192 protein-coding genes, 3 tRNA genes, 3 rRNA genes and 5 pseudogenes (2 of these 203 only partly in view) are annotated in these 230,686 nt (G+C 61.4%); 69 read left to right on the top strand and 134 right to left on the bottom strand.

Translation table 11 applies throughout. The features are described 5' to 3' along the window. Positions 1–295, bottom strand: the 5' portion of a protein-coding gene (locus tag AB4O09_RS10545) for a sigma-70 family RNA polymerase sigma factor (RefSeq protein ID WP_003203940.1). 188 nt of this gene lie to the left of the window's left edge; the window shows 295 of its 483 coding nt (coding positions 1–295); it begins with the start codon at positions 293–295; the stop codon falls past the left edge of the window. 316 nt (positions 296–611) lie between these two features. Between AB4O09_RS10545 and AB4O09_RS10540 the strand changes: the two genes are divergently transcribed. The 3 genes from AB4O09_RS10540 to AB4O09_RS10530 are packed head-to-tail and all read left to right on the top strand — an operon-like array spanning position 612 to position 5,136. Beyond that, positions 612–1,760 (top strand): efflux RND transporter periplasmic adaptor subunit, encoded by a 1,149-nt coding sequence (locus AB4O09_RS10540; RefSeq protein WP_027912965.1) that lies wholly within the window; start codon positions 612–614, stop codon positions 1,758–1,760. Further along, the gene (locus AB4O09_RS10535) at positions 1,761–3,731 is read left to right on the top strand and encodes a MacB family efflux pump subunit (protein ID WP_039012690.1); all 1,971 of its coding nucleotides are present in this window, start codon (positions 1,761–1,763) and stop codon (positions 3,729–3,731) included. It abuts the gene before it with no gap. Positions 3,732–3,741: 10 nt separating this feature from the next. Continuing rightward, positions 3,742–5,136 carry an efflux transporter outer membrane subunit gene (locus tag AB4O09_RS10530; RefSeq protein WP_060614041.1) on the top strand — a complete coding sequence of 465 codons (1,395 nt, stop codon included), beginning with the start codon at positions 3,742–3,744 and terminating at the stop codon, positions 5,134–5,136. 462 nt (positions 5,137–5,598) lie between these two features. Here the strand turns inward: AB4O09_RS10530 and pvdP are convergent, their stop codons facing one another. Beyond that, a complete protein-coding gene (gene pvdP, locus AB4O09_RS10525; protein WP_028237323.1) occupies positions 5,599–7,215 on the bottom strand; it encodes a pyoverdine maturation tyrosinase PvdP in 1,617 nt (538 codons plus the stop codon). Positions 7,216–7,552: 337 nt separating this feature from the next. Between pvdP and pvdM the strand changes: the two genes are divergently transcribed. The 5 genes from pvdM to AB4O09_RS10500 all read left to right on the top strand — a co-directional run bounded on the left by pvdM (position 7,553) and on the right by AB4O09_RS10500 (position 17,200). Then, positions 7,553–8,923, top strand: a complete 1,371-nt coding sequence (gene pvdM / locus AB4O09_RS10520) for a pyoverdine-tailoring dipeptidase-like protein PvdM (RefSeq protein WP_013693933.1) — start codon at positions 7,553–7,555, stop codon at positions 8,921–8,923. Further along, a complete protein-coding gene (pvdN, locus tag AB4O09_RS10515) occupies positions 8,920–10,215 on the top strand; it encodes a pyoverdine-tailoring periplasmic protein PvdN (protein WP_460108165.1) in 1,296 nt (431 codons plus the stop codon). Before pvdM ends, pvdN begins: the two co-directional genes overlap by 4 nt. A 23-nt stretch (positions 10,216–10,238) precedes the next feature. Further along, positions 10,239–11,114 carry a dihydropyoverdine dehydrogenase gene (gene pvdO / locus AB4O09_RS10510; RefSeq protein WP_003203963.1) on the top strand — a complete coding sequence of 292 codons (876 nt, stop codon included), beginning with the start codon at positions 10,239–10,241 and terminating at the stop codon, positions 11,112–11,114. A gap of 226 nt (positions 11,115–11,340) precedes the next feature. Next, positions 11,341–12,999: a cyclic peptide export ABC transporter gene (locus tag AB4O09_RS10505; RefSeq protein ID WP_003203965.1), complete on the top strand. Its 1,659-nt coding sequence runs from the start codon at positions 11,341–11,343 to the stop codon at positions 12,997–12,999. A 37-nt stretch (positions 13,000–13,036) separates the two neighbouring features. Continuing rightward, positions 13,037–17,200, top strand: coding sequence for an amino acid adenylation domain-containing protein (locus AB4O09_RS10500; protein ID WP_460108163.1), 4,164 nt, complete (start codon positions 13,037–13,039; stop codon positions 17,198–17,200). Between the two features lie 990 nt (positions 17,201–18,190). On the opposite strand, the gene AB4O09_RS10495 is transcribed toward AB4O09_RS10500, so the two are convergent. The 6 genes from AB4O09_RS10495 to AB4O09_RS10470 all read right to left on the bottom strand — a co-directional run bounded on the left by AB4O09_RS10495 (position 18,191) and on the right by AB4O09_RS10470 (position 52,198). Further along, positions 18,191–18,358, bottom strand: coding sequence for a nucleoid-structuring protein H-NS (locus AB4O09_RS10495; protein ID WP_155499102.1), 168 nt, complete (start codon positions 18,356–18,358; stop codon positions 18,191–18,193). A gap of 245 nt (positions 18,359–18,603) precedes the next feature. Continuing rightward, the gene (locus AB4O09_RS10490) at positions 18,604–21,078 is read right to left on the bottom strand and encodes a TonB-dependent siderophore receptor (protein ID WP_033028134.1); all 2,475 of its coding nucleotides are present in this window, start codon (positions 21,076–21,078) and stop codon (positions 18,604–18,606) included. Positions 21,079–21,509: 431 nt separating this feature from the next. Further along, positions 21,510–24,731 (bottom strand): non-ribosomal peptide synthetase, encoded by a 3,222-nt coding sequence (locus tag AB4O09_RS10485; RefSeq protein ID WP_460108161.1) that lies wholly within the window; start codon positions 24,729–24,731, stop codon positions 21,510–21,512. After that, on the bottom strand, positions 24,728–38,446 hold the full coding sequence (locus AB4O09_RS10480) for a non-ribosomal peptide synthase/polyketide synthase (protein WP_460108159.1): 13,719 nt from the start codon (positions 38,444–38,446) through the stop codon (positions 24,728–24,730). The genes AB4O09_RS10485 and AB4O09_RS10480 overlap by 4 nt, the downstream gene beginning before the upstream one ends. Next, the gene (locus AB4O09_RS10475; RefSeq protein ID WP_460108157.1) at positions 38,446–51,225 is read right to left on the bottom strand and encodes a non-ribosomal peptide synthetase; all 12,780 of its coding nucleotides are present in this window, start codon (positions 51,223–51,225) and stop codon (positions 38,446–38,448) included. Before AB4O09_RS10475 ends, AB4O09_RS10480 begins: the two co-directional genes overlap by 1 nt. A 238-nt stretch (positions 51,226–51,463) precedes the next feature. Further along, complete coding sequence (locus AB4O09_RS10470) at positions 51,464–52,198, bottom strand: thioesterase II family protein (RefSeq protein ID WP_003203977.1); 735 nt, start codon at positions 52,196–52,198, stop codon at positions 51,464–51,466. 200 nt (positions 52,199–52,398) lie between these two features. Here AB4O09_RS10470 and tam point away from each other — a divergent pair, with 200 nt between their 5' ends. The 4 genes from tam (at position 52,399) to AB4O09_RS10450 (ending at position 57,253) form a co-directional block, all read left to right on the top strand. Beyond that, positions 52,399–53,169, top strand: a complete 771-nt coding sequence (tam, locus tag AB4O09_RS10465) for a trans-aconitate 2-methyltransferase (RefSeq protein ID WP_003203979.1) — start codon at positions 52,399–52,401, stop codon at positions 53,167–53,169. Positions 53,170–53,260: 91 nt separating this feature from the next. Beyond that, complete coding sequence (locus tag AB4O09_RS10460; protein WP_013693943.1) at positions 53,261–54,394, top strand: cupin-like domain-containing protein; 1,134 nt, start codon at positions 53,261–53,263, stop codon at positions 54,392–54,394. A gap of 242 nt (positions 54,395–54,636) precedes the next feature. After that, positions 54,637–55,437 carry an SDR family oxidoreductase gene (locus AB4O09_RS10455; RefSeq protein ID WP_027912205.1) on the top strand — a complete coding sequence of 267 codons (801 nt, stop codon included), beginning with the start codon at positions 54,637–54,639 and terminating at the stop codon, positions 55,435–55,437. Beyond that, positions 55,430–57,253 (top strand): glycoside hydrolase family 15 protein, encoded by a 1,824-nt coding sequence (locus tag AB4O09_RS10450; protein ID WP_223524412.1) that lies wholly within the window; start codon positions 55,430–55,432, stop codon positions 57,251–57,253. Before AB4O09_RS10455 ends, AB4O09_RS10450 begins: the two co-directional genes overlap by 8 nt. A 190-nt stretch (positions 57,254–57,443) precedes the next feature. Here the strand turns inward: AB4O09_RS10450 and AB4O09_RS10445 are convergent. Next, positions 57,444–57,542: pseudogene (locus AB4O09_RS10445) on the bottom strand (DUF6124 family protein); the annotation flags it as partial. A gap of 267 nt (positions 57,543–57,809) precedes the next feature. Here AB4O09_RS10445 and AB4O09_RS10440 point away from each other — a divergent pair. Both AB4O09_RS10440 and AB4O09_RS10435 read left to right on the top strand, forming a co-directional pair. Further along, positions 57,810–58,187 carry a hypothetical protein gene (locus tag AB4O09_RS10440; protein WP_013693946.1) on the top strand — a complete coding sequence of 126 codons (378 nt, stop codon included), beginning with the start codon at positions 57,810–57,812 and terminating at the stop codon, positions 58,185–58,187. Between the two features lie 28 nt (positions 58,188–58,215). Continuing rightward, complete coding sequence (locus AB4O09_RS10435) at positions 58,216–59,118, top strand: alpha/beta fold hydrolase (RefSeq protein WP_003203991.1); 903 nt, start codon at positions 58,216–58,218, stop codon at positions 59,116–59,118. On the opposite strand, the gene AB4O09_RS10430 is transcribed toward AB4O09_RS10435, so the two are convergent. Further along, a complete protein-coding gene (locus AB4O09_RS10430; RefSeq protein ID WP_003203993.1) occupies positions 59,087–60,079 on the bottom strand; it encodes a GlxA family transcriptional regulator in 993 nt (330 codons plus the stop codon). The genes AB4O09_RS10435 and AB4O09_RS10430 overlap by 32 nt on opposite strands. Positions 60,080–60,178: 99 nt before the next feature. On the opposite strand from AB4O09_RS10430, the gene inhA reads away from it, so the two are divergent. Then, complete coding sequence (inhA, locus tag AB4O09_RS10425; protein ID WP_003203995.1) at positions 60,179–60,865, top strand: isonitrile hydratase; 687 nt, start codon at positions 60,179–60,181, stop codon at positions 60,863–60,865. 139 nt (positions 60,866–61,004) lie between these two features. Here the strand turns inward: inhA and AB4O09_RS10420 are convergent, their stop codons facing one another. Continuing rightward, positions 61,005–61,262 carry an Atu4866 domain-containing protein gene (locus AB4O09_RS10420; protein WP_003203997.1) on the bottom strand — a complete coding sequence of 86 codons (258 nt, stop codon included), beginning with the start codon at positions 61,260–61,262 and terminating at the stop codon, positions 61,005–61,007. Between the two features lie 29 nt (positions 61,263–61,291). Continuing rightward, the gene (locus AB4O09_RS10415; protein WP_043043092.1) at positions 61,292–62,029 is read right to left on the bottom strand and encodes an SDR family oxidoreductase; all 738 of its coding nucleotides are present in this window, start codon (positions 62,027–62,029) and stop codon (positions 61,292–61,294) included. A 202-nt stretch (positions 62,030–62,231) separates the two neighbouring features. On the opposite strand from AB4O09_RS10415, the gene AB4O09_RS10410 reads away from it, so the two are divergent. Together AB4O09_RS10410 and AB4O09_RS10405 are read left to right on the top strand one after the other, a co-directional pair. After that, positions 62,232–63,179, top strand: coding sequence for an AraC family transcriptional regulator (locus AB4O09_RS10410; RefSeq protein WP_003204001.1), 948 nt, complete (start codon positions 62,232–62,234; stop codon positions 63,177–63,179). 178 nt (positions 63,180–63,357) lie between these two features. Next, on the top strand, positions 63,358–63,609 hold the full coding sequence (locus tag AB4O09_RS10405; protein ID WP_003204009.1) for a hypothetical protein: 252 nt from the start codon (positions 63,358–63,360) through the stop codon (positions 63,607–63,609). Between the two features lie 462 nt (positions 63,610–64,071). On the opposite strand, the gene AB4O09_RS10400 is transcribed toward AB4O09_RS10405, so the two are convergent. Next, complete coding sequence (locus AB4O09_RS10400) at positions 64,072–64,530, bottom strand: SRPBCC family protein (RefSeq protein WP_003204010.1); 459 nt, start codon at positions 64,528–64,530, stop codon at positions 64,072–64,074. Positions 64,531–64,672: 142 nt separating this feature from the next. On the opposite strand from AB4O09_RS10400, the gene AB4O09_RS10395 reads away from it, so the two are divergent. Further along, positions 64,673–65,074 carry a lysozyme inhibitor LprI family protein gene (locus tag AB4O09_RS10395; RefSeq protein WP_013693948.1) on the top strand — a complete coding sequence of 134 codons (402 nt, stop codon included), beginning with the start codon at positions 64,673–64,675 and terminating at the stop codon, positions 65,072–65,074. Positions 65,075–65,192: 118 nt separating this feature from the next. On the opposite strand, the gene rrf is transcribed toward AB4O09_RS10395, so the two are convergent. The 5 genes from rrf to AB4O09_RS10370 all read right to left on the bottom strand — a co-directional run bounded on the left by rrf (position 65,193) and on the right by AB4O09_RS10370 (position 70,493). Continuing rightward, positions 65,193–65,308: ribosomal RNA gene (gene rrf, locus AB4O09_RS10390) — 5S ribosomal RNA — on the bottom strand. 168 nt (positions 65,309–65,476) lie between these two features. Continuing rightward, positions 65,477–68,368, bottom strand: a 23S ribosomal RNA gene (locus AB4O09_RS10385). Positions 68,369–68,613: 245 nt separating this feature from the next. Beyond that, a tRNA-Ala gene (locus AB4O09_RS10380) sits at positions 68,614–68,689 on the bottom strand. Positions 68,690–68,719: 30 nt separating this feature from the next. After that, positions 68,720–68,796 (bottom strand) — tRNA-Ile (locus tag AB4O09_RS10375). 160 nt (positions 68,797–68,956) lie between these two features. Then, positions 68,957–70,493 (bottom strand): 16S ribosomal RNA (locus AB4O09_RS10370). The 16S, 23S and 5S rRNA genes sit together here with 2 tRNA genes alongside, the layout of an rRNA operon. A gap of 668 nt (positions 70,494–71,161) precedes the next feature. Here AB4O09_RS10370 and rhtA point away from each other — a divergent pair. Next, complete coding sequence (gene rhtA / locus AB4O09_RS10365; RefSeq protein WP_003204016.1) at positions 71,162–72,052, top strand: threonine/homoserine exporter RhtA; 891 nt, start codon at positions 71,162–71,164, stop codon at positions 72,050–72,052. A gap of 167 nt (positions 72,053–72,219) precedes the next feature. Next, on the top strand, positions 72,220–72,501 hold the full coding sequence (locus AB4O09_RS10360) for a hypothetical protein (RefSeq protein ID WP_003204018.1): 282 nt from the start codon (positions 72,220–72,222) through the stop codon (positions 72,499–72,501). A 6-nt stretch (positions 72,502–72,507) separates the two neighbouring features. Here AB4O09_RS10360 and AB4O09_RS10355 read toward each other — a convergent pair whose 3' ends face one another. Continuing rightward, positions 72,508–73,077 (bottom strand): TetR/AcrR family transcriptional regulator, encoded by a 570-nt coding sequence (locus AB4O09_RS10355; RefSeq protein ID WP_003204020.1) that lies wholly within the window; start codon positions 73,075–73,077, stop codon positions 72,508–72,510. 89 nt (positions 73,078–73,166) lie between these two features. Here AB4O09_RS10355 and AB4O09_RS10350 point away from each other — a divergent pair, with 89 nt between their 5' ends. Both AB4O09_RS10350 and AB4O09_RS10345 read left to right on the top strand, forming a co-directional pair. Further along, positions 73,167–73,895 (top strand): SDR family oxidoreductase, encoded by a 729-nt coding sequence (locus AB4O09_RS10350; RefSeq protein WP_003204022.1) that lies wholly within the window; start codon positions 73,167–73,169, stop codon positions 73,893–73,895. 34 nt (positions 73,896–73,929) lie between these two features. Further along, the gene (locus AB4O09_RS10345) at positions 73,930–74,520 is read left to right on the top strand and encodes a 2-hydroxychromene-2-carboxylate isomerase (protein WP_003204024.1); all 591 of its coding nucleotides are present in this window, start codon (positions 73,930–73,932) and stop codon (positions 74,518–74,520) included. Between the two features lie 9 nt (positions 74,521–74,529). Here the strand turns inward: AB4O09_RS10345 and AB4O09_RS10340 are convergent, their stop codons facing one another. The 5 genes from AB4O09_RS10340 to AB4O09_RS10320 all read right to left on the bottom strand — a co-directional run bounded on the left by AB4O09_RS10340 (position 74,530) and on the right by AB4O09_RS10320 (position 79,175). Then, positions 74,530–76,338: an aminopeptidase P family protein gene (locus AB4O09_RS10340; protein WP_003204026.1), complete on the bottom strand. Its 1,809-nt coding sequence runs from the start codon at positions 76,336–76,338 to the stop codon at positions 74,530–74,532. A gap of 45 nt (positions 76,339–76,383) precedes the next feature. Then, positions 76,384–77,550 (bottom strand): cysteine desulfurase family protein, encoded by a 1,167-nt coding sequence (locus AB4O09_RS10335; protein WP_013693952.1) that lies wholly within the window; start codon positions 77,548–77,550, stop codon positions 76,384–76,386. A gap of 159 nt (positions 77,551–77,709) precedes the next feature. After that, positions 77,710–78,324 carry a LysE family translocator gene (locus AB4O09_RS10330; protein WP_003204030.1) on the bottom strand — a complete coding sequence of 205 codons (615 nt, stop codon included), beginning with the start codon at positions 78,322–78,324 and terminating at the stop codon, positions 77,710–77,712. Positions 78,325–78,426: 102 nt separating this feature from the next. Next, the gene (locus AB4O09_RS10325) at positions 78,427–78,693 is read right to left on the bottom strand and encodes a hypothetical protein (protein WP_013693953.1); all 267 of its coding nucleotides are present in this window, start codon (positions 78,691–78,693) and stop codon (positions 78,427–78,429) included. A gap of 116 nt (positions 78,694–78,809) precedes the next feature. Continuing rightward, positions 78,810–79,175 (bottom strand): antibiotic biosynthesis monooxygenase, encoded by a 366-nt coding sequence (locus AB4O09_RS10320; RefSeq protein WP_003204033.1) that lies wholly within the window; start codon positions 79,173–79,175, stop codon positions 78,810–78,812. Between the two features lie 96 nt (positions 79,176–79,271). On the opposite strand from AB4O09_RS10320, the gene soxR reads away from it, so the two are divergent. The 10 genes from soxR (at position 79,272) to AB4O09_RS10270 (ending at position 86,737) form a co-directional block, all read left to right on the top strand. Then, positions 79,272–79,718, top strand: a complete 447-nt coding sequence (gene soxR / locus AB4O09_RS10315; RefSeq protein WP_003204035.1) for a redox-sensitive transcriptional activator SoxR — start codon at positions 79,272–79,274, stop codon at positions 79,716–79,718. Positions 79,719–79,830: 112 nt separating this feature from the next. Beyond that, positions 79,831–80,289: a VOC family protein gene (locus tag AB4O09_RS10310; protein WP_003204037.1), complete on the top strand. Its 459-nt coding sequence runs from the start codon at positions 79,831–79,833 to the stop codon at positions 80,287–80,289. 293 nt (positions 80,290–80,582) lie between these two features. Then, positions 80,583–81,797, top strand: a complete 1,215-nt coding sequence (locus tag AB4O09_RS10305) for a PepSY-associated TM helix domain-containing protein (RefSeq protein ID WP_003204039.1) — start codon at positions 80,583–80,585, stop codon at positions 81,795–81,797. Next, positions 81,794–82,336 carry a hypothetical protein gene (locus tag AB4O09_RS10300; RefSeq protein WP_060614049.1) on the top strand — a complete coding sequence of 181 codons (543 nt, stop codon included), beginning with the start codon at positions 81,794–81,796 and terminating at the stop codon, positions 82,334–82,336. The genes AB4O09_RS10305 and AB4O09_RS10300 overlap by 4 nt, the downstream gene beginning before the upstream one ends. Continuing rightward, a complete protein-coding gene (locus AB4O09_RS10295; RefSeq protein WP_003204043.1) occupies positions 82,333–82,659 on the top strand; it encodes a hypothetical protein in 327 nt (108 codons plus the stop codon). The genes AB4O09_RS10300 and AB4O09_RS10295 overlap by 4 nt, the downstream gene beginning before the upstream one ends. Beyond that, positions 82,656–83,231 (top strand): DUF6162 family protein, encoded by a 576-nt coding sequence (locus AB4O09_RS10290; protein WP_003204044.1) that lies wholly within the window; start codon positions 82,656–82,658, stop codon positions 83,229–83,231. Before AB4O09_RS10295 ends, AB4O09_RS10290 begins: the two co-directional genes overlap by 4 nt. A gap of 35 nt (positions 83,232–83,266) precedes the next feature. Continuing rightward, positions 83,267–84,196 carry a metal ABC transporter substrate-binding protein gene (locus AB4O09_RS10285; RefSeq protein WP_028237427.1) on the top strand — a complete coding sequence of 310 codons (930 nt, stop codon included), beginning with the start codon at positions 83,267–83,269 and terminating at the stop codon, positions 84,194–84,196. Continuing rightward, the gene (locus AB4O09_RS10280) at positions 84,193–84,945 is read left to right on the top strand and encodes a metal ABC transporter ATP-binding protein (RefSeq protein WP_003204048.1); all 753 of its coding nucleotides are present in this window, start codon (positions 84,193–84,195) and stop codon (positions 84,943–84,945) included. The genes AB4O09_RS10285 and AB4O09_RS10280 overlap by 4 nt, the downstream gene beginning before the upstream one ends. Then, entirely contained in the window at positions 84,945–85,844 is a 900-nt protein-coding gene (locus AB4O09_RS10275) for a metal ABC transporter permease (RefSeq protein ID WP_003204050.1), read from the top strand. The genes AB4O09_RS10280 and AB4O09_RS10275 overlap by 1 nt, the downstream gene beginning before the upstream one ends. Then, a complete protein-coding gene (locus AB4O09_RS10270) occupies positions 85,844–86,737 on the top strand; it encodes a metal ABC transporter solute-binding protein, Zn/Mn family (RefSeq protein WP_003204052.1) in 894 nt (297 codons plus the stop codon). The genes AB4O09_RS10275 and AB4O09_RS10270 overlap by 1 nt, the downstream gene beginning before the upstream one ends. Positions 86,738–86,984: 247 nt before the next feature. Here AB4O09_RS10270 and prpF read toward each other — a convergent pair whose 3' ends face one another. The 5 genes from prpF to AB4O09_RS10245 all read right to left on the bottom strand — a co-directional run bounded on the left by prpF (position 86,985) and on the right by AB4O09_RS10245 (position 93,844). Continuing rightward, positions 86,985–88,178, bottom strand: a complete 1,194-nt coding sequence (gene prpF, locus AB4O09_RS10265) for a 2-methylaconitate cis-trans isomerase PrpF (protein WP_027911457.1) — start codon at positions 88,176–88,178, stop codon at positions 86,985–86,987. 42 nt (positions 88,179–88,220) lie between these two features. Beyond that, positions 88,221–90,812: a Fe/S-dependent 2-methylisocitrate dehydratase AcnD gene (gene acnD, locus AB4O09_RS10260; protein ID WP_460108154.1), complete on the bottom strand. Its 2,592-nt coding sequence runs from the start codon at positions 90,810–90,812 to the stop codon at positions 88,221–88,223. A gap of 195 nt (positions 90,813–91,007) precedes the next feature. Continuing rightward, entirely contained in the window at positions 91,008–92,135 is a 1,128-nt protein-coding gene (prpC, locus tag AB4O09_RS10255; RefSeq protein ID WP_013693956.1) for a bifunctional 2-methylcitrate synthase/citrate synthase, read from the bottom strand. Positions 92,136–92,243: 108 nt separating this feature from the next. After that, the gene (gene prpB, locus AB4O09_RS10250; protein WP_003204061.1) at positions 92,244–93,134 is read right to left on the bottom strand and encodes a methylisocitrate lyase; all 891 of its coding nucleotides are present in this window, start codon (positions 93,132–93,134) and stop codon (positions 92,244–92,246) included. After that, a complete protein-coding gene (locus AB4O09_RS10245; protein WP_003204063.1) occupies positions 93,131–93,844 on the bottom strand; it encodes a GntR family transcriptional regulator in 714 nt (237 codons plus the stop codon). The genes prpB and AB4O09_RS10245 overlap by 4 nt, the downstream gene beginning before the upstream one ends. Positions 93,845–94,124: 280 nt before the next feature. Here AB4O09_RS10245 and rloA point away from each other — a divergent pair, with 280 nt between their 5' ends. From rloA to pabB, 4 genes are all read left to right on the top strand, one after another. Then, positions 94,125–94,661 carry a retropepsin-like aspartic peptidase RloA gene (gene rloA, locus AB4O09_RS10240; protein ID WP_003204066.1) on the top strand — a complete coding sequence of 179 codons (537 nt, stop codon included), beginning with the start codon at positions 94,125–94,127 and terminating at the stop codon, positions 94,659–94,661. A 5-nt stretch (positions 94,662–94,666) separates the two neighbouring features. Continuing rightward, a complete protein-coding gene (rloB, locus tag AB4O09_RS10235; RefSeq protein WP_003204068.1) occupies positions 94,667–96,199 on the top strand; it encodes an osmotic stress tolerance membrane protein RloB in 1,533 nt (510 codons plus the stop codon). Continuing rightward, positions 96,199–97,185: an alpha-L-glutamate ligase-like protein gene (locus AB4O09_RS10230; protein WP_013693958.1), complete on the top strand. Its 987-nt coding sequence runs from the start codon at positions 96,199–96,201 to the stop codon at positions 97,183–97,185. The genes rloB and AB4O09_RS10230 overlap by 1 nt, the downstream gene beginning before the upstream one ends. A 166-nt stretch (positions 97,186–97,351) precedes the next feature. Continuing rightward, positions 97,352–98,695: an aminodeoxychorismate synthase component I gene (gene pabB, locus AB4O09_RS10225; protein WP_460108152.1), complete on the top strand. Its 1,344-nt coding sequence runs from the start codon at positions 97,352–97,354 to the stop codon at positions 98,693–98,695. 127 nt (positions 98,696–98,822) lie between these two features. Here the strand turns inward: pabB and thrH are convergent, their stop codons facing one another. After that, complete coding sequence (gene thrH, locus AB4O09_RS10220; RefSeq protein WP_003204075.1) at positions 98,823–99,440, bottom strand: bifunctional phosphoserine phosphatase/homoserine phosphotransferase ThrH; 618 nt, start codon at positions 99,438–99,440, stop codon at positions 98,823–98,825. A gap of 174 nt (positions 99,441–99,614) precedes the next feature. Here thrH and AB4O09_RS10215 point away from each other — a divergent pair, with 174 nt between their 5' ends. The 3 genes from AB4O09_RS10215 to AB4O09_RS10205 all read left to right on the top strand — a co-directional run bounded on the left by AB4O09_RS10215 (position 99,615) and on the right by AB4O09_RS10205 (position 103,129). After that, on the top strand, positions 99,615–100,358 hold the full coding sequence (locus AB4O09_RS10215; protein WP_003204078.1) for a phosphoadenylyl-sulfate reductase: 744 nt from the start codon (positions 99,615–99,617) through the stop codon (positions 100,356–100,358). A 452-nt stretch (positions 100,359–100,810) separates the two neighbouring features. Next, positions 100,811–102,340: an NCS1 family nucleobase:cation symporter-1 gene (locus AB4O09_RS10210; protein ID WP_003204080.1), complete on the top strand. Its 1,530-nt coding sequence runs from the start codon at positions 100,811–100,813 to the stop codon at positions 102,338–102,340. A gap of 60 nt (positions 102,341–102,400) precedes the next feature. After that, entirely contained in the window at positions 102,401–103,129 is a 729-nt protein-coding gene (locus AB4O09_RS10205; RefSeq protein WP_003204081.1) for an aspartate/glutamate racemase family protein, read from the top strand. A gap of 148 nt (positions 103,130–103,277) precedes the next feature. Here AB4O09_RS10205 and AB4O09_RS10200 read toward each other — a convergent pair whose 3' ends face one another. After that, positions 103,278–104,201, bottom strand: coding sequence for a LysR family transcriptional regulator (locus tag AB4O09_RS10200; RefSeq protein WP_043042632.1), 924 nt, complete (start codon positions 104,199–104,201; stop codon positions 103,278–103,280). A gap of 125 nt (positions 104,202–104,326) precedes the next feature. Between AB4O09_RS10200 and AB4O09_RS10195 the strand changes: the two genes are divergently transcribed. Further along, complete coding sequence (locus tag AB4O09_RS10195; RefSeq protein ID WP_003204087.1) at positions 104,327–105,073, top strand: 3-oxoacyl-ACP reductase family protein; 747 nt, start codon at positions 104,327–104,329, stop codon at positions 105,071–105,073. A 69-nt stretch (positions 105,074–105,142) separates the two neighbouring features. Here AB4O09_RS10195 and AB4O09_RS10190 read toward each other — a convergent pair whose 3' ends face one another. From AB4O09_RS10190 to AB4O09_RS10170, 5 genes are all read right to left on the bottom strand, one after another. Beyond that, on the bottom strand, positions 105,143–105,838 hold the full coding sequence (locus AB4O09_RS10190; protein ID WP_003204089.1) for an HAD-IA family hydrolase: 696 nt from the start codon (positions 105,836–105,838) through the stop codon (positions 105,143–105,145). A 336-nt stretch (positions 105,839–106,174) separates the two neighbouring features. Then, a complete protein-coding gene (locus AB4O09_RS10185; protein ID WP_003204092.1) occupies positions 106,175–106,537 on the bottom strand; it encodes a hypothetical protein in 363 nt (120 codons plus the stop codon). Between the two features lie 87 nt (positions 106,538–106,624). Then, on the bottom strand, positions 106,625–106,831 hold the full coding sequence (locus tag AB4O09_RS10180; RefSeq protein WP_027911463.1) for a hypothetical protein: 207 nt from the start codon (positions 106,829–106,831) through the stop codon (positions 106,625–106,627). A 743-nt stretch (positions 106,832–107,574) separates the two neighbouring features. Further along, a complete protein-coding gene (locus AB4O09_RS10175; protein WP_003204097.1) occupies positions 107,575–107,985 on the bottom strand; it encodes a glycine zipper domain-containing protein in 411 nt (136 codons plus the stop codon). A gap of 726 nt (positions 107,986–108,711) precedes the next feature. Further along, the gene (locus AB4O09_RS10170) at positions 108,712–110,901 is read right to left on the bottom strand and encodes a GAF domain-containing hybrid sensor histidine kinase/response regulator (protein WP_013693961.1); all 2,190 of its coding nucleotides are present in this window, start codon (positions 110,899–110,901) and stop codon (positions 108,712–108,714) included. 313 nt (positions 110,902–111,214) lie between these two features. Here AB4O09_RS10170 and AB4O09_RS10165 point away from each other — a divergent pair. From AB4O09_RS10165 to AB4O09_RS10155, 3 genes and pseudogenes are all read left to right on the top strand, one after another. Next, positions 111,215–111,492 (top strand): annotated as a pseudogene (locus tag AB4O09_RS10165) (short-chain dehydrogenase). Positions 111,493–111,906: 414 nt separating this feature from the next. After that, positions 111,907–112,584, top strand: a complete 678-nt coding sequence (locus AB4O09_RS10160) for a phytanoyl-CoA dioxygenase family protein (protein ID WP_038858704.1) — start codon at positions 111,907–111,909, stop codon at positions 112,582–112,584. Between the two features lie 99 nt (positions 112,585–112,683). Beyond that, complete coding sequence (locus AB4O09_RS10155) at positions 112,684–113,739, top strand: alpha/beta hydrolase family protein (RefSeq protein WP_003204109.1); 1,056 nt, start codon at positions 112,684–112,686, stop codon at positions 113,737–113,739. Here the strand turns inward: AB4O09_RS10155 and AB4O09_RS10150 are convergent. Further along, on the bottom strand, positions 113,732–114,232 hold the full coding sequence (locus AB4O09_RS10150; RefSeq protein ID WP_003204111.1) for an Lrp/AsnC family transcriptional regulator: 501 nt from the start codon (positions 114,230–114,232) through the stop codon (positions 113,732–113,734). The genes AB4O09_RS10155 and AB4O09_RS10150 overlap by 8 nt on opposite strands. A 131-nt stretch (positions 114,233–114,363) precedes the next feature. Between AB4O09_RS10150 and AB4O09_RS10145 the strand changes: the two genes are divergently transcribed. The 3 genes from AB4O09_RS10145 (at position 114,364) to AB4O09_RS10135 (ending at position 117,056) form a co-directional block, all read left to right on the top strand. After that, on the top strand, positions 114,364–115,824 hold the full coding sequence (locus AB4O09_RS10145; RefSeq protein WP_003204113.1) for an L-lactate permease: 1,461 nt from the start codon (positions 114,364–114,366) through the stop codon (positions 115,822–115,824). A 121-nt stretch (positions 115,825–115,945) separates the two neighbouring features. Beyond that, the gene (locus AB4O09_RS10140) at positions 115,946–116,335 is read left to right on the top strand and encodes a hypothetical protein (RefSeq protein ID WP_003204115.1); all 390 of its coding nucleotides are present in this window, start codon (positions 115,946–115,948) and stop codon (positions 116,333–116,335) included. A gap of 34 nt (positions 116,336–116,369) precedes the next feature. Next, positions 116,370–117,056, top strand: coding sequence for an HD domain-containing protein (locus tag AB4O09_RS10135; RefSeq protein WP_460108148.1), 687 nt, complete (start codon positions 116,370–116,372; stop codon positions 117,054–117,056). Between the two features lie 29 nt (positions 117,057–117,085). On the opposite strand, the gene AB4O09_RS10130 is transcribed toward AB4O09_RS10135, so the two are convergent. From AB4O09_RS10130 to AB4O09_RS10105, 6 genes are all read right to left on the bottom strand, one after another. Further along, positions 117,086–117,631, bottom strand: a complete 546-nt coding sequence (locus AB4O09_RS10130) for an NADAR family protein (protein ID WP_003204120.1) — start codon at positions 117,629–117,631, stop codon at positions 117,086–117,088. 350 nt (positions 117,632–117,981) lie between these two features. Then, positions 117,982–118,605 carry an SMI1/KNR4 family protein gene (locus AB4O09_RS10125; RefSeq protein ID WP_003204121.1) on the bottom strand — a complete coding sequence of 208 codons (624 nt, stop codon included), beginning with the start codon at positions 118,603–118,605 and terminating at the stop codon, positions 117,982–117,984. 90 nt (positions 118,606–118,695) lie between these two features. Further along, a complete protein-coding gene (locus AB4O09_RS10120) occupies positions 118,696–119,310 on the bottom strand; it encodes an alpha/beta fold hydrolase (RefSeq protein WP_460108145.1) in 615 nt (204 codons plus the stop codon). Between the two features lie 81 nt (positions 119,311–119,391). Continuing rightward, a complete protein-coding gene (locus AB4O09_RS10115; RefSeq protein WP_013693966.1) occupies positions 119,392–120,207 on the bottom strand; it encodes a suppressor of fused domain protein in 816 nt (271 codons plus the stop codon). Next, positions 120,204–121,301: a sterol desaturase family protein gene (locus tag AB4O09_RS10110; RefSeq protein ID WP_003204126.1), complete on the bottom strand. Its 1,098-nt coding sequence runs from the start codon at positions 121,299–121,301 to the stop codon at positions 120,204–120,206. Before AB4O09_RS10110 ends, AB4O09_RS10115 begins: the two co-directional genes overlap by 4 nt. Before the next feature lie 99 nt (positions 121,302–121,400). Next, positions 121,401–121,889, bottom strand: coding sequence for a GNAT family N-acetyltransferase (locus AB4O09_RS10105; RefSeq protein WP_039013625.1), 489 nt, complete (start codon positions 121,887–121,889; stop codon positions 121,401–121,403). Between the two features lie 101 nt (positions 121,890–121,990). Between AB4O09_RS10105 and AB4O09_RS10100 the strand changes: the two are divergent. Then, positions 121,991–122,161: pseudogene (locus AB4O09_RS10100) on the top strand (nucleotidyltransferase family protein); the annotation flags it as partial. A gap of 33 nt (positions 122,162–122,194) precedes the next feature. Here the strand turns inward: AB4O09_RS10100 and dapF are convergent. The 5 genes from dapF to AB4O09_RS10075 all read right to left on the bottom strand — a co-directional run bounded on the left by dapF (position 122,195) and on the right by AB4O09_RS10075 (position 125,765). After that, positions 122,195–122,998, bottom strand: coding sequence for a diaminopimelate epimerase (dapF, locus tag AB4O09_RS10095; RefSeq protein WP_039013627.1), 804 nt, complete (start codon positions 122,996–122,998; stop codon positions 122,195–122,197). A gap of 137 nt (positions 122,999–123,135) precedes the next feature. Beyond that, positions 123,136–123,354: a VOC family protein gene (locus tag AB4O09_RS10090; protein ID WP_460108141.1), complete on the bottom strand. Its 219-nt coding sequence runs from the start codon at positions 123,352–123,354 to the stop codon at positions 123,136–123,138. A gap of 58 nt (positions 123,355–123,412) precedes the next feature. Beyond that, complete coding sequence (locus tag AB4O09_RS10085) at positions 123,413–123,976, bottom strand: GNAT family N-acetyltransferase (protein ID WP_039013629.1); 564 nt, start codon at positions 123,974–123,976, stop codon at positions 123,413–123,415. A 49-nt stretch (positions 123,977–124,025) separates the two neighbouring features. Beyond that, a complete protein-coding gene (locus AB4O09_RS10080; protein WP_003204136.1) occupies positions 124,026–124,610 on the bottom strand; it encodes a hypothetical protein in 585 nt (194 codons plus the stop codon). 183 nt (positions 124,611–124,793) lie between these two features. Then, on the bottom strand, positions 124,794–125,765 hold the full coding sequence (locus tag AB4O09_RS10075) for a type II toxin-antitoxin system HigB family toxin (RefSeq protein ID WP_460076981.1): 972 nt from the start codon (positions 125,763–125,765) through the stop codon (positions 124,794–124,796). 156 nt (positions 125,766–125,921) lie between these two features. On the opposite strand from AB4O09_RS10075, the gene AB4O09_RS10070 reads away from it, so the two are divergent. Together AB4O09_RS10070 and AB4O09_RS10065 are read left to right on the top strand one after the other, a co-directional pair. Continuing rightward, complete coding sequence (locus AB4O09_RS10070; protein WP_003204141.1) at positions 125,922–126,272, top strand: DUF7079 family protein; 351 nt, start codon at positions 125,922–125,924, stop codon at positions 126,270–126,272. 151 nt (positions 126,273–126,423) lie between these two features. Then, on the top strand, positions 126,424–126,942 hold the full coding sequence (locus tag AB4O09_RS10065) for a BRCT domain-containing protein (protein WP_223524635.1): 519 nt from the start codon (positions 126,424–126,426) through the stop codon (positions 126,940–126,942). A gap of 185 nt (positions 126,943–127,127) precedes the next feature. Here the strand turns inward: AB4O09_RS10065 and AB4O09_RS10060 are convergent, their stop codons facing one another. From AB4O09_RS10060 to AB4O09_RS10040, 5 genes are all read right to left on the bottom strand, one after another. Then, a complete protein-coding gene (locus AB4O09_RS10060; RefSeq protein ID WP_033063725.1) occupies positions 127,128–127,415 on the bottom strand; it encodes a type II toxin-antitoxin system Phd/YefM family antitoxin in 288 nt (95 codons plus the stop codon). 160 nt (positions 127,416–127,575) lie between these two features. Further along, positions 127,576–128,532: a 2-hydroxyacid dehydrogenase gene (locus tag AB4O09_RS10055; RefSeq protein ID WP_039013632.1), complete on the bottom strand. Its 957-nt coding sequence runs from the start codon at positions 128,530–128,532 to the stop codon at positions 127,576–127,578. Positions 128,533–128,564: 32 nt separating this feature from the next. Further along, positions 128,565–129,323 carry an SDR family oxidoreductase gene (locus AB4O09_RS10050; protein WP_003204148.1) on the bottom strand — a complete coding sequence of 253 codons (759 nt, stop codon included), beginning with the start codon at positions 129,321–129,323 and terminating at the stop codon, positions 128,565–128,567. A gap of 21 nt (positions 129,324–129,344) precedes the next feature. Next, the gene (locus AB4O09_RS10045) at positions 129,345–130,043 is read right to left on the bottom strand and encodes a fumarylacetoacetate hydrolase family protein (RefSeq protein ID WP_013693976.1); all 699 of its coding nucleotides are present in this window, start codon (positions 130,041–130,043) and stop codon (positions 129,345–129,347) included. Positions 130,044–130,144: 101 nt separating this feature from the next. Then, positions 130,145–131,494 (bottom strand): MFS transporter, encoded by a 1,350-nt coding sequence (locus tag AB4O09_RS10040; protein WP_003204153.1) that lies wholly within the window; start codon positions 131,492–131,494, stop codon positions 130,145–130,147. A gap of 565 nt (positions 131,495–132,059) precedes the next feature. On the opposite strand from AB4O09_RS10040, the gene AB4O09_RS10035 reads away from it, so the two are divergent. Next, the gene (locus AB4O09_RS10035; protein WP_027911477.1) at positions 132,060–132,992 is read left to right on the top strand and encodes a helix-turn-helix transcriptional regulator; all 933 of its coding nucleotides are present in this window, start codon (positions 132,060–132,062) and stop codon (positions 132,990–132,992) included. Positions 132,993–133,013: 21 nt separating this feature from the next. Here AB4O09_RS10035 and AB4O09_RS10030 read toward each other — a convergent pair whose 3' ends face one another. The 4 genes from AB4O09_RS10030 to AB4O09_RS10015 form a co-directional block, all read right to left on the bottom strand. Next, on the bottom strand, positions 133,014–133,241 hold the full coding sequence (locus tag AB4O09_RS10030; protein WP_003204158.1) for an integrase: 228 nt from the start codon (positions 133,239–133,241) through the stop codon (positions 133,014–133,016). Positions 133,242–133,381: 140 nt separating this feature from the next. Further along, complete coding sequence (locus AB4O09_RS10025) at positions 133,382–133,864, bottom strand: nuclear transport factor 2 family protein (RefSeq protein ID WP_003204160.1); 483 nt, start codon at positions 133,862–133,864, stop codon at positions 133,382–133,384. Positions 133,865–134,124: 260 nt separating this feature from the next. Then, complete coding sequence (locus AB4O09_RS10020) at positions 134,125–135,327, bottom strand: MFS transporter (RefSeq protein ID WP_028237413.1); 1,203 nt, start codon at positions 135,325–135,327, stop codon at positions 134,125–134,127. Between the two features lie 216 nt (positions 135,328–135,543). After that, positions 135,544–135,633 (bottom strand) — tRNA-Ser (locus tag AB4O09_RS10015). 308 nt (positions 135,634–135,941) lie between these two features. On the opposite strand from AB4O09_RS10015, the gene AB4O09_RS10010 reads away from it, so the two are divergent. The 3 genes from AB4O09_RS10010 to AB4O09_RS10000 all read left to right on the top strand — a co-directional run bounded on the left by AB4O09_RS10010 (position 135,942) and on the right by AB4O09_RS10000 (position 138,797). Beyond that, positions 135,942–136,631, top strand: a complete 690-nt coding sequence (locus AB4O09_RS10010) for a crotonase/enoyl-CoA hydratase family protein (protein ID WP_003204163.1) — start codon at positions 135,942–135,944, stop codon at positions 136,629–136,631. A 337-nt stretch (positions 136,632–136,968) separates the two neighbouring features. After that, positions 136,969–137,691 carry a 1-acylglycerol-3-phosphate O-acyltransferase gene (locus AB4O09_RS10005; protein ID WP_003204165.1) on the top strand — a complete coding sequence of 241 codons (723 nt, stop codon included), beginning with the start codon at positions 136,969–136,971 and terminating at the stop codon, positions 137,689–137,691. Between the two features lie 134 nt (positions 137,692–137,825). Beyond that, complete coding sequence (locus AB4O09_RS10000; protein ID WP_003204167.1) at positions 137,826–138,797, top strand: magnesium and cobalt transport protein CorA; 972 nt, start codon at positions 137,826–137,828, stop codon at positions 138,795–138,797. A gap of 113 nt (positions 138,798–138,910) precedes the next feature. Here the strand turns inward: AB4O09_RS10000 and AB4O09_RS09995 are convergent, their stop codons facing one another. From AB4O09_RS09995 to AB4O09_RS09985, 3 genes are all read right to left on the bottom strand, one after another. Then, positions 138,911–139,645 (bottom strand): amidotransferase, encoded by a 735-nt coding sequence (locus tag AB4O09_RS09995; protein WP_003204170.1) that lies wholly within the window; start codon positions 139,643–139,645, stop codon positions 138,911–138,913. Between the two features lie 89 nt (positions 139,646–139,734). Next, positions 139,735–141,879, bottom strand: a complete 2,145-nt coding sequence (locus tag AB4O09_RS09990) for a 3-hydroxyacyl-CoA dehydrogenase NAD-binding domain-containing protein (protein ID WP_028237412.1) — start codon at positions 141,877–141,879, stop codon at positions 139,735–139,737. 25 nt (positions 141,880–141,904) lie between these two features. Next, positions 141,905–143,110 carry an acetyl-CoA C-acetyltransferase gene (locus tag AB4O09_RS09985; protein WP_223528034.1) on the bottom strand — a complete coding sequence of 402 codons (1,206 nt, stop codon included), beginning with the start codon at positions 143,108–143,110 and terminating at the stop codon, positions 141,905–141,907. A gap of 608 nt (positions 143,111–143,718) precedes the next feature. On the opposite strand from AB4O09_RS09985, the gene AB4O09_RS09980 reads away from it, so the two are divergent. After that, the gene (locus AB4O09_RS09980; protein ID WP_003204173.1) at positions 143,719–144,531 is read left to right on the top strand and encodes a c-type cytochrome; all 813 of its coding nucleotides are present in this window, start codon (positions 143,719–143,721) and stop codon (positions 144,529–144,531) included. Between the two features lie 163 nt (positions 144,532–144,694). Here the strand turns inward: AB4O09_RS09980 and AB4O09_RS09975 are convergent, their stop codons facing one another. From AB4O09_RS09975 to AB4O09_RS09910, 14 genes are all read right to left on the bottom strand, one after another. Beyond that, positions 144,695–145,498 carry a transglutaminase family protein gene (locus tag AB4O09_RS09975; protein ID WP_003204174.1) on the bottom strand — a complete coding sequence of 268 codons (804 nt, stop codon included), beginning with the start codon at positions 145,496–145,498 and terminating at the stop codon, positions 144,695–144,697. After that, on the bottom strand, positions 145,495–146,445 hold the full coding sequence (locus AB4O09_RS09970; RefSeq protein ID WP_003204175.1) for an alpha-E domain-containing protein: 951 nt from the start codon (positions 146,443–146,445) through the stop codon (positions 145,495–145,497). The genes AB4O09_RS09975 and AB4O09_RS09970 overlap by 4 nt, the downstream gene beginning before the upstream one ends. A gap of 9 nt (positions 146,446–146,454) precedes the next feature. Continuing rightward, complete coding sequence (locus AB4O09_RS09965) at positions 146,455–147,864, bottom strand: circularly permuted type 2 ATP-grasp protein (protein WP_003204177.1); 1,410 nt, start codon at positions 147,862–147,864, stop codon at positions 146,455–146,457. 444 nt (positions 147,865–148,308) lie between these two features. Next, complete coding sequence (locus AB4O09_RS09960; protein ID WP_415239604.1) at positions 148,309–148,650, bottom strand: ribonuclease E inhibitor RraB; 342 nt, start codon at positions 148,648–148,650, stop codon at positions 148,309–148,311. Between the two features lie 201 nt (positions 148,651–148,851). Beyond that, entirely contained in the window at positions 148,852–149,088 is a 237-nt protein-coding gene (locus tag AB4O09_RS09955) for a hypothetical protein (RefSeq protein WP_003204179.1), read from the bottom strand. A 141-nt stretch (positions 149,089–149,229) separates the two neighbouring features. Continuing rightward, entirely contained in the window at positions 149,230–149,838 is a 609-nt protein-coding gene (locus tag AB4O09_RS09950; protein ID WP_003204181.1) for an START domain-containing protein, read from the bottom strand. A gap of 54 nt (positions 149,839–149,892) precedes the next feature. Continuing rightward, positions 149,893–150,147 (bottom strand): YkgJ family cysteine cluster protein, encoded by a 255-nt coding sequence (locus tag AB4O09_RS09945; protein WP_003204182.1) that lies wholly within the window; start codon positions 150,145–150,147, stop codon positions 149,893–149,895. A gap of 147 nt (positions 150,148–150,294) precedes the next feature. Further along, positions 150,295–150,771 (bottom strand): hypothetical protein, encoded by a 477-nt coding sequence (locus tag AB4O09_RS09940; RefSeq protein WP_013693982.1) that lies wholly within the window; start codon positions 150,769–150,771, stop codon positions 150,295–150,297. Positions 150,772–150,856: 85 nt separating this feature from the next. After that, on the bottom strand, positions 150,857–152,299 hold the full coding sequence (locus AB4O09_RS09935; protein ID WP_013693983.1) for an aminotransferase-like domain-containing protein: 1,443 nt from the start codon (positions 152,297–152,299) through the stop codon (positions 150,857–150,859). Positions 152,300–152,499: 200 nt separating this feature from the next. After that, positions 152,500–153,309: an OmpA family protein gene (locus tag AB4O09_RS09930; protein ID WP_003204188.1), complete on the bottom strand. Its 810-nt coding sequence runs from the start codon at positions 153,307–153,309 to the stop codon at positions 152,500–152,502. Next, positions 153,306–153,665, bottom strand: coding sequence for a DUF4398 domain-containing protein (locus AB4O09_RS09925; RefSeq protein WP_003204190.1), 360 nt, complete (start codon positions 153,663–153,665; stop codon positions 153,306–153,308). Before AB4O09_RS09925 ends, AB4O09_RS09930 begins: the two co-directional genes overlap by 4 nt. 9 nt (positions 153,666–153,674) lie before the next feature. Then, on the bottom strand, positions 153,675–154,499 hold the full coding sequence (locus AB4O09_RS09920) for a substrate-binding periplasmic protein (protein WP_003204193.1): 825 nt from the start codon (positions 154,497–154,499) through the stop codon (positions 153,675–153,677). Between the two features lie 75 nt (positions 154,500–154,574). After that, positions 154,575–155,504 carry an electron transfer flavoprotein subunit alpha/FixB family protein gene (locus AB4O09_RS09915; protein WP_003204194.1) on the bottom strand — a complete coding sequence of 310 codons (930 nt, stop codon included), beginning with the start codon at positions 155,502–155,504 and terminating at the stop codon, positions 154,575–154,577. Positions 155,505–155,506: 2 nt separating this feature from the next. Beyond that, entirely contained in the window at positions 155,507–156,256 is a 750-nt protein-coding gene (locus AB4O09_RS09910; protein WP_003204196.1) for an electron transfer flavoprotein subunit beta/FixA family protein, read from the bottom strand. A gap of 546 nt (positions 156,257–156,802) precedes the next feature. On the opposite strand from AB4O09_RS09910, the gene AB4O09_RS09905 reads away from it, so the two are divergent. Continuing rightward, entirely contained in the window at positions 156,803–158,467 is a 1,665-nt protein-coding gene (locus tag AB4O09_RS09905) for an electron transfer flavoprotein-ubiquinone oxidoreductase (protein ID WP_003204198.1), read from the top strand. Positions 158,468–158,569: 102 nt separating this feature from the next. On the opposite strand, the gene AB4O09_RS09900 is transcribed toward AB4O09_RS09905, so the two are convergent. Next, positions 158,570–159,460, bottom strand: a complete 891-nt coding sequence (locus AB4O09_RS09900) for an AraC family transcriptional regulator (protein ID WP_003204200.1) — start codon at positions 159,458–159,460, stop codon at positions 158,570–158,572. A 179-nt stretch (positions 159,461–159,639) separates the two neighbouring features. Between AB4O09_RS09900 and AB4O09_RS09895 the strand changes: the two genes are divergently transcribed. After that, positions 159,640–160,692 carry an NAD(P)-dependent alcohol dehydrogenase gene (locus tag AB4O09_RS09895; protein WP_003204202.1) on the top strand — a complete coding sequence of 351 codons (1,053 nt, stop codon included), beginning with the start codon at positions 159,640–159,642 and terminating at the stop codon, positions 160,690–160,692. Between the two features lie 6 nt (positions 160,693–160,698). On the opposite strand, the gene AB4O09_RS09890 is transcribed toward AB4O09_RS09895, so the two are convergent. From AB4O09_RS09890 to AB4O09_RS09870, 5 genes are all read right to left on the bottom strand, one after another. Then, positions 160,699–161,502 carry an IclR family transcriptional regulator gene (locus AB4O09_RS09890; protein WP_013693986.1) on the bottom strand — a complete coding sequence of 268 codons (804 nt, stop codon included), beginning with the start codon at positions 161,500–161,502 and terminating at the stop codon, positions 160,699–160,701. A gap of 59 nt (positions 161,503–161,561) precedes the next feature. Then, entirely contained in the window at positions 161,562–162,872 is a 1,311-nt protein-coding gene (locus tag AB4O09_RS09885) for an MFS transporter (RefSeq protein ID WP_003204206.1), read from the bottom strand. Between the two features lie 208 nt (positions 162,873–163,080). Next, on the bottom strand, positions 163,081–164,229 hold the full coding sequence (gene dgoD, locus AB4O09_RS09880) for a galactonate dehydratase (RefSeq protein WP_003179439.1): 1,149 nt from the start codon (positions 164,227–164,229) through the stop codon (positions 163,081–163,083). Between the two features lie 49 nt (positions 164,230–164,278). After that, entirely contained in the window at positions 164,279–164,899 is a 621-nt protein-coding gene (locus AB4O09_RS09875) for a 2-dehydro-3-deoxy-6-phosphogalactonate aldolase (RefSeq protein ID WP_003204208.1), read from the bottom strand. A gap of 19 nt (positions 164,900–164,918) precedes the next feature. After that, the gene (locus AB4O09_RS09870; protein ID WP_003204210.1) at positions 164,919–165,899 is read right to left on the bottom strand and encodes a 2-dehydro-3-deoxygalactonokinase; all 981 of its coding nucleotides are present in this window, start codon (positions 165,897–165,899) and stop codon (positions 164,919–164,921) included. Positions 165,900–166,087: 188 nt separating this feature from the next. On the opposite strand from AB4O09_RS09870, the gene AB4O09_RS09865 reads away from it, so the two are divergent. Further along, a complete protein-coding gene (locus tag AB4O09_RS09865) occupies positions 166,088–166,720 on the top strand; it encodes a glutathione S-transferase family protein (RefSeq protein WP_003204212.1) in 633 nt (210 codons plus the stop codon). Positions 166,721–166,725: 5 nt separating this feature from the next. Here the strand turns inward: AB4O09_RS09865 and AB4O09_RS09860 are convergent, their stop codons facing one another. Further along, on the bottom strand, positions 166,726–167,208 hold the full coding sequence (locus AB4O09_RS09860; protein WP_003204214.1) for a GNAT family N-acetyltransferase: 483 nt from the start codon (positions 167,206–167,208) through the stop codon (positions 166,726–166,728). Positions 167,209–167,325: 117 nt separating this feature from the next. Between AB4O09_RS09860 and AB4O09_RS09855 the strand changes: the two genes are divergently transcribed. The 3 genes from AB4O09_RS09855 (at position 167,326) to AB4O09_RS09845 (ending at position 168,824) form a co-directional block, all read left to right on the top strand. Continuing rightward, positions 167,326–167,982: an HD domain-containing protein gene (locus tag AB4O09_RS09855; RefSeq protein WP_460108137.1), complete on the top strand. Its 657-nt coding sequence runs from the start codon at positions 167,326–167,328 to the stop codon at positions 167,980–167,982. Positions 167,983–168,066: 84 nt separating this feature from the next. After that, positions 168,067–168,411 carry a hypothetical protein gene (locus tag AB4O09_RS09850; RefSeq protein WP_003204218.1) on the top strand — a complete coding sequence of 115 codons (345 nt, stop codon included), beginning with the start codon at positions 168,067–168,069 and terminating at the stop codon, positions 168,409–168,411. A 32-nt stretch (positions 168,412–168,443) separates the two neighbouring features. Next, on the top strand, positions 168,444–168,824 hold the full coding sequence (locus AB4O09_RS09845) for a Rho termination factor N-terminal domain-containing protein (RefSeq protein ID WP_027911486.1): 381 nt from the start codon (positions 168,444–168,446) through the stop codon (positions 168,822–168,824). A gap of 142 nt (positions 168,825–168,966) precedes the next feature. Here the strand turns inward: AB4O09_RS09845 and araH are convergent, their stop codons facing one another. The 23 genes from araH to AB4O09_RS09730 form a co-directional block, all read right to left on the bottom strand. Continuing rightward, on the bottom strand, positions 168,967–169,935 hold the full coding sequence (gene araH / locus AB4O09_RS09840; protein ID WP_003204223.1) for an L-arabinose ABC transporter permease AraH: 969 nt from the start codon (positions 169,933–169,935) through the stop codon (positions 168,967–168,969). A 10-nt stretch (positions 169,936–169,945) separates the two neighbouring features. Beyond that, a complete protein-coding gene (gene araG, locus AB4O09_RS09835) occupies positions 169,946–171,490 on the bottom strand; it encodes an L-arabinose ABC transporter ATP-binding protein AraG (RefSeq protein WP_003204225.1) in 1,545 nt (514 codons plus the stop codon). A 75-nt stretch (positions 171,491–171,565) separates the two neighbouring features. Beyond that, positions 171,566–172,570, bottom strand: a complete 1,005-nt coding sequence (locus tag AB4O09_RS09830) for a substrate-binding domain-containing protein (protein ID WP_003204227.1) — start codon at positions 172,568–172,570, stop codon at positions 171,566–171,568. Between the two features lie 175 nt (positions 172,571–172,745). Beyond that, positions 172,746–173,564 carry an SDR family oxidoreductase gene (locus AB4O09_RS09825; RefSeq protein ID WP_027911487.1) on the bottom strand — a complete coding sequence of 273 codons (819 nt, stop codon included), beginning with the start codon at positions 173,562–173,564 and terminating at the stop codon, positions 172,746–172,748. Positions 173,565–173,800: 236 nt separating this feature from the next. Further along, positions 173,801–174,676 carry an SMP-30/gluconolactonase/LRE family protein gene (locus AB4O09_RS09820; protein ID WP_027911488.1) on the bottom strand — a complete coding sequence of 292 codons (876 nt, stop codon included), beginning with the start codon at positions 174,674–174,676 and terminating at the stop codon, positions 173,801–173,803. Continuing rightward, positions 174,673–175,419, bottom strand: coding sequence for a FadR/GntR family transcriptional regulator (locus tag AB4O09_RS09815; RefSeq protein ID WP_003204233.1), 747 nt, complete (start codon positions 175,417–175,419; stop codon positions 174,673–174,675). Before AB4O09_RS09815 ends, AB4O09_RS09820 begins: the two co-directional genes overlap by 4 nt. Positions 175,420–175,595: 176 nt before the next feature. Continuing rightward, the gene (locus AB4O09_RS09810) at positions 175,596–176,156 is read right to left on the bottom strand and encodes a DUF1285 domain-containing protein (protein WP_003204235.1); all 561 of its coding nucleotides are present in this window, start codon (positions 176,154–176,156) and stop codon (positions 175,596–175,598) included. 16 nt (positions 176,157–176,172) lie between these two features. Further along, positions 176,173–176,778: a DUF4823 domain-containing protein gene (locus tag AB4O09_RS09805; protein WP_003204236.1), complete on the bottom strand. Its 606-nt coding sequence runs from the start codon at positions 176,776–176,778 to the stop codon at positions 176,173–176,175. A 188-nt stretch (positions 176,779–176,966) separates the two neighbouring features. Beyond that, positions 176,967–177,935 carry a GTP 3',8-cyclase MoaA gene (locus AB4O09_RS09800; RefSeq protein ID WP_003204238.1) on the bottom strand — a complete coding sequence of 323 codons (969 nt, stop codon included), beginning with the start codon at positions 177,933–177,935 and terminating at the stop codon, positions 176,967–176,969. Between the two features lie 153 nt (positions 177,936–178,088). Further along, positions 178,089–178,727 (bottom strand): TetR/AcrR family transcriptional regulator, encoded by a 639-nt coding sequence (locus AB4O09_RS09795; RefSeq protein WP_003204240.1) that lies wholly within the window; start codon positions 178,725–178,727, stop codon positions 178,089–178,091. A gap of 384 nt (positions 178,728–179,111) precedes the next feature. Next, on the bottom strand, positions 179,112–179,906 hold the full coding sequence (locus AB4O09_RS09790; protein ID WP_003204241.1) for a TatD family hydrolase: 795 nt from the start codon (positions 179,904–179,906) through the stop codon (positions 179,112–179,114). Positions 179,907–179,917: 11 nt separating this feature from the next. Continuing rightward, positions 179,918–180,274, bottom strand: coding sequence for a PilZ domain-containing protein (locus tag AB4O09_RS09785; protein ID WP_003204243.1), 357 nt, complete (start codon positions 180,272–180,274; stop codon positions 179,918–179,920). A gap of 65 nt (positions 180,275–180,339) precedes the next feature. After that, positions 180,340–181,326, bottom strand: a complete 987-nt coding sequence (locus tag AB4O09_RS09780) for a DNA polymerase III subunit delta' (RefSeq protein ID WP_003204245.1) — start codon at positions 181,324–181,326, stop codon at positions 180,340–180,342. After that, the gene (tmk, locus tag AB4O09_RS09775) at positions 181,319–181,951 is read right to left on the bottom strand and encodes a dTMP kinase (protein WP_003204247.1); all 633 of its coding nucleotides are present in this window, start codon (positions 181,949–181,951) and stop codon (positions 181,319–181,321) included. The genes AB4O09_RS09780 and tmk overlap by 8 nt, the downstream gene beginning before the upstream one ends. A 19-nt stretch (positions 181,952–181,970) precedes the next feature. Next, entirely contained in the window at positions 181,971–183,131 is a 1,161-nt protein-coding gene (mltG, locus tag AB4O09_RS09770) for an endolytic transglycosylase MltG (RefSeq protein ID WP_003204249.1), read from the bottom strand. Positions 183,132–183,134: 3 nt separating this feature from the next. Then, positions 183,135–183,950, bottom strand: coding sequence for an aminodeoxychorismate lyase (gene pabC / locus AB4O09_RS09765; protein WP_460108134.1), 816 nt, complete (start codon positions 183,948–183,950; stop codon positions 183,135–183,137). Then, entirely contained in the window at positions 183,950–185,194 is a 1,245-nt protein-coding gene (gene fabF / locus AB4O09_RS09760; protein WP_003204255.1) for a beta-ketoacyl-ACP synthase II, read from the bottom strand. The genes pabC and fabF overlap by 1 nt, the downstream gene beginning before the upstream one ends. 108 nt (positions 185,195–185,302) lie before the next feature. Beyond that, the gene (gene acpP, locus AB4O09_RS09755; protein WP_003175607.1) at positions 185,303–185,539 is read right to left on the bottom strand and encodes an acyl carrier protein; all 237 of its coding nucleotides are present in this window, start codon (positions 185,537–185,539) and stop codon (positions 185,303–185,305) included. A 191-nt stretch (positions 185,540–185,730) separates the two neighbouring features. Further along, the gene (fabG, locus tag AB4O09_RS09750) at positions 185,731–186,474 is read right to left on the bottom strand and encodes a 3-oxoacyl-ACP reductase FabG (RefSeq protein WP_003204256.1); all 744 of its coding nucleotides are present in this window, start codon (positions 186,472–186,474) and stop codon (positions 185,731–185,733) included. A gap of 15 nt (positions 186,475–186,489) precedes the next feature. After that, the gene (gene fabD / locus AB4O09_RS09745; RefSeq protein WP_003204258.1) at positions 186,490–187,428 is read right to left on the bottom strand and encodes an ACP S-malonyltransferase; all 939 of its coding nucleotides are present in this window, start codon (positions 187,426–187,428) and stop codon (positions 186,490–186,492) included. Positions 187,429–187,551: 123 nt separating this feature from the next. After that, on the bottom strand, positions 187,552–188,562 hold the full coding sequence (gene plsX / locus AB4O09_RS09740) for a phosphate acyltransferase PlsX (RefSeq protein ID WP_080560998.1): 1,011 nt from the start codon (positions 188,560–188,562) through the stop codon (positions 187,552–187,554). A 4-nt stretch (positions 188,563–188,566) separates the two neighbouring features. After that, complete coding sequence (gene rpmF, locus AB4O09_RS09735; protein ID WP_003179396.1) at positions 188,567–188,749, bottom strand: 50S ribosomal protein L32; 183 nt, start codon at positions 188,747–188,749, stop codon at positions 188,567–188,569. Between the two features lie 13 nt (positions 188,750–188,762). Continuing rightward, positions 188,763–189,290 carry a YceD family protein gene (locus tag AB4O09_RS09730; RefSeq protein ID WP_003204262.1) on the bottom strand — a complete coding sequence of 176 codons (528 nt, stop codon included), beginning with the start codon at positions 189,288–189,290 and terminating at the stop codon, positions 188,763–188,765. A gap of 105 nt (positions 189,291–189,395) precedes the next feature. Here AB4O09_RS09730 and AB4O09_RS09725 point away from each other — a divergent pair, with 105 nt between their 5' ends. Beyond that, positions 189,396–189,974, top strand: coding sequence for a Maf family protein (locus AB4O09_RS09725; protein ID WP_003204264.1), 579 nt, complete (start codon positions 189,396–189,398; stop codon positions 189,972–189,974). Between the two features lie 161 nt (positions 189,975–190,135). On the opposite strand, the pseudogene sppA reads toward AB4O09_RS09725, so the two are convergent. From sppA to rluC, 3 genes and pseudogenes are all read right to left on the bottom strand, one after another. Then, positions 190,136–191,124, bottom strand: a pseudogene (gene sppA, locus AB4O09_RS09720) (signal peptide peptidase SppA). 20 nt (positions 191,125–191,144) lie between these two features. Continuing rightward, entirely contained in the window at positions 191,145–191,807 is a 663-nt protein-coding gene (locus AB4O09_RS09715; protein WP_027911491.1) for an HAD-IA family hydrolase, read from the bottom strand. Beyond that, entirely contained in the window at positions 191,797–192,753 is a 957-nt protein-coding gene (gene rluC / locus AB4O09_RS09710; RefSeq protein ID WP_027911492.1) for a 23S rRNA pseudouridine(955/2504/2580) synthase RluC, read from the bottom strand. Before rluC ends, AB4O09_RS09715 begins: the two co-directional genes overlap by 11 nt. A 699-nt stretch (positions 192,754–193,452) precedes the next feature. Between rluC and rne the strand changes: the two genes are divergently transcribed. Further along, complete coding sequence (gene rne / locus AB4O09_RS09705) at positions 193,453–196,650, top strand: ribonuclease E (protein WP_038857056.1); 3,198 nt, start codon at positions 193,453–193,455, stop codon at positions 196,648–196,650. Between the two features lie 345 nt (positions 196,651–196,995). On the opposite strand, the gene AB4O09_RS09700 is transcribed toward rne, so the two are convergent. The 12 genes from AB4O09_RS09700 to AB4O09_RS09645 all read right to left on the bottom strand — a co-directional run bounded on the left by AB4O09_RS09700 (position 196,996) and on the right by AB4O09_RS09645 (position 208,489). Next, a complete protein-coding gene (locus tag AB4O09_RS09700; protein ID WP_038859037.1) occupies positions 196,996–197,586 on the bottom strand; it encodes a nucleotidyltransferase family protein in 591 nt (196 codons plus the stop codon). Between the two features lie 20 nt (positions 197,587–197,606). Continuing rightward, positions 197,607–198,578 (bottom strand): XdhC family protein, encoded by a 972-nt coding sequence (locus AB4O09_RS09695; protein ID WP_028237407.1) that lies wholly within the window; start codon positions 198,576–198,578, stop codon positions 197,607–197,609. Then, positions 198,578–200,893, bottom strand: coding sequence for a xanthine dehydrogenase family protein molybdopterin-binding subunit (locus AB4O09_RS09690; RefSeq protein WP_003204278.1), 2,316 nt, complete (start codon positions 200,891–200,893; stop codon positions 198,578–198,580). The genes AB4O09_RS09695 and AB4O09_RS09690 overlap by 1 nt, the downstream gene beginning before the upstream one ends. Next, on the bottom strand, positions 200,890–201,360 hold the full coding sequence (locus AB4O09_RS09685; RefSeq protein WP_003204280.1) for a (2Fe-2S)-binding protein: 471 nt from the start codon (positions 201,358–201,360) through the stop codon (positions 200,890–200,892). The genes AB4O09_RS09690 and AB4O09_RS09685 overlap by 4 nt, the downstream gene beginning before the upstream one ends. A gap of 265 nt (positions 201,361–201,625) precedes the next feature. Next, positions 201,626–202,645 carry a UDP-N-acetylmuramate dehydrogenase gene (gene murB / locus AB4O09_RS09680; RefSeq protein WP_003204282.1) on the bottom strand — a complete coding sequence of 340 codons (1,020 nt, stop codon included), beginning with the start codon at positions 202,643–202,645 and terminating at the stop codon, positions 201,626–201,628. Next, positions 202,642–203,106: a low molecular weight protein-tyrosine-phosphatase gene (locus AB4O09_RS09675; protein WP_013694001.1), complete on the bottom strand. Its 465-nt coding sequence runs from the start codon at positions 203,104–203,106 to the stop codon at positions 202,642–202,644. The genes murB and AB4O09_RS09675 overlap by 4 nt, the downstream gene beginning before the upstream one ends. Further along, complete coding sequence (kdsB, locus tag AB4O09_RS09670) at positions 203,106–203,870, bottom strand: 3-deoxy-manno-octulosonate cytidylyltransferase (RefSeq protein WP_003204286.1); 765 nt, start codon at positions 203,868–203,870, stop codon at positions 203,106–203,108. The genes AB4O09_RS09675 and kdsB overlap by 1 nt, the downstream gene beginning before the upstream one ends. Next, on the bottom strand, positions 203,867–204,052 hold the full coding sequence (locus tag AB4O09_RS09665; protein ID WP_003179363.1) for a Trm112 family protein: 186 nt from the start codon (positions 204,050–204,052) through the stop codon (positions 203,867–203,869). The genes kdsB and AB4O09_RS09665 overlap by 4 nt, the downstream gene beginning before the upstream one ends. A gap of 23 nt (positions 204,053–204,075) precedes the next feature. Further along, the gene (gene lpxK / locus AB4O09_RS09660; RefSeq protein ID WP_460108131.1) at positions 204,076–205,086 is read right to left on the bottom strand and encodes a tetraacyldisaccharide 4'-kinase; all 1,011 of its coding nucleotides are present in this window, start codon (positions 205,084–205,086) and stop codon (positions 204,076–204,078) included. Beyond that, the gene (locus AB4O09_RS09655) at positions 205,086–205,514 is read right to left on the bottom strand and encodes an ExbD/TolR family protein (protein ID WP_013694002.1); all 429 of its coding nucleotides are present in this window, start codon (positions 205,512–205,514) and stop codon (positions 205,086–205,088) included. The genes lpxK and AB4O09_RS09655 overlap by 1 nt, the downstream gene beginning before the upstream one ends. Beyond that, entirely contained in the window at positions 205,511–206,146 is a 636-nt protein-coding gene (locus tag AB4O09_RS09650) for a MotA/TolQ/ExbB proton channel family protein (protein WP_003204294.1), read from the bottom strand. Before AB4O09_RS09650 ends, AB4O09_RS09655 begins: the two co-directional genes overlap by 4 nt. 96 nt (positions 206,147–206,242) lie before the next feature. Continuing rightward, positions 206,243–208,489, bottom strand: coding sequence for a DNA internalization-related competence protein ComEC/Rec2 (locus tag AB4O09_RS09645; protein WP_038859039.1), 2,247 nt, complete (start codon positions 208,487–208,489; stop codon positions 206,243–206,245). 144 nt (positions 208,490–208,633) lie between these two features. Between AB4O09_RS09645 and AB4O09_RS09640 the strand changes: the two genes are divergently transcribed. Next, the gene (locus AB4O09_RS09640) at positions 208,634–209,149 is read left to right on the top strand and encodes a DUF2062 domain-containing protein (RefSeq protein ID WP_003204298.1); all 516 of its coding nucleotides are present in this window, start codon (positions 208,634–208,636) and stop codon (positions 209,147–209,149) included. A gap of 86 nt (positions 209,150–209,235) precedes the next feature. Here the strand turns inward: AB4O09_RS09640 and AB4O09_RS09635 are convergent, their stop codons facing one another. The 4 genes from AB4O09_RS09635 to AB4O09_RS09620 form a co-directional block, all read right to left on the bottom strand. Continuing rightward, positions 209,236–210,015, bottom strand: a complete 780-nt coding sequence (locus AB4O09_RS09635) for an ABC transporter permease (protein WP_003204300.1) — start codon at positions 210,013–210,015, stop codon at positions 209,236–209,238. 2 nt (positions 210,016–210,017) lie between these two features. Continuing rightward, positions 210,018–210,950 (bottom strand): ABC transporter ATP-binding protein, encoded by a 933-nt coding sequence (locus tag AB4O09_RS09630; protein ID WP_003204301.1) that lies wholly within the window; start codon positions 210,948–210,950, stop codon positions 210,018–210,020. A 136-nt stretch (positions 210,951–211,086) separates the two neighbouring features. Next, on the bottom strand, positions 211,087–211,710 hold the full coding sequence (locus tag AB4O09_RS09625) for a glutathione S-transferase family protein (RefSeq protein ID WP_003204303.1): 624 nt from the start codon (positions 211,708–211,710) through the stop codon (positions 211,087–211,089). Positions 211,711–211,755: 45 nt separating this feature from the next. Further along, positions 211,756–212,415: a transglutaminase-like domain-containing protein gene (locus tag AB4O09_RS09620; protein ID WP_460108129.1), complete on the bottom strand. Its 660-nt coding sequence runs from the start codon at positions 212,413–212,415 to the stop codon at positions 211,756–211,758. A 260-nt stretch (positions 212,416–212,675) separates the two neighbouring features. Between AB4O09_RS09620 and AB4O09_RS09615 the strand changes: the two are divergent. Continuing rightward, positions 212,676–215,122: pseudogene (locus AB4O09_RS09615) on the top strand (acyl-CoA dehydrogenase). A gap of 89 nt (positions 215,123–215,211) precedes the next feature. Then, positions 215,212–215,619, top strand: a complete 408-nt coding sequence (locus AB4O09_RS09610) for a PA2817 family protein (protein ID WP_003204309.1) — start codon at positions 215,212–215,214, stop codon at positions 215,617–215,619. 163 nt (positions 215,620–215,782) lie between these two features. Here the strand turns inward: AB4O09_RS09610 and AB4O09_RS09605 are convergent, their stop codons facing one another. Further along, complete coding sequence (locus tag AB4O09_RS09605) at positions 215,783–216,781, bottom strand: LysR family transcriptional regulator (RefSeq protein WP_038859758.1); 999 nt, start codon at positions 216,779–216,781, stop codon at positions 215,783–215,785. 90 nt (positions 216,782–216,871) lie between these two features. Between AB4O09_RS09605 and AB4O09_RS09600 the strand changes: the two genes are divergently transcribed. From AB4O09_RS09600 to AB4O09_RS09585, 4 genes are all read left to right on the top strand, one after another. Further along, positions 216,872–217,498: a serine-tRNA(Ala) deacylase AlaX gene (locus AB4O09_RS09600; RefSeq protein WP_028237402.1), complete on the top strand. Its 627-nt coding sequence runs from the start codon at positions 216,872–216,874 to the stop codon at positions 217,496–217,498. 479 nt (positions 217,499–217,977) lie between these two features. Further along, positions 217,978–219,201: a type II and III secretion system protein family protein gene (locus AB4O09_RS09595; protein WP_003204315.1), complete on the top strand. Its 1,224-nt coding sequence runs from the start codon at positions 217,978–217,980 to the stop codon at positions 219,199–219,201. A gap of 56 nt (positions 219,202–219,257) precedes the next feature. Next, positions 219,258–219,971 carry a tetratricopeptide repeat protein gene (locus tag AB4O09_RS09590; protein WP_003204317.1) on the top strand — a complete coding sequence of 238 codons (714 nt, stop codon included), beginning with the start codon at positions 219,258–219,260 and terminating at the stop codon, positions 219,969–219,971. Positions 219,972–219,993: 22 nt separating this feature from the next. Continuing rightward, positions 219,994–220,263: a DUF3613 domain-containing protein gene (locus AB4O09_RS09585; protein WP_060614062.1), complete on the top strand. Its 270-nt coding sequence runs from the start codon at positions 219,994–219,996 to the stop codon at positions 220,261–220,263. Positions 220,264–221,311: 1,048 nt separating this feature from the next. Here the strand turns inward: AB4O09_RS09585 and AB4O09_RS09580 are convergent. The 10 genes from AB4O09_RS09580 to AB4O09_RS09535 form a co-directional block, all read right to left on the bottom strand. Next, positions 221,312–222,277 carry a type II secretion system F family protein gene (locus AB4O09_RS09580; RefSeq protein ID WP_003204320.1) on the bottom strand — a complete coding sequence of 322 codons (966 nt, stop codon included), beginning with the start codon at positions 222,275–222,277 and terminating at the stop codon, positions 221,312–221,314. A 27-nt stretch (positions 222,278–222,304) separates the two neighbouring features. Then, a complete protein-coding gene (locus AB4O09_RS09575) occupies positions 222,305–223,291 on the bottom strand; it encodes a type II secretion system F family protein (protein ID WP_003204322.1) in 987 nt (328 codons plus the stop codon). Beyond that, entirely contained in the window at positions 223,288–224,730 is a 1,443-nt protein-coding gene (locus AB4O09_RS09570; protein ID WP_003204324.1) for a CpaF family protein, read from the bottom strand. The genes AB4O09_RS09575 and AB4O09_RS09570 overlap by 4 nt, the downstream gene beginning before the upstream one ends. A 3-nt stretch (positions 224,731–224,733) precedes the next feature. Then, positions 224,734–225,954, bottom strand: a complete 1,221-nt coding sequence (locus tag AB4O09_RS09565; RefSeq protein WP_003204325.1) for an AAA family ATPase — start codon at positions 225,952–225,954, stop codon at positions 224,734–224,736. After that, entirely contained in the window at positions 225,948–226,442 is a 495-nt protein-coding gene (locus AB4O09_RS09560) for a TadE family protein (RefSeq protein WP_013694016.1), read from the bottom strand. Before AB4O09_RS09560 ends, AB4O09_RS09565 begins: the two co-directional genes overlap by 7 nt. Next, the gene (locus AB4O09_RS09555) at positions 226,442–226,921 is read right to left on the bottom strand and encodes a TadE/TadG family type IV pilus assembly protein (RefSeq protein ID WP_003204330.1); all 480 of its coding nucleotides are present in this window, start codon (positions 226,919–226,921) and stop codon (positions 226,442–226,444) included. Before AB4O09_RS09555 ends, AB4O09_RS09560 begins: the two co-directional genes overlap by 1 nt. An 8-nt stretch (positions 226,922–226,929) precedes the next feature. Then, positions 226,930–228,246 (bottom strand): pilus assembly protein TadG-related protein, encoded by a 1,317-nt coding sequence (locus AB4O09_RS09550; RefSeq protein ID WP_027911502.1) that lies wholly within the window; start codon positions 228,244–228,246, stop codon positions 226,930–226,932. A 70-nt stretch (positions 228,247–228,316) separates the two neighbouring features. After that, a complete protein-coding gene (cpaB, locus tag AB4O09_RS09545; RefSeq protein ID WP_003204334.1) occupies positions 228,317–229,132 on the bottom strand; it encodes a Flp pilus assembly protein CpaB in 816 nt (271 codons plus the stop codon). A 15-nt stretch (positions 229,133–229,147) separates the two neighbouring features. Continuing rightward, positions 229,148–230,476 carry a P-loop NTPase family protein gene (locus AB4O09_RS09540; protein ID WP_003204336.1) on the bottom strand — a complete coding sequence of 443 codons (1,329 nt, stop codon included), beginning with the start codon at positions 230,474–230,476 and terminating at the stop codon, positions 229,148–229,150. A 2-nt stretch (positions 230,477–230,478) separates the two neighbouring features. After that, positions 230,479–230,686, bottom strand: partial view of an A24 family peptidase gene (locus AB4O09_RS09535; protein ID WP_003204338.1) — the end only. It continues 323 nt past the right edge of the window; only the last 208 of its 531 coding nucleotides appear in the window; its start codon lies beyond the right edge, outside the window — the gene reads right to left on this strand; the stop codon is at positions 230,479–230,481.

The raw sequence follows: 230,686 nt of genomic DNA, 5'->3' as shown, positions 1-230,686 counted from the left end.
TGTCCAGGCGCTGGCCGTGGTCGAGACTGGAATGGGGCGACGGGGTGAAGAAGCGCTCTTCGCTGTCCAGCACCTCCAGGGATTCGACCTGGCGCAGGGTATTGCGCCGATGCCCGTCGATCACCAGGTTCAATGCCGTGCGATAGAGGAACGCCCGGGGCTGTTCAATGGGGGTGTCGCTGGCGCGCTCCAGCACCCGTACATAGGCGTCATGCACCACATCCTCGGCCGCCTGGCGGTTGCCTAGCCTGGCGTTCAGGAAACACACCAGCTCGCGATAGTAGTTTTCCAACATGACTCCCGTGCGCAATGGCTGCGACCGCTATCCGTGCCCACTCGGCATGCCCGGGACAGGCAATGGCACGATGGTGGCAGATTCAATCGCGTAATTTATAGTAATTCTCATATAGATTTAAAGCTTTGGTTTGTATCCGGGCTGATTCATTCATTTGCAGTGGCGCCGAGAACCGCTGTTGTGGCGAGGGAGCTTGCTCCCGCTCCTACAAGTGTTTCACACCAGTAAATTCCCGCCCGGAACGCTCGTTTACCAGAACAGCCTCCCGTCCCTGCCCTTCCTGGGACGGGCCCGATATCACCGGCCGGAACCCCGCATGAAACGTCCCCGCCCTACCCGACGCGCCTGGCTTCTCACCTTCGCTCTGCTTCCGGCCGTGGCCTTCGCCGCGTGGCAAGCGGTCGCGCCAAGCCGGGCGCCCCTGGTCACCGCGCCCGTCACCCGTGGCGATATAGAAAACAGCGTCACCGCCCTGGGCACCCTGCAACCGCGGCGTTATGTCGACGTCGGCGCCCAGGCGTCCGGGCAGATCCAGAAGATTCATGTGGAAGCCGGCGACGAGGTGCGCGAAGGCCAGTTGCTGGTCGAAATCGACCCATCCACACAAAAAGCCCGGCTCGACGCCGGGCGTTTTTCCATCGAGAACCTCAAGGCCCAGCTCCAGGAACAGCGCGCCCAGCACGACCTGGCGCAGCAGAAATCCCGCCGCCAGCAGCAACTCAAGGCCGGCGGCGCCACCCGCGAGGAAGACGTGCAGACAGCCCAGGCCGAAGTGCGAGCGACCCAGGCACGCATCGACATGTTCCAGGCGCAGATCCGCCAGGCCCAGGCCAGCCTGCGCAGCGACGAGGCTGAATTGGGCTATACGCGCATCTATGCGCCGATGAGCGGCACCGTGGTCGCCGTCGGTGCCCGGGAAGGCCAGACCCTCAACGCCCAGCAGCAAACCCCGTTGATCCTGCGCATCGCGCGCCTGTCGCCGATGACCGTCTGGGCCGAAGTTTCGGAAGCCGACATCGGCCACGTCAAACCGGGCATGACCGCTTACTTCACCACCCTGGCCGGCGGCAGTCGGCGCTGGAGCAGCACCGTTCGCCAGATCCTCCCGGTGCCGCCACGTCCGCTGGAAGCCAGCCAGGGCGGCAGCCCCAGCGGTGGGCGCAGCGGCAGCGAACGGGTGGTGCTCTACACCGTGTTGCTCGACGTCGACAATGCCGACCGCGCGCTGATGACCGACATGACCGCCCAGGTGTTTTTTGTCGCCGCCCAAGCCAACGACGTGCTGACCGTGCCCATCGCCGCCTTGCAGGACACCGGCCAGGTGCGGGTGCTGGCCGACAATGGCGATGTCCAGCCGCGCACCGTTCGCACTGGCGTCAGTGATCGGCTGCGCACCGAAATTGTCGACGGCCTGAGCGAAGGCGACCGGGTGCTGATCGGCCCGGCCAGCGGCAGCGGAGGCTGAATGAACACGCCCCTGATCGAACTGCGGGACATTCGCAAGGCCTACGGCGGTGGCGACAGCCCTCGGGTGGAGGTGCTGCGCGGCATCGACTTGGCCATTCACGCAGGGGAATTCCTGGCGATTGTCGGGGCGTCCGGCTCCGGCAAATCCACCTTGATGAACATCCTCGGCTGCCTCGACCGCCCCACCAGTGGCGAGTACCGTTTCGCCGGCGAAGACGTCGCCAATCTGGGCAACGATGAACTGGCCTGGTTGCGGCGCGAAGCGTTCGGTTTCGTGTTCCAGGGCTATCACCTGATCCCCTCTGGCACCGCCCAGGAAAACGTCGAGATGCCGGCCATCTACGCCGGCACCTCGGCCGCCGAGCGCCACGCCCGGGCCAGCGCCCTGCTCGAGCGCCTGGGCCTGGCCAGCCGCACCGGCAACCGCCCCCATCAATTGTCCGGCGGCCAGCAGCAACGAGTGTCGATAGCCCGCGCCTTGATGAATGGCGGCCACATCATCCTCGCCGACGAACCCACCGGCGCCCTCGACAGCCAGAGCGGCATCGAAGTCATGGCCTTGCTCGACGAGCTGGCGAGCCAGGGCCATGTGGTGATCCTGATCACCCACGACCGCGAAGTGGCGGCCCGGGCCAAGCGCATCATCGAGATCCGCGACGGACTGATCATCAGCGACAGCGCCAGCTCCTTGCCGAGCGAGGTGCCAGCCAACCCAAAGGCACTGCAAGCCGTGGACCTGCGCCAGCGCCTGAGTGCCGGCAGCGAACACAACGGCGCCTGGAAAGGTGAGCTGGTGGACGCGGTACAAGCGGCGTGGCGGGTCATGTGGATCAATCGCTTTCGCACCGCCCTGACGCTACTGGGCATCGTCATCGGCGTGGCCTCGGTGGTGGTCATGCTGGCCGTGGGCGAAGGCAGCAAGCGCCAGGTCATGGCCCAGATGGGCGCCTTCGGCTCGAACATCATCTACCTCAACGGCACCGCGCCAAACCCGCGCGCCGCCAAGGGCATCATCAGCGAGTACGACCTGGCCGCCCTCGCCGCCCTGCCCGAGGTGCAACGGATCATGCCGGTCAACGGTGCCAACGCCAGCGTGCGTTTCGGCAACCTCGACCACACCAGCTATGTCGGCGGCAACGACACCAATTTCCCGACCATCTTCAATTGGCCGGTGGCCGAGGGCAGCTACTTCAGCGAAGCCGACGAACGCAGCGCCGCGGCAGTGGCGGTGATCGGCCACAGGGTCCGGCAGAAACTGCTCAAGGATGTCGCCGACCCCATCGGCCGCTACATCCTGATCGAGAACGTGCCGTTCCAAGTGGTCGGCGTACTGGCCGAAAAAGGCGCCAGCTCCGGGGACTCCGACGCCGACAACCGTGTGGCGGTGCCCTACTCCGCCGCCAGCGTGCGGCTGTTCGGCACGCGTCATCCCGAGTACGTGGTGATCGCCGCCAAGGACGCGGGTAAGGTCCAGCAGGCCGAGCAAGCCGTCTCGCGGACGCTGTTGCGCCTGCACGACGGCAAGCAGGATTTCGAACTGACCAACAACGCCGCGATGATCCAGGCCGAGGCGCGCACCCAGGGCACGCTGTCGCTGATGCTCGGCGCCATCGCCGCGATTTCACTGTTGGTGGGTGGCATCGGCGTAATGAACATCATGCTCATGACCGTGCGCGAACGCACCCGCGAGATCGGCATCCGCATGGCTACCGGCGCCCGGCAGCGCGACATCCTGCGCCAATTTCTCACCGAAGCGGTGATGCTCTCGGTGGTCGGCGGGCTCGCCGGTATCGGCCTGGCCCTGCTGGTGGGCGGCGCGTTGCTGCTGGGCAATATCGCCGTGGCCTTCGAATGGCTGGCGGTGTTCGGCGCCTTCGGCTGCGCCCTGGTCACCGGCGTTGTCTTCGGTTTCATGCCGGCCCGCAAGGCCGCCCGCCTCGACCCGGTCGCGGCCCTTACCAGTGAATGAACCCCACGCTATGAAAGTCCACCTGACCCTCCTGGCCGCCAGTCTTTTACTGGTGGCCTGCGGCACCCCTTTGTCGGCACCAGACAGCGGCCTCCAACCGCCACCGGCCTGGCAGAAACTCGATACGCCCGGCGCACGAGCGGATAACCAGCAATGGTGGACGCACTTCGGTAGCCCGCAATTGAACCGCTTGATCGAGCAAGCGCGCCTGGACAGCCACGACCTCGCCGCTGCCATGGCTCGGGTGCGCCAGGCCGAGGCCAGCGCGGTGATCGCCGGCGCGCCGTTGCTGCCAGCGGTCACGGCCGGGCTCAACGGCAATCGCCAGCAGTTGTTGCGCGGCAAGGGCTACAGCCAGCTGGATGTGGATCGGAACAACCGCACCATCGATTACTACGACGCCAACCTCAGTGCCACTTATGAGCTGGATTTCTGGGGCGGCAAACGGGCGGCCCGGGACAGTGCGTTGAAGACGTTGTCGGCCAGCCAGTTCGACCGCGCGACGGTGGAGTTGACCCTGCTCAGCGGCGTCGCCAACAACTACACCCAGGCCTTGTCCCTGCGCGAGCAACAGCGCATCGCCGAACAGAACCTGGGCAACGCCCAACGCGTACTCGATCTGGTGCAGACCCGCTACGACGCCGGCAGCGCCACTGCCCTGGAACTGTCCCAGCAAAAAAGCCTGGTGGCGGCCCAGCAACGCCGCTTGCCCCAGGTGCAGCAACAGGCCCGCGAAGCCTTGATTACCCTGGCGACGCTGCTGGGGCAACCGGTGCAGTCGGTCACACTCGACGACGACAGTTTCGACCGCCTGCACTGGCCGGCCATCGACGCTGGCGTGCCCAGCCAATTGCTGAGCCGCCGCCCGGACATCGCCGCCGCCGAAGCCCGCCTCGCCGCCGCCCAGGCCGACATCACCGTCGCCCGCGCCGCCATGCTGCCCAGCGTGACCCTGGGCCTGAGCCTCGCCACCGGCGCCGACATCGCCGACCAGTTGCTGCGCAACAACGTCTACAACCTCGGCGCCGGCCTGGCCGCGCCGATATTCAACAATGGCCGCCTGAAGGCCGAACGAGACAGGACCATCGCGCGCCAGGAGGAACTGCTGGACCTCTACCGCGCCGCCATCATCAACGGCTTCGCCGACGTCGAAAAAGCCCTGAACGGCATCAACGGCCTGGACCGCCAACGGCAGTGGCAAAGCGAAGAACTGCACCAGGCCCAGACCGCCTTCGACATCGCCCAACGCCGCTACCAGGCCGGCGCCGAAGACCTGCTTACCGTACTGGAAACCCAACGCACCCTCTTCGCCGCCCAGGACATGAACGTGCAATTGCGATTGGCGCGGGTGCAGGCGAGCGTGGCGTTGTACAAGGCGTTGGGTGGGGGTTGGCAGGTCATGTAGGCCTTTACATTTCGATCGTTCCCACGCAGAGCATGGGAACGATCGGGTCGCGGGGGGCTGTGAAGATCGTTCCTCACGCTCCGCGTGGGAATGCAGCCAGGGACGCTCCGCGTCCCAAAGAGCCGAACGCAGAGCGTCCGTAGAGGCGTTCCCACGCAGAGCGTGGGAACGATCGGGTCGCGGGGGCTGTGAAGATCGTTCCTCACGCTCCGCGTGGGAATGCAGCCAGGGACGCTCCGCGTCCCAAAGAGCCGAACGCAGAGCGTCCGTAGAGGCGTTCCCACGCAGAGCGTGGGAACGATCAGGTCGCGGGGGCTGTGAAGATCGTTCCTCACGCTCCGCGTGGGAATGCAGCCAGGGACGCTCCGCGTCCCAAAGAGCCGAACGCAGAGCGTCCGTAGAGGCGTTCCCACGCAGAGCGTGGGAACGATCAGTCAATGGTGTTCATCCAGTTAGGAAGGGTTAAACCGGTTTGGATTTGAGATTGCGCGCATACCACGGCCGTTGCGGTACGCGGCGGAACAGTTCGGAGAGTTTTTTGTCGTCGCTGCCGAAGGTGATGCGCAGCGCCAGTTTCATGGTTTCCGGGTCCATTTCCACCGAACGCCCAACCTGCAGCCCCGGCGTGGTGCTGCAACCGTGGGTATCCGGGCCTAGCCAAGGGTCGGCGATTTCCACCCAGCGGCCCGGGGCAAACCAGGGCACGCCGTTGACTTCAAGCCGGCTCACTTCCCCCGGGTGGAAACGTTCGTGGGCACGGAACCAGTCTTCGATACGGTCGTCGATCCAGCCGTGGAAGGCCCAGAACACCGGGTTCACGTGGGAGGAAAACGGATCGCCGAGAAAGTCGTTTTCCGGGGCGAACCAACGCTGGGCGAAGTCCGACGGGTCGCGGGCGAACGGTACCGGGTGGCCGTTGGACGGGTCGCGTGGCACCGAAGCCCAGCGCATGTGCAGCCAGTCGTGCAGGCCCAGTTCCACTTCCGAACCAAACTGACCCAGGGTCAGCTTCGACAGGTAGCGCGGGTCGCGGTAGCGTGATTCCCAGACCTGGAAATTGCTGTGGTACGTCTCGGCGGTCTTGATGTCGCTGACCCACTGGGCGTACTGCTCGTCTCCCCTGGCCAGCCAGGTCGGCGGCAAGGCCGTGCCATCGTGGTTGTCGAGGTAGCGGGCGAACCCAAGGCGATCGCGCTCAAGCTCCGGTTGCGGCAAGGGGAAGTGCGACCACGACGGCAGCGGCTGGAACGAACGCGCCGTGCCGAGCATGTGCCGGTGCATGAAAAAGAAGTCCACGCCCGAGCCGTTGCGATCCTTGCGCTTGCCGCGAGCATCACGCTCCTGATCCCGAGGCCCAGGCTGCCAACCGATGCCGCGCAGGGCGTTGCGCTTGTCCTCGTCCAGGGTGTGCCATTTGTCCCGGGTGGCATGCCAGAGCTGGTGGAACAGCCGATGCTCGGGCGACACCAGCCAGGCCAGCAGCGCCGGGCTCAGCGGCGTGCGCTCCCGAGCCTCGGGGAAACGCTGCTTGAGGGCGATGAAATGATTGTCCTGTTCAGGCAGCGCCAAGGGACGGTCCAGGCGCCACACACGACCACTGAGGGTGGCGCTGCCGGCATTGCCAAAGCTGGCCCAGACTTCGTCCAGGGTCATGGTGAATTCATAGTCCGGCGCGTCCTGTCGAGCACTCATCAGCCGCCAGCTCAGTTGCTTCGGGTCGGTGCCGGCCAGGTCGCCCAACACCCGATAACGCGGCTCGTCGGCGCCGCGCAAGCGTTCGGCGCTGTCGAGGTAGCCCACCAGGCCACGGCCCCTCTGGCCGATATCGAGGAAGACCTGCAGATCGTCCTGGGGCAAGCCTTCAAGGCCGGCGTCGCGGCCGGTGAAACGGATCGTCCAGATGCCCCGCAACGTATCGGCCCGGCGCTGGCCCGCTACGTCAGCCACGTCGAACGAGGCCTCGCCGGGGGTGATGCTCAGGTCCGGTCGGGTCAGTTCGCGATGCCCGTAATACACCGCAGGCACGGCGGCACCGGTCAGCGCCAGGCCTGCCATGAACCATCGTCGAGAAATCGTCATTGCCTTACCTGTGTTCGGCCCTGGAGCGGGCTTTATCCAAGCTAGAACGATGGGGGGGCTGACAAATTTATAGGGGCTGTTACGGCCTCATCGCGAGCAGGCTCGCTCCCACAGGGGAGCTGAGTACATTCGGCAGAGGCTGGTCAGCTGTAAGGTCGCCTCGCGAGCAAGCTTTGCTCCCACAGGTGAAACCCATTGCAATTGCACTGTGGGAGCAAAGCTTGCTCGCGATGGCGGCCCCGAGGACGCCTAAATTTCCCCGCCGATCACTCGTTCTCCCCAGATAGCAAAGGCCCCCGCGCCTGTCCTTCCAAGGCGAACCTGACTGAGATCGGCAATGACAACACCTCGTTCGAAAAAGGCTCTTTTCATCGGCCTGCCCCTGGCCCTGGCGTTGGCCGTCGGTGCTGGCGTCGCGGCTTGGGACCATTGGTGGCGGGACAACCCCGGCTACCCGGTCAAGGTGATGAAAGAAGCCAGGGAACTGCACGAACGCCTGCTGTCCTTCGACAGCCACATCACCGTGCCGCTGGATTTCGGCACCGCTGGCAACGAAGCCGACAAGGACGGCAAGGGTCAGTTCGACCTGGTCAAAGCCAACCGCGGCCACCTGTCCGGCGCGGCCCTGACGGTGTTCGGCTGGCCGGAGTTGTGGAACGGACCCAACGCCCCGCACAAGCCCACCGCCGGCTTCGTCGAGGAAGCGCGCAACCAGCAGGAAGTGCGCTACAAGATCATCACCGGCATGGTCCGCGACTTCCCCAACCAGGTCGCCATCGCCTACACCCCGGATGATTTCCGCCGCCTGCACGGCGAAGGCAAGTTCGCGATCTTCATCAGCATGCTCAACGCCTATCCCCTGGGCCACGACCTGAACCTGCTGGACCTGTGGACAGCGCGGGGCATGCGCATGTTCGGCTTCAGCTACATCGGCAACAACGACTGGGCCGACTCCTCGCGTCCACTACCGTTCTTCAACGATTCGCCCGACGCCCTCGGCGGCCTGTCGGATATCGGCAAGCAAGCGGTGACGCGCCTGAACGACCTGGGCGTGATCATTGACGTGTCGCAGATGTCGACCCAGGCCCTGGAGCAAGTCGCGCAACTGAGCCGCACGCCGCTGGTGGCCTCCCATTCGGCGCCACGGGCGATGGTGGACATTCCACGCAACCTCAGCGACAAGGAAATGCAACTGATCAAGGCCAGCGGCGGCGTGGTGCAGATCGTCGGCTTCTCCCAGTACCTGCGCCCGCTGACGCAAAAGACCCAGGACAAACTCAACGCCCTGCGTGAGCGTTTCGACCTGCCGCCACTGCCCAACCTGGCGATGGCGCTGATGCCCGGCGACCCGATCATCGCCGCCTGGCCGGAACAGAAATTCGGCGAATACGCCGGCCAGCTCTACGGCATCCTCGAAGACGAACCCAAGGCCAGCCTCAAGGACCTGGGGGACGCCATCGACTACACCGTGCGCAAGATCGGCATCGACCACGTCGGCATCAGTTCGGACTTCAACGAAGGCGGCGGTGTGAAAGGCTGGGAGAACGTCGGCGACATCCGCAACGTCACCGCCGAACTGCTGACCCGCGGCTACTCCGAAGCCGACATCGCCAAACTGTGGGGCGGCAATTTCCTGCGGGTCTGGGACCAGGTCCAGAAAGCCTCCCGCCCCGCCATCGCCTCGACCCAGAAGACCGTCCAGCCATGAATGAACGTCGCACTTTCCTGAAGCAGGCCGGGATCCTCGCCGCCGGCCTGCCCCTCGCCGCCGGCCTGCCCCTCGCCGCCAGCCTGCCCACGGCCAGCGCCGCTCCTCTGCCGCCGCTGCCGAAAAATAAATGGGCGCAACTGCGCTCGCTGTTCAACCAGGACCCGGACTACCTGCACTTCTCCAATTTCCTGGTCACCACCCACCCGCGCCCGGTGCGCGAGGCCATCGAAGCACACCGCGCCGCCCTGGATAAAAACCCGGGGCTGCTGATGGACTGGGACCTGGGCGTCACCGAAGAACGCGAGGAAAACGTCCGCACCTGGGCCGGCCGCTACCTGCAAGCGACGCCCAAGCAGATCGCCCTCACCGGCAGCACCACCGAAGGCCTGTCGATGATCTACGGCGGCGTCCATGTGGCAGCCGACCAGGAAATCCTCAGCACCGCCCACGAACACTACGCCACCCACACCATTCTCGACCTGCGCAGCCAAAGGACCGGAACACGGGTACGCAAGATCAAGCTGTTCGAGAACGCCCACGACGCCAGCCACGAACAAATCCTCACGGCCATCGACCGCAACATCCGCCCCGAAACCCGGGTGCTGGGCATGACCTGGGTGCATTCGGGCAGCGGCGTGAAACTGCCGATCGACAAGATCGGCGCCCTGGTGGACCAGCACAACCAGGGCCGCAGCGATGAGCAGCGAATCATTTATGTGGTGGACGGCGTGCACGGTTTCGGCGTCGAAGACCTCAGTTTCCCCGAGATGAATTGCGACTTTTTCATCGCCGGCACCCATAAGTGGATGTTCGGCCCGCGCGGCACGGGCCTGGTGTGCAGCCGCAGCGAAGAGCTCAAGTACGTCACGCCGATCATCCCGACCTTTTCCGAAGCCACGGCGTTTTCCACGGTCATGACCCCGGGGGGCTACCACGCCTTCGAGCATCGCTGGGCGGCGGACGAGGCGTTCAAGTTGCACCTGCAACTGGGCAAGGCCGAGGTGCAGGCGCGGATCCATGCCCTCAACAGCTATCTGAAAAAACAGTTGGTGGCACAACCGCAGATCGAGCTGGTCACGCCGCTGAGCCCAGACCTGTCCGCCGGCTTCACCTTCTTCCGGGTCAAGGGCCGCGAGAGCGACGAGGTGGCCGCCTACCTGATGAAGAACCGCGTGATCGCCGATGCCGTGCATCGCGATGCGGGGCCGGTGGTCCGTACTGCGCCGGGGCTGCTCAACACGGGGGCCGAGATCGATCGCTTCATGGGGTTGCTGGGCAAGACACTCTGAACATGACTTATCGAGAGAGATGGATGAACAGTTTTTCGCTGAAGCTATTCCCGGCACTGGCCCTCGCCGCCCTGCTGCCCTCCGGCGCCCAGGCCTCGCAACCGGGCCAGGTCTTTCGCGACTGCAAGGACTGCCCGGAAATGGTCGTGCTGCCCACCGGCACCTTCCAGATGGGCACCCTGGAAAACGAAGTGGGACGCGAGCCCGACGAAGGCCCGATGCACCCGGTGACGTTCGCCAAGCCGCTGGCGATCAGTCGTTTCCAGGTGCTCAAGGGTGAATGGTTCGCCTACCTGCGCGACACCGGCTACACGATGCCCGACGGCGACAAACGTCCCGGTCGCGCCTGCAAGGCCGGCATCCCGGACTACCAGGGCAGTGACCCGCGCAAGCAGTACACAGACCGACATCCGGCGGTGTGCATGGATTTCGCCGAGGCCAATGCCTACGTGGCGTGGTTGTCGAAAAAGACCGGTAAACAGTACCGACTGGTCAGCGAGTCCCTGCGCGAATACGCAGCACGCGGCGGCAGCGCCGACCCGTTCCCCTTCCCGTTCGATGACGGCAAGGACTACAGCATCGCCCAGCACGCCAACACCTACGGCGCGGCCGACGGCTACAACTTCACCGCTCCGGCCGGCAGCTTCGCACCCAACGCCTTCGGCGTGTACGACATGCACGGCAACGTCTACGAATGGACCGCCGATTGCTACAACGAAAACTATGTAGGCGCCCCGAGCGATGGCAGCGCCTGGCTCAGCGGTGATTGCAAGGCACGCCGCATCCGCGGCAACGACTGGGGCGAAGCACCGGTGTTCTCCCGCTCGGGCAATCGCAACGCGGTGTACCCCGATGCACGGGGCGATTGGCTGGGATTTCGGGTGGCGCGGGATATGTAGGCGCCCCAAGTGGGAGCAAAGCTTGCTCGCGATGCAGACACCTCGATTTCACAGGGAACCGCGTCGCCTTCATCGCGGGCAAGTCTTGCTCCCACAGAATAAATTCCCCTCCTCTCAAATCGTTCTAAAGAGGGGCACAACCCAATCCAGCGTGCCTTCGCCCTAAAGCCCTCCCGGCGAACACCCGCGATGGCCTTCGCCCTTTTCATCAAGCAGGGATACCTCCATGAGCCAACCAACACGCGGAGTGATCAATGAACTGTTCACCCTGCTCAAACCCTTCAGGCTGATTGTCGTAGGCTCCATCCTCTTGGGCATGTTGGGCGGCCTGAGCATCACCGCGCTGCTGGCCACCATCAACGACGCCCTGAACGCCGCCGTCACGCCCACGTTCCAGATGCTGATGAAGTTTGCCGGCCTCTGCGCGGCGGCCCTGCTGACCTCGATTCTTTCCGACATCGGCACCAACCACGTCGGCCAGAACATCATCGCCGAGCTGCGTAAATCCCTCGGCAAGAAAGTGCTGCTGGCGCCCATCGAACAGATCGAGCGCTTTCGCAGCCATCGGCTCATCCCGGTGCTGACCCACGACGTCAACACGGTCAGCAGTTTCGCGTTTTCGTTCGCGCCACTGGCCATCGCCTTCACCGTGACCCTCGGTTGCCTGGGTTATCTGGCCTACCTGTCGCTGCCGATGTTCTTGTTGCTACTGGTGGCTCTGGTGATCGGCACGGTCGTGCAATACGTGGCCCGGGCCCGCGGCATCCGGGGCTTCGAAGACGCCCGCGAGGCCGAAGACGCGCTGCAGAAACACTACAGCGCAATCGCCGCCGGAGCCAAGGAACTGCGCATCCATCGCCCACGCCGCCAGCGCATGTTCAGCCAGCGCATCGAAGCCACCGCCGACTACATCTGCGACACCAATATCCGCTCGGTCAACACCTTCGTGGTGGCCAAGACCTTCGGCTCGATGCTGTTTTTTGTGGTTATCGGCCTGGTGCTGGCCCTGCAATCGCTGTGGCTGGGCACCGATAAGGCCGTGCTCAGCGGTTTCGTGCTGGTGCTGTTGTACATGAAGGGCCCGCTGGAATACCTGGTGATGACCTTGCCGGTGATCAGCCGGGCGAACATTGCGTTCAAGCGCATCGCCGAACTGGCCGAACAGTTTTCCTCACCCGAACCGCACCTGCTGCTCAATGACAAGCGCGTCGCCAAGCCGACAATCCAGCAGCTGGAATTGCGTGACGTGCATTACGCCTTCCCGGCGGTCGACGGCAGCCAAGCCTTTGCCCTTGGACCGGTCAACCTGTCCATTGCCCAGGGCGACATTGTGTTCATCGTCGGCGAGAACGGTGGCGGCAAGACCACGCTGATCAAGCTGCTGCTGGGGCTCTATGCCCCCCAGGGCGGCGACATCCTCCTCGATGGCGAGCCGGTGCTGGCGGCTCAACGTGACGATTATCGCCAACTGTTCACGACGATTTTTGCCGATTACTACCTGTTCGATGAACTGGTCCAGGGCGATCAACAAGTGCCTGAAAATGCCAACCGCTACCTGGAACGCCTGGAAATCGCTCATAAGGTCAGCATCCGCGACGGTGCCTTCAGCACCACCGACCTGTCCACCGGCCAACGCAAACGCCTGGCGCTGCTCAACGCCTGGCTGGAAGAACGCCCGGTGCTGGTGTTCGATGAATGGGCCGCTGACCAGGATCCGGTGTTCCGCCGCATTTTCTATACCGAACTGCTGCCGGAACTGAAGGCGCTGGGCAAAACCATCATCGTCATTTCCCACGACGATCGTTACTTCGATATCGCCGACCAACTGATCCGGATGCAGGCCGGTCGGGTCGTCAGTGAAAAGGTCCCGGCAGCCTTTGCCTGAGCCTGCCCGACGCAATGCTGTTTACCGCGAGAACACCATGAACGAACTGCTAGATGATGATCTGCTGACGCTGCTGCTGGAGGATGTCGCTGGCGACAGGCACGAAAACTCCCGCCGGCTGGACCGCGCGCCCTTGTCTTTTGCCCAGCAACGCTTGTGGTTGGAGCAACAGCGCGACCCGACCCGTTCGGCCTACAACCTGCCACGCGCCCTGCGCCTGACGGGCGAACTCAATGCCGACGCCCTGGAGCAGGCACTCAATCGCGTCATCGACCGCCACGACATCCTGCGCACCGCGTTCATTGAAATCGACGGCGCCGCGAGCCAGGTGGTCGAGCGCAACGTTTGCCTGACCCTGCACCGGGATGACCTTGCCACGCTCGACCAGCCGGCACGCACCTTGGCGCTCTCACAGCGCATCGAGCAGCATGCCCGGCAACCGTTCGATCTCACCCAGGCGCCGCTGATGCGGGCAACGCTGCTGCGGCTGCGCAGCGACGAACATGTGCTGTTGCTCAACATGCATCACATCGTCTCCGATGCCTGGTCCAACACGATCCTCATGCAGGACATGACCCAGGCCTATGCCCAGGCCTTGCTCGGCGATCCGTCAGCGCTGCCGCCGCTGCCCATGCAATACGCCGACTACGCCACCCATCAGCGAGGCGAGTACTTGCAGAGCGCAGCCTGCCAGCGCAGCGGCGAATACTGGAGCAATTACCTGGGCCACGACCTGCCCACGCTGGAACTGCCCCAGGATTTCCCCCGCGCCACTCGCCAGCAACCGATGGCCGGACGCGTGCATGTGGCGCTTGCCCCGGCAATGACCCAGGCCCTGGAAGCATTCTGCCAACGCCAGGGGCTGACGCCTTTCGTGGTGGCGCTGGGTGCCTGGCAATTGTTGCTGGGCCGCTACGGCAACCAGAACGACTTTACCGTCGGCGTCCCCAACGCCAATCGCAACAGCCATGAAAGCCAGGACCTGGTGGGTTTTTTCGTCAGCAGCCAGGTGTATCGGGCGCGGATCGACTCGGCCCGCAGCACGTTGGAGTTTCTCCGGGATCTACGCGCGCAGTCCCTCGCCGCGCTTGAACATGCCGACTACCCGTTGGAGCTGATCCTTGATCAGTTGCAACGTCCCGGCGTACAGGGCGCCAACCCGCTGTTCCAGGTCTTGTTCAACTGGCGCACCGGCACGCCCGCACTGCCGGCGCCGACCCGAGGTCAACTGACGCTGGAATTTCTCGATACCGGTGACAGCCAGGCCAAGTTCGACTTGTCGCTGGATGTCGACTATTCACAGCAGCAGATCGTGGCGACATTCGAATACCGCCGTGATCTCTACCGCGCAGACACCATCGAGCGCATGGCCGAGCACTGGCAGAACCTGTTGCGGGGCCTGATCGAGACGCCCGAACGCGCCCTCGGCGAACTGCCATTGCTCAACACCGATGAACAGCAGCAAACCCTGGACCACTGGAACCGCCAGCCGACTCGACTGCATCGCGGACAGTGCCTGCACCAATTGATCGAAACCCATGCCGCCGCCACGGGCGACGCCATCGCCCTGACCTTTGAAGGGCAGCACATGAGTTATGCCAAGCTCAACCGACAAGCCAACCAATTGGCCCATCGGCTGATCGCCCAAGGCGTCGGGCCCGACGTATTGGTCGGCATTGCCGTCGAGCGCACGCCGCAGATGATCATCGGCCTGCTGGCGATCCTCAAGGCCGGCGGTGCCTACGTGCCACTGGACCCGGCCTACCCGGCTGACCGCCTGGCCTACATGATCCAGGACAGCGGCGTCACGCAGATCCTGACCCAGGCCCATCTGCGTGAATCGCTGGCGCTGCCCGCTGGCATCAACTGTTTGTTGCTCGACCCCGTCGCTGTCGATGGCGACTATCCCGAGCACAATCCTGACGTGCCGATGCACCCGGATAACCTGGCGTACGTGATCTACACCTCAGGCTCGACCGGCCAGCCCAAAGGCGCGTTGCTTGCCCACCACAACGTCAACCGATTGTTCCAGGCCACGGACCACTGGTTCAGCTTCGATCAGCAGGACGTCTGGTGCCTGTTTCATTCCTATGCCTTCGACTTTTCCGTGTGGGAGATTTTCGGTGCCCTGCTGCACGGCGGTCGACTGGTCATCGTGCCCCACGCCGTGAGCCGTTCGCCGGAGGATTTCTACGCCCTGCTTTGCCAGGAAAACGTCACGGTGCTCAACCAGACGCCCTCGGCATTCAAGTCGTTGTTGCAGGTCGCCTGCGCGCCTCGCCAGCCTCTCGTCCACCGGTTGCGTCAGGTGATTTTTGGCGGCGAAGCAATTGATGTGCAGAGTTTGCGCCCCTGGTTCGAACGGTTCGGCGACCAGGCGCCGCAGTTGATCAACATGTATGGCATCACCGAGACGACGGTGCACGTCACCTGGCGACCACTGTCGATGAATGACTTGCACTGCGAGGCCGCGAGCCCTATCGGCGAGCCTATCGTCGACCTGTCCTGGTATCTGCTCGACGCGCACCTGAACCCGGTGCCCAAGGGCTGCATCGGTGAGCTGCACGTTGGCCGGGCCGGCCTGGCCCGCGGCTACCACCGGCGCACCGACCTGACCGCCACACGGTTTATCCCCGATCCGTTCGACCCTATTCCGGGTGGACGCCTGTATCGCACCGGCGACCTGGCACGCTACCGCACCGACGGCAGCATCGAGTACATCGGACGCCTGGATCATCAGGTCAAGATCCGTGGATTCCGCATTGAACTGGGCGAAATCCAGGCGCGCCTGCAAACCCTGCCGGCGGTGCGCGATGGTGTCGTGCTGACCCATGAAGGCCCCGGCGGCCTGCAACTGGTCGCCTACGTGATCGCCACGCAACCGGCCACGGCCGAGTTACGCGAAGGTCTGTTGACCGCGCTCAAAGCGCAGTTGCCGGACTACATGGTGCCCAGCCATCTGCTGTTCATCGAGCACTTGCCGCTCAATGCCAACGGCAAGCTTGACCGCAAGGCCTTGCCGGAACCGGACGCCTGTCTGTGGCATTCGAATTACCTGGCGCCCCGCACACAGTTGGAAGAAGCCCTGGCGCAGCTCTGGCAACAGTCCCTCAAGGTTGAGCGCGTGGGGATCAATCACAGTTTCTTTGAACTGGGCGGGCATTCGATCCTGGCGATCGAGCTGATTGCCCAACTCAAGGCCCGCCTGAATATCATCGTGCGGCTGCAGGAGTTGCTGGCCAACCCGAGCGTCGCCGAGCTGGCGCTGTTCATTTCGCAAAAGCACCGCGAACAGACCCCATGTCTTGTCCCCTTGAACACCACCCCCACCGACGCGCCGCAGTTGTTTTGCCTGCATCCCAGCGGTGGCATCGTGTTCTGTTACCAGCCGCTGGCGCGCAAACTCCAACCTCGGGCGCGCACCGTTGGCGTCATGCACCGCGGCTTCAGCGAACCCCACGCAGGGCCTGAAGCCTGGCGCGAGATGATTGCCGATTACGGCCAGGAAATCGTCACGGCCCAGCCGCAAGGTCCCTATTACCTGATGGGCTGGTCGTTGGGCGGCGCCATCGCGCTGGACATCGCCGCGACGCTGGAAAGCCAGGGCCACACCGTGAGTTTTCTCGGTTTGGTGGACAGCACGATTCCTGAACACCTGTACCCGGCGACGTTGTCGCGTCATCGGCATTTACCAGGCGCTGAACAGGCCGACCCGGCCTCTCAGGATCTGCTGGAGGCCATCGAATATTTCGACCTGCTGTTTCCGACCCTCACCGAACGCACGGCGGCTTACCGGCAAGAGCACCCCGCCAGCACGGTCCAGGCATTCCATGAATGGGCCACCCGCCAGATCGAGCCGGGGCGAGGCGATTTGCTGTCAATCGTGCAGAGCGTCAAGGATGAAGTCATGAACGCTCAGGCGTTCTCCGTGCATGATCGGTTGCTGGAGGCCTTTGCTGGGTTCACGTTCAAACCGGTGCGGGTACGACCCAGTTGCTGGTGGACACAGGCGGAAAAAACTCCGGAAGAATTGGCGTTTTGCGAAGCCTTGATAAAGGGTTACAGCCTGGCCGGGGAGCTGCAATGCTCGGTGCATTCTCCGTTGCGTCATCGCAGTATGATTTTTGATGATGCGTTGCTTGATTCGCTGGTCGAGGTTTTTTTGGCCAGTACGATTGAAGGGGAAAAGCGCTTAGGGTAGGTGTGTATATCCGTTTCTTCGGTAACGGCGGCTTAGGGTTCCGCCCTTACGGCGGCTCACTTTTGAAAAGCCCGGAAGCCGGCCCAGTCAAAAGTAAGCAAAACGCTACATGCCCCACCACTTGGTGCCTCGCCTAGGCTCGGCATGCCCTCACTCCGGCATTGCTCCGTGGGCCGCCGCGAAGGGCCATCCATGGCCCAGCGCGGCTCTCCCGGTCGTACGCCCATCAGATCTGCTTGAGCAGAATCTGTGGGAGCAAAGCTTGCGCGCGAGGCGGCCTTACAGCCGGCCTGGCTCTCCCGCTCGTACTCCGATCCCATTGTGGGAGCGAGCTTGCTCGCGAAGGCGTCGGCACAGCCAACATCACAGCAAACTGATCCACCGCTTTCGCGAGCAAGCTCGCTCCCACATGGGGCTGGCGGGTGTTCACAGCATCTGCACACGACACAAAAAACCTGTGGGAGCGGGCTTGCTCGCGAAGGCGTCGGCACAGCCAACATCACTGCAAACTGACCCTCCGCTTTCGCGAGCAAGCCCGCTCCCACATGGGGTTGGCGGGTGTTCACAGCATCTGCACACGACACAAAAAACCTGTGGGAGCGGGCTTGCTCGCGAAGGCGTCGGCTCAGCCAACATCACAGCAAACTGATCCACCGCTTTCGCGAGCAGGCTCGCTCCCACATGGGGCTGGCGGGTGTTCACAGCATCTGCACACGACACAAAAAACCTGTGGGAGCGGGCTTGCTCGCGAAGGCGTCGGCACAGCCAACATCACCGAAAACTGACCCTCCGCTTTCGCGAGCAAGCCCGCTCCCACATGGGGTTGGCGGGTGTTCACAGCATCTGCACACGACACAAAAAACCTGTGGGAGCGAGCCTGCTCGCGATGACGCCAGCACAGCCAACATCACTGCAAACTGAACCACCGCTTTCGCGAGCAAGCCCGCTCCCACAGGAGAAACGCGGTCTCACCAAGAACCAGGCCGGCTGTTAGGCCGCCTCGCGGTGGACGTTGATCTCAGGCGCCCCGTTAACCACGCTGGCCGAACGCAGGTATTGCGTAGTGGGCACCTCGGCATGGATGCCGAGGTAGCCGCGCTGGGCAATGGATGGCCCTTCGCGGCGGGCCCACGGAGCAATGCCGGAGTGAGGGCACACCGAGCCTAAGCGAGGTGCCGAGTGGTGGGGCAAAAGCGCTTTGGTTACTTTCGCCTGGGCCGGCATTCCGGCTTTTCGAAAGTGACCCGCTGTAAGAGCGGAACCGCCAGTAGCCACTACCGAAGAAACGGATATGCCCCCTCCCCACGCCCAAAAAAAACGGCGCCTCCCAATTCCTGAAAGAAGCGCCGTTTTTCCAAGTGAACAACATTACGCACAAGACGTTTTTCTAGTTCTCGCGCAAATCAGAACTGCGGTTTGTAAGTCACGCTGAACATCAGATTGCGCGGATCACCAAAGTTGTTGTTGCCATTGAGCTGGTTGTAAGCGGACGTTATGTACGTCTTGTCAAACAGGTTGTTGGCATTGACCGCCAAAGCGATTTCCGGCGTCAGCTGATAGCCGACACGGGCGTTCCATACGGTGTAACCCGGGATTTCACGATCATAGTCGTAAACCATCGTGTGGCTTTGGGTGGTGAAGCCCAAGCCGGTGCTGACACGGCTCCAGTCGCCAGTGAGCTGGTAGTTGCCCCACACCCGCAGCATGTGTTTCGGCGTCCAGGTGCTGTAGATGCTGCCTTCATTGCTCGGATCCTCCAGGTACTTGGTGGTGTTGTAGGTGTAACCCGCAAACAACTGCAGATTGTCCATCACTTCACCACTGATTTCGGCGTCGATCCCCTGGCTACGCACTTTGCCTGAGGCTACCGAGCAACCCGAGCCACCACACCCCGAACCGCCGTCGTTGATCGCACGGTTCTCATGGTCGTAGCGGAAGACAGCCAGGGAGGTATTGACCCGACCATCCATCAATTCGCCCTTGAGGCCGACTTCATAGTTGCTGCCGACTATCGGCTTGAGCACCGAACCGCCGGCGTCCCGATTGGTCTGCGGCTGGAACACGTCGGTATAACTGGCATACACGGCCCATTCACGGCTCAGGTCATAGATGATACCGCCGTAGGGCGTGACCACTCCGGTTTCAGTTCCGGTGCTTGGCGTGTTGGTGACAATGCCGTTGGCCGCGGTTTCGGTTTTCGACTTGTAGCTGAAGTCATACCAACTGACCCGGGAACCCAGCACCAGCGTCAAGTCGTCGACCGGCTTGACGCGCCAGGTGCCGTACACACCTTTCTGGCGGATATCGTATTTGCTGAGGGTACCCTGGCCGCCCGGGCTATTGATCAAACTTTCATAGCTGATGTCCGGACGATCATTGTTCAGATCGAAGATGGAGTCGCTGGTGTTGTTGAAGGTACGGGCATAGCGATCATCCGTCTCCAACTGAGAGAAGTTGCCGCCCAGCATGACTTCCTGCTCCATCGACAAGGCTTCGAACTTGCCAGTCAGGTTCATGTCCAGACCAGCCTTCGTGGACTGGAAATCGGTCACGAAGTCGGCATATTGCACGCCACTGCCATCCGCCAAGAGACCACCACCCCTTTGGACTCGCTGGTTTTTCGCCTGGTTGTCTTCGGTCATGTACACGGCACCGACCTTGAAGGCCCAGCCATCGTTGAAGCGATGCTCCAGATCGGTGTAATAGGTGGTGACATCGATTTCTGACCGGTTCCAGCGCGCGCCCGTATAGGTCGAACGCGACACGTCCGGCATCGAACCGTCAGCGTAGCGTGGCAAGCCACGGATATTGCCGCGCGATTCGCCGTTGGATTGGCTGACCGCGAAGCCCAGGGTGGTGTCTTCGTTCAGGTCGACGTCCAGCGCGCCGTACAGCGAATGGGTCTTGCTCCACGCATGGTCGACGAACGAGTTGCTCTGGTCTTCGTCGACGACGATGCGGCCGCGAATGTTGCCGGCCTGGTTCAGCGGGCCGCCGGCGTCCAATTGCAGGCCGTAGTGATCCCAGGAGCCGGCCTTGCCGGTCAAGGTCACGGTGGGTGCGTTCTGGCCACGCTTGCGCACCAGGTTGACGGCACCACCGGGGCTGCCAGTGCCTTGCAGCAGGCCGGAGGCGCCGCGCATGATTTCCAGGCGGTCGAAGAAGATCAGGTCCTGGGTCGCCCAGTTGCCCAGCGAATAGGTGTTACGCGGGATCGGCACACCGTCGTACTGCCAGTCGTCGATCTGGAAACCGCGGGACGACAGGATCATGCCCTGGCCGACGCCCTGCAGGCCGACGATGCCGGTGGTCTGGTTGACGGCGTCCTTGAGGCTGACCAGGTTCTGGTCATCCATCTGCTTGCGCGTCATCACGGTGATCGACTGGGGAATTTCCTTGAGGGTGTGGGTGCCCTTGCCGATGGTCACGGCGTTACTGGTGTATGAGTTGCTGCCTTCGGTGGTAGCGCCCACCGATTCTGCACTGATGGTGGTCGCGCCCAGCTCGAGGCCTTCACCGGCAGAACCGCGCACCAGCATCAAGGTATTGCCCTCGACGCTGTAACGCACGCCAGTGCCCTTGAGCAATTCGGCAATGGCCGTCTGCGGGCTCATCTTGCCGCTGACGCGGGTGCTCCTCAGGCCGGCCATATCAGCAGCGTTGTAGATCACTTGCTGGTTGGTCTGCTGACCGAACGCTTGCAGTGCCTGCGGCAGCGGTTGCGCAGGAATGTTGATGCTGACGTCTTCAGCCATCACCTGAGCGCTGAGGGGCAGTACGCAGACCAACCCCAGACCGGCCAACACACGCCGCGAACGCAGGCCGCGGGACATGACGAGTGCCTTGAACAGAGGTTTCAACTCATGAATGGATGACATCGTGCTCTCTATTATTGGTAGAAGTAAAAGTCCATGGGGCCGAAGGGCCCGCCGCTCGCCAGCACACGTGAACCCGCACGGTCGATTGCCCCAAGGCAATGTCAGTGCATGGCCGACCGGCCCCTCCCCGGGCACGGTCATCTGGCTGGACGACGGCGAAATCTTTGCTGGACAAACCCGGTGCCTGGACGTCCTGCCCGACCCGATTTGCCCACATACCTAAGTAAGACGCAGCACTTGGCAAAAACCGGAATGAGTTTATTTATCATTCGCGAAAAAGATTAAAAAAAAGGCCGTCGCTGTTGGGCGACGGCCTTTTGTTTCGTGTGATCCGATCGTTCCCACGCTCCGCGTGGGAATGCCGCCTGGGACGCTCCGCGTTCCATTTCTGGGAATCGCTGTTGGGCGACGGCCTTTTGTTTCGTGTGATGTCAGTTGCTTTGCGCAGCCCTGGCGGCTTGCAGCTGCCGAGCCTGTTCGGTCAGGCGGAGCTTTTCCTCGGGGCTCATCGCTTCCATGCGCAGGCGGACCTGGGCCATTTTCTCCAGTTGCCCCGGACTGCTCTCTAGCGCCCGCAAGGCCAGTGCCAGCGACGCCACGGTCGGATGATCGAAGACCAGGCCCGGATGAATTTCGCACTGCAACAACTTGCGAATACCGGCCACCAACTTGATCACCAGCAACGAATGACCTCCGGCGGCGAAGAAGTCGCGATCGATGCCCAATCGCTCCAGCCCCAGCAACTGCGCCATGCGTGCGGCGAGCAATTGCTCCAGCGCATCGCGCGGCGCGGCGTCTTTGTCATCCGTTGCCGCACCCGCCAACTGCTGCAACGCCTTGCGATCGATCTTGCCGTTGACCAATCGCGGGAAAGCTTCGATCAGCTGCATGTGCTGGGGCACCATCACGCTGGGCAGGCGGGCGCTCAACCCGGCACGGGCGGCGTCCAACACGCCCGTCGCGCTACCCGGCGGCGCCACGATAAAGGCCAACAGTCCCTGCTCGACCGACGCCGCCGGCAGCACCAGGGCTTCGGCCACCTGCGGCATGCGCAGAAGCACCGCCTCGATCTCCGCCAGTTCAATACGGAACCCGCGCACCTTGACCTGCTGATCACGCCGACCGTACAGCTGGATCGCCCCATTCGGGTGATACCGCGCCAGGTCGCCGGTGCGATATAACCGCTGCGCCGGATCAAATGGACTCTGAATGAACGTCTGCTCATCGGCCTCGGCATGCAGATAGCCCCGGCACAACTGCGCGCCGCCCAGGTACACCTCACCCAGCACGCCCACCGGCGCCAAGCGCAGATCGGCGTCCAGCAGGTAAACCTGGTTGTTGCCCAGCACCTGAGTCAGCGCCGCACAATCGCCGGCGGCGCCGTGCAGTGACAACGGATGAATCATCACCCCCACCGTGGCTTCGGTCGGCCCATAGTGGTTGAACACGCGGCAATCGCTGCGCAACCGGGCGATGCGCTCGATCAACGTCGCTGGGATCGGCTCGCCGCCCAGAATCAGCGTAAGCGGCAGTGTCGCCTGCTCACTGTCGAGCAGCGCCGCAAGGTGCGACGGCACGATTTTCAGGCAGTCGATCCGTTGCTGCTGCACGTACTGGGCAAACAACGCGCCGTCCTGCATCTGCTCATCGCTGGCCACATGCAGGGTGGCGCCATTGAACAATGCACCAAACAACGTCGTGTTGCCCAAATCTGCCGCCACGGTGGAACTGAAACCGACGTTTTTGCACTGCGCAAGCCCCAGGGCCTGACTGGCCTGGGCGGTGTAGTTGAGCAATTGCCGATGCTCGATCACCACGCCTTTGGGCACGCCGGTGGAGCCAGATGTAAACAACACATAGGCAATGTCGTTGCCTTTGGTGGCGAGCACCGGCAAGGGCGCTGCCGACTGACTGAGTTCAGCCAATGTCAGCGCCTTGTACGGCTGCCCCTGCCAGGTCGGCAGATGCGTCGCATCGGTGAGCAACATCGCCGCGTCGGCCTGTTCCAGCATCAACGCCTGACGCGCCTGGGGCCACTGCACATCCAGGGGCAGATACGCCGCCCCTATGCGCCAGCTCGCCAGCATTGCAATCACCAGTTCCACCGAACGCGGCAACGCCAGCGCGACAATCGACCCCTGGCCCAGACCTTGGTCCTTGAGGCCCTGCGCCACACGGTCGACCCGGGCTTGCAACTGGCCATAGCTCAAGTGCTGATGGGCGTCGGTCAGGGCGATGGCGTCCGGTGTACGAATCGCCAGCTCGGCGATGCGCTGCGGCAGATAACGGCCATCCGCCAATGCCTGCATCGGCGGATTGATCGCCCGCAAGCGCTGCTCCTCGCTGCGACTGAGCAAATTGAGCTGCGCCAGTGCGGTTTGCGGGGCGGCAAGGATCGACGCCAACAGCACGCCGTACTGTTCCAGCACGACGCTGGCCGAGGCGAGCGAATAACGCGAACTGACGTAAGACAGATTGACCGCGGCAAGCCGCTGGGCATCGTCCAATTGAACCTGTAACAGCAACTCGAACGCATCGGCCTGCACAAGCATTGGCTCCGGCGCCCAGTTCAGGTCGCCACTGCTCCTGGCACCGCTCGCCTGCCCCAGGGTAAAGCCGTAGACCGGGCGTGCGTCAGGCGCCAGGTCCGGGGTCCAGTATTCCTGCCAGGTGCGATGGGCTTCGAGGCCCGCCGCCAGTTCGCTCAACCACTCGCTGAACGCCACGCTGGCGGGCAACGAAACGCAAAGCGGCAGGGTTTTCTCGAACACGCCCACGGCATTGGCGAAGTATTCATAGTCGCCACGGCTGTCATGGCGCACACCGACCAGCGCCTGCTCAAGCCCGCTCAAACGTCCCAGCAACACCCACCACGCGCCTTGCAGCAGCGTGGCAAGCGGCTGGCCGAGCTGCTTGGCCAGACGGTACAACGCGTCACGCTGGGCAGGTTCCAGTGTCAGCGACACGCACCTGTCGCCTGCACCGGTCTCATTGCCGGCGCTGCGTGCGGCCAGCCACGGCGTGGCGATGTCCGTCTGCACGCCGTGCAGGTGCTGCTGCCAGTAGGTGCGTCCGGTGGCGGCATCTTCATCCAGCACCACCTCACTGCGCCACTCCAGGTATTGGGTGAACTCGCCCGGCGCGTCTTCCACTCCCTGGATCCCGGCGCAGGCCTGCTGCACCTGCTCAAGCAGCAGATTCAGGGATTGCCCATCGGCACTATAGCGGGCGATGCCCAGCACCAGTTGCCATTGCCGTGGCGCCAGACGATAAAGCCCGGCCTGGAGGCTTTCCGATTCGCCGAGCACAAAAGCGCGACCCATCGAATCCTTGATCTGCGCCTGGATGTCCTCGGCCCGTTGCTCGCCGGCCTGTACCGTCAGCGGGAAGCGAACGGCGCTGGCGGCGGCCTGACGCCAACCGTGGAAACCGGCGACTTTGCCCAGCCGCGCCAAGAGCATCGGCTGCTGCGCCAGCAGCGTATCGAACGCGACCTGCAAGCGCTGCGGATCGAGATCACCGTCGATCACCACGTTCAGCCAGCGCAACGCCTCGCCACAGGTCGCCGTGGGCGACAGTTGTTCGAGCAGCATTTGTTGCTCGGGCGTCAGCGGGAAACTCGGGTCCTGTTGATCCATCGTTACTTCGTTCATGCTCCGGTTTCCTCCAGATTGCGCCTGCCCTGAATCGCGGGCCCGGCACTGGCCGGGTTGTCCAGCGCGTTACGGTCGTACATATCGCCCATGGCTACCACGATCTTGCGCGGGCCCTCGAACGGGTCGCGGGCGTGGGCCACCAGCATGTTGTCCAGCAGGATCACATCACCTTTTTGCCAGTCGAAACGCACCGCGCAGGCTTCATACAACTCACCGATACGCGCCATCACCTCGTCCTCAATCGGTGTGCCGTCGCCGTAATACACATGCCGAGGCATGCGCTCCAGGCCGAACATCGACAACAGGTCCTCCCGCACATCCGGGTCCAACCAATAGATGTGATGCAATTGCACCTGGTTGAAGAACGACTTCTCTCCGGTGATCGGGTGCGTGATGATCGCGGGCCCCGGTGTGCGGGTCTGCAACTCGTCGTTATCGAGCCAGCGCCATTGGATGCCGCCCGCCCGACAGCGGGCCTCCACTTCAAGGTGGTCTTCGGTCTTGAAGAAGTGCTGCCACGACACGTCGAGTTTGTCGGTGAAGGTGCGTACGTACAGCAACCCTTTGTCTTCGAACTTCTCGCGAAGGTCCGCCGGTAATCGTTCATACATCAACCGGCAATCCACCACCGGGGTCGCGCCGCCTACCGGTGCGGCTTGCTCGCAATAGAACATCTGCTTGCGCGGCCAGCGGTCCTGATGGGAGCTTTCGTTGTGGAACAGGATCATCTTGCGCTCGGGGTACGGCGTGGAACGGTAGGTGTTCTTGCCGCCTTCTTTCTTCGGCAGGTCGCCGTACTGACCATAAAGCCCTGGCTGTACCGCTTCGGCGAAGGCTTCAAAACCCTGGATACCGTCCAGCTCGAAACCGCGGAACAGAATGCCCGCATGCTCGGCCAGCTTTTGCTCGATCAGTGGCCGGTTCTGCTGGATCCACTCGATGACATCCAGATGGGGCTCGCCCGGCTCCAGCATCAAGGGAAAGCGCTGCGGTGCAGCCACCAGTGATTCACCCACCCGCGCCGCACGAGGCTTGGCGAGGGGTGTCACGGAACGCTTGAGAAACTTGCCCAGTTTGTCGGCCTTGGGCCCCGGGACGGTGGCAGGCGTGACGGCCGCCGCCATGTTGTCGACTGGCATGCTGATAGCTCCCAATTGAATGTCCTGATCAGCGACGATCTGTTCCAACAGGGCTGTCCAGGCCTGAATCAGGTGCTGGATGCGCTCATGTCCGAACAAGGTTGTGGCGAATTGCCAATTACCGCGCAATTGCCCTTCTTCTTCGTCAACGAACAACGCCATATCGAATTTAGAATGGGTCTCGAGCGCCGGCAGCAATTCCACGCTCAACCCGGTCATGGAGCGGGTGCGCACCGGCACGTTGTTCATCACGAACAACACCTGGAGCAACGGGTTCATGCCCTTGTGTCGCGGTACGCCCGAGGCTTCGACAATCTGGTCGAACGGCAAGTCCTGATGCTCCAGGGCGCCGAGCAGGTTGTCCTGGGTCTGCCCCAGGAAGCGCGAGAACGTGGCCGCGGCGTCGAAGCGCGAACGCAGGGGCAGTACGTTGACGAAGAAACCGATCAGCCGCTCCAGCTCAGGCTGTTCACGACCTGCCACGTCGGCCCCGACCACCAGGTCTTGCGCGTCGCAGAGCCGATGCAACAACACCTGGAAGGACGCCAGCAGCGTGCTGTACAGCGTGACACCGGCCTCGCTGGCTAACCGGCGCAAGGCCCCGCTCAGCGCGGTGGAAAGCCGGAACTGCAGCGCATCGCCGTCGTAGGACGCCGTCTGGCCCCGGGGGCTGCTCAGCGGCAAGTCCAGGCGCCCTTCGTAGCCGCCGAGCCGGTGTTTCCAGTACTCGGCCTGGCGCGCCAGCACGCCCTGCTCCTCCAGCGCCTGTTGCCACAGCGCGAAGTCATGGTACTGAACCTCCAGGGGTGGCAGCGGCATCGGTTCACCCTTGAGGGATGCCTCGTAGACCTGCACCAGTTCGTTGATCAACAGCCCCATCGACCAACCATCGGAGATGATGTGGTGCATGGCGTACAGCAACACGTGCTCCGTCGGCCCCAGGCGCAGGATCCGCCCGCGCAACAGCGGTGCCTGTTCCAGGTCGATGGGGATGCGCGCGTTTTCCAGCGTCGCTCGGGCCACCTGTTCCTGCTGGGCACTGGGCGACAGGCCAGCGAGGTCGATCACCGGGAAGTCCAGTTGCACCTCATCGGCAATCAGCGCCAGCGGATCGCCTTCTTCGTCCTGGACATACGCGGTGCGCAGTACGTCATGACGGCGAGCCACGTCGGCAAAGCTGCTCATCAGGTGCGCCATCGACAATTCGCCGCACAGGCGTAGCGCCATGGGCATGCCATAGGCCGACGTACCGCCGGACAATTGTTCGGCGATCCACAAACGTCGCTGCACCAACGACAGCGGTGCCGAACGTCGCGGCCCATGGGCCTTGAGCCGGACTTCATGGGAATCGCCCGCCCGGACCGGTTCATCGGCAGTGCCAGCCATCAGGACCGCCAGCGCCTTGAGCTGTGGATGATTGAACAAGTCACGCAGGCTCAGCGGATAACCTGTCAGCTTGCGCAAACGCGAGACCGCCTGGGTTGCCAGCAAGGAGTGGCCGCCGCGTTCGAAGAAATGGTCGTTACGGCCGACCTGCTCCACTTCCAGCACCTCTTGCCAGATACCGGCGATCTGTTGCTCCAGTTCGCTGACGGGCGCCTCGTAACCGCTTTGCGACAACCCGGTCTCCACCGCCGGCAAGGCCTTGCGGTCGAGCTTGCCGTTGGGGGTCAGGGGCAATTGTTCGAGGAACAGCAGGTGCGCCGGGATCATGTAGTCCGGCAGGTGTTCGCGCAGGGCGGCCTTGAGTTCATCGCGCAGGGCGCGTTGGGCTTCGGTGGCATTCAGGTTCAGCGTCGGGACGACCACGTAGGCCACCAGTTGCTGACCGCCCGGGACGTCCTGGGCCAGGACCGCGACGTCACGCACCTCGGGCTGTTGCAGCAGCCGCGATTCGATTTCTCCCAGTTCGATACGGAAGCCGCGGATCTTCACTTGATGGTCGATACGGCCCTGGTATTCGAGCACGCCATCGGCGCGGTAACGGCTCAGGTCACCGGTGCGGTACAGGCGTTCGCCGGTTGTGGAGAACGGATTGGGCACGTATTTTTCGGCGGTCATCGCCGCGCGGCCGAGGTAACCACGGGTGATGCCCGCGCCGCTCAGGTACAGCTCCGCCGAGACGCCTTGGGGCACTGGTTGCAGGTCGGCGTCGAGCAGGTAGCTGGCGGTGTGTTTGAGAGGCCGGCCGATGTTCGCCGTGCCGCCGGCGGTGCGGCGGGTCCAGGTGGAATAGGTGGTGTCTTCGGATGGACCGTAGAGGTCGTAGACATGCGCTATCCCTTGTGGGAGCGAGCCTGTGGAAGCAAAACCTGCAAGAGTAGAACCTGCAAGAGCACTACCTGTGGAAGCAAGGCCTGTGGGAGCAAAGCTTGCTCGCGATGGCGGTAGGTCAGTCACACATGGGCCAGCCGATAGGATGCTATCGCGAGCAAGCTTTGCTCCCACAGGCACTGACTCCACAGGCTCTGCTGCCACAAGCTCAATCCCACAGGGGGAATTCTGGTACAGCGCGTCCACCAGGCTTTGCTTCAGTGGCTCTCCAGCCAGGTTGATGATGCGCACACTGGCCGGAATCTCATCGCTGCGCAGCAACGCGGCAATCGCCGAGGGCACGGTGTTGATCAGGCGCACCTGATCCCGGGCCGGCAGGTGCGGCAGTTCCAGGGCATTGCGCGCGATGATCAGCGAGCCACCGTTGGCCAAGGTCACGAACAACTCCCACACCGACAGATCGAAGCACACCGAAGTCGAAGCCAACACACCCTGAATGTCATCGCGGCTGTAGACGGATTTGGACCAGTCGATCAGCGCCAGCACGTTGCGATGGGCAATCGCCACGCCCTTGGGCTTGCCGGTGGAGCCGGAGGTGTAGATGACGTAGGCGAGGTTGTCTGGCGTGACGCTGCTGTGCGGTGCGCTCAATGGATAGCGTGAAAGATCGAGCTGGTCGAGCATCAGCACGGCGGTTTCAGCCGGCACGCTCAGCGTCGCCGCCACCGCCTGTTCGGTCAGCAACACCCGCGCACAACTGTCGTCGAGCATGTAGGCCACGCGCTCAACCGGGTAATCCGGGTCCAGCGGCACGTAGGCGCCACCGGCCTTGAGCACTGCCAGCAAAGCGATCAGCAGGTGTTCGGAGCGCGGCATCGCCACGCCGACGCGCACTTCCGGGCCTACACCCAGTTCGATGAGTTTATGGGCCAGGCGATTGGCGCGACCGTCGAGCTCGCTGTAGCTCAGTTGGGTGTTGGCGAAGGTCACCGCCAGGGCATCTGGCATGGCTTCAACTTGACGAGCAATCATCTGGTGGATGCACAGCCCTTGGTCGAACGGCGCGTCCACCGGGTTCCAGTCATGGGTCAGGCGTTGATGTTCATCGAACGCCAGCATCGACAGTTCACCCAGGCAACGCTCGCCGCCATCGGTCATCTGTCCCAGCAACTGAGCCAGATGGGCCGCCAGCCGTTGCACCGTGTCCGCCGAGAAACTCGCCTGCTGGTAGCTCATGTGCACCGACAGTTGCCGTTCCAATCCCACCAACAGCGTCAACGGGTAGCTGGTCTGCTCCTGGGTGAGCGGCGGACCAAAGCGCAAACCTTCCGGCGCGCCCTGCTCCAGGGCCTGGGCAATCGGATAGTTTTCGAACACCAACAGGCTGTCGAACAGCGCTTCCCCGCCCTGCCCGGCCCAGCGCTGGATGTCCAGCAACGCTGTGTGCTCGAATTCGCGCAGCGCCAGGTTTTGCGCCTGCACCGCTTGCAGCCAACTGTCCAGGGACTGCCCGGCCTGTGGGCTGGCGATCACCGGCAAGGTGTTGATGAACAGGCCGATCTGCTGCTCGATGCCCGGCAGATCCGCCGGACGACCGGCCACCGTCGCGCCAAAAGCCACGGTGTCTTTGCCGGTGTAACGCTGCAACAGCAGCAGCCACGCGGCCTGCACCAGCGTGTTGACGGTGACTTTCGAGGCACGGGCGAAGGCTTCCAGACGCCGGGTCAGCGTCTCGTCCAGGACCTGCACATGGTCGCCATAACCGGTGCCGGCCTGGGCCGGTGGTGCAATGACATCGGCCAGCCGCGTCGGGGCCTCCAAGCGTTGCAGCACAGGCGTCCAGAACGCTTCGCTGGCCACCGCATCCTGGCGTTGCAGCCAGGCGATGTAGTCCCGGTAGCGGCTGCCCGATGCGACGACAGGTTGGCCGCTGTAGCGTTGCAGCACTTCGCCGAGTAATTGCGAGTTGCTCCAGCCGTCCATCAGGATGTGATGGCAGGTGTAGATCAAGTGGTAGCGGTCCTCTGCCACGCGTGTCACCACCAGGCGCAGCAAGGGCGCCGCCTCCAGTTCGAAACCCTGCTGGCGCTGCGCCAGGGCAAGGGAGTGGAGGTCCTGGGACAGTTGCGCACTGGCGCGCCAGTCATGGAACAGGAAGGCAACGTCCAGCTGTTTGTGCACGACCTGCAGGGCACGCTTGAACTCACCTTCCCAGACGAAACTGCTGCGCAGCACTTCATGGGCGTCCATGGCCGCCTGCCAGGCCTGGCGGAAGCGCTCGACGTCCAACCCTTCGACATCCACCCGCAGCTGATTGATGTAGCTGCCGGCCTGTTGCTCATACAACGTATGGAACAGCATGCCTTGCTGCATGGGCGACAACGGATAAATGTCTTCGACTTGCCGGGGCGCCAGTGGCAACGCGTCCAGCTCAGCCTGGGTCAACCCGGCCAGCGGGAAGTCCGACGGCGTGAAGCCTTGGTGCGGTGCCTGGCAGCAGTGCTCGATCAGGGCCTGCAACTCTCGGCCATAGTCCAGGGCCAGCGTCTGGATCGTCGATTCGTCGAACATCTGCGTGCTGAACGTCCAGTCGATACTCAGTTCGCCGGCGTAGACACTGCCATTGAGGGTCAACCAGTTGTCCAGCGGCGCCAGCGGGCTCTGTGGTGCGCCCGCCGATTCGCTGGCCGGGATAAACAAGCCATCGGCATCATCGGCGAATGCGCTGTCGAACTGGCCCAGGTAGTTGAAGGTAATGCGTGGCACAGGCAACGCCTGGAGGGTACGACGGGTCTGCTCATCCCCCAGGTAGCGCAGCGCACCGAATCCGAGCCCTTTGTCGGGTATCGCCCGCAATTGCTCCTTGATCGCCTTGAGCGAATCCCCTGCGGTGACGGCCGGGGTCAAGCGTACCGGGAACAGGCTGGTGAACCAGCCGACGCTACGACTCAGATCCAGATCATCGAACAACGCCTCACGGCCGTGCCCCTCCAGCTGAATCAAGGTCGAGGCGTCGCCGGACCAGCGGCCAATCACCCGGGCCAGAGCCGTCAACAACAGATCGTTGACCTGGGTTCGGTAGGCCGCCGGCGCTTGCTGCAAGAGTTGTCGGGTCTGGTTTTTATCCAGCCGCGTCTGAACCTGCGCCCCATGGCACCTGCGCAGTTCGCCCTCGGGCCGGTCGCAAGGCAAATCGGCGCGAGCGTCCTGCAGTTGCCCTTGCCAATAGGCTATTTGAGCCTGTAACGCCGCACTGCCGGCATGCCCCTGCAACCGTTGCGCCCAAGCCTGGGTGGCACTGGTCTTGGCGGGCAGTTTCAGGGCCTGGCCGGCCTGCAGTTGTTGATAAGCCTGTTGCAGGTCTTCCAGCAGAATGCGCCACGACACTCCGTCTACCACCAAGTGATGGATCACCAGCAACAGCCGCTGGCTGCCATCGGCCAGGCTCGCCAAGACCCCGCGCAACAGTGCGCCGTTCTGCAGTTCGAGACTGCGCTGGGCTTGTTCGGCCAACCGTTCAAGCGCCGCAGCATCTGCCACCTCGGCGGTCCACAACAGCGGTGAGCGTTGCCAAAGCCCCTGTTGCTCGGCGAGGCTTTGATGGCGAGCGGTCCAGGCGTCGTTCTCACGGGTGAAGGCCAGGCGCAAGGCATCGTGGTGGGCAACCAATGCCTGCAACGCCTGCTCCAGATGAGCGGCGTCCACTGGCCGTTGCCCCTTGAGCAGCACCGATTGGTTCCAGTGATGCGGCTCGGCCATGTCCTGTTCGAAAAACAGTTGCTGGAACGGCAGCAACACCGCGTCGCCCGTCACCGGGCCCTGGTCGATGCCCGGGCCGCTGTCCCCCTGGTTCGCCACGCTGGCGAGGCCCTGGATGGTCTGGTGGACGAACAGATCCTTGGGACTGAAATGAATCCCGGCCTGCCGCGCCCGGCTGACCATCTGGATCGAGATAATCGAATCGCCCCCCAGCTCGAAGAAGTTGTCACCCACCCCCACTTGCTCGCGTCCGAGCACGCTTTGCCAGATCGCGGCCAGGGTCTGTTCGAGGGCGGTGATCGGTGCGATGTAAGCCTTGGGGCTGGCGCTGATATCGGCTTTGGGCAGTGCCTTGCGTTCCAGTTTGCCGTTGGGGCTGACGGGCATTTTTTCCAGCCACACCCAGTGCTGCGGCACCATGTAGTCGGGCAAGGACTGGCTCAAATGGTCCTTGAGGCGACCTTGCAGCGCCTGGCGGACGGTGTCTTCGGCGCTCAGCAGTTCAGCGCGGGCTGGCACCAGGTAGGCCACCAGCAAGGTGCCGTCCTGGGCGATGACGACGGTTTCGCGCACCTCGGCGTGCTCGGCCAGGCGCACTTCGATTTCCCCCAGCTCAATGCGCAGGCCACGGATTTTCACCTGATGGTCCATGCGCCCGGCGTATTCAATCACGCCATCGGTGCGATAGCGCGCCAGGTCACCGGTGCGATACAGCCGCTGCCCCGTGCCGAAGGGGCCGGTCACGAAGCGTTCGGCGGTCAGCGCCGCGCGTCGATGGTAACCCCGGGCCAGGCCCTCGCCCGCCAGGTACAGCTCGCCCGTCACACCGACCGGCACCGGCGACAATTCATCGTCCAGGATGTAAGTACCCAGGTTGGCAATCGGCTGGCCGATCGGCACGCTGTCGCGACCGTCCTGGACACAGGTCCAATGGGTGACGTCGATGGCTGCCTCGGTCGGACCGTAGAGGTTGTACAGGCTGGCGTTCGGCAGTTTGGCGAACACCTGCTGCTGCGCATCCACCGGCAGGGCTTCGCCGCTGCACACGATCCGCTTCAGGCTGGTGCATTGGGCCACGTGTGGGTCTTGCACAAACGCCTGCAACATCGACGGCACGAAGTGCAACGTGGTGATGCGCTGCGCGGTGATCAGCTCGATCAGTTGCGTCGGGTCGCGATGAGCGCCCGGCGCGGCCACCACCAGCGTCGCGCCGGTCAGCAGCGGCCAGAAGAACTCCCACACCGATACGTCGAAACTGAAAGGCGTTTTTTGCAGCACGCTGTCCGTGGCATCGAGCCCATAGGCCTGCTGCATCCAGCACAGCCGATTGACCAGGGCCGAATGACGATTGCCCGCGCCCTTGGGCTTGCCGGTGGAACCGGAGGTGTAGATCACGTAGGCCAGGTTTTCAGCGTCAACGTCGACGCACGGATTGGCATCGCGACCTGCTTGCAGCCCGTCCTCGGGCTGATCCAGCACCAGACAGCGAATGGCCTCCGGAACGGGCAACGCGTCCAGTAGATGGCGCTGGGTCAGCAGCAGGCCGATGCCACTGTCGTCGAACATATAGGCCAGGCGATCCCGTGGATATTCAGGGTCCAACGGTACGTAGGCACCGCCGGCCTTGAGAATCGCCAACAGCCCCAGGACCATTTCCACGGAACGCTCGACGGCGATACCCACCAGCACATCCGGGCCGACACCCTGATCGATCAACCTATGCGCCAACCGGTTGGCCCGGGCGTTGAGCTCGGTGTAGGTCAGGCGTTGCTCGCCGAAAACCAGCGCCGGGGCGTCCGGGGTCCGCGACACCTGCTCTTCGATCAAGCTGTGCACACTGCGATCGAGCGGGTATTGGACTGCCGTGGCGTTCCACTCCACCAGCATGCGCCGACGTTCGTCAGCGTCCAGTAGCGCCCACTGCGCAACAGGGCGATGCAGGTCCTGCACCAAGCCTTGCAACAGGTTGAGCCAATGCTGGCCCATGCGCTCGATGGTGGCCGGCTCGAACAGATCCGTGGCGTAGGTCAGGGCCGCGTGCAGGCCTTGGGCGCTGTCGCTGGTGTCCAGGCTCAGGTCGAACTGCGCGGTGCGCTGCGCCCAACCCATAGGCTCGATGGCCAGGTCCGGCAAGGCAGTTGTCAACGCCGTGTCGGTTTCGTTGCGATGGTTGAACATGGCCTGGAACAGCGGGCTGTGACTCAGGTTGCGTTGCGGCTGCAGGGCATCGACCAATTGCTCGAACGGCAGATCCTGGTGCATCTGCGCCGCCATGGCCGTCTGCTTGAGCTGTTGCAGCAAAGCGGCGCCGGTCAAGTCGCTGTGGAATTCGGCTCGCAGCACCTGGGTATTGACGAAAAACCCGATCAATCGCTCGGTTTCCAGGCGCTGGCGGTTGGCAATCGGCACCCCGACGCGAATGTCGGCCTGGCCGCTGTAACGGTGCAACAACGCTTGGAAGGAACCGAGCAACAGCACGAACAACGTGATGTTTTCCCGGCGGGCCAAGGCTTTGAGGGCGTCGTTCAACGCGCGATCGAGCACGACCGGCAACCGTGCGCCGCGCATGCTTTGCTGAGCCGGACGCGGATGGTCGGTGGGCAGTTCCAGCAGCGGCTGTTCATCGCCCAGTTGTTCGGTCCAGTAGGCCAGTTGCCGGTCCCGTTCACCGGCAGCCATCCATTGCCGCTGCCAGACGGCGTAGTCGGCGTATTGCACCGCCAGGGCTGGCAACTGCGCGGACTGGCCCTGGATGAACGCCGAGTACAGGCTCATCAGGTCATCGACCATCACCTGCAACGACCAGGCGTCGGCAACGATGTGATGCAGAGTCAGCACCAGGATGTGCTCTTGCTCGCTCAGCGCCAGCAGGCCGACGCGCAACAGCGCATCGTTCAGCAGATCGAACGGGCGTTGCGTCTGCTGCTCGATAAATGCCTGGATACCGGCCTCGTCATCCACCGCCAGACGCTGCTCGACGAAGTCGACCTGCCCCTGGGCACGCATCACCTGACAGGTCCGGCCATCGTCTTCGACGAAGGCGGTGCGCAAACTTTCGTGACGCTCCAGCAGCGCTGCAAAGCTTTGACGCAGGGCGCCTGTATCCAGCGCACCGCGCAGCCGCAGCGCCGTCGGAATATTGTAGGCGGCGCTGTCGGGGTCCATTTTCCACAGGAACCATTGGCGTTCCTGGGCAAAGGACAATGGCAACGGCTTGTCACGAGGTACCGGCACCAGCGCCAACGGTTGTTCACCGTGGCCGGCGTCGAGGGCCTGCACAAAATCCTGCAACGTGCTGTGTTCGAACAGACTGCGCAACGGCACCTCGATATCCAGCGCCCGACGGACCCTCGACACCACTTGGGTCACCAGCAACGAATGTCCGCCCAACTCGAAGAAGTTGTCCACAAGCCCGACACGCTCGAGCTTGAGTACCTCCTGCCAGATCGCCGCCACCTGTTGCTCACGCGCACTGCCGGGCGCCACATAGGCACGTTGCAACTCGCTGGCATCCGGGGCCGGCAACGCCTTGCGATCGACCTTGCCGTTGGGCGTCAACGGCAGTTGCGCGAGGAACAGCAGATGCGCCGGCACCATGTATTCCGGCAATTGCGCCTTGAGCGCGGTTTTGAGCGCGGTGCGCAATGAGGCCTCGGCATCCGCTTGTGGCACTGCGTCAATGGGCACTACATAGCCCACCAGTTGCGCGCCGGTCGGGCCTTCATGAGCCACCACCACGGTTTCCCGCACACTGGCCTGGGCCAGCAGCGCCGCTTCGATTTCCCCCAGTTCGATGCGCAAGCCGCGGATCTTGACCTGATGGTCGATACGGCCGATGTACTCCACTACGCCTTCAGCCCGATAGCGGGTCAGGTCACCGGTGCGGTACAGGCGCTCGCCCGTTGTGGAGAACGGGTCCGGCACAAAGCGTTCGGCCGTCAGGGCCGGACGCTGGAAGTAACCGCGGGCCAGTCCGTCGCCACCGATCAGCAATTCACCCGGCGCGCCAGGCGGGTTGAGCGTCAGGTCGCTGCCGACGATGTACAGCGCCGTGTTGTCCAGGGGTTGGCCAAGGAACGGACGGCTGTTTTCAGGGCTCAGCGGATGCACCGCCGACCAGATCGTGGTTTCGGTCGGGCCATAGAGGTTCCAGACCTTCGGTGAAAGCGCCAGCAGCCGTTGCGCCAACTCAAGGGGCAACGCCTCGCCGCCGCACAGGAAGGTGCGACCTGCCAGCAGCGCAGATTGTTCATGATCCAGCAACATGCGCCAGCTCGAAGGGGTGGCTTGCAGCACCGTCACGTCGTGCCGTTCGATCAGCGCCAGCACCGCCTGCGGATCCTGGTGTACGTTTTGGCCGGTCAGCACCACGCTGGCCCCGGTCGACAGCGGCCCGTAGATCTCCAAGCCAAAAATATCGAAGGAAAAGGTGGTCAGCGACAGCATGCGATCGCTGGCCGTGAGGCCTGGCTGGGCGATCATGCTGGAAACGAAATTGCTCAGCGCGCCATGGCGCACCATCACCCCCTTGGGTTTGCCGGTGGAGCCGGAGGTGTAGATCACGTAAGCCAAGTGTTCGGCGCTCAGCGCCACCGCCGGGCAGCTGCGCGGGGCCTCCTGCAGGGCAGCATCCGGCTGATCCAGCAACAGGGTTTCGAGCGTTGCCGGGATCGGTAATCGAGCCTGCAAACGGGCCTGGGTCAGCAGCAGTTCGATACCGCTGTCCTGGATCATGTAGGCCAGGCGATCCTCAGGGTACGCCGGGTCCAGTGGCACGTAGGCGCCGCCGGCCTTGAGGATCGCCAGCAGGCCGATAATCATCTCGGCGCTGCGCTCCACCGCAATCCCCACCGGCTGGTCAGGCGTCACGCCCAGGACAATCAAGCGGTGGGCGAGCTGGTTGGCGCGTGCATCCAACTGCCCGTAGGTCAGGGCCTGCCCATCGATCGTCAGCGCCAGCGCATCGGGGCTGAGGCGGGCCTGTTCGGCGATGCGCTGGTGCACGCACCCGGCCTCGACGCCATGCTCAACCACGCGAAACCAGTCTTGCTGCATCAGGCGCTGTTGCGTGGCATCGAGCAACGGCAACTCGCCGATACGTTGCTGCGGTGCATCGACGATGCCTTGCAGCAGGTTCTGCCAGTGACGGGCCAGGCGTTCGATGGTCTGTGGTTCGAAGAGATCGGTGGCGTAGGTCAGCTCCGCGAGCACACCCTGCCCGGTTTCATACGTGCCCAAGGTCAAATCGAACTGGGCGGTGTGCCCTTCCCACACCAGGTCCTCGATGCTCAGCTGCGGCAATTGCATCTGCCGGTCCTGGGTGTCGCTGGCGGTCTGGTGGTTGAACATGACCTGGAAGATCGGGCTGTGACTGAGGCTGCGCTCCGGCTGCAGGGCCTCGATCAACTGTTCGAACGGCAGGTCCTGATGAGCCTGGGCGGCCATGGCCGACTGCTTGACCTGGGCGAGCAGGCGGTCGAACGGCAATTGCCCATCGACATCGGCGCTGAGCACCTGGGTGTTGACGAAAAAGCCGATCAGGCCCTCGGTTTCGACCCGGTTGCGGTTGGCCACCGGCACGCCGACACGGATCTGCGGCTGGCCGCTGTAGCGGTGCAGCAAGGCCTGGAACGAGGCCAGCAACACCATGAACAGGCTGGCCCCTTCGCGCTGGGCCAGTTGCTTGAGCGCGGCGCCCAGTTCCGGCGCCAGGTTCAAGTCCAGGCGTGCACCACGAAAGCTCTGCACGGGTGGGCGCGGATGATCCAGCGGCAACTCCAGCACCGGCTGTTCGCGGCCCAGGGTCTGGACCCAATAGGCCAATTGTCGCTCGCGCTCACCGGCTTCGAGCCAGTGGCGCTGCCAGATCGCATAGTCGGCGTACTGCACGGTCAGTTCCGGCAAGACCAGGGACTGGCCGGCGGTGTCGGCGGCGTAATGGCGCACCAGTTCGTCCACCAGCACCTGCATCGACCAGCCATCGGAAATGATGTGGTGCTGGATCAGCACCAGCACGTGGTCGTCCTCGGCGATGTTCAACAGCGAAACCCGCAGCAACGGCCCTTGGCGCAGGTCGAATGGGCGCGCGCTCTCGCGCTCGACGAACGCCTTGATGCTGTCGTCCTGGCTGAGCGGCGAACCGACGGGCAACGCCTCGACCGTGATGCGCAGGGGCATTTGCCGGTGAATGACCTGCACGGTCTGCTCGCCGTTCTCGATGAAGGTGGTGCGCAAGCTCTCGTGGCGCTCGACCAGGGCGTTGAAGCTGCGCTCCAGGGCCGCTACGTCCAGCCGTCCTTTGAGGCGCAAGGCACTGGGGATGTGGTAGGCCGAGCTGTGGGGGTCCATCTGCCACAGGAACCACTGGCGCTCCTGGGCATAGGACAGCGCGATCTGTTCGAACCCGGAGCGGACCTCGGGGATCGGCAGATTGGCCGGCGAGACGCCCTCTTCGAGCATCTTTTCCAGGTAGAGCTTACGTTTGTCCAGCGGCAGAGTGATAAAGCGCTTGGCAATCCTCAAAGCAACACTCTTGTCCATCAGACTTCCTCCATTTCATCAAGCAGGGCTTCCAGCTTGTTCAGTTTCTGTTCATCGATCGGCCCGTCCCCGGTGTCGAGTTGCGCGACAAATTCCCCCAGGACGGGGTGCTGGAAAATCAGTTGCGGGGTCAGCGTCAACCCCAGTTCGAGCGCCATGCGCGAGACGGCATTGACCGCCAGCAGTGAATGGCCGCCCAGCTCGAAGAAGTGATCGTTCAAACCCACGCGTTCCACCGTGAGCACCTGGGCCCAGATCGCCGCGACCTGCTGTTCAAGTGCACTGGCCGGGGCGACATAACCGGCCTGCAACAGACCGGTCTCCACCGCCGGCAAGGCCTTGCGGTCGAGCTTGCCGTTGGGGGTCAGGGGCAGTTGTTCGAGGAACAGCAGGTGCGCCGGGATCATGTAGTCCGGCAGGTGTTCGCGCAGGGCCGCCTTGAGTTCATCGCGCAGGGCGCGTTGGGCTTCGGTGGCATTCAGGTTCAGCGTCGGGACGACCACGTAGGCCACCAGTTGCTGACCGCCCGGGGCGTCCTGGGCCAGGACCGCCACGTCACGCACCTCGGGCTGTTGCAGCAGCCGCGCTTCGATTTCCCCTAGCTCGATACGGAAGCCGCGGATCTTCACTTGATGGTCGATACGGCCCTGGTATTCGAGCACGCCATCGGCGCGGTAACGGCTCAAGTCCCCAGTGCGGTACAGGCGTTCGCCGGTTGTGGAGAACGGGTTGGGCACGTATTTTTCGGCGGTCATCGCCGCGCGGCCGAGGTAACCACGGGTGATGCCCGCGCCGCTCAGGTACAGCTCCGCCGAGACGCCTTGGGGCACTGGTTGCAGGTCGGCGTCGAGCAGGTAGCTGGCGGTGTGTTTGAGAGGCCGGCCGATGTTCGCCGTGCCGCCGGCGGTGCGGCGGGTCCAGGTGGAATAGGTGGTGTCTTCCGAGGGGCCATAAAGATCGTACACATGCTCGATCCCTTGTGGGAGTGAGCCTGTGGGAGCAAAGCCTGCAGGAGCAGAACCTGTGGAAGCGAGGCCTGTGGGAGCAAAGCTTGCTCGCGATGGCGGTAGGTCAGTCACACATGGGCCAGCCGATAGGATGCTATCGCGAGCAAGCTTTGCTCCCACAGGCTTTGCTCCCACAGATTCTGACTCTAGAGGCTTAGCTTGCACCGGCCCAATCCCACAGGGGGAATTCTGGTACAGCGCGTCCACCAGGCTTTGCTTCAGTGGCTCTCCAGCCAGGTTGATGATGCGCACGCTGGCCGGAATCTCATCGCTGCGCAGCAACGCGGCAATCGCCGAGGGCACGGTGTTGATCAGGCGCACCTGATCCCGGGCCGGCAGGTGCGGCAGTTCCAGGGCATTGCGCGCGATGATCAGCGAACCGCCGTTGGCCAGGGTCACGAACAACTCCCACACCGACAGATCGAAACACACCGACGTGGAGGCGAGTACACCCTGGATGTCATCGCGGCTGTAGACGGATTTGGACCAGTCGATCAGCGCCAGCACATTGCGATGGGCAATCGCCACGCCCTTGGGCTTGCCGGTGGAGCCGGAGGTGTAGATGACGTAGGCGAGGTTGTCTGGCGTGACGCTGCTGTGCGGTGCGCTCAATGGATAGCGTGAAAGATCGAGCTGGTCGAGCATCAGCACGGCGGTTTCAGCCGGCACGCTCAGCGTCGCCGCCACCGCTTGCTCAGTCAGCAACACCCGCGCACGGCTGTCGTCGAGCATGTAGGCCACGCGCTCGGCCGGGTAGTCCGGGTCCAACGGCACGTAGGCGCCACCGGCCTTGAGCACTGCCAGCAAGGCGATCAGCAGGTGTTCAGAACGCGGCATCGCCACGCCGACGCGCACTTCCGGGCCTACACCCAATTCGATGAGTTTATGGGCCAGGCGATTGGCGCGACCGTCGAGTTCGCTGTAGCTCAGTTGGGTGTTGGCGAAGGTCACCGCCAGGGCATCTGGCATGGCTTCAACTTGACGAGCAATCATCTGGTGGATGCACAGCCCTTGGTCGAACGGCGCGTCCAGCGGGTTCCAGTCATGGACCAGGCGCTGATGCTCATCGAACGCCAGCATCGACAGTTCACCCAGGCAGCGCTCGCCATGGGCCGTCATCTGGCCCAGCAACTGGGCCAGATGCGTTGCCAATCGCACCACGGTGGCGGGTTCGAAGCTCGCCCGCTGGTAGCTCATGTGCACCGACAATTGACGGTCCAGGCCCACCAGCAGCGTCAACGGGTAGTTGGTCTGTTCCTGGGTGAGCGGCGGACCAAAGCGCAGACCGTCCGGCGCGCCCTGCTCCAGGGCCTGGGCAATCGGATAGTTTTCGAATACCAACAGGCTGTCGAACAGCGCTTCCCCGCCCTGCCCGGCCCAGCGCTGGATGTCCAGCAACGCGGTGTGCTCGAATTCGCGCAGCGCCAGGTTTTGCGCCTGCACCGCTTGCAGCCAACTGTCCAGGGATTGCCCGGCCTGTGGGTTGGCGATCACCGGCAAGGTGTTGATGAACAGGCCGATCTGCTGTTCGATGCCCGGCAGGTCCGCCGGACGACCGGCCATCGTCGCGCCAAAAGCCACGGTGTCTTTGCCGGTGTAACGCTGCAACAGCAGCAGCCACGCGGCCTGCACCAGCGTGTTGACGGTGACTTTCGAGGCACGGGCGAAGGCTTCCAGACGCCGGGTCAGCGTCTCGTCCAGGACCTGCACATGGTCGCCATAACCGGCGCTGGCCGCCTGTGGTTTCGCCATGACGTCCGCCAGCCGTGTCGGCGTCTCCAAGCGTCGCAGCGCAGGCGTCCAGAACGCCTCGCTGGCGGCGACATCCTGGCGTTGCAGCCAGGCGATGTAATCCTGATAACGACTGCCATGAACGGTCACGGGCTGACCGCTGTAGCGTTGCAGCACTTCGCCGAGCAACTGCGAGTTGCTCCAGCCGTCCATCAGGATGTGATGGTGGGTGTAGATCAGGTGGTAGCGCTGCTCGTCGAGGCGCACGATCACCAGTCGCAACAGGGCCGGCGCACCCAGGTGCAGTTGCTGGCGTTCGCCATCGGCCAGGGCCTGCAAGCTCTGATCGCGCTGTGGATCGGCCCGCAGGTCATGCAAGCTGTAAGGCAGCGCCAGGTGTTTACTGACCACCTGCACCGGCCCCGGCAAATCCCCCTGCCAGACGAACCGCGTGCGCAGGATGTCATGGGCGTCCACCGTTGCCTGCCAAGCCTGGCGGAAGCGTTCCGGATCCAGCCCCTCGACGTCCAGGCGCAGTTGGTTGATGTAATCGCCGCTGACGTCACCGTAGACCGCATGGAACAACATCCCCTGCTGCATCGGCGACAGCGGATACAGGTCGGCGATCTGCGCCGTCGCCACCGGCAGCCCATCCAGTTGCTGCTGGTCCAGGCTCGCCAGGGGGAAGTCCGACGGCGTCACAGCGCAATGCCCGTCGTCACAGCAATGCTCGATCAGCCCTTGCAGCTCACGGGCGTAATCGTCGGCCAGGGCCTGGACGGTGGCTTCGTTGAACACCTCGCGGCTGAAGGTCCAACCCAGGTTCAGCTCGCCGCCGAACACCTGCCCGTTCAGGGCCAGGACATTGGACAGCGGCGCCTCGGCGTTCAGCTCATCGCCGGCCGACTCGCTGGCCGGCACGAACAAGGCGCCGTCGGCCTCATTGAAACTGGCGTCGAACTGGCCCAGGTAGTTGAACGTCAGGCACGGTGTCGGCAGGCGCGCCAAAGTCCCCCGCACCGCGTCATCGCCCAGATGGGCCAGGACCCCAAAGCCCAGGCCCTTGTTCGGAATCGCCCGCAGTTGTTCCTTGATCTGCTTGAGGGAATGCCCCAGGTCCGCCACCGGCGTGAGCCTGGCCGGGTACAGGCTGGTGAACCAACCGACGGTGCGGGTCAGGTCCACGTCTTCGAACAAGGCTTCACGGCCATGGCCTTCGAGCTGGATCAGCGCGCTGTCGGCGCCGGTCCAGCGCACCATGACCCGGGCCAATGCGGTGAGCAGCAGGTCATTGACCTGGGTGCGATAGGCCTTGGGCGCATCTTGCAGCAACTGGCGAGTCAGTGACGCATCGAGTCGGCTGCGCACGGTCAGCGCGAGACGGTTCTGCTGGCCTCCCTGTGGATTGTCCATCGGCAACTGCCCATCGACGCCATCGAGCTGCGCCTGCCAGTACGCCAGCTCTTCCTGCAACGGCGCGCTGCCGGCATAGCCTTGCAGGTGCTCGGCCCAGGCCCGTGCCGAAGTGGTTTTGGGCGGCAACTGCAAGGCCTGGTCGCTGGACAACTGACGGTAGGCGCTTTGCAGATCCTCGAACAGAATCCGCCACGACACGCCGTCCACCACCAGGTGGTGAATCACCAGCAACAGCCGCTGGCTGCCATCGGCCAGCGTCGCCAATACCGCGCGCAGCAGCGGCCCGTCTTGCAGGTCCAGGCTGCGTTGCGCTGCGTTGGCAAGGTTTGCCAGGGCCTGGGCATCTGGCACGTCCGCCAACCAGAGCAGGTCTTCGCCGTGGCTGGCTGGCGAACGGTAACGTGCCTGCCAACCCTCGCCCGCGTCGGTAAAGCTCAAACGCAGGCCATCGTGATGCACCACCAGCGCCTTCAAGGCGTGCTCCAGCACCCGCGCATCGAGTCCTTGTGTCGGCTTGAGCATCACCGCCTGGTTCCAGTGCTGACGCTGCGCGATCGCCTGTTCGAAGAACAGCCGTTGTACCGGCAACAGCGCTAACTCACCGGTGACCGGCCCTTGATCGACGGCTTGGGTGGTTTCGCCCAGACGTGCCACCGCCGCCAGCGCCTCGATGGTCTGGTGCTGGAACAAGTCCTTGGGGGTGAAATGGATGCCGGCCTGACGTGCACGGCTGACCACCTGGATCGAGACGATGGAGTCACCGCCCAGTTCGAAGAAATTGTCCCGCAGGCCCACTTGCGCGAGCTTGAGCACATCCTGCCAGATCGACACCAGTTGCTGTTCCAGCGTGCTGCGCGGCGCCATGTAGGTTTGCTGCAATTGACTGACGTCAGGCTTGGGCAGGTTCTTGCGGTCGAGCTTGCCGTTGGGGGTCAGCGGCAGGCGTTCGAGCACTAGCAAGTAGGCCGGGACCATGTGCGCCGGCAACGTCGCCTTGAGTTGTCCACGCAGGTGCTCGGCGAAACCCTCCCGCACCGGTTCATCGGCCACCACATAGGCGACCAGGCGCTTGCCGCTGCCAGCGGCGCCTTCCTGGGCCACCACCACCGATTCACGCACGCTGTCCAGGGCTTGCAGGCTGGCTTCGACTTCACCCAGTTCGATGCGGAAGCCGCGGATCTTCACCTGGTTGTCGATACGGTCCAGGTAATCGAAAGTGCCATCGGCGCGTTGGCGCACCAGGTCGCCGGTGCGGTAGAGCAAGCCGCCGCTGCAGCTGAACGGGTCGGCGACAAAGCGCTCGGCGGTCAGGCCCGGACGGTTCAGGTAACCCCGCGCCAGCCCGGTGCCACCCAGGTACAGTTCGCCGGCCATGCCCTGGGGCAGCAGGTTCAAGTCGGCGTCGAGCACGTAGGCGCTGCGGTCGCCGATGCGGCTGCCGATGGGTGCATAGGCGGCGCCACAGGTCACGTCACGACCGGCTTTCCAGATCAATGGGGTGACCACGGTTTCGGTCGGGCCATAGCCGTTGATGATGAAGTCCGGATCGAGGGCGCGCTTGACCCGTTCGAAGCTGGCGTTGGGCACCGCATCGCCGCCGAAGCAGTAGATGCGCACCTTCGGCGGGTTGCCCTCGCGCTCGGCGTGCTCGGCCAGTTGTTGCAGGTACACCGGCGGGAACGCCACTACCGTCACGCCGTGCTCGCGCATCGCGTTGTAGGTCTGTTCCGGGGTCCACAGGCTGTCGTCGCGAATCAGCAGCGAAGCACCGTGGGTCAGGCTGGTGAGCCAGCGCTCATGGGCACCGTCGAAGGCGAACGACATGAAATGGAATTCGCAATCACTGTCGCGCATCTCGTAGAGCTCGCCGATGGCCTGGCAGTGCATCGCCAGCGGACCATGGGCCACGCTGACACCTTTGGGGTTGCCGGTGGAACCGGAGGTGTAGATGACGTAGGCCAGGTTCTGCGGATCGATACGCACGGCTGGGGCGTTGCTCGGTTGCAGGCTCAGGTCCAGGCGATCGAGTTCCAGCAACTGGGCGGCGCCTGCCAGGGGCAACTGCGCCGACACTCGGGAGTCGGTGAGCAACAGCGCCAGCCCGGAATCTTCCATCAGGTACGCCAGGCGTTCGCGTGGGTAACTGGTGTCCAGCGGCACATAGGCCGCGCCAGCCTTGAGCACTGCCAGCAGCGCGACGATCACCCCTTCGCTGCGCGGCAGGGCCACACCAACGCGGGTTTCCGGCCCCACGCCACGGGCAATCAAGGCGTGGGCCAACTGGTTGGCGCGCCGGTCGATGTCGCCATAGCTGAAACGCTGGCCGTCGAAGATTACCGCCGTAGCCCGGGGCTTTTGCGCCGCCAGATGGGCGATGCGCTGATGCACGGCGATGTCGGTCGGGTACGGCTGCGCAAGGTTGGCGGCCTGTTGCCGGGCCTGTTCCTCGGCGCTGACCAGGGCGATTTGCCCCAGGTTGCGCACCGCCGACTCGGCGAAGCGTTCCAACAGCTGCAACAGATGCGCGCTGATGCCTTCGATGGCCGCAGGGCTGAAATGTGCCCGGTCAAAACTGTAGTGCAGCGCCAGGGTCTGGCCGAGGGTCACGGCCACGCTCAACGGGTAATGGGTTTGCTCCAGGTGAGTGACTTCGCCAAACACCGCGCCCTGCCCGGCACCTTCTGCCAGGGCCTGGGCAATCGGGTAGTTCTCGAACACCAGGATGTTGTCGAACAGCGCCTCGCCGCCCTGCCCGGCCCAGCGCTGGATGTCCGCCAATGGCGTGTGCTCGAATTCCCGCAAGCTGAGGTTCTGCGCCTGCACGGCTTGCAGCCAGGCACCGACCGACTGGTCCGGACGCGGCGCGGCGATCACCGGCAAGGTGTTGATGAACAGGCCAACCTGTTGCTCGATGCCCGGCAGATCCGCCGGACGCCCAGCCACGGTGGCACCGAAGGCGACGCTGTCATGGCCGGTGTAGCGTTGCAGCAGCAACAGCCACGCCGCTTGCACCAAGGTGTTGAGGGTGACTTTCTGTTGGCGGGCGAATTGTTCCAGGGCCTGGGTGCGAGAAGCGTCGAGGGTCTGGAAATGGTCGCCGTGGCCGCTGTGGATTTCGCCGACGGATATGACGCGCGCCAACCGTGTTGGCTCTTGCAGGGCTGCCAACTGGTCGGTCCAGAACGTCTCGCTCAGTTGAGCGTCCTGGCGTTGCAGCCAGGCGATGTAGTCGCGATAACGCCCGACATTGGCCTTGGGCAAGCGACCGCTGTAGCGCTGCAGGACTTCGCCGAGCAGTTGGGCGTTGCTCCAGCCGTCCATCAGGATGTGGTGATGGGTGTAGATCAGGTGCCAGCGCTCGGCCTCGGTCTGCACCAGCACCAGGCGCAGCAATGGCGCCTGGGTCAGATCGAAGCCCTGACGGCGCTCGGCCTCGGCGCGCTCATTCAAGGCCTCGGCGAGGTGATCGCGCCCGCGCCAATCGAGGGCCGTGAACGGCAACTCGACTTGTCGACGGACGATCTGCAACGGCTGCTCAAGGTCGCCCTGCCAGACAAAGCCGCTGCGCAAGATTTCGTGGGCGTCGAGGGTGGCCTGCCAGGCGTCAGCGAAGCGCTGGGCATCGATGCCCTGGACGTCCACCCGCAACTGGTTGATGTACTCCCCCGCCGCCTGCTCGTACAAAGTGTGGAACAGCAAGCCCTGCTGCATCGGTGACAGTGGATAAAGGTCGTCCAACTGCCCGGCGGGCACCGGCAGGCTGTCGAGTTGTGCCTGGCTGATGCGTGCCAGGGGAAAGTCCGATGGCGTGGCCTGCGGCGTTTCCAGCGCGCAGCAGTGTTCGATCAACGCACCCAGTTCGGCGAGGTAGTCAGCGGCCAGTGTCTCGATGGTCTGGTGCTTGAACATCCGCTCGCTGAAACCCCAGTTCAAGGACAGCTCACCGCCGTAGACCTGGCCTTCCACCGTCAACCAGTTCGCCAGCGGCGCCCGGGCATGTTGCGCCGCGCCACTGCCTTCGCTGGACGGCACGAACAGCGCGCCGTCGTCGAACTGCCGGTCGAACTGGCCCAGGTAGTTGAAGGTGATACGCGGTGCCGGCAAGGCCGCCAGTTCGGCACGCACTTCAGGTTTGCCCAGGTAGCGCAGCACGCCGTAGCCCAGGCCCTTGTCCGGGACGGCGCGCAGTTGTTCCTTGATGGCCTTGACCGAGGCACTCAACGCCGGCGCCGGGCTGAGGCTGACCGGGAACAGGCTGGTGAACCAACCGACGGTACGGGTCAAGTCAACGCCATCGAACAGGTCTTCGCGGCCATGGCCTTCGAGTTGGATCAGCGTGCTGCCCTGGCCGGTCCAGCGGCAGATCGTACGGGCCAGCGCGGTCAGCAGCAGGTCGTTGACCTGGGTGCGATAGGCCTTCGGCGCCTGCTGCAGCAGTTGACGGGTCTGTTCGGCGTCCAGGCGCACCTGGACCTTGCGCTCGTCACGGGCCTCCAGCAGCCGCTCGGGGTAATCACACGGCAAGCCGTTGCCCGCTGGCGCATTGCCCTGGGCGCGCCAGTAATCGAGGCTGTCCATGAAGCCATCGAGATGCCCGTGCAGGTGCGCGGCCCATTGCCCATAAGCGCTGGTTTTGGCCGGTACCTGGATCGCCTGACCGGCCTGCAATTGGCTGTAGAACTGTTGCAGATCGTCCAGCAAAACACGCCACGAAACACCGTCCACCACCAAGTGATGAATCGCCAGCAGCACGCGCTGGCTGCCATCGGCCATGTCCACCAGCAAGGCCCGCAGCAGCGGCCCGTCTTCCAGGTCGAGGCTGCGCTGGGCGTCGTCGCACAAGGCGTTGAGCTGTTCCACCGACGTCGCCTGGCGCTGCCACAACAGGCTGACCGCCGACGGCTCGGCATAGGCTTGCTGCCACTCTCCGTTCACTTGGATAAAGCGCAGGCGCAGGCTGTCGTGGTGCTCAGTCAAACGGGCCAGGGCCGATCCCAATGCCACGACGTCGAGGCGCTCGCCAGGCACCAGCAACAGCGACTGGTTCCAGTGTTGCCGCTCGGGAATGTCGCGCTCGAAGAACCAATGCTGCACCGGCGTCAACGGCACCGCGCCGCGCGCCAGGCCCTGATCGATCCCATGACTGTCACCCTGGCGCGCTACCAGTGCCAGGCTGCGCAGGGTCTGGTGTTGAAACAGCGATTTGGGATTGAGCACGATCCCGGCCTGCCGCGCACGGCTGACCACTTGCATGGAGACGATGGAGTCGCCGCCCAGCTCGAAGAAGTTGTCTTCCAGGCCGATGCTGTCGAGGTTCAGCACGTCCTGCCAGATCGCCGCGAGGGCTTTTTCCAGCGGACTGCTGGGCGCGACAAATTCGCGTTGCTGCTCGCTGCCATCAATGGCCGGCAATGCCTTGCGGTCGAGTTTGCCGTTGGGGGTCAGCGGCAGTTGCTCGAGGAACACCAGGTAGGCCGGCACCATGTAATCCGGCAGGTGTTCGCGCAGCGCGGCCTTGAGGGTTTCGCGCACTTGCACCTGGGCCTCGACCTGGGTCAGCACCGTGGCGTCGCTCGGGACGATGAAGGCCACCAGTTGCTGGCCGTGTTCGCCGTCCTGGGCCAGCACCGCCAGCTCGCGCACCTGGGGTTGTTGCAGCAGCCGCGCTTCGATTTCCCCCAGTTCGATACGGAAGCCGCGGATCTTTACCTGATGGTCGATGCGGCCGACGTACTGCAAATTGCCGTTGGCCTGATAACGGGTCAGGTCACCGGTGCGGTACAGGCGTTCGCCGGTTGTGGAGAACGGGTTGGGCACGTATTTTTCGGCGGTCATCGCCGCCCGACCGAGGTAACCACGGGTGATGCCCGCGCCGCTCAGGTACAGCTCCGCCGAGACGCCTTGGGGCACTGGTTGCAGGTCGGCGTCGAGCAGGTAGCTGGCGGTGTGTTTGAGAGGCCGGCCGATGTTCGCCGTGCCGCCGGCAGTGCGGCGGGTCCAGGTGGAATAGGTGGTGTCTTCCGAGGGGCCATAAAGGTCGTACACATGCTCGATCCCTTGTGGGAGTGAGCCTGTGGAAGCAAAACCTGCAAGAGTAGAACCTGCAAGAGCACTACCTGTGGAAGCAAGGCCTGTGGGAGCAAAGCTTGCTCGCGATGGCGGTAGGTCAGTCACACATGGGCCAGCCGATAGGATGCTATCGCGAGCAAGCTTTGCTCCCACAGGCACTGACTCCACAGGCTCTGCTGCCACAAGCTCAATCCCACAGGGGGAATTCTGGTACAGCGCGTCCACCAGGCTTTGCTTCAGTGGCTCTCCAGCCAGGTTGATGATGCGCACACTGGCCGGAATCTCATCGCTGCGCAACAACGCGGCAATCGCCGAGGGCACGGTGTTGATCAGGCGCACCTGATCCCGGGCCGGCAGGTGCGGCAGTTCCAGGGCATTGCGCGCGATGATCAGCGAACCGCCGTTGGCCAGGGTCACGAACAACTCCCACACCGACAGATCGAAACACACCGACGTGGAGGCGAGTACACCCTGGATGTCATCGCGGCTGTAGACGGATTTGGACCAGTCGATCAGCGCCAGCACATTGCGATGGGCAATCGCCACGCCCTTGGGCTTGCCGGTGGAGCCGGAGGTGTAGATGACGTAGGCGAGGTTGTCTGGCGTGACGCTGCTGTGCGGTGCGCTCAATGGATAGCGTGAAAGATCGAGCTGGTCGAGCATCAGCACGGCGGTTTCAGCCGGCACGCTCAGCGTCGCCGCCACCGCCTGTTCGGTCAGCAACACCCGCGCACAACTGTCGTCGAGCATGTAGGCCACGCGCTCAACCGGGTAATCCGGGTCCAACGGCACGTAGGCGCCACCGGCCTTGAGCACTGCCAGCAAGGCGATCAGCAGGTGTTCGGAACGCGACATCGCCACGCCGACGCGCACTTCCGGGCCTACACCCAGTTCGATGAGTTTATGGGCCAGGCGATTGGCGCGACCGTCGAGCTCGCTGTAGCTCAGTTGGGTGTTGGCGAAGGTCACCGCCAAGGCATCTGGCATGGCTTCAACTTGACGAGCAATCATCTGGTGGATGCACAGCCCTTGGTCGAACGGCGCGTCCACAGGGTTCCAGTCATGGATCAGGCGTTGGTACTCATCAGCTTCAAGCAACGGCAACTCAGCGACGAGCGCGCGGCTGTCGGCAACCATGCCTTGCAGCAGTCGCGTCCAGTGCCGGGCCATGCGCTCGACCGTGGCGGCGTCGAACAGATCGTTGGCATAGGTCAGCGCCGCGTGCAGCTTGCCGGCCTTTTCCCAGGTGTCGAGGGTCAGGTCGAACTGCGTGGTGCGGCTCTGCCATTCCAGCATCGACAACTCCAGCCCCGAGGCCGTGCGAATACTGGCGATGTCGGCCACTTGCGGCTGGTGGTTGTACATCACCTGGAACAGCGGTGTGTGGCTGAGGCTGCGCTCCAGTTTCAGGGCTTCCACCAACCGTTCGAACGGCAGGTCCTGATGGGCCTGGGCGCCGAGGGCCGCTTCCTTGACCGTGCGCAACAACTCATCGACACGGGTCTGGCCGCCGAGCTCGGTGCGCAATACCTGGGTGTTGACGAAGAAACCGATCAGCCCTTCGGTTTCCGCGCGGTTGCGGTTGGCGATGGGCACGCCGACGCGGATATCGGTGTGGCCGGTGTAGCGATGCAACAGTACGTTGAACGCGCCGAGCAGGAGCATGAACAGGGTGATGTTGTGCTGCTGGGCGGTGGTGCGCAGTTGCTCAGCTAGCGCCGGCTCCACGGCATACTCGAAACGCGTGCCGCGATAGCTGGGCATCGCCGGGCGCGGGTGATCGATGGGCAGTTCCAGCACGGGGTGTTCATCGCCCAGTTGCGCCTGCCAATACGCCAGTTGACGCGCCTGCTCACCGGCCTCCAGCCAGCGCCGCTGCCACAGGGCATAGTCGCTGTACTGGATCGGCAAGTCGGCCAGTTGCGGCGCCACGCCCGCTTCATGGGCGTCGTAGCAGCGGATGAACTCGTCGATCAGCACATTCATCGACCAGCCATCGGAGACGATGTGGTGCAAGGTCAGCAGCAGCACATGTTCCTGTTCATCGAGCGTGAGCAATTCGACCCGCAGCAAAGGGCCGCTGGACAAGTCGAAGGGCCGCATCGATTGTGCTTCGGCGGCCCGGCGCACCGCCTGCTCGCGTTCGGCAGCCGGCAAGGCACTGAAGTCCTTGCGCCCGATCGCCAGTGCCGTGCTGGAGGGCACTTGCAGGAGGCTGTCGTCGGCCTGGCGCTGGAACACCGTGCGCAGGGTTTCATGCCGGGCCACCAGGCTGGCGAAAGCTTGCTCCAGCGCCGGCAGGCTCAACGCGCCCTTGAGCCGCACCGCTCCCGGCAGGTTGTAGGCGCCACTGCCCGGCTCCAGTTGCCAGAGAAACCACATGCGCTGCTGGGCATAGGACAAGGCCTGGCGATCCTCGGCCTCGACGCCCTGGGGGATGGGAAAACCGCTGAACTCCACGCCCTCCTTGTCCAGCGCGGCCAGGAACATCCGGCGCTTTTCCAGGGGCAACCCGATAAACCGGCGAGCAAGTTTCAAGGCGTCTTCAGCATTCATTTCTGGGGTATCCGGAATCAGTGGGCACAAGGCACAAAGGCAAGTCGTCCCTATAAAACGAATGCAGACCGGAAAAATTAGCGTTTGAGAATTTGTGTCAGAAAGAGAGGTTCTGATCGTTCCCACGCTCTGAGTGGGAACGCACCCGGTGACGCTCTGCGTCACACAGAGGACGCAGAGCGTCCGGGGCGGCATTCCCACGCAGGAGCGTGGGAACGATCGTCACGGGCCCAGTGGATCAGGCGCTGATGGCCAACCCATGCCGCCGATGATGCACGCTCAACTGATCCTTGATCAGCCGCAGCACCTTGGCCTCGTGCTCATGAATGAAGAAGTGCCCACCGGCCAGCATGTCCACCGAAAAGCTGCCCGTGGTTTCCTGGCGCCAGCCAATCAGTTGCTCCGTGGTGGCCTTGTCGGTGGTGCCGCCGAGCACATGCACCGGGCAGTTGAGCGGTGGTCGCAGCCGCGGCTGGAAACGTCCGCACAGCAGGAAGTCGGCCCGCAGGACCGGCAAGGTCAGGGCCATCAGCTCTTCATTGGCCAATATCTCTTCGCTGGTGCCGTTGAGGGTGCGCAGTTGCTCGATCAGTTCAGCGTCGGTTTTCGGCTCGGCGAAACCGCGGTCATAGTCGGCGCGCATCGTCGGCGCTGCGGTGCCGGACGCAAACAGCGCCACCGGTTCCGGGCAGCCGAGCTCACGCAGGGCATGGCCGATCTCGCAGGCCAGCAGCGCGCCCAGGCTGTGACCGAACAAGGCGTAAGGGGCCTGGAGCGTCGCGGACAATTCCCGCGCCAGTTGCATCGCCAACAGCCCCATGTCGGTGTGCAGCGGCTCGTCGAAGCGCGCCCCGCGCCCCGGCAGTTCCACCGGCTGCACGTGCAGCCATTGCGGCAACTTGCGCCGCCAGCGGCTGTACACCATCGCGCTGGCGCCGGAATAAGGCAGGCACAGCAGGGTCAGTTGGGTCACTGCGGTTTTCTCCGATCGGTCGTGTAAAGAAGATAACGAAATCGTAACCCACCGATTTAGTCAAAACCGTGACGTTCGCTACGAGATGACAGCACCTTGTGGGAGCAAGGCTTGCCCGCGATGAACGATAACGCGGTTCATCTTCCCACCCGACCTTATACTGGCGATACCTCGAACACTGCACCACACAGGAGAACGCCATGGGCTGGTCCGCCAAGCAATACGTCGCCTTCGAACAGGAACGCACCCGTCCGTCCCGAGACCTGCTCGCCGCCATTCCTCCCACCCAGGCCGGCTCGGTGATCGACCTGGGTTGCGGCCCGGGCAATTCCACCGAGCTGCTGGTGGAACATTTCAACAGCGCCACGGTGCGCGGCCTGGACAGTTCCAGCGACATGGTCGACGCCGCACGCAAACGCCTGCCCGCCGTGGCGTTCGACACCGCCGACATCGGCCAATGGGATGAACCCGGGCCGTTCGACGTGATCTTCGCCAACGCCGTGCTGCAATGGCTGCCCGACCATGCCACCCTGCTGCCCTCGCTGGTGGGCAAACTCGCCCCCGGTGGCAGCCTGGCGATCCAGATGCCCGATACCCTGCACCAGCCCTCCCACCGCCTGATGCGGGAAATCGCAGCAAGCGGGCCTTGGGCCAGCCAACTGGCCGGGGCGGCTGATTCTCGGACCGAGGTGGAGGACGCCAGCACCTATTACGCGATCCTCAAACCCCACTGCAGCCGCGTCGATGTGTGGCGCACCACCTACCATCACCCCCTGGCCGGTGGCGCCGCAGGCGTGGTGGAATGGTTCAAGGGCAGCGGCTTGCGGCCGTTTCTCGAACCTCTGGATGAGACGCAACGCAAGCAGTATCTGGCGCAGTACCTCAAGGCGATCGAACAGGCTTATCCCACCCTGGAGGATGGAACGGTGCTGCTGCCGTTTCCCCGGGTGTTCATGGTCGCGACGCGCTAGGGCGACGGTCGATGACGCGGCGATCGGGGCTAAATTTCTGCTCCAGGCCCTCGTTACCTGCTAAGACCAAAAACCCGCAAGAGTGACCGCCGTGGACCTGCAAACCATCCTGGGCAAGCTGTTCGCCAATGCCGGCGCCGTAGGTATCGAAGGCGTCTTCCAATTCGTGTTCGGCCCGCACCAGGCCTACTGGTCCGAGGTCAAGGCCAGCAGTCGCACCCAGGCCGGCCGCCACAGCAGCCCCGACGTCACCATCGAGGTGGCGGAAAAGGACTTCCTCGGGATCATGGCGGGCCTGGCCAATGTCGAGGAACTGTTCGCCAGCGGGCGCCTGAAGATTGGCGGCAACATGGGCCTGGCGACGCTGCTGCCGCAGATCATCGACCATGCCCGACATGGCGGTGGCGTGGTGGAAAAGGTCGATATGAACAAGCGCTACCCCACCCCGTCGCGCTTCAGCGAAAAACTCACCGCCAGCCTGCCGCCCCAACGCAGGGTGGAGCGTCGTCCCCGCAGCGAGCTGTCGGTACAGGAGTTTCAAGCGCGCTATCTGCCCCACGGCATTCCGCTGGTCATCAGCGATGCCTTGCAGGACTGGCCATTGTTCAAGCTCAGTCGCGAAGAATCCCTGGTGCATTTTGCCGAGCTGCAAGGCATCACCCGCCACGGCGACTACGTGAAGAAGACCTTCTCCACCGAGCGGGATTTCCGCTCCACGTCCATGGCCGACTTCATCGCCTCCCTCGACAGCCCGGCGACCAAGGGCGCCGACGGCGAACCACCGGCCTACATGGGCAACAACATCCTGCCGGCGCAACTGATGGAGCAGATCAAGTACCCGCCCTACTTCGACGCCTCACTGTTCATCCCACCGCGCATCTGGATCGGCCCCAAGGGCACCCTGACGCCGCTGCATCGCGACGACACCGACAACCTGTTCGCCCAGGTCTGGGGCCAGAAAACCTTCACCCTCGCCGCGCCTCACCACCGCGAAGCCCTGGGCACCTGGTCCACTGCGCCCCAAGGCGGGTTGGACGGCTGTGATTTCAACCCGGACGCGCCGGACTACCAACGCTTCCCCCACGCCCGCGACGTGATCTTCATGCGCGTGACATTGGAGGCTGGGGATTTGCTGTTTTTGCCGGAAGGTTGGTTCCATCAGGTGGAGTCGGTGTCTACGTCGTTGTCGGTGAATTTCTGGGTGAATTCGGGGCGGGGTTGGTAACAGCCGGTCTGAAGCAACATTCTTTGTGGCGGGGTAATTGTGGGAGCAAGGCTTGCCCGCGACGAAGGCAATGCGGTCTTTCAGAAATCGAGTCGCCTGTTTCGCGAGCAAGCTATGCTCCCACAGTCCCCTTGCCACAGGTTTGTGTTTGAATCTGGAATATGAAGACCGCTTCACCCAAATGAACTCTGCACGCCTCACGCCAGTCAGCAGGTAAGGCCCTCAATTCAAGGTGCTAGACCATGCAGATATCCCTCGCCCGACAGGTTGCCCTGGTCACCGGCGCCAGCTCCGGCATTGGCGCAGGCGCGGCCAGGGCGTTGGCAGATGCGGGTGCCGCGGTGGTACTCAACTACCACTCCAGCGCCGGCCCGGCCGAAGCGCTGGCCCGTGAAATCAACGCCACCGGCGGCCGCGCCATCGCCGTCGGGGCCGATGTGTCGAAGGAGCCGGACGTCGAACGGCTGTTCGCCCAGACCCTCGAAGCGTTTGGCGCGCTGGACATCCTGGTCGCCAACTCCGGCCTGCAAAAAGACGCCGCCACCGTCGACATGACCCTGGAAGACTGGAACACCGTGATCGGCACCAACCTCACCGGCCAGTTCCTCTGTGCTCGCGCCGCGCTGCGAATTTTCACCCGCCAGGGCATTCGCCGGGGCGTGTCCCGGGCCGCTGGCAAGATCATTCACATGAGTTCGGTGCACCAGCGCATTCCCTGGGCGGGCCACGCCAATTACGCTGCGTCCAAGGGCGGGGTCGATCTGCTGATGCAGAGTCTGGCCCAGGAAACCAGCCACCAGCGCATCCGCATCAACAGCATCGCCCCCGGCGCCATCCGCACGGCCATCAACCAGGATGCCACCGAGGGCGAGCAGGGACAGAAACTGCTGGAGCTGATTCCTTACGGTCGCGTCGGCGATGTGGAGGACGTCGCCAACGCGGTGGTCTGGCTGGCCTCGGACTTGTCCGATTATGTGGTGGGCACCACGCTGTTCATCGATGGCGGGATGAGCCTTTATCCGGGGTTTCGCGGCAATGGCTGATCATGACGAACCGCAAAGCCCCATCGAGAACCACGGCATCATCGGCGACATGCGCAGCGCCGCGCTGGTCAATGACCGAGGCAGTGTCGACTTTTTCTGCTGGCCGGAATTCGACAGCCCATCGATCTTTTGTTCGCTGCTGGATACGCCGGAGGCGGGGATTTTCCAACTCGCGCCAGACCTGCCGAATGCCCGCCGCCAGCAGATCTACCTGCCCGACACCAACGTGCTGCAAACCCGCTGGCTGAGCGACGGCGCCGTGGTGGAAGTCACCGACCTGCTGCCCATTGGTGACAGCGAGGATGATTTACCGGTGCTGATGCGCAAGGTGCGCATGACCGTCGGCAGCGCGACGTTTCGCATGCGCTGCGCCGTGCGGCATGACTACGCCCGGGCCGCCACCACGGCGCGCCAGGACGCTGCCTACATCTGTTTCGAGGCACCGGGACAACCGAGCCTGCGCTTATGCTCCGATCAGCCCATGACGCTGGACGGCAATGCGGCGGTGGCCGAGTTCACCCTGACGCAGGGCCAGAGCGCCGAATTCCTGCTGGGTGGCATTGACGATCCGCGCCTTCAGGACGATGTCAGCGCGATCTGCCTGGAACGCACCCTGGCGTTCTGGCGCGGCTGGATCGCTCAGTCCACCTACCGGGGACGCTGGCGGGAAACGGTCAACCGTTCGGCCCTGGCGCTGAAGCTGCTGACCTCGCGCAAACACGGCGCCATCCTCGCCGCCGCCACTTTCGGCCTGCCGGAAACCCGCGGCGGCGAACGCAACTGGGATTATCGCTATACCTGGATCCGCGACGCCTCCTTCACCGTCTACGCGTTCATGCGCCTGGGCTTCGTCGAAGAAGCCAACGCCTACATGCGCTGGCTCCGTGGGCGGGTCAGTGACTGCTGTGATCAACCGATCAAACTCAACATCCTCTACGGCTTGGACGGCAGACTGGAACTACCGGAAACCGAGTTGCCGCACCTGAGCGGCTTCGGCAACGCCCGACCGGTACGCATCGGCAACCTGGCCTACAAACAGGTGCAGTTGGACATTTTCGGCGAGCTGATGGACGCGGTGTACCTGGTCAACAAATACGGCGAAGCCATCTCCCATCAAGGCTGGAAACACACCGTCGACGTAGTCGACCAAGTGTGCAAGGTCTGGCAGGACAAGGATGTGGGTATCTGGGAAATGCGCGGCGACAAACAGCATTTCCTGCATTCGCGGCTGATGTGCTGGGTCGCCGTGGATCGCGCCATCCGCCTGGCCGAAAAACGCTCCCTGCCCGCCCCGTTCGCCCGCTGGGACGAAACGCGCCAGGCCATCTACCAAGACATCTGGACGAACTTCTGGAACGACGAACACCAGCACTTTATCCAGCGCCTGGGCAGCACCGCCCTGGACGGCTCGATGCTGTTGATGCCGCTGGTGCGCTTCGTCAGCGCCCGCGACCCGCGCTGGCTCTCGACGCTCGACGCCATCGAAAAAGACCTGGTGCGCGACGGCATGGTCTATCGCTACCGCAACGACGACAGCCCCATCGACGGCCTCAGCGGCATCGAAGGCTCATTCGCGGCCTGCTCATTCTGGTACGTCGAATGCCTGGCCCGCGCCGGCCGCGTGGAAAAAGCCCAGCTGGAGTTCGAACAACTGCTGCGCTACGCCAACCCGCTGGGACTCTACGCCGAAGAATTCGACAGCCACGGCTACCACCTGGGCAACACTCCCCAAGCCCTGACCCACCTGGCGCTGATCAGCGCGGCGAGCTTCCTGGATCGCAAGTTGAGCGGGGAGAAAACTCATTGGCAGCCGTGAGGCGGGCTGCCCTTCAGACTGAGCACAGTCCCTGTGGCGAGGGAGCTTGCTCCCGCTGGGTTTGTGATCGTTCCCACGCTCCCGCGTGGAAACGCCGCCAGGGACGCTCCGCGTTCCGCTCTGGAGGGTGACGCAGAGCGTCACGGGATGCATTCCCACGCAGAGCGTGGGAACGATCATGGTGTACTGGCTATTGTGTCGACTCAGCCAGTTCGAGGTCATCCAGCGCACGATTGGCCAACAACTTGGCCAGCTCGATCAACTGCTGAATCCCCAGCGCAACATGCCGCACCAGTGTGATGAGGGAATTTATCCCGCTGGGCTGCCCCCTGTAGGAGCTGCCGAAGGCTGCGATCTTTTGATCTTTCACTTGAGACTCAAGGGGCTGGGGAAAGATCGCAGCCTCGTTGCACTCGACAGCTCCTACACAACTCCTACGGCCCCATTTATCACCACGCCCCGTTAGAAGTTGCCAGCCCCCCAAACCCCTCCTAAGATCGATGCTCTCACGGGTGCAGCGGAGCTGCCCGATAAAAACCCGACTCAAGGATCTGACATGACCCATATCAAACGCCCCATCACCACCCCACCCCGAACAGGCCTGACCCGCGAAGACCTCTGGGAGGGCCAGGACCGAGGCCTGATCAAATGCTGGGAAATCGGCCGCGACCGCGGGGTGAAGTTTCCCGAACTGGCGCAACGCTGCCTGGCCGGTGAATTGCCTGTGCTGGGCTGGAAAGGTGGCGTCAGCCGCAGCCTGAAGAAAAACGAAAAATTCGGCTGCCTCAAGTACCTCGCCCAATGGCAGGGCCTGCGCGGTGAAGACCTGGACATCGACCTGACCCAGGAGCGCACCCTCACCTGTTCCAGCACGAACATGATCGTGACGTTTACGCCGGATCGGGCCAAATACGTGAACCAGGAACCCGCCTGATCGCAATCGGGCAATGCCGGAGGCCAACATGAACCTCGATCCCAAGGTCAACTTCGCCGTGACGCCGCTGTTACGCATCGCCTACGAAGAACACGGTCCCGCCAGCGGCGAACCCATCATCCTGCTGCACGGTTTTCCTTACGATCCCAGGGCTTTCGATGAAGTCGCGCCCGCCCTGGCCGAGCGTGGATACTGGGTCATCGTGCCCTACCTGCGCGGCTACGGCCCGACCCGGTTCAACAACCCGGCCATCTTGCGCTCTGGCCAGCAAGCGGCACTGGCCCAGGACCTGCTGGACCTGATGCACGTACTCTCCATCCCCCAGGCGGCGCTGTGCGGCTACGACTGGGGCGGTCGGGCGGCGTGTATCGTCGCGGCGCTGTGGCCCGAGCGCGTTCGCTGCCTGGTGACTGGCGACGGCTACAACCTGCAGAACATCCCACGCTCCAAGCAGCCGCTGGACCCGGAAACCGAACATCGCCTGTGGTACCAGTACTATTTCCACACGGCGCGGGGTGTCGAGGGCCTGACCCGGAACCGACGTGAACTGTGTGAATTGCTCTGGCGCCTGTGGTCACCGACCTGGAAACGTGGCGCCGAACTGTATCCCCTCAGTGCTGCGTCGTTCGACAACCCGGACTTCGTCGACGTGGTGATCCACTCCTACCGTCATCGCTTCATGTACGCACCGGGCGACCCGACGCTGGAGTGGATGGAGGAACGGCTGGCGGCACAACCGGCCATCAGCGTGCCGAGCTTTTCCCTGTGCGGTGCCGACGACGGCGTGGGGCCAGCGCCGGAACACGATGAAGACGCCGAACACTTCACAGGTTTTTATGAGCGCCGCGTGCTGGCCGGTGTCGGCCACAACATCCCACAGGAAGCCCCCGAGGCCACGCTCAAGGCATTGCTGGATCTACTTGAGGGCTGACGGCGAACCGCTCGCGATAGGCCTGTGGCGTCACCCCCATGGCCCGCAAAAAGCTGCGGCGCAAGGTTTCCTCACTGCCGAAGCCACACTGCACCGCCACCCGCTTGATCGACACAGCGGTGTCGGACAACAAGCGGCGAGCGGTTTCCAGGCGAATCAACTCCACCGCCCGCGCCGGAGTCTGGCCGGTGTCGGCGCGGTAGTGCCGCACAAAGCTGCGTTCGCTCATGCCGACCTCGGCGGCCAGGCTCGACAGGCCCAGGTCACGGGTGAGGTTTTCGGCGATCCAGGCATGCAGGTCATCAAACCGACTGCCTTGCTTTTGCAGCGACAACGTCACGCTGAACTGCGATTGCCCGCCGGGACGCTTGAGGAACACCACCAGGTGCCGGGCGACCTCCAGCGCCACCGCGCGGCCCAGGTCCTCCTCCACCAGCGCCAAGGCCAGGTCGATGCCGGCCGTGACCCCGGCCGAGGTCCAGACCGGGCCATCGTTGATGAAAATCGGGTTGGGTTCGACCCGCAATTGCGGATGCTGCTCGGCCAGTTGTTCGCAGCGGGTCCAGTGCGTCACCACGCGCCGCCCGTCCAGCCAACCGCTGGCGGCCAGCAGGAACGCCCCGGTGCACACCGACGCCACCCTTCGCGAACGCAGGCCGTGCTCTTTGACCCAGGCCACCAGCGCCGGATCCTTCGCCGCTTCGTACACGCCCCAGCCACCGGCGATCAACAGCGTGTCGCTGCCTTCGCTCGGCAGCGGCTCGGCTAACAGCGCCAACCCTGCCGAGGACATTACCGCCCCGCCCCCCACAGCGATGACCGTGGGCGTGTAGGGCAACGGCAGGCCTTGCTGGCGAGCCAGGTCGTTGGCCGAGGCAAACACTTGCAAAGGCCCGGTGACATCCAGCACTTGCACGTTGGCGAAGGCCAGTACATGAACGGTTTTCGGTGGGTTGGGCATATTGGCGTGATTCGTGGGTTTATTGGCGTATACGCCAGAGCCTACGGATCTAAAGTAAAACCGTCCACCCCTCGGGCATCATCCAAAGGAGCACGCGACATGACGCTGCAGATCGGTTTGCTGTTATTCCCCCAAGTCCAGCAGTTGGACCTGACCGGCCCTTATGACGTACTGGCCTCGTTGCCAGACGTGAAGGTCCACCTGATCTGGAAGGACCTGGCGCCGGTCACTGCCAGCACCGGGCTGGTGTTGTTGCCCACCACCACGTTCGAGGACTGCCCGAAGCTCGACGTGATCTGCGTCCCCGGCGGGACCGGCGTCGGGCCTCTGATGGAAGACGAGCAGACGCTGGCCTTCATCAAGCGGCAGGCCGCCGAGGCGAAATACATCACGTCCGTGTGCACCGGTTCGCTGGTGCTGGGTGCGGCGGGCCTGTTGCAAGGCAAGCGCGCCACCACCCATTGGGCCTATCACAGCCTGCTGCAAACCCTGGGCGCGACACCGGTCAAGGATCGCGTAGTCCGCGATGGCAACCTGCTCACCGGTGGCGGCATCACGGCCGGGATCGATTTTGCCCTGACCCTGGCCGCCGAACTGTTCGACCAGGACACCGCCGAACTGGTCCAGCTGCAGCTCGAATACGCCCCTGCCCCACCGTTCAACGCCGGCAGCCCGGACACTGCACCAACGCGCGTCCTGGAAGAAGCCCACCGGCGTACCGCAGAATCGTTCCGGGTCCGCTCGCAGATTGCCCAACGTGCTGCGGCGCGGTTGGAACTGGTGTAACGCTAAATCCCAACCAGGCATGACTGTGCTGTGCTGTGGGAGCAAAGCTTGCTCGCGAAACAGGCGCCTCGATTTCTAAAAGACCGCATCGCCTCTATCGCGGGCAAGCCTTGCTCCCACCCAGCCAACCGTGGATTCATCACCCTTCCTGGCAATACAACACCATCCCCGCGTGATACAGCACCCCCTCACGAAAATCCCCATCGGCGGTGAAACCGGTGTCGTCGTGGTATTCGATATGGTCGTCCTGCAACCAGTAGTCGCCCTGGTACGCACTCTCACGCAAACCCCGCGCTTCGTCATAGCGTCCGCCCGGCAGCAGCCGATGGCGAATCACGCCATCAGCCGTCACCCACAGGCCGACAAATTTGTCCTGGTCTCCAAAGGCCTTTCTCATGGGACATCTCCTGTCAGGTAAAACGCGGTTCAAAACGGGCTGGCGGTGTGGCGCACGATCAGTTCGCTGACGTCCACATCCGCCGGTTGTTCGATGGCGTAGGCGATCGCCCGGGCGATGGCTTCGGCCGGAATGGAGATCCTGCGGAACTCGCGCATTTCGGCACGTCCACCTTCATCGGAAATGCTCTCGGCCAGTTCCGATTCGGTCACGCCAGGGGAAATCACCGTCACGCGCACATCTCCCCCGACTTCCTGGCGCAAGCCCTCGGAAATCGCCCGCACGGCAAACTTGGTGGCGCAATACACGGCGGCAGTCGGGCTGACGGCGTAGGCGCCGATGGACGCGATGTTGATGAACTGGCCGCTGCGCTGGCGCTGCATCAGCGGCAAGCCGGCGGCGATGCCGTGGAGCACGCCACGGATGTTGACGTCGATCATGCGGTCCCACTCCTCGACTTTCAGCGCCTCGAGCTTGGAGAGCGGCATGACCCCGGCATTGTTGATGATCACGTCGACCCGACCGAACCGCTCGACAGCAAAGTCGATCAGGTGCTGGACATCGTCGCGGCGGGTCACGTCCACCGCTTTGCAGACAGCTTGCTGGCCGGCGGTTTCGAGTTCCTGCACCAGCGTTTGCAAACGATCGATGCGCCGGGCGCCAAGCACGACACGGGCACCGCGAGCCGCGAGCAACCGCGCCGCCGCTTCACCAATCCCGCTGCTGGCGCCGGTGATGACCACTACTTTGTTTTTAATATCGGACATGATGGTTTCCTCGTCTGGATGTGTTGGCCCCGGTGGGAGCGTTTTGACAGGTCCAGATTAGGGAACCGACCGAGGCCGGGGTTAGCCGGATCCTCCTGCGCACTTGCACGATCCTGTGGCGATAAAACCGACTCTGGCCGACAGCCGTGCAATCGGCTTTACTAGCGCGGTCCACTCAATTTGGCCTGGGAGATTGATCGGCATGTCGGTATCCACGTCCATCCACATCGCGCCAGACGACGGCGTCAGCCAGCGCCGCACCGAATTAGCGAGCCTGATGAAGCGCTTTGCGCCGGAATATGGCGTCCACCCTACGGCCATCGAGGCCTTGCACCTGATCCGTAGCGACCAACCGACCGAAGCCCTGCACACCGTGCACAAGCCTGGTTTATGCGTGATTATCGAGGGGCGCAAGGAAGTGCGCCTGGCGGACGAATGCTACGTGTATGACCCGCTCAATTACCTGGTCGTCTCGGTGACCCTGCCGCTGGCCGGCCAGGTGATTGAAGCCAGTCCTGAACGCCCCTACTTGTGTATCCGCCTCGACATCGACCCGGCACAGATCTGCCGCCTGATGGCCGACGCCTGCCCTATCGGCGTGCCGGCCGAAAGAACCGGACGCGGGTTGTTCCTGGACCGTATCGATGCGCCATTGCTCGACGCGGTGTTGCGCTTGCTGCGACTGTTGGACAGTCCGGACGATATCGCCACCCTCGCGCCTTTGGCCCAACAGGAGATTTTCTACCGACTGCTGCGTGGCGCCCAAGGCCAGCGCTTGCACGAAATCGCCATTCCTGACACCCAGACCCATCGCATCAGCCGTGCCATCGAGTGGCTCAATACCCATTACGCCGAACCGTTTAGCATCGACAGCCTGGCACAAATGATCAATCTCAGCCCTTCGGCGCTGCATCACCGCTTCAAAGCCGTGACTGCCATGAGCCCGCTGCAATATCAGAAACAACTGCGCTTACAGGAAGCCCGACGGTTGCTGTTGGCGGAGAACAGCGACGTTTCGTCAATTGGCTACAAGATGGGGTATGAAAGCCCTTCGCAGTTCAGCCGTGAATACAGCCGTCTATTTGGCGCCTCCCCGAGCAAGGATATCGCTCGTTTGCGCGCCCAGGCGCTGCAAGCCAGTAGCGCCTGATCCTGCACACAAACAGGATCAGGCAAAACCAGGGCAGTATCCGTCTAACGCCCGCCCCCGCCTCGCCCCTAATCTGAACCCATGCAGCAAGACAACCATCGCCGCTGCAACGGGTTCAGCAGATCACGACATCTGAACGACCCGGCACTCAACCCTTGATATGACCGGAGTCTTTACCATGAAAACGCTCAACACCTTGATCGCCGTTACCACCTTCGCCCTGAGCGCCAGTGCGTTTGCCTTGCCGAGCCAGCAGCAGGACCGCTTCTTTACCCAGGCTAGCGATTACCAGCAGCCTGTGGCCGCTGATGGTGCGGATCGGACGCCTGGGGGCCAGACCCTCGCTGCCGATGGCGCGGACCGGACGCCAGGGGGCCAGGCTCTCGCTGCCGATGGTTCCGACCGCACCATGACCCGGCAGTTGGCATGATCAGGCTACTTTTTCACAGACGAAAAAAAACCCGCCTAGGCGGGTTTTTTGAGGACCAATTTGACTCCCTGTCCGGCATTCCATGCCTGGTCCAATCATCCATGACCCCGAGCACTCCCTGTACCCAGTGGATGAACATAGATTAGGCCCATCGGTATCTTGGAAAAAGACGAGAAAGCAGCAACGGCGTGTAAGCGTTTCGCTATAGGACCTTCCCGGATTTTTTGCGGGCGAAAAAAAACCCGCCGAAGCGGGTTTTTCCAAGACCATTACGACTCCCTGTCGATAGCTTTCCTTGCAAGGTCGATCGTCCCTGATCCTGAGCACTTCCTGTGCTTCAGTGGATGAGTCCAGATTACGCCTCGGATCCAAAACGAAATAGACGACATAGCTACCATCTCGTGTAAGACATTCGCTATACCGCTCCCCTCCGAAAACCCTTAGCCCCTCAGCAGCCCCCGATCAAGACTTGCTCAGGAAGGCTTCAATATTGGCCATTTGCTCGTCCCAGCCACGGCTGTCCATGCGAAAAGCCTTGAGCCGGCGAGCCTCGGGAATGTTGTTGAAACCCGACTCCACGACTTTGAGCAAGGTACCGCCATCCATGTCTTCGAGTTCGAATAGCACCCGGGTTTCGGACTCTTGAGAGTAATCCACCTGCGGCTCGACAGCGTAAGGATGCCAGCGAAACGAGAACACCCGCTCAGGCTCCACCCGCTCCACGGCTACGTCCCAGATGAGATGCTCGTAACCTGGATAAGTGATTTGCCCCTGGGTACGCTCCCCTGCCACAAACCGTTTCCCCTCAAGGGCGACACCGAACCATTGGCCGAAAGCTTCGGCATTGGCCAGGGCTCGCCAGACATGAGAGCGCGGAGCCTTGAGCAGGATCTTTCTTTCAATGCGGTCGGATGAATGCATGAGTCACCTCCTGTGTTTCAACAGTAGGCTTGTAAGACCACAAGGCCAACCAGAAAGTTGTATCAGGATCACCTTCTCTAAAACTCTATGGAGCGATGTAAACTCACCCGGCGTTTTCACCCCCCTCAAGGAGAGACCAAACATGTCCCCGCGCTTGCTTCTGGCCCTGATGCCGCTGCTTTTCGTCACCGCTGCTCAGGCCGACGACTGTGCCGACGCCACCACTCAAGGCGAAATGAACCAATGCGCAGCCAAAGAAAACAAGGCCGCCGACAACGAGCTGAACAGCTTGTACAAGCAGATCACGGCACGCCTGAAGGACAATCCGGAGGCCAAGCAGATGCTGGTCAAGGCGCAGCGTGCCTGGATAGGCTTCCGTGACGCCGAATGCAATTTCTCCGCCTCCGGGGTCGAGGGCGGTAGCGTCTACCCGCTGATCTACAGCAACTGCATCACCACCCAGACTAAGGCCCGGGTCGAGGCATTCAAGAACTATCTCAAGTGCAAGGAAGGGGATCTGAGCTGCCCGGTACCCGAGGCTTAAGGGCCGGATGCAAAAAAGGATGACCTCTACAGGTCATCCTTTTTTTGGCCAACGATTTTTATTTCAGGCAAAAACAAAACCCCTACCTGCATCAGCAGATAGGGGTTTCGGAATTTAATCTTGACGATGACCTACTCTCACATGGGGAAACCCCACACTACCATCGGCGATGCATCGTTTCACTGCTGAGTTCGGGATGGGATCAGGTGGTTCCAATGCTCTATGGTCGTCAAGAAATTCGGGTACTGAGTCGTGGCCAGTTGGCCTCGCTTCAGCAAATTGGGTATGTGATAGCTTCGGTGTTTTGTGAGATTCGAACTTTCGGTTCGTTTCGTCTTCACACACCGCAATCTGGTCTCGTTCGCTTTTCAGCTCGGAGGATACAAATTGCTTGGGTGTTATATGGTCAAGCCTCACGGGCAATTAGTACAGGTTAGCTCAACGCCTCACAGCGCTTACACACCCTGCCTATCAACGTCGTAGTCTTCGACGGCCCTTCAGGGGACTCAAGGTCCCAGTGAGATCTCATCTTGAGGCAAGTTTCCCGCTTAGATGCTTTCAGCGGTTATCTTTCCCGAACATAGCTACCCGGCAATGCCACTGGCGTGACAACCGGAACACCAGAGGTTCGTCCACTCCGGTCCTCTCGTACTAGGAGCAGCCCCTCTCAAATCTCAAACGTCCACGGCAGATAGGGACCGAACTGTCTCACGACGTTCTAAACCCAGCTCGCGTACCACTTTAAATGGCGAACAGCCATACCCTTGGGACCGGCTTCAGCCCCAGGATGTGATGAGCCGACATCGAGGTGCCAAACACCGCCGTCGATATGAACTCTTGGGCGGTATCAGCCTGTTATCCCCGGAGTACCTTTTATCCGTTGAGCGATGGCCCTTCCATACAGAACCACCGGATCACTAAGACCTACTTTCGTACCTGCTCGACGTGTCTGTCTCGCAGTCAAGCGCGCTTTTGCCTTTATACTCTACGACCGATTTCCGACCGGTCTGAGCGCACCTTCGTACTCCTCCGTTACTCTTTAGGAGGAGACCGCCCCAGTCAAACTACCCACCATACACTGTCCTCGATCCGGATAACGGACCTGAGTTAGAACCTCAAAGTTGCCAGGGTGGTATTTCAAGGATGGCTCCACGCGAACTGGCGTCCACGCTTCAAAGCCTCCCACCTATCCTACACAAGCAAATTCAAAGTCCAGTGCAAAGCTATAGTAAAGGTTCACGGGGTCTTTCCGTCTAGCCGCGGATACACTGCATCTTCACAGCGATTTCAATTTCACTGAGTCTCGGGTGGAGACAGCGCCGCCATCGTTACGCCATTCGTGCAGGTCGGAACTTACCCGACAAGGAATTTCGCTACCTTAGGACCGTTATAGTTACGGCCGCCGTTTACCGGGGCTTCGATCAAGAGCTTCGCGTTAGCTAACCCCATCAATTAACCTTCCGGCACCGGGCAGGCGTCACACCCTATACGTCCACTTTCGTGTTTGCAGAGTGCTGTGTTTTTAATAAACAGTCGCAGCGGCCTGGTATCTTCGACCGGCGTGGGCTTACGCAGCAAGTGCTTCACCCTCACCGGCGCACCTTCTCCCGAAGTTACGGTGCCATTTTGCCTAGTTCCTTCACCCGAGTTCTCTCAAGCGCCTTGGTATTCTCTACCCAACCACCTGTGTCGGTTTGGGGTACGGTTCCTGGTTACCTGAAGCTTAGAAGCTTTTCTTGGAAGCATGGCATCAACCACTTCGTCACCCAAAGGGTAACTCGTCATCAGCTCTCGGCCTTGGAATCCCGGATTTACCTAAGATTCCAGCCTACCACCTTAAACTTGGACAACCAACGCCAAGCTGGCCTAGCCTTCTCCGTCCCTCCATCGCAATAACCAGAAGTACAGGAATATTAACCTGTTTTCCATCGACTACGCTTTTCAGCCTCGCCTTAGGGACCGACTAACCCTGCGTCGATTAACGTTGCGCAGGAAACCTTGGTCTTTCGGCGTGGGTGTTTTTCACACCCATTGTCGTTACTCATGTCAGCATTCGCACTTCTGATACCTCCAGCAAGCTTCTCAACTCACCTTCACAGGCTTACAGAACGCTCCTCTACCGCATCACTTACGTGATACCCGTAGCTTCGGTGTATGGTTTGAGCCCCGTTACATCTTCCGCGCAGGCCGACTCGACTAGTGAGCTATTACGCTTTCTTTAAAGGGTGGCTGCTTCTAAGCCAACCTCCTAGCTGTCTAAGCCTTCCCACATCGTTTCCCACTTAACCATAACTTTGGGACCTTAGCTGACGGTCTGGGTTGTTTCCCTTTTCACGACGGACGTTAGCACCCGCCGTGTGTCTCCCATGCTCGGCACTTGTAGGTATTCGGAGTTTGCATCGGTTTGGTAAGTCGGGATGACCCCCTAGCCGAAACAGTGCTCTACCCCCTACAGTGATACATGAGGCGCTACCTAAATAGCTTTCGAGGAGAACCAGCTATCTCCGAGCTTGATTAGCCTTTCACTCCGATCCACAGGTCATCCGCTAACTTTTCAACGGTAGTCGGTTCGGTCCTCCAGTTAGTGTTACCCAACCTTCAACCTGCCCATGGATAGATCGCCCGGTTTCGGGTCTATTCCCAGCGACTAGACGCCCTATTAAGACTCGCTTTCGCTACGCCTCCCCTATTCGGTTAAGCTCGCCACTGAAAATAAGTCGCTGACCCATTATACAAAAGGTACGCAGTCACCCAACAAAGTGGGCTCCCACTGCTTGTACGCATACGGTTTCAGGATCTATTTCACTCCCCTCTCCGGGGTTCTTTTCGCCTTTCCCTCACGGTACTAGTTCACTATCGGTCAGTCAGTAGTATTTAGCCTTGGAGGATGGTCCCCCCATATTCAGACAAAGTTTCTCGTGCTCCGTCCTACTCGATTTCACTTCTAAGATCCTTTCGCGTACAGGGCTATCACCCACTATGGCCGCACTTTCCAGAGCGTTCCGCTAAAATCAAAGAAGCTTAAGGGCTAGTCCCCGTTCGCTCGCCACTACTAAGGGAATCTCGGTTGATTTCTTTTCCTCAGGGTACTTAGATGTTTCAGTTCCCCTGGTTCGCCTCTTGCACCTATGTATTCAGTACAAGATAACCATCTTATGATGGCTGGGTTCCCCCATTCAGACATCTCCGGATCAAAGTCTGTTTGCCGACTCCCCGAAGCTTTTCGCAGGCTACCACGTCTTTCATCGCCTCTGACTGCCAAGGCATCCACCGTATGCGCTTCTTCACTTGACCATATAACCCCAAGCAATCTGGTTATACTGTGAAGACGACATTCGCCGAAAATTCGATCTGGCTCTAAGAGCCACTCACAAATTTTACCTTAGCCTGATCCGTTACCAGTGAAAGTAACGTTCAGTCTATCTTTCTATCACATACCCAAATTTTTAAAGAACGAACTAGTCAAAGACTAGAAATCAACATTCACCATCGAATCGATGGAATGCTCATTTCTAAGCTTTATACAATCGAAGCAGTAGTGGTGGAGCCAAGCGGGATCGAACCGCTGACCTCCTGCGTGCAAGGCAGGCGCTCTCCCAGCTGAGCTATGGCCCCGTATTTCTACAGGCGTTTCCCACACAAAATTGGTGGGTCTGGGCAGATTCGAACTGCCGACCTCACCCTTATCAGGGGTGCGCTCTAACCAACTGAGCTACAGACCCAATTTCGAGCTACTAAGGCCGACCTCACCCTGCTCTTTACCACAGAGCATGGGGTGCGCTCTAACCAACTGAGCTACAACCCTTTTGGCTGCTTCTTTCGTCTTCTTCAATGAATCAAGCAATTCGTGTGGGAGCTCATGGAGCAGCTGCGGTCGTCGATTAAGGAGGTGATCCAGCCGCAGGTTCCCCTACGGCTACCTTGTTACGACTTCACCCCAGTCATGAATCACACCGTGGTAACCGTCCTCCCGAAGGTTAGACTAGCTACTTCTGGTGCAACCCACTCCCATGGTGTGACGGGCGGTGTGTACAAGGCCCGGGAACGTATTCACCGCGACATTCTGATTCGCGATTACTAGCGATTCCGACTTCACGCAGTCGAGTTGCAGACTGCGATCCGGACTACGATCGGTTTTGTGGGATTAGCTCCACCTCGCGGCTTGGCAACCCTCTGTACCGACCATTGTAGCACGTGTGTAGCCCAGGCCGTAAGGGCCATGATGACTTGACGTCATCCCCACCTTCCTCCGGTTTGTCACCGGCAGTCTCCTTAGAGTGCCCACCATTACGTGCTGGTAACTAAGGACAAGGGTTGCGCTCGTTACGGGACTTAACCCAACATCTCACGACACGAGCTGACGACAGCCATGCAGCACCTGTCTCAATGTTCCCGAAGGCACCAATCCATCTCTGGAAAGTTCATTGGATGTCAAGGCCTGGTAAGGTTCTTCGCGTTGCTTCGAATTAAACCACATGCTCCACCGCTTGTGCGGGCCCCCGTCAATTCATTTGAGTTTTAACCTTGCGGCCGTACTCCCCAGGCGGTCAACTTAATGCGTTAGCTGCGCCACTAAGAGCTCAAGGCTCCCAACGGCTAGTTGACATCGTTTACGGCGTGGACTACCAGGGTATCTAATCCTGTTTGCTCCCCACGCTTTCGCACCTCAGTGTCAGTATCAGTCCAGGTGGTCGCCTTCGCCACTGGTGTTCCTTCCTATATCTACGCATTTCACCGCTACACAGGAAATTCCACCACCCTCTACCATACTCTAGCTCGACAGTTTTGAATGCAGTTCCCAGGTTGAGCCCGGGGATTTCACATCCAACTTAACGAACCACCTACGCGCGCTTTACGCCCAGTAATTCCGATTAACGCTTGCACCCTCTGTATTACCGCGGCTGCTGGCACAGAGTTAGCCGGTGCTTATTCTGTCGGTAACGTCAAAACACTAACGTATTAGGTTAATGCCCTTCCTCCCAACTTAAAGTGCTTTACAATCCGAAGACCTTCTTCACACACGCGGCATGGCTGGATCAGGCTTTCGCCCATTGTCCAATATTCCCCACTGCTGCCTCCCGTAGGAGTCTGGACCGTGTCTCAGTTCCAGTGTGACTGATCATCCTCTCAGACCAGTTACGGATCGTCGCCTTGGTGAGCCATTACCCCACCAACTAGCTAATCCGACCTAGGCTCATCTGATAGCGCAAGGCCCGAAGGTCCCCTGCTTTCTCCCGTAGGACGTATGCGGTATTAGCGTCCGTTTCCGAGCGTTATCCCCCACTACCAGGCAGATTCCTAGGCATTACTCACCCGTCCGCCGCTCTCAAGAGGTGCAAGCACCTCTCTACCGCTCGACTTGCATGTGTTAGGCCTGCCGCCAGCGTTCAATCTGAGCCATGATCAAACTCTTCAGTTCAAACATCTTTGGGTTTTGAGAAAACCCTAAACTTGGCTCAGCAATCGTTGGTTACATCTTTGATTTCTCGCGGAGTAACTTGTGATGCTGATAATCTGTTGACTAGCAGTCTGACTCCACAAGCACCCACACGAATTGCTTGATTCAGTTGTTAAAGAGCGGTTGGCTGAGTCTTTCGTCTCAACCGAGGCGCGCATTCTACAGCGCCCCGTGTATCTGTCAAGCGGTTATTTTCAGAAGCTTTCAAAGTTTCCTTTGCAACTTCAACCACTTGCGCTTCCGATCTCTCGTTAGCGGGAGGCGAATTCTACAGCGTTACTCGCTGCTGTCAACACCTCTTTTTCACCGCTTTCGACCGAGAAGATCGAACCGCTGATAGAGCCAAACAACACCGCTCTACCTGCTCCTTCCGTGCTTCGATGAACTGAAGCCCAACACCTTCGAAACTTACTTAACTCATTGAATCTCAAGGAGTTTTCCGTTTCGACTGCGCCGGAAGTGGGGCGAATTATAGACTTCCAGAATCTGCCGTCAACCCTTAATTTGATTTTTCTATCTTTAGCCCGACACGACACTTAAATCTGCCCGGTATATAGACGGAATCGCTGCATATGCGCAATATACTGCTCAAAACAGCCCCCCGCCTTTATTCTGGACGACACTTCGTAATGACGCCCCCTCCACATCGCAGCCTGGCCTCCACCCTGTACCCGGTTGCCCTGCTATTAATAGCCATGGCTTCAATCCAATCAGGAGCCTCCCTCGCCAAAAGCATGTTCCCGGTAGTGGGCGCACAGGGCACAACGACGCTGCGACTCATTTTTGCCAGCCTCATCATGCTGTTATTGCTACGTCCCTGGCGCGCCAAGCTCACCGCCCAATCCCTGCGCACTGTGATCGTTTATGGAATGGCACTGGGCGGCATGAACTTTCTCTTCTATATGTCGGTTCGTACCGTTCCACTGGGCATTGCCGTGGCACTGGAGTTCACCGGGCCTCTGGCAGTCGCCATTTACGCCTCGCGCCGGGCAATCGACTTTCTCTGGATCGCCCTGGCAGTCGTTGGCCTGCTTCTGCTTATACCGACCGGAGCGACCAATGCCGGTATCGACCTGCTTGGAGCCGGCTATGCGCTGGGCGCAGGTTTCTGCTGGGCGCTGTACATCCTGTTTGGCCAGAAGGCTGGCGCGGACAATGGTGTGCAAACCGCCGCACTGGGGGTGATGATCGCCGCCCTGTTCGTCGCACCGATTGGTATCGTGCACGCGGGCGCCGCATTGCTCACACCGAGCCTGATTCCAATCGCCATCGGCGTCGCCATTCTGTCTACGGCCCTGCCCTACACCCTGGAAATGATCTCCCTGACCCGAATGCCAGCCCGCACTTTCGGCACGCTGATGAGCGTCGAACCGGCAGTCGCGGCCCTGTCGGGGCTGGTCTTTCTGCAGGAGTACTTGTCCTTGGCCCAATGGTTAGCCATTACCTGCATCATCCTCGCGTCGGTCGGCGCAACGATGACCATGGCCAACACTGCGAAGCCTGCCGTCGCGGCAGATTGAAGCAGGATTTAACGAAGGTCTGGTATTTGCCACGCATTTAGGCCATGTTTAGACCGGTAACCCAATGTCAAACATGGATTTTTCATACAGGACGTCATGAACGCTTCAAGCAAGAGCGAACACAATCGTACGTGGACACAAGATTCACGACGATTATAAGGACAGGAATGAAACGAATTTTGATACTGATCGCCGTACTTGCAGTAGCGGGCTGTGCGGCAACATCGAAAACTGAAGTCAAACGCGGTAAAAAAGGCCTGCACATCAACTGCTCCGGCCTATCCTCATCCTGGGATCAGTGCGCCGCCAGCGCCGCCAATTCATGTGCTCCCAAGGGTTACAAGGTCATTGCCAAGTCCGGCGACGTCGTCGAGGAACCCGGGGACTATCCCTTCGGGCTCAATCCCGCTGGCTATACCAGCCGCAGCATGATCGTCATTTGTAAATAGGTCACGTCAGTCGAGCCCTTGCTCGGCCATTCGGCGCCTAATCTCCTCATGACTGGACTTGAGGACGTCACGCTGGACCTGCGGCGTGACCAGCATCCGCGCAACTACCAATGCTCCCACGCATTGAGACAGGATGGCCCAGGCCAGACTATCGCTTCCCAATATCCGCGCCCAGCTTTCGTGCAAACGACAGATCCACGTTTGCGCCGTCTCCCTCACCTGGACATCCGATCGCGCGATCTCGGCCCCCAGCACTGGCAACGCACACCCTGCATCGGGCTGCTCAACATGGCTCATGCTCAAGTACTGCTTGAGGCAGCGCTCCAGCTTCATTGAGTCCATGGCACCGTCGCCACTCAGACGATCCAGGCTTTGGGCCAACTCCCGCTCGACAATGGCCTTGAAGAGCTCATCCTTCGATGAGAAGTGGCTATAAAACGCGCCGCCGCTCAACCCGATCGCTTTCATCAAGCCATCGACACCGACCGTGGAGAAACCCGACTTCTTGGCGGAGACGGCACTGCTGGCGAGCAGTTTCTCGCGGGTTTCCATTTTGTGATTGGCTGAATATCGCATGGCCCTGCCCCTGATTGCTTACCTTGACGCTTGTCGGATCTTAGCATAACGTCCGTTTAGTTAACGATCGTTTACCAATGAGGCTGACCATGAATAACAATAGAGTCGTACTGGTTGTTGGCGCGGGCGACGCCACGGGTGGCGCGATTGCCAGACGCTTTGCACAGGAAGGTTTTGTTGCCTGTGTTACTCGCCGCAGCGCCGACAAACTCGAACCCCTGGTGGATGGAATTCGTGCCCAAGGCGGCGAAGCCCACGGGTTTGCCTGTGATGCGCGTAAAGAAGACGACGTGATCGCACTCATCGAGCAAATCGAGAACCAGATCGGCCCGATCGAAGCCTTTGTGTTCAACATCGGCGCCAACGTCCCCTGCAGCATCCTCGAAGAAACCGCGCGCAAGTATTTCAAGATATGGGAAATGGCCTGTTTCTCAGGCTTTCTCAATGCACGGGAAGTGGCCAAGCGTATGGTCAAGCGCCAGCGCGGGACGATTCTGTTTACCGGGGCAACGGCGGGATTGCGCGGCGCTTCGGGGTTCGCCGCATTCGCGGGCGCCAAACATGGCATACGGGCACTGGCCCAGAGCATGGCCCGTGAGCTGGGGCCGCTGAATATTCACGTGGCCCACGTGGTGGTGGACGGCGCCATCGACACCGACTTCATCCGCGATAATTTCCCGGAAAAATATGCCACCAAGGATCAGGACGGCATCCTGAACCCTGAACACATCGCCGACAATTATTGGTACCTGCACAGCCAACCCCGCGACGCCTGGACCTTCGAGCTGGACCTGCGGCCCTGGAGCGAACGCTGGTAACCCCTCCCCTCACAACAACAAGAGAGCAGATCCCATGAGCAAATCGGTGGAGTTTTACTTCGATCTCGGCAGCCCGACCACTTACCTGGCCTACACCCAGTTGCCGACGCTGTGCGCGCAGACCAACAGCCAGTTGATCTATCGTCCGATGTTGTTGGGCGGCGTCTTCAAGGCAACCGGCAATGCATCACCGGCGACAGTGCCGGCCAAGAACCCTTACCTGTTCAAGGACCTGAATCGCTTCGCCAAACGCTACGGCGTCGCCTTCAAGTTCAATCCACACTTCCCCATCAACACGCTGCAGCTGATGCGCGCGGTGACTGGCATGCAGTTGCGCCAACCTGAACGCTTCGAGGCCTTCGTCGATTGTCTGTTCCGCGCCTTTTGGGTGGATGGCCGCAACCTCAACGACCCGACGACTGTCGCAGCGGTCCTGAACGAGGGCGGTTTCGATGCCGACTATGTGCTGGCATTGACGAACGACGAGCAGGTCAAGCAAGCACTCAAGATCACCACTGAAGAAGCCATCGCACGGGGCGTGTTCGGCGCCCCGAGCATGTTTGTCGGCAACGAGTTGTTCTTCGGCCAGGATCGGTTGGACTTCGTCCGTGAAGCCCTCGCCTGATCCTCTACTTCAAATCGCTATCGTTCGCGTGTTGAGCCATTGCAGTGCGTCACCGTCCAGCAACGGGCTCAAGCGACGCTGAACCTCGGCGTGGTAGGCGTTGAACCAGTCTTTTTCGTCCTGGGTCAGCAGCGAAGGTTCCAGGCAGCGGGTGTCGATCGGACAAAGGGTCAGGGTTTCGAACTCAAGGAACTCGCCGAACTCGCTGCTTCCGGCGTCACGGTTCAACACCAGGTTCTCGATGCGCACACCCCAGCGACCGGGGCGATAAGTGCCCGGTTCGATGGAGGTGATCATGCCCGCCTGCATCGCCGTTTGCGGCGCGGCAGCGGCTTGATAGGCAATCACCTGCGGGCCTTCGTGGACATTGAGAAAATAGCCGACGCCATGACCTGTGCCGTGGCCGTAATCCACCTGCTCCGCCCAGATCGGTGCGCGGGCGATGGCATCCAGCAACGGCGAAAGAATACCCCGCGGGAATTTGGCCCGGGACAGGGCAATCACGCCCTTGAGCACGCGCGTGCAATCACGTTTCTGCTCAGTGGTGGGTGTGCCGACCGGCACCATGCGAGTGATGTCAGTAGTGCCCCCCAAGTACTGGCCGCCGGAATCGATCAGCAACAGGCCATCACCTTCGATGACCGCATGGGCTTCTTCCGTGGCGTGGTAATGAGGCATCGCGCCGTTGGCGTTAAAGGCGGCGATGGTGTTGAAACTCAGGGAGACGAAGTCCGGCCGGCGCGTGCGGGCGGCGGTCAGGTGCTCGTCGATGGTCAACTCGGTGATGCGCTCGCGCCCCCAAGCCCCTTCCAGCCAGGCGAAGAACTCACAGAGCGCCGCGCCATCCTGCTCCATGGCCCGACGGATGTGCTCGGCGTCGGCCAGGCTTTTGCGGGACTTGGCCAGCGTCGTTGGATTGAGACCTTCGACCAGCTTCACGCCGCTGCCCAGGTTATCCAGCAAACCGACCGTCACCCGCGCCGGATCGATCTGCAAGCTCGCGCCGTCCGGCACTTCGCGCAACGCGGCGGCGGCTTCGCTGTAATCGCGCAGGGTCACGCCGTCCTGTTCAAGAACGGCACGCAGTGCTGCGTCAACCTTGTCCAGGGCTACGAACAGCGTTGCCTGTTGCTGGCTGATCAAGGCGAAGGAGACGAACACGGGGTTGAACGACACATCCGCGCCGCGCAGGTTGAACAACCAGGCGATGTCATCCAGCGTGGCGATGAAATGCCAGTCGGCACCTCGTTCCTTGAGGGATTCGCGCAGCTTGGCGAGTTTCTCGACCCGGCTGACGGTCGCCTGGGGTGGTAAATGGGCGTAGACCGGCTGATCCGGCAAGCTAGGGCGATCGCTCCAGGCCTCCTGGAGCAGATCGATGTCGGTACGCAACCGCGCGCCGCGCTCCGCAAGCTTGCCACCCAGGGTGCGGGCCGATGCCACGGCCATGACCGCACCGTCAACGGCGACCACCCCACCCTCAGGTGTTTGTTCGGCCAGCCAGTCCAAGGGGCCGGGCTGGCCAGGAATGAGCTTGACCAGCTCGATACCACTGCCCTCCAGCTCCTTGGTGGCCTGCTCCCAATAACGGCTATCGGCCCAGACGCCAGCGAAACTGCCGGTCACGATCAAGGTACCCACCGAGCCGTGGAAGCCCGACAGCCATTGCCGTCCCTGCCAATAGCCCGGCAAGTATTCAGACAGATGCGGGTCGGCTGATGGCACCAGCAGCGCATGAATGCCCTCTCGGCTCATCAGTTGGCGGATTTGGGCCAGGCGCTGGGGAACCAGTCCATGGGGCATAGGCTCGGTGCTCATTGCTTCTCCTGCTCATTGATATTGTTGTTCGATGCCGAAGACGGCTTATGGGGTAGTGGCCCAGAACGCCGGCGCAGTCGCGCACGCCGCCTGGATCAACCGCACCGCCTCGTCGATATCCTGTTCAGTGGTAAAGCGGCCCAGGCTCAAGCGAATGGTCCGCCCGGCCGCACGCGCATCGTGCCCCAAGGCCAGCAGCACGTGGGACGGGCTGTTCTGCGCCGAATTGCAGGCCGAGGTCGCGGAAAATGCAATCGATGCGCCCAACGTCGCCGGGTTGAACTCACCTTCGTTGAAGGTCAGGCTCAGCGTGTGGGGAATCCGGCGGCTCGCACTGCCGTTTATACGCACACCGGGCAAGGCCAGCAGCGGCTCAAGCAAACGATTGCGCAATCGGGCGATTTTAGCGAGCTCTTCGTCGAATGCCTCGGCCGCGAGTTCGAACGCAGCGCCCATGGCTGCGATCTGGTGGGTCGCCAGGGTCCCGGAGCGCAAACCGCCTTCATGGCCTCCGCCGTGAATCTGTGCCGACAGCCGTGGCCGGGCACGGTCGCCAACGTAGAGCGCCCCGATGCCCTTGGGGCCGTAGATCTTATGCGCGGAAAAAGACATCAGGTCCACCGGCCAACGAGACAGGTCGATCTGCACCTTGCCGGCGCCCTGGGCTGCGTCCACATGAAACAGCGCACTGTGCTCGCGAACGATCTCGCCGATGGCGATGACGTCGTTGACGGTGCCCAACTCGTTGTTCACCAGCATCAGCGACACCAGGAACGTGTCTTCGCGCAACGCCTCGCGAACCGCTTGCGGGCTGATCAGGCCCTCGGCGTCCGGCGCCAGCCAGGTCACCGCGAAGCCGCTCTCTTCGAGCTGGCGCGCCGTGTCGAGAATCGCCTTGTGTTCGATCAGACTGGTGATGACATGGCCGGTGGAACCACCGCGCGCCTGGGCTACCCCTTTGAGGGCCAGGTTGTTGGATTCGGTAGCGCCGGACGTCCAGACAATCTGTTCGGGCTGAGCCCCGACCAGTTGCGCCACCTGCTGGCGGGCACTCTCTACCGAGCGCCGGGCCTCCTGGCCGAAGGCATGGGAACTGGAAGCCGGGTTGCCAAAGTTGCCGTCAAAGCCCAGACACTCGACCATGACCCGGATGACCCGCTCATCCACCGGCGTGGTGGCGGCGTAGTCGAAATACAAAGGACGTTTATTCATAGGAAACTCGCAGAGCCTGCTCCAGGATCAGGCGCCCTCGTTGGGTTCGAGACTAGCAATACCTGATCAAAGACCTTAAAGAAGTCGGACTTCGTTTAAAAGTGCGTAGGAACGCTCCTGAACAGCGAGCTTAGCAGGCATCGCGGCGAAGCTCAGCCCTCAACTGATGCTTTCGAGCAACAATGGATACAGCGAAGCGACCAACAGCAGCGCCATGCCCCAGTTGAACACGCGCAACCAGCGACGATCACGCAACAGGTTGCGCAACAGGCTGCCGCACACTACCCACAGGCTCACGCTTGGCAGGTTGATCAGGGCAAACACCGCCGCAATCACCAACACGTTGAAGAAATACCCCTGGAGTGGCGTGTACGTACTGATGGCACCGATGGCCATGATCCAGGCCTTGGGATTGACCCATTGGAACGCCGCTGCGCCCCAGTAGCTGATCGGCGTATTGTCCCCCGGCTGGCTTTCCGAAACCGGACCGGAGTGGGCGATTTTCCACGCCAGGTACAACAGGTACGCCGCGCCGATGTAGCGCAGCGCGGTATAGAGCAGTGGATAAGTCTGGAACACCGCGCCCAGGCCAAGGCCCACCGCCAGCACCAGGGAAAAGAAGCCGCAGGTAATACCCAGCATGTGAGGAATGGTGCGGTTGAAACCGAAATTGACACCCGAGGCCAACAACATGGTGTTGTTAGGGCCAGGCGTGATCGAGGTCACCAGGGCAAACAGGGCGAAGCCCAGCAGCAGGTCAAGCGAAAGGGTCATTTCAAGTCAGTCCATCAGGGCGGTCAGTCAAGTCATGACCCTACCCCACGCCTTGGCGCAAACCCACGGACAGTTGGGCAAAACTTTAAGCGGTACAGTCCCTCAGCTTGACCGGCCTGGCTGTTGCTCGACCCGCTCGGCACTCATCTGGCCCTGATCGTCGAAACCCACGTTTTTCTGCGACGAACCGAGCAGCTCGGCTTTTTTCGCGTGGTACTCATCGAACGAGAGGCCGCGACGATTCAAGGCTTCAAGAGCCAGTTCGCGGGTCTCGTCGGCGGTGTAGGGACGCAGCTCCGGGGAAGAACTGGCGCAACCGCCCAGGAGGGTGGCGGTCAACAGCAGCAAAACAGCAAAGGTACGGTTCATGGCAAGTGTCCGGTGTTCTGGAGTTGGGCGATGAACAAAGGCTACCCGCCAGCCCTGCGCCGCAGAAATCAACCCTCTCGATAGTGGCTATTGCCTTTGCGGATCAGCCGCCGCATTCAGTCGACCAACTGGCAATGCAGCGCGTTGTCCAGGCTGCGCTCGATGTTGCGCAGCACTTGGAACGAGCCGAACGTCACGGCTCTGGCTCGATGAGCCTGGATCAGCCGCCAGAAATCCTGCTCGCCACTTTCGAAGCTTTGAAGCGCCGCCTCGCCTGCCTCGCGGGTTTGCCACTGCAAATAGTTGAGCACCCGCCGACCATCCTCGCTGGCCTGGATACTGGCACTCAGGAACCCCTGGTGATCCCGAGCCAGGCGCTCGGTCTGTTCCGACAAGGCGGTTACCAGCGCCTGCTGCCATTGAGGCTCGATATCGAATTCCATCAACTGGGTGAAACTGCGATTGTTCCTTGGTGATTGCATGAAAGGTCCCCTCTGCACGTAAGGCGGATCTTGCGATCCGAACGCGTGCAGGGTAAAACCTCAAGTTAACTAGAGGTCAAGCAGTGAATTGAGGCGATGACGCAGATCGATGTCCACAAGGAACTTACCGTTGGCCAAGTGGCCGCCCGCAGCGGCGTGGCGGTCACGGCCCTGCACTTCTATGAATCCAAGGGGCTGATCAAAAGCACGCGCAACCAGGGCAATCAACGTCGCTACTCACGGGCAGTCTTGCGCCGCGTGGCGCTGATCAAGGTTGCCCAGCGCCTGGGCATTCCCTTGGCGGAAATCGGCGAGGCGTTGAAAAACCTGCCGGACAACCGTGCGCCAACGGCCGCCGACTGGCAGACCTTGTCGGCGCAGTGGAGCCGGGACCTGGACGAGCGCATCAACCAATTGATGACGCTGCGCGATCGACTCAACGGTTGCATCGGCTGCGGATGCCTGTCGATGGAGGCTTGCCCGCTGCGCAATCAGGGCGACGTGCTAGGCCAACAGGGACCGGGGGCGCATCTGCTGGAATAGTCGTGAGACGTTCGTCGGGCCGAGGGCCTGTATACGGCTGCTGGCCTATAGTGGATGGGCGCAAAACCGACGAAGACTCTCTTCGCCTCCCATAACAACAAGGAGAACCGTCATGGGCGTCAAAGCCATTCCCGAAGGTTTCCACAACATCACGCCCTACCTGGGCATTCAAAAAGCTGCCGAAGCCATCGATTTCTACAAAAAAGCCTTCAATGCCACCGAGGTCATGCGCCTGGCCATGCCCGACGGCGGCATCGGGCATGCAGAACTGCGGATAAACGGGTTTCCGATCATGCTCGGCACGCCTTGCGACCAGGGCCCGCTGAGCAACCCGGACCAATCGCCATCGGTCGGCCTGCATTTATATGTCGAGGACGTGGACAGCGCCTTTGCCCAGGCCATTGCTGCCGGTGGCACAGTGATTTCCGAGGTCAAGGACCAGTTCTACGGCGATCGTACCGGCACCTTGAAAGATCCCTATGGGCATCTCTGGTTCCTGGCGACGCACAAGGAAGATCTGAGCCAGGAACAGATCGAGCAACGGGCCAGGGAGATGTTTCAACAAGGCTGACGTACCATTGCTCCCGCGGGGTTACGCCCCGTAGGAGCTGTCGAGTGCAACGAGGCTGCGATCTTTCCCCTGACACTTGAGTCTCAAGCGAAAGATCAAAAGATCGCAGCCTTCGGCAGCTCCTGCCACGCGAAACATTTTCTTTCATCTTCCTCTTCGGGATTTCCATCGCTCGTTCGTCTTAATTAGATGCAGTAGGCCGCGTCGGCAAAAGCCACGGTCTGCTTTTTTGCGGTTCACGGTATTGCGAAGCCCGTAATACCGAACCTTTCATCGAATCAAGACGTTCAATCATGTCGAAGAAGTCCCGCTCCAAACTCTGGTTCCTGGTCCATAGCTGGCTGGCATTGCCCATCTGGTTTTTCGTGCTCATCGTTTGCGTTACGGGCACCCTCGCGGTGGTCAGCCAGGAGATTGTCTGGCTGGTCAACCCCGAGATGCGCGCCAGCAAGCCCTCGGACGATGCCCAACTGCTCAGCTATGACCAGGTGATCGCCGCGATCAAGCACGCCCAGCCGCAAACCCAGGTGCAAGGCATCGTCCGCCCGGACGAGTCGCACTTTGCGCTGGAGGTCAGCGTGACCTACCCCGACGGACGCCCCGACAAGGTCTACGTCAACCCCTACAGCGGCGTCATCCAAGGCTCGGCGCCGACGTTCAACTTCAGGGGATTTACCCGTGCCCTGCATGGCTGGTGGCTGGTGCCGTTCACCAATGGCTACAGCTGGGGCTGGTACCTGGTGTCCTTGTTGGGGCTGCCGTTGCTGGCCTCGTTGGTGACCGGGCTGGTGGTCTACAAGCGTTTCTGGAAAGGCTTTTTCCGTCCGACGCTGCGGATCCGCCACGGCGCACGGATTTTCTGGGGGGATTTCCATCGGCTCAGCGGCATCTGGTCGATCTGGTTCATCGCGGTGATTTCCATCACCGGCACCTGGTTCCTGATCGAAGCCTTGCTATCCGACAATCAGATTTCCATTTCCAGTGCGCCAGTCATTCCGGTGGTGGCGCGTGAAAGCGTTCCGCTGTCGGCCGATGGTCTTGCTCCGCCGCAATTGAATCTGGACCGGGCCATTGAAATCGCCCAACAACGCATCCCGGGCCTGGAAGCGAGTTTCGTCAGCCTGCCCGGCAATGCCTACAGCCATCTGGAAATCGGCGGCCGCGGTTGGTATCCGCTGATGTTCCAGACCGCCACCATCAACCCCTACAACGGCGACGTCGCTGCCTCACGGTTGCTGTCCGACCGCACGACGCTGGAATTCGTTACCGAATCCATGCGTCCGTTGCACACAGGGGATTTCGGCGGCATCTGGATCAAGCTCATCTGGTTTTTCTTCGGTTTGGTCCTGAGCATGATGGTTCTCAGCGGGCTGCTGATCTGGACCAAACGCACGGCCCTGGCCACCGCCAATGCCCTCAAGCGCAGCCAGAAATCCTCCCGTGAAACCCGCATCGCGCAGGCATTGCAGCCGTCGGTCCACCGTGAGTCGTCGGAGGGCAGCCTGTGAATCCGGCCAATACCACTTCATCACCGTCACGCCTGAGCCTGTTCTGGCACAAATGGCGCTTCTACCTCAACGTGCTGTTGTTGCTGATCCCCCTGGGGTTCATGCCCAAATATTTATCCGAAGCCGCACTGTTTCGCGGGGACGCCGGGCTTGGCGAGCGGGAAGTCGGCGAAGTCCAGGTCGGTCCCTGGAGCCTGCGCCTGGCGGAATTTCGCAACGAAGCCCCACGTGTCCAGGGACCTGCCGGGCCTATGAAACATTTCAACGCGGCCCTGTGCGAACGCTGTATCGGCGAGGTCAAGGCCACCTACCTGCGCGTCGGCAAACCTCGCAGCCTAAGGGCCGCTGGGGTGATTTTCTTCGGCTCGCCCTATCGCATGAGCGCTTTGTTGCCGGTCCCGCCAAAGACCCAGCCCGATGCCGAACTGTGGATAACCCTCGAGGGTTGGGACGGTTCGATGCACCAGGCCTCCATTCCCCTGAGCCAGGCCTCCCCGGCCACCGTCGCCTGGCTGAAGAACCAAGGACCCAAACCATGACCCTCCGCGCCTTATCCAACGGCCTGGCGTTGCTGTTCTGCGCAGGCGCAAGCACCAGCGCCCTGGCCCACAACCCGATGTGCGAATGCAAGGCCATCGACGCCGAGCAGATCCAATGTACCGGCGGTTTTTCCGACGGCAGCGGCGCGCCCGGAGTGACCCTGGACGTGATCGGCTATGACGAGACCATCCTCGTCCCGGGCAAGCTCGGCGCCGATTCGAAGCTGACCTTCAAGAAGCCGGACGCTGAGTTCTACGTGCTCTTCGACGCCGGCCCCGGCCACGTTGTGGAAATCGACCAAGCCGACATCGAGGCCCCATGACCAACACCACGACTCAAGTCATCCGCCCCGCTGGCGCGGGCCATGAAACCCTGTATGTGTTGCTGCTGTGCCTGGTCATCGTACTGGTCGCCGGGTCCGTGGTGGCCTGGCATGGCAAAGCCGAAGACACCACGCACCTGGCCTCGAACCAACTCGACGCCCGCCGCGACCTCAGCGCCGCCGAGCAGGGCATCTACGCCGACCTGCGGGTGACCCTGGATGAAATCCGCTTGCTGCGCGAAGACCAACCCACCCTGCCCGGCCCGCAAACCCTGGCCGAAGAAGGCTTCGCGCCGTTCGCACAGGACGCCAGCGCTGTCAGCCGGGGCGGCCACGCCTGGCAGCAGCTGCAGGACCAGGCCTACTTCGGCGCCAGTGCCAACTCTTCCGTCGCAGGTTCGTTTCTGATGCGCATCGGCGAAGCGTCCGACGCCGCACCGGACATCTGGCTCAACCGCAGCAATGGCCTCGCGACACCTACCGCGCTGGACGACGCCGCTTTGTCCGCCGCCGGCTGGCAACAGATCGTCGCGCAATTCGATGCCGGCGTGACCCGCCAGCACCGGCACTGATCCCACGCCTTCATTCGAGAGAAGACCGTTTGCCCATGCCTATTGCATCCCAACGCCGCCCCTTGCTGCGCCTGCTGTCGATCGGCCTGCTGGCCTGCCTGTTTACCTCGCAGGCGTACGCCGAAACAGCCAAGCGCCTGCGCATCGGCATCACCCTGCACCCTTATTACAGCTATGTGGCCAACATCGTCGGCGACAAGGCCGAGGTCGTGCCGCTGATCCCGGCCGGTTTCAACCCCCATGCCTATGAACCACGGGCCGAGGACATCAAGCGCATCAGCGGTCTCGACGTGATCGTGCTCAACGGCGTGGGCCACGACGACTTCGCCGACCGCATGATCGCCGCCAGCGAAACCCCGAACGTGAAAGTGATCGAGGCCAATGAAAACGTGCCCCTGCTGGCCGCCACCGGCACGGCGGCCCGTGGCGCGGGCAAGGTCGTGAACCCGCACACTTTCCTGTCCATCAGCGCCTCCATTGCTCAGGTCAATAACATCGCCCGGGAGTTGGGCAAGCTCGACCCGGACAATGCCAAGGCCTACACCCAGAACGCCCGCGCCTATGGCAAGCGCCTGCGGCAGATGCGCGCCGCCGCCCTGGCGAAGCTGACCCAGGCCCCCAATGCCGAGTTGCGGGTCGCCACGGTGCATGCCGCCTACGACTACCTGTTGCGCGAATTCGGCCTGGAAGTGACCGCCGTGGTCGAGCCGGCCCATGGCATCGAACCGAGCCCCAGCCAGTTGAAGAAGACCATCGACCAACTGCGCGAGCTGGACGTGAAGGTGATCTTCTCGGAGATGGATTTCCCGTCCACCTACGTCGACACCATCCAGCGTGAATCGGGCGTGAAGCTGTACCCGCTCTCGCACATTTCCTACGGCGACTACAGCCCCGAGAAGTACGAAAAGGAAATGGCCGGCAACCTCGATACCGTGGTCCGGGCCATCCAGGAGTCTGGCGCATGACCGTCCAGGAAACCCTCACCCTGCACCGCGTCGGCCCCTTGATTGAGTTCGCCGACGTCAGCCTGAACCTGGGCCGCACCACCATTCTCGACAGCGTGGCGTTTCAGGTGGAGCCCGGCAGCATCCATGCCTTGGTGGGCCCCAATGGTGGCGGCAAGAGTTCGCTGATCAAGACGTTGCTGGGGCAGATGCCGCACCAGGGACGCCTGAGCCTGCAATGGCCGGGCGAGCCCGGTGTGATCGGCTACGTGCCCCAGGCGCTGGAGTTCGACCGGGGCCTGCCCATGACGGTGGACGATTTCATGGCGGCGATGTGTCAGCGGCGACCGGCCTTTCTCGGCTTGAGCAAGCATTACGCCGGCGCCATAGGACAGGCCCTGGAGCGGGTCGGCATGCAGGACAAGCGCAAGCGGCGCATGGGCGCGCTGTCCGGCGGTGAGCGCCAGCGGGTGTTGCTGGCCCAGGGGTTGATTCCCTCGCCGCAATTGCTGGTGCTGGATGAACCGATGTCGGCCCTGGATGAGGCCGGCATCCAGGTGTTCGAGCAGTTGCTGCAGGACTGGCGCCAAGCCGGGATCACCGTGCTGTGGATCGAACATGACCTGGAAGCCGTCGGGCGCCTGGCCGACCGCGTCACAGGCCTGAATCGCCGAATGCTGTTCGACGGCCCGCCCCGCCAGATCTTGACTCCAGAACGCCTGCTGACGCTGTTTTCCACCCATCCGCGCACGAACGGGAGCGCTGCCTGATGAGTTATGAAGCCTTTCGTCTGATGGTCCAGGGCTGGGCCTCGTCCGGTTATCTGCCCGAGGCGCTGGCCTACGGGTTCGTGGTCAATGCGTTGCTGGCCGGGTTGTTGATCGGCCCGGTGCTGGGCGGTCTCGGCACGCTGGTGGTGGTCAAGCGCTTCGCGTTTTTCTCCGAGGCGGTGGGCCATGCGGCGCTGACCGGCGTGGCCATCGGTATCCTGCTCGGCGAACCCTACACCGGGCCTTACGGCAGCCTGTTCGGCTACTGCCTGTTGTTCGGCATCCTGCTCAATTACCTGCGCAACCGCACCGGCCTGGCGCCCGACACGTTGATTGGCGTCTTCCTGTCGGTGTCCCTGGCCCTGGGCGCCAGCCTGCTGTTGATCCTGGCGGGCAAGATCAACGTGCACATTCTGGAGAACGTACTGTTTGGTTCGGTGCTGACGGTCAATGGCAATGACCTGCTGGTGCTGGCGGTGGTCGGCTCGCTGGTGATGGCCCTGGCCTTGCCGCTGTACAACCGCATCATGCTCGCCAGCTTCAACCCGCAACTGGCGGCGGTGCGCGGGGTGGCGGTCAAGACGCTGGACTACTTGTTCGTGATCCTGGTGACGCTGATCACCGTGGCGGCGGTGAAAGTCATCGGCGCCATTCTGGTGGGCGCGTTGCTGGTGATTCCGGCTGCGGCGGCACGCCTGCTCAGCCAATCATTGAAAGGCTTTTTCTGGTGTTCAGTGCTGATCGCCACCGCCAGCACCTTGTGCGGGATTCTCGCGCCAATTGTGTTCGACCTGCCGATCCCGTCCGGCGCTGCGATCATCCTGGTGGCCGGCATCGCCTTCGCCCTGAGCGCCATCGCCCGCGGTGTCGTCCCCAGCCTCAAAGGGAATCTTGGATAATGGTTTTTTCATTGCGACAACTGACCCTGGCCGTCGCGTTATGCGGCGTGGCTGTTACTTCGTCATTCGCCAGCGAAAAGGTCCGTCTGCTGGCATCGTTGCCGGTCACCTACGGATTGGGCGAGGCCTTGCTCAAGGGCACCGAGGTCAGCCTGGAGCGGGCCGCGCCCGCCAATCTGCCCGGCACCCGGCAGAGCGCCTACTTCAGCGGCCGTGGCGCGCCGGACTTGAGCAAACTGGCCAGCGATGCTGACGGGGTAATCGGGCTGCGCTCGCTATGGCCGGACGATCCGCTGTACCCCATGGCGCGACGCAGCAATATCCGCATCGTCGAAGTCGATGCCGCGCGCCCGGTGGACGGTGCCCTGCCCGGTATCGCCGTGCAACCGGGCATGGCCGACGGCCTGGCGAGCCAGCCGTGGATGGCCAGCCATAACCTGGGGCGCATGGCCGACGTGATCGCCGCCGACCTGGTGCGCCTGGCCCCGGCGGACAAACCGAAGATCGACGCCAACCTGGCGGCCCTCAAGCAGCGCCTGCTCAAACTCAGCGCCGACAGCGAAAAACGCCTCGCCAGCGCCGATAACCTCAGCGTGGTCAGCTTGAGCGAGCATTTCGGCTACCTGATCAGCGGTCTCAACCTGGACGCAATCAGCACCGATGTCCGGCCCGACGCCGAATGGACAGACGAAGCCCTCAAGCAGTTGAGCGCGACGTTGAAAGACAATGACGTCGCGCTGGTGCTGCATCATCGCCAGCCCTCGGATGCGCTGAAGGCAGCCATCACAGAGGGAGGAAGCCAATTGCTGGTGTTGAGCACCGACGGGGCCGATCCGGTGGCGGAGCTGGAAAGTAATGTAGGGCTGGTGGTCACCGCACTGACCGGAGGCTGACAGCAGTCCCCTGTGGGAGCGAGCTTGCTCCCGATGAGGCCAGCCCATCCAACATTGATGTCGGCTGACACACCGCCATCGCGAGCAGGCTCGCTCCCACAGGGTTGATCGTGGATGTTCGAAGATTCTGTGCTCACCACAGATCCACTGTGGGAGCGAGCTTGCTCGCGATGAGGCCGGCACATCCAACATTGATGTCGGCCGACACACCGCCATCGCGAGCAGGCTCGCTCCCACAGGGTTCAACTCAGCTCAGGGCGTGCCCTGGCACCCGCACAAACCCTTCCATCAACACCCGCGCGCTGCGGCTCATGATGGCTTTTTTCACGGTCCATTCACCGTTGACCTGGCTGGCCTCGGCGCCGACGCGCAGGGTGCCGGACGGGTGGCCGAAACGCACCGCGTTGCGTTCGATGCCGCCGGCCGCGAGGTTGACCACGGTGCCAGAAATCGCCGCGGCGGTGCCGATGGCCACCGCTGCGGTGCCCATCATGGCGTGGTGCAGCTTGCCCATGGACAGCGCCCGCACCAACAGGTCAACGTCCCCGGCCGCGACGGCTTTTCCGCTGGATGAAACGTAGTCCGCCGGCGGCGCGACGAACGCCACTTTCGGTGTGTGCTGGCGCTGGGCGGCTTCGTCCAGGTGCTTGATCAAGCCCATGCGCAAGGCGCCGTGGGCGCGGATTGTTTCGAACATGGCCAATGCCTTGGGATCGCCATTGATGGCGCCCTGCAATTCGGTGCCGGTGTAACCAACGTCCCGGGCATTGATGAAAATCGTCGGGATCCCGGCGTTGATCAGCGTCGCCTTGAAGGTGCCAACACCGGGCACTTCCAAGTCGTCCACCAGATTGCCGGTGGGAAACATCGAGCCGCCACCGCCCTCTTCCTCGGCGGCCGGGTCCATGAATTCCAATTGCACTTCGGCCGCCGGAAAGGTCACGCCGTCGAGTTCGAAGTCCCCGGTTTCCTGCACCGCGCCGTCGGTGATCGGCACATGGGCGATGATGGTCTTGCCGATGTTGGCCTGCCAGATCCGCACCACGGCCATGCCGTTCTGTGGGATGCGACCGGCGTCCACCAAACCACTGCTGATAGCGAATGAACCGACCGCCGCCGACAGATTGCCGCAGTTGCCACTCCAGTCCACGAACGGCTTGTCGATGGACACCTGGCCGAACAGGTAATCGACATCGTGGTCGGCCCGGGTGCTCTTGGACAGGATCACAGTCTTGCTGGTGCTGGACGTCGCGCCGCCCATGCCATCGATCTGCTTCTCGTACGGGTCGGGGCTGCCGATCACCCGCAGCAACAGGGCATCCCGTGCGGCGCCTGGGACGCTGGCCGCTTCGGGCAGGTCTTGCAGGCTGAAGAACACGCCTTTGCTGGTGCCGCCACGCATATAGGTAGCGGGTATTCTGATTTGCGGTGCGTGAGCCATGATGCTCCTCAAGCGGACACGCTGGGTGTCCGCAGCTGTGGTTTAAACGGCAACCGCCGATTCAAGGAAGTCCTGGGCAAAGCGTTGCAGCACGCCCCCGGCTTCATAGATCGACACTTCTTCAGCGGTATCGAGGCGGCAGGTCACCGGCACTTCGACGCGCTCGCCGTTCTTGCGAGTGATGACCAGGGTCAGCGTCGCACGCGGGGTGCGCTCGCCGATCACGTCATAGATTTCGCTGCCATCGATGCCCAGGGTCTTGCGATCGGTGCCGGGCTTGAACTCCAGCGGCAACACGCCCATGCCCACCAGGTTGGTGCGGTGGATGCGCTCGAAACCCTCGGCGGCGATCGCCTCTACACCGGCCAGGCGCACGCCCTTGGCCGCCCAATCCCGCGACGATCCCTGGCCGTAGTCGGCGCCGGCAATGATGATCAGCGGCTGCTTGCGTTCCATGTAGGTCTCGATGGCTTCCCACATGCGCATGACCTTGCCTTCCGGCTCGACCCGAGCCAGGGAGCCCTGCTTGACCTTGCCGTTTTCCTGGACCATTTCGTTGAACAGTTTCGGGTTGGCGAAGGTGGCGCGTTGCGCGGTCAGGTGGTCGCCACGGTGGGTCGCGTAGGAGTTGAAGTCTTCTTCCGGCAGGCCCATTTTCGCCAGGTATTCACCCGCGGCGCTGTCCAGCATGATGGCGTTGGACGGCGACAGGTGATCGGTGGTGATGTTGTCCGGCAGCACCGCCAGCGGGCGCATACCCTTGAGCGGCCGCGCACCGGCCAGCGCGCCTTCCCAATACGGCGGACGACGAATGTAGGTGCTTTGTGGGCGCCAGTCGTACAGCGGCGTCACTTTCGGCCCGGTGTCTTCCTGGATGGCGAACATCGGGATGTACACCTGGCGGAACTGCTCGGGTTTCACCGAGGCCTTGACCACCGCATCGATTTCTTCGTCGCTCGGCCAGATGTCCTTGAGGCGGATTTCCCGACCGTCCACCACGCCCAGTACATCCTTCTCGATGTCGAAGCGGATGGTCCCGGCGATGGCATAAGCGACCACCAGCGGCGGCGAGGCGAGGAACGCCTGCTTGGCGTACGGATGGATACGCCCGTCGAAGTTGCGGTTGCCCGACAACACGGCGGTGGCGTACAGGTCGCGGTCGATGATTTCCTGTTGGATCACCGGGTCCAGCGCGCCGGACATGCCGTTGCAGGTGGTGCAGGCGAACGCCACCACGCCGAAGCCCAATTGCTCCAGCTCTTTGGTCAGGCCCGCTTCATCCAGGTACAGCGCCACGGTTTTCGAACCCGGCGCCAGGGACGACTTGACCCACGGCTTGCGCACCAAGCCCAGGCGGTTGGCGTTGCGCGCCAGCAGGCCGGCGGCGATCACGTTGCGCGGGTTGCTGGTGTTGGTGCAACTGGTGATCGCAGCGATGATCACCGCGCCGTCGGGCATTTGACCCGGCACATCGTCCCACTGGCCGGAAATGCCTTTGGCAGCCAGATCCGACACCGCGACACGGGCGTGCGGGTTGCTCGGACCGGCCATGTTGCGCACCACCGACGACAGGTCGAAGGTCAGGCCCCGCTCGTATTGCGCGCCCTTGAGCCTGTCAGCCCACAGGCCTGCTTGCTTGGCGTAGGTCTCGACCAGTCGCACCTGGTCGTCTTCGCGCCCGGTGAGTTTCAAGTAATCGATGGTTTGCTGGTCGATGTAAAACATCGCCGCCGTGGCGCCGTATTCCGGGGCCATGTTGGAAATGGTCGCGCGGTCGCCCAAGGTCAGGGCACTGGCGCCTTCGCCGAAAAACTCCAGCCAGGCACCGACGACTTTTTGCTTGCGCAAAAATTCGGTCAGCGCCAGCACCATGTCGGTGGCGGTGATACCCGGTTGCAGCTTGCCGGTCAGCTCGACGCCGATGATTTCCGGCAGGCGCATCCACGAGGCGCGGCCGAGCATGACGCTTTCGGCTTCCAGGCCACCGACGCCAATGGCGATCACGCCCAGGGCATCGACGTGCGGCGTGTGGCTGTCGGTGCCCACGCAAGTGTCGGGGAACGCCACGCCGTCACGCTGCTGGATCACCGGGGACATTTTTTCCAGGTTGATCTGGTGCATGATCCCGTTGCCCGGCGGAATCACGTCGACGTTCTTGAAGGCCTTCTTGGTCCAGTTGATGAAGTGGAAGCGGTCTTCGTTGCGCCGGTCTTCGATGGCGCGGTTCTTGGCGAAGGCTTGCGGGTCGGAACCACCGCTTTCCACCGCCAGGGAGTGGTCGACGATCAGTTGGGTCGGCACCACCGGGTTGACCTGCGCCGGGTCACCGCCCTGCAAGGCGATGGCGTCGCGCAGACCAGCCAGGTCCACCAGCGCGGTCTGGCCGAGGATGTCATGGCACACCACGCGGGCCGGGAACCACGGGAAGTCCAGGTCGCGCTTGCGCTCGATCAGTTGCAGCAGCGACTCGCCCAGCGTGGCCGGGTCGCAGCGCCGCACCAGGTTCTCCGCCAGCACGCGGGAGGTGTACGGCAGGCCGTCGTAGGCGCCAGGGCGAATGGCATCCACGGCCTCGCGAACGTCGAAATAATCCAGCGAAGTGCCGGGTAGCGGTTTGCGAAATTCTGTGTTCATCGTCAGGACTCGGTCACGGTGGTTTCAGAAGGGTTGGCGCCGGACTTGAAGCGCCCCTGGCCACTGTGGGAGCGAGCTTGCTCGCGATAGCGGTGTATCAGTCGACATTAGTTGAATGTCAGTACGCAATCGCGAGCAAGCTCGCTCCCACAGGGTTTCGGGGGTATCCAGTTCCTGCGGCTAGAACCCTCCAGCTCAGCGTTGTTCGATTGGCACGAACTTGCGCTGTTCGACGCCGGTGTATTCGGCGCTCGGTCGGATGATGCGGTTGTTGGCGCGTTGTTCGAACACGTGGGCGGCCCAGCCGGTCAGGCGCGAGCAAACGAAGATCGGCGTGAACAGCTTGGTCGGGATGCCCATGAAGTGGTACGCCGAGGCATGGTAGAAATCGGCGTTGGGGAACAGTTTCTTCTGCTCCCACATGGTCTTGTCGATGGCTTCGGAGACCGGGAACAGCACCGTATCGCCCACTTCATCGGCGAGTTTTTTCGACCAGCCCTTGATCACCTCGTTGCGCGGGTCGTTGTCCTTATAGATCGCGTGACCGAAGCCCATGATCTTGTCCTTGCGCGCCAGCATGCCTAGGGTGCCTTCGATGGCCTCCTGCGGTGAGCTGAAGCGCTCGATCATTGCCATCGCCGCTTCGTTGGCACCGCCATGCAACGGGCCGCGCAGCGAGCCGATGGCGGCGGTGATGCAGGAGAACAGATCCGACAGAGTGGAGGCGCAAACCCGGGCGGTGAAGGTCGAGGCGTTGAATTCGTGCTCGGCGTAGAGGATCAGCGAAACGTTCATCACCTTGACGTGCAGCTCGCTCGGCTTCTTGCCGTGCAGCAGGTGCAGGAAATGGCCGCCGATGGACACTTCGTCGGTCACACACTCGATGCGCTGGCCTTCGTGGCTGAAGCGATACCAGTAGCACATGATCGCCGGGAACGCGGCCAGCAGGCGGTCGGTCTTGTCGTGCTGCTCGGAAAAGTCTTCCTCGGGTTCCAGGTTGCCCAGGAACGAGCAGCCGGTGCGCATGACGTCCATCGGGTGGGCGTCGGCGGGGATGCGCTCCAAAACCTCTTTCAAGGCTTGGGGCAAGTCCCGCAACTGGCGCAGTTTACCGGTGTAGGCGTCCAGCTGTGCCTGGGTCGGCAGCTCGCCGTACAGCAGCAGGTAGGCCACTTCTTCAAATTGCGCATCCGCCGCCAGGTCGCGAACGTCGTAGCCGCGATAAGTCAGGCCGGCGCCCGACTGGCCTACGGTGGACAATGCGGTCTGCCCGGCCACCTGGCCGCGGAGTCCGGCGCCACTGAGTACTTTTGCTTCGGCCATTTGCTGTCTCCATTTTTTAGATTTGTAGAGAATGGGGAAAGATCGCAGCCTCGTTGCACTCGACAGCTCCTACGAGGAGCTGTCGAGCGAAGCGAGGCTGCGATCTTTTCATTTTTTCGCCGCGAACAACGCATCGAGCTTCTGCTCGAAGGTGTGGTAGTCGATGCGATCGTAAAGCTCCATGCGGGTCTGCATGGTGTCGATGACATTCTGTTGCGTGCCGTCGCGGCGGATCGCGGTGTAGACGTTCTCGGCCGCCTTGTTCATCGCGCGGAAGGCCGACAACGGGTAGAGCACCAGGGACACGTCGGCACCGGCCAGCTGTTCGGTGGTGTACAGCGGGGTCGCGCCGAATTCGGTGATATTGGCCAGGATCGGCGCTTTCACGCGGCTGGCGAACAGCTTGTACATCTCAAGCTCGGTGATGGCCTCCGGGAAAATCATGTCGGCACCGGCCTCGATACAGGCCGCGGCGCGGTCCAGGGCTGATTCCAAGCCTTCCACCGCCAGGGCATCGGTACGGGCCATGATCACGAAGCTGTCATCGGTACGGGCATCGACGGCGGCCTTGATGCGGTCGACCATCTCTTGCTGCGAGACGATTTCCTTGTTCGGACGATGGCCGCAACGCTTGGCGCCGACCTGGTCCTCGATATGAATGGCCGCCGCGCCGAACTTGATCATCGACTTGACCGTGCGCGCCACGTTGAACGCCGAGGAACCGAACCCGGTGTCCACGTCCACCAGCAGCGGCAGGTCGCACACGTCGGTGATACGGCGCACATCGGTCAGCACGTCATCCAGGCCGGTGATGCCCAGGTCCGGCACGCCGAGGGAGCCGGCGGCCACGCCGCCGCCCGACAGGTAGATCGCCTTGAACCCGGCGCGTTTGGCCAGCAGCGCGTGGTTGGCATTGATCGTGCCCACCACTTGCAGCGGATGCTCGGTGGCGACCGCATCGCGGAAACGCTGGCCTGGCGTGCTCTTGCTGGAACTCATGACTCACCTCGTTCAGTGGCGGCGCTGTCCTGGAAATGACGCGCAATGTTGCGTTTGGACGCACCGATGTGCCGGCGCATCAATAATTCAGCCAGTTCGCCGTCACGGTCGGCGATGGCGTCTAGAATCCGGTGGTGCTCGGCAAAGGCCTGGCGCGGACGGTTGGGCGTGGTGGAAAACTGGATGCGGTACATGCGCACCAGTTGGTACAGCTCGCCGCACAGCATTTGCGTCAGGGTGCGGTTGCCGCTGCCCTGGATGATCCGGTAATGGAAGTCGAAATCGCCTTCCTGCTGGTAATAACCGACACCGGCCTGGAACGCCGCATCGCGTTCGTGGGTTTCCAGCACCCGGCGCAGCTCGTCGATTTCTTCCAGGGTCATGCGTTCGGCCGCCAGGCGGCAGGCCATGCCTTCGAGGGATTCACGGATTTCGTAGAGTTCCAGCAGCTCGGCATGGCTCAGCGACACCACCCGGGCACCGACGTGAGGCACACGCACCAGCAGGCGCTGGCCTTCCAGGCGATGAATCGCCTCGCGCAGCGGCCCGCGGCTGATGCCGTAGGTGCGCGCCAGCTCGGGCTCGGAGATCTTGCTGCCGGGGGCGATCTCGCCTTTGACGATGGCGGCCTGGATACGTCGGAAGACGTTCTCGGAGAGGGTCTCCGAATCGTCCTGGGCCATCACCGGGGTTTCGAGCTGATCGAGCATATTGTCGACACCTTTCAAATCAATATGGCAAAAACTAACCAATAGCGACGTTAACGTCAAAGAAAAAATCAACATTGTCGACAATCGTCTAATAAGCCCATCCGCCATAACCGCTCGTTTGAATACGTCGTAGCGTCCGGCCAGCGGTGGCGTCAGAAAACCACCGTGCTAGAATGCCGCGCGATTTGCCGCTCTCCTTTTATAGGGAAGGCTGCCCAGGGAGCTTGTGCAGTAATGCCAGGGCCTGAACCGATAAACGGAACGCTGCGCACCAGGATCTATGACACTCAAGCCCTTCACCGCTGCTCTTTATTTCATGTGCCTGCCGGGGCTTGCCGTGGCGGGTGAAAAAACCGTGTACGGCCTCAACGAATACGCCGCCCTGCAGGGCATCGACCTGGAGGTCGCCGCCAAGCTGGACACCGGCGCCAAGACCGCGTCCCTCAGCGCCCGGGACATCAAGCGTTTCAAGCGCAATGGCGAGTCCTGGGTGCGCTTTTACCTGGCCATCGACGCGGCCCACTCGCACCCCATCGAACGTCCGCTGGCCCGGGTCAGCAAGATCAAGCGCCGCGCCGGTGACTACGACCCTGAAGAAGGCAAGAAATACACCGCCCGGCCGGTCATCGAACTGGACATCTGCATGGGCTCGGCCCTGCGCAGCATCGAAGTGAACCTGACCGACCGCAGCGCCTTCCAATACCCGTTGCTGATCGGTTCCGAGGCGCTCAAGCGCTTCGATGCGCTGGTCGACCCCAGTCTTAAATACGCTGCCGGCAAACCCGCCTGCGCCAATGCCGCTCAAACCGCAGAGTAATTCCAATGCGCTCCCTTACCCTCCATCTGAAAATGCTGATCGCCATCCTGGTGGTGCTGGGCCTGTCGGTGACGGCCTATCAGATTTTCGTGCTCGGCATTCCGGTCACCGAAGACGCCACCGACGACTTGTGGAACATCGACGCCAAGGTCGAGTTCGTGCCCAATGCCAAGGACCCGGTGAAGATCCAGATGTTCGTGCCACCGCTGAGCCGCGACTATGTGAGCCTCAACGAGAGTTTCATTTCCAATAATTACGGCGTGGCGGTGAACCGGGTCGACGGTAACCGCAAGGTGACGTGGTCGGCCCGTCGCGCCAAGGGCAACCAGACCCTGTATTACCGCCTGGTGCTGACCAAGCGCTACAGCGCCGAGAAAACCAAGGTCAAGGGCCCGACCTTCCGCGACAGCATCGCCGTCGAAGGCCCGGAGAAACTGGCCGCCGAAGCCCTGCTCGCGCCGATCCGCCAGCATTCGGCCGACGTCGAGACATTCATCAGCGAAGCGATCAAGCGGGTCAACAACCTCAACGACGACAACGTCAAGCTGTTGCTGGCCGGCGACCCTTCCTCGGCCAACAAGGCGCGCATCGTCGAACTGGTGCTGTCCATCGCCCACGTGCCGGTGGAAAAGGTCCACACCATCCGCCTGGTGGCCGAGCAGCCGCAGACACCTGAGCTGTGGCTGCGCAGCTTCAACGGCACCGACTGGCTGTATTTCAACCCGGACACCGGCGAACAGGGCCTGCCCACCGACCGCCTGCTGTGGTGGACCGGCGATGAAAACCTGATCACCGTCGATGGCGGCAAGAAAGCCACCGTTACCTTCAGCATGAACAACAGCGAAATGAACGCCATTCGCCTGGCCAAGCTGACGGACGAGAACACCGACGCCAACTTCCTCGAATACTCGCTCTACGGCCTGCCGCTGCAGACCCAGCAAACCTTCATGATCATGGTGATGATCCCGATCGGCGTGCTGGTGATCCTGATCCTGCGCAACCTGATCGGCCTGCAGACCCTAGGGACTTTCACCCCGGTGCTGATCGCCCTGGCCTTCCGCGAGACCCAACTGGGTTTTGGCATCATCCTGTTCACGGTGATCACCACGCTGGGCCTGTCGCTGCGTTCGTACCTGGAGCACCTCAAGCTGCAGATGCTGCCAAGGCTCTCGGTGGTGCTGACGTTCGTGGTGGTGCTGATCGCCGCCATCAGCCTGTTCAGCCATAAGCTGGGCCTGGAGCGCGGCTTGTCGGTGGCGTTGTTCCCGATGGTGATCCTGACCATGACCATCGAACGCCTGTCCATCACCTGGGAAGAACGCGGCGCCGGCCACGCGATGAAAGTCGCCATCGGCACCCTGTTCGCCGCGTCCCTGGCGCACCTGATCATGAGCGTGCCGGAACTGGTGTACTTCGTGTTTACCTTCCCGGCGATCCTGCTGATCCTGGTGGGCTTCATGCTGGCCATGGGTCGTTATCGCGGCTACCGCCTGACCGAGCTGGTACGGTTCAAGGCCTTCCTCAAGGCAGACTCCTGATGTTCGGCTTCTGGAAGACCTGGAAGGCCCTGGAAGCCCGGGGCATCATGGGCATCAACCGGCGTAACGCCGACTATGTGCTCAAGTACAACAAGCGCAGCCTGTACCCCATCGTCGATGACAAGATCATCACCAAGGAACGGGCCATCGCCGCCGGCATTCATGTGCCGGAACTGTACGGGGTGATCTCCACCGAGAAGGAAATCGACAAGCTCGACGAGATCATCGGCGGACGCACCGACTTCGTGATCAAGCCGGCCCAGGGCGCTGGCGGCGACGGCATCATCGTCATCGCCGACCGCTTCGAAGGCCGCTATCGCACGGTGTCCGGCAAGATCATCAGCCATGAGGAAATCGAGCACCATGTCTCCAGCATCCTCACCGGCCTGTATTCCTTGGGTGGGCACCGTGACCGGGCGCTGATCGAATACCGCGTGACGCCGGACCAGATCTTCAAGAGCATCAGCTACGAAGGCGTGCCGGACATCCGCATCATTGTACTGATGGGCTATCCGGTGATGGCCATGCTGCGCTTGCCAACCCGCCAGTCCGGCGGCAAGGCCAACCTGCACCAAGGCGCCATCGGCGTGGGCGTCGACCTCGCCACCGGCCTGACCCTGCGCGGCACCTGGCTGAACAACATCATCACCAAACACCCCGACACCACCAACGCGGTGGACGGCGTGCAACTGCCCTACTGGGACGGTTTCATGAAGCTGGCCGCCGGTTGCTATGAACTATGCGGGCTGGGCTACATCGGCGTCGACATGGTGCTGGACCAGGAAAAAGGCCCGTTGATCCTGGAATTGAACGCACGGCCAGGCCTGAACATCCAGATCGCCAACGACTGCGGCCTGACCTTGCGCACCCACGCGGTGGAAGCCCACCTGGAAGAACTCAAGGCCCGCGGCGTTACCGAAACCGTGGAAGAACGCGTGGCGTTTGCCCAGGCGTTGTTTGGGCATATTCCGCCGGTTGAGGGTTGAGGCTGCCTCCCCTGTGGCGAGGGGATTTATCCCCTCGCCACAGAGTGTTCACACCCAAATATCTTCGATAACCCCATACTTGCCCATCTCCGACATCCCTCTAGGAGCAAATCCTACAGAGGGATTACAATCGCTCCCCCGCCTGAACGGCTGACCTGCCCCGCCCATGCCAACCTGCTCCGTACACCCGCTGCCCTACCGCGCCAACCCTGCCGAGTATTTCGCGGCGATCCGTCATGCCCCTGGCAGCGTGCTGCTCGACAGTGGCCGGCCGAGTGCCGAACGTGGGCGTTACGACCTGCTCAGCGCCTGGCCGCTGGCGCAACTGGCGGTGTTGCCGGACGAAAGCGGTAGCGATTTCCTGCAACGCCTGCGCATTCAACTGACGCAGCTAGGTGACGCGGAACTACCGACCACGGTGCAATTGCCCTTTGCCGGCGGCCTGATCGGCTACTTGAGCTATGACTTCGGCCGACACCTCGAAACCTTGCCGTCCCACGCCAAGGACGACCTGCAACTGCCCGACGCGCGTTTTGGCGTGTACGACTGGGCGCTGGTCAGCGATCACCAGGCCGGCACCAGCCAATTGGTGTTCCACCCTCATTGTGGCGAAGGCGAACGCCAGCGCCTGATCGCGCTGTTCAGCCAGCCGACTGCGACATCCGTTGGCGTCTTCAGCCTCGAAGGAGCGATGATCCCCGACCTCAGCGCCGAAGCCTATCGACAGGCCTTCGAACGTATCCAGGCGTATATCCAGGCGGGTGACTGCTACCAGGTCAACTTTGCCCAGCGCTTCCGCGCGCCCTGCCAGGGCGATGCCTGGGCCGCTTACCAGGCGCTGCGGACGGCGTGCCCGACGCCGTTTTCCGGCTTCCAGAGCCTGCCCGATGGCGGCGCGGTGCTGAGCCTGTCCCCCGAACGCTTCGTCAAGGTCAGCGAAGGCCAGGTGGAAACCCGGCCGATCAAGGGCACCCGGCCCCGCGGCACAACACCCAGCGAAGACGCGGCCCACGCCGCCGAGCTGCTGGCCAGCTCCAAGGACCGGGCGGAAAACCTGATGATCGTCGACCTGCTGCGCAACGACCTGGGCCGCACGTGCCGCATCGGCTCGGTACGGGTGCCGGAGTTGTTCAGCCTGGAAAGCTACCCGAACGTGCATCACCTGGTCAGCAGCGTGACCGGCGAGTTGGCTGTGGGTAAAGACGCCCTCGACCTGATTGCCGGCAGCTTTCCCGGCGGCTCGATCACTGGCGCGCCGAAAATCCGCGCCATGCAAATCATCGACGAACTCGAACCGACCCGACGCGGCCTGTATTGCGGCTCGTTGCTGTATCTGGACGTGCGCGGGGAAATGGACAGCTCCATCGCCATCCGCAGTCTGCTGGTCAAGGATGGGCAGGTGTGCTGCTGGGGCGGCGGCGGGATTGTCGCGGACTCGGATTGGGAGGCCGAGTATCAGGAGTCGATTACCAAGGTGAAGGTGCTGCTGGAAACCTTGCAGAACCTCTGAACAGACCCCAGGCCTGACACAAGACCTTGTGGGAGCGAGCTTGCTCGCGATTGCGTTGGGTCAGCAGCCTTTGTGCTAACTGACACACCGCTATCGCGAGCAAGCTCGCTCCCACAGGGGATTGGGTTTACAGGTTGAGGCTGCGGTTCGAAGCCTTGAGGAATTCCTGCTTCAACTCGGCAAAGCTGTGCACCGCCGGGAATTGCGGGAATTCACGGATCACGTTTTCAGGCGCATGGAACAGAATCCCCGCATCGGCTTCGCCCAGCATCGTTGTGTCGTTGTAGGAATCCCCCGCCGCGATCACCCGGTAGTACAGGCTCTTGAAGGACAGGACCGACTGGCGCTTGGGATCTTTCTGACGCAACTGGTAGCCGGTCACCCGCCCGCTGTCATCGGTAATCAAGCGATGGCAGAGCAACGTCGGGAAGCCCAACTGGCGCATCAACGGCTGGGAAAATTCGTAGAACGTGTCGGAAAGAATCACCACCTGGAAGCGCTCACGCAGCCAGTCGACGAATTCTATGGCGCCGTCCAGCGGCTTGAGGGTGGCGATGACTTCCTGGATGTCGGAAAGCTTGAGGCCGTGTTCATCGAGGATGCGCAACCGTTGCTTCATCAGCACGTCGTAGTCGGGAATGTCCCGAGTGGTTGCCCTGAGGGAGTCAATCCCGGTTTTTTCAGCGAAGGCGATCCAGATCTCCGGGACCAGTACACCTTCCAGGTCGAGACAGGCAATTTCCACAAGACACTCCCATTTTTTCTGATGTTTATCGGTTGAGCGAACAAAAGGCTTGCCGACTCTAGCCATTCGTCGAAGCCTGCGCAACGCACAGGAACGCGCCAGCCCCGACAGCTTTTGTTACCATCAGCCCCATATAGAGCGCCCAGCGCCACCGACCTGTAGGAAACCGCCCTGATGAGCCCATCGTTTGACGTCGTGGAACTCGCCACGACCTATGCCAACAAGTCCCCGCAGGACATCCTCAAACTGGCCTTCGCCGAATTCGGCGACGAGCTGTGGATATCCTTCAGCGGCGCCGAAGACGTGGTGCTGGTGGACATGGCCTGGAAACTGAACAAGAACGTCAAGGTGTTCAGCCTCGACACCGGCCGCCTGCACCCGGAAACCTATCGTTTCATCGACCAGGTGCGCGAGCACTACAAGATCGACGTCGAGCTGGTTTCGCCGGACTACACGAAACTTGAACCCTTCGTGAAGGAAAAAGGCCTGTTCAGCTTCTACAAGGACGGTCACGGCGAGTGCTGCGGCATCCGCAAGATCGAACCATTGCGGCGCAAACTGACCGATGTCCGCGCCTGGGCCACCGGCCAGCGCCGCGACCAGAGCCCCGGCACCCGCAGCCAGGTGGCGGTGTTGGAAATCGACACGGCGTTTTCCACTCCGGAGCGTACCCTGTACAAGTTCAACCCCCTGTCGCAGATGACCAGCGAAGAAGTCTGGGGTTACATCCGCATGCTGGAGCTGCCTTACAACAGCCTGCATGAACGCGGTTTCATCAGCATCGGCTGCGAGCCCTGCACCCGCCCGGTGCTGCCAAACCAGCACGAGCGCGAAGGCCGTTGGTGGTGGGAAGAAGCCACGCAGAAAGAATGCGGGCTGCATGCCGGTAACATCATCGCCAAATCCAAGACCGTCTAAGCGTCCGCCGCACCCTGTACACAAAAATGTCACTACAAGTGGCATTTTTGTGTGCACTTATTACGTTACTGCCCCCAAAGGTTACACACACCTTCCCGCCTCGCCTGCCCTTCCAACTCCACTGGCGTTCGCCAAAAAATAAATACCTGTTTAAACGGTCAGTTTTAAATCACGGTATTTCAGTTAGTTACTCAACGATCATAACAAAACGAAATTAGTGCTTCTTCGAATAGATCCGTAAGTGGCATAGATCTGGCTTTAGTCGACACATGTTTTGTATACAACTTATATAAAACATACACACACTTTAGATCCGCAAGCCTGAAGCGCCCTATCCCGTACAGGCTGCAGATGCCCCGTAATCAATGATGCTCGCCCGCCGCGACGAAGATTTGTCGAGCTCCGCGCTCATGCACAGTCATCGCTGCGCCGAGAATCAGGAGCCTGCCGGAATGCGTACAAGTCTCTCCAATAACATCGCGCTGGATCTGCCCTCCACCACCACGGCCCTCGACGACAACACTGCCGCGTCCCTGGCCCTGAGCCCGAGGCTGCACAACAAAGACCTGGCACCGACCAAGGCCGAAGGTCGACGCTGGGGTCGCTACAGCATCTTTGCCCTGTGGACCAACGACGTGCACAACATCGCCAACTACTCCTTCGCCATCGGCCTCTATGCCCTGGGCCTGGGTGGCTGGCAGATCTTGCTGTCCCTCGGGATAGGCGCGGCGCTGGTGTATGGTTTCATGAACCTGTCCGGCTACATGGGCCAGAAAACCGGGGTGCCGTTCCCGGTGATCAGCCGGATCAGCTTCGGGATCCATGGCGCGCAGATTCCGGCCTTGATCAGGGCGGTCATCGCCATTGCCTGGTTCGGTATCCAGACCTACCTGGCGTCGGTGGTGTTCCGGGTGTTGCTGGTGGCGATCCACCCGAGCTTCGCCGACTACGACCACGACTCGATCCTCGGCCTGTCGAGCCTGGGCTGGGTGTGTTTCGTGGCGATCTGGTTCGTGCAACTGGTGATCCTGGCCTACGGCATGGAAACAGTGCGCCGCTACGAAGGTTTTGCCGGGCCGGTGATCCTGGTGACTGTCGCCGCCCTGGCCGGTTGGATGTATACCCAGGCCGACGCCACCATTGCCTGGTCGATCCGCGAACCGCTGACCGGAGGCGAGATGTGGCGCAATATCTTTGCCGGTGGCGCGCTGTGGCTGTCGATCTACGGCACCTTGATTCTCAATTTCTGCGACTTCGCCCGCTCCTCGCCGTGCCGCCGGACCATCGTCGTCGGCAATTTCTGGGGCCTGCCGGTGAACATCCTGGTGTTTGCCGGGATCACCATCCTGCTCTGCGGTGCGCAGTTCCAGATCAATGGGCAAATCATTGAAAGCCCGACCCAGGTGATTGCCTCGATCCCCAACACCTTCTTCCTCGTGTTGGGCTGCCTGGCCTTCCTGATCGTCACCGTGGCGGTGAACATCATGGCCAACTTCGTCGCCCCGGCCTTTGTGCTCAGCAACCTGGCGCCCAAATACCTGACCTTCCGCCGCGCCGGGTTGATCAGCGCCGCCATTGCCGTGCTGATCCTGCCGTGGAACCTCTACAACAGCCCGCTGGTGATCGTGTATTTCCTGTCCGGCCTCGGCGCCCTGCTCGGGCCGCTGTACGGCGTGATCATGGTCGACTACTGGCTGCTGCGAAAAGGCCGCATCAACGTGCCGCAACTGTATAGCGAGGACCCAAACGGGGCGTATTTCTACAGCAATGGGGTCAACCTGCGGGCGGTGGCAGCGTTCATTCCGGCGGCGCTGATCGCGATTATCCTGGCGCTGGTGCCTGGTTTTGACAGCGTTTCACCATTCTCCTGGCTGATTGGCGCTTCGATTGCAGGGCTGCTGTACCTGATCATCGCCAAGCGCCAGCCGTATTACGAGGACGTCAGCGGCGAATCCATCGCTGTGGATAACGTCAATCATTGATTGCTCAAGCGGCCCGCCAGGTTCGGACCGCTTACTTTTATGCGTTAAGGAGGACAGCTCATGCGAATTCTCGTGGTCAACGTCAACACCACCGAATCCATCACCCAGGCCATCGCCCGCCAGGCCCAGGCCGTCGCCGCCCCGGGCACCGAGATCGTCGGGCTCACGCCGCATTTCGGTGCCGACTCCATCGAGGGCAATTTTGAAAGTTACCTGGCGGCCATCGCGGTGATGGACCGGGTGATGTCCTACGACCAGCCGTTCGACGCGGTGATCCAGGCCGGTTATGGCGAACACGGTCGTGAAGGCTTGCAGGAACTGCTCAACGTGCCGGTGGTGGACATCACCGATGCCGGCGCCAGCACCGCCATGTTCCTCGGCCACGCTTACTCGGTGGTCACCACCCTGGACCGCACCGTGCCGCTGATCGAAGACCGGCTCAAGCTGTCCGGCCTGTTCGACCGCTGCGCCTCGGTACGGGCCAGTGGTTTGGCGGTGCTTGAACTGGAGCAGGATCCGCAACGGGCGATTGAAGCCATCGTCCAACAGGCTGAACTGGCAGTGAGCCAGGACAAGGCCGAAGTGATCTGCCTGGGCTGCGGCGGCATGGCCGGGCTCGACGAGCAGATCCGCCAGCGCACCGGCGTGCCGGTGGTCGATGGGGTGACGGCGGCGGTGACCATTGCCGAAGCGCTGGTGCGGCTGGGGTTGTCGACGTCGAAAGTACGCACTTACGCGACGCCTCGGCCCAAGACCATCATTGGCTGGCCGGGGCGGTTTGGGCGGTGAGTTCACGGCTTTAGACCGAAGTGTCCCGAATCGCGAGCAAGCTCGCTCCCACAGGTTTTTGTGTCGTGTGCACATGTTGTGAACACCCGTAAACCCATGTGGGAGCGAGTTTGCTCGCGATTGGGGCCAACTCGATTCCAAGCCCGGCTCAAACCGCACTGAACCGCCGCGCCAACCCCTGCTCGGCAAACTGCTCGATGATGAAATCCACAAACGCCCGGGTCTTGCCCGGCAACAGTTTGTGTTCGGCGTAGTAGATGGAGATGTTGCCATCGTCGACATACCAGTCCGGCAGCACCCGCTGCAGCGTCCCGTTTTCCAGGAAGGGAACGGCGATCGGCATGCTCACCAGGCCGATGCCCAACCCTTGGGCGGCGGCCGCGCAGTCGGCTTCCGAATCACTCATGGTCATGCGCGTCTTGAGCGTCAGCGGGCTGTGTTCCCGATTGCGGCTGGTCAGTTGCCAGGAACGCACCCGCCCGGTCTGTGGTGAGCGAATCAGGATGCCTTGATGCAGTGACAGATCTTCCGGTTCTGTCACGGCGGCATGCGCTTGCAGATAGTCCGTTGATGCAACCAGCACCCGATGAGCCACCGTCAACTTGCGCGCCACCACCCCCTGGGGCAGCTCGAAACCGCCGCCGATGGCGGCATCGAAGCCCTGGCCGATCAGGTCCACCTGGCGATTATCGAAATGCCAGTCGGGGTTGATCGCCGGATAACGTCGCAGAAACTCCCCCAGCAACGGCACGACATACAATCGACCGAACGCCGTGCCCATGCTCACTTTCAGCGTCCCCGCCGGTTGCCCGCCGGCGCTGGCCAGGTTGGCGACGGCGTTCTGGATGGTGTTGAAGCTGCTACCGACTTCCCCCAAGAACAACTGGCCGGCTTCGGTCAGCCTCAGGCTTCGGGTGCTACGCTGGAACAGGCGTACGCCCATTCGCGCCTCCAGCTTGGCGACGCTTTTACCCACCGCGGCCGGGGTCACGCTCAGACGTCGCGCCGCCTCGGCAAAGCTGCCGACTTCGGCACTGCGCACGAAGCATTCGATACTGTTGAAGGTCTCCATGAGCCTCACTCTAAACTTTTGGTTTAGACAGACTATAGCAATGACGGTCTACACAGCCCACGGCACCTTCTTGATACTCGCCCCATCACCGCGGCATCTCGCCCCGGCACTTTTTGGAGATCATCATGAGTAACCAAGCACTGAGCGGTAAAGTCGCCTTGATCCAGGGCGGTTCTCGCGGCATCGGCGCCGCCATCGTCAAACGCCTGGCAGCAGAAGGCGCCGCCGTAGCCTTCACCTACGTCAGCTCTGGCGCAAAATCTGAAGAACTGCAGAACAGCATCACCGCTGCAGGCGGCAAGGCCCTGGCGATCAAGGCAGACAGCGCCGACGCCGAGGCCATCCGTAACGCCGTCGCGGCCACCGTCGAGGCTTTTGGCCGATTGGACATCCTGGTCAACAATGCTGGCGTGCTGGCGATAGGGCCGCTGGATGAATTCAAACTCGAAGATTTCGACCAGACCCTGGCCATCAACGTGCGCAGCGTGTTCATCGCCACTCAGGCCGCTGCGCGGCACATGGGCGAAGGGGGCCGGATCATCAACATCGGCAGCACCAACGCCGACCGCATGCCCTTCGCCGGCGGCGGGCCCTATGCCATGAGCAAGGCCGCGCTGGTGGGCCTGACCAAAGGCCTGGCCCGTGACCTCGGCCCACGCGGCATCACCGTCAACAACGTGCAGCCCGGCCCGGTGGACACCGACATGAACCCGGCCGACAGCGAATTCGCCTCCAGCCTGATGTCGCTGATGGCTGTCGGGCGCTACGGCAACGTCGATGAAATCGCCAGCTTCGTCGCCTACCTGGCAGGGCCGGAAGCCGGTTACATCACCGGCGCCAGCCTGACCATCGACGGTGGTTTCGGCGCCTGATACAGGCATGAAAAAACGCCGGTCATGGCTTTAACCATGACCGGCGTTTTGTTGTGTAGCGCGATGGGGTCAGGCCCACTCCAACTCCGGCAGACCGCAAAGGCTGGGCTGGAACATTTTCAAGGAGCGAATGATCCCGTCGGCGTGGGCGTACTTTTCATCCGCCATGGCCGAATCCGGAATGGCAATGGCGGTCATGCCGGCGGCTTTCGCGGCAGTCACCCCGAACGGCGAATCCTCGAACACCAGGCAGTCGCGCGGCTCGACACCCAGGCGCCGGGCAGCAGTGAGGAAGATATCCGGCGCCGGTTTCGCCGCGCCGACCTCAGGGTCATCCGCCGTCACGATGAAGTCGAACAGTGCGAACCATTCCCGGTGCAAGGTGGTTTTCAGTGCGAACGTGGGGCTCGACGAACTGGTGCCCACCGCAATCGGAACGTTGTGGGCCTTCAAATGCCGCACCAGTTCCTCGGCGCCGGGCATCCCCAGGGCATGAGGAAAACGCTCGCGCATCAAGGGCTCGCGGATGACCAGGAACTCTTCGGGGGTGATCGGCAATTCCAGCGCCTGAACGACGTAATTGGCCAGGTCCGTGGCCCCGCGCCCGATGATGTTCTGTTTGACGCTCCAATCGAACGTGCGCCCGTAGCGCTCGGCGATGATGGACGTGACCTCGGTGTAGATCCCCTCGGTGTCCAGCAACAGCCCATCCATGTCGAAAATCACAGCCTTGATCGGGCCAAACTCTTTCAGGGGTGCATTCATCGCATCTGATCCGTTATCAACACAACATTCCAGGGATGGCTCAGGTGCGGCCAGGGCAGCGTGTTCGCCTTAAAGGATTCAGCAGGATAACGAAGGGGGCTTGGAACCGGCAATGGGAAATCTATGGACGGGGTCCGTGACGAGGGAGCTTGTTCCCGCTGGGTTGCGCTCTGTAGGAGCTGCCGGAGGCTGCGATCTTTTGATCTCTCGCTCAGGACTCAATTGACAGGGGAAAGATCGCAGCCTCGTTGCACTCGACAGCTCCTACGGTGCAACCGAGCGGGAGCAAGCGCCCTCGTCACAAAAGCAGATCGATGCCGGATGATGGTGGGACGGCTATTGGCCCGAGCTGCCAGAGCCCGAACCACTGGCACCACTGTCGCTGGTACCGGTTCCTCCGTTGGTCCCACCGCCGGCGTCGGCACCGCCCATCGTGCTGCCTCCACTCATCGAACCGCTCCCGGTGCCGGGACTGGTGCTACTGCCGTTGGCATCGCCGCCGTTGCCGCCGCTCACGGAGCCCGGGGGCAAGGCGTTACCGTTGGCACCGGAGTTGGAGCCGGCCTCCATTTCTGAGGAGGGGGGCATCCCGCCCTTGTCCACGGGGGGCGTGCCGCCCGAAGATTCTGCCAAGGCAGCCAGTGAACTGAGCGAAAGAATCCCGGCGAGTGTCAGCGCTGTCATGTTGGACTTCATCATGGTGAGTCTCCTTTTCAAGATCCTTACCTGATGTGTGGCACGCGTGGCGGGACGATGGTGCCGCTGAATCGACAGACGGACCTGCGATCAGCTCGGCTTGCCGGAGGCATCGTCACCGGCGATGTCCGGGTCATCCGGGGTCGCTTCGACATCCTCATCGTCGCTGGGTACCTGCTCGACGCCCGCATCGTCATCGGGTGGACGCTGGTCGCGGCTCAGGGAGTTGGTGGGCGAAGGCAGCGGGTATTCCGGGGTTTCATCTTCCTCGATCAAGGGAACCTGGGCGTCATCCATCAGGGAACCGGGGTCTTCATTGCCCGGGTCATTGACCACAGGTGCGCCCGAGGAGTCTTGTTCTTCCTGGCCTTGCGTTTGCGGCGTCATGGTACACCTCGCAATTGTTGATGGATGTATGAGTTCGAAGCGGGGGGATGGCAATCGTTCCGGAGATTTTGATTTGCCGTTTTTTTGGGGGGGTCAGGTTGGAGTGTATATCCGTTTTTTTGGTAACGGCGACTTATGGTTCCGCCCTGACGGCGGCTCACGTTTGAAAAGCCCGGAAGCCGGCCCAGTCAAAAGTAAGCAAAACGCTTTTATGCCCACCACTCGGCACCTCGCTTAGGCTCGGTGTGCCTGAACACAAGCATTGCTCCGTGGGCCACCGTGTGGCGGCCTGATAGCCGACCTGGTTCTCCCGGTCATACACCCATCACATCTGTGGGAGCAAAGCTTGCTCGCGATGGCGGTGGCTCAGTCACATGGATGTTGGGTTTGCTGGCCTCATCGCGAGCAAGCTTTGCTCCCACAGGTGATCTCGGGTGTTCATGAGTTCTATGTTCACTGCGGCCCAATGTGGGAGCGAGCTTGCTCGCGATGGCGGTGGTGCGGTTGCATAGCGGCTGGAGCTGTCTGTTGCGCTTGCTTTGGGCATCAAAAGAAGCAAAAAAACGGCGCTTCCCATTTCTGAAAGAAGCGCCGTTTTTTCCAGATGAACAGCATCACAGCACAAGGCCGGGTCTATTCATCCAAGCATCCGCTTAACGATGCTTTCTCTTGTGCTTGTACTTCTTGCCACTGGAGTGACGGTCGTTGTCATTGGACAGATTGCTGCCCAACGCGCCACCCGCCGCGCCGCCGATGCCTGCGCCGATGGTGGAGCCGGTCGAGCCGCCCAGACGGTTACCGACAACCGAACCACCGGCCGACCCCAAGCCACCGCCAATGGCCGCTTCGGTGCGGCTGCCCTTGCGAGCGCCTACGGCACTGCCGGCTGCGCCGCCAACGCCCGCGCCAATCGCGGCGCCGGTGCTGCCGCCCATCTGCTGGCCGACCACGTTGCCCAATACACCGCCCAGACCACCGCCGACCGCGGCGGTACCGTCGCCGGCAGCCATCGCGCCCTGGGCAACCACCAACCCCAGTACCAAGGTGGACAAAGTCAAACGCATGATAGAAACCTCAAAAATGCCGCATCGGGGAGAAATGGCCGGTGCGCGCGGGCGCGAGTTTACGCCAGACAGCGTCAGCCATGATGGTTGGACAACAAAACGGGGGTTTATTTTATGACAGGCAAAAAAAAGCCCGCTGGGGAAACGGGCAGGTACTGCTTTCTAACGGATGAGCTGAGAGTACGTACCTGCTTGTGAAAGAAACGTGAAAGTAAATGCCAGTTGAGAAAAGATGAAAAATATTTATGTAGAGAGGCCCCAGAAGCGGAACGCGGAGCGTCCCTGGCGACGTTCCCACGCAGGAGCATGGGAATGAAAAAAACGATCAAAAAAAAGGGCTGCTATGCAGCCCGGCGGGAGCAAGCTCCCCTACCACGATCCGCCGTCACTTTCTGACCGGGACCCTGGGCAAGAACTTGGCCTTCTCCCCTCGCTGCACTTTGGCCACCTTCGTCCTGATGGACTTGATCGGCTCGTCACCGAAGTCCGCATGATAGGCCGACTGGCCACACTGCAACCCTTCATTGATCGGATACGCGGCAGTGTTCTCCTCGCTATACGGTGCTCCCATTGCCTTTCCCCTTCATCGAGGCCCATACCGGCAACAACCGGTTGCCTGACAATATCGACCTTCACGACAATGAGACTAGTCGGTCATCAACAGACTGTTGATTCAACAAAGCCCTTGGCCGACGAATGGAACTCACTGTTTCAAAAAGGAAACACTCATTCAGCCCCCAATATAGTCCGGTTTAGAACCCGGGAAACCTGATCCGCAGAATAGGGCTTGGACAAGAATTCAAAGCCCTCATGGCCGCTGTGGGCCAACTCTTCGCTGTAACCAGAGGTCAGCACCACAGGCAAATCCGGGCGCCGCTGGCGCAGTTCCCTGGCCAGGGCAATGCCGCTGATCCCCGGCATCACCACATCAGAAAATACCGCGTCGAATGCCATCGCATCCGGACCGACCATTTCCAGCGCTTCTTCGGCGTTGGTCGCCCAGGCAGTTTCGTAGCCTAGGTCCTGAAGGATCTGGTTGGCAAAACGCCCCACCTCCAGGTTGTCTTCCACGATCAACACCCGACACTTGCCCTTTTCCGGCAGCAGGTGGGTGAGTTCTTCCTTGACCGGCTCGTGGTTTTTCTCGGGCGCCACTTCTGGAAGGTACAAGGTGAACACCGTGCCCTCGCCCACCACGGTCGAAACATCGACGTTGCCACCGGACTGCTTGGCAAAGCCAAACACCTGGGACAAGCCCAGCCCCGTGCCCTTGCCCACTTCCTTGGTGGTGAAGAAGGGTTCGAAGATGTGCTCGAGCACTGGCGAGTCAATACCGGTACCGGTGTCCGCCAAGGCAATGGCAGCAAAGGATTGCCCGGCCCCGGCATGACCACGGATCGGCGGCATGCCACCGCCGCAACTGAGCCGAAGCCACAGCGTACCCTGGCCATTCATGGCATCCCGGGCATTGAGGGCCATGTTGATCAGCGCGGTCTCGAACTGGCTCAGATCCGCCCGGATGTAACAGGGCCGATCGCACAACTCGACATGGACCTGGATCCGCGCCCCGGTGACGGTTTGCAGCATGTCCCCCAGGCTCTGCACTTGCTTGCCCACGTCGATGACTTGCGGCTTCAACGGCTGGCGTCGGGCAAACGCGAGCAACTGGCTGGTCAACTTGGAGGCGCGCTCCACGGTTTCGGACACCGCCGTCATGTAGCGCTGCCGACGCTCCTCGGACAGGCTGGGCATGCGCAGGAAGTCGACCGAAGAACGAATGATGGTCAGCAGGTTGTTGAAGTCATGGGCCACGCCGCCGGTGAGCTGGCCGATGGCTTCGAGCTTTTGCGATTGGCGCAGCGCCGCTTCGGTCTGTTTCAAGCGCGTGGTGCGCTCCTCGACCCGCTCTTCCAGCGTCGCGTTCAATTCGGCCAGGGCCGCCAGGCCTTCGCGCACGGCAGCGTCGGCACGGGCACGCTCGATGTGGGCCCAGGATCGCTCTGTGACTTCCATCAACAGCGCCAGGTCGTTGGATGACCAGACTCGCGGCGTTTTATCGTGGATCGCCATCAGCGCGGTCAATCGCCCGCCCTTGATCAACGGCACGCAGATGGTGGCCGCGATGCCAATGGCCTGGAACGTCGCCGCTTCCTCCGGCGCCAGCTCCTTGAGGTTATCGTTGATCACCAGCGGCTTGCCAGTTCGCAGGTTAGTGACCGCCAGTCGGCCAAAATCAGCCAGTCGATAATGCCCAAGGATATGCGGCGACCCCACCCTGGCCCAATCACCACGAATGGTGAAGCCGTCCTCGTCCTCATCCATGTCCGCGTAGGCACAGTTGGACAGGTTCAGGTGCGCCGCCAGGATCCGTGTGGTGGCTGCCATGATGCTCTGCGGGTCGGTGGCGTTTGCCACGGCATTGCCGATGGCATCCAGCACGGCCAGGCGCTGGGTCATGAACACCGTGGACGTGGTCTCGGTGACCGTATCCAGCATGCCCACGACCTTGCCGAACTGGTCACGGATGGGGCTGTAGCAGAAGGTGAAATAAGCCTGCTCAGGACCGCCGCCGCGCTCGATGACCAGGGGGAAGTTCTCTATAAAGGTCGCTTGCCCATCGAAGGCGCCCTGCACGATCGGCCCGATATCGCTCCAGACCTCCTGCCAAACCTCATTGAACGGCCGCCCCAACGCCTCGGGCTTGCTGCCGAGGATCGGCAGGAACGCATCGTTGTACAACGTAATCAGGTCCGGCCCCCATACGATGGCCTGGGGAAAATGCGAGGCGAGGCTCAGCGCCACGGTGGTCTTCAATACATCGGGCCACTGGGCAGGCGGCCCGAGCGGCGTGTCCTCCCAAGAATGGCGGCGAACCCGCTCAGCCATTTCTCCATAGCTCTGGAGCCAATCTGTCATTGCGTTCGATCCTTCTGAGCCGCCAATACCAACGAGGGGAAAAGCTTGTGACCCCAAGCAGGGCCGTATTATCCCGCGCTGAATGGGAATGCGCGATTGGATTGTGGGACGCGTCGGGGGGCAAATGGGGGATGAAAGGCGAACATGGGGGGTGGGGCTACAGAAAGGTCCTACATATCGTTGGGAATTGGCCTGCCTATCCATCTATTGCGTCGTTTTTGTGGGGGCGTCTGTCTATAGTTTTGCCGTCGCCCAGATGGCGACCGGGTTTGGCGACCCGCAGTGGGCAAAAACTATCCAGTGGTGCTTACTTATGAATCAATACATGGGCCTTACCAGCAACGCCGTCGCCCCCCCCTCTACGTCGATACCACCGCCCCGCTGCACATCCTGCTCGACTCAGCAGCCTACCAAATCCGTGCCGCCACCCAATTCCTGGAGAATTTGGCGATGCGCGATGAACAGACCATCGACCCCGCGACCTTGCAAGATCTGGCGCAGCTTTGCTGCATCCCACTGCGTGATGGGTGTGATGTGATGGATGTGATTGCGCGACGATTGGATGCTGCACCGGCAGGTTCCACTCTATAAGCCTGCCAGCCAAATAAGCCTGCAAGCCGACAACCTGTGGCGAGGAGTCCCCGCCACGTCTTCGACGCTGCGCTGTCGCGCAGGGAACTAGAGCGACGTCCACGAGGTATCTATTTTTGATCGTTCCCACGCTCTGCGTGGGAATGCATCCCGTGACGCTCTGCGTCACTTTCCAGAAGCGGAACGCGGAGCGTCCCTGGCGACATTCCCACGCAGGAGCGTGGGAACGATCGATATGTATTTTCAGCCTTAAAAATCACATGGTTGCAATTTGTTCCACGAGAGCTTGCTCCCGCTTGAACGGCGTTGCACTCGACAGCTCCTACAGAGCCCCTGACTCATCAAGGGCTGGTGGTCCCACTTTGGTTTGCATACTAGCCTTCCAAAGGTCCGCACAAGGAAGTCGAAAAAACCATGCCTGACCACAAACAACTCCACCAAGACGGCTACGCCCTGCTCCGTCAAGCGATCCCGAGCGAGTGGCTGGCCGACCTTCGTGCCGTGTTCGATGCAGGTGTGCGGCCGTCGGACCAATGGCCAGTGCCCCGCGGCATGGACTGGCGCTATTCGATGTTGGACGATGATTCGAAGATTCAGGCCGTATGTCGTCTACCCCAGCTACTGGCGGTGGCAGGTGAGTTGATCGGCGAGCGATTCTTTCTCTCCCAAGTGGAAGGACGCGAGCCCCTGGCGGGTAACGGCCACCAACAACTGCACCGCGACTTGTCAGCCCAGCGGCCAGGCGACATCGCCATCGCCCTGGCTTTTTTCGACGATTACGGCCCCGAGAACGGCGCGACACGGATCGTCCCCGGCAGCCATCGACCTGAGCCGGGCGCCCCACCCTTCGACTTCAATGACGAGTCACGCGCCGTACAGCTTTCAGGCTCTGCCGGTGACATCCTGGTGTTCGATGTCGACCTGGTACACGCGGGCAGCCTGAACGTGATCGGCGCACGCCGTCGTTCCATTCTGATCAGCTATTTCTCTGAGTCGCTCTACGCGTCACACCTGGAAACCGTGGCGCTGCGCAATATTCGTATGGACACCAGCGACCGCTTCGCCCCCTCGGAGTTTGCTTTCGGGGGCTAGGTTTTTAGTCGATAAAAGTTATGCGCAGCGGTTCGAATCTGAGCTTTAATGCCCGTGCTTATCGACCCCATCATTCGTCTAATCAAGGAAGAAACGACATTGAAAACAGCTTTCGGCGCCCTGTTGTTGGCTTGCCTGACGACCATCGCATTTGCTGACGAAAACCCCATCGGTTTCCAATCTTCCACCCTGGATCCGCACAATGGCCGCGCACTGGAGATGGTCGTTTGGTACCCCAGCGCAACCACCGAAACCGCGCAACTGATCGCCGATAACGCGGTGTTTGTCGGCGCCTCTGCCGTGCGTAACGCGCCGCCCACTGCCGGCGAACACCCATTGGTGGTGCTCTCCCACGGATACCGGGGTAACTGGAGCAACCAGATCTGGCTGGCCAGTGCCTTGGCCCAGAAGGGTTACATCGTCGCCGCCATCAACCACCCCGGCAGCACCACCCATGACCGCAGCCCGCAAGCAGCGGCGCAGTTATGGCAGCGGCCCGTCGATCTGCGTCGGGTCATTGATGCGGTCACGACTCAACCTGAAAAATTTGGCCGGGTCGCCAATGGACGAATTGCAGCCGTGGGCCATTCACTCGGCGGCTGGACCGCCCTGGAAATCGCCGGCGCTCGCTTCGACCCAGAGCGCTTCGCCCAAGACTGCAAAGCCCATTCGCAGTTATCCAGTTGCACCGTTTACGAACAGATGAATCCCGCCAGCACCGCTGAATCAAAGGCCGAACTGGCCGCCGATTGGCGTGATAAACGCATCACTGCGGTGGTGACATTGGACCTGGGCCTTTCACGGGGCCTGACCGATAAAAGCTTGGTCACGCTGCCTGTCCCCGCCCTGGTGATCGCGGCCGGTGTACCGTCGCGAGAGCTTCCCGCCGAGTTGGAATCTGCCAACCTGGCCAAGCGCCTGCCCTCGGCGACAAGCCGCTATGTCGAGATCAAAGACGCAAGCCATTTCAGCTTCATGTCGATGTGCAAACCTGGTGCGCAGAAGATCCTCGAAGAGCACGTGCCGGGAGATGGCATTATTTGTCAGGATGGGGATGGCGGCCGTGCTCGTGGGGTGATTCAGCAGCAGGTTGTATCGCTGATCGCGGCGTTTCTGGCGCAATCACCTGGAGAGCTTGATAAGAAGGCTAGATGACGATCCCCACAGGCATGCTCGGCACATTAAGCCCGACTTTCACACGGTCCAGCGCCACGATTGTCTTGAACCAGGTCACGTTGGAATTTTCGGCAAACAATCGCCGCGCCAACGTCTGGTATTCGTTCATGCTGGCAACGGTTAATACCAGGACGAAATCCACTTCGCCGGTGACGTAGTAGCACTGCTGAACTTCGGGCACCGCGAAGTGTGCCTTCATCGCCTCCAGTGCCTCGATGCTGGTGCGCTCTGCCATCACTTCCACAATGATCGTGATCGGCCGTCCTACGGCGGTGGGATCCACGATGGCTACGTTGCCCGTGATGACGCCCCCCGCTTCCATCCGCTTGATACGGCGCTGAACGGCGGCCGTGGAAAGATTGACCTGCTCGGCCATGAGGCGCAGCGGCATCGTGTTGTCGCGCTGGACGAGGTCCAGGATGGCACGGTCGAATTTGTCCAACGATTCAAGTGCTGCGTCGTTTTTGGCCATGGCAAACCCGTGAGAAATTTTCTCGAAAACTAACAGAAAACCGCGCCCCTTTATCTAGCCAAGAGAAATATTATCTTGCCAGCAGTCTGCGTACGCAGCCTTAGTCGCAACACACACAGGATATTATTGGCATGCTCGCACTGTTCCATCTTTCCCCTGTCCTGTTGGTTACAGCCATGCTTGTCGTGCTGCGCCGGCCCCCCATGCACGCCGCCATTGCAGGCACTGCATTGGTCCTGGTGCTCTGGCTCGCCGGCGCTGCAGACGCGTGGCGCCTAGGCAGTATGGTGGCCGCCGCTCAAGATACGGCCGTGCTGTTTGCAAGTACGGCTTTCGTGATCGTTCCAGGTCTGGTCTTCGTGATTTTTATCGAGCGCATGGGCGTCAACCTGGCGCTTAGCCGATGGGTGCAGTCACTGGGGCTTGGGCGCGGCGATCAAGTAGTGTTTATCGTTCTTGGACTGGCACCGCTGCTCGAAGCGATGACCGGCTTCGGCGTGTCGTTGATCGCCACGGTGCCCCTGCTGCTCAGTCTCTTCGAGCGTCGGATCGCGCTACGAATAGCACTGACCGGCATGGCAATCATGCCCTGGGGAACACTGGGCCTGGCATCGGTCATTGGTGCTTCGTTGGTTCACTTGGACGCAACCGCGCTGGCATCGACCTCGGCACTGACCAGCGCACCGGTTTTTTTGGTCCTCAGTGCAATCGCGCTATCTCTTGCAGGCGTTCGTGACTCGCGGGAATGGAGGGCGTTGGGGGCTTTCTGGCTGCTGTTTGTTGGCGTGCTTTACAGTGCCAGTCGGTGGCTGGGGCCGGAAGTGGCCGGCGTGGCCGCGGGCCTGGTGACGGCCGCAGCGGTACTCTCTGCTGGGCTGTGGCGCTTGCGCCGCAACGATAGCGAGCGCGGTGCAGTGCAATGGCCGCGTCAGGCATGGCCGTATCTGGTGCTGATTGTCTGCATTGTCGCATTGAAGATGGTGTGGGCGATCACCTCCTGGCAGGATCACTGGGTTGTACAGGGCGCTCAGGTCACCTGGAAGCCACTCTCCTCACCAGGCCTGGCACTGGTTCTGGTGCTGATCGGGCTAGGGTTTCACACGCGCCACACACAACGCCAGACAGCACTCGACGTCAGTATGCCTGCTGCGCTGGTGGCGCGGGCGAAGCGACCACTGTTGACCATTTTCTTCTTCCTCGCGATGTCGCAGATGATGGTGAAGGCCGGCTTCCTCGCGGGCTTGATGCAAATGCTGGCGGGCCTGTCGCCCGCCGCCGCGACGTCGCTGGTTGCCCTGTTTGGCGCGCTGTCAGGCTACATGACGGGGTCGAATGTTGGCGGCAACGCGATCTTCATGCCGGCCATCGCGATGTTGCCCGAATCCTCTCGCCTGTTGTTGGCTGCCGTCCAGAACAGCTCGGCAGGGCATGCAGCGCTGGGCTCGCTGTCGGTTGTCATGCTGATCCTGGGACTTGCCAAGACCCAGGCCAAGGAGGAAGGCGAACTGGTAAGGTTTGGCTTCACGCTGGTCTGTCTCAATACCGCGTTAGTCGCGTTGGGCGCGGTGTTGCTGAGTGGATGGTTTGGATAGCAGGGTATTTGCAGATGAGCACCTCTTTCTGCACTTTTTCCAGTCCCCTTTTTTCATGTCTCTTTCCCAATAGTTTCTGACTTAACTATCCTACGCCTCCACCCCAAACGGATTCGCCACGATGTATCTGCGTTCAAGCTTATTGTGCCTGTGCCTTTTCAGCAGCCTGAGCCAGGCCGCTGTCAACTGTTCGGCCCTGGCGGAAAAGATCTCCGGAACGGTGCCTGAGTTTCATCCGTCAGTGCAAGGCAAGGTCATTGGCACTGGGCGCCTGCATTTCCACGAAGCGCCAGATGAAGCCTGTGCCAATAAGAAGATTTTCGTAATCCCCGGCGACTCTCTCACCGTTTACTCCAGCCTTGAAGACGAATCATGGCTGGAAGTGAACTTCATCGCCAAGAGCGGCGACGACTATACCGGTTGGGTAAAGGCTGATCGGGTCGAGATTGGCGCACCTTACGGAGCGCCAGCAGACGATGCCGACGACGCGCCGGCGGGTGATGCTCAATAATTATCTTTTTCATTTTTGAAGTGCAGGAGAAACGATGACGGGTTCGCCAGAAGAGAACGGTCTATTCCCGGCCAGCCCACAGGGCGACCTCGACGCAATTGATGGCACGGATTTCGACGCCTGGGCTCGCGTCTGGGCCGAGCTTGGCGTCGTATGCGCGTCACGAGAGACGTACGAAGAACTCATTCGACATTACTGCGAGCCGCATCGCGCTTACCACACCCTCCAGCACCTGAAGGAATGTCTTCAAGTGCGCCGATTCGTCAATGCGGCCTGCCAGGCCCCCGCCGAAATCGACCTCGCGCTGTGGTTCCATGACGCGATCTACGAGCCCCTTCGCAGCGACAACGAGCTGCGTAGCGCGCAATGGTTGGACGACGTGGCACGTGATAGCGGCCTGGGCGATGAAACGCGACGCAGGCTTTACGACCTGATCATGGTGACGCGACACGATGGCGCCCCGAAGTCGGCAGACGAAGCGGTGTTGGTGGACACGGATCTGGCGATCCTTGGAGCGTCGTTCGAACGGTTCGAGGAATACGACCAACAGATTCGCCACGAGTACCAATTTGTGCCTCTGCCTGTGTACCGCCAAAAGCGGCGCCAGGTCCTGGAGGGATTCCAGGCGCGCGGGCGGATCTATACGACCGCAGCGTACTTCGACGCATTCGAGCAGCAGGCACACGCAAATCTTGCACGCGCCATCGAGCGTCTCGACTGAGGACTGGATTCAAGCGGCGAAGGGATAACTTACTCCCCGTCCCGCACCTGCATCAGCGCAAATCCCAGCAGATTCAAGCCTTTCCACAGATTCGGATTGTTCGCATCCGCGTTGTCCTGTGCGAGCCCTATACCCCAGATGTTATCAACCGGGCTGGCTTCGACAATAACGCTCGAACCGGTTTGTAGAAGATATTCGTTCAACTGCGGATTTTGAGAGAACTTGGCCTGGTTCGCTCGAACGACGATGTCGTATCGGTGTTGCAGCCAAACCTGATCATCGAATCCGCGCACGTTGCGGCCAAGTGCCTTGGCGGCATTAGGAGTAGGTGCGTGGAGCACCTGCGCACGAATTTCCTGATCGTCGAACAAGGCCGCTTTCTCGGCCATCATGAAGTGTTCGGCTGTCGGGTAATGTTGCCCCTCGACAATGAACCCGGCCTCGAACCATTGGCTGAAGCACGAAGCCGTAACGGCAATTTTGCTGCGCTGGTGCCCCCAGAAAAACGTAAATTTCAGATGTTCTCCGGAGTTGAAACGGGCGCACAGTTCTTTCACATGTTCAGAGTCGTTCAATGAGATGTCCTTGCTGACTGAAGATCGAAGTTACAGCTACTGTGCTGACCAAGGCCGCTTCGTGTCTATAGCGCCCACTTGCATCGCTCATAGCTTATCGAAAGTTAACATTGTTGCCTGAAGCCTTAGGCAAGACAGCCAAGATAATTCTGCTCGAATCAACAGGTCGTTTTTACCTATATCTCTGCTTCCAGATGAAGGCCGGCTTTATCTGGAAGCATCGCCAAGATCCGCAGTCTTTAAAAAAGCTACGAACGCCCGTAATGCTGCCGATTGGTGGCGACGACTTGGGAAGTAGAGGTAAACAGCCTCCAGGGGACAAGACCGGAATTCATCCACCCAATCAGTCTTCAAATCAACCGATCCACAACCCTCGCATTCCACAATTCCCGATACCGCTCCCGCCACCCCGGACTGCCCTTATCCAACCACTCCAACGTCGCCTCAATACTCTCAGGGCTAATGATGAAGTGATTGATATGCTCCTCGATCCGCTCTTGCGATAAATGCAGCGAATCCAGATAGCCATTGAAAGAATCCGCCAGCACCACGTACTCATCGCCCTGCTGACGGCGACCGGTCCAGGCAGGTAGGCCCGCCACCATCGCCGCCACGTCCTGGCGCCCTTCCCGCAGGTCCAGCAGCAAGATACTCGCGCCGCCGTCGCGACCGATCGGCAACAATCCCGTTGCGGGGAAACCGGGCTGGGCCCGCAGTTGCTCCAGTTCAAAGGGGTTGGATTCATATTCTTTGTCCGGGTCCAGCCCGTACAGTGAAAAACTGAGCAGTTCCTCATCGCCATTGGCCAGGGTCGCCAGCACATCGTATTCCACATAGGCGCCGTTGCAGGTCTTGAGGAATTGGCGATAGTCGTCCGGCAAGCGAGCCCCCAGGCTGGCTTCCAGTTGCGTGATGGCACGCTCGGTGGCGCCTTCACGGGTGTCTTCGAGGATGAGTCCGCGGTAGTCAGTCATTGATGTCTCGAAAAAGGTATTGGGTCCTGGAGGTCTTGAAACACGCCGCGCCGCACAATCAGTCCGACACTTTGATAACAAGTGCTCCGCTTACTCGCTCGCCAGATGTCTCTCGATCAGCCTCGCCGCCTCATCTGCGTGAGTGAAGCCCAGGCTGTGATCGGCGCCAGGAAAAACGTGCAGTTCAGCGCGGGACAACAGCTGGGCAAGGTACTGGCCAACACGAACGGGGCTGATCGGATCAGCGTCGCCCCAGAGCAGCAGGACCGGCATGCGCAACTCGATCAAGCGAGACGTGAGGTCGGTGCGGTCGTCGAGAAACCAACTCGGCAGTGTCGAGTTGGCCGCCGCAAAATCCGGGCGCCAGTCGTGTGCGCCCAGCGCCAACATGTCCACCCCGCCCGAGGTGACGGTCAGCACGAGGTGGGTGATCAGCTCAGGGCGTTCAAGTGCTGCGAGCACAGCGACGATACCGCCCATGGATTGCGCCACCAGCGCTGTGGGTCGGTCGATTTCGGCCTGCACACGCGCCACCAGGTCACTCATGCCGGTCACGTCAGGCACGGGCGGCGTGTCTCCAAAACCGGGCCAGCCGATGTGTACTTGCTGCGCCGGGTGGGCCAAGCGTTCAGCGACCGGATGCCAGAACTGGGTGTTGCCCGAGGCGCCGGGCAGGAAGATGAGTTTGGCGGGGGATGCGGCCACGGGTTCGTCCTTGAAGATGGGATTGAAAGAGTCAGCAGGAGGCCAAAGGGATACCGCCAGGTTCGATGACCGGCTCCAGCATCACACCACACTCGCCCGATGCAAGCTGCTCATATGCCCAACACCCGCCGCCTTCAAACGACTCACCAGATCCTCCCGCGCCGCTCGCCCTCCCGAACGCACGTACTCCAGCTCCGCCGCCGTAATCAATACCACCGGCACCAATCTGACCGGGGACAAGGGCATGTCATCCAGTTGGGTAGGAAAATCCGGCTCCGGGGCGCCGAGTAGAACGCCGGTGGAGTCGTCATCGGTCACGAAGAGCTTGGGCAGTTGATCGCCCATGTGGTGCGATTGGCTGAGCCCTGGCAGTTCAAGGGATAGCGTCCCGTATTGGTCGAGTTGGTGGGTGATGCCGCCAGCGTCGGCCACCGTTTTGGCGACGTGCTCCAGCAGCTCGAAAGCCCAACTGCGCTTGAAAGGATCGACCTCCCCCACAGGACCATAGGCGTGCTCGGGGATATCCGCGGTTTCGACGAACAATTCCATCTCGAAGCCGTTGCCCATTCCTTCCGTATCATCGAATGGATCGGACAGGCCTTCAGTGGCGAGAATGATCGTGTCGCCACGACGAACCACGCGGTAGGCCTGGCGGGTCGAAGGCCAGTAAGGGCCGCCGGAAAAGGTCGGGCTGATCAGGTAGGCAAGGACATCCCGCTCGACCGTGCCAACAGCGCTCCAATGACGATCCAGGCACGCTGCGCCGGCTTCCCGGACGGCCAGATTGGCGGCTTCAGCCTCGGTCAGGTCGCCAAGCTCGTGGGATTGCGGCGCGGGCTGGTCGTCTTGGGTTTCAGGGGCTTTCGATGAACCGAAGAGCTTCTTGAAGAAATTCATGGGCGTTCCTTGCTGGATTTTCGCTCAACCTCGCCCGCGTCAGCACTCGCTGATCCGATGGCAGGCGTTGGGCGCATTGTGGCGTGTTGGCGTTGATATGAAAACGCGGGCAGGCACTTGCGGGCAGTTTCAACGAAAGGCGTGACAATCAGGCTATACACCGTCAAGTAACGCTGGTGGTCCTGTTCTCCGGTGCCGAAACGCAAGTGCTCAGGCTGCGTGCTGGTGACATAGAGCGTGCCGAACATCCAGTCCCACAGCGACAGGTTGACGCCGAAATTGCGGTTGAAATGACGCGGTGCATCGCTGTGGTGGATCTGGTGCTGGGCCGGACTGTTCAGCACATGTTCCAGCACCGGACCAAAGGACAGCCAGACATGGGTGTGACGCAGGTTGGCCGCCAGGCTATTGAAAATGAACACCAGGTACGTCACGCCGAACAACGTGTAGCGGCTGATCTCACCACCACTGGCATACCAGAAGCCACCCGCGAAAAGACCCAGGCAGGCGGTGATGCCGAGCTTCTCGACGATTTTCTCCACAAAATGCATCCGACTCGCGGTGGCCGGCACCAGCACGGGCGCCGAGTGATGCACCTTGTGAAACGCCCAGAGCCAGCGCGAATGAAACGCCCGGTGTGCCCAGTAGTGGACGAAATCCTTCACCAGGAACACCCCCAGCCCATAAAGCAACGCGAGCGAAAAATTCTCACCGAGGCGCGGACGCGCGCCCCAGAGGTTGCTGAAAAAAGCCAGGTAATCCCCGGAGCGCAGGATGTACGGATCGACCAGATGAACAATGGGCAACACCAAGGCAATCTTGAGAATCGCCCGGACGAAGTAGTAGCGATAGTCCAGCAACGCCGAACGATGCAGGTACACCCCACGACCACCGATGAATTGCCAGAACGAACGAGCGTCAGTCAGGCGGCGGTGTTTTCTGAAACGGAACAGGCCATAGGCGACACCGTAGGAAGCGCAGAGAAACAGGACTCCGAACCGACCGTTCAAGTTGAAGATGTCGAGGAACTGCTGGGTGATGGGGGCGATCACCCATGCGCTCAGGTGTTGATAGACAAGGGAAAACGCATCCACGAAATACCGGCCTCTGTCGAAGATGCGGTATTGTAAATCAGTCGCGTTGGGATGGGCTTGGGTTTTCAGGCATTTCTGGCGGTAGCCGCTCAAAAGGATCTAGGGGCGGCCCGTTCTACCGCGACGCATATGGATGAGTGCGGTTCTACGACTGTCTGGAGAAACTCGCTCTTCAACAGCGAAGGGCAAAAAGCCCAGCTTTGGATAAAGCAGCAAGCCTGCCGTGTTTTCATTGAAACACGATACCTGCACCTCAGTGGCGTCATAACGGTCGAACGCCAGGGCCGTCATCGTTTCCACAAGAAAGGTTGCAACGCCTTTACCTCGTGCCTCTTGGGCAACGATGACATTGCCGATACAGCAAACCCCACCTTTTTCAGCCCGATAGAAGTTAGCAAAACCAACGACACGGTTCCCAGCCTCGATGACCGTCGAATCGAATCGTTGAGCGATGGCGTCAGACAGCTGAGCCTCAGTCAGGGGGTATTGGGCTTTCGGGAACATATAGAACAGTTCCCGAGCGTCCTGCGCAAAGCTGCAGAGGGTCTTGATGTCATCAGCCTTCACTGGCCGACTTTGCAATATCATTGGGCGTCCTTGAGATCTATGCGCTTGGTGCCTTGGCTCACCTGATTTTGCTCAAACATCTGTCGGGGCGCCAGGACCGGACCGATTCCAAAAGGATGAATATGACATTGACGGTCGAACGCTTGGTCAGGATGGCAATGACCAATCCAATCAACGCGCAGATCACCTCGCGCTTACCTTCACTCGGGTTGAATCAATGCATGCTCACGGCTGGCTGCCTGTTCCAAGCCGTCTGGAATCATCAGTCGCAACGGCCACCGGCTTGGGGCGTAAATCCCTGCTCCAGGATAGAAACGCCTACCAACTCAAGCTTGACTCATCGTCCCCGAAAAACTCGCCTCCACCGGCCCGATAAGAAAGACCGCCCCCACGCCATCCCATTGAACCGTCACGCTTCCACCATCACATTCAACCTCGACGGTGCTGTCCAACAAACCACGACGAATTCCATTAACAACCGCGCCACACGAGCAAGAACCTGAACCCAGTGCAATCCCTGCACCGCGCTCCCAGATGCGCAACCGAATATGCGTGCGATCAATGATCTGGACAAAATGAACGTTGGTCCTGAGTGGGAATAGCGCGTGGGTTTCGATGGCCGGGCCGATGGTCGCGATATCAACGGTTGCCAAATCTCCCACAAAGTAAGTGCAGTGCGGATTACCCATGCTGCACGCGGCTGGACTGCCGGCAAGTGGCAACACAGCGGTGTCCAGTGCTTGCGCCAAGGGGATGTCCGACCAGCCGAAAAGTGGCACACCCATGTCGACGGAAATGTCGCCGGTTGAGGTACGCTCGCACGTGAGCAGACCACGGTTGGTGCGCAGCGCTACCGAAGCAACATTTGCTTCGCGCATCAGCATATCCGCCGCTCCCCGTGTTGCGCTGCCGCAAACGTCCAGCGCGGAGCCATCCGCGTTCCAGAACATCACGCGCGCATCGGCATCGTCGCAATCGAGCAACACCGCGAGTTGGTTGAAGCCCACGCCCAAGTTCCGATCCCCCATTCGCTGGGCCATGGCACTCGTCACCGGGTTGGCCGAATTTCGCGAATCGACAATAACGAAGTCATCGCCATTGGCATGCATCTTTTGAAAGTTCAGCGGCATGCAAACGCCCTGCTGGAGATGGAAATGGAATTACCGTCGGGGTCCTTGGCGTTGGCGAAAGAGTAACCGTCCGCCCTGTGCGTAGCGCCAAACTTCAGGCCTTGGGCCAGGCACTTTGCCTTGAAACCCTCGACATCCTAGAGATCAAAGACAAGCTTTACGGTAACTTGCCCTGTTTTAACGGCCTTCCCTGCCGGGTGAACCATCAGGATCGCGCCACCGTTTGCAGGGCTCAATTCGGTGACGCGGTCATCGGTTTTTCTTTCACTGGTAAAACTGAAATGACGCTCATAAAAATCGCAGGTCGCTTGAACGTCCCGGACATACAGCATGATTCGATTGAGTGACGGTTGCATGTGTTCTTCCTTGATCAATGTCGACGATGAAACTCATGATGACGAAGCTTGATTCCGTTCAATGCGCTCCAGGTTTGGCCTTCCTTTCAAGCCACGCGTCACGCGTCATCTCCCAGACCTCCTTGAGCAACACCCCACAGACAAAATCCCCTTCCTGCGTCCCGATCAGGCGCATGCCTTCGCGCTCCGAAATCCTGCGCGAAGCAAGGTTGCCCACTGCCTTGGGCACTTGCATGACAGGGCGCCCCAGCGCTTCAAACCAATAGGCATTGATCACTTCACAAGCCTCGCGCATGTAGCCCTTTCCCTGCCATTGCGGCGCCAGCCAGAAACCACGGTTGTTGCCGGGCTGGTCGTAGAGGCTGATGCTGCCGATGCTCTGTGTCGGCTCTTCGGCAATACGGATCATCCAGTGCCACTCGCGTCCGGCTGCAATAGCGGGGAGCGCATGGTCGCGCACGTACGTCAGCGCGCCGTCATCCGGGTAAGGCCAGGGCACGCGGCTGTCCAGGTAACGGACCACTTCCCAATGGGGAAATAGCTGTTGGATCGCCGGTGCATCCGTCAGTTCAAGGGGGGTGAGGATGAGACGGCGGGTTTGGAACGTGGGGATGGGGCTCATGATGAAACTCCTTTTTCAACGTTATGGCGTCCTTGGAAAACCCTCCACGCTAAAAGTTATCCGTCGCCCTGCACAGTTTGCTGTCCTCCAAGGATAAAGGGGGAAGCTCGGTCGTTTTCACGGACAGTTGCTTGAGGGTCACCGTGCACTTGTATCGCCCCGCGGCGTCCAGCTGGTAGTCCGCCCCTGCTTTAGGGACAAAGCGGAACATGTTGTAGCATTGAGCACCGATGTAATGAAACGCGATGGGCTGCCCGGCAGGCACCAGCAGCTCAGTCATTACCGTGGAAGATGAGTGTTTGTCGTCATCCGGCATGCCCAGGCTTTCGCCGTTGCGATTGGCGTAGCCATCGCGGAACGCCACCATGACGCCCGCGCCCGGCAGGCGGAAGTCCACACAATCGGACTTGGGTACGGCCCTGACCATGCCATCGCTGATCACCCGCAAGCGCGCGGTCTCGCCACCGTCAGGCGTTGAATAAGGGGTGGAGAAAGAGCGGACATCCGACAGCGCTCCACAGCCGGTGAGCAGGGTCAGGACGCTGATGCTCAAGGCATACTGCAGCACGCGGGACGACTTTTTGCGCGGGCAGAAGTTGATTCGGGAGTTGAGAGGGCGTGGCGATTGGCTCACGATGATGCTCCATGCGGGTCAGATATCCATGGCCAACGACGGTCGAGAGGAACGCGATGCCAGCGCGAGATTTTATAGAGGGTTCGGGGATTGGCTGCAATGGCCGATGTATCGGGCCGCGTATCATCCTGAGCTCCCGTGGATCGACAACCAACCCGGCCCCCTGATCAGCAGATGATTGCCCTACCCCTTGTCCGGCTCTTTGGCCGTCTTTCTGCGACCCTTCGAAGTCACTACTTTGTATTCACCGGCACCGGCCTCTTCCACTGAATATGCGATCAAAGAATCCTCGTGCAAAAGGTAATGAGCTGAAGTTTTACTGACGGAAAGAGGGACAGTTTCGATATGAGCCGCCACCTTTGCTGAAGTCGCGGTCAAGAAAGCACTCGGCTCCATCGCAAACCGCTCCGCCAGCGCATACGCCATCTTGTGGCTGATAGGCCTATCGCCATTGAGCACTTTGGACACCGCCGTTTTATCACCGATCTCAGGGAGGTCTGAACCGGTGAGCCCGCGCGTCTCCATCAGATCCTTGATCAATTGCACAGGCGTGCAGGTCGCCTCAAAAGCGGCATGGGACTCGCGAAACTGTTCGCAGTTGCGCTGGTAGGCCAGGATTTCGTCCTCGAGCTCAACGAGAATTTTCTCCTCAGTCTTGCTCAGTTCGCGCCCGTCGGTGAGCGCATCGAGCAGGTCGGTCGCACGCTCATAGTCGGCAGGGGTCTTGATGCCATGCACAAACTCACCGCGCAGGCGATCCAGTAACGCATGTAGCTCGCCAAGCGTTGCGATCACGGTTTGAAAGTCGTTCCGGGCTGCGCTCATCGTCTTACCCCTTTGTTTCTTGCATACCAGACGTTGGCAACGGTCGTAATCGGCATGCGTGTAGATGTGTTTGACGTAGATCTTCTGCCGGGTGTAGTTGACGCCACCTATCACCCTGAGATTATTGGCGCCTACGTCGATCACCACCCAGTTCATTGCGGCTCTGGGCTTGAACAAGTCGACACCGTGCGTACCGAAAAGCTTTTGCAGGTCCGCGAACGCTTTGGGGCGCGCCATCCTCAAAATGCGCAGGCATCGATCAAGCCCGGCCTTGTCGTTCGGGTACAAAATCGCAGCGTCGTCAAAACGTGATGGCGTGAGTATATCCATGGGCTTCCTTGTCTTTGAGCCGATGGCACTCTGGTTGTGTTTTTTAACAACAACGATTTATTGGCAGCAGAGGGACTCATACGGTGGCAAGCAGGCGATTTAGCCGGCAGCATTGGGCCAAATGGGCTTATCACCTACACATCCCGAGACAAAAACATGAACCCTGTCGACTCGAACCGCCTGAAAACCTGGCAGGCCCTTTCCTCGTTCTTCCTGGATACCGAGATCGACGACCTGACCTACAACTACATCGCTCGCGTAGTCCTTGAAACCAATTATTCGCCAAAGGAAATCCACAGCATCCTGTGGAATGAAGTGTTCCCGGTGCTCGAAGCGAACCTCAGGTCCGTGGCGGGTGAATGGGCGGGATGGACGGATGAGTGGCTGCTGGAGCACATCAGTGCAAGTGATGAGCTGGAGCCCAGGAAAGGCCGCGGCAGCATTGCCAAGGAGATTGCCAGGTGTTGGAGCCAGGTCGCGACGCGGCTCCCACCCGGATACGCTTGATACAACTGCATTGCCTCGTGACGAAGTAATGGTGGTAGATTTCGACGGCATACGTTGAGGATCAAATGTTTCCCAACCGTAACGAATACCGGAAGGATTCCGGGTAGATGCAGGTTTGGCCGGTAATGTGAAAATCACAGGGAGTGACGCAGTGACGATTATCAAGTTCAGCTACAAAGATGCGAGGGGTAATTTGAGTGTCCGAGAACTGATCCAATGGTCAGAGAACTCACTCTACATTCAGGGTCGATCCACTGGCGACTCATTCCCAAAAACCTTCCGAAAGGATCGAATTGTTGAGATATTGTCGGGCGCGGAGCTATTACTGAACGACGCCGCCCCTCCCGCTCCAAGGCTTTCGCCAAAACCAAAACCGTCTGCTTTGGCAGCACAGGAGGCCGCCTCCAATTGTCCCCGTCCCAAGTCGCCGCCAGGGGGGATAAATCAAATTCTTTTCACCGGTTTTGCTGCTGCGCATCGGGCAGACCTTGAACAGAAGGCGCAGGATTTTGGGTTAAGGGTGATGAGTACTCCAGGCAAGACTCTGACGTTTCTTTGCTATGGCGATAACGCCGGCCCGACTAAGGTTGCAAAGGCACTAGCGGCTGGTGCTTTCATCTTCGATGCGGAACAGTTTTTGAACCTGATCACTACGGGCGAGATGCCTTGAGACATCCGATGCAGCGTCGATCGAGCGGTTTGACATAGCGACGGAATATCCATCATCCAAGGCAACGGTATGCGGGGCTGGCTAACATGTCTTACTGACCCCGACGTCAAAAGCGATGGTGTCCACCTAATTTAAAGTGGAAATCACTTCTAGCCTGGCTCCATCGGTACTGCCCCACCATGTAATCAATGCCCATCGGCGATATCAGCCTCTGCCTCGCCAATGAGCTCGTCAAGAGACACCCAAAGAGGCGTCTGGTTGGCCTCGATCCGTGCCTCTACCACCTGTGCCAGCTCCAGTTCATCCAGGCGCTCAACCATGGCCTCATAGACACTTGCCGGGACCATATAGCCCAAGACGCGATTATGGTTCAACACCGCTACTGGCGCGCCGTTAGCACCGCTCAGGACGGATGACGGATTTTTTTTGAGTTCGGATAGGCTGACGGCCAAATCAGCCAAAACGAGTTGCATGGAGGCGGCTCCTTCAAAATAGGTCGTTATTTTGGTCTTTATTAACTGCACGGGCAAAGCACAGACCAGCACATAACCTGAGACCTTACCTCCACTTCCGCTTCAACACAGCAAGTTCATAAATTTGACCGTCTCGCGACCTCCTTAAAGCTCCACACCTTCACCCCGTCACACACCCCTGCGGCACCTTCCCAGCAAAACTATCCACCAGACTCGCCACCACCATCTCCCCCATCCGCGTGCGGGTCTGCAACGTCGCGCTCGCGCGGTGGGGTTGCAGCACCACCTGCTCATTGCCAAACAATGCCTCGGGCACATGCGGCTCATCGACAAACACATCCAGCGCCACACCGGCGATTTCACCAGCGGTCAGCGCCGCCACCAGGTCGGCCTCGTTGACCAGTTTGCCCCGGGCCACATTGATCAGATACCCGCCCTGGCCCAAGGCGCGCAGCACCTCGGCGTCGATGATGGCTTCAGCCTTGTCGGCGGCGGCCGCGAGGATCAGGGCGTCGCTGTCGCGGGCCAGTTGCTTGAGGTCGGCGACGAAGGTGTGGTTCACGTCACTCATGGGCTGCAAGTCGGTGTAGCTGATCGAGCACCCGAACGCGGCGGCGCGGGTTGCCACGGCGCGACCGACCCGGCCCATGCCGACGATGCCGATGCGCATGCCGGACACCTGACGGGCCAATGGCAGCGGGGCCAGTGGCGTCGGGCTGTGGGGCCATTGGCCGGAGCGCACATAGCGATCACCGGTGCACAGCCCACGGCACACGGCAATCAATAAGCCGATCGCCAGGTCGGCGACATCTTCGGTCAGCGCGCCGATGGTGGCCGTCACGCGGATTCCGCGATCCCTGGCGTAGGCCAGGTCCACGGCATCGGTACCTACGCCGTTGACCGCCACTACTTCCAGCTTGGGCAGTTGGGCCATGAGCGCCTGACTGATGCCGGTATGCCCGCCAGTAATGACACCGCGAATATTGGCCCCGTGTTCTTGCAGATAGGCTTGTTTGTCGGCCTGTTCGAAATAGCGCCGCACCGTGAACAGCTCGTTAAGCCGGGCGTTGATTTCAGGGATCAGGATCGGGCTGAGTTGCAAGACTTCTGGCTTCATGTAGACCTCGTAACAGAATAAAAAAGACTGGCTCAACCGCGACCGGCAAACGGCATGGCCGTGGCCATGACGGTCATGTTCAGGACGTTGGCCGATAACGGCAGGCCGGCGATGTAGCGCACCGCGTCGGCGACGTGCTTGACGTCCACCATCGGCTCCACCGCGATGCTGCCGTTGGCCTGGCGTACGCCCTTGGTCATGCGCACGGACATCTCAGTGAGGGCGTTGCCGATGTCGATCTGGCTGCAGGCGATGTTGTATTCACGTCCGTCCAGGGCCAGGGATTTGGTCAGCCCCAGCACCGCGTGTTTGCTGGCGGTGTAGGCGCTGCTGAACGGTCGTGGGGTGTGGGCCGAGATCGATCCGTTGTTGATGATCCGTCCGCCCTGGGGCTGCTGCCGGCGCATCAGGCCGAAGGCACCGCGGGCACAAAGGAAAACGCCGTTGAGGTTGGTGTCGATCACGTTTCGCCACTGCTCGAACGTCAGCTCATCCAGCGGCACGGCGGGCGCGTTGACCCCGGCGTTGTTGAACACCACGTCCAGGCGTCCGTAGACCTCGGCGATGGTTGCAAACAGCCCATCGACACTGACCGGGTCGCGCACATCAGTGGACACCGCCAAGGCTTCGCGACCCTGGCTGGCCGCCAACTCGGCCAATGCCTGCAAGGGCTCTGGCCGGCGGCCGGCCAACACCAGTGTGTAGCCGTCTTCCATCAGGCCCAGGGCCACCGCACGGCCAATCCCGCTGCCGGCGCCAGTCACCAAAGCCACTTTCAATGTGTTGGACATGTGGGTTCTCCTTTCTCGAATTCAGTAAGACAAACGCGGACCGACGCGCATTTCCAATTCGCCAATACCGTCGATGCCAGCCGTGATGACATCACCCGGCTGCAACACATCGACGCCTGACGGACTGCCGGTCATGATCAGGTCGCCGGCCCGCAACGCCACCGATTGGGAGATGCGGGCGATCACTTCACTGACCGACCAGATCTGGCTGTCGAGGCTGTCGCGCTGGCGCTCCTGGCCGTTCACGTTCAACCACAACTCGCCATCGGGGTGCCCCTCCCGGGAGACCGGCACGATGGCGGTCATTGGCGCGGCGCCGTCGAACACCTTGGCGCCCTCCCATGGCAAACCGTTGCGCTTGGCCATGCGCTGGACATCACGCCGGGTCAGATCCAGACCCGCCGCGTAGCCCCATACATAAGCCAACGCCTGGCTCTCAGGGATGTTGGCGCCGCCCTCACCGATGGCCACGACCAATTCGATTTCGTGGGCGAACTCCTCGGTCACCGATGGAAACGTCACCTCACCGGCCGCTTCCACCACGCAGCTGGCAGGCTTCATGAAAAACACCGGTGGCACTCGGGATTCACCCTGGGTATCAGGCCAGGGATAGTTGCGGCCAACGCAAAAGACCCGGCCGACGGGAAAACGCTGCGGGGTGCCGACAACCGGCAAGGTCACTGGCAGGTCCGGGGTAAAGACATACTCGGGCATGTTCATCCTGATAAAAGTCCTGTTGGAAGCGTCAGCGTACGGCGGCAATCCCTGGCGAAGTTGGAGGAATGCCGCCTCGTGTTGGAGAAAAACGGTTTTTTCCGGGCTCAGCGCGCCTTCAGTTCAATGCGATACAAACGGCCAAGCAGCAACGAATAGGACAAGGTGCCGATCAGCGCCACGCCACCGATGAACCAGAAAGCCAAGGCGAATGAGCCGGTCTTTTGGACGATCGCGCCAATCACTATGGGGGTGACAATCCCGCCAATGTTGGCCGCCAGGCTGGTGATCCCGCCGGTCAGTCCGATCAGTTCCTTGGGCGCCACTTCCGACACCGCCGCCCACGAGGACGAAGCAATGCCCTGGGCAAAGAAGGCAACCGTCAGCACGGCGATGCAGATCACGTTCGAGTCGGTGAAATTCACCAGGACGATGGACATGCCCAGCATCGACCCGACCACCAACGGCAACTTGCGGGCAAAGGACAGCGAGTAGCCGCGACGGATCAGCAGGTCGGACACGATCCCGGCGAGCAGGATGCCCACCGTCGCGCCCACGAACGGCAGCACGGCGAAGATCCCGGCCTTGATCATGGTCAGCTGACGCTCTTCGATCAGGTACGTGGGGAACCAGGTGAGAAAGAAGTACAGCGCCGACGTGCTGGCGAACTTGCCGATGCAAATCGCCCAGACCTGCCGATAGCTGAACAGCTCGGCGATCTGCCGCCAGTTGAAGCGGGTGCGCTCCTGACTGCTCTTGACCAGCCCTCCCCCAGCTTCGATGTACTTGAGTTCTTCCTTGCTGACTTTCTTGCAGTTCATCGGGTCGCGATACAAGAACAGCCAGGCCACACCGAAGACGATGCCGAGTGCGCCAGTGCTGTAGAACACATGGCGCCAGTCATAGGTGGTCGCCAGCCAGAGCAGCGCACCGGTAAACAGCGCCGTGCCCAAGTACTGGCCGCAGACGTAAATGCTGCTGGCCAGGCCCCGTTCACGCGCCGGGAACCACACCGTGACCGCCCGGCTGTTGGCCGGAAACGCCGGCGCTTCCATTGCGCCGACGGCCAGGCGCAGACCGAACAGCGAAGCGAAGCCCGTGGCCAAGCCCTGGCACACGGTGACGGTCGACCAACTGATCAGCGACACCCCGTAGGTGAACCGGGAACCGAAGCGATCGGCGATGAAGCCGGCGGGCACCAGTGCAATCGCGTAGGTCCAGGCAAACGCGGAAAAAATCAGGCCCATCTCGATCTTGTCCAGGCCCAGGTCCTTGGCGAGGAACGGCGCGGCAATCGAGATATTCACCCGGTCGATGTAGTTGATGATCGTCGCGATCAGCAGCAGCGACAGCATGAACCAGCGCCGCCGTGACGGCAGGCGTTCTGGTACTGCGGCGTCCCGGGCGCCGGCAACCACCGGTGCTGCGGCGGTCTGGGAGGTGTGGGAATTCGACATGAGTGGACCTCGTTATTGTTAGAAGCGTCGAAATGTTTACGAGCAGCCGAAATCAATGCCCTCGATGCCGGGGCAGAACAATCGCTACAGGAATGAGAGGTGCGAACAGCCGATGTCAGGTGTTCGAAGAGACCTTGCAACAGGATCTGTTGCAGGAGCGGTCGGGAGGGTCAGCGAGAAGCAGGAACAGGTTCATGATGTGCGCACCTTTTGATTGTTTTTGGATGGAGGGTCGGGTTGCGTGGCTCAACAGTGGTCGTACAACAAATCAAAATCAACTGAGCTGTTAGATCATTTTTCCCGTTTAAAACCGCGTCCAAGGAACCTGTCCAAAAAAATAAGATTGGTGATTTTTTTCATATTCTTTTTAAGTTCCAGTTAACTATTTGTTTTTAAAACATAAATTAACAAAGCAGAATTTATCATTCTTGGACAAGCGCCCTACATTTTCGAGAGACAGAAAATTCACGCCAACGGCCTCGTCATCGTATGACTTCTTGAAAGTCATCCAGATACACCGTCACAATCGTCATCACCGCCATGCACCGCAAAGGATTCCCTGGAGATGTCATCACCGAGCCGAGTCCCTACCTATGTCATGCAGCAACGCAGCGAATTGACGGATTTCTACATTCGCGACAAAAAGGGCCGGCGCGCCGAAACCAGCCCGCATCGCCACGAGTATTTCCAGATCCAGATCAACCTCGGCGGCGACACCGTGCAACACATTGGCAACGTCGAACGTCCATTTCCGCGCAACACCCTGGCCTTCATCCTGCCCCACCGCGTGCACGTGATTCCGCACCCGGCCGAGAGCAACTTCATGGTGATCAATTTTTCCCAGACGTTCCTGCTGCCGCATCTGCAGTGCGACCCGATGGACCTGGAAGAGGTCTCGATTCTGCTGGCGCCGGAACTGTCGCCGTTCCGTTTCCAGGAACATTTGGACTTCATTCTGGGGGATGAGGATTTCGCCAAAGCCTGCGCGCTGATCGAGCAGATGCGTGGCCTGGACCAGAACCGTCAGTTCGGCACCCGCGAGATGCTCAAGGGCTTGTTGCTGCAACTGATCGGCAGCGTCTGCGCCTTGTACGCCGAGCCGCTCAAGCGCCTGGCCGAAGAGAACGCCGCCGAAGTCAGCCGACGCGATGCGCTGGGCCGGATGTCCGAGTACCTGCGCAAGAACATCGCCGACCCCGACCTCAACCTGATCAAGGTGGCCGCGGCGACTTACCTGTCACCGACCTACCTGACCCACTGGCTGCGCAAGGAAATTGGCAAGACCTTTACCGAGCTGGTGCTCGAACGTCGGATGCATGCGGCGCGCAATTACTTGCTCAACGGAACACGGCCAGTGGGCGAAGTGGCGAGGTTGTGCGGGTTTGCCGACGAGGCCTATTTTTCCAGGCGTTTTCGCCAGATACACGGACAGCCGCCGGGGCAGTTCAGGCGGCAGCAGTTGAACCCGGACAGTCCGCAGTTGCCGTTGAATACATAAGCCGACAATCGCGGATATGGGTCACCGCAAGATCAACACCGCGGCCACCGCAATCACGGCCACCACGCCAAAGACCATCCGCGCGATCCAGGGCGCGGTGAGCCAGACGCCGGTCACCCCGGCAATCTGCCCCACGTTCTTTTCGGTCAGGCGGAAACTCGGCTCCCGAAAAGGATTGCCGCAATGTGGGCAGGCGTAGGCCTTGTCGGAAATTCTGGAAGCGCATTCAGGGCAATCGATCAGACTCATGTGCGACCTCAGGGAGAGACGAACTTGGGGTACTGACAGAGACCACGCATCTCCAGTTTTTGTTCTGAATCGAGTAAACCTTTTGCAGAGCACACTACGCAAAAGCGAACTGCTTCACAGCCAACAAGATAGTCCAGCCACTACTGTGGGGGTTCTACGCGCCGGATAAGATCGTTCAGCACGTAAGTGTCCAGAAAGGCTGTGACTTCAATGATCTGACCATTCTTGAAGGTCATGTGCCACAGGTAGGTGTTGTTGTAGGGTTTGTGATCAAGCGCCATGGCTGTTCCGTTCCACAGAACAACCACGACATCATTCTGAGCAACGATGCTCTGCACCGTGGGGACAATCGGTGTTGCCAGTCGCGCGGTAATCGGCCGCACGACTTGGGCCAGCTCAGCCTTGCTGTTATAGACACCGGAAACAGGACTCGTCCCGGCCACGGTCCATTTCGCATTGGGCGCCAGCAGATCGAACACCGTGCCTTTGCCCTGCTGCCAGTGAGTGAACGCCTGGCGGACCAGCGTCGCATTCGCGTGCTGGGTGTTTTCCGAAGCCCAGACGTTGTTCGTAAAAAATATAAAAGACAGTGCAAGCGCCTGGACGCGCCAAGCGAAATTCATCCATCTGGTCATGATGTTCTCTCACAGCAATGCAGTTGATAAGACGCTCTTCCAGGAGAACCTTAACGGCATGTGCCCAGAAACCTTTGCCCGATACTGCTGTGAGGTTGCCTGATGCTATTCAGTGGCGAGGTTCCACGAGCAGCCGTTAATCAAGCAATTTGCCGTGCCTTTCTGCCTTCAGTCTTCGCGACCTTCTTGCACCTGTGCTCAAACTCCCACCCCCAACGGGAAGCTATCGCACGCCAGGGGAGAATTTTTCATTCCGAGAGAGAGGCTGGTTTCCAGAATCGCCCGGCCAGCCAGCGACTGACACTCAAGGTCCAGGCAAACAGAGCGATCAATCCGACACTAAGCAGCATCCCATTCACGCCCGTGCTGCTGATGAGCTTGCCGGCGATAAAGGGAAACCCGAATACGCCAATGAAGTAGGACAGGCTGAAAAGCAGCAGTGCTTGTGCGGTCAGTCCAGGTGGCGCCTCGTTGGCAGCCAAGCCATTAATGACGGAATAGTTGAGACCATAACCGACCCCAAGCAAGGCGGCGGTCAACCCATAACTCAGACTGTCATGGACCCACACACTGAACCCCGTCACGGCGACCAGCATCAGCGTGGTCAGCAGGCAAGAAGTCGCGAAAGGGTCACGGCTGACCACCCACCCGGCAATCAACAACCGACAAGCGATAGCCGCCCCCATGAAACCGACGAAAAACAGGGAGTAGTCAAGCCCCTGACTGGCTGCATAACTGGTCTGGAAACTGCCCAGGCCACCGAAGATCGCGCCCCCCAGCCCTACCATCAAAATGGACAACGCTGAACGTGAGCGCAGCACATCCGTCGCCGATCTCAGCCCCATCCGAGCCTTATCGCCAGACCGGCGCTCCACTTCGGCAAAGCCCGTTCTCAGCCACCAGAAATACAGCCCACCCAGCGATGCCGCGGCAGCGGCAAAGAAGAAAGCTGTCTGGATGGGTAACCCAACGGAGCTGGCCAACTTGCCTGACAGAGGGCCACTACCGATCCCCGTCAACATGCTGCCCGACAAAAGCGCGAAGCAATGAGTCCGCCTGGCTGGCTCGACCATCGCTGCGACCATGATGGGCCCAACCGTGTAAAACAATCCCCACCCGATCCCCAGCATCAAACCGCAGGCCAACAAACCGATGCCAAGACCCGATAGCAGCGCAAACCCCATGGATGCAATGACCAGAAATACAGCGCCAAGGGCCATGCACAGTGCAGCGCCTACGCGCTGCATCAAATGCCCCGAGGCGACCACCGCGACCAGGGTACTCGTCATGGCAACGGCAAAGACTTGCCCTGCATCGCGCTCAGTTCCCCCCAGGGAGGAGACCAGCAGCGAGACCAGGAAAGTGGCGCCATAAGAAATGGACAGAAGGAAACTGGCTACGCAAAACAGGCCGAAGCGATTGGAGGGCCTGCCGTTGGAGAGCGATGGCATCGGTGTTTTTCCACGCGTTGAACAGGCCGTTTTGTAGCACGGCTACATGGGGGGATAGTCATTTGGGTGGCGGAGTCAAGGTTAGGAAATCCACACCTTTTGCGCTGCCGGCGTATCATCTGGGGGCCATTGCCCCTATCGTCATTTTTTCAGACGGCAGAAACCACAAAACCCCTGGTTTTCTTGGAAAACCAGGGGTTTTGTGTGTATCGAATTTGGCGGTGAAGGAGAGATTCGAACTCTCGATACAGTTTCCTGTATACACACTTTCCAGGCGTGCTCCTTAAGCCACTCGGACACTTCACCGTATCTCGGCAAACTGTTCAGTCTGTCGAGGCGCGCTAATGTAGTCGAAAGCTTTTCCGATGGCAAAGGTTTTTTTCAGAATTTTCATGCGGTTAAGCTTGGTCGAGCATTTCAAACGCGCTTGGGCATGGCAAACCGGCCAATCTTCGGGGCTATGCAGACGCTGCTCTATAGATGAAGGCGAAGCAGGATGGGCGGGCCAGGCTGTTTGCAGGGCCTGGGGCTGACCGGTGAGTCAGTCACGGCGCTTTACCTGACCTGCGGCGGTGAGTAACGTCTGCGTCACTTCTCTTACAAGGAATAGCGTCATGAGCGACTTGATTGCCTACCATCTCGAAGACGGTATCGCGACCCTGACCTTGAACAACGGCAAGGTCAATGCCATCTCGCCAGATGTGATTGCCGCGTTCAACGCTGCGCTGGACCAGGCGACGGCGGATCGGGCGGTGGTGATCATTACCGGGCAACCGGGGATTTTGTCGGGTGGTTATGATCTGAAGGTGATGACCGCCGGCCCCAAGGAAGCGGTGAGCCTGGTCACGGCCGGCTCGACCCTGGCCCGCCGCCTGTTGTCGCACCCCTTCCCTGTCGTTGTCGCTTGCCCGGGGCATGCGGTGGCCAAGGGTGCGTTCCTGCTGCTCTCGGCGGACTATCGCATTGGTGTGGAAGGGCCGTTCAGCATCGGCCTGAACGAAGTGCAGATCGGCATGACCATGCACCACGCTGGTATCGAGCTGGCCCGTGATCGCCTGCGCAAGTCGGCGTTCCATCGCTCGGTAATCAATGCCGAGATGTTTAACCCACAGGGCGCTGTGGATGCCGGCTTCCTCGACAAGGTGGTGTCGGCCGAAGAACTGCAGGGCACGGCCCTGGAAGCGGCGCGTCAGTTGAAGAAGATCAACATGACAGCCCACAAGAACACCAAGCTGAAAGTGCGTAAGGCTCTGCTGGATACGCTGGACAGTGCGATTCTGCTGGATCAGGAGCACTTGGGCTGACGCTGTAGGAGCTGTCGAGCGGAGCGAGGCTGCGATCTGTTGATCTTTCGCTCCGGACTCAATGGGTAATGGAAAGATCGCAGCCTCGCTCCGCTCGTCAGCGCCTACGAGCCCAGCGAGAGCAAACTCCCTCACCACCGGTGCAGCCATCCCCTAGAGCCAGGCTTTTTTCCTACGCGCGTCGTTTAAAAGTCCGCAACCGCTCTGGGCCGCTTCTGTTACGACGCGTGGAAACATGCGCTTAAACATCGTCCATCTCCTACCTCTATAGCGGCAATTGCCGAAAACAGTGCACATCCGTACACTGCGCCACCTTTTGTCCCGATGGGGCCTGTAGATGCTGTTTGTATTGCGTATGTTGTTGATGGGCCTGCATTTTGTATTGGCTGGCGTGCTCGGGGTGATTCTGGGGCTGTGCCGGCCGTTCAACCCGGACAACAGCCGTTTATGCGCAAGGTTGTACGCGTTGCCGGCGATGTGCATTTTGCGCCTGCGGGTCCGCACGCAAGTCGACTCGCTGGTGAATAAGCCCAACGGCTGCGTCATCATCGCCAACCACCAATCCAACTACGACCTGTTCATGTTTGGCAACGTGGTGCCGCGCCGTACCGTGTGCATCGGCAAGAAGAGCCTGAAATGGGTGCCGCTGTTCGGGCAATTGTTCTGGCTGGCGGGCAACGTGTTGATCGACCGCGGCAACGCGATCAAGGCCCGAAAGTCGATGCTGACCACCACCCATACCTTGCAGCACGAGGACACCTCTATCTGGGTTTTCCCGGAAGGCACGCGCAATTTGGGCGAGGATCTGCTGCCGTTCAAGAAAGGCGCCTTCCAGATGGCAATAGCCGCCGGAGTGCCGATTGTTCCGGTGTGCGTCAGCAGCTACATCAAGCACATGCGCCTCAATCGCTGGCGCAGCGGTGACATCCTCATACGTTCATTGCCGGCGATTCCTACGGCCGGATTGAGTATGGATGACATGCCCCAGCTCATTGCCCAATGCCGTGAACAGATGCGCGAGTGCATCGCGACAATGGACCGGCAGTTGCAAGCCGCCTGAATGGAAACCCGCCCCCTCGGCGGGTTTTCTTTTGCCGCCGAACTCCGCAGATTTTGCTGACTCTCAAGCTACAGGGCGCGTTAAGCTAAACGCTGCCTGCCACTGCCATTTCCAATAAGAAGTGAACCACCATTATGGGTAGAGTCGTTGCTGCTGCGGTCTACAGCGCCGGTAAGAAAGTCACCAATATCACCCTCGACGAAGGCAGCGCCTGGGCTGCCAAACCTGGTCATTTTGTATGGATTGGTCTCGAAGAGCCGAGCGCCGTGGAGCTGACCAACCTGCAGCGGCAGTTCAACCTGCACGAATTGGCGATCGAAGACGCCATGGAGAAACACAGCCGGCCCAAGTTGGAGACCTTTGGCGATGCGCTGTTTATCGTCACGTATTCGCCGATACGCAAGGACGGCAAGCTGCTGTTCATCGAAACCCATATCTTTGCCGGCAAGGGCTACATCATCACGGCTCGCAACGGCCACTCAGCGTCCTACGCCCATGTCCGGCAGCGCTGTGAGGCACGTCCGCTTTTGCTGAAACACGGGGAAGATTTCGTCCTCTACGCCATCCTTGATTTCGTGATTGAAAACTACCAGCCCATGGGTGAGGCCATTCACGCCGAAATCGATGAGCTGGAACACAATGTCATGTGCAGCTCCCTGAACGAACGGGACATCCAGAACCTGCACAGCTTGCGCCGCGACGTATTGCGCCTGCGCCGTTACGCGGCGCCAATGGTGGAGATCAGTGAAGAGTTGCAGAAACTCGACTTCCCCTTTATCGACAAGAACATGAGCCCGTATTTTCGCGACGTGCAGATTCATGTCACGCGGCAAATGGAAGACCTGACCACCCTGGCCGACATCGCCAGCCAGACCATCGAAGTCGGCGTGCTGCTCGAAGCGTCGCGTCAGAGCGTGGTGCAGCGCAAGTTCGCGGCTTGGGCGGCGATCCTGGCGTTTCCCACGGCCGTGGCCGGGATCTATGGGATGAACTTCCAGGACATGCCGGAGTTGAGTTGGCAATACGGCTATTTCGCGGTGCTGGGGGTTATTGCGGTGGGCTGCTCATCACTGTGGTGGAGCTTCAAGCGATCGGGGTGGTTGTAGGCGAACAGTGGAATTTGTGTGGGATTCATCGTCGGAGGCACATTCAATATCACTGCAAGCTGATCCACCGCGATCGCGAGCAAGCTCGCTCCCACATTAGAGAGTGGTGATCTTTAGCCTTGGGTGGCTTCGGCCTGCGGCTTGTGAGCGACGAAACGCATCATCCACTCCGCCACCGTGGTGCCATGGTGCTCGTGGGCAAGGCTCGCCACGCCCTGGCTATAGATCTGCTCGCCGAGGTGTTGCTGGCGAATCTCCAGCAAGGCCCGGGAATAATCATGGATGAATTCCGGGTGACCCTGGAAGCACAGCACCTGGTCGTTGATGTGGTAGGCGGCAAACGGGCAGAAATCGCTGGAGGCGATGACCGTCGCGCTTTCGGGCAGTTCGGTGACCTGGTCCTGATGGCTGATCAGCAACGTCAGCTCTTCCATCACCGGGCTCATCCAAGGCGCCTTGGCGGCGAGTTTGTAGCGATGGGTGCCGACGCCCCAGCCTTGGGTGGCGCGTTCGGTCTTGCCGCCCAGCAACAACGCCAGCAGCTGATGACCAAAGCACACACCAAGCAATTTATCGCCGCGCTGGTAGCGCTCCAGCAGGTAGGTCTTGAGGGTTTGAATCCAAGGGTCGGTACCGAAGGAGTCAGCCTTGCTGCCGGTCACCAGATAAGCGTCGAACTGCTCGTCATCGCTGGGGTAATGCCCCTCCATCACGTTGTACACGACGAATTCGGCCGCAATGGGCTGCTGCGAAAACAGGCGCTGGAACATCTGCCCGTAACCCTGATATTGGTCGACCAGTTCCGGACGCAGGATATCGGTTTCCAGAATGCAGATGCGTAGCGACATAAAAAATACCTGACACGATGATGGGAATATTGCACACCCCAGAGCCTGCCCTGAAACACGGTCCCAAGGCAAGCCCCTTCCCGGGTCTGTCAGAACAGTTCGTGGCGAGCGGCTTTCTCCAATAGCAAGGCCGGCGGTGAGAAGCGCTCGCCGTATTGCTCGGCCAGATACTGGGCGCGACCGACAAAGTCCTGCAGGCCATATTGATTGATGAACTGCAGTGCACCGCCGGTCCAGGCCGCGAAACCAATACCGAAGATAGAGCCGACGTTGGCGTCAGCCGTCGAAGTCAGCACCCCCTCCTCCATGCAGCGCACGGTTTCCAGGGCCTGGATGAACAGCAGGCGATCCCGGATATCCTGCGGGGAAATCTGCCCGTCGGCTTTCTCGAAGCGGCTTTTGAGCGACGGCCACAGGTACTTTTGCCCATTGGCCGGGTATTCATAGAAGCCGGCACCGGCGGCCTTGCCCGGTCGCTTGTATTCGTTGAGCAGCAAGTCAATCACGGCGAACGCCGGGTGTTCAATCGGCGTTTTCCCTTCTGCGCGCAGGTCTTTGGCGGTTTGCGCGCGGATATGGCTCATCAGGCCGAGGGAAACTTCGTCAGAGATCGCCAGAGGCCCAACCGGCATCCCGGCCTTGCGCGCTTCGGTCTCGATCATCGGCGCACTCACGCCCTCGCCGAGCATGGCGATGCCCTCATTGGTAAAGGTGCCGAATACCCGGGACGTAAAGAAGCCGCGACTGTCGTTGACCACAATCGGCGTCTTGTTGATCTGCAGGACAAAATCGAACCCCCGGGCCAGGGTCGCGTCACTGGTGCGTGCGCCCTTGATGATCTCCACCAGGGGCATTTTCTCCACCGGGCTGAAGAAGTGCAGGCCGATGAACTTCGTCGGGTCCGGCACAGCCATGGCCAGGCCGGTGATGGGCAAGGTCGAGGTGTTGGAAGCGATCACCGCATCATCGCCCACCACCGCCTGGGCGGCGGCCGACACGCTGGTTTTCAGGGCACGATCTTCGAACACCGCTTCGATGATCAGGTCGCAGCCGGCCAGGTCTGCGTTGCTGTCGGTGGGGTGAATCCGCGCCAGCGTGGCTTCGCGCTGCTCGGCGGTGAGTCGGCCGCGGGCGACCTTTTTATCCAGCAACGCCGCCGAACGGGCCTTGCCCTTCTCGGCCGCCGCCAGATCGACATCCTTGAGGACCACTGCGATGCCGGCCACGGCGCTGACATAGGCGATACCCGCCCCCATCATGCCCGCGCCGAGCACGCCGACTTTTTTCGTCAGATACGGCGCAAAACCCTGTGGGCGAGAACCACCGGCCTTGATCTCGTTGAGCTGGAACCAGAAGGTGCCAATCAGGTTCTTCGCCACCTGGCCGGTGGTCAGTTCGGTGAAGTAGCGGGTTTCGATCAGGTGCGCGGTGTCGAAATCAACCTGGGCGCCCTCCACCGCAGCACAGAGGATTTTCTCCGGCGCCGGCAGGCAACCCTGGGTCTTGTTACGCAGAATCGAAGGGGCAATTGCCAGCATTTGCGCAACTTTCGGGTCAGACGGCGTGCCACCCGGCAGTCGATAGCCCTTTGCATCCCAGGGTTGGATGACGCTGGGGTTGGCAAAAATCCAGGCCCGGGACTTGGCCAGCAGTTCGTCACGATCCTTCGCCAGCTCATCGATCAAACCGGCCTGCAGCGCTTGTTGCGCATTGACCTTCTTGCCCTCGAGCAAATACGGCAAGGCCTTTTCCAAACCGAGCAGGCGCACCATCCGCACCACCCCGCCACCGCCTGGCAACAGACCGAGCGTGACTTCCGGCAAGCCGAGCTGCACCGACGGCAGGTCCAGGGCCACGCGATGATGGCAGGCCAGGCAGATTTCCCAACCACCGCCGAGGGCCGCGCCATTGATGGCCGCCACCACGGGTTTGCCCAGGGTCTCCAAGGCACGCAGTTGGGCCTTGAGCAGCAGGACCATGTCGTAGAAAGCCTTGGCCTCGGGCTTGCCGACCTTGATCAATTCATTGAGGTCACCGCCGGCGAAGAAAGTGTGCTTGGCCGAAGTGATGATCACACCGGCAATCGAGTCCTTTTCAGCCTGCAAACGGGCGACGCAGGCGGCCATGGCCTCACGGTACACCGCGTTCATGGTGTTGGCGCTCTGGCCCGGCATGTCCAGGGTCAGGACGACGATCCGGTCCTGGCCGGTTTCGTAACGAATGGCATCGGTCATGAAAAAGTGTTCCTTGAAGTCGGGCTCAGAGGCGTTCAATGACGGTGGCAATGCCCATGCCGCCGCCGACACAGAGGGTCGCCAGGCCATAGCGCAGGCGACGCACCTCCAATTCGTCGAGCAACGTGCCAAGGATTGCGCACCCCGTAGCGCCCAAGGGGTGCCCCATGGCGATGGAGCCGCCGTTGACGTTGACCTTGGCCGGGTCGATGGCCATGTCCTTGATGAACTTGAGCACCACCGAGGCGAAGGCTTCGTTGACTTCGAACAGGTCGATGTCCTCCACCCGCAACCCGGCCTTGGCCAGGGCCTTGCGGGTAGCCGGCGCCGGGCCGGCGAGCATGATGGTCGGGTCGGTGCTGGTGACGGCGGTGGCGACGATCCGCGCCCGGGGTTGCAGGCCCATGGCGCGCCCCTTGGCTTCGGAACCGATCAACATCAGCGCGGCACCGTCGACGATGCCGGAACTGTTGCCCGGCGTGTGCACGTGATTGATTCGTTCGACGTGGCTGTAGACGCGCAGCGCCGTGCCATCGAAGCCCATCTGGCCCATGGCTTCGAAACTCGGGTTGAGCTTGCCCAGACCTTCGAGCGTGGAGTCGGCGCGGATGAATTCGTCGTGGTCCAGCAGCACGATGCCATTCTGGTCCCGCACGGCGACCAGGGATTTATTGAACGAACCGTCAGCCCGGGCACGCGCCGCTTTTTGCTGGGAATGCAGCGCATAACCGTCGACATCCTCACGGCTAAAGCCTTCCAGCGTGGCGATCAGGTCGGCGCCGATGCCCTGGGGAACGAAGTGACCGTGCAGGTTGGATTGCGGGTCCAGCGCCCACGCGCCGCCATCGCTGCCCATGGGCACCCGGGACATGGACTCGACGCCGCCGGCCACCACCAGGTCTTCGAACCCGGAACGCACTTTCATGGCCGCCAGGTTCACCGCCTCCAGGCCCGAGGCGCAAAACCGATTGAGTTGCACGCCTGCCACGCTGACATCCCAATTGGCCACCAGCGCAGCAGTCTTGGCGATATCGGCCCCCTGTTCACCCACCGGGGTCACACAACCGAGCACGATGTCATCGACCTGGCTGGTGTCCAGATCCATGCGCTGCTGCAAGGCGCTGAGCAGCCCCCCCATCAGGTTCACCGGCTTGACGCTGTGCAAGGCGCCATCGACCTTGCCCTTGCCACGGGGCGTGCGTAATGCGTCGAAAATCAAAGCTTGGGTCATGACGTCCTCGAAACTACGGGGGTAATGCGATGCCTTCAACCATAAGCCCAGCGGCGCCGGATTCAATGACCACAGCGCTCAATGGCGTTGACGGCCACGCTCAGACGAACGGTAGCGAGCTATCGGGTTAACCGATTCAGGAGGGCAAGCTGTCTAGCAAAAGGGTCGGCAGGAAGGTGGCAATAGGCCTCATAGCCTTTTTAGAGCAACCTGTACCAAGCTGATATGAATTGGATCTAAGCCAAGGCCGCCGCGGCCCCTAATGTAATCCTTGTACAAGAAAGTCGTCGGGTTTTGCCGAGGCGCTTGTCGAACAGGAAGTGCAACGCCAGCCGCCATGGATATGCAGGCTGGCTTTTAGGAAATAACAATAAAGGCGGGTCAGCCATGTTCAAACATTCGAAAGTTCGCCAAGCCGGACTCATTCTCTTTGCCACGACGCTGCTGTTGATTTTGCCGAATATCACCAAGGTGATTGGCTGAATCCTGCGCGAGGGCATCTGCATCATCCGTTAGTTGTGTCGCCAAAAAATGTGACGGGTTCTCTGTTCGAGCCGCGATGGCTGTGCCAACCTTTGCGGCACCCCTCGACATGGAAGGCGATCGACTTGAAAGCTCTTATTGTGTTCGGGGCGTTGCTGCTCAGCACGCCCCTTTATGCCGCGCAACTGGTGCTGGAGTTGGGCGCGGGCACGCGCACCTGGCAAACCGAAGAACTGCTCAAGCACCCGGACGCTCAAACGGTCCAGATCGCTGATGACGTTTCCTACAAGAAACCCATGAGCTATCGAGCCGTGCCGCTGACGGCTCTATTGACGGGCATCCAGGCGGACGACCACCTGCAAGCCGTTGCCCTGGACGGCTTCGCTGCCGAAATGCCTGCGGCGCCGTTACTCAACAAGAGTGGCGCCCGAGCGTGGCTGGCGATCGAGGACCCGGCCAAGCCCTGGCCGCCGCTGGGGGAAGGCAAGCACAGCGCCGGGCCTTTCTACCTGGTCTGGACCGATCCGCAGGCTGGCCACATCAGCCCGGAGCAATGGCCCTACGCGGTGGCGACCATCAAGCGCCTGTCGGCCGTGGCCGAACGCTTCCCGGCCCTGCTGCCGGCGCCCAACCTGGCCAAGGACGACCCGGTCAATAAAGGTTTCGAGCTGTTCCAGAAAAATTGCCTGGCGTGCCATCGGCTCAATGGCGCGGGTGATGCGCAGTTCGGCCCGGACCTGAACATCCCTTTCAACCCGACCGAATACTTCTCCGGGGATTTCCTCAAGCGCTACATTCGCGACCCGCAAGCACTGCGTCGCTGGCCCCAGGGCAAGATGCCCGGGTTCTCGGCAGCGGTGCTGCCGGATTCGGAGCTGGATTTGCTGGTGGGTTATTTGAAGCATATGGCGGGACGCAAGCAGCCATTGGCCCCGTGAGATCGCTTTTTTTGTGGCGAGGGGATTTATCCCCACTGGGGCGCGAAGCGGCCCTGAACCCAGACTCCTCAGTGTGCCAGACGGATTGAGTTGTCTGTTTTGGGGCTGCTTTGCAGCCAGCGGGGATAAATCCCCTCGCCACAGAAGCGCCCTCGTCGGAAGGTTATTGTTGTTGCACCGTGATCACCGGTGCAGCAGGCACGACCAGCTTGGCATGCATCTGCTCGCAACCACCGCCGCGGCGCATGCCACGCACCGGGCAGGCGTCCAGGTAATCCAGGCCCACAGCCAGCTTCAGGTGGCGCTCCGGACGAGCCAGTTGGTTGGTCACATCGAAGCTGTACCAGGCGTCGTCAAGCCAGGCCTCCGCCCAGGCATGGCTTGCCAGGTGTTCGCTCTCTTCGCTGAACAGATACCCCGAGACATACCGCGCCGGCACCCCCAGGCTACGGGCGCAGGCCAGGAAGGCGTGGGTGTGATCCTGGCACACCCCGCTACGACCGGCAAAAGCTTGCGCCGCACTGGTCTCGACCTCAGTGGTGCCAGGGGTGTAGATCATGTGCTGGTTCAGCCCGTGCATCAGGTCGATCAGCGCCGTGCGATCGCGACGCTGCTGGCATTGCTGCGCGGCGAAGGTGCGAAGGGCCTCGTCCGCCTCGGTCAGCCGGGTGAAGCGCAGGAACGGCAGCGCCGATTGGCTCTCGTGCTCGGCTTCGCGCAACGGATCGATGTCCACCTGTCCGCGGGCACCGATGATGACCGTTTCGTGGGGTTCGTCCAGGGTCAGTACGTGAAGGATGTTACCGAACGGATCCAGCTGCGCCCGCACCGGCCGGGGCAAATCCAGTTGCCAGCTCAACACATGCTGGCGTTCGCTGTCGTGGGGCGTCAGGCGCAGGTACTGGATGCTGGCGCGCACCTGATCTTCATAGTGGTAGGCCGTTTCATGGCTGATCGAGAGTCTCATATGACCTCCAGGTAGGAACTGTGAATGGCATTGCCCAGTTCACGGACCAGTGGGATGAATTCGGTGAGCCAGGCATGCAGGCCCCCGTCGAGGATTTCATTGATGCCGGTGTAGCGCAGGCGTGCGTCCATTTCCGCCGCCAGCCGTTGTGCCTGCCGACCGTTGGTGCCCGGCAGGCTCGCGAGGATCTGGTTGATTTCTTCGGTACAGGCGCGCAGCGAACGCGGCACATCGGCGCGCAACAGCAGCAACTCAGCCACATGGCGAGCGCCCGGGGCGTCACGGTAGATCTCGGTGTAGGCCTCGAAGGACGACAAGGCCCGCAACAAGGCGCTCCATTGGTAATACGCGTGGGCCGTGCCATCGCTGACCGTGTCGGCCTGGTCGCCGGCCATTTCGTAGCGGGCGTCGAGCAAGCGCAGGGTGTTGTCGGCCCTTTCGATAAAGGTCCCCAGGCGAATGAAGCGGAACGCGTCGTTGCGCATGATGGTGCCGTAGGTTGCACCACGAAACAGGTGGGATCGCTCCTTGATCCACTCACAGAAACGGCTCATGCCGTAGCGATTCAAGCCCTGCTCGGCGATACCGCGAATTTCCAGCCAGGTGGCGTTGATGTTTTCCCACATGTCGGCGGTGATTCGCCCACGTACCGCGTGGGCACTGGCTCGCGCGGCGCCGAGGCAACTGTAGATACTGGCCGGGTTGGCCGCTTCCAGGGCAAAGAAATGCAGCAGGCGCTCGGCGTGCAGCTCGCCGTGTCGCTCCCGGTAATCATCCAGCGTGCCGGTGATCAGCAATGGCATGGCCAGCTCGTGCAGGCCGTCGCCACGACCGTCCTGGGGCATCAGTGACAACGAATAGCTGACGTCGAGCATCCGTGCGAGGTTCTCCGCGCGCTCCAGGTAGCGCGACATCCAGTACAGGTCCGAGGCGGTTCTACTCAGCATGGCAGCTCCTCAATCCTCGACTACCCAAGTGTCCTTGGTCCCACCGCCCTGGGATGAATTCACCACCAGGGAACCTTCGCGCAGCGCCACCCGTGTCAGCCCGCCAGGCACCACGCGGGTCTCACGGCCAGCGAGCACAAACGGCCGCAAGTCGATGTGGCGCGGGGCGATACCGTTTTCGACAAAGGTCGGGCAGGTCGAGAGCGACAGCGTCGGCTGAGCGATGTAGGCGTGCGGCTTGGCCTTGATCCGTTCGCGGAAGGCATCGATCTGCGCCGTCGTCGCGGCCGGCCCCACCAGCATTCCATAACCGCCGGAACCCTGGGTTTCCTTGACCACCAGGTCGGGAAGATTCGCCAACACGTGGGACAGCTCGGCAGGATTACGACATTGCCATGTAGGAACGTTCTTCAGGATCGGCTCTTCGTCCAGGTAAAAACGGATCATGTCGGTGACGAACGGGTACACCGACTTGTCGTCCGCCACGCCCGTGCCGATGGCATTGGCCAGCACCACGTTGCCGGAACGGTAGGACGACAACAGGCCCGGCACCCCGAGCATCGAGTCCGGATTGAAGGCCAGTGGATCGAGGAACGCATCGTCGAGGCGACGGTAGATCACATCCACCGCTTTCGGGCCGTCGGTGGTGCGCATGAACACTTTGTCATCGCGCACGAACAGGTCGGCGCCTTCCACCAATTCCACGCCCATCTCCCGGGCCAGGAACGCGTGCTCGAAGAACGCGCTGTTGAAACGCCCTGGCGTGAGCACCACGACACTGGGATCGTCCAGCGGGCTGGAGCTTTTCAGGGTATCGAGCAGCAGGTTCGGATAATGGTCGATGGGGGCGATGCGCTGGGCGGCGAACAGTTCGGGGAACAGGCGCATCATCATCTTGCGGTCTTCGAGCATGTAGCTGACGCCGCTGGGCGTACGAAGATTGTCTTCGAGCACGTAGTACGTGCCGTCACCGTCGCGCACCAGGTCGACACCGCAAATGTGCGCGTAGATGTCACGGTGCAGATCCAGCCCTTGCATCGCCAGTTGGTACTGCTCGTTGGCCAGCACCTGTTCGGCGGGAATGATCCCGGCCCGGATGATCCGTTGTTCGTGGTAGAGATCGGCCAGGAACATGTTCAGCGCCTTGACCCGCTGGATGCAGCCACGTTCGACCACCCGCCATTCACTGGCCGGGATGCTGCGCGGGATCGTGTCGAAAGGGATCAGGCGCTCTGTCCCCTGCTCGTCGCCGTAGAGCGTGAACGTAATGCCAGCACGATGAAACAACAGGTCGGCTTCGCGCCTGCGTTGCGCCAGCAGCTCATCAGGCGTTTCAGCCAGCCAGCGGGCAAACGCCTGGTAATGCGGGCGGACCTGGCCGTTGGCATCGTACATTTCATCAAAACCGCTGCGGATCATGCCGTACTCCTTGTCACCCTGGCAGCAAGGCTTCGCAAGCCCCGTGCCATCGGCATAAACGCTTTATGATCAACGGGTTGGATTCTCCTCTGACAGGCCGCGCACTTTTCTAGTGCAACAAATGCCCCCACCCCGCTGTCCCCCGCTTCATTGCGACGCAGGGGCGTCGCTCTGCTGAGCATAGTCACGGAAAAACGACGCGGCTTGATCTGGATACAGTTAGGTACAAAACCTGGGGAAGTGATTGCGGTGTGTCAGCGGGTAATGATGTTGATTGTGCGGCCGCCATCGCGAGCAAGCTCGCTCCCACAATGGATTGTCTGCCCCCTGTGGGAGCGAGCTTGCTCGCGATGGCGGTGCTTCAGATGCTCATTCATTGCTACGCGCACATGAAAACGGCCGACACTAAAGGTCAGCCGTTGCTGTGGTTGCGGTGAGTAACTGTCAGGCCTGCAGGCGCCGGATCTCTTGCTTGACACCCCAGCCCTCGATCACACCACCCAAGGGTTCGACGACTGCCTCAAAGTCTTGCTCGAAGTCGCCAATGTCATCGTAGGTGGCGTACATCACCCGGCTCAGTTCCAACGACCAAACCCCATCGTCCCGTGCACTGATCTGCGCGTTCAACGATTCTCCCCGAAAATGACCTGCCGCCCTGCGCGCCCGCTCCTCGTCCGGGAAAATGGCGTAGAACTCAATGGGATGGAATCGGGAAAAATCGAAACCGCCTTCTTTCATGCGGCGCAACACGCTGGTGCTGATGTCTTCTTGATAGGCTGTGCTCATGAAACGTCCTCCTGAAACCAATGGATAGACTTTCCGTCTTCCCGTGCGTGAAGCCCTCAGGCTGCAAGCGGTACGGCATCAAATGGCCGTCGGGACACAAGCATGTAGCTGACAAGACCGGACCTTCGCGATCCTTTCGCTGATCTCAATTGCAGAGTAGCCGCAAGTGGCAGCCGCTGCCAAGCGAGACCAGGCACCGTTTCATGAAATCGGTGTAATGCTGATGATTTCAATGCTGTGCTGGGACTTGAGGTTCTTGACGGTGGGATCTTCGGTGCGACCTTCCAGGTCGTTGAGGTCCAGTTGGGCGGGCACGGGCAGCAATTTTTCGCGAATCAGTTGTGCAGCCTGCTCCATCGTAGGCTCCTGCTCGTAGTCGAACTGCTCGGCGATGGCTTCGCCATGATCATCCACGAAAGTGATTTCCCACTTTTGCATCGGTGTCTCCTTGATCAATTCAGGGCCTGGCTTACCTCTATCTCGACATTGAGGGCCGGACAATCGTTCCGCCGGGCGTCTGGACGGCACACATGAAAAGACCGCCTCCGGGGCGGTCTCTTGCAGTGCAGCCGTGGCCGATCAGTTTTCGGCGCGTTCCTTCAGGGCTTTCAAGGTGTTGAACGGCGCATCCACCACGAACTTGTTCGCCAGCCAGGACGGCACGTCACCCCCTGGTTCGGTATGGACCTGGTAGGTCACTTCGATCTGGTCAGCGCCCTTTGGCGTGAACTTCCAGAAGCCGTCGACCTGGGTCACCCGCACGAAACCTTGCTCTTCAGGCAGGTATTTCGGCACGCCCTTGAGCTTGCGGGTCAGGCTGCCATCAGCGCCCTCTTCGGTGGTAACTTCAAGCACCGAGTCCCGGGACGTCACCGGCCATGGCGTGTTGAACTGGGTGTAGGTCCAGCTCTGATTGCCTTCGTGCTTGAGCAGTTTCTGGCTCTTGCATTCATGAATCCAAGCGCAGGCACCGGGAACGTCTTCCTGCAGGGCCCGCAGCTTGGCCATGGTGGTTTTCATCACCGTCACGCCACGGTAGGCCTTGTATTTGGAGCCCGTCACCTCACTGAGGGAAACCTTGATACCGTCCTTCTCCTTGGCAACCTGCCAGTCCTCTGCCTGAGCGGTGGCCGCTGCCAGCAACACGGTCAACCCACACAACACAGCCATACGATGCAGCGAACCCATAGTTCTTTTCCTTATTGTCCAAGTTCGTTCAGTTAGGATCCGTTCATTGACTCATTACGCTGCCGTGATTTGCTCCCACCAACCGATCAGTCGGATGGCCTCTTCACTGCTGCTGCCGCAAACCTCGATGTCGGCTTCGAACGCCGAGCACACTGCCGGACGCTCCGGCTGGCCGAAGATCCGGCACAGGTTATCGACCGACAATTGCGCGCAACGTTCTCCCGCCGGTTTGCCTTGGGGCATGCCAGGGATAGGTGAGCTGATGGAAGGGGCGATGCAACAGGCGCCACAGCCTTCACGGCATTTCATGACGACAACATCCTCACGACAGTAATGGTTAGTAACAGAACACAGAGTAACGGCTAAAACACTCGTTTTAAATTACCGTCTGCGTGTTTTTTTGCCCACGGCGAGATGACCGAATGGTCAGCGACGAACCGCAGGCCTGCCGAAGGTTTATTGCTTGAATTCGAAGTCCAGCGCCGCGCCTTCCACCTCGTGGCGCTCCGGGCTGCGCAGTGGCAGCTGCATTTCATTGCTCAACAAACGGCCATTGAGCTGAAAGGGACCGGGTTTCTCACCGAACATCGACGGCAAGAGCGGCTCACGCCTGGACTGTACCACCTTACCCGGTGGTTGCAGTTTATCGACCATCTCATGGGGCAAGCTCAAATCCAGCTTGGCCGGCGGCAATGGGGTCTTGGCGACCTCGTGGGCGGATTTGCTCTTGGAGGCGATGGGGGCGCGTTTTTTCTTCGCGGGTGCCACTTTCTTGGCGGAAGGCTTCTTGGCCGCTGTGTTTTTTTTCGGCGCATCCTTCGTGGCACTGGCAGCCGGTTTTTCCTGCGCTGGCGCTGCCGCGACGACGCCTCCCATGTGGAAGACGCTCAACAGACCGATCAAAACCCAGGCAGCAGGAACAATGGCTTTCATAAATACAACAGCATTGACGGCAGAGACCCCCATGCTCGCCTGATAATGAGGCGCTGACAAGCACATCGAGCCAAGTCGCTGATATCTAAAGAAATCCGTTGACCGTCTCCTGGCACAATTGAGTGGCCAACAGCCCCAGCGTCATCAAGGCCCGCTCCGCCTCCCGGTTCCAGGGTATGCCGCAGTTCAACCGAATGCAGTGGTTGAACTGCTCGGTATTACTGAAAATCAGCCCTGGCGCGATACTGATGCCCTGTTGCAACGCCCGCACATGCAACTCCTGGGTATTGACCCGCCCCGGCAGGCTGACCCACAGGATGAAGCCTCCAGTGGGACGGCTCATCTGCGTGCCTTCGGGGAAGTACTGCTGCACCGCCAGCTGAAAGGCGCTGAGGTTCTTGCGGTATTCCTGGCGGATATAGCGCAAGTGCCGGTCATAGCCGCCGTTTTCCAGGTACGCGGCAATGCCCATCTGCGTGACGCTGCACGCCGAGTGCGTGCTGAAGGTCTGGAGCCGCTGGATTTCCTGTTGGAATTTCCCCGCGATCATCCAGCCGATGCGCACACCCGGCGACAACGTCTTGGAAAAACTCGAACAGTAGATGACCCGGTCCAGCCGGTCGTAGGCCTTGAGGGCCTTGGTGCGCCCCTGCTCGAACATCAACTCGCCATAGATATCGTCCTCGACGATCTGGATGTCGAAGTCCGACGCCAGGCGCAGCAGTTGCTTTTGCCGCTCTTCCGGCATGGTGCCGCCGAGAGGATTGCTCAGGCGCGTGGTCAGCACCAGCGCCTTGATCGACCACTGGTTGGCCGCCAGCTGCAAGGCCTCCAGACTCATGCCAGTGACCGGGTCGCTGGGGATCTCGATAACCTTGAGGCCCAACAGATCCGCCAGTTGCAGCAAGCCGTAATAGGTCGGCGACTCGGCGGCGATCAAATCCCCCGGCCGCGTCAGCACCCGCAAGGACATCTGCAGCGCATCGACGCAGCCGTGGGTGATCACCACCTCGGAAGGGTCCACCACGACGCCGGCATCGCGCATGCGAATCGCCACTTGGCGACGCAACGGCTCGAACCCCGGGCTGAACATGTAGCTGAACGCCCGCGGGCTGTGGAAGCGCGTGACCTTGGCCAACTGCTGATGCAGAGCCCGGACAGGCAGATAGTCGACGCTCGGCACCGCAGCCCCCAGGGGAAACACCCCTTCGCGGCGCGACTCGACCAATATTTGCTGGATGATACTGCTGCGTGTCACCAGCCCCGGACGCTCAACCCGGGCAATGTCCGGCGTCGGTGCCGTCAGGGCCGGCGTCTGGTGCACGTAGTAGCCCGACTGCGGCCGCGCGCGAATCAGCCCCTGGTCTTCAAGGTTGGCGTAGGCCTGCAGCACCGTGGCATGGCTGACGTTGAGCTGCGAGCTCATCTTGCGCACCGACGGTACGCGCTCACCGGGCTGATACACACCGCGCCGGATGTCTTCAGCCAGCTGTTGAGCAATACGTTGATAGAGCAGAAGGTTGGTCATGACGCAGCACTCGATTTCACGGGCATTTTATTCTTGTCGGAAACGATACCGGAACAGTTTAGAAGTGTACTGGGACAGTTGCCAGATTACTCGACAGTACAGTGGAGTGACAGCTCTAACTGTACCCATCGTGCATCGATTGCAGGGCCAAAAAAACCCGGCGCCTTTTACAGGGGCCGGGTTTTCCAGTGACGCAGCCCTTAGCGGGCGGCGCCGAGCTGGCCTTTTTCGTCGGAGAACACAATTTCAACGCGACGGTTCTGTGCCCGGCCACGCTCGGAGGCGTTGACGTCCACCGGGTATTGGTCACCGTAGCCTTCAACCTGGATACGCTTTTCGTCTACCCCCAGATCCACCAGCACATCCGCCACCGCTTGCGCGCGGTCGCGAGACAACTTGAGGTTTTCCTGCTTGCCGCCGGTGCTGTCGGTGTACCCCTCGATACGGACCACGCGCTTGGGGTTGAGCTGCAGGAACTGCACGATTTTGAGCACGACCCGGTTGGCCGAGTTCTTCAGTTCCGCTTCGCCGGTGTCGAACAGCACGTCACCCAGGGTCATCACCAGACCGCGATCGGTTTGTGTGGTCGCCATCGCCATGATCTGTTCTTCAAGCCATTTGCCCTGCTGCTGCACGCTCAGCAACTTGGATTCACGCAGGGCCAATTGCAGGCGCTGGCGTTCCAGTTCGAGCTTGGCGGCACGCTCTTCGTTGAGCACCTGGTTGCTGTGCTCCCGGGCAATCGCACTGTAGCGCTGGCTCAGGTAGGCGTAATGCTGCACATCCTCACCGCTGCCCCAGTAGCTGGACAAACGATCGGCACGGGCCAGGGATTCGCCAGCGCGGATCACGTCCCGGGGTGCGGCACGCAATACGTTGGCGTCTTCCTTGACCTTCTGGAAGTCGGTGCTGGCCTGCTCGAGCGCCGCTTCGCTGCGCTGGCCGGCGCAGCCATACAAGCTCGCCAGGCCGGCGAGCACCAGGCCACCCAATACGTGGGAGTGCTTCATTGGGCATCCTCCCTCAATTGTTTGCGCAAGCGCTTGATGCGGGTGTCGAGCACGTTCAGTTGCTCCTGGCTCTTGAGGGTCAGCACCTTCGCTTCGGCCAGGCGGGCGTCGAGTTCGGCCTGTTCGGCCCGCATGCGCGCCTTCTTGTAGGATTCGTCGGCCATGTTGGATTTGGCGCGGGCGAATTTTTCTTCAGCCAGTTTCAATTCGGGCACTTCATCGGCAGTAGCGCCAACGGCCCGGGCTTGCTCCAGTGCCTGTTCAGTCAGGCGGATCTGTTCATTCGGCGCCGGATCGGCTGCGCAACCCGCCAGAGCCAGAACGGCCAGGGCAGCGAAAAGAGGTCGAATAGTCACTAATGTTCCCTACTGTTTTGGGGCGCTGACAGATGGCTGCAACTGTGTATTCCACCGCTCGAGATTGCGTTGCAACACAGCCTCCGCCAGGCCGGACGCGGCCAATTCTGTCATCTTTTGCGCCAGCTGTCCGCGTAACCATGGGTCATTGCAGGCGGAGTTATGGGAAATCGCGAGGAACAGCCCGGGTTTGTCCACCGGTTGCGGTGCGGCTTGCAGGTCATTGGCCATCCCCAGTGTCTGCGCCATTGCCAGGCCCGCGTAGCGCCCCGCCAGGACATATTCCACCTCGCCCAGCAGCAGTTTCTGAAAGGCCTGGGTCAGGTTGGGCGTGCGTACCAGGGACAATTGCCGCTCGGCAAAGACGCCGAATTCCTGGGTCATGCGGGCCTTTTCTGACAAAGCCCCGGGATGACCGTGAAGGTCTGCGGGCTGGTCGATGACCAGCGTCGAATCCTTGCGGGTCCAGACCAGGTAATCGTTTTCGAGCAAGGGCGGATGAACGTAATCCAGCACTTCAAGCCCGGTAACGGTCAGTGGCGCGTCGGTGAGCAGGTCCATGCGTCCACTGCGCACTTCGTCCAACGCCTGGGCGCGCTTGCCGGCATACAGCAGTTCGATCTTGATCCCCAGTTCTTGCCCGACCTGCGCCAGCAGGTCGGCGCCGGCGCCAATCAAGTGCTTGGGGTCCTGAGGGTCCTGCCAGAGATAGGGTGGTGCATCCGGGCTGCCGGTGGCGATCAGTCGTTCACATTTGCCGGCGGCGACAGACAGGCCTGGCACGAGCGCCAACGTCCACAGCAACGGCCAGCCGGCCAAACGACGCAGATCCATGGCAATACGCTCCTCTGATGCGGAAATAAAAAGCCCGGCCAAAGGGCCGGGCTCTTTATAAGTGAAGACGCCGGATTAGACCAGCTTCTCCAACTCAGGGATGGCTTCGAACAAGTCCGCCACCAGGCCGTAGTCGGCCACTTGGAAGATCGGCGCTTCTTCGTCCTTGTTGATCGCAACGATCACCTTGGAGTCTTTCATGCCGGCCAAGTGCTGGATCGCGCCGGAGATACCGACGGCGATATACAGCTGTGGCGCAACGATCTTGCCGGTCTGGCCGACCTGCATGTCGTTGGGCACGAAACCGGCGTCGACCGCGGCGCGGGAAGCACCGACGGCGGCACCGAGCTTGTCGGCCAGGGCGTACAGGTGCTTGAAGTTGTCACCGTTCTGCATGCCGCGGCCGCCGGAAACGACGATCTTGGCAGCGGTCAGTTCAGGACGATCGGACTTGGCCAGTTCTTCGTTGACGAAGCTGGAGATGCCGGCGTCGTGGGCAGCGCCTACGGCTTCAACGGCAGCCGAGCCACCTTCGGCGGCAACCGGGTCGAAACCGGTGGCGCGGACGGTGATGACCTTGACCGCAGCGGTCGATTGCACGGTGGCAATGGCGTTGCCGGCGTAGATCGGACGCTTGAAGGTGTCGGCGCTTTCTACCGAGATGATCTCGGAGATCTGGTCGACGTCCAGTGCAGCGGCCACGCGTGGCAGGATGTTCTTGCCGTTGGAGGTAGCGGCAGCCAGGATGTGGCTGTAGCCCTTGCCCAGCTCGGCTACCAGCGGCGCAACGTTTTCCGGCAGTTGGTGTGCGTAGGCAGCGTTGTCAGCCGACAGCACTTTGGCCACGCCAGCGATTTTCGCAGCGGCTTCAGCCACGGCGCCAGCGCCCTGACCCGCTACCAGCACGTGAATATCGCCACCGATTTTAGCGGCAGCAGCAACGGTGTTCAGCGTGGCTGGAGCCAGCGCCTTGTTATCGTGTTCGGCGATTACGAGGATAGTCATGATCAGATCACCTTCGCTTCGTTTTTCAGTTTCTCGACCAGTTCAGCCACCGACTTGACCTTGATGCCCGCGCTGCGTGCAGCCGGCGCTTCGACCTTGAGGGTCTTGTTGGTGGAGGCGGTGGAAACGCCCAAAGCGTCAGGCGTCAGCACTTCAAGCGGCTTCTTCTTGGCTTTCATGATGTTTGGCAGAGACGCATAGCGCGGCTCGTTCAAACGCAGGTCGGTGGTGACGATGGCCGGCAGTTTCAGGGAAACGGTCTGCGCGCCGCCGTCGATCTCGCGGGTCACGGCAACGCTGTCGCCGGACACTTCGACCTTGGACGCGAAGGTGCCCTGACCGTAGCCGCTCAATGCAGCGAGCATCTGGCCGGTCTGGTTGTTGTCGCTGTCGATGGCCTGCTTGCCGAGGATCACCAGCGATGGCTGTTCCTTGTCGACAACGGCCTTGAGCAGCTTGGCCACGGCCAGGGAGGTCAGCTCTTCGGCGGATTCGACGAGGATGGCGCGATCGGCACCCAGTGCCAGCGCGGTGCGCAGTTGTTCCTGGGCGGTGGTCGGGCCGATGGAGACGACGACGATCTCAGTCGCCACGCCTTTTTCCTTCAGGCGTACGGCTTCTTCTACGGCGATTTCGCAGAAAGGGTTCATCGACATCTTGACGTTGGCGAGGTCGACGCCGGAGTTGTCCGCCTTGACGCGAACCTTGACGTTATAGTCGACCACTCGTTTGACAGCTACAAGAACCTTCATGGATTCCTCGTTACTCTCCGGTGAAAAAAAGTCGCCTAGGCGAACCTGGCGGTTGATGCTCATGGGCGCAAGGGCACCTCTAAAAACGCCGGCATGAACCACACATGACCCAGCTCACGGGAGTGAAGACCATTCGTCAGTGATGACCGATGAGTCATTCATTATCGCGGCGTGTAAACTGCGCGTCAGAACCACGCAATGCGTCACTTTGTGCTGCCTTCGCCCTGTCTTTAGAGGTGCTCTTGAAACCAACAGTCAGCCTACGGCGAGCGCAAAACCGCCCGTATCTTGACCGGAACGCCTATTCCGGTCAATACGGCAAAATGGTCAGTCATAAGCCGTACGTCAGTGATTTATCTGGGCTGCGGCAATTTCAAACAAACGTTTGTATTGGACCCTGAGAGTGGTGTAGATATAATGCGCCGCTTAAGAGAGACACGCGTTTCATCCATTGTCGCTTTCGTCGCTTTTCGCGAAGGAAACAACGGATGCAACGCCAAACCTCCAATTAGAAAAAACTGTGAGCCTTGAGTAGGAGATAGCCCTGTGGAACGCGAATACATGGAATTCGACGTGGTCATCGTCGGTGCCGGCCCCGCTGGCCTGTCTGCCGCTTGCCGACTGAAACAGAAGGCCGCCGAAGCCGGTAAGGAAATCAGCGTCTGCGTGGTCGAAAAAGGCTCCGAGGTCGGTGCGCACATCCTCTCCGGTGCGGTGTTCGAGCCCCGCGCCCTGAACGAACTGTTCCCGGACTGGAAAGAACTCGGCGCCCCGTTGAACACGCCCGTCGTGCGTGATGACATTTATGTCCTGAGAAACGCCGAGGCCGCGAGCAAAATCCCTGACTTCTTTGTGCCCAAGACCATGCACAACGAAGGCAACTATATTATTTCCCTGGGCAACCTGTGCCGCTGGCTGGCCCAGCAGGCCGAGAACCTGGGCGTGGAAATCTATCCGGGCTTCGCCGCCCAGGAAGCGCTGTTCGACGAGAACGGCGTGGTGCGCGGGATCATCACCGGCGACCTGGGCGTCGACCGCGAAGGCAATCCGAAGGAAGGCCTGTACACCCCTGGCATGGAACTGCGTGGCAAATACACGCTGTTCGCCGAAGGCTGCCGCGGCCACATCGGCAAGCAACTGATCAAGCGCTTCAACCTGGACAGCGAGGCCGACGCCCAGCACTACGGCATCGGCCTGAAGGAAATCTGGGAAATCGACCCGGCCAAGCATCAACCTGGCCTGGTGGTGCACACCGCCGGCTGGCCGCTGGACATCATGGGCACCGAGAACACCGGCGGTTCCTTCCTCTATCACCTGGAAAACAATCAGGTGGTGGTCGGCCTGATCGTCGACCTGTCCTACAGCAACACTTTCCTGTCGCCGTTCGACGAGTTCCAGCGCCTCAAGCATCACCCGGTGCTCAAGCAGTACCTGGAAGGTGGCAAGCGTGTCAGCTATGGCGCCCGTGCCATCTGCAAGGGCGGCCTGAACTCGCTGCCGAAAATGGTCTTCAAGGGCGGCGCGCTGATCGGTTGCGACCTCGGCACCCTGAACTTCGCCAAGATCAAGGGCAGCCACACCGCCATGAAGTCCGGCATGCTTGCCGCCGACGCCGTGGCCGATCGCCTGTTCGCCGAGTCCGAAGGCGGTGATGAACTGACCGCCTACGTCGACAGCTTCAAGAGCAGTTGGCTGTATGAAGAGCTGTTCGCCAGCCGCAACTTCGGTGCAGCGATCCACAAATACGGCGCGATCATCGGTGGCGGCTTCAACTGGTTCGACCAGAACATCCTTGGCGGCAAAATGCCGTTCACCCTGCACGACACCAAGCCCGACTACGCCTGCCTCAAGCTGGCAGCCGATTGCAAGAAAATCGACTACCCGAAACCGGACGGCAAGATCAGCTTCGACAAACTCAGCTCGGTGTTCATCTCCGGTACCAACCACGAAGAAGAACAGCCCTGCCACCTGAAGCTGACCGACCCGAGCATCCCGATCAGCAAGAACCTGCCGTTGTACGACGAACCGGCCCAGCGCTACTGCCCGGCCGGCGTGTACGAAGTGGTGACCAAGGAAGACGGCGAGAAACGCTTCCAGATCAACGCCCAGAACTGCGTGCACTGCAAGACCTGTGACATCAAGGACCCTTCGCAGAACATCACTTGGGTGTCGCCGGAAGGCGCTGGCGGACCGACTTACCCGAACATGTAAGCCATTGCGCTGAACATCAAGGCTCCCGTAATGGGGGCCTTTTTGTTGCCTGCCATCCAAGCAGTACCACAGCTCGCTCCCACAGGGGGTGATATCAGTGGATCAAGCGGCGCGCTCTTCCCCAGGGTTGCGCTCGAAGTAGCGCTTGTACTCCCGACTGAACTGCGACGAGCTCTGATACCCCACCTGGTGCGCGACCTGGGCCACGCCCATGCCCTCGGTGAGCAGCAGCCGCTGGGCCTTGAGCAGGCGCAAGCGCTTGAGGTACTGCACTGGCGACAGCAAGGTGCTGCGCTTGAAATGCTCATGAAAGGTCGAGGCGCTCATGTTCGCGCAACTGGCCAAGGTCTCGACGTTCAGCGGCTCGGTGAAGTGCGCATGCAAATGGCCCAGGGCCGCGGCAATCCGGGCGAATTGGCCTTGCTGCTCCACCAGCGCCCGCAGCACATCGGCCTGGGGCCCGCGCAACGCGACGAACAACAACTCCCGCAGCCGCGCCTGGCCCATGACCTGGCATTCCAGTGGGTCGTGCAAGCAACGCAACAAGCGTTCGACACACCCACGCATGGCGTCATCGAGCACTGCGCAGGTCATTGATTCCGGCGTCTGGGGCGCCAGGTTCCGCCCCGGCACCAGCCCCATGGCCAGTACCAACTCCCCCAGCATCGCCCGATCGATCGCAACGGAAACCCCAAACAGCGGAGCATTGGGCATGGCGTAGGTTTCGCACTCGAACGGCACCGGCAAGGCCTGGATCAGATAGTGCCCGGCGCCATATTCCAGTGTGCGCGGTCCCAGGTACGCCAGTTTGCTGCCCTGGGCGATGATCACCAGGCTCGGCTCGTAGAGCTGCGGGCCACGGGCGACGTCCTGGCTGGCCCGAAGCGCATGTACGCCGGGCAGTGGCGTCGGGACGAAACCGTCGCGGGTCGCCAAGGGTTCTATCAATGAAACCAGCGTAGCGTTGGCATCGAGATGGCGGGTCAACAACATGGGCGAAAACTTCACGAAAAAAGGGATGAAACCATCATCGCAGGTCTGGCGTCACATAGGATCAGATCCTGGCCAAGACCGGAGGATTAGGCATGACAGGCGGAGGAATCGCCATCGCCACCTGTCGCCGGGACTCCCAGAATGAAACCCTCAACGTTCATTGCTTAGCGAGGTCCATCATGTACACAGCCATCGGATATGCCGCCCAGTCGGCCACCACTCCCCTCGCCCCCATGAAATTCGAGCGTCGCAGCCCGCGAGCCGACGATGTGGCGATCGACATTCTCTACTGCGGCGTCTGTCATTCCGACATCCACCAGGCCCGCAACGAATGGGGCATCGCCGTTTACCCGCTGATGCCCGGCCACGAAATCATCGGCAAAGTCACCGCCGTCGGCGCGGACGTCACCCGCTACAAGGTTGGCGACCTGGTGGGCGTAGGCTGCATGGTCGACTCCTGCCGCGAGTGCGAAGCCTGCCGCGCTGACTTGGAGCAATACTGTTTCGAAGGCATGACCCAGACCTACGCCAGCCCGGACCGTGTGAGCGGCGGCCACACCATGGGCGGTTACTCCAACAGCATCGTGGTCAACGAACACTTTGTGCTGCGCATTCCGGCAGCACTCGACCCGGCCAGCGCCGCACCACTTCTCTGCGCAGGCATCACCACCTACTCGCCCCTCAAGCACTATGGCGTGAAGGCTGGCGACAAGGTTGGCGTGCTGGGCATGGGCGGCCTGGGTCACATGGGCATCAAGTTCGCCAAGGCCTTGGGCGCAGAAGTCACGTTGTTCACCCGCTCGGCGAGCAAGGCCGAAGAAGCCCGTCGCCAGGGCGCGGACCATGTGATCGTATCCACCGACGCCGAACAGATGGCCGCAGCAGCCGGACGATTCCACTTCCTGCTGGACACCATTCCGGTACAGCACGACCTCAATCCCTACCTCGACACGCTGCGTTTCGACGGAGTGCACATCCTGGTAGGTCTGGTCGAGCCGATCGATCCGCCGGTACACGCGGCAAAATTGATCATGGGCCGTCGGGTCCTGGCCGGTTCGTTGATTGGCGGTATCGCCGAAACCCAGGAAGTGCTGGATTTCTGCGCCGAACACAACATCAGCTGCGACATTGAAATGCTCGACATCCGCCAGATCAACGAGGCCTACAGCCGCATGATCGCCGGGGATGTGAAATACCGCTTTGTCATCGACATGGCCACGCTCAAGGCCTGACGTTCGTCAAACCTTGGCGCCCAGTTCCGCCGACAACCGGGCTGTGACCCCTTTGACCAGGGGAATCAGCTCGGCCATCTTTTCCAGCGGCATGTACGGCACGGTGCTGGCGATGCTGATGCCGGCAACAATGCGCTTGCCGGCGTCACGGATCGGCGCCGCCACACAGCGAATCGACGGTTCGTTGTCTTCCAGGTCGAAGGCATAGCCCCCCGCCACATACTCCACCATCCGTTGCTGGAACTGTTCCCAGGATTGCTCCTGATGCTGGGGCCAGAATTGATTCTTCCCACCGGCTGGCAGGCTGATTTCATACAGCCGCTTCCATTGTTCCTGCGAGTCATCGAGCATCAGCGCCTTGCCGATCCCAGTGCGCGCCAACGGCATCCGATGGCCTACGCGCGAGCGCATTTCCGGGCCGTTGCGCCCCGGATTCTTCAGCAGGTACAAGACTTCGTCACCTTCGCGAATCGCCAAGTGAACGGTGTCCCCGGTAAGCGCCGACAGCTCGTCCAGGTACGGCCCCGCCAGGCTCACCAGTGGCAACTCTTCCCGGGCCTGAAAACCCAGCTCGATCAATTTCGGCCCCAGCAGGTAGCCCACTTGCGGCACCACGCGCAGGTAACGCTCATCCACCAGGCAACTGGCCAGGCGATGGGTGGTGCTGCGGGTGGTGCCGATCAGCCGGGCGATTTCCTTCAAGTCACGGGCGCCGCTGGCGACCGCTTGGACCACCCCCAGGCCACGCAACAATGTCTGCGTGCCCGTAGGTGCGGCGTCCTTGGTGATTTTTGGATCGTCTTGCTGCATAGCCGGCCTTCAACAGTGAGCGGGGAACGGGCGGCATTATGGTCGCCCGCCCCGTCGGACTACAACTCGATGCGCTCGACCTTCCCGACCAGCAGGATGTAGGACAGCGCGCCAGCCAGTGCCAGGACAGAGATATAGGTGATGGCCGGGGCAAACGAATCGCCGCTGGCGAGAAAGCCAATGACGATCGGCGTGGCGATGGCCGCCAGGTTGCCGATGAAGTTGAACACCCCACCGGTCAACCCGAGCAGTCGCGCCGGCGCCAGTGTGGAGACCAGCGACCAGGTGATCGACGCCAGGCCATTGCCGAAGAACGCCAAGGCCAGGAAGGCAATCACCAGCGGCGTCGACTCGACGAAGTTGGCGCCGATGATCGAGGTCGAGATCAGCAACCCGCCAATGATCGGCAGCTTGCGTGCAAACCCCACGGTGGCGCCGCGGCGAATCAGCCAGTCGGAGAAGAACCCGGAGCACAGCACGCCGACAAACGCCGCGAGAAATGGCAGGGACGCCAGTAGGCCGGACTTGATGAAGTCCATGCCGCGATATTTCACCAGGTAGGTCGGGAACCAGGTCAGGAAAAACCACAGCGTGGAGTTGAGGCAGAACTGCCCCAGGTAAATGCCCCACAACTTGCGTTGGGTCAGGACAATCCCCAGGTCGGTCCAGCTGAATTTGGCCTTGACCTTGGCGGTATCGGCCTGGATATCCACCAGCCCGCCGCCTTCGCGGATCAGTTCGATTTCGGCGGCGTTGGCACCTTTGAAATCCCGCGGTTCGCGATACACCGCGTACCAGATCGCCGCCCAGATAATGCCCACCGCGCCCGTGGCGACAAACACCATGTGCCAACCGAAGGCGTGTTGCAGCCAGGCCAATACCGGGGTCAGGAAGGCCAACCCGACAAACTGCCCGGAGGTATAGAAACCGATGGCCGTGGCCCGCTCGCGCTCAGGAAACCAGGTGGTGACCACGCGGCTGTTGATCGGATAAGCCGGCGCTTCCAGGGCACCGACCGCCATGCGCAGTACGAACAGCGCGATGAAACTGGCGGCAAAGCCCAGCATTACCGTGGCCACCGACCACAACAGCAACGCCACGCTATACAGAATGCGCGGCGGCACCCGATCCACCAGCCAGCCACCGGGTATTTGCATGGCGGCGTAGGTCCAGCCGAACGCCGAGAAAATCAGCCCGACGTGGATCGGATCGATGCCCAGGTCGCTGGTCAGTGCGGGAGCGGCGATCGAGAGGTTGCTGCGGTCCAGGTAATTGATCACCACGGTGATGAACAGCAGGACCATGATGAAAAAACGCTTGCGGCTGGGCGTCACCAACGACGCCTGCGCGCTCAGGGTGTGCGCTTGCATGTGAGGTGCCTCTTTTTATGTTTGTCGAATACGGCAAGGATTGAGCAAGACCCTGTGGGAGCAAGGCTTGCCCGCGATGAACGATGACCCGGTCTGCCTGGAAAACGCATCGACTTCATCGCGGGCAAGCCTTGCTCCCACAGAACCCCTTGCTCCACAGGAGTCTTTTGCTCCTGAAAGGATTCCTATCAGAGTGATCAGGCGTGACTCACCACTCGGCAAAACTGCCATCGGCATGGCGCCAGATCGGGTTGCGCCAGCGGTGGCCGATGGCCGCGCGTTCGATGACGTATTCCTCGTTGATCTCAATGCCCAGGCCCGGGCCGTTCGGGATCTTCACAAAGCCCTTGTCGTAGTCGAACACCTGCGGATCCTTGATGTAATCCAGCAGGTCGTTGCTCTCGTTGTAGTGGATGCCCAGGCTCTGTTCCTGGATGAAGGCGTTGTAGCAGACCGCGTCCAGTTGCAGGCACGCCGCCAGGGCGATCGGGCCCAGCGGGCAGTGCAGCGCCAGCGCCACGTCATAGGCCTCGGCCATGTTGGCGATCTTGCGGGTCTCGGTGATACCCCCGGCGTGGGATGCATCCGGCTGAATGATGTCCACGTAGCCTTCGCTGAGTACACGTTTGAAGTCCCAGCGCGAGAACAAGCGCTCGCCCAGAGCGATCGGGGTGCTGGTCAGCGGCGCCAACTCCTTGAGGGCTTCGTAGTTTTCGCTGAGCACCGGCTCTTCGATGAACATCAGCTTGTAGGGATCGAGTTCCTTCATCAGTACCTTGGCCATCGGCTTGTGCACCCGGCCGTGGAAGTCCACGCCAATGCCGACGTTCGGCCCCACCGCGTCCCGCACCGCCGCGACGTTGGCCAGGGCTAGGTCGACTTTTTCAAAGGTGTCGAGAAACTGCAGCTCTTCGGTGCCGTTCATCTTCACAGCGGTGAAGCCCCGCGCCACGGCTTCTTTCGCCGCGCGAGCGGTGTCGGCCGGCCGGTCGCCGCCGATCCACGAATACACACGGATCTTGTCGCGCACCTGGCCGCCCAGCAGGTCGCTGACCGACACGCCCAGGGCCTTGCCCTTGATGTCCCACAGCGCCTGGTCGATGCCGGCCAGGGCGCTCATGTGAATGGCCCCGCCGCGGTAGAAGCCGCCACGATAGAGCACGGTCCAGATGTCTTCGATGTTGCGTGGGTCTTTGCCGATCAGGTAGTCGGACAATTCCTCGACAGCCGCCGCCACCGTGTGGGCACGGCCTTCGACCACGGGCTCGCCCCAACCGGTCACGCCCTCGTCGGTCTCGACCTTGAGGAAGCACCAGCGCGGCGGAACGATAAACGTGGTCAGCTTGGTGATTTTCATCTTGTTGTCTCTCTTGTCAGATGCAGCGCACGGGGCGCTGGAAAAGTCTTCAGTTCAAGGCGTTCCATGCGGCCACGTAGGCCTTGGCGCGCACCGCCACTTCATCCGCTGTCAGGCCCGGCTTGAACAGCCCGGAACCAAGGCCGAAACCCTTGACGCCGGCTTCGACGAACACCGCCATGTTGTCCGGGGTAATCCCGCCCACCGGCACCAGCACGGTCCCGGCCGGCAGCACCGCGAGCCAGGCCTTGACCACCGCCGGGCCCATTTGCTCGGCGGGGAACATCTTCAGTACATGGGCGCCTTCGGCCAGCGCGGCAAAGGCTTCGGTGGGCGTGGCGACGCCTGGCGACAGGTACAAGCCCGCCGCTTTCGCCGCACGCAGCACCTTCGGATCGCTGTGGGGCATGACGATCACTTGGCCGCCAGCGGCTTTCACCTGCTCGACCTGTTCCGGCGTGAGCACGGTACCGGCACCGATCAGGCAATCGGCGGGCAAGGTACTGCGCAGGATGCGGATGCTTTCGTACGGTTCGGGGGAATTGAGCGGTACTTCGATGACGCGAAATCCGGCGCTGTACAGGACTTCGCCGATGGCCGCCGCCTCTTCGGGACGCAGACCACGCAGGATCGCGATCAGCCCGTTGTGCGCCAGTGCTTGTGTGAGCATGTCAGACCTCCAGTCAGGTTCAGGGGGCGGTGGAATCGAGCAACCCGGCCGCCACGGCCAGTTGCCACAAACCGCGTTCGGTGGCCTGTTCGGCCAGGACCACCCGGGCGAAGCCGCAGGCGTCGAGGGCCCGTTGATAACGGACACAGAGTTGGGAGTTGCCGATCAGCACCACCGTCGGCAGGTGGAGGCTGTCGCGTCGCCGACGCTGCACCTCGGCCAGCGCCGTCAGCTCATGGCCGATCAGCAGGCCCGAGAGGTAATCGGCCTGGGCGCTGGCCTCCAGTTCGCCGGTCAAGCCCAGGCTGCGGGCACTGAACACCGTGGACAACGGACCGATCTGGCCATCCACCGACAACGCCACCTGTACGCCACGATCAAAGGCCACGCCATCGAAGGTCGTACTCCGTTGCTGGGTGCGGCCGAGAATGCTGTGGTCACTGAGCACGGCGAAGATCTCGCCGGTCATGAAGGTGTCGAAATGCACGATGCAGCCATCGGCCACTTCCACCCATTTCGAATGACTGCCGGGCAAGCCGATCAGCACCGCTTCGTCCGGCAGGCTGTGCAAGGCGCCGAGCACTTGGGTTTCTTCGCCGCGCATGACATTGGGCAAGCGTGAACGCTGAATCACGCCCGGCACGATGTGCACATCGACACCGCGAAGGCTGCGAACGGTTCGTAGGGAATGTCCGAGATTGGCGACGTTGGCGGGTGTGTCGCAGTAAGGCGCTTCACGCCAGCCTTGAGCACTGCCGACCATGCCACAGGCGATGACAGGCAAGCCTGGCTGAGCATCGAGCCAGTCGCCGCAGGCTTCGTCGAAGGCCAGTTCGAAACCGTCGATGCACACCCGGCCGGCCACGGTTCGCGGCCCGGAAGGCAACTGCATGATCCCCGATGACAGCGAGCGCTGCTCGAGCACCTCGCCACCGGCTGCGAGTTTGTAAGCCCGTAATGAGGTGGTCCCCCAATCGAGCGCGATCAATTGCGCCTGCATCCGCTTCACCTGTTCTGTTTTTTGGCAGTGAGTGGAACGGACTATAAACCTGGGCGCAGCAAAATCTCAATATATAAATATCTCTCCCATATATTGGGATTTTTCATATCCACCACAAAGCCAATCGCCATCCGCCCAAGACCCTGCTACGTTTCTGATCGGACGCCAAACAACTCAGGGAAAAAGTAATGGGACAACAGCTGAAAATCCTCGGCCGCACTTCCTCGATCAACGTCAGAAAAGTGCTGTGGACCTGCCAGGAACTGGAAATCGCCTACGAGCGCGAAGACTGGGGCATTGGTTTTTCTTCGACCCAGGATCCGGATTTCCTCGCCCTGAATCCCAATGCCCAGGTGCCGGTAATCATTGATGAGAACGGTGTGCTCTGGGAGTCCAATACCATTTGCCGTTACCTGGTGGGCAAGCATGGGCGCAGCGACCTGCTGCCTGTCGAGCCTGCCGCACGGGCGCGTGTCGAGCAGTGGATGGACTGGCAAGCCACAGAGCTCAACCCGTCATGGGGCTACGCATTCCACGCCCTGGTACGCAAGAATCCGGACTTCCAGGACCCGCAACGCATCGCCGCCGGCATCAAAGGCTGGAACGAGAAGATGGGTTTGCTGGAACAGCAATTGAACCGCACCGGCGCCTATGTGGCCGGTACGGCGTTTTCCCTTGCGGATGTGCTCATCGGCTTGTCGGTGCACCGCTGGCGCCAGGCGCCCATGGAACGCCCGGACTATCCTGCGGTGGCCGCCTACTGCAAACGCCTTGAGCAGCGCCCGGGGTTTGCCGAGTACGCGTGCGCCGCGCACTCATGAAATGCTCAGTTGCCGTTAGCAAAATCCCGTAGCACCTTGCCGTCCATTCGGTAGCGCACCCACTCTTCCTGTGGTTGCGCGCCGAGGGATTTGTAGAACTCGATGGCCGGCGTGTTCCAGTCCAGCACGCTCCATTCGAAGCGCCCGCAATCGTTGTCACAGGCAACTTTCGCCAAATGGCGCAGCAACGTCTTGCCCGCCCCGCCACCGCGCTGGTCAGGCGTGATGTACAGGTCTTCGAGGTACAGGCAGTTGCTGCCCAGCCAAGTGGAATAACTGAAGAAAAACACCGCGAAGCCAATCGGCACGCCATCACGCAGGCAGATCAACCCGTGGGCCGTTGCGCCCTCGCTGAACAGGCTGCGCTCGATGTCCGCCACACTGGCGATGACTTCGTGGCGGGCCTTTTCGTAATCGGCCAACTCGGTGATGAAGGCAAGGATTTGAGGCGCATCGCTGGGTTGCGCAGGACGGATCTCGATGGACATGAACAGGCCTTGTAGCCAATTGAAAGCGCCATACTAAGCCGCCACGGGGCGCTCGTCACATATGAAAATGAACATCGTCCACGAACCCTCGAAGTACCGACATACAAAGGATCTGTCATGACCGCTGCCGCCTTTGCACCTTTTCAAACCGTCGTTGCCCAGCTGCTGCCTCACGCATTGGAGCCATCGGAGGATGGCGCTCACGATCTGTCACATCTGCAACGGGTCTGGCACAACGTACGCTTGCTCCACCGTCATGAAGGCGGTGACCTGCTTATCCTGCTGGCGGCAACGCTGCTGCATGACTGCGTGGCGGTGGAAAAAAATTCACCGCTGCGCGCCCAGGCCTCTCGCTTGGCAGCGGATAAGGCATCGACACTGTTGTCGACACTGAACTGGCCAGACGAAAAAATCAGCGCCGTTGCCCATGCCATCGAGGCTCACAGTTTTTCGGCCAATATCGCAGCGATCACACTCGAAGCCAAAATTCTCCAGGACGCCGACCGCCTCGACTCATTGGGCCTGCTCGGGGTGGCCCGCACATTCTATGTAGCCGGACGCATGGGCAGTGCACTCTATGACCCTCAGGATCCGCAGGCCAAGTCCCGGGATTACGATGATCGACGTTTCTGCCTCGATCATTTCCAGACCAAATTGTTGCACCTGGCCGACGGTTTCCAGACTGCCACCGGGCAACACATGGCGCTGATCCGTCACGAAAAACTGAAAAGCTTCATGGAGCAATTCATGGAAGAGGCCGGACTCGACGGTTAGACCATTCGTCGCGCCCGAGGCACAAACCCAAATCCAGCGAGGCCCAAGATCAGGTAAGCATTCTGAAAAATGGAGGCGACACTCATGATCACTAAAAGGCTGACCGCATTCACCTTCGCCGCGCTGCTGTCGTCGGTGGCTTTCGCGGCTTCGACCTCCGGCACCGGGCCGACCGACCCGGTACAGGCGCCCAACTCTCCCGCAACCGAAGGCCTGCCCAAGCTGAACACCGACGGCACCGGCAGTGGCCTGAACAATGGCCAGCCACCCGCCACCGGCACCGATCCGCGTGTGCAGGGTAATGACACGGGTCGTCAGGGCGGCATGAATACACCGGACTCGACAGCGCCTGATAACGCCGACACCGGGGTGGGCTCGAAAACCACGACCGGTGGTTCGGGCTCCGAAGGTGGCGCCGCCAGCCAGTAGCCTCTGCTCAGACATTTGAGGAGGAACATCCCATGCCTCGTGGAAGCAAAGACAAATACACCGCCGAACAAAAGCGCAAGGCCGCACACATTGAAAAAAGCTACGAGAAAAAAGGTGTGTCCGAGAACGAAGCCGAGGCACGCGCCTGGGCGACCGTGAACAAACAGTCCGGTGGTGGCGAACGCTCCGGTGGTTCTGGCAAGGAAAAACCGGCGACGGCCAAGAAAACCGACCGCAAGGAATCGGCCCGGCGCGCCGCCAAGACCCGCGAAGGTCACCCGCGCACCAGTAAAGCCTCCCACGCGACCCAGACAGTGGACAGCTTGATGAGGGAGGCCCGGGCGAAAAACATTCCCGGGCGCTCGAAGATGCGTAAGCAGGAATTGGTTGAGGCGTTGCGCAAGGCGGGGTGATTGTCGGCGTCTGGGAGAACGCCTTCGCGAGCAAGCCCGCTCCCACATTGGATCTGCGCTGTGCCGGGGTTCTGAGCCCTGGCACAAAATCCTGTGGGAGCGAGCCTGCTCGCGAAAGCGGCCGGCCCGGTTGCTGCAGGGTTCAGCGTTGTTTCAAGCGGTCGATCACCACCGCCAGCAGCAGGATCGAGCCGCGGATGACGTATTGGTAGAAGGTGTCGATGTTCTTCAGGTTCATCGCGTTTTCGATGATCGCCAAAATCAGCACGCCCGCAATGACGTGGCGAATCATGCCGATGCCACCGCTCAATGACACCCCACCCAGCACGCAAGCCGAGATCACGGTCAGTTCGAAGCCCTGGCCGATCATCGGTTGGCCCGAGGTCATGCGCGATGCCAGGATCACCCCGGCCAGGGCGCCGATGACGCCATGCACGGCGAAGATGATGATCTTGGTGCGATCAACGTTCACCCCCGCCAACAACGCCGCTTCCTGGTTGCCACCGATGGCCATGGTATTGCGCCCATAGGTGGTGTAGTTCAGCAGCCAGCCGAAAAACAGGAAGCAGGCGATGGTGATCAGGATCGGCACCGGTACGCCGAACAATTGGCCGTTGCCGAACACGAAGAACGATTCCTGCGACACACCCACCGCTTTGCCGTTGGCAAAGATGTAGGCCAGGCCGCGAACGATCTGCATTGTCGCCAGTGTGGTGATCAAGGCATTGACCCGCAGCTTGGCGATGACGATGCCGTTGATCAGGCCCACGATCAGCCCCATCACCAGCGCCGCACTGACGCCGAGGAACACGCTGTTGGTGTCGCGCATCACCACCGCCGCGACCACGCCGGCACAGGCAATCACCGAACCGACCGACAAGTCGAAGTGCCCGGACGCCAGGCAATACAACATGGTGCAGGCCGCGATGCCGGTGGTGGAAATCGCCAGGCCCAGCCCGCGCATGTTCAGCGGCGACAGGAAGTTGTCGATCATCAGGGTGCAGAGCACGAAGATGCCGATGGCCGCCAGCAGCATGACCCAGTCATCCAGGAAACGGCGCAGGTCCAGGGGTTTGCGTGCCGTTGGCAGTGCATTGTTTTGAATGGTCATGATTTACCTCTCAGTTCGCCGCGTCGGCAACGCGTTGGCGCGGCAGCGCCAGTTGCAGCAGATTGGATTCGTTGGCCTGGTCACGCGGCAGCTCGCCGCGCATGGCCCCTTCGCAGAGCACCAGGATTCGGTCGGAAATGCCCATCACTTCCATCAGGTCGCTGGACACCACAATCACCGCGATACCGTCGGCCGCCAGGTTGTGGATAATCTGGTAGATCTCCGCCTTGGCGCCGATGTCGATGCCACGAGTAGGCTCGTCCAGCAGCAGGACTTTCATCGGCATCGACAGCCAGCGACCAAGAATCGCCTTCTGCTGGTTCCCGCCGGACAGGTACATGATTTTCTGGCTGGCCGCCGGCGTCTTCACTTTCAGCGACTTGATCTGTTTGTCGGCATTACCCCGCTCCCAGTCGCCACGCAACAGGCAGCCAAGTGTGGAATGAGACGGACGCGCACTGATGTTGATGTTCTCGCCCACACTGCCCAACGGGATGATGCCTTCCTTCTTGCGATCCTCCGGGCAGAGCAGAACGCCCGCGGCGATGGCATCCCGTGGAGAACGTAGTTTCAGCTCCTTACCGTGCAGGACCAGGCTGCCCTCGCGCTGGCGCTCCAGGCCACTGAGCAAGCGAAAAAGCTCCGTACGACCGGCGCCGACCAGCCCGAACAAGCCGAGGATCTCGCCCTTGTGCACCTGGAAACTCACCGGTTCGCGCAAGCCCGGCCCCAGCAGGCCCTTCACTTGCAGCGCCACATCGCCGCGCTCCCGAGGACGGTAATCATAGATGTCCTGGATATCGCGACCGACCATGCACGTGACGAGTTGATCATGGGTCAACTCGCTCATGTTCTCGAAGGTCCGCACGTAACGACCGTCCTTGAACACCGTCACCGCATTGCAGATGCGGAACACCTCCTCCATGCGGTGGCTGACGTAGAGCACCACTTTGCCCTCGTCCCGCAGTCGACTGATGATCGCCATCAAACGGTCGATTTCACGGGCCGACAGGCTACTGGTGGGTTCGTCGAAAGCAATGACGTGGGCGCCACGGGACAAGGCCTTGGCGATTTCCACCAGTTGGCGCTGACCAAGGGACAGGCGCCCGACCTTTTCCTGCGGGTCGATTTCGTCGGCCAGGCCCTTGAGCAGCGTCAGCGCCTGCTGGCGCAGCACACCACGATTGACCAGGCCGAAACGCGCCGGCAAATGGCCGAGAAACAGGTTTTCAGCGACGGTCATTTCCGGCACCAGGTGCAGTTCCTGGTGAATCACTGCCACACCACTGGCGATGCTGTCAGCGGTGCCTTTGAACGCCATCGTCTGTTCGCCGATCTGCAAGTCGCCGCTGCTCGGGATGTAGGCACCGCCCAGGATCTTGAGCAGCGTGGACTTGCCGGCGCCGTTTTCACCCATCAAGGCATGGACCTGCCCCGGATGGGCAACGAAACTGATATTGGCCAGCGCCTGCACGCCGGGAAAGGACTTGCCGATCCCGTTGAATCGCAAGCTGCCGCCGATGTTGTGTTGCCGTGTCGCTGTTTGCGCTTGCATAACCACCTCGAACTTACAGAGATCAAGCGACCCCGCCACTCATGTGACCAGGGCCGCTTTTGAATCAACCGGCCGTCAGTTCCACAGGCCGATTTTTTCCAGCTCTTGCTTGAAGTTCTCCCGGGTGATCAGCGTCACCTCGTCCATGGCGGTGTACTTCGGCGGCTCCTTGCCGGTGGTGATCCACTCGTACATCATTTCGGCGGTCTTGTAGCCTTCGATGTGCGGGCTTGGCAGCATCGAACCGAAGAAGCCGCTGTTAGGCTTTTTCAGCTCACCGATAGCGTCAGTGCCGTTGATGCCGATGCCGATCACATTGGCCGCCTTGAACCCGGCGGCTTCGGTGGCGCGCACGCCGCCCAGCACGGTGTTGTCATTCATGCCACCGATAATCAGGTTTTTCGCGGCGCTTGGCAGTTTCACCAGGGCCGAGTTGGTGGAGTCCATGCTGCCGGGTACGTCGAGGGTTTTCAGGGCGGCGAAGAGGATGTGGTCTTTCGGGATACCGGCCTCCTCAAGGGATTTGACCGAACCGTCGGTGCGCTTCTTGCCAGTGTCCAGTTCGTTGTAGGTGTTGATCACCGCATAGGTTTCTTTCCAATCCCAGCCGCGTTTTTTCGCTTCAGCAGCCATGGCGGCGCCCTGTTTCTGGCCCACCTCGAATGCGGCCATGCCCAGGTACGGCACGTCTTCCATGAACTTGCCGCTGGCGTCGACGAAACGGTCGTCCACGGCAATCACCTTGAGATCGTTGAGCTTGGCCTTGGCCATGATGGCCGGGCCGAGGGATACGTCCGGCGGGCAGATCACGAAGCCCTTGGCCCCGTTGGCGGCAAGGCTGTCGATGGCCGAAAGGGTTTTCTCGCCGTCGGGCACGGCGATCTTGATCAACTGGAAGCCTTTATCCTTGGCCGCCTTCTCGGCAAACGCCCATTCGGTCTGGAACCAAGGCTCCTCGGCCTGCTTGACCAGGAAACCAATTTTTACCGCATCGGCCGCCAGCAAGTGGCTGCTGAGGCTGACCGCGGTAACCGCCAGGGCGGCGCGACACAGGGAACGGATCCCACGACGATGTTTCATAGTTGACTCCTTGTTTTTTTTATTGAAAGCCAAACGTCCAGGTTTCTGCTCCACCGTCGGTGGAAATGCGCAGGCTGGGCGGTTACAGCAAGTTGCTACACAGCATAGGCCTGAATAGTCATATCGTATGATGATTGGATTACAGGCGAAGTTTCCCACTGCAATCCAGGAATATTCAGTCGTGGTACATGACCGAACGTCCCCCATCGATGGTGATGCATGAGGCATTGATAAACGTTGCTTCGTCACTGGCCAGGAACACGGCCGTCATTGCCACTTCGATCGGTTGCCCGACACGCCGTGGCGGGTGCAGATCCAGCGCACGCTGGCGTTCGGCATGGGGATCGGCAAAGCCGTTCCAGTAGTCGACGTTCAGTTGGGTTTCGATATAACCCGGGGCGATGGCGTTGACACGTACCCCTTTGGGCGCGTATTCGATGCCCAGGGCGCGAGTCAGGCCAAGCAGGCCATGCTTGGCCACCGGGTAAGGGAAACAGCCGGGAATGATGTGGGACGAATGGACCGAGGCAATGTTGATGATGCTGCCCACGCCCTGCTCGATCATCTGTGGCAACACCGCCTTGCAACCGTACCAGGCGCCATCCAGGTCGATGGCGAAGCAGCGGCGCCAGTCCTCTTCGGTCATTTCCAGCGGGTCGCGGAAGACATTGACGCCGGCGCAGTTGACCAACACATCGATGCGACCGTGCAGCTCGACGGCGCGCCGGGCCATGGCCTGCAAGTCCTGCGGCTTCGACACATCGGCCTGCAGCGCTTGCACGTCGGCCCCGCGTACACGCCAATGGGCGGCCACCGCCTCGACCTTCTGCGCCTGGATATCACTGATCACCAACCGGGCCTGTTGCGACGCGAACGCCGCGACGATGGCCTCGCCAATGCCTTGGGCGGCACCAGTCAACAGCACGACCTTGTCTTTCAGGCGCTCGCCCTTCGGTGGCTCCGGCACGGGTGGCAAGACCAAAGGCTCAGCCATGGTTCAAGCCTCCTGCGCGCGGGCACGACAAAAACCGGGCATCCACGGATGACCGGCGCAGAGGCGCTTGAAAGAACAGTGGCCAGCGTACGCCGCCGGGGCGTACGGGGAAAGATCGTTGCATCACTTCACCTGTTTTGTTTTTTTAGTGTGAGTGCGTATTGCCGATGGAGCCGACTATAAACCCGGCCGCCAAATAATCTCAATATATATATTTACATCCCATATTTTGGGATTCAGCCTGCAAACCTTGTACACACCACGCCAGGCACATCGACACGCATCGACAGCACGGCACCGTCCAGCGGATGACCCAATGGGCTCGCCGCGCTGGTGATGTACAACGTCTTGAGGTCTTCGCCGCCGAACACACAACTTGTCGGGCGGCTGACAGGCAGTTCGATCACCCGATCGACCTGGCCGTCCGGGCTCAACCGCAGCAAGCAACTGCCGTCCCAGCGGGCGTTCCAGATATAGCCCCGGGCATCCATCGCCGAGCCATCCGGGCCGCCACGGGGATGGGGGCCGAACCAGACTTCGGCAGGCGCCAGGTTGCCCTCAGGGTAGATAAAGTGCCGATACAACGTGCCATCCAGGCTATCGCCGAAATACACCGTGGTGCCATCGGGGCTCCAGAGCAAGGTGTTCGGAATGCCCAGCCCGCGCAGCAAGGGCATGACCCGACCATCACCGGCGACGCGAAACAGCCCGCCGGAGCGCCGCTCGATCGGCAAGTCCTCGCCTTCGTCACCGATATTGTTCTGCATGGTGCCGAGCCACAGTTGACCCTGGCCATCGCAACGGGCCTCGTTGGGACGATTGCCTGGCTGGGGATCGGCCATGCACAGCAGCGTCAGGCGCGGTTCCAGGCCCGGAGAATCGAGATCGAGGCGGTAGACACCACTGCTCAGGGTCACCAGGGCGTCGCCACTCTGGGTTGGAATGAAAGCGGACACGTGCTCGGGCATCTGCCAGATCTGTACGTTGGCGCCGATCAGCCGCAGTGCCTGCTTGCCGGCGATATCGACCCAATACAACGCCTGGGTCGGCTCGTCCCAGAAGGGCCCCTCGCCCAACTTCGCCCGGTGTTCCGTCACAGCCGTCCACTTCATTGAAACCTCCCGTTCCCGGCTTGTCCGGCAGCGTCTGTTCGACCGGCCATGACATTGGGGTAAAAGCGTTTGATGGCCAGGTCAGCGTTATCGATCAGGGTCATGCAGGCCCAGACGCCACGCGCCGCGTCACGAGCGGCGATGGCGTCGGCGATGTCCTTGTGGATGGGCAAGGTGCGGCGCAGTTCATCCGGGTCGGCCGCCGATACTTCGAACGACACCGCCAGCAGCGCACCGAGGGCCGGGACCATTTGCTCGATGAACTGATTATGGCTGGCGGCCAGGATGCACTCATGGAAAAACTGGTCGGCACGGTTGTAATCGGCACCGCTGTCCACGGCTCGCTCCAGCGCATGGTAGGCCAGGCGGATCGCCTGCACCTGATCGGCCGTGGCCCGCTCGCAGGCCCAGCGCACCGCCATCGGCTCGATGGTGCGACGCAGGTCCAGCAAGTCATCGACAAAATTTTCCGGTAGGCCGCTGCGTGACAGCCAGCCAACCACTTGGGGGTCGAACAGATTCCAGCGCCGCACCGGCAGTACCCGCGTGCCGACTTTCGGCCCGACTTCCAGCATGCCTTTGGCCACCAGGGTCTTGATCGCCTCGCGAATCACTGTGCGACTGACGCCCAGTTGCTCGCCCAAGTCCGCTTCGACCTTGATGGTTTGCCCAGGCTTGACCTGGCCGGCGGCTATCCAGCCCCCCAGCCAATCGACGGTCGATGCATGAAAACTGCTGGACATGAAAACCCCGCGGGCCACTCTTATTGGAGGCCCACGCTAATCATCATACGATTGGGTGTCAATTTGAATTTTACTTGGCCACTGTGGGAGCGAGCCTGCTCGCGATAGCGGTGGGTCAGTGGAGAATGAGGTTGGATGCGCCGGCGCCTTCGCGAGCAAGCTCGCTCCCACAGGGTTTACGGTTCCAGGCCGATAGGGAAGAACTCGCCGCCGCTCCACACGCCCAACCAGCGCTGCCCGTCGATCTCGCGGCTGACCGCCAGCTCCACCAGTTGGTAAAACACATTGCGATGGATCAGTGCTTCGAGATTGCTGCGCACATGCACGTAGGGCGCGGGTTCCTGGGTCAGGGGATCGATCACCACCCGCAGCGGATGCTCGGCACCGGCCTCGGTGGTTTCCTCGACATTGGTGGTGAAGCGCAACAACTGCCCTTCCCCCTGCCCTTCGACCTCAAGGGTCACGGCCACGAACGGCGCGTCATCGACCTTGATGCCGACTTTTTCCACAGGGGTAATCAGGAAGTAATCATCGCCGTCGCGGCGGATGATGGTAGAGAACAACTTGACCATCGGCTTTCGCCCGATGGGCGTACCCAGGTAGTACCAGGTGCCGTCCCGGGCGATGCGCATGTCAATGTCGCCGCAGAAGTCGGGATTCCACAAGTGGACCGGCGGCAGGCCTTTGGTCTTGGGGATCTGCCCCAGCAAATCATTGGCTTTTTGCGGTCCGCTCATGGTGACTCCTGATTATTTATTCGTCGCTCATCCCCAGCAGGCTGCGGGCATATTCACGCAAAGGCGTGGCGATGAGGTCTTGTGGCTGCTTGTCGTGCAACGTCAGTAAACCGCCACGACTCTTGATCCGTGCAGTATCAATCAAATACTGGGTGCTGGTCTCGATCAACATGATTTGAATCACGCTGGTATCGACACCCAGGCGATCCAAGGCTTCTTCATCCTGCCATTCGTCAGTGTTGCCGATGCGGTTGTCAGCCTTGGCGAAGCGGGTGTACAGCAAATAATGGGCACCGGCGGAGCGGGCTTCACCCATGGCCTGGTCGAGGCCCTCGGGAACGCGGGCGCGACGGACCATGGGGAAATATTCGATGAAGCCATTGAAGGCCTCTTCGGCCACGACGTTGGGACGCGGGTAAGCGCTGCCTGGCGGAGCAAAGGCGCCCTGGGCGATGTAGATGAACGAGTCGGGCTGAATACGCAGGTTGTTCACACGACGGCTGTCGCTATGGTCCAGCAGGCCGGCGTCGCTCATGTGATAACGAACGCCCTCTCCCATGTCGCTGACATTCATGCAGCCACCAAGCGCCAAAACGGCCAGCAGCAAAACCAGGCTACGCATCCTACCCTCCAAAAAACCGGTGTCGGAAAACCGGCGAATGGTCGTGGGATGCAGCTTTTGCGCCAGCTCATCGAGATGGGGGTCAGATGTATCCAAGTGAATGGAAAATTGCTATCGCGGGCAAGCCTTGCTCCCACAAGTACGACGCTTATCATGTGGGAGCAAGGCTTGCCCGCGATAGCAATAGATCAGCCGCCGATGATTTTCATGATGGTCGCGCCGCCGGAGAATGCCACTTCCTGCTTGTCCCCCAACGCCTTGACCAACAAGCGCTGAAGCGCCGGCAATGCCTGGTGACGGGGCTTGTCCAGCAGGTCGCCGACGAAGTGACGGTTGCTCGACGACAGGCAGCCATGCAGCCACCCAGTGGAAGACAACCGCAACCGTGAGCAGGTACGGCAGAAAGGCACGCTTTCGTTGGCGATCACGCCAAAGTGACCCAACCCCGGTATCTCATAGCGCACCGCAGTGGCATCCACCGGCGCATCGGCTTGCAGGTATTCGTACTGATCGCCGATCAGGCTGAGCAATTGCTGGAGGCTGACGAACTGCTGCAGGAAGGCGTTGGAGTCGCTGGCCAGGTGTCCCATGCGCATCAACTCGATGAAACGCAACTCATAGCCACGTTCCAGGCAGTATTCGAGCAAAGGCATCACCTGGTCCAGATTCTGCCCGCGCAACGGCACCATGTTGACCTTGATCTTCATCCCGGCGGCCCGAGCCTGTTCCATGCCGTCAAGCACGGTCGCCAGGTCGCCGCCACGGGCGATACTGCGAAACGCGGCGGGGTCCAGGGTGTCGAGGGAAACGTTGATGCGACGGATACCGGCGTCTACCAGCAACGGCAGTTTTTTCGCCAGCAACTGGCCATTGGTGGTCAGGCTGATGTCCTCCAGGCCCATCTGCCCCACCGCCGTCATGAAACGCTCGAGCTTGGGGCTGACCAACGGTTCGCCGCCAGTGATGCGCAGCCGCTCGATGCCGGCGGCCTCGATCAGATAGGCCACACCACGCGCCATGGCCTCGGCCGACAGTTCATCCTGCGCAGCCACCAACCGCTTGCCATCAGGCACGCAATAGGTACAGGCGTAATTGCAGGCTGAGGTCAGGCTGATCCGCAAATTACGGAAACGCCTGCCTTGACGGTCAACGATCATGGATCACTCCGGCACAAGAAAAATCGGACTCGCGAAAATTGACCTAGAAATCAAGATTTCGCAAGACCCAAGCCTGAGTATATTACTGGGACACTGCGCCATGTAAGCGGACATGGCGCAATAAGGCAGCTGAATGTCTTGGCCTGTGCGGCCTTAGCTGCTAGGGACGTCGGTATCACGCTTGCGCTTGTTGCCCATGCGCACGCCGATGTCCATCAGGAACTGGAAGAAACCTTCCTGATCTTCCAGCACGTTGCTCCAGAACGGCGAGTGATACAGCGCCACCGCACCGTGCACCAGCGCCCAGGCAGCACAGTAATGGAAATAAGGCGGCACGTCTTCAAGCTTGCCTTCGCTGATCCGGCCCTTGATCAGCAGGGTCAGGCGTTCGAAGTTCGAGGCGCGGATCTTGTGCAACTCCTCGACCATCTCCGGCACCTGGTTGCCCTTGACCACCTTCTCTTCCAGGCGATCGAACAAGCGGTAGCGCTGCGGGTCGCGCATGCGGAACTCGAAGTAGGCCCGGGACAGGGCCTCCTTGTCCTTGTCCACATCGGCCGAGTGCAGCAGCTCGTTCAAATCGCGCTCGTAGTCGAGCATCAGGCGCAGGTAGATCTCCGCCTTGGATTTGAAATGTTTATAAATCGTGCCTTTGCCGATACCCACGGCATCCGCAATCATCTCGACGGTGACACTGTCTTCACCCTGATCGAGGAACAACTTGAGCGCGGTGTCGAGAATTTCCTGCTCGCGGCGGCGAAACTCACGGACCTTACGAGGTTCTTTGTGCATAAGAAAAAGGTCTGAAGGGTCAAAATTCGAAGCCGGGTATTATGCCTAACTTACGCAAAAATGCACGGATCATCCGTTCTCGGCCACTGTTCTTCACAAAACCGTACACACCCGGCTCACCGTTTCTCACGCCAATGCGCCGTGCCTGCGAGCTTTGGCGACAGTGAGAACTTATCCGAAGCGAGCGTATTCCAAATTTGTTTAAAAACCGCCCCGGCCAGACTGGACGGGTTGGCATACTGATCAATACTTGAACTGTCGGCGCGACATCTCCCCCAAGTGACGCGCTGATGAAGGTACCAACGGACCGCGTACCTTTGTTTTACTCCTAATGGTCTTAACCCGGATTCACCCCCCAGAACCCGGGTTTTTTTTGCATGGAATTCAGGCTTGCGCCGCCCGCACATGAGCCAGCGGAAACAATTGCTTAAAATTCTCCGTCGTCTGCTCGGCAAACCGCTCGTAGGACTCACCGCGCAGCATCGCCAGGAACTCTGCCACTTCCCGTACGTATTGCGGAAGGTTCGGCTTGCCACGATAGGGAATGGGCGCCAGGTAAGGCGAGTCGGTCTCCACCAACAGCCGATCAGCCGGCACTTTGCTGGCAACGTCGCGCAATGCATCGGCATTGCGGAACGTGACAATCCCGGACAAGGAAATGTAATAGCCCATGTCCAGGGCGGCCTTGGCCATGTCCCAGTCTTCGGTGAAGCAATGCAGCACCCCGGCCTGGGGCAGCGCGGCGTCACGCAGCAAGGCCAGGGTGTCGGCCCGGGCGCCACGGGTGTGGATGATCACCGGCTTGCCGGTTTGTCGGGCGGCCTCCAGGTGCAGCCGGAATGACGCCTGCTGCACGTCAGCGGCTTCCGGTTCGTAGTGATAGTCCAGGCCGGTTTCGCCGATGGCGACCACCCGTGGATGGTCCAGCTCACGCAACAGCCAATCGAGCGCCGGCGCAGCGTCGGGCTGGACATCCAGCGGATGAACACCGACCGAACAATCGACATCGGCATAACGTTCGGCCAGGGCCTTGACGTCGGCGGCGTTGTCGGCGCTGACGCCGATGCACAGGAAATGACCGACACCCCGTTCACGGGCCGCGTCCAGCGCAGCATCCAGGGAGCCGCCATGGGCAGCGAGGTCGAGACGGTCAAGGTGACAATGGGAATCTACAAGCATAAAAGGCCGGGCTACATCGTATGGGTGGGACGGTCGGACTTCAGGGAGCCGGCCAAGTGGGTTTCGATCTGATTGCGGGCGGAATTGTCGCCGTCGCTGAATTGCACACCGACGCCGGCGGCCCGATTGCCCTGGGCGCCTTTGGGCGTCATCCAGATCACCTTGCCGGCGACCGGGATCTTTTCCGCTTCATCCATCAGGCTCAAGAGCATGAACACTTCATCGCCCAAGCGATAATTCTTGTTGGTCGGAATGAACAGGCCGCCGTTCTTGATGAAGGGCATGTAGGCGGCGTAGAGCACCGACTTGTCCTTGATGGTCAGGGACAGGATACCGTTGCGTGGCCCGGGACTGACAGGTTCGTTCATGCTGATCTCCGCTGCGATTGAGCTGAGTTTAGTGTCCTGTATCACAGGACACTAGGCCGTGTCTGTCAGTTTCGACCAGGCAAACTCGCCCACTGCACCAACAGCGCCTCGAGCAACAGCACCCGATTGAGGTTCGCTTTGCCCAGCACCTTCTGACGTTGGGCAAGAATCCAGTCCTGAATGTTCAAGATTTTATCCTGGCTGCTTTTTTGCGCCAGGTACTGGATCACCTTGCGCATGTCCGCCAACCCCAGGCCAGCCTCATCCTCGGTCAATTGGTAACGCAGGATCAGGCTCGACCAGTCGCAGAACCAGTCAAACAGCAAGAGCAACGGGATCGCGTTCCAACCCTCGGCCAGTTGCGTGGGGGATTGCTGCTGCTTGAGCAGTTTCTTGACCCCCTCCACCACCAAGGCCCGCTGCTCCCGCACGCCCTGGGCCTGAAGGCTGACAGCCGCCAGGGGCGAGCCGGCCGCCAGGGTCAGCAACTCGACACGCTCTTCGTCGCTGCTGTCGGGCAAGGCCTGGGCCAGCCACTGCAAGCTCATCGCCTCGCTCGGCAGCGGGCAGGCCTGTTGCACGCAGCGACTCTTGATGGTCGGCAGCAAGCGACTCGGCTGGTGGCTGACCAGTAGCAACACGGTGTCGCCGGAAGGCTCTTCAAGACTTTTGAGCAAGGCGTTGGCGGCGTTGATGTTCATCGACTCGACCGGCTCGATCAGCACCACCTTGCGCCCGCCCATCTGCGAGGTCTGGACCACGAAGCTGACCAGGTCCCGAACCTGGTCGACCTTGATCGCCTTGTCCGCCTCTTCCGGTTCCAGCACGTAATTATCGGGATGGCTGCCCGCCTTGAGCAGCAGGCAGGACTTGCACTCGCCGCAGGCATTCGAGACACCCGGGCGCTGGCACAGCAGGCTGGCCATCAGGCGCTCGGCCAGTGCCCGCTTGCCGATGCCGGCCGGGCCGTGCAACAGATAGGCATGGGCATGCTGGGCACGACCGGCCAGTTGCTGCCAGAGGCCGTCTTGCCAGGGATAGGCTTCAGCCACGGACACGCTCCAGCAAACGCGGCAGCAAGCCGTCCAGGGACTGTTGGACCTGGGTCAGCGGTTGCGCGGCATCGATCAGCAGGTAACGCGCCGGATCGGCCTTGGCGCGACTCAGGAAGGCATTGCGCACGGCATTGAAGAAAGCCTGGCCCTCAAGCTCGAAACGATCCAGGCGGCCACGGGCACTGGCGCGGGCCAGGCCGATTTCCACCGGCAGGTCGAACACCAGGGTCAGGTCTGGCCGCAGGTCACCCTGGACGAAGGCTTCCAACGCGGCGATGCGCTCCACGGACAAGCCCCGGCCGCCGCCCTGGTAGGCATAGGTCGAATCGGTAAAACGATCGCAGAGCACCACCGCGCCACGGGCCAGCGCCGGGCGAATCACCTCGGCCAGATGCTGTGCCCTGGCGGCGAACACCAGCAACAGCTCGGTGTCGGGGTTCATGACCTCTTCAATGGGCGCCAGCAGCACCTCGCGAATTCGCTCGGCCAGCGGCGTACCGCCCGGCTCACGGGTCAACACCACCTCGATGCCAGCGGCCTGCAGGCGTTCGGCCAGGTATTCGCGATTAGTGCTCTTGCCGGCGCCTTCCGGGCCTTCCAGCGTTATAAACAAGCCAGTCACAGGCGATCCTTAATCAAAGTCATTGCGGGCTCGGCGGCTCGCTGGCATCCGGTTCGGGAGCAGGTACTTGGGGCGGCACCTGGGGTACAGCGTCGGGCGCCGTGTCGGGTGATGCCGCGGGAATCGGTGCCTGCTCGTCCGATGTTGCCGGAGCCGGGCTGGAGCGGTAATCGGCACGGCGCTTGAGTTGGAATTCGCGCACCGCGTTGTTGTGCGACTCCAGGTCATCGGAAAACACGTGGCTGCCGTCACCACGCGCGACGAAGTAAAGGCTATTGCCCGACGCCGGGTTCAATGCCGCATGAATCGCTTCGCGCCCCACCATCGCAATCGGCGTCGGCGGCAAGCCCGGGATCAGGTAGGTGTTATAGGGGTTTTCTTCTTTCAGATGGGCGCGGGTGAGTTTGCCGGTGTAGCGCTCGCCCAGACCATAGATCACCGTGGGGTCGGTCTGCAGCAGCATGCCCAGGCGCATGCGCCGCACAAAGACGCCGGCAATCTGCCCGCGCTCCTGGGGCACACCGGTTTCCTTCTCCACCAGGGACGCCATGATCAGCGCTTGATACGGCTGGGTGTAAGGCACATCGGCGGCACGCTGTGCCCACTCCTTGGCGAGCACGTCTTCCAGGCGGTCGTAGGCTTTTTTCAGCAGGTCGACATCCGAGGTGCCGCGCACGAAGCGATAGGTATCCGGGAAGAACCGGCCTTCGGGAAATATCCCGGAGTGACCAAGACGGTCCATGACCTGGGCGTCGCTCAGGCCGGTGAGAGTCTGCTGGAGTTTTTCATCCTTGGTCAGCGCCGCGCGCACCTGACGGAAATTCCAGCCCTCCACCAGCGTCACGCTGTACTGCACCACTTCGCCGCGCTTCCAGACACCGATCAGGCCTTCCATGGTCATGCCCGGCACCATCCGATATTCACCGGAATGCAGTGGCTGGTCGGCGAGATTGAAGCGCCAATAGATCCGCAGCCAGAAGGCGTCCTTGATCAGGCCATCGGCTTCGAGGCGCTTGAGGGTTCCGGTCGGGGTGGTCCCGTTGGGCACGTCCAGCAATTCTTCCTGGGTGATGTTCAGCGGCTGTTGCAGCGCCGAATGAATCTTCCAGGCCGAAGCGCCCAACAACAGCCCTGCCAGAACCAGTCCGGTCTCCAGCAGCAGCAAGAATTTACGTCTCACGAATCAAACATCCAATAGCGCACTGGCAAGGGTTTGCAGTTTACGGGTGAGCGGGCCAACCGACCAGCGCGCCGAACCGCATCCGCGTACCGGCCACACGCCATAAACGCTGTTGCAGACGAAGACTTCATCAGCCTGGTGCAACTGTTCGAGACTGATATCCGTGATTTGCGTGGCGATGCCTTGGGACTTGGCTTGAAACAATAATTCTGCGCGCATCACGCCGGCCACGCCGCAACGGCTCAGGTCGGCCGTGAACAACACGCCATCGCGCACCAGGAACAGGTTGCTGAACACACCTTCGATCACCCGCCCGGACGTATCCAGCATCAAGCCCTCGGCATACTGCCCGTCGCTCCATTCGGCACGAGCCAGCACTTGTTCCAGGCGATTGAGGTGCTTGAGACCAGCGAGCAAGGGCTGCTCGGACAACCGCACGCTGCAGGGAAACAGAAGAACGCCTTGTTCGGCATGGGCGGCAGGATAAGCGGCTGGCGGGTTCCCTTGCAGGATGCGTCGGGCCGGGGCCAAGGGATCTGCGGCATAACCGCGCAGACTGTCGCCACGGGTCACGATCAACTTCAGCACGCCGTTGCCCAGGCACCGGGCATAGGCATTCAGCTCGGTGCTCAACGCGCTCATGTCAACGTTGAGCGCCAACCGCCGGCAACCGGCTTCCAGGCGTTGCAGGTGACGGTCCAGCAACACTGGCCCGCCAGTGTGCACGGCGAGGGTTTCGAACAACCCATCGCCGTAAGCCAGGCCACGATCTTTCAGCGACAGGACGTCGGCCGGCTGACCGTCGACCCAGCTTTCCATCAACCGGCGAACCGGCGGAACACCAGCGAACCGTTGGTCCCGCCAAAGCCGAAGGAGTTGGACAGCACCACATCGATGTCCATGCCGCGGGCAGTGTGCGGCACGAAGTCCAGGTCGCAACCTTCGTCCGGCTCATCGAGGTTGATGGTCGGCGGCGCTGTCTGGCTGTTGATCGCCAGGACGCTGAAGATCGCTTCCACCGCCCCTGCCGCACCCAGCAGGTGACCGGTCATGGACTTGGTCGAGCTGACCGCCAGCTTGTAGGCGTGCTCGCCGAACACGGTCTTGATCGCCTGGGCTTCGGCCAGGTCGCCGGCCGGGGTCGAAGTGCCGTGGGCGTTGATGTACTGCACCTGCTCGCCGTTGAGCTTCGCATCACGCAAGGCGTTGGCGATGCACCGGGCAGCACCGGCGCCATCGGCCGGTGGCGACGTCATGTGGTACGCATCGCCACTGGTGCCAAAGCCGATCAGTTCGGCGTAGATGGTCGCGCCGCGCGCCTTGGCGTGTTCCAGTTCCTCGAGCACCAGCGCACCGGCACCGTCGGACAGCACGAAGCCATCGCGGCCCTTGTCCCACGGCCGGCTCGCACGGGCGGGCTCGTCGTTGCGGGTCGACAGCGCACGGGAAGCGCCAAAGCCACCCATGCCCAGGCCGCAAGCCGCCATCTCTGCGCCACCGGCAATCATCACGTCGGCTTCGTCGTACATGATGTTGCGCGCGGCCATGCCGATGCAGTGGGTACCGGTGGTGCACGCCGTGGCAATGGCGTAGTTGGGTCCCTGGGCACCCAGGTGGATGGACAGGAAACCGGAAATCATGTTGATGATCGAGCCCGGCACGAAGAACGGAGAAATCCGTCGCGGCCCCGATTCGTGCAGCGTGCGGCTGGTTTCTTCGATATTGGTCAAGCCGCCAATACCCGAACCCATGGCCACGCCGATGCGTTCACGGTTGGCGTCGGTGACTTCCAGCCCGGCGTTGCGCACTGCCTGGAAACCGGCTGCCAAGCCGTATTGAATGAACAGGTCAAGTTTGCGAGCTTCCTTGACCGACAGGTATTCCTCGACATTGAAGCCCTTTACCGAGCCGCCAAAACGGGTGGAATAGGCAGAAAGGTCGGTGTGTTCGATCAGACCAATGCCACTGCGGCCAGCCAGAATGCCCTGCCAACTGCTCGGCACATCCGTGCCCAGTGGCGACAACATACCCATACCGGTGACTACGACGCGTCTACGCGACACAGCACTCTCCTTTTTCTAATGACGACTTTGCATCAGGCCTAAAGAAAAAACCGCACGCCGTGATGGCAGTGCGGTTTTTCCATGACAGCTAGCGACGACTAAAAACGATTACGCCTGGTGGCTGGTAACGTAGTCGATAGCAGCTTGTACAGTAGTGATCTTCTCAGCTTCTTCGTCAGGAATCTCGGTCTCGAATTCCTCTTCCAGAGCCATCACCAGCTCAACAGTGTCAAGGGAGTCGGCACCCAGGTCTTCAACGAAGGAAGCGGTGTTCACAACTTCTTCTTCTTTAACGCCCAGTTGCTCGGCAACGATTTTCTTGACGCGCTCTTCGATGGTGCTCATACCTTGTTTTCACTCCTAATGGACAAATTCAGGCAGCTGGCCGGTGGGTAAGTGTATAGAAGAACTTTTCGGTTTTTCAACCGAAAGCTTCACTCCTCAAACCCTGCGGCCCGCCGTCTATAAATTGATTGCAGCTTTATAACGGATTTTAGACAGCTCGTATGACATTTTTTTGAAGCAATCCGTCACATTTAACTCATGTACATCCCGCCGTTTACCGGGATTGTAGCCCCGGTCACGTATGCCGCACCGTCCGACGCAAGAAAAGCGACCACGGACGCGATTTCTTGAGCTTGCCCCAGACGACCCAGCGGAATCTGCGTCAACAAGGCTTCACGCTGTGCTTCTGGCAGTTCACGGGTCATGTCGGTGTCGATGAAACCCGGTGCAACCGAGTTTACCGTAATCGAGCGCGAACCCACTTCACGCGCCAGCGCACGGCTGAAACCTTCCAGACCGGCCTTCGCCGCAGCATAGTTTACTTGGCCTGCGTTGCCCATGGCACCCACAACCGAACCGATACTGATAATTCGACCCCAGCGAGCCTTGGTCATGCCACGCAAAACGCCCTTGGACAGCCGGTACAGACTGTTCAGGTTGGTGTCGATCACGTCGAACCATTCGTCATCTTTCATGCGCATCATCAGGTTATCGCGGGTGATACCGGCATTATTGACCAGGATCGCCGGCGCACCGAACTGCTCCTGAATGCTTGCCAACACCGCCGCAACGGATTCGTCGCTGGTGACGTTCAGCTCCAGGCCGGTGCCTTGGATGCCGTTTTCCTTCAGGGTCGCAGCGATACGCTCGGCGCCCGAAGCGGAAGTCGCGGTGCCGATAACAATGGCGCCTTGACGACCCAGTTCCAGGGCGATGGCCTGGCCGATGCCACGGCTTGCACCGGTCACCAGTGCAACTTTACCTTGCAGACTCATGCAAGCTTCTCCTGTTCAGGCCTGCGCTGCACGGGCGGCAGCGAAGGCGTCTGGGGTGTTGAGGTTGGAAGTCGACACGCCTTCGGCGCAGCGTTTGTTCAGGCCTGCCAGCACTTTGCCAGGGCCGCATTCGACCAGCTCGGTCGCGCCCTTGGCCGCCAGGGTCTGCACCGATTCGACCCAGCGAACCGGCTTGTAGAGTTGCTCCAGCAGATCACGCTTGAGGGTCTCGAGATCCGGCGCCACGTTGGCGCTGACGTTCTGCACCACGGGAATCTGCGGGGCCTGCCAGTCGATGGCGGCGATGGATTCGGCAAAGCGCTCGGCAGCCGGACGCATCAGTTCGCAGTGCGACGGCACGCTGACCGGCAGTGGCATGGCGCGCTTGGCGCCACGGGCCTTGCAGCCCTCGATGGCGCGCTCGACAGCGGCCTTGGCACCGGCGATGACCACTTGGCCCGGGGAGTTGAAGTTCACCGCACTGACCACATCGCCTTGGGCCGCTTCGGCACAGGCGGCCAGCACATCGGCGTCTTCCAGGCCGAGGATCGCGGCCATGCCGCCCTGCCCGGCCGGAACCGCTTCCTGCATCAACTGGCCACGACGCTCCACCAACTTCACCGCGTCGCCCAGGCTCAGGCTGCCAGCGGCTACGAGGGCGCTGTATTCGCCCAGGCTGTGACCGGCGACGAATGCCGGACGCGCGCCGCCTTCAGCCAGCCACAGGCGCCACAATGCGATAGAGGCGGTCAGGATGGCCGGTTGGGTTTTATCGGTTTGATTGAGGCGCTCTTCCGGCCCTTGCTGGGTCAGTGCCCAGAGGTCATAGCCGAGCGCATCGGAAGCTTCTTTGAATGTTTCGAGGATCAGCGGGTATTGCGCGCCCAGCTCGGCCAGCATGCCGAGGGACTGCGAGCCCTGTCCTGGAAAGACGAATGCGAGGGAAGCAGACATGAAAACAAAGCCCCTAATGATCTTGTCGTCAAAAATTGACGCCCCTGGGGGCGCTAGGAAACTGAGAGTTGGATGGCGGCTTGAACCGACCGGTCACATTTAAGCATTGTCGGACGAAAACGCCTAAGTTAACAAATCCTCGAGGCGACCATGCAGGCGCTCCGGCAGGTTTTCCTGGATCTCGATCACCGCTCGGTTGATCGCGCTCTGGAAACCCTGCACGCCCGCCGAACCATGGCTCTTGATCACGATCCCCTGCAACCCGAGAAAACTCGCACCGTTATGCCGCGCCGGCGCCAGGTCGGCCTGCAACCGACGCATCAACGGCAACGCCAAGGCGCCGACTACCCGCGAGGCCAAGCTTTGCTTGAACAAAGTCTCGATACGCTGGCCGATCATGGTGGCCAGGCCTTCGCTGGACTTGAGCAGGATATTGCCGACGAAGCCATCACACACCACCACATCGGCCTCGCCACGGTACAAGCCATCGCCTTCGACGAAGCCGATGTAGTTGATGCCGCGCGCGCCCTGCAGCAGCGTGGCCGCCAGCTTGACCTGCTGGTTGCCCTTGATGTCTTCGGTGCCGATGTTCAGCAACGCCACACGCGGGCGCACGATGCCCAGGGTTTCTGCCGCGACCGAGCCCATCACCGCAAATTGCAGCAAATGCTCGGCACTGCAATCGACGTTGGCCCCCAGGTCGAGCAACTGACAAAACCCACGCTGGGTCGGGATCGCCGCCACCATCGCGGGCCGGTCGATACCCGGCAAGGTCTTGAGCACGTAGCGCGACAGCGCCATCAGCGCGCCGGTATTGCCAGCGCTGACGCATGCCTGGACCTTGCCATCGCGCAGCAGCTCAAGGGCCACCCGCATCGAAGCGTCGGGCTTGCCGCGCAGGGCCTGGGCCGGCTTTTCGTCCATGGTGATGATTTCGGACGCTGGGGCAATAGTCAGGCGCGCGCGATCGACAGCCGATTGGCCGCTGAGCATTTCTTCCAGGAGGGAGGGTTGACCGACGAGGGTCAGGTGCAGCGAGGGTGTAGCATTCAGACAAGCGAGGCTGGCCTGAACAATGCTGCGGGGACCGAAGTCCCCGCCCATTGCGTCAATCGCGATGACTTGAGCGGACAAGTGATTACTCGTCAGCGCCCTTGTCGATCACTTTACGGCCACGGTATACGCCTTCTGGCGATACGTGGTGACGCAGGTGAACTTCACCAGTGGTTTTTTCTACGGACAGGGTGCTAGCCTCGAGAGCGTCGTGCGAACGGCGCATGTCACGGGCAGAGCGGGATTTTTTGTTCTGCTGAACAGCCATAATTGATTAACTCCTAAACGTTTGGGTCACGCTTTAACTGCGCCAATACACTGAACGGGTTGGACCGCGTTACCTCGTCCTCGCTCGGTTCGGGCTCATCTGCTCCCGCCGGCTGCTGGCATTCTTCCGGATGATGAGCAGGCACAATGGGCAAGGCGAGCAGAAGCTCCTCCTCGATCAGTGACTGCAGATCCAATGGATCTTCGCCCAGTTCCAGCACGTCATAACCTTTCGGCAACGACTGGGTATTCGCACCCTCCTTCACCACGGCGTAACTGCACTCGCTGTGGATCGGCAGGGTGACCAGCTCAAGACAACGCTGGCAAACCATTTTGACTTCAGTGTCGATAAAGCTGTGGATAACCACAGATTTACGTTCATCTCGTTCAAAAACGAATTTGGCCTGGACCGTACCGACATCGTCGGAAAGCGGGTCGCAGAGTCTCTTCAAATCGGCCAGCAGCAGTTCACCTTGAAGGGTGGTGCCACGGTCAGCCAATTTGCGCGGGTCAACGTGAGGTGGAATCGGGTCATTCAACATAGGCGCAGCATTATAGGGATGCCCCCGGCCATGTCAAAGGAAATTCAGCCCTGTCCGTCACTTGCGCGCCTCGCTAGAATTCAGCCCTGCCTTTTGGAGCCGCCCATGCTGCCTTTATTACTTGCCTCAAGCTCGGTCTATCGCCGGGAATTGCTTGCCCGCCTGGGACTGCCGTTCGTCTGCTGCTCACCCGACATCGACGAAAGCCATCGCCCCGGCGAGCCCGCCCTTGAACTGGTCAAGCGCCTGGCCCGGGAAAAAGCCCTGGCACTGGCCGACAGCCACCCGGCGCACCTGATCATCGGTTCAGACCAGGTCGCCGTGCTCGGCGAACGCATCCTGGGCAAGCCTCACACCTTCGAGAACGCTCGCGAGCAACTGCTGGCTGCCAGCGGCACCAAGGTCACGTTCCTGACCGGCCTGGCACTGCTCAACAGCCAGACCGGCACCTGCCAGGTCGACTGCATTCCGTTTACCGTCACCATGCGCACCCTGGACCCAGAGCGCGTCGAACGCTACCTGCGGGCCGAGCAGCCTTACGACTGCGCCGGCAGCTTCAAGGCCGAAGGACTTGGCGTGAGCCTGTTCCAGAGCACCGAAGGGCCAGACGCCACCAGCCTGATCGGCCTGCCACTGATTCGTCTTGTGGATATGTTGCTGGCCGAGGGCGTGCAGGTTCCCTGATCCAACATACAATGTGTGGCGAAGGAATTCATTTGTGGGAGCAAGGCTTGCCCGCAATGCAGGCCCGTGATGATACAGGCCAGCCGAGTTATCGCTCATCGCGAGCAAGCTTTGCTCCCACGGCAATCTCCTCACCACAGAAGATCGCGCGAAACGAGGAGCTAGCGCAACGTCGGCCCCTGGAAGCCCATCCACATCGCCAGATGCTCGGCGATGCTTGCCCCAGCTTTTTCGAGAAGCGATCGAACGGTGACTCTTCGATCGTGAAGTCCACCAGGTCCTTCTGACCGATCACATCCCGCGCCACCGAACTGGCACTGCCCAAGCCGTCGATCAGGCCCAGCGGCAATGCCTGCTCCCCCGACCAGACCAGCCCGGAGAACAGCTCCGGATGCTCCTTGTCCTTCAGGCGCTCGCCTCGGCCCTTCTTGACGCTGGCAATGAATTGCTTGTGAGTGGTGTCGAGCACGCTCTGCCAAAAAGCGGTTTCTTCAGGCTTTTGCGGCTGGAACGGATCAAGGAAGGATTTATGCTCGCCGGAGGTATACACACGACGCTCCACGCCCAGTTTCTCCATGGTCCCGACAAAGCCATAGCCGGCCGCTGTCACACCAATGGAGCCCACCAGGCTGGCCTTGTCGGCATAGATCTGGTCCGCCGCACTGGCAATGTAATAGGCACCGGAAGCACCGAGATCGGAAATGACCGCATACACCTTGATATCCGGGTGCAATGCGCGCAACCGCACGATCTCGTCGTAGACGTATCCCGATTGCACCGGGCTACCGCCGGGACTGTTGATGCGCAGCACCACGCCCTTGACCTTCGAGTCCTCGAAGGCGGCCCGCAGGCTACCGACAATGTTGTCGGCACTGGCAGGCTCTTTGTCGGCGATCATGCCCTCGATATTGATCAAGGCGGTGTATGCCGAGCCGGCGACAGCGCTTTTCTCCATATCCATCAGCGGCGTGAACAGCGCCAATGCAACAAAGAGATAAGTAAAGGTCAGCAATTTGAAGAAAATACCCCAGCGACGGGAGCGACGCTGTTCCTGCACGCTGGCGAGCAAGGTTGTTTCCAACAGCTTCCAGCTTTTGTCATCCCCGCTCTCGGCGCTCGCCTTGACAGGTGCTTTCCATTCATCGGTCATGCGTGAATCCCCAGCAAAACTTAAAGAGCCCGCTGGCTCAGCCAGGCGTGCAACTCAGGAAAATGATCAATGGCCAGTCGCGGCTCGAATGCCCGCAGTGCCTCGATCGTTTGAGCGCCGTAGCTGACCGCCACCGAGCCCATGCCGGCGTTGCGCGCCATCTGCAGGTCGAATGACGAATCCCCCACCATCAGCGCCTCATCCGGCCGCACGTTGCAATGCGCCAGGATCTGCTCGAGCATCAGCGGATGCGGCTTGCTGGCGGTTTCATCCGCGGCACGGGTGATATCGAAATAATCCTCCCAGCCATGGGACTTGAGCACTCGATCCAGCCCGCGACGAGCCTTGCCGGTCGCGACAGCCAGGTGATAGCCCTCGGTACGCAGAACCTCCAGCGTACCCGCCACGCCATCGAACAATGGTGAAGGCTCGGCGTCCAGCGCGATATAGTGATCGGCGTAATGCTGGCGAAAAACCACCAGCTCACTGTCGTCAATTTCCGGATACAGGCTGCGAATGGCTTCTGGCAACCCGAGACCGATGATGCCTTTCACCGCTGAGTCGTCGCATCGGGCAAACGCCATATGGTCCGAGGCGACATGCATCGCCTCCACGATCCGACCAATGGAGTTGGCCAGAGTGCCGTCCCAATCGAAGATCAGCAGTTTGTAGTCAGGATGCACTCAACCGCTCCACGGTCTTGGCCCACATGTCATCCACCGGGGCCTGCAATTTCAGCTCGCCACCATCGGGCAGCGGCACGGTCAGCATGTAAGCATGGAGAAACAGGCGCTTACCGCCCAGATCGCGGATTTCCTTGGTGAAATCGTCATCGCCGTATTTGCTGTCGCCGGCAATGCAATGCCCGGCATGCAAGGTGTGGACACGGATCTGGTGAGTACGCCCGGTCACGGGCTTGGCCTCGATCAGGGTGGCGAAGTCGTCGAAGCGGCGCAGCACCTTGAACACCGTCAGCGCCTCCTTGCCCTCCTCGTTGACTTCGACCATGCGCTCGCCGGAACGCAGGTTGCTCTTGAGCAACGGCGCACGGACTTGCTTGATGGAGGTTTCCCAACGGCCACGCACCAGCGCCATGTAGCGCTTGTCGACGCCGTCGCCGCGCAATTGCTCGTGCAGGTGGCGCAACATGCTGCGTTTCTTGGCGATCATCAGCAAGCCGGAGGTGTCGCGGTCGAGGCGATGGACCAGTTCCAGCTCCTTGGCGTCCGGACGCAACTGACGAAAGGCTTCGATCACACCGAAATTCAGGCCGCTGCCGCCGTGAACCGCAATGCCCGCGGGCTTGTTGATCACGATCAGGGCTTTGTCTTCATAGATAATCGAGGCTTCAAGGCGCTGCAGCAGCCCCTGGGCCAGGGGCACCGGCTCATCGCGCTCGGGCACGCGAACCGGCGGCACGCGCACGATGTCACCAGCCTGGAGCTTGTACTCGGGCTTGATCCGACCTTTATTCACCCGCACTTCGCCTTTGCGCAAAATGCGGTAGATCAAGGTCTTGGGCACGCCTTTGAGCCGGGCCAGCAGGAAGTTATCGATTCGTTGGCCGGCATATTCCGGCGAGACCTCGAGCAGTTGAACGCCAGGGGTCGAAGGGGCAGTAGTTGTCATGGCGGCGATCATAACAATTTTTTATGGAATTGAAGCACTTAATCATTGCTGCTATAGTCGCGAACGCCGCCAAAAGTGGCTGGACAGTGGACTAACGGTCAAAAACCGGCCCTGACCAACGCAATTCACGAGGACGAGAGGCCGTCCTACGGGGCTTTCGCTACGTAACGGTAGAGTTTTCAGGTGTAACGAGCGCAGGTGACATGAGGCCTGAAATACGCCGCAAAGCAGAGTTTTGACTCGCCTTGCGCGCCACATTCACGGCCAGTTCACAAAGTGCAGTCAGCTGCGGACGACCCCGAGCGAATGCTTCGGAAACAACGCCTAAATTAGCCATGATGCGTGACCTCCCCTTCCGGAGCTCACGGTAAATGCCAACCCGCTGCGGATTCTGCGCGCGGCAGCACCCGAATTATCAGGGATACGTGTAGGGTGGAGATGTACAACCGTCGGACTGTGTAGCACTAGGCTTATATTTAGACGCTTCATCTCGTCCACAGGCGCCGGTTGATTCCTCCTCCTGACTGAGTGCTTGAGTACCAGCAAGCAGGACGCGTCCGTCGCGACTTCGCCATCATTGGGTCGAACTCGCTGGACACTGGAGTGGCCTTGCCATCTCCAGGACGCACCTGACACCGACCGTGAGAAGTCGTGTGTGCCGAACGCCGTTTCCGGCAGCCCGGAAACCGACGGTACTACATGAAAAGAATGCTGATTAACGCAACTCAACCCGAAGAGTTGCGTGTTGCACTGGTAGACGGCCAGCGCCTCTACGACCTGGATATCGAATCCGGTGCACGCGAGCAGAAGAAGGCCAACATCTATAAAGGCCGGATTACTCGCATCGAACCAAGCCTTGAGGCTGCCTTTGTCGATTTCGGCTCCGAGCGCCACGGCTTCCTGCCCCTCAAAGAAATCTCCCGCGAATACTTCAAGAAGGCCCCTGAAGGCCGCGTCAACATCAAGGACGTCCTGAGCGAAGGCCAGGAAGTCATCGTCCAGGTCGAAAAAGAAGAACGTGGCAACAAGGGCGCCGCCCTGACCACCTTCATCAGCCTGGCCGGCCGTTACCTGGTCCTGATGCCGAACAACCCTCGCGCCGGTGGCATCTCCCGCCGCATCGAAGGCGAAGAGCGCAACGAACTGCGTGAAGCCCTGAACGGCCTGGTTGCCCCGGCGGACATGGGCCTGATCGTGCGTACTGCAGGCCTTGGCCGCAGCAGCGAAGAAATGCAGTGGGACCTCGACTACCTGCTGCAACTGTGGACCGCCATCAAAGAAGCCTCGCTGGATCGCTCCGCGCCGTTCCTGATCTACCAGGAAAGCAACGTGATCATCCGCGCCATCCGCGATTACCTGCGCCAGGACATCGGCGAAGTGCTGATCGACAGCGTCGAAGCCCAGGACGAAGCCCTGACCTTCATTCGCCAGGTGATGCCGCAGTACGCCAGCAAGATCAAGCTCTACGAAGACAGCGTTCCGCTGTTCAACCGTTTCCAGATCGAAAGCCAGATCGAGACCGCCTTCCAGCGCGTCGTCGAACTGCCGTCCGGCGGCTCCATCGTCATCGACCCGACCGAAGCCCTGGTGTCCATCGACATCAACTCGGCCCGCGCCACCAAAGGCAGCGACATCGAAGAAACCGCCCTGCAGACCAACCTTGAAGCGGCCGAGGAAATCGCCCGTCAGTTGCGCCTGCGCGACATCGGCGGCCTGATCGTCATCGACTTCATCGACATGACCCCGGCCAAGAACCAGCGCGCCGTGGAAGAAAAGGTCCGTGAATGCCTGGAAGCCGACCGCGCCCGCGTACAGGTCGGTCGCATCTCGCGCTTCGGCCTGCTGGAAATGTCCCGTCAGCGCCTGCGTCCGTCCCTGGGCGAAAGCAGCGGCATCGTTTGCCCGCGTTGCAACGGCACGGGCATCATCCGTGACGTCGAGTCGCTGTCCCTGGCGATCCTGCGCCTGATCGAAGAAGAAGCCCTGAAAGACCGCACCGCCGAAGTTCGCGCCCAGGTGCCGATCCCGGTGGCCGCGTTCCTGCTCAACGAAAAACGCAACTCGATCACCAAGATCGAACTGCGTACCCGCGCCCGTATCGTCATCCTGCCGAACGATCACCTCGAAACGCCGCACTTCGAAGTGCAGCGCCTGCGCGATGACAGCCCGGAAGCCCACACCAACCAGTCCAGCTACGAAATCGCTGCTGCCGCTGCCGAAGTGGAAGAAGTCCAGCCGGCCGCCGCCACTCGCACCCTGGTTCGCCAGGAAGCCGCGGTCAAGACCGCTCCGGCCCGCGCCAACGCTCCGGTTCCGACCGAAGTGGCCGCTCCGGTTGCCGCCCCGGCCGCTGCACCAGAGCCAAGCCTGTTCAAAGGCCTGGTGAAGTCGCTGGTCAGCCTGTTCGCCACCAAGGAAGAACCTGCTGCCCCGGCCGTCGTCGCCAAGCCTGCCACGACCGAGCGTCCTACCCGCAACGAAGAACGCCGTAACGGTCGCCAACAGACCCGCAACCGCAACGGTCGTCGTGACGAAGAACGCAAACCTCGCGAAGAGCGTGCACCGCGTGAAGAACGCGCGCCACGTGAGCCGCGTGAAGAGCGTCAGCCGCGCGAAGCTCGTGAGGAAGCGCCAGCCGTAGCCCGCGAAGAGCGTGCACCGCGTCCGCCGCGTGAAGAACGCCAGCCGCGCGCACCGCGTGAAGATCGCAAGCCACGTGGCGAGCGTGAAGAACGTGTTCGCGAATTGCGCGAGCCACTGGATGCCGCCCCGGCTGCCGCCGCCGCCACCGCTGAAGAGCGTCCGGCTCGCCAGCCTCGTGAAGAACGTGCACCGCGTCCGCCACGTGAAGAGCGCCAGCCACGCGCCGAGCAGGCAGCCGCCGCTGCCAGCGAAGAAGAAGTGCTGAACACCGAAGAGCAGTTGCAGGAAGACGGCCAGGACACCGCCGAAGGCGATCGTCCACGCCGCCGCTCCCGTGGCCAGCGTCGTCGCAGCAACCGTCGTGAGCGTCAGCGTGACGCCAACGGCAACGTGATCGAAGGTTCGGAAGAGTCCGAGTCCACCGAGAACGCTGAAGCGCCAAGCGCTGCCGACCTGGCCGCCGGCCTGGCCGTGACTGCCGCCGTTGCCAGCAGCGCAATCAGCGCCCCGGCCGAAGCCCAGGCTCACGAACAAGCCGAACGCGCTACCGCTGCCGTGGAAAGCGCGCCAGTTGCTGAAGCTCCGGTAGTCGAAGCCACTACTCCGGTAGAAACCACTGCTTCGCCAGAAGTGGAAGTCGCCCCGGCCCATGAAGCCCAGGTTGCTGAAACTGAAGTGGTCGCCGAGCCTGCACCGGTCGTCGAGCAGCCAGTGGTAGCCGCTGAGCCGGCCTTCGAAGCACCGGCCGAGGAAAAGGCCCCAGAGCCTGCCCGCGAGGAGCAGACTGCGTTCAACTGGACCGCCGAGCCAGTTGCACCGGCACCTGTTGTCGAGCCAGAACCGACACCAGAACCCGTGAAAGCGGTCGAGCCAGAAGTGGTCGAGCCTGCTCCAGTGGTCGAAGCACCCGTGGTTGTCGAAGCACCGGCCCCGGTTGAAGAGCCAGCACCTGCCAGCGCCCTGACCGCAAATGGCCGCGCGCCGAACGATCCGCGTGAAGTGCGTCGTCGCAAGCGTGAAGCCGAGCGTCTGCAGAAGGAAGCCGAACAAGCTGCCGCTGCTGCCGCTCAAGCGCCTGCTGTCGAACCAGCTCCAGTCGTGGAAGAAGTCGCCGAGGCAGCCCCTGCCCCGGTCGCCGAGGCCCCGGCTGAATCGGCTCCAACGTTCGACGAACCTCAGCACACTGCTGAAGAAGTCGTGCCGCGTCACACTGAAGCCCTGGAAAAAGAGCACGAGCCTAAACCTCACGCCTGATTCCACCGCCCAGTAAAAAGCCCCGCCTGGTCATGCCAGGCGGGGCTTTTTTATGCCTTCATACTTATCCACAGTGGGTCTGGGACCAGGCACAAGATTTATGCCCCCTGAAGATCCAATGTGAGAGCCGAGCTCGCTCGCGATGGCGCCGGGTCAGCTTGCATCAATGCTGAATGCCAGACCGCTTTCGCGAGCAAGCTCGCTCCCACAGGGATCTGGGGGCGGGCACAAGATTTATGCCCGTTGAAGATCCAATGTGGGAGCCGAGCTTGCTCGCGATGGCGCCGGGTCAGCTTGCATCAATACTGAATGTCAGCTCGCTCCCACAGGCTTCTGCGTCGTCTGTTATTTGAAGGCCAGTGCCTCTGGCACATCTACATCCCACGTTACGCCCGGGTCATCCACCGACACTTCGACCACTTGCGCCCCGGCAAACAATACCTTGGCCCCCCGATCACCGGTCAATGCCATCAGTTTCGGTCCAAACCCACGACCGAATCCCACCGGATGCCCGTACTCACCGGCAAGAACCGGCACGCTGATGCCGTCCGCGCGGATCCCTGCCACCACCTGTTCGATGCTCGACGGCAGGATGAAGGGCATGTCGCCCAGCACTATCAGCCAGCCATCAAGGTCCGGGCAGGCCTGGACGCCTGCGGCAATGCTGTCGCCCAGGCCGGGCGAGTCCAGCTCCACGAAATCGCAGCCATAGGCCTGGGCCATGCGAACGGCTTGCGGCCGATCCCTGCTCGTCACCAGCAGGCGCTTTTCCAGGGCGGCTGGCAGATTCACCAGCACCTGTTCGATCACCGACCGCACGGCGCCGTCACGCCCGGCGCAATCAGCCAGCAATTTATCCTTGTCCGGGCCTGCAATACGGCGGAAACGGCTGCCCGATCCGGCCGCCAGAATGATCACGCCAATCGACTCGCTCATACGCCCTCCTTGCCCACGGCTTACAGCGGCTTTTTCTGCCGCAGTTCAACGCCATTCTTGATGGCCACGATTTCGGCCAGCAGCGACAAGGCGATTTCCGCCGGGGTGTGGCTACCGATGTGCAAGCCGATGGGTCCATGCAAGCGTTCAATGGCCTCTGCTGACAAGCCTAGCTGAGCGAGGTTATCCCGGCGCTTCTGGCTGTTGACTCGCGACCCCAGGGCGCCGACATAAAAAGCCTTGGAGTCCAGGGCCGTAAGCAGCGCCATGTCGTCCAGGCGTGGGTCATGGGTCAAGGCCACAATGGCGGTGCGTTCGTCGGTCTGGATGCTCAACACCGCTTCGTCGGGCATCCCCGAGACGAAGCGGCCATGCTGCTCTTCCCAACCATAGACAAACTCCTTGCGCGGATCGCAAATCAGCACTTCAAAGTCCAGCAGCCGGGCCATTTCCGCCACGTAGCGCGACAGTTGCCCTGCGCCAATCAGCAGCAGCCGCCAACGCGGACCGTATATGGCCCGCAGGACCTGCCCATCGAACACCAGGGCGTCGGTCTTGCTGGCCGGGGTCAGGACCACGTTGCCGCTGGCGACTGTCAGCTCACGGGCGACAATCTCATGGGCTTCGCAACGTTCCAGCAACTGCGCGACCCAGTATGGGTCGCCCACCCGCTCTTCGGTCAGGCGCAGGGTGCCGCCGCACGGCAGGCCGAAGCGCGCCGCTTCTTCGCGGGTGACGCCATAGGTGATCAGTTGCACCGGCGGACCGTCCGCCGGAATGCGACCGTCGTGCAACCGGGCGATCAGGTCATCCTCGACACAACCGCCCGACACCGAACCAATCACCACGCCATCTTCGCGAAGGGCCAGCATCGCCCCCGGCGGCCTTGGCGCGGTACCCCAGGTCTGGACCACAGTGAACAGCACCACCCGCTGCCCGGCGCGGCGCCACTCAAGCACGCTGCGCAGGACGTTCAGATCAACGCTGTCCATCAGGCCTTTGCCTGCTGCCAGCCCTGCAGCTGATAGCGCACAGGCAGGCTACGAATACGCTTGCCAGTGGCAGCGAAAATCGCGTTGCACAGCGCAGGCGCAATCGGCGGCACGCCCGGCTCGCCGACACCGCCCAACGGCACCTCACCCGGCGGCGTGACCAGATGCACCGCCACTTCCTTGGGCGCCAGGGACATGCGCGCCACTTCGTACATATGGAAATTGTCCTGCTGCACCTTGCCGTCCTTGAAGCTGATTTCCCCTACCATGGCATTGCCCAGGCCCATGACGCAGGCGCCCTCGAACTGGGAACGGATGCGCTCGGGGTTGATCTGCGGACCGCAATCCACGGCGATGTCCGCCTTGTGCACGATCACCGTGCCATCGTCCTTGACCTCCACCTCGATCACCGCCGCCACGTAAGTGACGAAGCTGTAATGCACCGCCAACCCCAGGCCACGGCCCTTCGGCAGCTCCCGGCCCCAACCGGCGGCCTTCGCAGCGGTTTCCAGCACCGTGCGAATCCGCGCGGTATCAATCGGATAACGCTCGGGGGATTCGCCATAGTTCCATTCTTCGCTCAAGGTACGCGGATCGATCTTGCGGTCCGGCCCGAGCAATTTGACCTGGTACTTCAGCGGATCCTGGCCGGCCTTGTGGGCCAATTCGTCGATGAAACTCTGGATCGCGAAACCATGGGGGATGTTCGACACCGAACGGTACCAGCCCACCCGGGTGTGAGCCGTGGCTTCGGGGTTCTCCAGGCGCAGGTTCGGGATGGCGTAGGCCATGTTGGTCACGCCCATGCCTATTTCGAACGGCGCCTCGTGGGTCATGCCCGGCGCAAACAGTGCGGTGATGCTCGGGGCCACGGTGCGGTGCAACCAGCCGGACGGCATACCGTCCTGGTTCAGGCCGGCCTTGAGGTATTCGGCCGATACAGTGTGGAAATACGAGTGATGGATGTCGTCCTCGCGGGTCCATTGCACCCGTATCGGCTGGCCTGGAAACTCCTTGGCAAGCACCGCTGCTTCGACGACGAAATCGGGTTTGGACTTGCGTCCGAAACCACCGCCCAGCAACGTGATGTTCACCGTGACCTTATCGAAAGGAATGCCCAGGCGTTCGGCGACACGTTCACGGGTCACCTGCGGGGCCTGGCTCGGTGCCCAGGCCTCGCATTGACCGTCCTTGAACCGGGCAACGGCAACCATCGGCTCCATCGGTGATTGGGACAGGTGCGGCAAGTAATACGCCGCTTCCAGGGTCGAGTCGGCCTTGGCCAACGCGTCGTCGAGGTCGCCGCTGCTGCGCACGACTTTTCCGGGCTTGAGGGCCGCCGCTTCCAGTTCCTTGCGATAGGCAATGGAGTCATACCCGGCATTCGGGCCGTCGTCCCACTGGATTTTCAACGCTTCGCGGCCCTTGATCGCCGCCCAGGTGTTCTTCGCCACCACCGCCACGCCGCCCAACGGCTGGAATTCCGAGGGCAGCGGGCGCCCTTCGATCTGCACCACCTTGATCACGCCCGGTACTTTCAGCGCCGCGCTGCTGTCCACGCTCTTGACCTTGCCACCATAGACCGGCGGACGCGCGATGACGGCATAGAGCATGCCGTCGAAATGCACATCGGCACCAAACACGGCACGACCGTTGACGATGTCCGCACCATCAATGGCCCGGCTCGCCTCCTTGCCGATGTAGCGGAACTCCGATGGCTGCTTGAGGCGCAAGCTGTCACGCCCCGGCACCGGCAAGGCACTGGCCGCAGCGGCCAATTCGCCATAGCCCAGTTCACGCCCCGAAGGCTGGTGCAGCACTTTGTGCAGTTGGGCATGGCATTCACCCACCGGCACCTTCCACTGCGCAGCGGCGGCCTGTTCCAGCATGGTCCGGGCGGCAGCACCGCAACGGCGCATCGGCTCGTACCAATGACGCATGCTACGCGAGCCGTCGGTATCCTGGTTGCCGAAGCGCGCCTCATCGGCCGGCGCCTGCTGCACCTTCACACGCGCCCAGTCGGCCTCCAGCTCATCGGCCACGACCATGCTCAGGCTGGTGCGCACACCCTGGCCCATTTCCGAACGGTTGCAGATCACGGTCACGCTGCCATCAGCGGCAATGCTGACGTACACCTTCGGGTCGTCGACCGCGCCATGGGGCATGCCCTCGGCACCGAATTTCTTTTCCTCGGCAAAGGCCTCCGGCAGGCCCCACGTGGCCGCCAGCACCAGCACACCGGTGGCGCTCGCGCCTTTGAGGAAGCCGCGACGGCTGAGGTTGCTCAGGACAAAATCATCGGGCAAGCGGCTCATGCCTTGGCCTCCTTCAGGTGAGTGGAGGCCTGGCGGATCGCGGTCTTGATCCGGTTGTAGGTGCCGCAGCGGCAGATGTTGCCGACCATGGCTTCTTCGATCTGCTCGTCACTCGGGTTGGGGTTGGTCTTGAGCAAGGCGGTCGCCGACATGATCTGCCCACCCTGGCAGTAACCGCACTGGGCCACCGCCGTGTCGAGCCAGGCCTTCTGGACGATTTGCCCGACCGGATCGACATGAAGTTCGTCGATGGTGCTGACATTTTGCCCATTCACAGAACCGATTGGCGTAATGCAGCTGCGCGCCGGGGCGCCGTCGATGTGGATGGTGCACGCGCCGCACAGGCCCATGCCGCAGCCGAATTTGGTGCCGTTGTAACCGGCTACATCCCGAATAGCCCACAGCAGCGGCATGTCCTCGGTCACATCCAGTTGATGGTCTTTTCCATTGAGTTTCAGGGTAATCATGGGCACGCCCGCATAGTTATCGAGTTATGGGGTCGAGCAATCTGCCGCCGGGTTGACGGTTCGGTTGTCGCAGACTGGCTCAGGCTGATCGGGCTCTCTTATGCCGGCGCACGCAGGCGTCTGCATCGGGCCTTTAGGATGCGATGGTCGCATCGTTAGGAAGCTAAATTAACCCAGGATCACGCAAAACGCCCTGCACAATCCTGCACAAATGCTTGTGTGCGGGGTGTGCAGGGCGTTTTTTCAGGCGGTCGCAAAGCGCGGTTCAGTACCGATTGGGTTCCATTTCCAGCTCGACCTGGAAACGTTCGGCAATGTCTTTCTGGATGCGCAGGGCCAGGTCCAGAAGTTGCGGGCCCGTGGCGCTGCCGTAGTTGACCAGCACCAACGCCTGCAACTTGTGCACCCCGGCATCACCTTCGCGAAAGCCCTTCCAGCCGGCGCGCTCGATCAGCCAGCCAGCAGCGACTTTCATCTGCCCCTCAGGCTGTGGATAAGCCACCAGGTCAGGGTATTGCAGCTTTAAGTGCGCCACGTGCGCGGCCGGCACCAGCGGGTTCTTGAAGAAGCTGCCGGCATTGCCCAGCACCGCCGGGTCCGGGAGTTTTTCGCTGCGGATGCTGCAAATGGCCCGGCTCACATCGGTGGGTGTTGCCTGCTCGATGCCCTGCTCGGTCAATCGCTGACGCACCGGGCCGTATTCCAGATGCAAGTGCGCGGCGCGGCTGAGGGCAAAACGCACCCGCAGGATCAACCAGCGACCCGCTTGCTGCTTGAACAGGCTGTCGCGATAAGCGAACCGACAGTCTTCAAGGCTGAAATCGCGCAGTTCGCCGGTCTGGCGATCGAGCGCGGTGAGGCCGGCGAAGACGTCCTTGATCTCCACACCGTAGGCGCCGATGTTTTGCATCGGTGCCGCGCCCACGGTGCCGGGAATCAGGCTGAGGTTCTCCAATCCCGCCCAACCTTGCACCAGGGTGTGCTGGACGAAAGGATGCCACGGCTCCCCTGCTTCGGCTTCGACCACCACCCGTTCGCCGTCATCGCTGAGCAGGCGAATACCGTGGCTGGCCATGCGCAGCACCAATGCATCGATGTCGCCGGTCAGCAGCAGGTTGCTGCCGCCGCCGATTACCAGCAATGGCACGGCATGTTCGGTGGCATAAGCCAACGCCTGGCGAACATCGTCATCGCTGTGGGCTTCGGCGAACAACCGGGCAGTGACGTCCACACCAAAACTGTTGAAGGGCTTGAGGCTGACGCCCGCCCGAACCTGCAAGGTCATAACCGCCCCTTCAATTCGATCACCAGGCGATCGGTAGCGCGTTCGATCAGGTCCAGCACTTGTTCGAAGCCTTGTTCGCCGTCGTAGTACGGGTCCGGTACATCGTCGAGTTCAGCCTCGTAGCGGCGCAGGAACAGATCCAGCTCGGCCTTGCCATTAGCCGGTTGCAGAGCCTTGAGATTACGCAGATTGCTGCTGTCCATCGCCAGGATCAGGTCGTAGGCGGCGAAGTCGGCGCGGGTTACCTGTTGCGCGCGCTGGGCCGACAAGTCGTAGCCACGCTTCAGGGCCGCCGCCTGGCTGCGCTTGTCCGGCGCTTTGCCGACGTGCCAGTCGCCGGTGCCGGCGGAAGCGACTTCCACCTGCCCGGCCAACCCGGCCTCACGCAACTTGTGGCGCAGGATGCCTTCGGCGGTGGGTGAGCGGCAGATATTGCCGAGGCAGACGAACAGGACCCGCATCAAGCCTCCAGCAGGCGACGAACGCGCTCGAGGTCTTCGGCGGTGTCGACACCGGTCGGCGGGGCGATCAGCGCATCGGCGACGTGGATCCGCACGCCGTGCCACAGGGCACGCAGCTGCTCCAGGGATTCAGTGTTTTCCAGCCAGCACGGGCCCCAGGCGACGAAGTCCTGGAGAAAGCCGGCGCGGTAGGCATAGATGCCGATATGGCGGCGGTACGGCACGCCCTCCGGCATCACGTCACGGCTTTGGGCGAATGCGTCCCGCGCCCAGGGCAATGTCGCGCGGCTGAAGGTCAACGCCAGGCCATTGAGGTCACTGACCACCTTGACCACATTGGGGTTGAACAGGGTCTGCACATCCTCGATCGGCTCAGCCAGGGTGGCCATGCGCGCCTCGGTGTGGGCCGCGAGGTTGGCGGCGACCTGATCGATCACGCTCGGCGGGATCAACGGCTCGTCACCCTGCACATTGACCACGATAGCGTCGGCGGCAAGACCGAGTTTCGCCGCGACCTCCGCCAGGCGGTCAGTGCCCGAATTATGGTCTTCACGGGTCAGCACGACTTCGGCGCCAAAGCCTTTGCAGGCCTCGACGATGCGCGCATCGTCAGTCGCCACCACCACACGCTGGGCGCTGCTTTTGCAAGCCTGCTCCCAGACATGCTGGATCATCGGCTTGCCGGCAATCGACAGCAACGGCTTGCCGGGCAGGCGCGTCGAAGCGAAACGCGACGGAATGACAACGGTAAAGGCTGCAGTCATTTATCCAGGCGCTCGTCGGTGGTCAGGGTACGGGCTTCGCTTTCGAGCATCACCGGGATGCCGTCGCGAATCGGGTAGGCCAGGCCGGCGCCCTTGCTGATCAGTTCGGTCTTGTCGGCGCTGAGCTTGAGCGGGCCTTTGCAGACCGGGCAGGCCAGAATGTCGAGCAGTTTGGTGTCCATGGAATTCCCCTGGATAAAAGGTTTTAAGGCAAAAGCCGATCCGGCAACAGGCGCATCAACTGCGTATCGAACCAGGCCGCGAAGGCCGGCGACGGCGCGGCGTCTACCGCCAGGTACCACCAGTCGGGTGCGGCGAAGGCACGGCATTTGACTGCGTCCTTTTCCGTCATGACCACCGGCAGCGATGGCATGAAACTCAAGGCCTGGGCGCTGTATTCGGCGTGGTCGGCAAACCCATGCGGTATTGGCCGCCAGTGTAGCGTTTCGAGGGTCTTGAAGAAACGCTGGGGATTGCCGATGCCGGCCACGGCATGCAGGGCCTGGCCGGGTGGAAAATGCTCAAGGGAGCACCGCTCGCCACTGGCCAGGTTCACCAGCGCGGTGGGACGCAATTGGAAGGCGAAACCGTCTTCGCGGTCGGCACTGGCGCCGTTGTACAGCACGGCGTCGACCGATTGCAGGCGCTCGACCGGCTCGCGCAACGGCCCTGCAGGCAGGCAACGTCGGTTGCCCAGGCCACGGGCGCTGTCGATCAACACCAGCTCCAGGTCTCGGGCCATCCGATAATGCTGCATGCCGTCGTCGGACAGGATCAGGTCCAGCGGTTCGGCCTCCAGCAGTGCCTGGATGGCGCGACTGCGATCAGGGTCGATCATCAACGGCACACCGGTGCGCTGGACAATCAACAGCGGCTCGTCACCCGCGACGTCGGCGCCCTGCTCGGCCGCGACCCGCCAAGGCAGTTGCGGCGGCTTGGCGCCGTAACCCCGGCTGACCACGCCGACCCGCAGGCCACTGCGCTGGCAGTGCTGGATCATCCACAGGATCAACGGCGTCTTGCCGGTGCCGCCAACGGTGATATTGCCCACCACGACCAACGGCACGGGGGGCTGGTAGATCTGGCCTTCACCCGCCAGGAAACGCTCGCGCTTGCCCACCACCACCCGTCGGTACAACCACTCCAGCGGCCGTAGCAGGGTCAGGGCCGGGTGACCTTCATACCACGCGGCAAGCAATCGATCGGACATGGCCATCAGGGTGCGGGGGCCGCCTCGACCGTGGTCATGCGCAGATGGCTGAAACCGAGCTTGCCAGCCGCGTCCATGGCGGTGATCACCGATTGATGAGGGGTCTTGCCGTCGGCGCTGATGGACAGCGGCAGGTTGGTGTCGCCGCCAGACTCTTTCTGCAGGGCCTCGATCAGGCTCGCCAGGTCGCTCTTGGGCAGTAATTGGTTGTTCACCGAGAACGCCCCTTCGGCGCTGATGGTGATTTCCAGGTTCTTCAGTTGCTGGTCTTCGGCCGGCGAGCCGCTGACGGCCTGTGGCAATTCAACCTTGAGCTGGGTTTCCCGGGTGAACGTGGTGGTCACGACGAAAAACAGCAGCAGGATGAACACCACGTCGATCAGCGACGCGAGGTTGATCTCGATGTTTTCCCGTGGCTTGCGGCGGAATTTCACTTCTTGCCCCCAGCCAGGTCCACGTCACGGTCCCCCTGCACCACCTCGACCAGCTTGATGGCTTCCTGCTCCATGCCCACCACCAACTCGTCGACGCGGCGTTGCAGGAACCTGTGGAAGAACACCGAAGGGATACCGACCATCAGGCCAGCAGCGGTGGTGATCAAAGCCTTGGAGATCCCCCCCGCCAGCACCGCAGCGTTAGTGGTCATGCCGGAACCGGTGAACGCACTGAAGATGTCGATCATGCCCAGCACCGTACCCAGCAGGCCCAGCAGCGGGGACATGGCGGCGATGGTGCCCAGGGTATTGATGTAGCGCTCCAGTTCATGGATGACCCGGGCGGCGGCTTCCTCGATGCACTCCTTCATGATCTCGCGACCATGCTTGGAGTTCGCCAGGCCGGCGGCGAGGACTTCCCCCAAGGGCGAACTGGCTCGCAGCTCCTTGAGCTTGTCCTTGTTCAGCTGCTTGTCCTTGATCCAGACCCAGACCTGCCCGAGCAGATGCTCCGGGGTCACGCGGCTGGCCCGCAGGGTCCACAGGCGTTCGGCAACGATACCCAGTGCCGCGATGGAACTCAGAATGATCGGCAACATCATCCAGCCGCCGGATTTGACCAATTCCCACACAGTGACTGCCCCCTCGAAAAAGTGCGCCACTTTATCACACAGACTCGCCTTGCAGACCCGCCCCCACCGATAAGCGCATCAGCCGATTGCGCTGGATCAATATTGCCCCGGTGGCCCGACGGCTGGCGGATCACGCCAATAACGGCGGTGCCCGGCCTCGGTGCGCGGCACCCCGAAAGCCCCCAGTAGCAGACGAATGGCGCCCTGCTCGGCGCTGTCGTAGATCGCCAGGCCTGAGCGCCGATACCGGGCCATCACCTGGGGATGAGGGTGGCCGAATGCGTTGCCCTGCCCTCGGGAGATCAATACTGAATGCGGCTTGAGACGCGACAGCAACGCCATCGACGACGAACTGCGACTGCCGTGATGCGGCGCGGCCAGCCACTGGATCGGCACGGCCAGGGCCTCGTCGAGCAAGGCGCGCTCGGCAGGGGTGTCGATATCGCCGGTCAGCAGCAGGCGTTCACCGCCCGCCTCCACCACCAAGACACAGGACTTCTGGTTGCTCTCGACGGCAGAGGCCCACCGCCACAGTTCGAACCCGACCCCATCCCATTCCCAGCGCCTGCCACTGTCGCAAGGCCCGGCCAGCAGTTCGGCGGGCAGCGCGTCCGGATCGCCGCTGATCACTTCCAGCGTCGGCAGCCCATTGCGCACGGCGCGGGCACCGCCAGCGTGATCGGCGTCGGCATGGCTGAGCAACATCAGGTCCAAGCGGCGCACACCCAGTTTGCGCAAGGTCGGCAGGACGACCCGCTCGCCCGCGTCAGCCTCGCCAAAGCGCGGCCCGGCGTCGTAAAGCAGGGCGTGCCGCCGGGTCCGCACCAGCACCGCCAGCCCTTGGCCCACGTCCAGTTGCCAGATCTCGGCGTGCCCTTGCGGCAGGTGTTCTTGCGGTGGAAAAACCATCAGCAACACCATCGGCCACCCCAGTACACGTAGCGGCACACCTTTGGGCAACAGCAGCAAAAAAGCACCGAAGGCGGCGATGCCCAAGGCCCAGGGCGGGACTGCGGCAGGAACCCAGGCCGGCATTCGTCCGGCAACCAGTGCCAGCCCCTTGAACAGCAGATCGAGCAGCCCACCGGCAATCCACAGCAGGCCTTCGCCCATGAGCGGCACCGGCAACAATGCCGTGCCAAGCAGCGCCAGCGGCAATACCAACAGGCTGATCCAGGGCACCGCGAGCAGGTTCACCAACGGCCCGCTGAGGCTGACCGGCAAACCCACGATCAACAACAACGGACACAGGCCGAGCGCGACCAGCCACTGGGCACGGGTCCAGGTTTGCCACCAGCGCCAGGGCCCCAGGCGAGCGCCAAAGGTGAACATCAATATGGCCACGGCCGCAAACGACAACCAGAACCCCGGCCGCAAGCTGGCAAGCGGGTCGAACACCAGCACCCCGACGAAGGCCAGCAGCCATGCCCACCACGGATCTGGCTGTTTGAAACGCAAGCGCCACAGCAGCACCAGGCCGATCATCGCGCAGGCCCGCCGCACCGGCACCTCGAAGCCGGCGAGCAAGCCGTAGCCCAGGGCGGCACAGAAGGCCAGCCCACAGGCCCAAGGCAACCAGGCCAGACCCACCGGCCAAAGACCATAACGCGCCGCGCCGGCCACCAACAGGTACACCAGGCCGGCGAGCAGGCCGATGTGTTGCCCGGAGATCACCAGCAAGTGGACGGTGCCGGTGTCTTGCAGCACCTGCCAATCCTCGCGACTCAGCCCGCCGCCGTCGCCCAGCACCAGAGCCGCCAGCGCACCGGAGCGGCCGTGGGCATCGACCTGTGCCAGCGCCTGGCGCACCTCGTCACGCCAGGCCCCCCGGGCCGCTTGCAGGAGATGGCCATCCTTGATGGTACCGGTCGCGCCGATGCCGCGGCTCAGCAACCAGGCGGCATAGTCGAAGCCGTGCGGGTTCAGCAGCCCACTGGGCCGCTTGAGTTTCACCGCCAATCGCCATCGTTCGCCGCTGTTGACCGACGGACCACCGAACCAGGCGAGACGCATCGCCGTCGGTAGACGGGTACGGCGTGAATGGACATCGGCCAGTTCGAAGCGCATCACGCCTTCGCCCTGTTGCGGCAAACCGATCACTTGACCCTCGACCCAGCGGGTTTCGCCGTCAAGCGCGATGGGTAACCGGTCGTCCAACGCACACTGCGCCGACAGGCAGGCCCAGGCCAGCCCGAACAGGAAAAAACCCAGCGGGTAGGTTCGAAACGGCAACACCATCAGCGCCAGCACCGGCATGGCTGTAATCAGCCATATCGGCGGCAGTGCCGGCAAAAAAATCGGGGCCAACAGCCCCAGTGCAAGCGCGACTAACCCTGTGCGCATAACCCGTCCTTGAGAGTGCCCTCTTCAGGCATAGACGGTCCACGGCACCGCTGGCGTTATCAATTGTCACAAAGTCTGAATCTGTCAGCCGTAGAATCCGGACATACTTGCGGCCTTAATGCGTTGAACCGACCGAGAAGCCTTATGCCCCGGCGCCTTTTCAAACGTTACATGCCAGACCCAGAGAGCATTCGGGAACATAAATCCTTACGTTTTCTCGGCACCCTGCTGCACGATCCCAACCTTTGGCACCTCAATCGGCACTCTGTCGCCCGGGCGATGGCTGTAGGCCTGTTTGCCGCATTCTTGCCAATCCCGTTGCAAATGTTGCTGGCCGCCGCACTGGCCATCACAGTGCGCGGCAACATGCCGATTGCGGTGAGCCTAGTGTGGCTGACCAATCCGATCACCATGCCGGCGGTGTTCTTCTGCACTTACCAGACCGGCGCCTGGCTGATGGACGTGCCCGCCCGGACGTTGCCCGAAGAGCTGACCTGGGAATGGATCAGCGGCCAGTTGTCCACCTTGTGGCAGCCGTTCCTGCTCGGCTCGGTGGTGACCGGACTGGTACTCGGCGCCCTCGCCTACTTCGTCACCATGAGTTACTGGCGCTGGTGGGTGGCCCGACAGTGGAAGCGGCGCAAGAAAAGCCGGATGTGAAATGCAAAAAGGCCTCCTGGGAATGGAGGCCTTTTTTTGGCGTTCATACTGACGCCATCGCGAGCAAGCTCGCTCCCACAGGAAGGTTAGGTACGCATCCCGCGCCCGCTGACCAGCAACCGCGCACAACCGATGTAAAGCACCAAGGTCGCCACCAGCATGAAGGTAATGGCGATGCTGATCTTGATGTCCGATACCCCGAGGATGCCGTAGCGAAAGGCATTGACCATGTGCAGCACCGGGTTGGCCAGGGACACGGTCTGCCAGAACGGCGGCAGCAGGGAAATCGAGTAGAACACTCCGCCCAGGTAGGTCAGCGGCGTGAGCACGAACGTCGGGATGATGGAGATGTCATCGAAGTTGCGCGCAAACACGGCATTGATGAAACCCAGCAGCGAAAAGATCGTGGCCGTGAGCACCACCACCAATACCGTCACCCCCAGGTGATGCACCTGCAAATGGGTGAAGAACAACGACAGCAGGGTCACGATCAGGCCCACCGCCAGGCCGCGCAGCACACCGCCCAGGGTATAGCCGATGAGGATCGTATGGGGCGACACCGGTGAGACCATCAGCTCTTCGATCGAACGCTGGAACTTGCTGCCGAAGAAACTCGACACCACGTTGCCATAGGAGTTGGTGATCACCGACATCATGATCAGCCCCGGCACGATGTAGTCCATGTACGTGAAGCCGCCCATGTCGCCGATCTGCCGGCCGATCAGGTTACCGAAGATCACGAAGTACAAGACCATGGTGATGGCCGGCGGCAGCAGCGTCTGCGGCCAGATCCGCATGAAACGCCGAACCTCACGGTAAACGATGGTATTGAGGGCGATGAGGTTGGGGCGCAGTTCGGAACTCATGCTCATACCGCCACCTTCGCCAGATTTTTCTCCACCAGGGACACGAACAACTCCTCGAGGCGATTGGTTTTGTTGCGCAGGCTCTGCACTTCAATGTTCTGCAAGGCCAGCTGGGCGAACAACCCGGTGATACCCACGGCTTTGTCCACCTGGACTTCCAGGGTGTGGCTGTCCACCAGGCGGGCCGGATAACCCATGAGCCGGGGCGCCGTCGTCAGGTCGTTTTTCAGGTCCAGCAGGAAGGTTTCCACATGCAGTTGGCTGAGCAACTGGCGCATGCTGGTGTTCTCGACGATGGTGCCGTGGTCGATGATGCCGATGTTGCGGCACAACTGTTCAGCCTCTTCCAGGTAATGGGTGGTGAGGATGATGGTGATGCCTTTCTGGTTCAGCTCGGTGAGGAAGGCCCACATCGAACGACGCAGTTCGATGTCCACGCCGGCAGTCGGTTCATCGAGAATCAACAGGCGCGGCTCATGCACCAGCGCACGGGCAATCATCAGGCGCCGCTTCATGCCGCCAGACAATGAACGAGACGGCACGTCGCGCTTATCCCACAAGCCCAGTTGGGTCAGGTACTGCTCGGCGCGCTCGTTGGCGATCTTCGGCGGAATGCCGTAGTAACCGGCCTGGGTCACGACGATGTCGAAGGTCTTCTCGAACTGGTTGAAGTTGAATTCCTGGGGCACCACGCCGATGCAGCGCTTGAGGGCGGCGGGCTCGCGGTCCAGATCATGACCAAAGACGTTCACCGTGCCGCTGGTCTTGTTCACCAACGTGGAAAGAATGCCGATGGTGGTGGATTTGCCGGCACCATTGGGGCCGAGCAAGGCGAAGAAATCACCTTCGGCGACATCCAGATCGATACCACTCAAGGCCTGGAAACCGTTGCCGTAGGTTTTGGTTAGCTGCCGGATGGACAGAGCGGAACTCATATCGGATTACGCACCAAGAAGGGAGGGAGGAAAAGAATAGATAAGGGCGGGCGGCGAGCAATGCAACCACGGCGCACGAAGGCAATGGTGCTCGGCGTCGCCGCACAAGTACAGTCAAGTGTGTCGATAGTAAGTATTAAGTCAACGCGGTCATGACAGCCTTGCGGTAGGCCGGACGCTGCTGCAACCGCGCGTACCAGGCCTGCACGTTAGGTAGCGCAGCGCGCTGGATGGGCATCTCGAACCAGGCATAAATGAAACTGCCCAGGGGAATGTCGCCCATGCCGATTTCATCACCCGACAGGTAGGGCTGCTCACTCAAGGTCTGCTCGACCATCGCCAGCAAGTCGTCGCACTCTTTGATCGCCGCGTTGATGGCCGCCCAGTCCTGTTGCTCGGCCGGGGTACGCAAGACGCCCCAGAACACCGTGCGAAACGGTGCGGCAAAGCTGGAGGTGGTCCAGTCCATCCATTTTTCAGCCTGGGCCCGTGCCTGTATGTCAGCGGGGTACCAGGCCGAACCCGACGCATGGCGAGCAGCCAGGTAACGCACGATGGTGTTGGATTCCCAGAGCACGAAGCCATCGTCTTCGATCATTGGCACCCGACCATTGGGGTTTTTCGCACGGTACTCGGGCGTGTCCACCACACCGAATGCCCCGCCCGCATCAATGGCCTCGTAGGCCAGCCCCAACTCTTCTGCGCACCACAACGCCTTGCGCACATTCGATGAATTCTTCCGGCCCCATATCTTCAGCATCACGGCGTCCCTCGATGGATAAATGCCGCCGCAGCATACGCCGGATCAGGCGCGACTCAAATCACCCTGCATGTCACCGAGCAAGCACGGCACCTGCGCGCCGAACAGGTGCGGGTAGCATTTTTCCAGGTGTTCGAAGAAGAACGCTTCGGGTACATCGGCGAACTGGCCGTGGTCGGTGACATATTCCATCAGCTTCGCCCCTTGCCGGTTGAACGGGTGGAAAACGCTGTCGTGGCGACCGTCGAATTCCAGCGGGGCCACGTCGAACAACTCGCACAGCCCTTGGTTGAATGCCGGCGTGGCCTTGACCCAGCGGTCGTTCAGGTACAGCTCGGTATAACCGTGCATGGCGAACACGTCGCTCCTGAGCAATTCCAACAAGCGCGGCGTGGACAAGTGATTGCGGACATCCGCCAGGCCGATGCGCGCCGGGATGCCGCAATGCCGGGCGCAGCCGGCCAGCAAGGTAGCCTTGGGCACGCAATAGCTTTCGCCGGCAGCCAGCGCGTAACTGTCGCGCAGGGTCGCCGGGTCGCGACTGAAGGTATAGGGGTTGTAGCGCACCGCCTCGCGCACGGCGTAATACAGGCTGACCGCCTGGGCCAGCGGGTCGCGGTCGGTGCCGCGGTGGGTTTCGGTGAAGTCGATGACCGCGGGGTGATCGCTGTCGATGAAGGGGCCGGGGTTCAGGTATTGCTGCATAAAGGGAAGACCTCTCGGGAAACATCACCGCTTGCCTCGAGTTTATCCACAGCCCCCGGCCAGCGATAACGGCATTCCGGCCAAACAATGGCGTTTTCTCACCTTGTTAACGAACGATTTCCCACGGCTGTTGCCAACCAGACTGGCGCAATGCACCCAGGGTTTCCCACGAAATCAATCACATTGCGCTGACCGCCGGTTTTGCAGATGCCGTCTAAGCTCTGAAGGTCGGTTTTGCCTTGGTTCACGGAGGATTACATATGCTGTTGTTGTGGATACTGGTCCTGGTCGTCGGGATCGCCTGGCTGGCGCATCGGCGCATCGACCCGTTGCCCGCGCTGGGTATCGTCGCGGTCTACCTGTTGGCCATGGGCATTTTCAGCCATGCGCCCGGCTGGCTGCTGCTGATCCTCTGGGTGGTACTCGCAGCTGTCGCGGCCCCGCTGCTGCTACCGGACCTGCGCCGTCGGTATTTCAGTGCGCCGATGTTCGACTGGTTCCAGAAAACCCTGCCGCCCATGTCCGAGACCGAGCGCGACGCCATCGACGCCGGCACGGTGTGGTGGGACGGCGAACTGTTCAGCGGCCGCCCGGATTGGGACTTGCTGCTGGCCTACCCCAAGGTGCAACTGACCGAGGAGGAGCAAGCGTTCCTCGACGGCCCCACCGAAGCCCTCTGCGCAATGGTCAGCGACTGGCAGATCGGCCAGGCCATGGACCTGCCGCCTGAAGCCTGGGCCCATATCAAGGAGCACGGGTTCTTCGCACTGATCATTCCCAAGGAATACGGCGGCAAGGGGTTCTCCGCCTATGCCCACTCCCAGGTGGCGATGAAACTGGCCACGCGCAGCGGCGACCTGGCTTCCACCGTGATGGTCCCCAACTCCCTCGGCCCGGCGGAACTGCTGCTGCACTACGGCACCGACGAACAACGCGACCATTACCTGCCGCGACTGGCCCGTGGCGACGATATTCCCTGCTTCGCCCTGACCGGGCCACTGGCCGGCTCCGACGCCGGGGCGATGCCCGACACCGGCGTCATCTGCAAGGGTGAATGGGAAGGCCAGGAAACATTGGGCCTGCGCCTGAACTGGGAAAAGCGCTACATCACCCTCGGCCCGGTGGCCACGCTCCTGGGCCTGGCCTTCAAGGCGTATGACCCCGACCACCTGCTGGGTGACGAAGAAGACCTGGGCATCAGCCTCGCCTTGATTCCCACCGACACCCCTGGCGTGCATATCGGCCGCCGTCACCTACCCCTTGGCGCCGCGTTCATGAATGGGCCGAACTGGGGCAAGGACGTGTTCATCCCGCTGGACTTCCTCATTGGCGGCCAGGCCATGCTCGGCAAAGGCTGGATGATGCTGATGAACTGCCTGTCGGTCGGGCGCTCGATTTCCCTGCCGGCTGTGGGCACCGGTGCTGCAAAGTTCACCAGCCTGGTAACGGGCCAGTACGCCCAGGTGCGCGAGCAATTCAACGTACCGTTGTCGGCGTTCGAAGGTATCCAGGAAGCCATGGCGCGCATCGGTGGCAACGCCTGGATGATGGATGCTGCACGCATGCTGACCGCCAACGCCGTGGACCTGGGGGAAAAGCCTTCGGTGCTGTCGGCCATTCTCAAGTACCACCTGACCGAACGCGGCCGCGAGTGCATCAGCCACGCCATGGACGTGCATGGCGGCAAGGGCATCATCATGGGCCCGAACAACTACCTGGGTCGCAGCTGGCAAGGTGCGCCGATATTCATCACGGTCGAAGGCGCGAACATCCTGTCGCGCAACCTGATGATCTTTGGCCAGGGCGCCATTCGCTGCCATCCGTTCGTGCTCAAGGAAATGGCCCTGGCAAGCCGTGAAGACAAGGACCAGGCGCTGGTCGAGTTCGACGCCTTGCTGCTCAAGCACATTGGTTTTGCCGTGAGCAACGCCGCCAGCACCCTGGTGCTCAACCTCGGCCTGGGGCATTTCGAGAAGGCTCCCGGCAATGCCTTGAGCCAAGGTTATTTCCGCGCCCTCAACCGGCAGGCTGCGGCGTTCGCCCTGCTGGCGGACCTGAGCATGATGCTGCTGGGGGGGAACTCAAACGCCGGGAACGCTTGTCGGCCCGCTTGGGCGACGTATTGAGCAACCTGTACCTGGCGTCCGCCGCACTCAAGCGCTATCACGACCTGGACTCGCCGGACCACATGACACCGCTGTTCACCTGGGCCATGGAGGAAAGCCTGGGCCAGTCGGAACGTGCGCTGGATGAACTGCTGAGCAACTTCCCGAACCGGGTGCTGGGTTGCCTGTTGCGCCTGGTGGTGTTCCCCTTCGGTCGCCGTCACAAGGGCCCGAGCGACAGGCTCGACGCCGAGGTGGCGGCGGTCATCGGTCGGCCCAAGGGTGACCCGACCCTCGAAGAGTTGCTGCAGGGCTGCTATCGCCCACAATCAGCCGATGATCCGGTGGGCGCCCTGCAACACGCCGCCGACCTGCTGGCCGCCGCCCATCCGCTGCACAAGAAACTGCACGTGGCGCTCAAGCAGGGTCAGCTCAACCCTGCGCCAGGCGAACCCCTCATCGATGCGGCCCTGGAGGCCGGCGTGCTGCAAGCCGGTGAAGCGCAGACCTTGCGCGCTGCCGAGGCGGCGCGGCGCAAGGTCATCGATGTGGATGATTTTGATAAGGACGAGTTGACGCTGGCGCAGGACAAGGTCCGTTGATCCTGACGGCCAGCTACGCTCCTCATCTATAAAAGCAGGCGCAAGGGCTTTATACTCCTGCGCCCGTTTTGCTCTTGAGGACTTATCTCGTGTCCAATGTCGTTGCCGATCACCTTGTCTTGCTTGACCACTTGCGCAGCATCCTGGTCGCCGTGGGTGAGGCCGAACAGGTGCCCGAAGAAAGCCATGCCCTGTTTCTGGAGCGCTTCGACGAGTTGCGCGCGCAACTGCCCGTCGACCCGATCGAAAGCCAGTACCTGGGCCAGGACCTCCTGTGCCAAGTGATCGTCCGTTACCCACAGATCGCCCACCTGGTGCCTCGCGACCTGCTCTGGTACTTCGCCGGTGACTGCCTGCACTACATGCCCGACGAAGAAATCGCCCTGTACCAGGCCCTGGAGGAGCGTCGTTTCGAAGCCGAGCAAAACGACGAGCCTTTCGACTGGAACCAGGAAAAGCAATTGCTGGCGATGTCGGACCAGGACAGCAAGCACTGATTGCGATCCGTCATGCAAATGCCCGCACGATTAACCCGGCGGGCTTTTTTTTGCCTTGCCAAAGTGTATTGCCTGGACGGGCCTCATCGCGAGCAAGCTCCCACAGGTGAGCGATGGTGAGCTGCGGCTTCTGTGGGAGCGAGCTTGCTCGCGATGGGGCCGGTCAAAACAATCCATCACTCTCCGGCAACTCATAACCCGTCACGACCTTGCTAGGGCCACTCCCGCCGCCCACCGTGCTCAAGGTCGGCTCTTTCTCCAGGCACGCCACCAGATAATCAATGAACACCCGCAGCTTGGGCGGCAGGTAGCGAGTCGGGGAATGCAGCAACCACAAGCCACCGTGATAGGAAGCCAGGAACGTCCAGTCGGCCAATACCTGCACGATCAAGCCTTGCTCCAAGGCATGGCGGGCGGTGAAGTACGGCAGACTGCCAATGCCGATGTGCTGCAAGACGGCCCCCAACCGCACACCCGTGTGATTGGCCGCGTAGCGCCCGTGCACGCCGACGGTAACGGACTTGCTGCCTTTCTTGAATTTCCACCGCGCATCGTTCGGAGTTGCCCCCAGGTAAATGCAACTGTGTTCCAACAGGTCATGAGGATGTGTGGGCGTCCCATGTTCGGCCAGGTATTGCGGCGTGGCGCAAAGCAGGTGATCGATGGTCAGCAACTGACGCCCCACCAGCCCGACCGGAGGTTGATCGGTAATCCGGATGGCCAGGTCGACATGATCGTCGATCAGGTCAACCTGCCTATCCTTCAGGAACAGCTCCACATCGACCTTCGGATAACGACGCAAGAATTCGGGCATGTGCGGATGAATCACGAAACGCCCCACCGCCTTGGGTACGCTGACGCGGATGCGGCCTTCAGCCTCCTGGGTGAACTGCCCGCTGATTTCCATCACCGACCGAGCGGCGGCAACCATTTCCTGACAGCGCTTGAACACCTCTTCCCCGCCATCGCTCAAACGCAACTTGCGGGTGGTGCGTTGCAACAAACGGGTCGCCAGGGCTTTCTCCAGGCGAGAAATACTGCGGCTGATGGCCGACGGTGATGAACCTGACTGGCGGGCCGCCTCGGAGAAGCTGCCGGTCTCCACGACCTTGACGAAGATGGCCATTTCGGCCAGCAACGGCAACGGTAGATTTGTGCTCATGGCGCAACAGTCCATTGAAATTTGAACGGATTATCACCCTTTTACGCTCTATCTATAATCCCGTCACAATTTCTGATGTGGGTATGGCACATGACGCTTCGCCTCTTTTTCCATAGCGATGACCTCAAGGCCAACGTGGAAGTCCTGGATTGCAGCCCCCGGGACCATGAGTTTGCCGTGGTGCTGCACGCCACGCTGTTCCACCCCCAGGGTGGCGGTCAGCCCTGCGACACCGGATGGATCGGTGAAAGCCAGGTGCTGCGCGTGGTCCAGGAAGGGCCACAGATCGTCCATTACGTCGACCGTCCGGTGGCCTTGGGCACGGCTGCGATCAGCGTGGATGCGCAGCGTCGGCAGCTGAATGCGCGCCTGCACTCGGCTGGGCATCTGATCGGCCATTTCGCCGAGACCCGTGGCTGGACGCCGATCAAGGCCCACCATTGGCCCGGTGAAAGCCGCGTGCAGTTCCAGCCGGGGGAAAATCCTCAGGAACTGGACATCTCGATCATTCAGCAAGGCATCGACGAATGGATTGCCAACGACCTGCCGCGCCTGATCACGTTACGCGAAGGCCTGCGCGAAGTCGGTTTCGGTGAGCTTGCCGCCTACGGTTGCGGCGGCACTCACGTGCAGCGCCTGCAGGACCTGGGAACAGTCACCATCGCCTCGCTTTCGCAGAAGAAAGGAACACTGTCAGTGCACTACCACGTGGCCTGATATCCGCCAGCCCCTGCGACCAGCAATGGCTCGCAGGCCTCGCCTCCCCCTGTCAGATCTGGCTCCTGCAAATCCCCTTCACAACACAAAAAGACAGATTATTGACGCACGCTTGCGCGAGTTTTTCCCTTCCGTCACTTTTTAGTCATTTTTTTTATTCAAGGCGTGGCGCTTTGCCATGCTTGAACTACCGTCAAACAGAAGCGATGACAGGGTCGGCAAAACGCTCCTGAAGCGACCTGATCGACACCGTCGTTGCCTTCGAAAATCCCGGAGCCCCCGGGTACCGAAAAGTCGTTTGCAAGCAGCCTGTCGGTCAGTCAGGCCGGTGAAATGCGCCCGTTTGCTGGTAAGCGACGAGGCCTGAAACCGGACCCAATGGACCATCAGGCTAGATGGAAAGGGGTAGCCCGGGCCTCTTAAGTGATCCGAGGCAAATAGTTAAGCCTAGGGATGGTCTCTTCATCGAGGATCACTTCATGACCCATCGTACTGCTCCCGTTCTAAAACATTTCATTCATGGCCTGTTCTGGATGGGTCTTGGCTTGGATGCGGCCCAGGCCGCAGCGGCAAATTGTTCGCAACTGGACAATTTGCCGGCAACCTTCGAGGTCGGCCAAGGGCTCCAGAGCGAACTGCGCATCCTCGCCCCCGTGACGAAGTTGGCAGTCGGCGACCCGAAAATTGCCGATGTGCAGCCCAGTGGCAGCGATGCGTTTATTCTCACGGGCCTGGCGCCAGGCGCCACCAGCCTGATGGTCTGGACCGACTGTTCGAAGATACCGCGCCAGAGCATGGTCTTTGTCAAAGGCCGGGCCACCGAGGCGCTGACCAGCGCAGCGAGCATCCCTTCCGAAGACCCGATGCTGCTCGCCCAGGTGCAGACCGACATTCGTTTCGTTGAAGTCAGCCGGACCAAGCTCAAGGAAGCCTCGACGTCGATTTTCGGCACCCGTGGCAACTTCCTGTTCGGTTCGCCGAGGACATTGCCCACCGTCGGCGGTATTGTCCGGCCTTCATTACCGGTCAATAACGACATGTTCAACCTGTCTTTTGCCACCGGTAAAACGCTGTTGATGATCAACGCACTGGAAGGCAGCGGTTTCGCCTATACCCTGGCGCGGCCGAGCCTGGTGGCCCTCAGTGGGCAGAGCGCCAGTTTCCTGGCCGGTGGCGAAGTGCCGATCCCGGTGCCCAGTGCCGGCAGCGACAACGTGTCCATCGAGTACAAGGAGTTCGGCATCCGCCTGACCCTGACGCCCACCGTCATCGGCAAAAATCGCATCATGCTGAAGGTGGCACCGGAAGTCAGTGAGCTGGACTTCACCAACGCGGTGAACATCGCCGGGACGCTGGTTCCGGCGCTCACGGTACGCCGTACCGATACCAGTATCGCCCTGGCCGATGGCGAAAGCTTCGTCATCAGCGGCCTGATCAGCACGCGCAACAGCTCCCAGGTGAACAAGTTTCCGGGGCTGGGCGATGTGCCGATTCTCGGCGCGTTCTTTCGCGACAACTCCATCAACCGCGAAGAGCGCGAGCTGCTGATGATCGTCACGCCGCACCTGGTCCAACCGTTGGCGGCCGATGCGCAACTGCCGACATTGCCGGGCGAGCAACTGCGTAATTACGACCCGAATTTCTACCGCATGTACTTCCTCGAACATGGCGAGTTCGACAACCGCAGCGGGCTTTCCCAATGAGCCGGCACCTGATGGGCAAGGCATCCGATATCCAACGGGTTGCCAAGGGGCATTCAATGAAAGCAGTGATCGCAATAGCGGCGAGCTTGATGCTTGTCGGCTGTGCCAGCAACAGCGTAGTGGCTTCACGCACGGCCGATTGCGCCAAGCCCGGATCCGACCAGGAACTGGCCCTGAACATGGCCGAAGACATGGCCAACGAAGGTCGTTTGTACGCCAGCCTGGCGAACCTCGAACGCTTGCCCGAGGACTTGGTCCAGGTCCGCCTGCGCAAGGCTCGGGTGCTGCGCCTGATGGGCCGCAACGAGGCCGAACCGTTGTACAAAAGCCTGCTCGGGACATGCCTGGCCGCAGACGGTGAACATGGCCTTGGCCAGTTGGCAGCCGCCAGAAATGACAATGCGGCCGCTACGCAATACCTCGAACGCGCAGCGAAAATGGCCCCGACCGAAGGCAAGATCCGCAACGACCTGGGGGTCGTCTACCTCAACCAACGACGCGTTTCAGAAGCCCGCTTCGAGTTCATGACCGCGATGGAGCTCCAGCAGTCAGACTCGCTGGCAGCACTCAATATGGTGACCCTGCTGATCTACCAGGATAACTGGAAGCAGGCCGCCGAGCTCGCGAACATGGCCAAGCTGAGCCCCCAGCAAGTGGCAGATGCCCAAGCCCGTGCGGAAAAAATCAGGGGTTCGGCCGCTAACGCAGTGACGTCACAAGCCAACCGCCTGACCGAGGTTGTCGACGCCTCAACCGGCGCGGTCAAGTAGAGCGTTACGAGGAGTCCAAGAAATGATGACCAAACAATTGATGATCGCCTGCATGGTGAGCCTTTCCAGCAGCGCCTGGGCCATTGAACCAGGCCCCTCTTCGCCCGCACAGCAAGGCACCGAGAGCTGGATGCAACTGCAGATTCGCGGCGTGGCGGCCTCCACCAACCTGCAAACCGCCTCGGCCGCCGAACGCGAAATGGCCATGCAGCGTTGGCTCAACAGCTTCACCTATCCGATCCCGGAATTCTTTGACCAGGACTCGGGAGGCGATATCACCAGCAGTAAATGAAAAACACAGGAAACGAAAAGACCGCAGCCCTCGACAGCGCCTACATTTGATCCGATGTAGGAACTGCCGAGGGCTGCGGTCTTTTGGCTGACCGTCGGAAAAACCTGGGGCCCCCAACACTCATGCAACTGACCCACAGCTATCGCGAGCAAGCTCGCTCCCACAATGGGCCTGTGGTGAACACAAGACTCATGAACACCCAAGATCACCTGTGGGAGCGAGCTTGCTCGCGAAGGCGGACTGACACCCAACACTCATGCAACTGACCCACTGCTATCGCGAGCAGGCTCGCTCCCACAATGGACCTGGGGTGAACACAAGACTCATGGACACCCAAGATCACCTGTGGGAGCGAGCTTGCTCGCGAAGCGGCCTTCATCTCCAACATCCATGCAAACTGACCCACCGCTTTCGCGAGCAGGCTCGCTCCCACAATGGGATCGGGGTACGACCGGGAGAGCCAGGCCGGCTGTCAGGCCGCCTCGCGAGCAAGCTTTGCTCCCACAGGTCCTGCTCAAACAGATCTGATGGGTGTACGACCGGGAGAGCCAGGTCGGCTGTCAGGCCGCCTCGCGAGCAAGCTTTGCTCCCACAGGTCCTGCTCAAACAGAGCTGATGGGTGTACGACCGGGAGAGCCAGGTCGGCTACTAGGCCGCCTCGGGGTGGACGTTGATCTCGGGCGCCCCGTTAACCACGATCGCCGAACGTAGGCATTGCGTAGTGGGCATCCCGGCATGGATGCCGGGATAGCCGCGGCCATGGATGGCCCTTCGCGGCGGCCCACGGAGCAATGCCGGAGAGAGGGCACACCGAGCCTAGGCGAGGTGCCGAGTGGTGGGGCAAGAGCGTTTTGCTTACTTTTGACTGGGCCGGCTTCCGGGCTTCTCAAAAGTGAGCCGCCGTCAGGGCGGAACCCTAAGCAGCCGTTACCGCAGGAATGGATATGTACCCGGCCCCCGGTCAACAAGAGCAAGGCCAGCCGTCAGGCCGCCATCGCGAGCAAGCTCGCTCCCACAATGGGACTGTGGTGAACATAAGACCACCGATCTACATATTCCCGAAAGCCCTGAACACACCGATCATGGCCGGACCAATGGCAACCAGGAAGAAGCTCGGCCACAGGCAGAAAATCAGCGGAAAGATCAGCTTGGTGCCAATCTTGGCCCCCATTTCTTCCGCAGCCTGGGTACGCCGGTCACGAAACTCATCGGCGTAGATCCGCAGGGTATCGGCCACGCTGGTACCGAAACGGATACTCTGCGCCAGCAGGCTGACCAAACCCTGGATATCCTCCAGTCCGGTACGCACGGCCAGTTGCTTGAGCGCTTCGGTGCTGGTGATGCCCGCCCGGATCTGCGCATTGACCAGCGCCAGCTCCTCGGCCAGTTCAACCTGGCTGACCGACATCTCTTCGGCCACCCGCTCGATCGTCGTGGGCAGGGCCAGGCCCGACTCGACGCAAACCACCATCAAGTCCAGTGCATCCGGGAACGCGGCACGCAGCCGGCCTTGCCGTGCCTGCTTGCGTTTGCCGACGTAGATCGCCGGCAGCAACCAGCCAATGCCCGCCACGAGGGTCACCGCCAGCAGGCCGATGGCCACTGAAACCTTGACCATCGGCAGCAGCAACAACGCAACGCCAACCATCAACAACGGCAACATCAGGCGCACCGCCCAATACATCTGCACCGCCGAGGCAGACCGGTAACCGGCATGGGTCAGCAAGGTCTGGGTGGCGGACGTGTGGGCCTGATCGGTCGAGGCAAAGCGCTGACCAACCCGTTCCAGCAAGAGCTGCAGGTTACTGGGCGCCTCCTGTCCCACAGTGTTGCCCGCGTAACCGCGCTTGATCAGCGCCAGGCGCCGCTGCACCGGATCCTGCAGGCCCAGCATCAATAGCATGAGCGCGACGACCGCCAACACCGTACTGACGCCGACCACGGTGACGAACAACAGGCGTGCCAGCTCTTCGTTGCCGGTAAACCGACTCAACAATCCGAGCAAAAAGTCCATGACTCAAACCTCTCGGCGCAACAGCGCTTATACCTGGATCCGGATGATTTTTTTTATCCAGAAAATCCCGATCAACATGGCGCAGAACGCGCCGATGATCAGCTTGTGCCCTATGGGGTCATTGATCAGCACCGGCATGTAGCTAGGGCTGGTGAGTACGATGGCGATCGCCAGCACGAACGGGATCGCCACCAGCACCCAGGCCGACATGCGCCCTTCCGCCGACAGCGTCCTGATCTTGCGCTGGAAACGGAAACGCCCGCGAATCAAGCGACTCAGGCGCTCCAGCACTTCGGTCAGGTTGCCGCCGGTCTCGCGGTGGATCAGGATCGAGGTCACCAGCATCATCACCGTCATGCTCGGCATGCGCTCCAGCAGGCCGAGCATGGCCCGGCGCACATCGTTGCCATAGTTGATGTCGGAAAACGTCATGCCGAACTCCTGGGCGACCGGCCCCTTGTGCTCCTCGGCGACCAGACGCAGGGTTTCGTTGAACGGATGCCCGGCACGCAAGGCCCGGCACATGGCGTCCAGTGCATCTGGCAAACCTTCCTCGAACGCGGCGAAACGCTTGTTGCGGTCACGCAGGATTTTCAGCACCGGCAGCCAGGTCAGCGCAAATGCCGCCAGCAGCGCCAGCCACCAGACCTGCGAGAGCATCAGTACCAAGGCACCGGCCGCCCCCCCCAGGATCAGACCGAGCAGCATCACCCGATAAGCCCGGTACTCGTGCCCGGCCTGCTCGATCAGTTGGGTCAGGTTGGCCATGAACGGCAGCTGTTCCAGGCGGGCTTCCAAGGGGGACAGGCGCGTCAGGTATTTCTGCCGCAACACGGTCTGCATGTTGGGCAAGTGGTTGGCCTTCTCCAGCACATGCAGGCGCCCGCGAATGCGCTTGCGCATTTTCCCGGCCTCGCCGAACACCGGCACTACCACGCCTTGGGACAGCAGGAACACGGCGATGAATACCATGCCAAGGAAAATCAGAATGAACTCACTGGGGATATTGCTCATGACGTGCGGCCCTCCATCCACTCAGGGCGAAACAGGGCCAGCGGTAATTCGATGCCGCGCTTGGCGAGCACATCGCGGAAGGCCGGGATCATGCCACTGGGCCGATACTCCCCAAGCACCTCGCCGTGCTCGCCGATGCCCTGGCGCACGAAGGAGAAAATCTCGGTCATGGTGATGATCTCCCCTTCCATCCCGTTGATCTCTTGCATGCTCACCACGCGTCGCTTGCCGTCTTCTTGACGCTCCAGTTGGATCACTACACCGATGGCCGAGGCAATTTGTTGACGCATGGCCTTGATCGGAAACGTCGCCCCGGTCATCGACACCATGTTCTCGATTCGCCCCAACGCATCCCGTGCGGTGTTGGCGTGAATGGTGGTCAGGGAGCCGTCGTGGCCGGTGTTCATCGCCGTGAGCATGTCCAGCGCCTCGGCGCCGCGCACCTCGCCAATGACAATGCGGTCCGGACGCATCCGCAGGCTGTTGCGCACCAACTCCCGCTGGCTCACCTCGCCGCGTCCCTCGATGTTCGAAGGGCGGGTTTCCAGGCGTACCACGTGGGGTTGCTGCAGTTGCAACTCGGCCGAATCCTCGATGGTGACGATGCGTTCGTTGTGGGGAATGAAACTGGACAGCACGTTGAGCATGGTGGTCTTGCCGCTGCCGGTCCCGCCGGAGATCAGCACGTTCAGGCGCCCGCGAACGATGGCCTTGAGCAGCAAGGCAATGGCCGGGGTCATGGTGCCGACCTGGATCAGGCTGTCGGTGTTGAGCAGGTCCACGGCGAAGCGCCGGATCGACATGCTCGGACCGTCGATGGCCAGCGGTGGAATGATCGCGTTGACCCGCGAACCGTCCTTGAGCCGGGCGTCCACCAAGGGCGAGGACTCGTCGATACGTCGCCCCAAGCTGGAAACGATGCGGTCGATGATGTTCAGCAAATGCTGGTCATCGCGAAAACGCACGTCGGTGCGCTGCAGCTTGCCGAAGCGCTCGACATAGACCGAGGCAAACCCGTTGACCAGGATGTCGGACACGCTATGGTCGGCCAACAGCGGTTCCAGCGGCCCGAGGCCGAGCACCTCGTCGGTGATCTGCTTGATGATCAGCTGACGGCTGACGGTACTCACCGGTGCCGAATGTTCCTCGAGCAGACGCTGGCAGATATCGCGTATCTGCCGCGCGGCCTCGACTTGTTCCAGGGCATCGAGCAACGACAGGTCCATGACCTTGAGCAATTGCTGGTAGATCTTTTCCCGCCACTCGGCCTCCACCGGCGTGACCTGGCTGCGGGTTTCGTACAGCACGTCAGGGATGGCCTGCTCCCAGGCCATCAACGCGGCTGTCGGGTCCGGCTGGCCGTCGCCGGGCTGGGCGTCGGCTGAAGCGCCAGGTTTGATGGGCTGTTTGCGCAAGCGGTTACGAAAGTCGCTGATCATGGGTCATCCCCCGAAAAAACGGTTGAAGGCACGTTTAAGCAGGCCCTTGTCTGTGGCCATCTGGTGACCGACCAGGTCTTCGGTCAAATCGCGCAGGGCGGCGGTGATTGCCGCCTTCGGCGCATGCAGCCCCAACGGCACGCCAGTGTTCTGACTCTGGCTGACCAGGTTGAAGTCATTGGGCAATTTCGACAGGTTCGTGCAACGCAGGGCCTCGCCGATGTCCTTGAGGCTGACGGCGGCGTTTTTGTCATAGCGGTTGATCACGATCTGCAACTGATCCCCGCGCACGCCCAGGTCTTCGCGAAGGATGCGCACCAGGGCACTGGCGTCGCGCAGGTGGCTGACACTCTGTTGCACCACCACGTACACCCGGTCCACCTGTTCCAGCACCGAACCGGTGAGGTGATCGATCTGCCGCGGCAGGTCCACCACCACCCAGTCATAACTGGCGCGGGCCAGTTGCAACAGGGCGTCGAGCTGTTCCGGTTGGGCGTCCTGGGGCAGGCACAATTCGCCAGCCCGGCCACCCAGTACGTGCAGGGTCGGGCTGAAGTGGCTGCAAAAACCCCGCAGCGCGACGCTGTCCATGTCATCGATCTGCTGCAGCACTTCCAGATGGCTGTGGGACTGCGCCACGTCCAGGTAATGGGTCACGCTGCCAAATTGCAGGTCCATGTCCAGCAGCAAGGTATTGCCTGCCCGGGCGCTGAGCTGCTGGGCCAGGTTGCAGGCCACCAGGGTTCCGCCGGAGCCGCCCTTGGCGCTGATCACGGCGACCAGCTTGCCCTCGTTGCCACTGCCCAGGCGCACATCCGCGACCAGGCGATTCAACGCCGCCACCAATTCGGTATCGGCAATGGGTTCGGGCAGCACGTCCCGGGCGCCGGCCTGCATTGCCAGGCGCATGCCCTCCTGCTCACCCAAAGGGCCACACACCAGCATCGGCGGACGTTCATGGGCCGGACGTTGCAGCAACGCCGACAGTTCTTCACGCCACAGGTGGCTGACGCGTAGCAGCAGCAGGTCGGGCATGCGGTCCAGGCCGTAGAGCGGGTCGACATGGCCGTTGCTGACCAGGCGCGTGCTCACTTCAAGGCCAGGCATGCGCTGGCAGACGCATTGCAGGTCGCGCAGGGACGTGGCATCGCGACTGCTGATCAGTATCCGCAGCCCGGCTCTGCCAGTCGCGGTCGAAAGCGGAGTTTCCCTGGTGTTCAGCATGGTGTGATCTCCCCGGAATCGGAATGACGCCCAAGGCTTTCGCGTGGCAAGGTTGCCCGGAACGTGGGCAAGGTGATGGGCACGCCTAAGCCGGGAATGAACAGGTTGAAAACGAAGTTCTGCACGCTCAGCCGGACATAGCGGATGGCACGAAACCCTGTGGCGCTGGACGTGTCGCCGGGGTTCGCCACCACGGCGCCATCGACGTCCAGGTAGGTCAGCGCCAGGTTCGTGGTCGCCAGGCTGCTGATCAGTTGACTGGTCCCGGCGTCCGTTGCGGCGTTGAAGATGGCCCGGCGCAACACCACCGGGTCGCTGATGTTGCACACCGCCGCCAGACGCGCACCGCGCCGTGCGGCTTCATCCAGGGCGTTGACGGTGAAATACAACCGGCCCATTTCCAGCACCCCGAACAGCAGGGTGAACACCAGCAGGCCAACGAAGGCGAACTCCACGACGTACGTGCCGCGCATGTGCTTATTGTTCATCAGAGCGCCCTCATGACGGTGGTCGCCACCAACTGGATGCCCAGCGGAATGGCGTTGCCAAAAAAACCGGGGATCGACCCATTGCAACTGCCCGCACCAATCACCGGGCAGAAGGTGTAGGTAATGGTGACGCGCACATGATCAATGCCCACGGCGGCGACCTGCACGTTAGCCGTGGTCAACCCGGACACCACGGCGGTTCCAGTAGCGCTGGGCACGCCATACACCGCGACGTTTTTCGTCTGGGTCAGGAGCGTGCCGCCCAAGGCGACGGCGCCGAGGGTGGAGTTCCACGCCTGGCTGGCGACGAAGCGGTCGGCATCGCGGCTGGCCTGCAACAGCACGTTGTACTGGTAGAGCATGCGACCGAACTCGCCGAAGGCCAGCAGCAACAACAGCAGCAACGGCAGCACCAGGGTGAACTCCACCAGCGCCACGCCTTGCTGGGCTTGCGCTGGTTTGAAATGAGAAAGTCCCATGACGCCTCCTACGAGTCGGTGCTCGGCGTGCCGCTGCCGTTGAGATAGGTTTTGTAGAGCTGGATGATTTGCGGGCCAGCGTCGTTGGACGGCGTCGGGCCAGGGACGTTGTCACCCTCGCATTCATGGACGAACTGGCCGAATATCTGCGCCTGGGTGCCACCGCCGCTCATGGGCTGCACGACGAAATAGCAGCCGAACCCCAGAACAGGAATAGAAGTCGAGCCCCCTTGTTTGCCGGTGCAGTTGCCCACTACGATTTTCAGCATCCGGCGCTCGAACACCCCGTTGCTCTGGCAGCCACTGCCGCTTCCCGCCACACACGCGGCGACCTGGGTCCGCCAGTCGTTGTAGTCCTGTATCTCCTCGCCGCCCGCCGAAAGATCGCCACTACTTGAAACAACCGGCTTGCCCTTGTATTGCGCCTGTGAGAGCGCATCGTTGTAGGTCATCGCCGGTGAGCTCGAAGCGGTGATCAGATCCGGCGGATAGTCGGACGCACTGACCGGGCCGTTGTAGATGCCGAAGCGTGTATTCAGTCCCTGGGACGCCGGGCCGACGGTATTACCTGGGGACGTCTGGACGTTGTCTCCAACGGCACGGCAGACCGAGCCGCCACCCGCCAGATCCTCACGAACCGAACTGCCGCCGGAGCCGAAATCGAGCAATTGAAAGTTGCCCGGTCCGATCGGTGAGGTATTGCCCGCCGCCGTCTTCAAGACCACCAGGTCGCCAAAGTGGTAGCTCCAGAAGTTACCCGCGGCGGGGTCATATTGGCTGGCGTCGCCACAGACCATCAGGGGTGCCACATCGCAAGGTGAAGTGGGACTGGGCCCGGCGGTGGCGATCGCCGCCACGGCTTTGCCACCCAAGCCGCCGCTGCCCATCGACTGGACGAAACTCCAGAAAAAACCGTTGAGTTGATAGTTGGCAACCGACACCCGCACGTACTTGGCGTCCGTGGGGCCGGGGTAAGAGAAAGGGCCATAGACACTGCTGGACAATTCCACCGCCGCAAAAGCACCCGGATTGCCGGCGACGGCGGTGGCCAGTTCGGCGTTGCCCACGGCGCTGGCATTTCTGCTCAAGGTATCCAAGGCTGCGGCGCGCGTCGTGCTGGCCATGTTCATGCCGCCCGTCACCTGGCTCAACGTCTTGGCGCCGCCCAGAGCCGCGGCATCCACGGCATTTTGCAAACGGGTCTTGTTCAGCAGCATGTGCCCGCCATCCAGGGCCAAGGCCGCCATCATGGCAATCGCCGCCAACGCTATCACCATCAAAACACTCACCGCCCCTCCCTGGCGCCGGATATTGGCATTCATCATCGAGCCCTCATTACAACGTTTGAGGATCGGCATCGCCACGACCTTTAACGGCCTGGCATGGAGGCATCACTCAGCGGACATTGATCACGCTGCTTTCAACCCCGCGGATCAACGTGATCGCCCCGCCTTGCGGCTTGGCACTGCGCTGCATCACAGGTTTTGGCATTGGGGCCGCCGCCATCGCCATGACCGGCGCAGGGGCTGGCGGCGCAACGGCCACGGCTTTTTTCTCCAGGTTCAACGGATTGCGCAAGGCCAATTGCAGCTTGCCTTCGGTCTGCGCGGTGACCAGCAATTCCGCTTCGGTGGCCGACATTTCCAGCGTCACGGCCCGCACCACTACCGGTTGGGTCTTGTCCGTGCCGGCGGTCTGGTCTACCGCCAGCACCCGCAGGTTTTCCAGGAGGGTCCGGGACGTCGCGCTGTTGCTGCCGGCGTTGGTGGTCTTGGTCGCCAACACGTCGACCCGGTTGCCTGGCAGCAGGAACCCGCCGACACCGACCACATCATCCACACGCACCGATATGGCCCGCTTGTCCGGTGCGATCAGCGAAGCCAGGGTGCTGCCGCCCAAGTGCTCGCTCAGACGCGCACCCCGCACGATGTCGCCGCGCAGGATGTCGAAGGTGGCGATCTTGCCCACGGCCTGCTCGCTGGAATCGAAGGCGTCGTCCGGGATCGTGTCCATGGGCATGCGCACGGTCGTGACTTGCTGGGCCTCGACCATTTGCCCAAAGGGGATTTCCACCGTAGCGACCACCACGCTTCGCAAGTGATCGTCGGGGGTCGCGTTGAGTCGCGCGCTCAACCAGGAGTCAGCCATCCATGCGGCACCAAGGCCCATTACCAGGGAAATGCCTATCAGCGGAAGCGTACGAGAGCTCATGTCGGTATCTCCAGATCAAAGGAAGTCGAGCTGAACGAAGTAGTTGTGCCAGGCCCATTCCAGCTCTTGCGGCGACAGGGGGCCGGAACCGCCCAGGTAACGCTGACGGTCGAGCGCCATGTTCAACAGGTCACGGGGATGGCAAGGCACCAGCGGCATGCCTTCGGCTGCATACAACCGCTGCAGGACATAGCGCACCAACAGCGGGTCATAAGGAATGCCCAGGCGTTCGCACTCCTGGCGCCAGATTTGTTCGTATTCCTCGGGCTTGAGGTAGCCGAACTGCACCTTGTAGCCAATGCGCCGCAGGAAGGCCTCGTCGGCCAATTCGAGGGGATTGAGGTTGGTGGAAAACACCAGCACCAGGTCGAACGGTAATTCGCAATGCCGGCCGCCGCCCAGGTTGATGAAGTCGCGCTTCTCCTCCATGGGCACGATCCAGCGATTGAGCAATTCGGCCGGGGCCATGCGCTGGCGGCCCATGTCATCGATGATGAACAGGCCATTGCTGGCCTTGAGCTGCAACGCCGCCTGGTATTGCCGGGTGAATGGGTCGTAGCGCACGTCCAGCTGTTCCATGTTCAGCTCGCCGCCGGTGATGACGATCGGGCGTTTGCAGCACAGCAGCCGGCGGTCGATGCCTTCGTTGAGCATCAGGTTGTTCGATTGGCCGTTGTCATCCAGGCGCTGGTGCACCTGCGGATCGTAGATCTCGATCACCGACTCGTTGATGACAATGGCATGGGGCACCCAGATCGCCTCGGCGAACAGCCGGATCAATCGGCTGCTGACGTAGGTTTTGCCCGTGCCCGCCGGGCCGTAGATCATAATTGCCCGCCCGGAATTCAGGGCGACGCCCAACTGGTCGAGCATGCCTTGGCTCAACACCATGCCTGCCAGGGCGTGATTCATGTCCTTGGCGGTAATGCGGCCATGGTGAATGGTCTGGATCTTGATCAGCGAGCGATAGGTGCTCACCGGGAACGGGGCCGCGCCGATGTAGCCGCTACGGGCCAGGGCGTCACGCGCCGAACTGCGGCCGCGCTCGGTCAGGCCATAACGCAGCGTCTGTCCACCCGATTGCCCCAACTGGCCCAGCACTTCGACGCGACCGTCCTTGCGCAGGAACGCCAGGACTTCTTCCAGCACCGCGCCGGTTAGCGCCAGGCGCTCCACCAGCCGCGACATGTCCAACACACCGGCATCGTGCAGATGTTTGCACACCAGCTCGCCGAGAAAACTGTCGGTCAGCCCCGTGTCGCGAATCGAGCTCGGCTGCGGCGCCAACCGCTGTACTGCTTCCCGTTCGCTGGGGTAGGCATCGCTATCGTTAATGACGTGCATGACTAGACTCCCCAGCCACCGGCAACCAGCTGCCAGTAAACGCTGTTCAAAGTGCCGATCAGGATCGCAATCGAGTAAGGAAAAGGTTTGCCGGCCACTTCATCCGACCCAGGCGCCAGATACGCCTGCGCACGGACGCTCAACCAGTAGCGCTGCAGGGTCTGGAGCAGTTGGCCGCGAGCCAGGACGATCAGGAAACCGCACACACCG

The organism is Pseudomonas sp. H1_F01 (assembly GCF_054681425.1).
The sequence above is the reverse complement of the archived record's forward strand: the minus strand, read 5'-3'. Positions and strand labels throughout refer to the sequence as shown.

Bases quoted from the DNA above. Each gene is read 5' to 3' on its own strand.
- AB4O09_RS09950 (WP_003204181.1), bottom strand. From the start codon at position 149,838: ATGGGTTCGCTGCATCGTATGGCTGTGTTGTGTGGGTTGACCGTGTTG.
- AB4O09_RS09810 (WP_003204235.1), bottom strand. From the start codon at position 176,156: ATGAGCGGACCGCAAAAAGCCAATGATTTGCTGGGGCAGATCCCCAAG.
- AB4O09_RS10490 (WP_033028134.1), bottom strand. From the start codon at position 21,078: ATGTCATCCATTCATGAGTTGAAACCTCTGTTCAAGGCACTCGTCATG.
- AB4O09_RS09800 (WP_003204238.1), bottom strand. From the start codon at position 177,935: ATGATCGTTGACCGTCAAGGCAGGCGTTTCCGTAATTTGCGGATCAGC.
- AB4O09_RS10200 (WP_043042632.1), bottom strand. From the start codon at position 104,201: ATGGAGACCTTCAACAGTATCGAATGCTTCGTGCGCAGTGCCGAAGTC.
- AB4O09_RS10325 (WP_013693953.1), bottom strand. From the start codon at position 78,693: ATGAACCGTACCTTTGCTGTTTTGCTGCTGTTGACCGCCACCCTCCTG.
- AB4O09_RS10405 (WP_003204009.1), top strand. From the start codon at position 63,358: ATGAAAACGCTCAACACCTTGATCGCCGTTACCACCTTCGCCCTGAGC.
- AB4O09_RS09625 (WP_003204303.1), bottom strand. From the start codon at position 211,710: ATGCTGAAGATATGGGGCCGGAAGAATTCATCGAATGTGCGCAAGGCG.
- AB4O09_RS10215 (WP_003204078.1), top strand. From the start codon at position 99,615: ATGAGCCCATCGTTTGACGTCGTGGAACTCGCCACGACCTATGCCAAC.
- AB4O09_RS10040 (WP_003204153.1), bottom strand. From the start codon at position 131,494: ATGTCGAATTCCCACACCTCCCAGACCGCCGCAGCACCGGTGGTTGCC.
- rloA (WP_003204066.1), top strand. From the start codon at position 94,125: ATGACACTCAAGCCCTTCACCGCTGCTCTTTATTTCATGTGCCTGCCG.
- AB4O09_RS10145 (WP_003204113.1), top strand. From the start codon at position 114,364: ATGCTCGCACTGTTCCATCTTTCCCCTGTCCTGTTGGTTACAGCCATG.
- araH (WP_003204223.1), bottom strand. From the start codon at position 169,935: ATGACCATTCAAAACAATGCACTGCCAACGGCACGCAAACCCCTGGAC.
- pabB (WP_460108152.1), top strand. From the start codon at position 97,352: ATGCCAACCTGCTCCGTACACCCGCTGCCCTACCGCGCCAACCCTGCC.
- AB4O09_RS09640 (WP_003204298.1), top strand. From the start codon at position 208,634: ATGCCCCGGCGCCTTTTCAAACGTTACATGCCAGACCCAGAGAGCATT.
- rne (WP_038857056.1), top strand. From the start codon at position 193,453: ATGAAAAGAATGCTGATTAACGCAACTCAACCCGAAGAGTTGCGTGTT.
- AB4O09_RS10395 (WP_013693948.1), top strand. From the start codon at position 64,673: ATGTCCCCGCGCTTGCTTCTGGCCCTGATGCCGCTGCTTTTCGTCACC.
- AB4O09_RS10085 (WP_039013629.1), bottom strand. From the start codon at position 123,976: ATGAGCCCCATCCCCACGTTCCAAACCCGCCGTCTCATCCTCACCCCC.
- prpB (WP_003204061.1), bottom strand. From the start codon at position 93,134: ATGAGTTCCAGCAAGAGCACGCCAGGCCAGCGTTTCCGCGATGCGGTC.
- AB4O09_RS10140 (WP_003204115.1), top strand. From the start codon at position 115,946: ATGTATCTGCGTTCAAGCTTATTGTGCCTGTGCCTTTTCAGCAGCCTG.
- lpxK (WP_460108131.1), bottom strand. From the start codon at position 205,086: ATGGCCATGTCCGATCGATTGCTTGCCGCGTGGTATGAAGGTCACCCG.
- AB4O09_RS09815 (WP_003204233.1), bottom strand. From the start codon at position 175,419: ATGTCCAGCAGTTTTCATGCATCGACCGTCGATTGGCTGGGGGGCTGG.
- AB4O09_RS09645 (WP_038859039.1), bottom strand. From the start codon at position 208,489: ATGCGCACAGGGTTAGTCGCGCTTGCACTGGGGCTGTTGGCCCCGATT.
- AB4O09_RS09915 (WP_003204194.1), bottom strand. From the start codon at position 155,504: ATGACTATCCTCGTAATCGCCGAACACGATAACAAGGCGCTGGCTCCA.
- tam (WP_003203979.1), top strand. From the start codon at position 52,399: ATGGGCTGGTCCGCCAAGCAATACGTCGCCTTCGAACAGGAACGCACC.
- AB4O09_RS10005 (WP_003204165.1), top strand. From the start codon at position 136,969: ATGCTGTTTGTATTGCGTATGTTGTTGATGGGCCTGCATTTTGTATTG.
- AB4O09_RS10050 (WP_003204148.1), bottom strand. From the start codon at position 129,323: ATGTCCAACACATTGAAAGTGGCTTTGGTGACTGGCGCCGGCAGCGGG.
- AB4O09_RS10270 (WP_003204052.1), top strand. From the start codon at position 85,844: ATGGTTTTTTCATTGCGACAACTGACCCTGGCCGTCGCGTTATGCGGC.
- AB4O09_RS10190 (WP_003204089.1), bottom strand. From the start codon at position 105,838: ATGAATGCACCCCTGAAAGAGTTTGGCCCGATCAAGGCTGTGATTTTC.
- AB4O09_RS09570 (WP_003204324.1), bottom strand. From the start codon at position 224,730: ATGATCAGCGACTTTCGTAACCGCTTGCGCAAACAGCCCATCAAACCT.
- AB4O09_RS10310 (WP_003204037.1), top strand. From the start codon at position 79,831: ATGGGCGTCAAAGCCATTCCCGAAGGTTTCCACAACATCACGCCCTAC.
- AB4O09_RS10090 (WP_460108141.1), bottom strand. From the start codon at position 123,354: ATGCAACCGTCACTCAATCGAATCATGCTGTATGTCCGGGACGTTCAA.
- AB4O09_RS09830 (WP_003204227.1), bottom strand. From the start codon at position 172,570: ATGAAACATCGTCGTGGGATCCGTTCCCTGTGTCGCGCCGCCCTGGCG.
- AB4O09_RS10440 (WP_013693946.1), top strand. From the start codon at position 57,810: ATGACCCATATCAAACGCCCCATCACCACCCCACCCCGAACAGGCCTG.
- AB4O09_RS10540 (WP_027912965.1), top strand. From the start codon at position 612: ATGAAACGTCCCCGCCCTACCCGACGCGCCTGGCTTCTCACCTTCGCT.
- AB4O09_RS09555 (WP_003204330.1), bottom strand. From the start codon at position 226,921: ATGGGACTTTCTCATTTCAAACCAGCGCAAGCCCAGCAAGGCGTGGCG.
- AB4O09_RS10060 (WP_033063725.1), bottom strand. From the start codon at position 127,415: ATGCAACTCGTTTTGGCTGATTTGGCCGTCAGCCTATCCGAACTCAAA.
- AB4O09_RS09820 (WP_027911488.1), bottom strand. From the start codon at position 174,676: ATGAAGTGGACGGCTGTGACGGAACACCGGGCGAAGTTGGGCGAGGGG.
- AB4O09_RS10305 (WP_003204039.1), top strand. From the start codon at position 80,583: ATGTCGAAGAAGTCCCGCTCCAAACTCTGGTTCCTGGTCCATAGCTGG.
- AB4O09_RS09690 (WP_003204278.1), bottom strand. From the start codon at position 200,893: ATGAGCCGCTTGCCCGATGATTTTGTCCTGAGCAACCTCAGCCGTCGC.
- AB4O09_RS10160 (WP_038858704.1), top strand. From the start codon at position 111,907: ATGCCTGACCACAAACAACTCCACCAAGACGGCTACGCCCTGCTCCGT.
- AB4O09_RS09945 (WP_003204182.1), bottom strand. From the start codon at position 150,147: ATGAAATGCCGTGAAGGCTGTGGCGCCTGTTGCATCGCCCCTTCCATC.
- AB4O09_RS10295 (WP_003204043.1), top strand. From the start codon at position 82,333: ATGACCCTCCGCGCCTTATCCAACGGCCTGGCGTTGCTGTTCTGCGCA.
- inhA (WP_003203995.1), top strand. From the start codon at position 60,179: ATGACGCTGCAGATCGGTTTGCTGTTATTCCCCCAAGTCCAGCAGTTG.
- AB4O09_RS09990 (WP_028237412.1), bottom strand. From the start codon at position 141,879: ATGACCGATGCCATTCGTTACGAAACCGGCCAGGACCGGATCGTCGTC.
- AB4O09_RS10280 (WP_003204048.1), top strand. From the start codon at position 84,193: ATGACCGTCCAGGAAACCCTCACCCTGCACCGCGTCGGCCCCTTGATT.
- AB4O09_RS10500 (WP_460108163.1), top strand. From the start codon at position 13,037: ATGAACGAACTGCTAGATGATGATCTGCTGACGCTGCTGCTGGAGGAT.
- AB4O09_RS10420 (WP_003203997.1), bottom strand. From the start codon at position 61,262: ATGAGAAAGGCCTTTGGAGACCAGGACAAATTTGTCGGCCTGTGGGTG.
- AB4O09_RS09685 (WP_003204280.1), bottom strand. From the start codon at position 201,360: ATGATTACCCTGAAACTCAATGGAAAAGACCATCAACTGGATGTGACC.
- AB4O09_RS10480 (WP_460108159.1), bottom strand. From the start codon at position 38,446: ATGGACAAGAGTGTTGCTTTGAGGATTGCCAAGCGCTTTATCACTCTG.
- AB4O09_RS10320 (WP_003204033.1), bottom strand. From the start codon at position 79,175: ATGCAATCACCAAGGAACAATCGCAGTTTCACCCAGTTGATGGAATTC.
- AB4O09_RS10450 (WP_223524412.1), top strand. From the start codon at position 55,430: ATGGCTGATCATGACGAACCGCAAAGCCCCATCGAGAACCACGGCATC.
- AB4O09_RS09875 (WP_003204208.1), bottom strand. From the start codon at position 164,899: ATGCTCACACAAGCACTGGCGCACAACGGGCTGATCGCGATCCTGCGT.
- AB4O09_RS09785 (WP_003204243.1), bottom strand. From the start codon at position 180,274: ATGAACGAACCTGTCAGTCCCGGGCCACGCAACGGTATCCTGTCCCTG.
- prpC (WP_013693956.1), bottom strand. From the start codon at position 92,135: ATGGCCGAAGCAAAAGTACTCAGTGGCGCCGGACTCCGCGGCCAGGTG.
- AB4O09_RS10335 (WP_013693952.1), bottom strand. From the start codon at position 77,550: ATGAATAAACGTCCTTTGTATTTCGACTACGCCGCCACCACGCCGGTG.
- AB4O09_RS09565 (WP_003204325.1), bottom strand. From the start codon at position 225,954: ATGCTGAACACCAGGGAAACTCCGCTTTCGACCGCGACTGGCAGAGCC.
- AB4O09_RS10035 (WP_027911477.1), top strand. From the start codon at position 132,060: ATGTCATCACCGAGCCGAGTCCCTACCTATGTCATGCAGCAACGCAGC.
- AB4O09_RS09970 (WP_003204175.1), bottom strand. From the start codon at position 146,445: ATGCTGAGTAGAACCGCCTCGGACCTGTACTGGATGTCGCGCTACCTG.
- AB4O09_RS09940 (WP_013693982.1), bottom strand. From the start codon at position 150,771: ATGAAAGCCATTGTTCCTGCTGCCTGGGTTTTGATCGGTCTGTTGAGC.
- AB4O09_RS09960 (WP_415239604.1), bottom strand. From the start codon at position 148,650: ATGAGCACAGCCTATCAAGAAGACATCAGCACCAGCGTGTTGCGCCGC.
- AB4O09_RS09920 (WP_003204193.1), bottom strand. From the start codon at position 154,499: ATGGATCTGCGTCGTTTGGCCGGCTGGCCGTTGCTGTGGACGTTGGCG.
- dapF (WP_039013627.1), bottom strand. From the start codon at position 122,998: ATGCCGCTGAACTTTCAAAAGATGCATGCCAATGGCGATGACTTCGTT.
- AB4O09_RS09695 (WP_028237407.1), bottom strand. From the start codon at position 198,578: ATGGACAGCGTTGATCTGAACGTCCTGCGCAGCGTGCTTGAGTGGCGC.
- acpP (WP_003175607.1), bottom strand. From the start codon at position 185,539: ATGAGCACCATCGAAGAGCGCGTCAAGAAAATCGTTGCCGAGCAACTG.
- AB4O09_RS10415 (WP_043043092.1), bottom strand. From the start codon at position 62,029: ATGTCCGATATTAAAAACAAAGTAGTGGTCATCACCGGCGCCAGCAGC.
- rloB (WP_003204068.1), top strand. From the start codon at position 94,667: ATGCGCTCCCTTACCCTCCATCTGAAAATGCTGATCGCCATCCTGGTG.
- AB4O09_RS10355 (WP_003204020.1), bottom strand. From the start codon at position 73,077: ATGCGATATTCAGCCAATCACAAAATGGAAACCCGCGAGAAACTGCTC.
- AB4O09_RS09575 (WP_003204322.1), bottom strand. From the start codon at position 223,291: ATGAGCAATATCCCCAGTGAGTTCATTCTGATTTTCCTTGGCATGGTA.
- AB4O09_RS10360 (WP_003204018.1), top strand. From the start codon at position 72,220: ATGAAACGAATTTTGATACTGATCGCCGTACTTGCAGTAGCGGGCTGT.
- AB4O09_RS09805 (WP_003204236.1), bottom strand. From the start codon at position 176,778: ATGCGTAGCCTGGTTTTGCTGCTGGCCGTTTTGGCGCTTGGTGGCTGC.
- AB4O09_RS10290 (WP_003204044.1), top strand. From the start codon at position 82,656: ATGACCAACACCACGACTCAAGTCATCCGCCCCGCTGGCGCGGGCCAT.
- AB4O09_RS10070 (WP_003204141.1), top strand. From the start codon at position 125,922: ATGAACCCTGTCGACTCGAACCGCCTGAAAACCTGGCAGGCCCTTTCC.
- AB4O09_RS10435 (WP_003203991.1), top strand. From the start codon at position 58,216: ATGAACCTCGATCCCAAGGTCAACTTCGCCGTGACGCCGCTGTTACGC.
- AB4O09_RS10055 (WP_039013632.1), bottom strand. From the start codon at position 128,532: ATGAAGCCAGAAGTCTTGCAACTCAGCCCGATCCTGATCCCTGAAATC.
- AB4O09_RS09585 (WP_060614062.1), top strand. From the start codon at position 219,994: ATGATGACCAAACAATTGATGATCGCCTGCATGGTGAGCCTTTCCAGC.
- acnD (WP_460108154.1), bottom strand. From the start codon at position 90,812: ATGAACACAGAATTTCGCAAACCGCTACCCGGCACTTCGCTGGATTAT.
- fabD (WP_003204258.1), bottom strand. From the start codon at position 187,428: ATGTCTGCTTCCCTCGCATTCGTCTTTCCAGGACAGGGCTCGCAGTCC.
- AB4O09_RS10485 (WP_460108161.1), bottom strand. From the start codon at position 24,731: ATGAACGAAGTAACGATGGATCAACAGGACCCGAGTTTCCCGCTGACG.
- AB4O09_RS10285 (WP_028237427.1), top strand. From the start codon at position 83,267: ATGCCTATTGCATCCCAACGCCGCCCCTTGCTGCGCCTGCTGTCGATC.
- AB4O09_RS09550 (WP_027911502.1), bottom strand. From the start codon at position 228,246: ATGATGAATGCCAATATCCGGCGCCAGGGAGGGGCGGTGAGTGTTTTG.
- AB4O09_RS09825 (WP_027911487.1), bottom strand. From the start codon at position 173,564: ATGGCTGAGCCTTTGGTCTTGCCACCCGTGCCGGAGCCACCGAAGGGC.
- AB4O09_RS10020 (WP_028237413.1), bottom strand. From the start codon at position 135,327: ATGCCATCGCTCTCCAACGGCAGGCCCTCCAATCGCTTCGGCCTGTTT.
- prpF (WP_027911457.1), bottom strand. From the start codon at position 88,178: ATGGCTCACGCACCGCAAATCAGAATACCCGCTACCTATATGCGTGGC.
- AB4O09_RS10505 (WP_003203965.1), top strand. From the start codon at position 11,341: ATGAGCCAACCAACACGCGGAGTGATCAATGAACTGTTCACCCTGCTC.
- kdsB (WP_003204286.1), bottom strand. From the start codon at position 203,870: ATGACTGCAGCCTTTACCGTTGTCATTCCGTCGCGTTTCGCTTCGACG.
- rhtA (WP_003204016.1), top strand. From the start codon at position 71,162: ATGACGCCCCCTCCACATCGCAGCCTGGCCTCCACCCTGTACCCGGTT.
- AB4O09_RS09930 (WP_003204188.1), bottom strand. From the start codon at position 153,309: ATGAAGCACTCCCACGTATTGGGTGGCCTGGTGCTCGCCGGCCTGGCG.
- AB4O09_RS09725 (WP_003204264.1), top strand. From the start codon at position 189,396: ATGCTGCCTTTATTACTTGCCTCAAGCTCGGTCTATCGCCGGGAATTG.
- AB4O09_RS10455 (WP_027912205.1), top strand. From the start codon at position 54,637: ATGCAGATATCCCTCGCCCGACAGGTTGCCCTGGTCACCGGCGCCAGC.
- AB4O09_RS09630 (WP_003204301.1), bottom strand. From the start codon at position 210,950: ATGAGTTCCGCTCTGTCCATCCGGCAGCTAACCAAAACCTACGGCAAC.
- AB4O09_RS10210 (WP_003204080.1), top strand. From the start codon at position 100,811: ATGCGTACAAGTCTCTCCAATAACATCGCGCTGGATCTGCCCTCCACC.
- AB4O09_RS10535 (WP_039012690.1), top strand. From the start codon at position 1,761: ATGAACACGCCCCTGATCGAACTGCGGGACATTCGCAAGGCCTACGGC.
- AB4O09_RS10030 (WP_003204158.1), bottom strand. From the start codon at position 133,241: ATGAGTCTGATCGATTGCCCTGAATGCGCTTCCAGAATTTCCGACAAG.
- AB4O09_RS09850 (WP_003204218.1), top strand. From the start codon at position 168,067: ATGATCACTAAAAGGCTGACCGCATTCACCTTCGCCGCGCTGCTGTCG.
- AB4O09_RS10150 (WP_003204111.1), bottom strand. From the start codon at position 114,232: ATGGCCAAAAACGACGCAGCACTTGAATCGTTGGACAAATTCGACCGT.
- AB4O09_RS10230 (WP_013693958.1), top strand. From the start codon at position 96,199: ATGTTCGGCTTCTGGAAGACCTGGAAGGCCCTGGAAGCCCGGGGCATC.
- AB4O09_RS10185 (WP_003204092.1), bottom strand. From the start codon at position 106,537: ATGATGAAGTCCAACATGACAGCGCTGACACTCGCCGGGATTCTTTCG.
- AB4O09_RS09895 (WP_003204202.1), top strand. From the start codon at position 159,640: ATGTACACAGCCATCGGATATGCCGCCCAGTCGGCCACCACTCCCCTC.
- AB4O09_RS10125 (WP_003204121.1), bottom strand. From the start codon at position 118,605: ATGACTGACTACCGCGGACTCATCCTCGAAGACACCCGTGAAGGCGCC.
- AB4O09_RS10135 (WP_460108148.1), top strand. From the start codon at position 116,370: ATGACGGGTTCGCCAGAAGAGAACGGTCTATTCCCGGCCAGCCCACAG.
- AB4O09_RS09995 (WP_003204170.1), bottom strand. From the start codon at position 139,645: ATGTCGCTACGCATCTGCATTCTGGAAACCGATATCCTGCGTCCGGAA.
- AB4O09_RS10205 (WP_003204081.1), top strand. From the start codon at position 102,401: ATGCGAATTCTCGTGGTCAACGTCAACACCACCGAATCCATCACCCAG.
- AB4O09_RS10400 (WP_003204010.1), bottom strand. From the start codon at position 64,530: ATGCATTCATCCGACCGCATTGAAAGAAAGATCCTGCTCAAGGCTCCG.
- AB4O09_RS09700 (WP_038859037.1), bottom strand. From the start codon at position 197,586: ATGAGCGAGTCGATTGGCGTGATCATTCTGGCGGCCGGATCGGGCAGC.
- rluC (WP_027911492.1), bottom strand. From the start codon at position 192,753: ATGACAACTACTGCCCCTTCGACCCCTGGCGTTCAACTGCTCGAGGTC.
- AB4O09_RS09845 (WP_027911486.1), top strand. From the start codon at position 168,444: ATGCCTCGTGGAAGCAAAGACAAATACACCGCCGAACAAAAGCGCAAG.
- AB4O09_RS09975 (WP_003204174.1), bottom strand. From the start codon at position 145,498: ATGAGACTCTCGATCAGCCATGAAACGGCCTACCACTATGAAGATCAG.
- AB4O09_RS10350 (WP_003204022.1), top strand. From the start codon at position 73,167: ATGAATAACAATAGAGTCGTACTGGTTGTTGGCGCGGGCGACGCCACG.
- AB4O09_RS10000 (WP_003204167.1), top strand. From the start codon at position 137,826: ATGGGTAGAGTCGTTGCTGCTGCGGTCTACAGCGCCGGTAAGAAAGTC.
- AB4O09_RS10105 (WP_039013625.1), bottom strand. From the start codon at position 121,889: ATGATATTGCAAAGTCGGCCAGTGAAGGCTGATGACATCAAGACCCTC.
- AB4O09_RS09985 (WP_223528034.1), bottom strand. From the start codon at position 143,110: ATGACCCAAGCTTTGATTTTCGACGCATTACGCACGCCCCGTGGCAAG.
- AB4O09_RS10330 (WP_003204030.1), bottom strand. From the start codon at position 78,324: ATGACCCTTTCGCTTGACCTGCTGCTGGGCTTCGCCCTGTTTGCCCTG.
- AB4O09_RS09605 (WP_038859758.1), bottom strand. From the start codon at position 216,781: ATGAGCACAAATCTACCGTTGCCGTTGCTGGCCGAAATGGCCATCTTC.
- cpaB (WP_003204334.1), bottom strand. From the start codon at position 229,132: ATGAGCTCTCGTACGCTTCCGCTGATAGGCATTTCCCTGGTAATGGGC.
- AB4O09_RS09540 (WP_003204336.1), bottom strand. From the start codon at position 230,476: ATGCACGTCATTAACGATAGCGATGCCTACCCCAGCGAACGGGAAGCA.
- AB4O09_RS10115 (WP_013693966.1), bottom strand. From the start codon at position 120,207: ATGAATTTCTTCAAGAAGCTCTTCGGTTCATCGAAAGCCCCTGAAACC.
- AB4O09_RS10345 (WP_003204024.1), top strand. From the start codon at position 73,930: ATGAGCAAATCGGTGGAGTTTTACTTCGATCTCGGCAGCCCGACCACT.
- AB4O09_RS10530 (WP_060614041.1), top strand. From the start codon at position 3,742: ATGAAAGTCCACCTGACCCTCCTGGCCGCCAGTCTTTTACTGGTGGCC.
- pvdN (WP_460108165.1), top strand. From the start codon at position 8,920: ATGAATGAACGTCGCACTTTCCTGAAGCAGGCCGGGATCCTCGCCGCC.
- AB4O09_RS09595 (WP_003204315.1), top strand. From the start codon at position 217,978: ATGACCCATCGTACTGCTCCCGTTCTAAAACATTTCATTCATGGCCTG.
- murB (WP_003204282.1), bottom strand. From the start codon at position 202,645: ATGACCTTGCAGGTTCGGGCGGGCGTCAGCCTCAAGCCCTTCAACAGT.
- araG (WP_003204225.1), bottom strand. From the start codon at position 171,490: ATGCAAGCGCAAACAGCGACACGGCAACACAACATCGGCGGCAGCTTG.
- AB4O09_RS10340 (WP_003204026.1), bottom strand. From the start codon at position 76,338: ATGAGCACCGAGCCTATGCCCCATGGACTGGTTCCCCAGCGCCTGGCC.
- AB4O09_RS09560 (WP_013694016.1), bottom strand. From the start codon at position 226,442: ATGAACAATAAGCACATGCGCGGCACGTACGTCGTGGAGTTCGCCTTC.
- AB4O09_RS09890 (WP_013693986.1), bottom strand. From the start codon at position 161,502: ATGCAGCAAGACGATCCAAAAATCACCAAGGACGCCGCACCTACGGGC.
- pabC (WP_460108134.1), bottom strand. From the start codon at position 183,950: ATGGAAAGCTGGGTCGACGGTCAGCCGGCCGACGTCCTGTCGCTGAAA.
- AB4O09_RS09865 (WP_003204212.1), top strand. From the start codon at position 166,088: ATGGGACAACAGCTGAAAATCCTCGGCCGCACTTCCTCGATCAACGTC.
- AB4O09_RS09870 (WP_003204210.1), bottom strand. From the start codon at position 165,899: ATGCAGGCGCAATTGATCGCGCTCGATTGGGGGACCACCTCATTACGG.
- pvdO (WP_003203963.1), top strand. From the start codon at position 10,239: ATGAACAGTTTTTCGCTGAAGCTATTCCCGGCACTGGCCCTCGCCGCC.
- AB4O09_RS09620 (WP_460108129.1), bottom strand. From the start codon at position 212,415: ATGCAGCAATACCTGAACCCCGGCCCCTTCATCGACAGCGATCACCCC.
- AB4O09_RS09590 (WP_003204317.1), top strand. From the start codon at position 219,258: ATGAAAGCAGTGATCGCAATAGCGGCGAGCTTGATGCTTGTCGGCTGT.
- AB4O09_RS09635 (WP_003204300.1), bottom strand. From the start codon at position 210,015: ATGAGTTCCGAACTGCGCCCCAACCTCATCGCCCTCAATACCATCGTT.
- AB4O09_RS09965 (WP_003204177.1), bottom strand. From the start codon at position 147,864: ATGATCCGCAGCGGTTTTGATGAAATGTACGATGCCAACGGCCAGGTC.
- dgoD (WP_003179439.1), bottom strand. From the start codon at position 164,229: ATGAAAATCACCAAGCTGACCACGTTTATCGTTCCGCCGCGCTGGTGC.
- AB4O09_RS10245 (WP_003204063.1), bottom strand. From the start codon at position 93,844: ATGCTCGATCAGCTCGAAACCCCGGTGATGGCCCAGGACGATTCGGAG.
- soxR (WP_003204035.1), top strand. From the start codon at position 79,272: ATGACGCAGATCGATGTCCACAAGGAACTTACCGTTGGCCAAGTGGCC.
- AB4O09_RS09855 (WP_460108137.1), top strand. From the start codon at position 167,326: ATGACCGCTGCCGCCTTTGCACCTTTTCAAACCGTCGTTGCCCAGCTG.
- AB4O09_RS09730 (WP_003204262.1), bottom strand. From the start codon at position 189,290: ATGTTGAATGACCCGATTCCACCTCACGTTGACCCGCGCAAATTGGCT.
- AB4O09_RS10025 (WP_003204160.1), bottom strand. From the start codon at position 133,864: ATGAATTTCGCTTGGCGCGTCCAGGCGCTTGCACTGTCTTTTATATTT.
- fabG (WP_003204256.1), bottom strand. From the start codon at position 186,474: ATGAGTCTGCAAGGTAAAGTTGCACTGGTGACCGGTGCAAGCCGTGGC.
- AB4O09_RS10430 (WP_003203993.1), bottom strand. From the start codon at position 60,079: ATGCCCAACCCACCGAAAACCGTTCATGTACTGGCCTTCGCCAACGTG.
- AB4O09_RS09935 (WP_013693983.1), bottom strand. From the start codon at position 152,299: ATGACCAACCTTCTGCTCTATCAACGTATTGCTCAACAGCTGGCTGAA.
- AB4O09_RS09885 (WP_003204206.1), bottom strand. From the start codon at position 162,872: ATGCAAGCGCACACCCTGAGCGCGCAGGCGTCGTTGGTGACGCCCAGC.
- AB4O09_RS10010 (WP_003204163.1), top strand. From the start codon at position 135,942: ATGAGCGACTTGATTGCCTACCATCTCGAAGACGGTATCGCGACCCTG.
- AB4O09_RS09675 (WP_013694001.1), bottom strand. From the start codon at position 203,106: ATGCGGGTCCTGTTCGTCTGCCTCGGCAATATCTGCCGCTCACCCACC.
- AB4O09_RS09900 (WP_003204200.1), bottom strand. From the start codon at position 159,460: ATGTTGTTGACCCGCCATCTCGATGCCAACGCTACGCTGGTTTCATTG.
- AB4O09_RS10170 (WP_013693961.1), bottom strand. From the start codon at position 110,901: ATGACAGATTGGCTCCAGAGCTATGGAGAAATGGCTGAGCGGGTTCGC.
- AB4O09_RS10195 (WP_003204087.1), top strand. From the start codon at position 104,327: ATGAGTAACCAAGCACTGAGCGGTAAAGTCGCCTTGATCCAGGGCGGT.
- AB4O09_RS09910 (WP_003204196.1), bottom strand. From the start codon at position 156,256: ATGAAGGTTCTTGTAGCTGTCAAACGAGTGGTCGACTATAACGTCAAG.
- AB4O09_RS10275 (WP_003204050.1), top strand. From the start codon at position 84,945: ATGAGTTATGAAGCCTTTCGTCTGATGGTCCAGGGCTGGGCCTCGTCC.
- AB4O09_RS10075 (WP_460076981.1), bottom strand. From the start codon at position 125,765: ATGGATATACTCACGCCATCACGTTTTGACGACGCTGCGATTTTGTAC.
- AB4O09_RS10180 (WP_027911463.1), bottom strand. From the start codon at position 106,831: ATGGATGACGCCCAGGTTCCCTTGATCGAGGAAGATGAAACCCCGGAA.
- AB4O09_RS09795 (WP_003204240.1), bottom strand. From the start codon at position 178,727: ATGCACAAAGAACCTCGTAAGGTCCGTGAGTTTCGCCGCCGCGAGCAG.
- pvdM (WP_013693933.1), top strand. From the start codon at position 7,553: ATGACAACACCTCGTTCGAAAAAGGCTCTTTTCATCGGCCTGCCCCTG.
- AB4O09_RS10175 (WP_003204097.1), bottom strand. From the start codon at position 107,985: ATGCGTTTGACTTTGTCCACCTTGGTACTGGGGTTGGTGGTTGCCCAG.
- AB4O09_RS09955 (WP_003204179.1), bottom strand. From the start codon at position 149,088: ATGCAAAAGTGGGAAATCACTTTCGTGGATGATCATGGCGAAGCCATC.
- AB4O09_RS09860 (WP_003204214.1), bottom strand. From the start codon at position 167,208: ATGTCCATCGAGATCCGTCCTGCGCAACCCAGCGATGCGCCTCAAATC.
- AB4O09_RS09790 (WP_003204241.1), bottom strand. From the start codon at position 179,906: ATGCTTGTAGATTCCCATTGTCACCTTGACCGTCTCGACCTCGCTGCC.
- AB4O09_RS09600 (WP_028237402.1), top strand. From the start codon at position 216,872: ATGACGCTTCGCCTCTTTTTCCATAGCGATGACCTCAAGGCCAACGTG.
- AB4O09_RS10410 (WP_003204001.1), top strand. From the start codon at position 62,232: ATGTCGGTATCCACGTCCATCCACATCGCGCCAGACGACGGCGTCAGC.
- rpmF (WP_003179396.1), bottom strand. From the start codon at position 188,749: ATGGCTGTTCAGCAGAACAAAAAATCCCGCTCTGCCCGTGACATGCGC.
- AB4O09_RS09665 (WP_003179363.1), bottom strand. From the start codon at position 204,052: ATGGACACCAAACTGCTCGACATTCTGGCCTGCCCGGTCTGCAAAGGC.
- AB4O09_RS10045 (WP_013693976.1), bottom strand. From the start codon at position 130,043: ATGAACATGCCCGAGTATGTCTTTACCCCGGACCTGCCAGTGACCTTG.
- AB4O09_RS09580 (WP_003204320.1), bottom strand. From the start codon at position 222,277: ATGGACTTTTTGCTCGGATTGTTGAGTCGGTTTACCGGCAACGAAGAG.
- pvdP (WP_028237323.1), bottom strand. From the start codon at position 7,215: ATGACGATTTCTCGACGATGGTTCATGGCAGGCCTGGCGCTGACCGGT.
- AB4O09_RS10475 (WP_460108157.1), bottom strand. From the start codon at position 51,225: ATGAATGCTGAAGACGCCTTGAAACTTGCTCGCCGGTTTATCGGGTTG.